This window comes from Spirosoma sordidisoli, assembly GCF_004138325.1.
Taxonomy (GTDB): Bacteria; Bacteroidota; Bacteroidia; order Cytophagales; family Spirosomataceae; genus Spirosoma; species Spirosoma sordidisoli.
Window position 1 is genome coordinate 288358 of the sequence record NZ_SBLB01000006.1, and the last position, 230686, is coordinate 519043.

Annotated in this window: 191 protein-coding genes and 1 pseudogene (2 of these 192 running past the window's edge); 120 read left to right on the forward strand and 72 right to left on the reverse strand. The window is 56.3% G+C overall.

Translation table 11 applies throughout. The annotated features are described in order from the left end of the window. The 19 genes from EQG79_RS21485 to EQG79_RS21575 all read left to right on the forward strand — a co-directional run. Positions 1–102, forward strand: the end of a protein-coding gene (locus EQG79_RS21485; protein WP_129603891.1) for a glycoside hydrolase family 127 protein. 2181 nt of this gene lie to the left of the window's left edge; 102 of the gene's 2283 nt are visible here — the last part of the coding sequence; the start codon falls outside the window, past its left edge; it ends in the stop codon at positions 100–102. 32 nt (positions 103–134) lie between these two features. Then, positions 135–653, forward strand: a complete 519-nt coding sequence (locus EQG79_RS21490) for a VOC family protein (protein WP_129603893.1) — start codon at positions 135–137, stop codon at positions 651–653. Between the two features lie 66 nt (positions 654–719). Next, positions 720–2327, forward strand: coding sequence for a glycoside hydrolase family 43 protein (locus EQG79_RS21495; RefSeq protein WP_129603896.1), 1608 nt, complete (start codon positions 720–722; stop codon positions 2325–2327). Between the two features lie 36 nt (positions 2328–2363). Continuing rightward, the gene (locus EQG79_RS21500; protein WP_129603898.1) at positions 2364–4901 is read left to right on the forward strand and encodes a glycoside hydrolase family 9 protein; all 2538 of its coding nucleotides are present in this window, start codon (positions 2364–2366) and stop codon (positions 4899–4901) included. An 11-nt stretch (positions 4902–4912) separates the two neighbouring features. Continuing rightward, the gene (locus EQG79_RS21505) at positions 4913–5743 is read left to right on the forward strand and encodes a glycoside hydrolase family 97 N-terminal domain-containing protein (protein WP_129603900.1); all 831 of its coding nucleotides are present in this window, start codon (positions 4913–4915) and stop codon (positions 5741–5743) included. Between the two features lie 67 nt (positions 5744–5810). Further along, positions 5811–7778, forward strand: a complete 1968-nt coding sequence (locus tag EQG79_RS21510; RefSeq protein ID WP_129603903.1) for a family 43 glycosylhydrolase — start codon at positions 5811–5813, stop codon at positions 7776–7778. 43 nt (positions 7779–7821) lie between these two features. Then, positions 7822–8676 carry a sialate O-acetylesterase gene (locus EQG79_RS21515; protein ID WP_129603905.1) on the forward strand — a complete coding sequence of 285 codons (855 nt, stop codon included), beginning with the start codon at positions 7822–7824 and terminating at the stop codon, positions 8674–8676. Positions 8677–8806: 130 nt separating this feature from the next. Beyond that, a complete protein-coding gene (locus EQG79_RS21520; RefSeq protein ID WP_129603908.1) occupies positions 8807–9724 on the forward strand; it encodes an alpha/beta hydrolase in 918 nt (305 codons plus the stop codon). 33 nt (positions 9725–9757) lie between these two features. Beyond that, positions 9758–11431 (forward strand): GH39 family glycosyl hydrolase, encoded by a 1674-nt coding sequence (locus EQG79_RS21525; protein WP_129603911.1) that lies wholly within the window; start codon positions 9758–9760, stop codon positions 11429–11431. Positions 11432–11441: 10 nt separating this feature from the next. Further along, on the forward strand, positions 11442–13538 hold the full coding sequence (locus tag EQG79_RS21530; protein WP_394343319.1) for an alpha-L-fucosidase: 2097 nt from the start codon (positions 11442–11444) through the stop codon (positions 13536–13538). 96 nt (positions 13539–13634) lie between these two features. Beyond that, positions 13635–14798, forward strand: a complete 1164-nt coding sequence (locus tag EQG79_RS21535) for an esterase (RefSeq protein WP_129603917.1) — start codon at positions 13635–13637, stop codon at positions 14796–14798. 13 nt (positions 14799–14811) lie between these two features. Next, entirely contained in the window at positions 14812–15888 is a 1077-nt protein-coding gene (locus EQG79_RS21540; protein WP_129603920.1) for an alpha/beta hydrolase-fold protein, read from the forward strand. Between the two features lie 151 nt (positions 15889–16039). After that, the gene (locus tag EQG79_RS21545) at positions 16040–17146 is read left to right on the forward strand and encodes an alpha/beta hydrolase-fold protein (RefSeq protein WP_129603922.1); all 1107 of its coding nucleotides are present in this window, start codon (positions 16040–16042) and stop codon (positions 17144–17146) included. Between the two features lie 204 nt (positions 17147–17350). Then, positions 17351–18583 (forward strand): glycosyl hydrolase family 8, encoded by a 1233-nt coding sequence (locus EQG79_RS21550; protein WP_240699414.1) that lies wholly within the window; start codon positions 17351–17353, stop codon positions 18581–18583. A gap of 285 nt (positions 18584–18868) precedes the next feature. Beyond that, entirely contained in the window at positions 18869–20008 is a 1140-nt protein-coding gene (locus EQG79_RS21555) for an alpha/beta hydrolase-fold protein (protein WP_129603927.1), read from the forward strand. Between the two features lie 70 nt (positions 20009–20078). Continuing rightward, the gene (locus EQG79_RS21560) at positions 20079–22001 is read left to right on the forward strand and encodes an alpha/beta hydrolase-fold protein (RefSeq protein WP_129603929.1); all 1923 of its coding nucleotides are present in this window, start codon (positions 20079–20081) and stop codon (positions 21999–22001) included. Between the two features lie 148 nt (positions 22002–22149). Beyond that, a complete protein-coding gene (locus EQG79_RS21565) occupies positions 22150–22953 on the forward strand; it encodes an oxidoreductase (protein ID WP_129603931.1) in 804 nt (267 codons plus the stop codon). Between the two features lie 9 nt (positions 22954–22962). Further along, positions 22963–23877 (forward strand): helix-turn-helix domain-containing protein, encoded by a 915-nt coding sequence (locus EQG79_RS21570; RefSeq protein ID WP_077921327.1) that lies wholly within the window; start codon positions 22963–22965, stop codon positions 23875–23877. A gap of 71 nt (positions 23878–23948) precedes the next feature. Then, positions 23949–25064: an endo-1,4-beta-xylanase gene (locus EQG79_RS21575; protein WP_077921328.1), complete on the forward strand. Its 1116-nt coding sequence runs from the start codon at positions 23949–23951 to the stop codon at positions 25062–25064. 73 nt (positions 25065–25137) lie between these two features. Here the strand turns inward: EQG79_RS21575 and EQG79_RS21580 are convergent, their stop codons facing one another. Both EQG79_RS21580 and EQG79_RS21585 read right to left on the reverse strand, forming a co-directional pair. Continuing rightward, positions 25138–25530, reverse strand: coding sequence for a RidA family protein (locus EQG79_RS21580; RefSeq protein ID WP_129603933.1), 393 nt, complete (start codon positions 25528–25530; stop codon positions 25138–25140). An 84-nt stretch (positions 25531–25614) separates the two neighbouring features. Beyond that, positions 25615–26595, reverse strand: a complete 981-nt coding sequence (locus EQG79_RS21585) for a helix-turn-helix transcriptional regulator (RefSeq protein WP_129603935.1) — start codon at positions 26593–26595, stop codon at positions 25615–25617. Between the two features lie 98 nt (positions 26596–26693). Between EQG79_RS21585 and EQG79_RS21590 the strand changes: the two genes are divergently transcribed. After that, a complete protein-coding gene (locus EQG79_RS21590; protein ID WP_129603937.1) occupies positions 26694–27056 on the forward strand; it encodes an endo-1,4-beta-xylanase in 363 nt (120 codons plus the stop codon). A gap of 39 nt (positions 27057–27095) precedes the next feature. Here EQG79_RS21590 and EQG79_RS21595 read toward each other — a convergent pair whose 3' ends face one another. From EQG79_RS21595 to EQG79_RS21605, 3 genes are all read right to left on the reverse strand, one after another. Further along, positions 27096–28178, reverse strand: coding sequence for a fatty acid desaturase family protein (locus tag EQG79_RS21595; RefSeq protein WP_077921331.1), 1083 nt, complete (start codon positions 28176–28178; stop codon positions 27096–27098). 10 nt (positions 28179–28188) lie between these two features. Then, positions 28189–28518 carry a winged helix-turn-helix transcriptional regulator gene (locus EQG79_RS21600; protein WP_077921332.1) on the reverse strand — a complete coding sequence of 110 codons (330 nt, stop codon included), beginning with the start codon at positions 28516–28518 and terminating at the stop codon, positions 28189–28191. Between the two features lie 288 nt (positions 28519–28806). Continuing rightward, positions 28807–29928, reverse strand: a complete 1122-nt coding sequence (locus tag EQG79_RS21605; RefSeq protein WP_129603939.1) for an endonuclease/exonuclease/phosphatase family protein — start codon at positions 29926–29928, stop codon at positions 28807–28809. Positions 29929–30119: 191 nt separating this feature from the next. Here EQG79_RS21605 and EQG79_RS21610 point away from each other — a divergent pair, with 191 nt between their 5' ends. From EQG79_RS21610 to EQG79_RS21625, 4 genes are all read left to right on the forward strand, one after another. Then, the gene (locus EQG79_RS21610; RefSeq protein ID WP_129603941.1) at positions 30120–30629 is read left to right on the forward strand and encodes a ribosome maturation factor RimP; all 510 of its coding nucleotides are present in this window, start codon (positions 30120–30122) and stop codon (positions 30627–30629) included. A 116-nt stretch (positions 30630–30745) separates the two neighbouring features. Next, positions 30746–31990 carry a transcription termination factor NusA gene (gene nusA / locus EQG79_RS21615; protein WP_077921335.1) on the forward strand — a complete coding sequence of 415 codons (1245 nt, stop codon included), beginning with the start codon at positions 30746–30748 and terminating at the stop codon, positions 31988–31990. A gap of 166 nt (positions 31991–32156) precedes the next feature. Continuing rightward, entirely contained in the window at positions 32157–35405 is a 3249-nt protein-coding gene (gene infB, locus EQG79_RS21620; RefSeq protein WP_129603943.1) for a translation initiation factor IF-2, read from the forward strand. Positions 35406–35706: 301 nt separating this feature from the next. Continuing rightward, positions 35707–37770 (forward strand): BatA domain-containing protein, encoded by a 2064-nt coding sequence (locus EQG79_RS21625; protein WP_129603945.1) that lies wholly within the window; start codon positions 35707–35709, stop codon positions 37768–37770. Between the two features lie 77 nt (positions 37771–37847). On the opposite strand, the gene EQG79_RS21630 is transcribed toward EQG79_RS21625, so the two are convergent. Both EQG79_RS21630 and fmt read right to left on the reverse strand, forming a co-directional pair. Then, the gene (locus tag EQG79_RS21630) at positions 37848–38357 is read right to left on the reverse strand and encodes a dihydrofolate reductase (protein WP_129603947.1); all 510 of its coding nucleotides are present in this window, start codon (positions 38355–38357) and stop codon (positions 37848–37850) included. A gap of 106 nt (positions 38358–38463) precedes the next feature. Next, positions 38464–39390 carry a methionyl-tRNA formyltransferase gene (gene fmt, locus EQG79_RS21635; RefSeq protein ID WP_240699415.1) on the reverse strand — a complete coding sequence of 309 codons (927 nt, stop codon included), beginning with the start codon at positions 39388–39390 and terminating at the stop codon, positions 38464–38466. A 314-nt stretch (positions 39391–39704) separates the two neighbouring features. Here fmt and greA point away from each other — a divergent pair, with 314 nt between their 5' ends. Together greA and EQG79_RS21645 are read left to right on the forward strand one after the other, a co-directional pair. After that, positions 39705–40178: a transcription elongation factor GreA gene (greA, locus tag EQG79_RS21640; RefSeq protein WP_077921339.1), complete on the forward strand. Its 474-nt coding sequence runs from the start codon at positions 39705–39707 to the stop codon at positions 40176–40178. Between the two features lie 91 nt (positions 40179–40269). Then, a complete protein-coding gene (locus EQG79_RS21645) occupies positions 40270–40662 on the forward strand; it encodes an HIT family protein (RefSeq protein WP_077921340.1) in 393 nt (130 codons plus the stop codon). Between the two features lie 14 nt (positions 40663–40676). On the opposite strand, the gene EQG79_RS21650 is transcribed toward EQG79_RS21645, so the two are convergent. From EQG79_RS21650 to EQG79_RS21660, 3 genes are all read right to left on the reverse strand, one after another. After that, on the reverse strand, positions 40677–42863 hold the full coding sequence (locus tag EQG79_RS21650; protein ID WP_129603950.1) for a PQQ-dependent sugar dehydrogenase: 2187 nt from the start codon (positions 42861–42863) through the stop codon (positions 40677–40679). Positions 42864–43002: 139 nt separating this feature from the next. Beyond that, a complete protein-coding gene (locus EQG79_RS21655) occupies positions 43003–44007 on the reverse strand; it encodes an NAD(P)H-dependent glycerol-3-phosphate dehydrogenase (protein WP_129603952.1) in 1005 nt (334 codons plus the stop codon). 45 nt (positions 44008–44052) lie between these two features. Beyond that, complete coding sequence (locus EQG79_RS21660; protein ID WP_077921343.1) at positions 44053–45087, reverse strand: Gfo/Idh/MocA family protein; 1035 nt, start codon at positions 45085–45087, stop codon at positions 44053–44055. Between the two features lie 175 nt (positions 45088–45262). Between EQG79_RS21660 and EQG79_RS21665 the strand changes: the two genes are divergently transcribed. Then, positions 45263–47737, forward strand: a complete 2475-nt coding sequence (locus EQG79_RS21665; RefSeq protein WP_129603954.1) for a DUF2339 domain-containing protein — start codon at positions 45263–45265, stop codon at positions 47735–47737. Next, entirely contained in the window at positions 47734–48969 is a 1236-nt protein-coding gene (locus tag EQG79_RS21670; protein ID WP_077921345.1) for a DUF3999 family protein, read from the forward strand. The genes EQG79_RS21665 and EQG79_RS21670 overlap by 4 nt, the downstream gene beginning before the upstream one ends. An 18-nt stretch (positions 48970–48987) precedes the next feature. On the opposite strand, the gene EQG79_RS21675 is transcribed toward EQG79_RS21670, so the two are convergent. From EQG79_RS21675 to EQG79_RS21685, 3 genes are all read right to left on the reverse strand, one after another. Next, the gene (locus EQG79_RS21675) at positions 48988–49377 is read right to left on the reverse strand and encodes a T9SS type A sorting domain-containing protein (protein WP_077921346.1); all 390 of its coding nucleotides are present in this window, start codon (positions 49375–49377) and stop codon (positions 48988–48990) included. A gap of 199 nt (positions 49378–49576) precedes the next feature. Beyond that, positions 49577–50986 (reverse strand): efflux RND transporter periplasmic adaptor subunit, encoded by a 1410-nt coding sequence (locus tag EQG79_RS21680; RefSeq protein WP_077921347.1) that lies wholly within the window; start codon positions 50984–50986, stop codon positions 49577–49579. An 83-nt stretch (positions 50987–51069) separates the two neighbouring features. After that, a complete protein-coding gene (locus EQG79_RS21685; RefSeq protein WP_129603956.1) occupies positions 51070–52575 on the reverse strand; it encodes a TolC family protein in 1506 nt (501 codons plus the stop codon). Between the two features lie 75 nt (positions 52576–52650). On the opposite strand from EQG79_RS21685, the gene EQG79_RS21690 reads away from it, so the two are divergent. After that, positions 52651–53448: an aminotransferase class IV gene (locus tag EQG79_RS21690; protein WP_129603959.1), complete on the forward strand. Its 798-nt coding sequence runs from the start codon at positions 52651–52653 to the stop codon at positions 53446–53448. 11 nt (positions 53449–53459) lie between these two features. Here the strand turns inward: EQG79_RS21690 and EQG79_RS21695 are convergent, their stop codons facing one another. Further along, positions 53460–54155 carry an ABC transporter ATP-binding protein gene (locus EQG79_RS21695; RefSeq protein WP_077921350.1) on the reverse strand — a complete coding sequence of 232 codons (696 nt, stop codon included), beginning with the start codon at positions 54153–54155 and terminating at the stop codon, positions 53460–53462. Positions 54156–54426: 271 nt separating this feature from the next. On the opposite strand from EQG79_RS21695, the gene EQG79_RS21700 reads away from it, so the two are divergent. After that, positions 54427–55131 (forward strand): head GIN domain-containing protein, encoded by a 705-nt coding sequence (locus EQG79_RS21700; RefSeq protein ID WP_077921351.1) that lies wholly within the window; start codon positions 54427–54429, stop codon positions 55129–55131. Here the strand turns inward: EQG79_RS21700 and EQG79_RS21705 are convergent. Both EQG79_RS21705 and EQG79_RS21710 read right to left on the reverse strand, forming a co-directional pair. Next, on the reverse strand, positions 55115–55399 hold the full coding sequence (locus tag EQG79_RS21705) for a hypothetical protein (protein ID WP_129603962.1): 285 nt from the start codon (positions 55397–55399) through the stop codon (positions 55115–55117). The genes EQG79_RS21700 and EQG79_RS21705 overlap by 17 nt on opposite strands. After that, the gene (locus EQG79_RS21710) at positions 55372–55926 is read right to left on the reverse strand and encodes an RNA polymerase sigma factor (RefSeq protein ID WP_077921353.1); all 555 of its coding nucleotides are present in this window, start codon (positions 55924–55926) and stop codon (positions 55372–55374) included. The genes EQG79_RS21705 and EQG79_RS21710 overlap by 28 nt, the downstream gene beginning before the upstream one ends. Before the next feature lie 243 nt (positions 55927–56169). Between EQG79_RS21710 and EQG79_RS21715 the strand changes: the two genes are divergently transcribed. From EQG79_RS21715 to EQG79_RS21735, 5 genes are read left to right on the forward strand one after another with little or no spacing between them, the layout of a single operon-like run. Further along, entirely contained in the window at positions 56170–56709 is a 540-nt protein-coding gene (locus EQG79_RS21715) for a heme NO-binding domain-containing protein (RefSeq protein WP_077921354.1), read from the forward strand. A gap of 4 nt (positions 56710–56713) precedes the next feature. Further along, positions 56714–58843 (forward strand): PAS domain-containing hybrid sensor histidine kinase/response regulator, encoded by a 2130-nt coding sequence (locus tag EQG79_RS21720; protein WP_077921355.1) that lies wholly within the window; start codon positions 56714–56716, stop codon positions 58841–58843. Positions 58844–58846: 3 nt separating this feature from the next. Then, complete coding sequence (locus tag EQG79_RS21725; RefSeq protein WP_077921356.1) at positions 58847–59539, forward strand: LytR/AlgR family response regulator transcription factor; 693 nt, start codon at positions 58847–58849, stop codon at positions 59537–59539. Between the two features lie 46 nt (positions 59540–59585). Then, positions 59586–63698 carry a nitric oxide synthase oxygenase gene (locus EQG79_RS21730; RefSeq protein ID WP_129603966.1) on the forward strand — a complete coding sequence of 1371 codons (4113 nt, stop codon included), beginning with the start codon at positions 59586–59588 and terminating at the stop codon, positions 63696–63698. Between the two features lie 30 nt (positions 63699–63728). Continuing rightward, positions 63729–64865, forward strand: a complete 1137-nt coding sequence (locus tag EQG79_RS21735; RefSeq protein ID WP_129603970.1) for a 5-(carboxyamino)imidazole ribonucleotide synthase — start codon at positions 63729–63731, stop codon at positions 64863–64865. Here EQG79_RS21735 and EQG79_RS21740 read toward each other — a convergent pair. After that, complete coding sequence (locus EQG79_RS21740) at positions 64862–65698, reverse strand: fumarylacetoacetate hydrolase family protein (RefSeq protein ID WP_129603975.1); 837 nt, start codon at positions 65696–65698, stop codon at positions 64862–64864. The two genes, EQG79_RS21735 and EQG79_RS21740, sit on opposite strands and share 4 nt — an antisense overlap. A 134-nt stretch (positions 65699–65832) precedes the next feature. On the opposite strand from EQG79_RS21740, the gene recO reads away from it, so the two are divergent. Then, entirely contained in the window at positions 65833–66525 is a 693-nt protein-coding gene (gene recO / locus EQG79_RS21745) for a DNA repair protein RecO (RefSeq protein WP_077921360.1), read from the forward strand. A gap of 3 nt (positions 66526–66528) precedes the next feature. Here the strand turns inward: recO and EQG79_RS31225 are convergent, their stop codons facing one another. Continuing rightward, a complete protein-coding gene (locus tag EQG79_RS31225; RefSeq protein ID WP_206445605.1) occupies positions 66529–66870 on the reverse strand; it encodes a hypothetical protein in 342 nt (113 codons plus the stop codon). Further along, on the reverse strand, positions 66810–68012 hold the full coding sequence (locus tag EQG79_RS21750; protein ID WP_206445606.1) for an alpha-L-fucosidase: 1203 nt from the start codon (positions 68010–68012) through the stop codon (positions 66810–66812). Before EQG79_RS21750 ends, EQG79_RS31225 begins: the two co-directional genes overlap by 61 nt. Before the next feature lie 101 nt (positions 68013–68113). Between EQG79_RS21750 and EQG79_RS21755 the strand changes: the two genes are divergently transcribed. Next, on the forward strand, positions 68114–70579 hold the full coding sequence (locus EQG79_RS21755; RefSeq protein WP_129603980.1) for an ABC transporter permease: 2466 nt from the start codon (positions 68114–68116) through the stop codon (positions 70577–70579). A 15-nt stretch (positions 70580–70594) separates the two neighbouring features. Here the strand turns inward: EQG79_RS21755 and lptB are convergent, their stop codons facing one another. Both lptB and recJ read right to left on the reverse strand, forming a co-directional pair. Then, positions 70595–71326 (reverse strand): LPS export ABC transporter ATP-binding protein, encoded by a 732-nt coding sequence (gene lptB / locus EQG79_RS21760; RefSeq protein WP_077921363.1) that lies wholly within the window; start codon positions 71324–71326, stop codon positions 70595–70597. Positions 71327–71450: 124 nt separating this feature from the next. Beyond that, positions 71451–73202 (reverse strand): single-stranded-DNA-specific exonuclease RecJ, encoded by a 1752-nt coding sequence (gene recJ, locus EQG79_RS21765; RefSeq protein WP_129603985.1) that lies wholly within the window; start codon positions 73200–73202, stop codon positions 71451–71453. 40 nt (positions 73203–73242) lie between these two features. On the opposite strand from recJ, the gene EQG79_RS21770 reads away from it, so the two are divergent. Both EQG79_RS21770 and guaB read left to right on the forward strand, forming a co-directional pair. After that, positions 73243–73665, forward strand: a complete 423-nt coding sequence (locus EQG79_RS21770) for a DUF2141 domain-containing protein (RefSeq protein WP_077921365.1) — start codon at positions 73243–73245, stop codon at positions 73663–73665. A 143-nt stretch (positions 73666–73808) separates the two neighbouring features. Continuing rightward, the gene (gene guaB, locus EQG79_RS21775) at positions 73809–75281 is read left to right on the forward strand and encodes an IMP dehydrogenase (protein WP_077921366.1); all 1473 of its coding nucleotides are present in this window, start codon (positions 73809–73811) and stop codon (positions 75279–75281) included. Positions 75282–75356: 75 nt separating this feature from the next. Here the strand turns inward: guaB and EQG79_RS21780 are convergent, their stop codons facing one another. The 4 genes from EQG79_RS21780 to EQG79_RS21795 form a co-directional block, all read right to left on the reverse strand. After that, the gene (locus EQG79_RS21780; RefSeq protein WP_077921367.1) at positions 75357–76091 is read right to left on the reverse strand and encodes a metallophosphoesterase; all 735 of its coding nucleotides are present in this window, start codon (positions 76089–76091) and stop codon (positions 75357–75359) included. Then, positions 76091–76915, reverse strand: coding sequence for a nucleoside triphosphate pyrophosphohydrolase (gene mazG / locus EQG79_RS21785; protein WP_077921368.1), 825 nt, complete (start codon positions 76913–76915; stop codon positions 76091–76093). The genes EQG79_RS21780 and mazG overlap by 1 nt, the downstream gene beginning before the upstream one ends. A 105-nt stretch (positions 76916–77020) precedes the next feature. Beyond that, positions 77021–78562: a DUF1501 domain-containing protein gene (locus EQG79_RS21790; protein ID WP_129604335.1), complete on the reverse strand. Its 1542-nt coding sequence runs from the start codon at positions 78560–78562 to the stop codon at positions 77021–77023. A gap of 57 nt (positions 78563–78619) precedes the next feature. Next, entirely contained in the window at positions 78620–79978 is a 1359-nt protein-coding gene (locus EQG79_RS21795) for a DUF1800 domain-containing protein (RefSeq protein WP_129603989.1), read from the reverse strand. Between the two features lie 295 nt (positions 79979–80273). Here EQG79_RS21795 and EQG79_RS21800 point away from each other — a divergent pair, with 295 nt between their 5' ends. The 4 genes from EQG79_RS21800 to EQG79_RS21815 all read left to right on the forward strand — a co-directional run bounded on the left by EQG79_RS21800 (position 80274) and on the right by EQG79_RS21815 (position 82430). Further along, on the forward strand, positions 80274–80969 hold the full coding sequence (locus tag EQG79_RS21800) for a DUF1361 domain-containing protein (RefSeq protein WP_129603994.1): 696 nt from the start codon (positions 80274–80276) through the stop codon (positions 80967–80969). An 82-nt stretch (positions 80970–81051) separates the two neighbouring features. Then, on the forward strand, positions 81052–81426 hold the full coding sequence (locus EQG79_RS21805) for a diacylglycerol kinase family protein (RefSeq protein ID WP_129604000.1): 375 nt from the start codon (positions 81052–81054) through the stop codon (positions 81424–81426). A 63-nt stretch (positions 81427–81489) separates the two neighbouring features. Beyond that, positions 81490–82137, forward strand: coding sequence for a hypothetical protein (locus EQG79_RS21810; protein ID WP_077921372.1), 648 nt, complete (start codon positions 81490–81492; stop codon positions 82135–82137). Then, entirely contained in the window at positions 82134–82430 is a 297-nt protein-coding gene (locus tag EQG79_RS21815) for a winged helix-turn-helix domain-containing protein (protein WP_077921373.1), read from the forward strand. Before EQG79_RS21810 ends, EQG79_RS21815 begins: the two co-directional genes overlap by 4 nt. Positions 82431–82471: 41 nt before the next feature. Here EQG79_RS21815 and EQG79_RS21820 read toward each other — a convergent pair whose 3' ends face one another. The 11 genes from EQG79_RS21820 to EQG79_RS21870 all read right to left on the reverse strand — a co-directional run bounded on the left by EQG79_RS21820 (position 82472) and on the right by EQG79_RS21870 (position 94228). Then, positions 82472–82804 (reverse strand): MGMT family protein, encoded by a 333-nt coding sequence (locus EQG79_RS21820; RefSeq protein WP_077921374.1) that lies wholly within the window; start codon positions 82802–82804, stop codon positions 82472–82474. Between the two features lie 29 nt (positions 82805–82833). Then, a complete protein-coding gene (locus EQG79_RS21825; RefSeq protein WP_077921375.1) occupies positions 82834–83406 on the reverse strand; it encodes a DUF3109 family protein in 573 nt (190 codons plus the stop codon). A 60-nt stretch (positions 83407–83466) separates the two neighbouring features. After that, positions 83467–85686: a LysM peptidoglycan-binding domain-containing protein gene (locus EQG79_RS21830; RefSeq protein WP_077921376.1), complete on the reverse strand. Its 2220-nt coding sequence runs from the start codon at positions 85684–85686 to the stop codon at positions 83467–83469. 36 nt (positions 85687–85722) lie between these two features. After that, a complete protein-coding gene (locus EQG79_RS21835) occupies positions 85723–86364 on the reverse strand; it encodes an O-methyltransferase (RefSeq protein ID WP_077921377.1) in 642 nt (213 codons plus the stop codon). A gap of 148 nt (positions 86365–86512) precedes the next feature. Then, positions 86513–86965, reverse strand: a complete 453-nt coding sequence (gene dtd, locus EQG79_RS21840) for a D-aminoacyl-tRNA deacylase (protein WP_129604004.1) — start codon at positions 86963–86965, stop codon at positions 86513–86515. A 101-nt stretch (positions 86966–87066) separates the two neighbouring features. Further along, positions 87067–87342: a hypothetical protein gene (locus EQG79_RS21845; RefSeq protein WP_129604007.1), complete on the reverse strand. Its 276-nt coding sequence runs from the start codon at positions 87340–87342 to the stop codon at positions 87067–87069. Between the two features lie 14 nt (positions 87343–87356). Further along, positions 87357–87611, reverse strand: a complete 255-nt coding sequence (locus tag EQG79_RS21850; RefSeq protein ID WP_077921380.1) for a hypothetical protein — start codon at positions 87609–87611, stop codon at positions 87357–87359. Between the two features lie 47 nt (positions 87612–87658). Beyond that, positions 87659–89395 carry a S8 family peptidase gene (locus EQG79_RS21855; RefSeq protein WP_129604009.1) on the reverse strand — a complete coding sequence of 579 codons (1737 nt, stop codon included), beginning with the start codon at positions 89393–89395 and terminating at the stop codon, positions 87659–87661. A 256-nt stretch (positions 89396–89651) separates the two neighbouring features. Further along, positions 89652–91004 carry a magnesium transporter gene (gene mgtE, locus EQG79_RS21860; RefSeq protein WP_077921382.1) on the reverse strand — a complete coding sequence of 451 codons (1353 nt, stop codon included), beginning with the start codon at positions 91002–91004 and terminating at the stop codon, positions 89652–89654. Between the two features lie 45 nt (positions 91005–91049). Next, on the reverse strand, positions 91050–91844 hold the full coding sequence (gene rsmA, locus EQG79_RS21865) for a 16S rRNA (adenine(1518)-N(6)/adenine(1519)-N(6))-dimethyltransferase RsmA (protein WP_077921383.1): 795 nt from the start codon (positions 91842–91844) through the stop codon (positions 91050–91052). A gap of 746 nt (positions 91845–92590) precedes the next feature. Further along, entirely contained in the window at positions 92591–94228 is a 1638-nt protein-coding gene (locus tag EQG79_RS21870; protein ID WP_129604012.1) for an Ig-like domain-containing protein, read from the reverse strand. 338 nt (positions 94229–94566) lie between these two features. On the opposite strand from EQG79_RS21870, the gene EQG79_RS21875 reads away from it, so the two are divergent. The 7 genes from EQG79_RS21875 (at position 94567) to EQG79_RS21905 (ending at position 105471) form a co-directional block, all read left to right on the forward strand. Continuing rightward, entirely contained in the window at positions 94567–96075 is a 1509-nt protein-coding gene (locus EQG79_RS21875) for a hypothetical protein (RefSeq protein WP_129604014.1), read from the forward strand. Positions 96076–96139: 64 nt separating this feature from the next. Continuing rightward, complete coding sequence (locus tag EQG79_RS21880; RefSeq protein WP_077921385.1) at positions 96140–96583, forward strand: hypothetical protein; 444 nt, start codon at positions 96140–96142, stop codon at positions 96581–96583. Positions 96584–96816: 233 nt separating this feature from the next. Further along, positions 96817–98307 (forward strand): hypothetical protein, encoded by a 1491-nt coding sequence (locus EQG79_RS21885; RefSeq protein WP_077921386.1) that lies wholly within the window; start codon positions 96817–96819, stop codon positions 98305–98307. A 65-nt stretch (positions 98308–98372) separates the two neighbouring features. Continuing rightward, positions 98373–101810: an acetate and sugar kinases/Hsc70/actin family protein gene (locus tag EQG79_RS21890; RefSeq protein WP_077921387.1), complete on the forward strand. Its 3438-nt coding sequence runs from the start codon at positions 98373–98375 to the stop codon at positions 101808–101810. Between the two features lie 271 nt (positions 101811–102081). After that, the gene (locus tag EQG79_RS21895) at positions 102082–103416 is read left to right on the forward strand and encodes a hypothetical protein (protein ID WP_129604016.1); all 1335 of its coding nucleotides are present in this window, start codon (positions 102082–102084) and stop codon (positions 103414–103416) included. Next, positions 103409–104011: a retropepsin-like aspartic protease family protein gene (locus EQG79_RS21900; protein WP_129604019.1), complete on the forward strand. Its 603-nt coding sequence runs from the start codon at positions 103409–103411 to the stop codon at positions 104009–104011. The genes EQG79_RS21895 and EQG79_RS21900 overlap by 8 nt, the downstream gene beginning before the upstream one ends. A gap of 89 nt (positions 104012–104100) precedes the next feature. After that, a complete protein-coding gene (locus tag EQG79_RS21905; protein ID WP_129604021.1) occupies positions 104101–105471 on the forward strand; it encodes a WG repeat-containing protein in 1371 nt (456 codons plus the stop codon). A 12-nt stretch (positions 105472–105483) separates the two neighbouring features. Here the strand turns inward: EQG79_RS21905 and EQG79_RS21910 are convergent, their stop codons facing one another. Genes EQG79_RS21910 through EQG79_RS21920 form a run of 3 tightly spaced genes read right to left on the reverse strand, consistent with a single transcriptional unit; the run spans position 105484 to position 107670 of the window. Continuing rightward, entirely contained in the window at positions 105484–106323 is an 840-nt protein-coding gene (locus EQG79_RS21910; RefSeq protein ID WP_129604024.1) for a hypothetical protein, read from the reverse strand. A 12-nt stretch (positions 106324–106335) separates the two neighbouring features. After that, positions 106336–107331, reverse strand: coding sequence for a hypothetical protein (locus EQG79_RS21915; protein ID WP_240699416.1), 996 nt, complete (start codon positions 107329–107331; stop codon positions 106336–106338). A gap of 3 nt (positions 107332–107334) precedes the next feature. After that, a complete protein-coding gene (locus EQG79_RS21920) occupies positions 107335–107670 on the reverse strand; it encodes a PKD domain-containing protein (RefSeq protein WP_077921393.1) in 336 nt (111 codons plus the stop codon). A gap of 193 nt (positions 107671–107863) precedes the next feature. Here EQG79_RS21920 and EQG79_RS21925 point away from each other — a divergent pair, with 193 nt between their 5' ends. The 3 genes from EQG79_RS21925 to EQG79_RS31230 are packed head-to-tail and all read left to right on the forward strand — an operon-like array spanning position 107864 to position 114455. After that, positions 107864–111568 carry a PAS domain S-box protein gene (locus EQG79_RS21925; protein WP_129604026.1) on the forward strand — a complete coding sequence of 1235 codons (3705 nt, stop codon included), beginning with the start codon at positions 107864–107866 and terminating at the stop codon, positions 111566–111568. 38 nt (positions 111569–111606) lie between these two features. Beyond that, positions 111607–113598, forward strand: coding sequence for a tetratricopeptide repeat protein (locus EQG79_RS21930; protein WP_129604029.1), 1992 nt, complete (start codon positions 111607–111609; stop codon positions 113596–113598). A 47-nt stretch (positions 113599–113645) separates the two neighbouring features. Beyond that, positions 113646–114455, forward strand: coding sequence for a glycine-rich domain-containing protein (locus tag EQG79_RS31230; protein WP_206445607.1), 810 nt, complete (start codon positions 113646–113648; stop codon positions 114453–114455). Positions 114456–114461: 6 nt separating this feature from the next. On the opposite strand, the gene EQG79_RS21940 is transcribed toward EQG79_RS31230, so the two are convergent. Then, the gene (locus EQG79_RS21940) at positions 114462–114899 is read right to left on the reverse strand and encodes a WapI family immunity protein (RefSeq protein WP_129604033.1); all 438 of its coding nucleotides are present in this window, start codon (positions 114897–114899) and stop codon (positions 114462–114464) included. 369 nt (positions 114900–115268) lie between these two features. On the opposite strand from EQG79_RS21940, the gene EQG79_RS21945 reads away from it, so the two are divergent. The 26 genes from EQG79_RS21945 to ypfJ all read left to right on the forward strand — a co-directional run bounded on the left by EQG79_RS21945 (position 115269) and on the right by ypfJ (position 145062). Next, complete coding sequence (locus tag EQG79_RS21945; protein ID WP_077921397.1) at positions 115269–115649, forward strand: response regulator; 381 nt, start codon at positions 115269–115271, stop codon at positions 115647–115649. 86 nt (positions 115650–115735) lie between these two features. Further along, the gene (locus EQG79_RS21950) at positions 115736–116497 is read left to right on the forward strand and encodes an MBL fold metallo-hydrolase (RefSeq protein WP_129604035.1); all 762 of its coding nucleotides are present in this window, start codon (positions 115736–115738) and stop codon (positions 116495–116497) included. Positions 116498–116542: 45 nt separating this feature from the next. After that, entirely contained in the window at positions 116543–117562 is a 1020-nt protein-coding gene (locus tag EQG79_RS21955) for an oxygenase MpaB family protein (protein WP_129604038.1), read from the forward strand. A gap of 50 nt (positions 117563–117612) precedes the next feature. Then, complete coding sequence (gene mnmE / locus EQG79_RS21960; protein ID WP_129604040.1) at positions 117613–119004, forward strand: tRNA uridine-5-carboxymethylaminomethyl(34) synthesis GTPase MnmE; 1392 nt, start codon at positions 117613–117615, stop codon at positions 119002–119004. A gap of 4 nt (positions 119005–119008) precedes the next feature. Next, positions 119009–119143 (forward strand): hypothetical protein, encoded by a 135-nt coding sequence (locus tag EQG79_RS31495; protein ID WP_262708634.1) that lies wholly within the window; start codon positions 119009–119011, stop codon positions 119141–119143. A 165-nt stretch (positions 119144–119308) separates the two neighbouring features. Then, positions 119309–119515 (forward strand): helix-turn-helix transcriptional regulator, encoded by a 207-nt coding sequence (locus tag EQG79_RS21965; protein WP_077921401.1) that lies wholly within the window; start codon positions 119309–119311, stop codon positions 119513–119515. 4 nt (positions 119516–119519) lie between these two features. After that, a complete protein-coding gene (locus tag EQG79_RS21970) occupies positions 119520–119849 on the forward strand; it encodes a HipA N-terminal domain-containing protein (protein WP_077921402.1) in 330 nt (109 codons plus the stop codon). Continuing rightward, positions 119846–120856 carry a type II toxin-antitoxin system HipA family toxin gene (locus tag EQG79_RS21975; protein WP_129604043.1) on the forward strand — a complete coding sequence of 337 codons (1011 nt, stop codon included), beginning with the start codon at positions 119846–119848 and terminating at the stop codon, positions 120854–120856. The genes EQG79_RS21970 and EQG79_RS21975 overlap by 4 nt, the downstream gene beginning before the upstream one ends. Before the next feature lie 130 nt (positions 120857–120986). Continuing rightward, positions 120987–121394 (forward strand): hypothetical protein, encoded by a 408-nt coding sequence (locus EQG79_RS21980; RefSeq protein WP_129604045.1) that lies wholly within the window; start codon positions 120987–120989, stop codon positions 121392–121394. A 137-nt stretch (positions 121395–121531) separates the two neighbouring features. After that, positions 121532–122689 (forward strand): efflux RND transporter periplasmic adaptor subunit, encoded by a 1158-nt coding sequence (locus EQG79_RS21985; RefSeq protein ID WP_129604047.1) that lies wholly within the window; start codon positions 121532–121534, stop codon positions 122687–122689. Between the two features lie 12 nt (positions 122690–122701). Further along, a complete protein-coding gene (locus EQG79_RS21990; protein WP_129604050.1) occupies positions 122702–125887 on the forward strand; it encodes an efflux RND transporter permease subunit in 3186 nt (1061 codons plus the stop codon). Continuing rightward, positions 125874–127316 carry an efflux transporter outer membrane subunit gene (locus EQG79_RS21995; protein WP_129604052.1) on the forward strand — a complete coding sequence of 481 codons (1443 nt, stop codon included), beginning with the start codon at positions 125874–125876 and terminating at the stop codon, positions 127314–127316. The genes EQG79_RS21990 and EQG79_RS21995 overlap by 14 nt, the downstream gene beginning before the upstream one ends. Positions 127317–127339: 23 nt before the next feature. Then, positions 127340–128620, forward strand: a complete 1281-nt coding sequence (locus EQG79_RS22000) for a hemolysin family protein (protein ID WP_129604056.1) — start codon at positions 127340–127342, stop codon at positions 128618–128620. 79 nt (positions 128621–128699) lie between these two features. Then, the gene (locus EQG79_RS22005) at positions 128700–129761 is read left to right on the forward strand and encodes an AI-2E family transporter (RefSeq protein ID WP_129604058.1); all 1062 of its coding nucleotides are present in this window, start codon (positions 128700–128702) and stop codon (positions 129759–129761) included. A 252-nt stretch (positions 129762–130013) separates the two neighbouring features. Continuing rightward, positions 130014–130853 (forward strand): aminoglycoside 3-N-acetyltransferase, encoded by an 840-nt coding sequence (aac(3), locus tag EQG79_RS22010; protein ID WP_129604061.1) that lies wholly within the window; start codon positions 130014–130016, stop codon positions 130851–130853. A gap of 49 nt (positions 130854–130902) precedes the next feature. Then, positions 130903–131814: a YihY/virulence factor BrkB family protein gene (locus EQG79_RS22015; protein WP_077921411.1), complete on the forward strand. Its 912-nt coding sequence runs from the start codon at positions 130903–130905 to the stop codon at positions 131812–131814. A 183-nt stretch (positions 131815–131997) separates the two neighbouring features. Next, entirely contained in the window at positions 131998–132612 is a 615-nt protein-coding gene (locus EQG79_RS22020; RefSeq protein ID WP_129604064.1) for an RNA polymerase sigma factor, read from the forward strand. Positions 132613–132797: 185 nt separating this feature from the next. Beyond that, positions 132798–133931 carry a FecR family protein gene (locus EQG79_RS22025; RefSeq protein WP_129604067.1) on the forward strand — a complete coding sequence of 378 codons (1134 nt, stop codon included), beginning with the start codon at positions 132798–132800 and terminating at the stop codon, positions 133929–133931. A gap of 242 nt (positions 133932–134173) precedes the next feature. Next, a complete protein-coding gene (locus EQG79_RS22030) occupies positions 134174–137452 on the forward strand; it encodes a TonB-dependent receptor (RefSeq protein ID WP_240699417.1) in 3279 nt (1092 codons plus the stop codon). Positions 137453–137477: 25 nt separating this feature from the next. Next, a complete protein-coding gene (locus EQG79_RS22035) occupies positions 137478–139127 on the forward strand; it encodes a RagB/SusD family nutrient uptake outer membrane protein (protein ID WP_129604069.1) in 1650 nt (549 codons plus the stop codon). Positions 139128–139232: 105 nt separating this feature from the next. Continuing rightward, positions 139233–140576: a Gfo/Idh/MocA family protein gene (locus EQG79_RS22040; protein WP_129604072.1), complete on the forward strand. Its 1344-nt coding sequence runs from the start codon at positions 139233–139235 to the stop codon at positions 140574–140576. Between the two features lie 171 nt (positions 140577–140747). Further along, the gene (locus EQG79_RS22045; protein ID WP_077921416.1) at positions 140748–141410 is read left to right on the forward strand and encodes an arginine-tRNA-protein transferase; all 663 of its coding nucleotides are present in this window, start codon (positions 140748–140750) and stop codon (positions 141408–141410) included. 69 nt (positions 141411–141479) lie between these two features. Next, the gene (locus tag EQG79_RS22050) at positions 141480–141740 is read left to right on the forward strand and encodes a hypothetical protein (protein ID WP_077921417.1); all 261 of its coding nucleotides are present in this window, start codon (positions 141480–141482) and stop codon (positions 141738–141740) included. A 164-nt stretch (positions 141741–141904) separates the two neighbouring features. Beyond that, positions 141905–142897: an alpha/beta fold hydrolase gene (locus EQG79_RS22055; RefSeq protein ID WP_129604075.1), complete on the forward strand. Its 993-nt coding sequence runs from the start codon at positions 141905–141907 to the stop codon at positions 142895–142897. An 82-nt stretch (positions 142898–142979) separates the two neighbouring features. Then, a complete protein-coding gene (locus EQG79_RS22060) occupies positions 142980–144035 on the forward strand; it encodes an SDR family NAD(P)-dependent oxidoreductase (protein WP_129604078.1) in 1056 nt (351 codons plus the stop codon). A gap of 157 nt (positions 144036–144192) precedes the next feature. Beyond that, on the forward strand, positions 144193–145062 hold the full coding sequence (ypfJ, locus tag EQG79_RS22065) for a KPN_02809 family neutral zinc metallopeptidase (protein ID WP_129604081.1): 870 nt from the start codon (positions 144193–144195) through the stop codon (positions 145060–145062). Positions 145063–145197: 135 nt separating this feature from the next. Here ypfJ and EQG79_RS22070 read toward each other — a convergent pair whose 3' ends face one another. The 6 genes from EQG79_RS22070 to pgi all read right to left on the reverse strand — a co-directional run bounded on the left by EQG79_RS22070 (position 145198) and on the right by pgi (position 151249). Further along, a complete protein-coding gene (locus tag EQG79_RS22070; protein ID WP_129604084.1) occupies positions 145198–145749 on the reverse strand; it encodes a hypothetical protein in 552 nt (183 codons plus the stop codon). A 172-nt stretch (positions 145750–145921) separates the two neighbouring features. Next, positions 145922–146488 (reverse strand): precorrin-2 dehydrogenase/sirohydrochlorin ferrochelatase family protein, encoded by a 567-nt coding sequence (locus EQG79_RS22075; protein WP_077921422.1) that lies wholly within the window; start codon positions 146486–146488, stop codon positions 145922–145924. A gap of 90 nt (positions 146489–146578) precedes the next feature. Continuing rightward, positions 146579–147484, reverse strand: coding sequence for a hypothetical protein (locus EQG79_RS22080; RefSeq protein WP_129604087.1), 906 nt, complete (start codon positions 147482–147484; stop codon positions 146579–146581). A 157-nt stretch (positions 147485–147641) separates the two neighbouring features. Further along, positions 147642–148481, reverse strand: coding sequence for a PorT family protein (locus tag EQG79_RS22085; RefSeq protein ID WP_236648744.1), 840 nt, complete (start codon positions 148479–148481; stop codon positions 147642–147644). A 138-nt stretch (positions 148482–148619) separates the two neighbouring features. Continuing rightward, positions 148620–149453, reverse strand: coding sequence for an outer membrane beta-barrel protein (locus tag EQG79_RS22090; RefSeq protein ID WP_129604090.1), 834 nt, complete (start codon positions 149451–149453; stop codon positions 148620–148622). 140 nt (positions 149454–149593) lie between these two features. Further along, positions 149594–151249, reverse strand: coding sequence for a glucose-6-phosphate isomerase (gene pgi, locus EQG79_RS22095; RefSeq protein WP_129604093.1), 1656 nt, complete (start codon positions 151247–151249; stop codon positions 149594–149596). Between the two features lie 199 nt (positions 151250–151448). On the opposite strand from pgi, the gene EQG79_RS22100 reads away from it, so the two are divergent. The 10 genes and pseudogenes from EQG79_RS22100 to EQG79_RS22145 all read left to right on the forward strand — a co-directional run bounded on the left by EQG79_RS22100 (position 151449) and on the right by EQG79_RS22145 (position 164213). Further along, entirely contained in the window at positions 151449–153113 is a 1665-nt protein-coding gene (locus tag EQG79_RS22100) for an ArnT family glycosyltransferase (protein WP_077921427.1), read from the forward strand. Between the two features lie 193 nt (positions 153114–153306). Continuing rightward, positions 153307–153702: a hypothetical protein gene (locus tag EQG79_RS22105; protein ID WP_129604096.1), complete on the forward strand. Its 396-nt coding sequence runs from the start codon at positions 153307–153309 to the stop codon at positions 153700–153702. A gap of 180 nt (positions 153703–153882) precedes the next feature. Next, a pseudogene (locus tag EQG79_RS22110) lies at positions 153883–156686 on the forward strand (M14 family zinc carboxypeptidase). Between the two features lie 104 nt (positions 156687–156790). Further along, entirely contained in the window at positions 156791–157972 is a 1182-nt protein-coding gene (locus EQG79_RS22115; RefSeq protein WP_129604099.1) for a tyrosine-type recombinase/integrase, read from the forward strand. Between the two features lie 771 nt (positions 157973–158743). Beyond that, positions 158744–161314, forward strand: a complete 2571-nt coding sequence (locus tag EQG79_RS22120; protein ID WP_129604102.1) for a hypothetical protein — start codon at positions 158744–158746, stop codon at positions 161312–161314. A 452-nt stretch (positions 161315–161766) separates the two neighbouring features. Next, positions 161767–162126: a hypothetical protein gene (locus tag EQG79_RS22125; protein WP_129604108.1), complete on the forward strand. Its 360-nt coding sequence runs from the start codon at positions 161767–161769 to the stop codon at positions 162124–162126. A 23-nt stretch (positions 162127–162149) separates the two neighbouring features. Then, complete coding sequence (locus tag EQG79_RS22130) at positions 162150–162362, forward strand: DUF3592 domain-containing protein (RefSeq protein ID WP_129604110.1); 213 nt, start codon at positions 162150–162152, stop codon at positions 162360–162362. Further along, positions 162359–162586 (forward strand): hypothetical protein, encoded by a 228-nt coding sequence (locus EQG79_RS22135; RefSeq protein WP_129604113.1) that lies wholly within the window; start codon positions 162359–162361, stop codon positions 162584–162586. The genes EQG79_RS22130 and EQG79_RS22135 overlap by 4 nt, the downstream gene beginning before the upstream one ends. 402 nt (positions 162587–162988) lie before the next feature. Continuing rightward, positions 162989–163324: a hypothetical protein gene (locus EQG79_RS22140; protein WP_129604116.1), complete on the forward strand. Its 336-nt coding sequence runs from the start codon at positions 162989–162991 to the stop codon at positions 163322–163324. Positions 163325–163679: 355 nt separating this feature from the next. Continuing rightward, positions 163680–164213 (forward strand): hypothetical protein, encoded by a 534-nt coding sequence (locus tag EQG79_RS22145; protein ID WP_129604120.1) that lies wholly within the window; start codon positions 163680–163682, stop codon positions 164211–164213. Positions 164214–165053: 840 nt separating this feature from the next. Here EQG79_RS22145 and EQG79_RS22155 read toward each other — a convergent pair. Further along, positions 165054–165620 carry a hypothetical protein gene (locus EQG79_RS22155; RefSeq protein WP_129604125.1) on the reverse strand — a complete coding sequence of 189 codons (567 nt, stop codon included), beginning with the start codon at positions 165618–165620 and terminating at the stop codon, positions 165054–165056. Positions 165621–166072: 452 nt separating this feature from the next. On the opposite strand from EQG79_RS22155, the gene EQG79_RS22160 reads away from it, so the two are divergent. The 12 genes from EQG79_RS22160 (at position 166073) to EQG79_RS22210 (ending at position 173215) form a co-directional block, all read left to right on the forward strand. After that, positions 166073–166393, forward strand: a complete 321-nt coding sequence (locus EQG79_RS22160; RefSeq protein WP_129604130.1) for an ArsR/SmtB family transcription factor — start codon at positions 166073–166075, stop codon at positions 166391–166393. Next, positions 166390–166881: an SRPBCC family protein gene (locus EQG79_RS22165; RefSeq protein ID WP_077921438.1), complete on the forward strand. Its 492-nt coding sequence runs from the start codon at positions 166390–166392 to the stop codon at positions 166879–166881. The genes EQG79_RS22160 and EQG79_RS22165 overlap by 4 nt, the downstream gene beginning before the upstream one ends. Before the next feature lie 72 nt (positions 166882–166953). Next, entirely contained in the window at positions 166954–167406 is a 453-nt protein-coding gene (locus EQG79_RS22170; RefSeq protein ID WP_077921439.1) for a DUF5990 family protein, read from the forward strand. A 162-nt stretch (positions 167407–167568) separates the two neighbouring features. Continuing rightward, entirely contained in the window at positions 167569–167730 is a 162-nt protein-coding gene (locus tag EQG79_RS31105; protein ID WP_161492753.1) for a hypothetical protein, read from the forward strand. Positions 167731–167874: 144 nt separating this feature from the next. Beyond that, on the forward strand, positions 167875–168300 hold the full coding sequence (locus tag EQG79_RS22175) for an EthD family reductase (protein ID WP_129604135.1): 426 nt from the start codon (positions 167875–167877) through the stop codon (positions 168298–168300). Positions 168301–168504: 204 nt separating this feature from the next. Then, positions 168505–168867: a nuclear transport factor 2 family protein gene (locus EQG79_RS22180; RefSeq protein WP_077921441.1), complete on the forward strand. Its 363-nt coding sequence runs from the start codon at positions 168505–168507 to the stop codon at positions 168865–168867. Positions 168868–168932: 65 nt separating this feature from the next. Beyond that, positions 168933–169478 (forward strand): alpha/beta hydrolase, encoded by a 546-nt coding sequence (locus tag EQG79_RS22185; protein WP_077921442.1) that lies wholly within the window; start codon positions 168933–168935, stop codon positions 169476–169478. A 545-nt stretch (positions 169479–170023) separates the two neighbouring features. Beyond that, on the forward strand, positions 170024–170635 hold the full coding sequence (locus tag EQG79_RS22190) for a DUF6624 domain-containing protein (protein WP_129604139.1): 612 nt from the start codon (positions 170024–170026) through the stop codon (positions 170633–170635). A 67-nt stretch (positions 170636–170702) separates the two neighbouring features. Beyond that, positions 170703–171641 carry an ADP-ribosylglycohydrolase family protein gene (locus EQG79_RS22195; protein ID WP_129604142.1) on the forward strand — a complete coding sequence of 313 codons (939 nt, stop codon included), beginning with the start codon at positions 170703–170705 and terminating at the stop codon, positions 171639–171641. 137 nt (positions 171642–171778) lie between these two features. Then, complete coding sequence (locus EQG79_RS22200) at positions 171779–172081, forward strand: DUF1330 domain-containing protein (RefSeq protein WP_077921445.1); 303 nt, start codon at positions 171779–171781, stop codon at positions 172079–172081. A gap of 101 nt (positions 172082–172182) precedes the next feature. Next, positions 172183–172599 (forward strand): hypothetical protein, encoded by a 417-nt coding sequence (locus tag EQG79_RS22205; RefSeq protein ID WP_129604145.1) that lies wholly within the window; start codon positions 172183–172185, stop codon positions 172597–172599. Positions 172600–172756: 157 nt separating this feature from the next. After that, on the forward strand, positions 172757–173215 hold the full coding sequence (locus EQG79_RS22210) for a hypothetical protein (protein WP_240699418.1): 459 nt from the start codon (positions 172757–172759) through the stop codon (positions 173213–173215). Positions 173216–173313: 98 nt separating this feature from the next. Here the strand turns inward: EQG79_RS22210 and EQG79_RS22215 are convergent, their stop codons facing one another. After that, positions 173314–174498, reverse strand: coding sequence for a S8 family peptidase (locus EQG79_RS22215; RefSeq protein ID WP_129604148.1), 1185 nt, complete (start codon positions 174496–174498; stop codon positions 173314–173316). A 219-nt stretch (positions 174499–174717) separates the two neighbouring features. Here EQG79_RS22215 and EQG79_RS22220 point away from each other — a divergent pair, with 219 nt between their 5' ends. Then, positions 174718–177204, forward strand: coding sequence for a zinc-dependent metalloprotease (locus tag EQG79_RS22220; protein ID WP_129604150.1), 2487 nt, complete (start codon positions 174718–174720; stop codon positions 177202–177204). 312 nt (positions 177205–177516) lie between these two features. Here the strand turns inward: EQG79_RS22220 and EQG79_RS22225 are convergent, their stop codons facing one another. Then, positions 177517–177966: a DUF2846 domain-containing protein gene (locus EQG79_RS22225; protein WP_129604153.1), complete on the reverse strand. Its 450-nt coding sequence runs from the start codon at positions 177964–177966 to the stop codon at positions 177517–177519. An 8-nt stretch (positions 177967–177974) separates the two neighbouring features. Beyond that, on the reverse strand, positions 177975–178910 hold the full coding sequence (mdh, locus tag EQG79_RS22230) for a malate dehydrogenase (protein WP_129604155.1): 936 nt from the start codon (positions 178908–178910) through the stop codon (positions 177975–177977). 316 nt (positions 178911–179226) lie between these two features. Here mdh and EQG79_RS22235 point away from each other — a divergent pair, with 316 nt between their 5' ends. The 5 genes from EQG79_RS22235 to ruvA all read left to right on the forward strand — a co-directional run bounded on the left by EQG79_RS22235 (position 179227) and on the right by ruvA (position 183988). After that, positions 179227–179688: a YkvA family protein gene (locus EQG79_RS22235; protein ID WP_077921452.1), complete on the forward strand. Its 462-nt coding sequence runs from the start codon at positions 179227–179229 to the stop codon at positions 179686–179688. Between the two features lie 179 nt (positions 179689–179867). After that, positions 179868–180077 (forward strand): Sec-independent protein translocase subunit TatA/TatB, encoded by a 210-nt coding sequence (locus EQG79_RS22240; protein ID WP_077921744.1) that lies wholly within the window; start codon positions 179868–179870, stop codon positions 180075–180077. Between the two features lie 119 nt (positions 180078–180196). Further along, entirely contained in the window at positions 180197–181621 is a 1425-nt protein-coding gene (gene gatA / locus EQG79_RS22245) for an Asp-tRNA(Asn)/Glu-tRNA(Gln) amidotransferase subunit GatA (RefSeq protein WP_129604159.1), read from the forward strand. A gap of 89 nt (positions 181622–181710) precedes the next feature. Continuing rightward, positions 181711–183291 (forward strand): lytic transglycosylase domain-containing protein, encoded by a 1581-nt coding sequence (locus EQG79_RS22250; RefSeq protein WP_129604161.1) that lies wholly within the window; start codon positions 181711–181713, stop codon positions 183289–183291. 106 nt (positions 183292–183397) lie between these two features. Continuing rightward, the gene (gene ruvA, locus EQG79_RS22255) at positions 183398–183988 is read left to right on the forward strand and encodes a Holliday junction branch migration protein RuvA (protein WP_077921455.1); all 591 of its coding nucleotides are present in this window, start codon (positions 183398–183400) and stop codon (positions 183986–183988) included. Between the two features lie 59 nt (positions 183989–184047). Here the strand turns inward: ruvA and EQG79_RS22260 are convergent, their stop codons facing one another. After that, complete coding sequence (locus EQG79_RS22260) at positions 184048–186186, reverse strand: S9 family peptidase (protein ID WP_240699419.1); 2139 nt, start codon at positions 186184–186186, stop codon at positions 184048–184050. 445 nt (positions 186187–186631) lie between these two features. Between EQG79_RS22260 and EQG79_RS22265 the strand changes: the two genes are divergently transcribed. Together EQG79_RS22265 and EQG79_RS22270 are read left to right on the forward strand one after the other, a co-directional pair. Beyond that, on the forward strand, positions 186632–189718 hold the full coding sequence (locus tag EQG79_RS22265) for a SusC/RagA family TonB-linked outer membrane protein (protein ID WP_240699420.1): 3087 nt from the start codon (positions 186632–186634) through the stop codon (positions 189716–189718). Between the two features lie 66 nt (positions 189719–189784). After that, complete coding sequence (locus tag EQG79_RS22270; RefSeq protein WP_129604166.1) at positions 189785–191098, forward strand: RagB/SusD family nutrient uptake outer membrane protein; 1314 nt, start codon at positions 189785–189787, stop codon at positions 191096–191098. Between the two features lie 150 nt (positions 191099–191248). On the opposite strand, the gene EQG79_RS22275 is transcribed toward EQG79_RS22270, so the two are convergent. The 4 genes from EQG79_RS22275 to EQG79_RS22290 form a co-directional block, all read right to left on the reverse strand. Next, positions 191249–193825: an RICIN domain-containing protein gene (locus tag EQG79_RS22275; RefSeq protein ID WP_165358938.1), complete on the reverse strand. Its 2577-nt coding sequence runs from the start codon at positions 193823–193825 to the stop codon at positions 191249–191251. A gap of 499 nt (positions 193826–194324) precedes the next feature. Then, complete coding sequence (locus EQG79_RS22280; RefSeq protein ID WP_129604171.1) at positions 194325–195404, reverse strand: Gfo/Idh/MocA family protein; 1080 nt, start codon at positions 195402–195404, stop codon at positions 194325–194327. Positions 195405–195540: 136 nt separating this feature from the next. Beyond that, positions 195541–196614: an acyloxyacyl hydrolase gene (locus EQG79_RS22285; protein ID WP_077921466.1), complete on the reverse strand. Its 1074-nt coding sequence runs from the start codon at positions 196612–196614 to the stop codon at positions 195541–195543. Between the two features lie 143 nt (positions 196615–196757). Further along, positions 196758–198314, reverse strand: coding sequence for a tetratricopeptide repeat protein (locus EQG79_RS22290; protein WP_240699421.1), 1557 nt, complete (start codon positions 198312–198314; stop codon positions 196758–196760). Positions 198315–198733: 419 nt separating this feature from the next. On the opposite strand from EQG79_RS22290, the gene EQG79_RS22295 reads away from it, so the two are divergent. Further along, positions 198734–199201, forward strand: coding sequence for an energy transducer TonB (locus EQG79_RS22295; protein ID WP_165358939.1), 468 nt, complete (start codon positions 198734–198736; stop codon positions 199199–199201). 45 nt (positions 199202–199246) lie between these two features. Here EQG79_RS22295 and EQG79_RS22300 read toward each other — a convergent pair whose 3' ends face one another. Beyond that, positions 199247–200278 (reverse strand): galactitol-1-phosphate 5-dehydrogenase, encoded by a 1032-nt coding sequence (locus tag EQG79_RS22300; protein WP_129604179.1) that lies wholly within the window; start codon positions 200276–200278, stop codon positions 199247–199249. Between the two features lie 138 nt (positions 200279–200416). Beyond that, positions 200417–202003, reverse strand: a complete 1587-nt coding sequence (locus tag EQG79_RS22305) for an McrB family protein (protein WP_129604181.1) — start codon at positions 202001–202003, stop codon at positions 200417–200419. Between the two features lie 96 nt (positions 202004–202099). Between EQG79_RS22305 and EQG79_RS22310 the strand changes: the two genes are divergently transcribed. Then, positions 202100–202969, forward strand: a complete 870-nt coding sequence (locus tag EQG79_RS22310; protein WP_129604185.1) for a hypothetical protein — start codon at positions 202100–202102, stop codon at positions 202967–202969. A 59-nt stretch (positions 202970–203028) separates the two neighbouring features. Here EQG79_RS22310 and EQG79_RS22315 read toward each other — a convergent pair whose 3' ends face one another. The 4 genes from EQG79_RS22315 to EQG79_RS22330 all read right to left on the reverse strand — a co-directional run bounded on the left by EQG79_RS22315 (position 203029) and on the right by EQG79_RS22330 (position 207598). Continuing rightward, entirely contained in the window at positions 203029–203382 is a 354-nt protein-coding gene (locus EQG79_RS22315; RefSeq protein ID WP_129604187.1) for a DUF5615 family PIN-like protein, read from the reverse strand. Beyond that, a complete protein-coding gene (locus EQG79_RS22320; protein ID WP_077921477.1) occupies positions 203379–203615 on the reverse strand; it encodes a DUF433 domain-containing protein in 237 nt (78 codons plus the stop codon). Before EQG79_RS22320 ends, EQG79_RS22315 begins: the two co-directional genes overlap by 4 nt. Before the next feature lie 27 nt (positions 203616–203642). After that, on the reverse strand, positions 203643–206099 hold the full coding sequence (gene thrA, locus EQG79_RS22325) for a bifunctional aspartate kinase/homoserine dehydrogenase I (RefSeq protein ID WP_077921478.1): 2457 nt from the start codon (positions 206097–206099) through the stop codon (positions 203643–203645). 197 nt (positions 206100–206296) lie between these two features. Next, positions 206297–207598: an MFS transporter gene (locus EQG79_RS22330; protein ID WP_129604190.1), complete on the reverse strand. Its 1302-nt coding sequence runs from the start codon at positions 207596–207598 to the stop codon at positions 206297–206299. Between the two features lie 538 nt (positions 207599–208136). Here EQG79_RS22330 and EQG79_RS22335 point away from each other — a divergent pair. Together EQG79_RS22335 and EQG79_RS22340 are read left to right on the forward strand one after the other, a co-directional pair. Next, on the forward strand, positions 208137–209495 hold the full coding sequence (locus EQG79_RS22335) for a neutral/alkaline non-lysosomal ceramidase N-terminal domain-containing protein (protein WP_129604192.1): 1359 nt from the start codon (positions 208137–208139) through the stop codon (positions 209493–209495). A gap of 55 nt (positions 209496–209550) precedes the next feature. Beyond that, on the forward strand, positions 209551–209943 hold the full coding sequence (locus tag EQG79_RS22340; RefSeq protein WP_129604195.1) for a VOC family protein: 393 nt from the start codon (positions 209551–209553) through the stop codon (positions 209941–209943). 24 nt (positions 209944–209967) lie between these two features. Here EQG79_RS22340 and EQG79_RS22345 read toward each other — a convergent pair whose 3' ends face one another. From EQG79_RS22345 to EQG79_RS22365, 5 genes are all read right to left on the reverse strand, one after another. Then, positions 209968–211179 (reverse strand): ATP-grasp domain-containing protein, encoded by a 1212-nt coding sequence (locus tag EQG79_RS22345; RefSeq protein WP_129604198.1) that lies wholly within the window; start codon positions 211177–211179, stop codon positions 209968–209970. Positions 211180–211230: 51 nt separating this feature from the next. After that, positions 211231–212703 (reverse strand): leucyl aminopeptidase family protein, encoded by a 1473-nt coding sequence (locus EQG79_RS22350; protein ID WP_129604201.1) that lies wholly within the window; start codon positions 212701–212703, stop codon positions 211231–211233. Further along, positions 212700–213788 carry an alpha/beta hydrolase-fold protein gene (locus EQG79_RS22355; RefSeq protein ID WP_129604204.1) on the reverse strand — a complete coding sequence of 363 codons (1089 nt, stop codon included), beginning with the start codon at positions 213786–213788 and terminating at the stop codon, positions 212700–212702. The genes EQG79_RS22350 and EQG79_RS22355 overlap by 4 nt, the downstream gene beginning before the upstream one ends. A gap of 235 nt (positions 213789–214023) precedes the next feature. Beyond that, positions 214024–215805 (reverse strand): ABC transporter ATP-binding protein, encoded by a 1782-nt coding sequence (locus EQG79_RS22360; RefSeq protein ID WP_077921495.1) that lies wholly within the window; start codon positions 215803–215805, stop codon positions 214024–214026. A gap of 54 nt (positions 215806–215859) precedes the next feature. Beyond that, the gene (locus EQG79_RS22365) at positions 215860–216534 is read right to left on the reverse strand and encodes a DUF4190 domain-containing protein (RefSeq protein ID WP_129604207.1); all 675 of its coding nucleotides are present in this window, start codon (positions 216532–216534) and stop codon (positions 215860–215862) included. Between the two features lie 157 nt (positions 216535–216691). Between EQG79_RS22365 and nusB the strand changes: the two genes are divergently transcribed. The 5 genes from nusB (at position 216692) to EQG79_RS22390 (ending at position 219924) form a co-directional block, all read left to right on the forward strand. Then, complete coding sequence (gene nusB / locus EQG79_RS22370) at positions 216692–217828, forward strand: transcription antitermination factor NusB (protein ID WP_129604210.1); 1137 nt, start codon at positions 216692–216694, stop codon at positions 217826–217828. 110 nt (positions 217829–217938) lie between these two features. Then, entirely contained in the window at positions 217939–218241 is a 303-nt protein-coding gene (locus tag EQG79_RS22375; protein ID WP_077921745.1) for a YtxH domain-containing protein, read from the forward strand. 88 nt (positions 218242–218329) lie between these two features. Further along, positions 218330–218779: a DUF1573 domain-containing protein gene (locus tag EQG79_RS22380; protein ID WP_077921499.1), complete on the forward strand. Its 450-nt coding sequence runs from the start codon at positions 218330–218332 to the stop codon at positions 218777–218779. Between the two features lie 49 nt (positions 218780–218828). After that, positions 218829–219146: a preprotein translocase subunit YajC gene (gene yajC, locus EQG79_RS22385; RefSeq protein ID WP_077921500.1), complete on the forward strand. Its 318-nt coding sequence runs from the start codon at positions 218829–218831 to the stop codon at positions 219144–219146. Between the two features lie 82 nt (positions 219147–219228). Further along, positions 219229–219924 carry a YbbR-like domain-containing protein gene (locus EQG79_RS22390; RefSeq protein WP_077921502.1) on the forward strand — a complete coding sequence of 232 codons (696 nt, stop codon included), beginning with the start codon at positions 219229–219231 and terminating at the stop codon, positions 219922–219924. Positions 219925–219952: 28 nt separating this feature from the next. Here the strand turns inward: EQG79_RS22390 and EQG79_RS22395 are convergent, their stop codons facing one another. The 6 genes from EQG79_RS22395 to EQG79_RS22425 form a co-directional block, all read right to left on the reverse strand. After that, positions 219953–220354: a DUF983 domain-containing protein gene (locus tag EQG79_RS22395; protein ID WP_077921504.1), complete on the reverse strand. Its 402-nt coding sequence runs from the start codon at positions 220352–220354 to the stop codon at positions 219953–219955. Positions 220355–220711: 357 nt separating this feature from the next. Continuing rightward, on the reverse strand, positions 220712–222193 hold the full coding sequence (locus tag EQG79_RS22400) for a calcineurin-like phosphoesterase C-terminal domain-containing protein (protein ID WP_129604213.1): 1482 nt from the start codon (positions 222191–222193) through the stop codon (positions 220712–220714). An 8-nt stretch (positions 222194–222201) separates the two neighbouring features. Then, positions 222202–223635 (reverse strand): SusD/RagB family nutrient-binding outer membrane lipoprotein, encoded by a 1434-nt coding sequence (locus EQG79_RS22405; RefSeq protein ID WP_129604216.1) that lies wholly within the window; start codon positions 223633–223635, stop codon positions 222202–222204. Between the two features lie 26 nt (positions 223636–223661). Further along, the gene (locus EQG79_RS22410) at positions 223662–227126 is read right to left on the reverse strand and encodes a SusC/RagA family TonB-linked outer membrane protein (protein ID WP_165358940.1); all 3465 of its coding nucleotides are present in this window, start codon (positions 227124–227126) and stop codon (positions 223662–223664) included. 157 nt (positions 227127–227283) lie between these two features. After that, positions 227284–228351, reverse strand: coding sequence for a FecR family protein (locus EQG79_RS22415; RefSeq protein ID WP_129604222.1), 1068 nt, complete (start codon positions 228349–228351; stop codon positions 227284–227286). Positions 228352–228963: 612 nt separating this feature from the next. After that, complete coding sequence (locus EQG79_RS22425; RefSeq protein WP_161492757.1) at positions 228964–229554, reverse strand: RNA polymerase sigma factor; 591 nt, start codon at positions 229552–229554, stop codon at positions 228964–228966. 335 nt (positions 229555–229889) lie between these two features. On the opposite strand from EQG79_RS22425, the gene EQG79_RS22430 reads away from it, so the two are divergent. Beyond that, the gene (locus EQG79_RS22430; RefSeq protein WP_077921515.1) at positions 229890–230567 is read left to right on the forward strand and encodes a response regulator; all 678 of its coding nucleotides are present in this window, start codon (positions 229890–229892) and stop codon (positions 230565–230567) included. Then, on the forward strand, positions 230567–230686 hold the start of the coding sequence (locus EQG79_RS22435) for a sensor histidine kinase (protein ID WP_077921516.1). The gene runs 1263 nt beyond the window's last position; the window shows 120 of its 1383 coding nt (coding positions 1–120); it begins with the start codon at positions 230567–230569; its stop codon lies beyond the right edge, outside the window. The genes EQG79_RS22430 and EQG79_RS22435 overlap by 1 nt, the downstream gene beginning before the upstream one ends.

A 230686-nucleotide genomic window follows, 5' to 3' on the forward strand; every position in this document is an offset into this window, starting at 1 on the left:
CGATTAAACGTAGATGATACTGAAGCGATTACGATAAAAATTATAGCTACCACCGGAACAAATACTCCGCGCTTTCACCAAATCAGACTCATAACGAACTAACCATGTTTCTTGTCAAAAAGAACAAAACAACAATGCTTGCCCGTAAATGTGTCAAAATAACACTATTCATCATTGGATGTGCTTTACCATCCTTCGGGCAGTCCAACTTCACCAGCAAAACCATCGGCGTGGGGGTTGTCGTCGCTGATATTGACCGCTCGGTGGACTTCTATGTCAATGGCATCGGCATGGTCAAAACCGGCAGCTTCACCATCAACGAAGACTTCGGCAAACGCTCCGGCCTGACCAATGGCGTAGCCACGAACGTAACCATCCTGAAACTCGAAAACAGCCCCGAAGCCACCGACTGGAAGCTGATGAGCTTCAACAAAAACGGGTCGCATCCGAAGCCCACCTACATCCAGGACGATACGGGTATGCAGTACATCACCATTCAGGTAAAAGCCCTTCAACCCATCATCGACCGGCTGAAGCAGATGAAGGTAAACTTCCTGGGTAGCACGCCCACCCCCCTGAACGCTAAAGCACACTTCGTTTTCGTGCAGGACCCCGACGGTAATTTCATCGAGTTGATCGGGCCGCTTCAGTAGCCATTTTTTGTCATTCCGACGTCAGGACCTGAACGAAAAAATATAGTAGCGAAAACTATCATTAGAATGCTCATTATCAACCGACTGCACCAGCAACTACTGCTCCTGTCTTTGACGATTGCGTTGCTGCTAACCCAGGCTATGGCAATTGCCCAAACGGCCCAAAACCCGGTTATTTTTGCCGACGTGCCCGACATGGCCATGATCCGGGTAGGCAACACCTACTACATGAGCAGCACCACCATGCACCTGAGTCCGGGCTTGCCCATCATGAGGTCGAACGACCTGATTAACTGGCAGCTGGTCGGCTACGCGTACGATACGCTGACGACAGTAGACGCGATGAGCCTGAACAACGGCAAAAGCACCTACGGGCGCGGCTCGTGGGCCAGCAGCCTGCGTTACCACAACGGACTTTACTACGCAACGACCTTCGCGCAGACCAGCGGCCGAACTCACATCTACACCACGAAAAATATCGAAAAAGGCCCGTGGAAAGAAGTGTCGTTCAAGCCGTCGTACCACGACCACAGCCTGTTTTTCGATGATGACGGCCGAACGTACCTGATCTACGGCGCGGGTAAACTCCGACTGGTTGAACTTACCGCCGATGCTACTGGGGTAAAACCCGGCACCACCGAGCAGGTCATCATTGAAAACGCCAGTGCACCCTCCGGTACGGGCGGTGGCCTGCCTGCCGAAGGCTCACAACTGTTTAAAGTGAAGGGCAAATACTACCTCTTCAATATTTCGTGGCCACGTGGCGGCATACGGACAGTCATCATCCACCGCGCCGACAAGATCACCGGTCCGTGGGAAGGGCGTGTGGCCTTGCAGGATCTGGGCGTGGCGCAGGGCGGATTGATCGACACGCCCGATGGGAAGTGGTTTTCGTACCTGTTTCGCGACTTCGGCGGAGTAGGTCGCATTCCGTATCTGGTGCCCGTCGAGTGGAAAGACGGCTGGCCGGTGCTGGGCGAAACCGGTAAAGTGCCCCAAACGCTCAACCTACCCGCCAGCAAAGGTCTGATCCCCGGCATCGTGAACTCCGACGAGTTCACCCGCAAAAAAGGCGACCCCGCCCTGCCGCTGGTGTGGCAGTGGAACCATAACCCCGACAACAGCCTCTGGTCCGTCTCGGAACGGAAAGGGTTTCTGCGCTTGAAAACCGGCCGCACCGATACCTCCTTCGTGATGGCCCGCAACACGCTGACCCAGCGGACCATTGGCCCCGAATCGACCGGGTCGACAATGCTGGATGTGTCGAACCTGAACGATGGTGATTTTGCCGGGCTGAGTCTGCTGCAAAAGAACTATGGGCTGGTGGGCGTAAAAATGGAGAACGGTGCGAAAGCCATTGTGATGGTCAGTGCCAGTTCGGGTAAGCCGGTGGAGGTGCAGCGCGTGCCGCTGGGCCAGAACACGGTCTATCTGAAAGCCGAATGTGATTTCCGCGACCGCAAAGACACCACTCACTTCTTCTATAGCCTCGACGGCAAGACGTGGACGGCCATTGGCGATCCGTTGAAAATGCCGTACACCATTCCGCACTTTATGGGCTATCGATTCGGCCTGTTCAATTACGCCACCGCTTCGGGGGTCCGACCACAAACGGGCGGTTTCGCCGACTTTGACTACTTCCGGATCAGCGACAAACTGACCCAAAAGCAATAACCCACTCCCCCTCTCCTGCCTACCTAAACCCTTGCTATGAAAAAAACACTGACCTATTCAGGCCTTCGGGCAACGGGCCTGTTCCTGTTGCTCCTGGCTACGACAGCCGCCTTTTGTCAGAAGACCAGACTGAACAATGCGGAGTATTTCGAAACGCCGGGACTCAACGTGCTGGTTTTCAGCAGCCAGTATAACGGGATGTTTTTCGACGAGAAAACAGCCGGTATCGAGATGATTCACCACGGCGTACGTACCTCGACGGGCGGAGCGGTGCGCCTGCAGCACACACCCGAACAGTGGGACCTGGTGCCGAAGATGACGTCGCGCAAAGTAGACAAGGCAACCAACAGCATCGAGGTCGGGTTGCGCTATCAGGAAGTTGATTTCGACTCGCGGGTGGTGGTCAGCGCCAAAGGCAACGGGTTCGACATCAGCGTGTACCTCGACAAACCACTACCCGCGAAAGTGGTTGGCAAAGCCGGCTTCAACCTGGAGTTTGTGCCGTCTGCCTATTTCGAGAAGTCGTATATGGCCGACGGTAGGCCAGGTACGTTCCCGCTGTATCCGGCCAGCAACACCAAAACAGAGCCACTCTCTGAGAAGATTCAGCAGTTTGGCATCCACAATACATTCGAGGAGCGGGGCAAGCCCGAATTCATCGTACCGGCCCCCCTGACGACGGGCAAAACCATGGTGCTGGCCCCCGATGATCCCGAACACATGGTCAGTATCCAGTCGGAGACGGAGTTGATGCTGTTCGACGGGCGGAATCTGGCCCAGAACGGCTGGTTCATTGTACGTAGTCTGCTGCCCGCCGGGAAAACCGGCAAGGTACTGACCTGGTATCTGGAACCCAATGTGATCCCTAACTGGAAACGCGCGCCCGTGATTGAATTCTCGCAGGTAGGCTACAATCCAGGGCAGGAAAAAGTGGCGGTGATTGAGTTGGATCAGGCGGATCAGGCGCTGAAAACGGCGTCGCTGGTTCAGGTGATGGCCGATGGCAAACAGGTGGAGAAATTGAAGGGAGCCGTCACAAACTGGGGCAAATTTCTGCGCTACAACTACGCCAAATTCGATTTTACGTCGGTCAAAGAGCCGGGCGTATACTACATCCGGTACGGCGATCAGAAGACCAATATCTTCCCCATCGCGACCGACGTATACGAAAAGACCTGGCACCCAACGCTGGACGTCTGGTTTCCGGTGCAAATGGATCACATGACGGTGAACGAAGCGTATCGCGTATGGCACGGAGCACCGTTCAAGGACGATGCGTTGCAGGCGCCACTCAACCAGCAGCACTTCGACGGCTACTCGATGGGCGACAAAACCGATACGAAGTATAAACCGCTGGAGCGTATTCCGGGGCTGGGCGTGGGCGGCTGGTTCGACGCGGGTGATTTCGATATTCAGACCGGCTCCCACAACACCACGATCCTGAACTTCGTGGATGCCTGGGAAAAGCTGAAACTGACCCGCGACGAAACCCGCATCGATCAGGCCGGGCAGTATGTCGATATACACCGACCCGACGGCAAACCCGATCTTCTCCAGCAGATCGAACACGGCACGCTGAACCTGGTGGCGCAGGTCAAAAACATCGGGCATCCCGTTCGGGGCATTATTGTGCCGAACCTGCACCAGTACCACCACCTCGGCGACGCGAACACCGAAACCGATAATCTGCCCTACAACCCGAACCTGAAACCCTACGAGTCGGACGGAAAATCGAGCGGTACTATGGACGACCGCTGGGCCTTCACCACCCGCTCCGCGTTCCTCGACTACAATACGGCCGCAGCCCTTGCCGCAGCCAGCCGGGCGCTAAAAGGTTTCAACGATACCTTATCGACGCAGGCACTGACATACGCGAAGAAGCTGTGGGACGAAAACGACGGCAAAGTCAACACCGACACCTCCCGCTTTGCCATGTTCCGCCGGAATACCGAAATGGCCGCGGCCCTGCAGCTCTTCATGACCACCAAAGACGACCGCTACGCCAAAAAATTCAACGACGCCATTTGGCCTGCCCTCGACCGGAACGTTGGGCAGGGCCTGACGGCGGCTCTGCAAGCGTATCCGTTTATGGACAAGGCCTATCAGACAAAGCTGAAAGACTATGTGGTCAAGTTCAAGACGGCAAACGATGAGCTTACCAAACAGAATCCATACGGCGTTCCGGCGGGTACGCGGGGCGGCTGGGGCAGTAACCAGCAGGTAATCAGCTGGGCCATTACCAACTACCACGCCAACCGGCATTTTCCGGACATCATCAGCCCGGAATATGTCTTCAAAGGACTGAACTACATTTTCGGCTGCCACCCGTACCACAACCTCTCGTTCGTGTCGGCGGTGGGTACGCGATCCAAGAAGATCACCTACGGCAGCAACCGTGCTGACTTCAGCTACATCGCCGGAGGGGTAGTTCCCGGCATTATGGTGCTGAAGCCCGACTTTCCAGAGAACCGCGAGGACTGGCCGTTTCTGTGGGGCGAAAACGAGGTGATCATCGACATCTGCTCGGCCTACATCCTGCTGGCCGGCGCGGCTAATGAATTAGTCAAAAAGTAACGTAACCCGTTATGAAATACCTTATTTCCCTGTTGCCACTCTGGGTTTACGCGTATGCAGGCCCTGCGCAAACGCCGAATTCTATCGTGAGCAGCCCCGACGGCAAATTGCAGGTGACGCTATCGCTGGACAATGGGAAGCCAGCTTACAGTGTGTCGCTAAATGGCAACCCATTTATCGTGAAATCGCCCCTCGGTTTAAAAACGAATGTGGATGATTTCACGGAAGGACTATCCGTGGGGAAAGCGCTGGCGATCAGCAAGCTTGACAACACCTACGAGTTGCCGAACATCAAGCAAAGTAAGGTGCATTACGTGGCCAATGAAGGCGTCATTTCCTACTCGAAGGAAAACAGACCCGCCATCGACATTACGTTCCGGGTGAGCAACAACGATGTGGCGTTCCGGTACAAAGTGTATCCGCAAAAGGCGTCCCGTTCCTGCGTGATCAACGAAGAAAAAACAGGCTTTACGTTTCCAACCGGTACCACCACGTTCCTGTCGGCGCAAAGCAAAGCGATGGTCGGTTTTGCCCGAACCATGGACTTCATGAAAACCGTGCCCACCACCTGGGACGAAGTGCGCTACATCGACGGCTATCCGGGCAGGTACGTTGTCCTGGCTCGTCGGCAGGGCACGAAATGGTACGTAGCCGGGGTGAATGCCCAGAAAGAGTCCCTCAAGCTGAAGATTAAATTGCCCATGATTACCCCCGGTGCCCAGTATAAGCTCTACAGCGACGATGCGCAATTGACCGGCAGGGTGACCACGGCCAAACTGCCGAAGAATCAGGAAATGGAGTGGGTGATTCCGACAAACGGGGCCGCCCTGCTAGTGAATTGAGGGAAAGCGAGTACGGCTACTTTTCCCGAGAGCTGATGCGAAATGAATACCGAAACCTGGTAGTTGAATGAACCCCAAAAAAACATATACACGGCTAGCCTTCCTGGCACTTTCCCTAACCTGTGGTTCCCTGTTTGCCCAGAGCAACACAGGCGATAAATCATTTTATAACGAAGTAAAAACGTACGTCAACCCCGTTTTGCCCGGCGATCACCCAGACCCGACGATGTTGCGCGTGGGCGACGATTTTTACCATTGCGGGTCCAGCTTCCATTTCACGCCCTACCTGCCCATCTACCATTCCAAAGACATGGTGCATTGGGAGGTGATCAGCCGCGTGGTGCCGCCAACGGCTAGTTTCGTGACCGACCGGCCCTCGGCAGGTATCTGGCAGGGAGCCATCACCTATTTCTACGGCTCGTACTGGATTTACTTCTCGGCCAACGGACAATGGTTTTCCAAAGCCAGCGACCCCAAAGGACCGTGGTCGGAGCCGGTGCGGGTAAAAGGCGACCCCAAAACGGGACCGTTGGGTTACGACAATTCCATTTTTGTCGATGATGACGGCAAGCCCTACATGGTCATCAAGAACGGCCAGAAAACCAACCGGATTCAGGAGTTGGGCCGGGACGGGCAGTTAACGTCGTCGGTCATTGATCTCGACTGGGTCAACGCTAAACTCCAGTACAGCTGGGCCGAGGGGCCGGTGATGTGCAAGCGCAACGGCTACTACTATTATTTCCCGGCGGGCGATGTGTCGGGCGGGCAGTACGCCATGCGCGGTAAAGCTCTCACCGCCGACTCGACCCAATGGGAACGCCTGGGAGATTTCTTCAAACCCATCACCGATCCCAAAACGGGCTTCCGTCGCCCGAACCACATTTCGGCCCCCATTCAGCTGGCCGATGGTACCTGGTGGACCATTGGACAGAGTTACGAAAAGCCGCTCCAGGGAGCCGACTGGTCGGGCATGGGTCGGCAGACGAGCCTGTATCAGGTGATCTGGGAAGGTGATCGGCCGTGGGGTCTGGCCCCTACGACGAAGCCGGTGATGAAGCCCAACCTGCCTAAATCCGGCATCTTGTGGCGTAGCGCGCAGTCTGACCAGTTCGATAGCGAAACGCTGTCGATGAACTGGCATTTTCTGAATAAGCGCTCTCCCAACCGCTATTCGTTGTCGGACCGGAAAGGCTGGGTACGTCTGTCGCCCGATACGGCCCGCGTGCACCTGATGCAAAAGGAGACGGACCACTATTATTCTGCCGTTACCCGCGTTGACCTCAATGCCGAAGATGCCGCTACAAAAGCCGGCCTATACCTGACCAACGGGAACCAGCGGGTCTTTGTGCAGCTCTACAGCGGCTTCGACAATGGCAAGAAACTCGTCTTCAAACTCGACACGGCCATCCGCACGCTTCCTAATTCGGTCGGTAACGTGGTCTGGCTGAAAGTGGAGCGGAATGAACACCAGTTGACCGGCTACTACAGCGGTGACGGAAAGAAATGGTCGTCCATTGGCGCGCCCATCAGCGCGGTCAGTCTGGATAAGGTGCAGCCCAACTACAATTCATGGGTGGGCACCAGCGTAGGCCTGTTTGCCGAGGGCAAACCTGCCGACTTTGACTTCTTCGTCTGCAAAGACGGCTTCTCCCCTCTCCCGGCCGTGGGGTACAGCAATTACTATGGCGTTGAAAAAGTGGGCGAAACGGCCGAGGCTGGCGTCACCAACGACTCCGACCAGGGTGGCTGGTTCATGCTGTCGGGCGTTGATCTTGGCAATGGAAAAGATGCGGCCAAACAGATTCAGATCCAGCTATCGGCCGCTGCGTCAGGTACGCTGGAAGTGTGGCTCGACGATCTGACCACGGGGAAAAAGATAGCCAGCATTCCGTTCAAATCAACCGGGGGAAAGGCAAACTGGAAATCGGTAAGCCAATCCATCAAAGGCATTGCAGGCCATCACGATGTGTTTGTGAAATTTCCGTCGGGACAGGCCAAGGTCGCAACAATTAAAACTATTCAATTTCAAAAATAGCAGGGTCTCTACCGATACGACACCTCCTAAACCGACTAAATCCATGCAAAAGCGAACTGGTAGTTTCCTGTTGATCGGGCTCTTTCTGCTGAGCCTGAACGCCGTGGCGCAGGACAAGAACTTCTACATTTTCCTCTGTTTCGGGCAATCGAACATGGAGGGTAACGCCCGAATCGAAGCGCAGGATACCGTCAATGTGGACCCCCGTTTTCAGGTGATGGAAGCGGTAGACTGCCCGGCCATCAACCGGACGAAAGGCAACTGGTACACCGCCAAACCGCCCCTTTGCCGCTGCCGTACAGGGCTTACACCCGCCGATTATTTTGGTCGGGAGTTGGTAGCCAATCTGCCCTCAACAGTCCGCATTGGCGTAATCAATGTCGCCGTAGGTGGCTGTAAGATCGAGTTGTTCGACAAGGATCAGTATACGTCATACACCACCAACGTACCCGGCTGGATGAAGAACATGATCAGGGAGTACGACGGTAATCCATACGGCCGGCTGGTCGAGATGGCGAAGCTGGCGCAGAAAGACGGGGTAATCAAAGGTATTCTGCTGCATCAGGGTGAGTCGAACACGGGCGATACGCTATGGACCAAAAAGGTGAAGGTGGTGTACGATAACCTGATGAATGACCTGGATCTGAAGCCTAAAAAGGTACCACTGCTGGCCGGTGAAACAGTAGGCGCTGATCAGAATGGCAAATGTGCGAGCATGAACAAGATCATTGCCACGCTGCCGCAAACGATCAAAAATTCGCACGTGATCTCCTCGGCAGGCTGTACGGATTCGGCTGACGACCTGCACTTCAATGCCGCTGGCTATCGGGAGTTAGGGAAACGCTACGCGACGCAAATGCTATCGTTGCTGGGGTATAAGCCAATGGCAACGAACTGATAAATAAGAGGAGACTGGTTAAACTTTCTCAATGGCTTGCCCTAACCCCCAACCCCCTGAAGGGGACTTTGCTTATGCTTGGATTAAGTCCCCTTCAGGGGGTTGGGGGTTAGGGCGAATATCTACTATTATGAAGCGCTTTCGTTTAAACTATACATGCACTGTAGCAGCGCTGGCAAGCGGGCTACTTTTGGCGTCGCTGACCGCAAACGCGCAGGAAATTATCCCGTTATATACGGGAGCCGTACCCAATTCCAAAGCGTCGGACGTGCAGGAATCAGCGGAGAGGGGTATGTTCAGAGGGGTTACCAAGCCCACGCTGGAATACTTTAAACCTGCGGCTGACAAGGCGTCTGGCACTGCTGTCATCATCATTCCGGGTGGTGGTTATAGCGTGGTGGTGTACAACGGCGAGGGCGTAGGTACAGCAAAAGCGATGGCCGAAAAAGGCATAGCCGCATTCGTGCTGAAATACCGCCTGCCCAGCGATGCCATCATGCCCGACAAAAAAATCGGGCCGTTGCAGGATGCGCAACAGGCCATCAAACTGGTTCGGGAGAATGCCGCCAAATGGGGAATCGACCCCGCAAAAGTGGGCATCATGGGCTTTTCGGCGGGTGGTCATCTGGCTTCGACGGCCGCTACGCATTTCGAGAAAGCGTATGTCGACAACACCAGCAACACCAGCCTGCGCCCCGATTTCCAGATCCTGGTTTATCCCGTTATCAGCATGCGCGACAGCCTGACGCACGGCGGTTCACGCGACGCCCTGCTGGGCAAAAACGCGTCACGACAGGATGTTGAGCTGTTCTCCAACGAGCTACAGGTTCGCGCCAACACGCCCCCAACGTACCTGACCCACGCGGCCGACGACAAGCTGGTCGACGTAGACAACAGCATCATGTATTTCGAAACCCTGCGACGCCAGAAAGTGCCCGTCGAAATGCACGTTTACCCCAAAGGCGACCACGGTTTTGTTTTCCGCCACCCCGGCTGGATGGACCCCCTGTTCGCCTGGATGAAAGTAAATAACTGGATTAATAATTAATGGCCGATTCGTTAAGCCAAGCTATTTGACCACATGAACCGATTCGCCTTACTTTTTCTAGTGTTGATATGTTGTCGGGTTGCGTCCGCGCAACAGTCGCCGGTTTCCATTCAGGTGGATGCGAACAAACCTGTGGGCGAGATGAAGCCGTTCTGGGCGTTTTTCGGCTACGACGAACCCAATTATACGACCCGGAAAGATGGCCGAAAACTGCTGAGCGAACTGCAACAGTTGAGCCCAGTACCGGTCTACGTCAGAGCGCATAACCTGCTAACCTCCAAAGGAGAAAGCCCCGGCCCTGATCTCAAATGGGGATTCACCGACGCGTATAAAGAAGACGCCACCGGCAAGCCCAGCTATAATTGGGTGACGGTCGACAGCATTGTGGATACCTACGTGAAACGGGGTATGAAGCCGCTGATGGAAATCGGGTTCATGCCCAAAGACCTCTCATCGAAACCCGAACCATACGCCCACACCTGGAGCAAAAACGGTACCATCTGGACGGGCTGGACGTACCCACCCAACGACTACGACAAATGGCGCGAACTGGTGTACCAGTGGGGTAAGCATTCCATCGACCGTTACGGAAAAAAGGAGGTGGCTTCGTGGCTCTGGGAAGTCTGGAACGAGCCGGACATTGGCTACTGGTCCGGTACGTTCGACGAGTACTGCAAAACCTACGACTATGCCGCCGACGGCCTGAAACGCGCCTGCCCCGAATGCACCATCGGCGGGCCGCACACCACCAGTCCGCGCAGCGACAAAGCGTACTCGTACCTGACCCGGTTCATCGAACATTGCCTGCGGGGCAAGAACTACGCGACAGGTAAAATTGGTACGCCACTGCAATACATTGGCTTTCACGCCAAGGGGAACCCAGAGATCGTAGACGGGCACATCCGCATGAACATGGGCGTGCAGCTGAAGGACGTGCAGCGTGCCTTTGAAGCGGTCAACTCCTTTCCCGAACTGAAAAACATACCCATCATCATCGGCGAATGCGACCCTGAAGGCTGTGCCGCCTGTTCTGCCACGCGTGATCCGAAATACGGGTATCGCAACGGGACGATGTATTCGAGTTACACGGCGGCTTCGTTTGCCCGCATCTACGAGCTGATGGACCAGTACAAGGTAAACCTGCGCGGGGCCGTAAGCTGGTCGTTCGAGTTTGAAGACCAGCCGTGGTTTGCCGGTTTCCGCGACCTGGCCACGCACGGCGTCGACAAGCCGGTGCTGAACGTGTTCCGGATGTTCGGGAAGATGAACGGTCAGCGGCTTTCGGTACAAACCGGCAACGGATTGAAGGCGACCAACATCATCGCTAACGGCGTGCGGGCCGCAAACGACGTAAACGCCATCGCCAGTAAAGGTGCCAACTCGGTTTGCGTGATGGTCTGGAATTACCACGATGACAACCTGACCGGCCCAACGGCTCCGGTAGAGCTGACCGTGAGTGGCCTCGGCAAAAACAAGGTGCAGGTTCGCCATTACCGGGTCGATGACCGACATAGCAACTCGTTTGAAGCCTGGAAGTCGATGGGTAGTCCGCAACAGGTGTCGGCCGATCAGTACAGGGCGCTGGAAAAAGCCGGACAGCTACAGGAGCTGACGCCCCCGACCTCAAAAGCCGTCGCCAACGGAAAAACGACCTTAACCTTCGACCTGCCCCGGCAGGGTGTATCCTTCGTTCAATTGACTTGGTAACGTATAACCCATGAAACCGATGCATACATCCATTTTCGTTCAACTGGCGCTCTGTTTGCTGACGAGCCTGGCCGGATTGGCCCAGCCTGCTCCGCCGAAACCCGTTGGTCCGCTGCCCAGCGCCAATCAGTTGCGCTGGCAGAAAATGGAGTATTATGCCTTCATCCATTTTTCGATCAATACCTATACCGACATGGCCTGGGGCCTTGGCAACGAAGACCCGAAGCTGTTCAACCCGACTAAGCTGGATTGTCGGCAATGGGCCAGGATCTGTAAAGAGGCCGGGATGACGGGTATTATTTTCACGGCCAAGCACCACAGTGGCTTCTGCCTCTGGCCGTCGAAATACACCGATTATTCCGTCAAGAATGCACCCTGGCGCAACGGAAAAGGCGATGTGGTGCGCGAACTGGCCGATGCCTGCAAAGAATACGGCCTGAAGTTCGGCGTGTACCTGTCGCCCTGGGACCGGAACCATGCCGATTATGGCAAACCCGAATACATCACCTATTTCCGCAACCAGCTGACCGAACTGCTGACCAACTACGGCGACATTTTTGAAGTCTGGTACGACGGGGCCAACGGCGGGTCGGGCTACTACGGCGGGGCCAACGAGACGCGCAAGATCGACGCGAAAACGTATTACGACTGGCCCAATACCTACAAACTCGTGCGGAAGCTACAGCCCAACATCGTGATCTGGAACGACGGGGGCGACCGGGCCGATCTGCGCTGGGTGGGCACCGAAGCCGGGTATGTCGGCGAAACCAACTGGAGCCTGTTGAATGCGACCGGAGACGTACCAGAAGAGATGTTACGCCATGGCGTCGAGAACGGCAATGCCTGGGTGCCGGGAGAAGTGAACACGTCGATCCGGCCCGAATGGTTTTACCATGAACGCGAAGACCGGAAGGTAAAAACGCTGCCCCAACTGATGGATACGTATTACAATTCCATCGGCCGAAACGGGACGCTGCTGCTCAATTTTCCGATCATGCCCAACGGCCTGATTCACGAGCTGGACGAGAAAGCCGCACAGTCCTTCGCTAACGCCCGAAAAGAAGCCTTTGCCGTAAATCTGGCGAAAAACGCGAAAGTAACGGCCTCTGAGGTTCGCGGAAAAAGCGCTACCTACGACGCCGGTAAAGCCATCGATGCCGATCTGGAGAGCTTTTGGGGCACGGATGATAACGTGCGCAATGCATCGCTGACGCTGAACTTCAACAAACCCACCACGTTCAACCGGTTTCTGGTGCAGGAGCCCATCCGACTGGGGCAACGGGTTAAAGCATTCAAAGTTGAGGCTCTGGTCGATGGCAACTGGAAAGAGATCGATAAACAGACGACCATTGGCTATAAACGCATACTCCGTTTCCCGACCGTCGAGGCCACCCAACTGCGACTGACCATTCTGGACGCCAAAGGCAGCCCGTTGATTTCGAATCTGGCGGTGTACAACGCCCCCCTGATTCTATCGCCCCCGGTCATCACCCGCAATCAGACGGGCGACATTCAGATCAAGCCGGGAGACACCGAATCGGAACTGTATTACACGCTTGACGGGAGCACACCAACAGCAAAAACGACTAAATACACGACTCCGATGAAAACCAGTGGCGGTAAAGTTGAATTAAAGGCCATTGCTTACAACCCCTTCACGAAGCAAAGCAGCGTCGTCAGCGAAGAGAAATTCGACGTCGCCCGCAGCAACTGGAAAATCCTAAGTACCGACGCCAAATCGGCTTATCAGGCGCTGGATGGCAACCCCGGCACCTCCTGGCAGCAACCCAAAAACCTGGCGATGCCTACGGACCTAGTCATTGATCTGGGCAAGGAAGAAAATCTAGTTGGTTTCCGGTATTTGCCCGCCCAGAACTGGTGGGAAGAGGCCAGTATCATTACCCACTACCAGTTTGAAGTATCCACTGATAACGTGACCTGGAAGCGGGTCAGTGAAGGCGAGTTTTCGAACATCAAAAACAGTCCGGTCTGGCAAACCAAATCGTTTGGACCCATCAAAGCCCGATACATCAAACTCCGTGCGTTGAAAAACACGCAGGAAGGGTCAGCGTCGGGCTACGCGGAAGTAGATGTGATTACGCAGTGAACCATACCCCCAACCCCCTGAAGGGGGCTTTGCTGACGCAAGAGAAAGCCCCCTTTAGGGGGTTGGGGGTGAAAAATAGAAAACCCTAAACCAACCATGAACCAACAACGAATCAGCCCATTATGGCTCCTGGTAGTCCTGATTGGCCTATGCACCGGGGCCCTGGCCCAACCGCCCCGTGGTCCGCTGGTGGTGTCACCCCAGGTGAACCCCGACAAGACCGTGACGTTCCGGTACCAGGCCCCGCAGGCCAAAGCAGTCGAACTGAGCGTGCAATTTGAAAAAGGTCCCGTGGCCATGACCAAAGATGCGCAGGGTATCTGGAGCGTGACGGTCGGCCCCGTCAAACCCGACATTTACCCCTACAACTTTCGGGTAGATGGTGTATCCGTGATGGACCCCGCCAACGTTGCGTTCTTCCCCAACGAGCGGTTCAAAGCCAGCCTGGTCGACGTACCCGGCGATCAACCGCTGGTTCACGCCATGAAGGACGTACCCCACGGGTCGATCAACTACGAATATTACCCGTCGATGGAAGGGACAACCGGCTCAGTCGTCGTGTATACGCCACCGGGCTACGACCAGTCGCCGTCGAAAAAGTATCCCGTCTACTACCTCATAAGCGGCACGACCGATACCGAAGAAACCTTCTTCAAGGTTGGCAAAACCAACCTGATTCTGGACAATCTGCTGGCCGAGGGCAAGGTGAAGCCGATGATCATCGTGATGCCCTACGGCAATATTGCTGCTCGTATGGCTGAACAGAAAGGGGGTTCAAAACCCGCCGATCCAACCGTTCGCGACGGGGCTGATGCGGTGAAGCGGGCCAATGATTTCACGACCGATCTGGTCAGCAATGTCATTCCATACGTCGAGAAGAACTACCGGGCCATTCCCAACCGCGAGAGTCGGGCCATCGGCGGCTTTTCGCGCGGGGGCGGGCAAACGCTCCGGGCGGCCTTCAGCAACATGGACAAGTTTGCGTATGTGTGCGCCTACAGTTCGTACCTGTCGCCCCAGGAAATGGATGGCAATTTCAGCCAGATCGTAGCCAAACCTGAGCAGACAAACAAGCAACTCAAACTGCTATGGGTGAGCGTCGGCAGCGATGATTTTCTGTACAAAGGCACGGTTGAATTCATGGATTACCTGAAGGCAAAAAAGGTGAACTACAAAAGCCTGATCACCGACGGCGGCCACACCTGGATGAATGTAAAAACGTACGTTGCCGCCACCACGCCACTGCTATTCCAACCATAAACCCTACCGAACCATGAACTGTATTTTATCTATTCTGCTGGTTGCTGTCTTGGGAGTTTCGGCCATAGCGCAGCAACGCCCACCCGCCATCAGTTCGCCCGATGTGCATAAAGACCACAGCATCACGTTCCGGTTCTTTTCCCGAAACGCGAAAAAGGTGATGGTGTCCGGCGAGTTTTTGAAAGAACCCGTCGCCATGACCAAAGACACGTCGGGCATCTGGAGCGTGACGGTGCCGCCGGTGAAGCCGGACATCTACCCGTATAGCTTCACGGTCGACAGCGTACAAATCGCCGACCCCAGCAACACCTACATCTTTGCCAACGAGCGATTCAAACGCAGCATCGTGGACGTACCCGGCGATCAGCCGCTGGTGCATTCGTTGCAGAACGTACCCCACGGCAAAATCAGCTACCGCTACTACAAGTCAGGTACGCTGGGCACCACCCGTCAGTTGCTGGTATACACCCCACCGGGTTTCAACCCCAACGGCAAAACGAAATACCCGGTACTGTACCTGATTCACGGCGGCTCCGACACCGAAGAAACCTGGACCAAAGTGGGCCGGGCCAACCTGATTGCCGATAACCTGATTGCACAGGGGAAAGCCAAACCGATGCTGATCGTGATGCCCTACGGCAATGTTCGCCCCGCCCCGATGGCTGATTTTACCAAAGACATGGTGAACGACGTTGTCCCGTTCGTGGAGGCTAATTACCCGGTCATTAAAGAAAGCAAAGGCCGGGCCGTGGCCGGTTTCTCGGTCGGGGGTGGGCAAACGCTGAACATCGGCCTGACCAATCCCGATACGTTCGCCTATGTGTGTTCGTATGCGCCCTACACGGCTACCGAAGAATTTCAGAAGAACTTTTCGAACTGGTCGCCGGACGCCGGAAAGCTCAACAGCCAACTGAAGCTGTTCATTGTCAGCGTCGGCACGGAGGATTTTCTGTATGAGCCGGTGAAGAAGAACATCGCCATGTTTCAGGAAAAGAAAATCAAGGTAGAGCCGCTGATTGTGCCGGGCGGCCATACCTGGATGAACTGCAAACTGTACCTGGCCGATACGCTGCCGCAGTTGTTTAAATAGAGCTGTGACGGGATGACACACCGATTTTGAATTATTACGATCTTACCCCAACCCCCTGAAGGGGGCTTTTTCTACTTGCGGGCAAAGCCCCCTTCAGGGGGTTGGGGGTAAGACAATCCGTTCAATTCCCCTAACATAAACCTATACCCTAATGACCATCAAACCAATTGCTGCATTCGTGGTAGCCACGATGATGAGCGTCAGCTGCTTCGCGCAGACAATCCAGGAAGATTTCAAACCCTCCTCACTCAATCAACCGGGGCAGGAGTACCCGCAGGTGAACTCGCAGGGCTACGCCCGATTCCGGATCCATGCCCCCAACGCCGATAGCGTCCGGGTGAGCCTGGGTTTGGGTGGCCGGGGCGGCACCATCCTGACTAAAGGAGCTGACGGATACTGGACCGGAACCACCGCAGGCCCTATGGATGAGGGATTCCATTACTACAACGTCACCATCGACGGCGGGAAGTTCAACGACCCCGGCGCCAAGAACTACTACGGCTCCGTTCGGTGGGAAAGTGGCATCGAAATACCGGCCCACGATCAGGATTTTTATGCGCTGAAAGACGTACCCCACGGCAACGTTCAGCAGATTCTGTTCCCCTCGAAAAGTACAGGTACGTCACGTCGGGCGTTTGTCTACACGCCACCGGGCTACGAGAAAGAGAAGTCGAAAAAGTATCCGGTGCTGTACTTGCAGCACGGCTGGGGCGAAGACGAAACGGCCTGGAGCAATCAGGGACACGCTAACCTGATCATGGATAACCTGATCGCCGAAGGAAAAACCAAGCCGTTCATCATCGTAATGACCTACGGCATGACCAACGAAGTGAAATGGGGACGGATGCGCGATTTCAAGATCGATGGTTTCCAGACGGTATTAACTGAAGAGTTGATTCCGTACGTCGATGCCAACTTCCGCACGATGGCGAACCGGGATAACCGGGCCATGGCGGGCCTGTCGATGGGCGGTATGGAAACCAAAACGATCACCCTCAACAAGCCCGAGGTGTTCGGTTATTACGGCCTGCTCAGCGGTGGTGTTTACGCACCAGACGATCTCAAGGACAAAGCCAAACCAAAGCTGGTGTTTATCAGCTGCGGCAGCAAAGAGCGGCCCGATGGCGTGAAGAAAGCCGCCGAGGACCTGAAAGCCGCCGGGTACAACGCCGTTTCGTACGTATCCGACAAAACCGCCCACGAGTTTCAGACCTGGCGCCGAAGCCTGCACGAGATGGCCCCAATGCTGTTTAAGTAAGTTACCCCCAACCCCCTGAAGGGGGCTAATGCGCTGCCGGGGTACACTTGCATGAGCATTAGCCTCCAGGAGGTTGGGGTAAACTCCGCAACGGTGGACCGCCATGTGTTTAAACGCCTATACAAGACCCGAAAATCTATGAGAAAGAAATTAGTATACAGGACGGGAAATCGCTGGTTGCTCCCAGTTTTGACCGGTGTCTTTTTGATAACGGCGCCCACGGTGGTGGCTCAAAAAAAGAAAACGGACAAACCTAAAGCAGCGGTTCAGGTAGGCAACTACCGCAATCTGTTTCGCGAAGCGGGCTACAAACAGGCCGACATCGACGCGAAACTGGCGAAGGCGTATCACGACATCTTCGAAGGACCGAACAAGGTATACTTTGAAGTTGGGGATACGATGGCCTATGTGTCGGACGTGAAGAACAAAGACGCCCGAACCGAAGGCCTGTCGTACGGCATGATGATCGCCGTTCAACTGGATAAAAAAGACGTCTTCGACCGGATCTGGCGGTGGTCGAAAAAGTACCTGCAACACCAGAGCGGGCCACGGGAAGCCTATTTTGCCTGGAGCATCAACCCGCAGACGATGAAGAAAAACTCCGAAGGGTCGGCCTCCGATGGCGAGTTGTACTACATCACCAGTCTGCTGTTTGCGGCTAATAAATGGGGCAACAATACCGGCATCAATTATTACGGCGAAGCCCGGCGGATTTTGGATGCCATGTGGAAGAAAGACGGTACCGGCAACATCTACAACCTGATCAACACCGACGCCAAACAGATTTCGTTCGTGCCCGAAGGCAACAACTACAAATGGACCGACCCGTCGTATCACCTGCCCGCGTTCTACGACGCCTGGGTGCTGTACGCTAAAGACGGTCACGAAGCCTTTTACAAGGAATGCGCCGACACCTCGCGGGTGTTTCTACACCGCGCCTGCCATCCGGTAACGGGGCTCAACGCCGACTATACGGAGTTCAGCGGCAAACCACACGACACCCGCTGGTCACCCTCGGCGTTTCGGTACGATTCGTGGCGGGTGCCCATGAACATTGCGATGGACTATACCTGGTCGGGTAAGGATAAAGCCTGGCAGGAAGATTACGCCAAACGGTTTCAGGGCTTCTTACGCTCGAAAGGCATGGACACGTATGAAGACCAGTTCAATCTGGATGGTTCACGACCTGATTTCATCTTGCAGGCCGGACCGGTGAAGAAACTCCGCCACTCGCTTGGGCTGGTGTCGACGGCCGCTACGCTGTCGCTGATTAACAAAGAAAAGAACAGCCGCGATTTTGTGGATGCCCTCTGGAACGCCAAACTAGAGCCCTTCGAGGATGGCTATTTCGACCCGTATTATGATGGGCTGCTGTATCTGTTCAGCCTCATGCATTTGAGCGGAAAATATCAAATGATCACGCCACAGGCCCGTTAGGCAAGTCACGGCATTGCTAACCAGCTGTTTAAAACAACCCATATTCCCCATAAAGCGAGCTACCAATCCCGTAGGGATTCAACAGCGCAGCGTCGGTAGAAAAAAAGACGCACCTAAATCACCAGCGTGCCGTAGGTACGCGACATCCGAGCGGGTTGCGTACCTACGGCACGCTGTAAATGAACGGGACGATATCGGTTTTCTTTCTACCGACGCTGCGCTGTTAAGCCCCTAACAGGGCCTAACCTTAAACCTCTAATTACCAACCCTTTACCATGAAATAACATGAAGACATTATTCACCTTACTCATCGGGGCAATGACCCTGATGGGACCGGCTCTGGCTCAGACCGGGGGCGTACCGGCTTCGACCAATATTCCGGGGCAGAAGTACCCGCAAATACTGCCCGACAATCGGGTGGTGTTCCGCGTGAAAGCACCCGATGCCCGCAAGCTGCAAATCGACCTGATGAAGAAGTACGACATGGTGAAAGACACCAGCGGCTTCTGGACCGTAACGACGGAGCCTGTTGGTGAAGGGTTTCACTACTACTCGCTCATCGCCGACGGTATCGCCATCTGCGATCCGGCGAGCCAGACGTTTTACGGCATGGGGCGAATGGCCAGCGGCATCGATATTCCCGACAAGGACATGGACTACTATCAGCCCAAAAATGTGCCACATGGCCAGGTACGTTCGGTCAATTACTACTCCGACATGACCAGAGCCTGGCGCCGGGCTAATGTATACACGCCCCCCGGCTACGACGAAAACCCGAAGAAGCGCTACCCCGTGCTGTACCTCCAGCACGGCTCGGGCGAAGACGAAACCGGCTGGCCCACGCAGGGTAAAATGGACTTTATTCTCGACAACCTGATCGCCGAAGGAAAAGCCACGCCCATGATCGTGGTGATGGAACGCGGCTATGCCACTGACCCCACCAGGCCCGTCAGCACAACCAATGGCATGGCCCCCAACGTATTTCCTGAGCTATTGGTAAAAGAGGTAATCCCGATGATCGACAAGTCGTTCAGGACGCTGACCGACCGGGATAGCCGGGCCATGGCGGGCCTGTCGATGGGCGGTTTCCAGACGTTCCAGACCACGATGACTAATCTCGACAAGTTTGCCTATATCGGCGGGTTCAGCGGAGCGGGTCGGTTACAGCCGGGTGCCGACGTCAAACAGCTTTACGACGGTGCTTTGGCCGATGCCGATGCGTTCAACAGGAAGATGAAGCTGGTGTACGTAAGCATCGGCACCAAAGAGCCGGAGCGCATGTATGCGGGCGTGAAAGGCTTTCATGAAGCGCTCGACAAAGCGGGTATCAGGCACGTGTATTATGAGTCGCCGGGTACGTTGCACGAGTGGCAAACCTGGCGCCGGTCGCTGCGGCAGTATGCCAGTCTGATATTTAAGAAGTAACGCTTTTTTGTCATCCCTCCTGTCGCCGGGATGACAAAAAAACCAATTGCAATCACTTAATATGCTATCAATGAAACGATTCATGTACATAATGACTACCCTGAGCCTGCTGAGCTTCGGTAGTCACGCCCAGAAAATGGAAAAGGAAATGCCGAAAGGCTTCGACCAGGTCCGTTCGGGAATCGCCACGGGTAAACTGGATTCGATCAGCTATCCGTCGAAAACCGTGGGGACAACGCGTAAGGCGCTGGTGTACACCCCGCCGGGTTTCTCGAAGAAGACAAAATACCCGGTGCTGTATCTACTCCACGGTATCGGTGGCGATGAAAAAGAATGGCTGAAGGGGGGTAATCCGCAGGTTATTCTGGACAATCTGTACGCCGAAAACAAACTCCAGCCCATGATCGTGGTGATGCCCAACGGCCGCGCCATGAAAGACGACCGGGCGGTAGGGAATATCTTCGACAAAGACAAGGTAGAAGCGTTCGCTACGTTCGAGAAAGACCTGCTGAACGACCTCATTCCGTTTGTCGAAAAAAAGTACCCTACCCTGACCGACCGGGAACACCGCGCCATTGCCGGCCTCTCGATGGGCGGTGGGCAGTCGCTGAATTTCGGACTGGGCAATCTGAACAGGTTCGCCTGGGTCGGCGGTTTTTCGTCGGCACCCAACACCAAACGCCCCGAAGAACTGGTCCCCGATCCCGAAGCCGCTAAAAAACAACTGAAACTGCTGTGGCTTTCGTGCGGAGACGCCGACGGGCTGATCTCGTTTAGCAAACGTACCCACGACTATCTGTACCAGCACAGCGTACCGCATATCTACTACGTGGAGCCGGGTGGGCACGATTTTAAAGTCTGGAAAAACGGACTGTACATGTTCTCACAGTTCCTGTTCAAGCCCGTCGATACTGGTTCGCTGACCAAATATACGGTGCTGGGAACGCCCGCTTCGACCAACATCCGTAACGTCAAATACCCGCAGATTCTGCCCGACAACCGCGTCGTCTTCCGCGTCAAAGCCCCCGACGCCCAGAAAGTACAGGTCGACCTGGGTAAGAAGTACGACATGGTGAAAGACACAGCCGGTTTCTGGACCGCCACCACCGATTCCATCAGCCGGGGCTTCCATTATTACTCGCTGCTGATCGACGGGGTAGCTATTGCCGACCCGGCCAGCGAAAGTTTCTATGGCATGAGCCGCATGGCCAGTGGCATTGAGATACCCGACAAAGATGGAGCCTTTTACGCCATGAAAGACGTACCCCACGGCGACATCCGCATCAAACGCTACCTCTCGAAGGCCACTAATAGCTGGCGTGAAATGTACGTGTATACCCCGCCCGGCTACGACAAATCGACCGACAAATACCCGGTGCTATACCTGTTGCATGGCGGGGGCGAAGATCAGCGCGGCTGGGCTACCCAGGGCAAAACGGACCTGATTCTCGACAACCTGATCGCCGAAGGCAAAGCCAAACCGATGATTATCGCCATGCTCGACGGCAACGTGAGCGCCGGTGGCCTGGCCGGTTTCAACGAGAACGTGCTGAAGGCGTTTGAAAACGAACTGAAGCTGGGCGCCATTCCCTTTGTGGAAAGCAACTTCCGGGTCGAGGCCGACGCCAACAGCCGGGCGCTGGCGGGCCTGTCGATGGGTGGGTTGCAGACGCTGTACGCGGGCATTAAAAACACGCCGATGTTCTCGAGCCTGGGCGTGTTCAGTTCAGGCTGGTTTGCCAATAACCCCAAGCTGACCGACCCGCAGTATGCGTTCATGAAAGATAACGCGTCGACCATTAACTCGAACCTAAAAAACCTGTGGATTTCAATGGGCGGTAAAGAAGACATCGCCTACCAGAACTGCCAGATCATGATGAAGAAGTTCGACGAGATGGGCATCAAGTACAGCTACAGCGAATACGCCGGTGGCCACACCTGGCCGGTCTGGCGGCACGATTTGATGATGTTTAGCCAGGTGCTGTTTAAATAGCCGAACTCGGATCTGCGTCGGGTTGCTTTGCCGTGGAGCAACCCGACGCGAACTGGAATTCGTATACAACATTCAGGAATTCGATGTACCTCCTGCCTGCACCTGCGGCTGACCTTTGTCTCATCAATCAACCAAACCAAATTGAACCATGAGCAAGGTAATTTTAATCACAGGCGCGTCGTCGGGTATGGGTAAAGAAACCGCTAAAACGTTGATCGCCGAAGGGCACAAAGTATATGTGGCTGCCCGGCGAATTGATCAGATGCAGGATCTGCAACGGGCAGGCGGCATTGCCCTGCAACTGGATGTTACCAACGAGGAAAACATCCAGCAGGTAGTCGACACCATCATCGAGCGGGAGGGGAAAATCGACGTGCTGTTCAACAATGCCGGATACGCCATTTACGGATCGGTCGAGGAAATTCCGATTCAGGAGGCCCGGCGGCAGTTTGAGGTGAATGTGTTTGGCCTGGCCAGTTTAACCCAGAAAGTTATTCCCTTCATGCGCGAAGCCCGGTCTGGCACCATTATCAACACCTCCTCGATGGGGGGCAAAATGTACACCCCGATGGGTGCCTGGTATCATGCGTCCAAGCACGCCATTGAGGGCTGGAGTGATTGCCTGCGTCTGGAGTTGAGCCAGTTTAACATCCAGGTCGTGATTCTGGAACCCGGTCTGATTGCCACTGAGTTTGGTGACGTGATGAGTGGTCCGATGGTGGCTCGGTCTGGCAGTGGCCCCTACGCCAACATTGTGAAAGGGGTTGCCAGTGCAGCCTCGATGGCCATGTCGCCAGCCTCGGTGATTGCAAAAACGGTGTCAGCTATTGTCAGGAGCCGCAAGCCCAAAACGCGCTATCGGGTGGGTAGTCTGGCCAAGCCGATGGTCTGGATGCGGGTTAATCTGGGCGACCGGCTGTTCGATAAAATCATTATGAGTCAGGTAAACTAAGCAGGTCGTATGGCAGCCGTTCATCACCTTGAAACCATCAGCGAGCTGAATCAACTGTTCAGCCAGGATAAGCCCCGGCATCCGCTGGTATCGATTATTGACTTTACCCGCGCCGACATCAATGCGCAGGACGGGGTGCTGATGACCTCGGGGTTCTACTCCGTCATGTTCAAAAATTACTGTGTGGGCGACGTAAAATATGGCAGAAAGCAGATCGATTTTCAGGAAGCAACCTTGTTCTGCATTGCGCCCCGGCAGGCCATCACGATTGAGGATGATCGAAATAAACAGGAGGAGCGGATTGGCTGGGGGTTGTTCTTCCACCCCGACCTGATCCGGGGCACTTCGCTGGCCGGTAAGATGAAAGACTATACCTTTTTTTCGTACGAAGCCAGTGAAGCGCTACACCTCTCCGACAAAGAGCAACAGACGTTACGTACCTGCATTCAGACCATCGACCAGGAATTGGGCGAAAACATTGACCGGCACAGTCAGACGCTGATTGTCTCGACCATCGAACTGCTGTTGAACTACTGTTCACGGTATTACGACCGTCAGTTCATCACCCGAAAGTCGGCGAACAGCGATTTGCTGATCCGGTTCGATCAGGTATTAAAGGCGTATTTCGACGATAAGCAGCTTCGGACAAAAGGGTTGCCCACGGTAGGCTATCTGGCAGACCAACTGGCACTCTCCGCCCACTACCTGAGCGATCTGCTGAAGAAAGAAACCGGCCAAAATGCACAGGATCATATTCACGCGTACCTGATTGAAGAAGCCAAAACGAACCTGCTCGGCTCACGAGCCAGTGTGAGCGAAATTGCTTATCAATTAGGGTTTGAGTATCCGCAGTATTTCAGCAAGTTGTTCAAAGCAAAAACAGGTATGACGCCTGCTACCTATCGAACATCAGCTACGGCATAGGTAACAACTGACTCTCAATAACTGGTAAGAAACCCTTAATAACGCATACAACTTTAAACGGTATAAACCTCATGTATCTCAACAGACACGTCTTTGCCACCAGCACGGCCGCACTCTTGCTGGCAACCGTTATCCTGCCCTTTGAATCGGCATCTGCCCAAACCATTCCCTCGCTGAAAGACGCCTTCAGGAAAGATTTCGGCATCGGCACCTGCCTCAACAATGCCCAGATCGACGAACGGGACCCCAAAACGACGGAATTTATAGTACGTCAGTTTAACATGGCCACACCCGAGAACATCATGAAGTCGGCGCTGCTTCATCCAAAGTGGGATACCTACAACTTCGAGATGGCCGACAAGCTGGTGGCGTTTGGCAAAAAGCATAACATCAAAATCAATGGTCACACGCTGGTCTGGCACAGTCAGTTGCCCCCGTTTATCCGGGGCATTAAAAGCCCGGATTCGATCCGGACGTTCTTTACCGATCATATCAAAACGGTGGCCGGGCGTTACGAGGGTAAAGTCTTTTCGTGGGATGTCGTCAACGAAGCCCTGAACGAAGACGGAACCCTGCGAAAATCGGTCTTCCTGCAGCACCTAGGCGACGATTACATCACGGAAGCGTTCCGGCTGGCGCAGCAGGCGGCTCCCAAAACGGAACTGTACTACAACGATTACAACAACGAGCAACCTAAGAAGCGCGCGGGCTGTATCGACATCGTCAAAAAGATAAAAGCCGCCGGGGTGCGCATCGATGGCGTGGGCATACAGGGGCACTGGCATGTCGGCAAAGTACCCTTCGCCGACATCGAAGAAAGCATCCTCCAATACGCAGCTTTGGGCGTAAAAGTGATGTTTACGGAGCTGGATATCGAGGTGTTGCCACGCAACTTCCAGGGAGCCGACGTCGGCGCGCGCATGACCGCTAACGAGCAATCCAATCCCTACGTGAACGGACTCCCCGACGCGGTGCAGCAACAGCTAGCCGCCGATTACGAGAATCTGTTCAAGCTCTTTCTGAAGCACAAAGACAAAGTTACCCGCGTCACGTTCTGGGGCGTCAACGACGGCGATAGCTGGCTGAACGGCTGGCCCATCCGTGGCCGGACCAACTACCCGCTCCTGTTCGACCGCAACAACCAGCCCAAGCCCGCTTTCGAGAAGGTAATTGCGCTGAAAAAATAGCCTACCGGAGAGATAACTGTTCATCGCCAAAAGGGCCGGACTAGTCCGGCCCTTTGTCCTGCTAGCGAGCGAATTACTTCACGACGGTCGCTTCGAGTTCAATGGATGCTGTCTGGTAAAGCCCTTTCACTTCAATCAGCGTAGTCGCCTGCTTGAGGCCATGCCTGGCCGTAAATCCCTGGTAGAGATCCACACAGGTGGTGAAAAACTCGGCCGTTGAGGTCGTAAATACATTCAGGCGAACAATATGTTTGCATTCGTAGCCGGCCTCGCTGATGAGTTGTTCCACATTCTGAATCGTCTGAAGAAACTGAGTTCTCATATCGCCCGAGCTGAGCTGCCCGTTGGCATCGATGGCTACCTGTCCCGAGCAGTAAAGCGTCCCTTCGACCTGCTTAACCTCCACAGCTTGCGCCGAATTGGTGTACTCACCCCACTTCCAGGGATCGATTGTTCGTTTTTCCATTGTCCTGTTTGTTTGCGGTTACTTCAATAAAGCGATCGCTCATTGAACAAGACAAAGGTCATGGCCTCTAGCGACAGCCTTATGTCATACCCCAGTGGCAGGCGCAAAAAACTGATACGACCGCCTGGCCAGTTCGCTCAACTCCTGGAGTAACTCGGCTGGTTCGAGCACCGTAACGGCTCCTGCGTAGGGTAACAACCAGGCCGCTATGTAGGGCATTGATCCGATAAAAAAAGTCATCTCTGTTTGGCCATCCGGCAGTAGCTGCTCGTACGCCCAGCCAAATTGGTGTTTTGTATCGTGCAGCCGCTGAACCGATTCGGCTGGCACCGCAGTCGGCTGCAGGCGAATAACGACCTTCTCCCTTCCTCGCCGGGTAGCCTCCTGTGCCCAGTAGTAGGCCAGGGTCTCAGACCGAGCCACAAAAGCTTCGGCTCGGATGGACAAGTCCTGGATGCGGTCTAATCGAAAATTACGAAACGCTTGCCGTAGTCGGCAAAACCCCACCAGGTGCCATTGCTGGCTTAGGTACAAACCGATGGGCTCCACATCCCGTGTGGTGACCTCGGCAGAAACGGCTGCCCTGTAGCTGAGCTTGACAACTCGTTGCTGGGTAATGGCGGTAACCAATTGCTGATAAGCATTTGGGCGGCTGTGCAATTCGCCCGGTCCAACCACCTGAATGTGGGGAGCGAACGTTTCCAGGTGATCGCGGTCGGTGCGTCGTAGGGCAGCCCGCACCTTGTCCATCGCCGAGCCCGTGAGTTGCGCCGTAGACGTATCGGTTAACCCAATCGCCAGCTTTTCGGCTGTGAGTAGGGCCATAGCTTCCTCACGGGTAAACATAATAGGGGGTAACCGATAGCCATCTACGAGCGTGTAGCCTTTCCCGTCCTGCGTCACGATCGGAACACCAGCCTGTTCGAGGGTTCGGATGTCGCGGTAGATAGTACGGGTGCTGACCGAAAAGCGCTGGGCTAATTCAGTCGCTGACAAAAGCCGTTTGGTTTGCAAGAGGGTCAACAGGGTGACCAGTCGGGTAAGGCGGTTTGTTTCGTGATCCATGGTTGATTGGCACACTACCGTTGAGCAAACAAACCAAGGAAGCCAGAATGGATTGACCAAATCTATCCGTCCATTTTTAGGGATAGACTTGCCATAGTATGCCGGAGATTTTTTCGGGCAGCCACCTGGGAGGTGCAAAAATAAGATTTTTGTTGAGTGGGAGTCGGATAATTCTGGTCAGCATGGTTCACCAAGCAACGATGGCAAAAACGATTGTGACTACTGATAGCCACATCGCCCGCCAGTGTTCAGAACCAACTGGCTACCGATTACGAGAATCTGTTCAAGCTCTTTCTGAAGCACAAAGACAAAGTCACCGCGTCACGTTCTGGGGCGTCAACGACGGCGATAGCTGGCTGAACGGCTGGCCCATCCGTGGCCGGACCAACTACCCGCTCCTGTTCAACCGCAACAACCAGCCTAAACCCGCTTTCGAGAAGGTAATTGCGTTAAAGAAATAGAGCCAGCACCCGGTCAGATGGGTGCCGGCTGGTTATGGCTTATACCGGCCGGCCCAGTTTCTGAAGCAGCCGGAAATGGGATACCAGCGCCGAACCAAAGCTGTGGTTCTCCAGGTAGGGTAATCCGAACTCCTGCGCCGTATTTTTTACAATGGCCGTAATAGCCGGGTAGTGAATATGGCACACCTTCGGAAACAAATGGTGCTCGATCTGCCGGTTCAGGCCACCACAGAAGAAAGCCGCGGTCCGGCTGCGGGGCGCAAAATTGGCCGTCGTCTCCAACTGGTGTATAGCCCAGGCATTTTGTACCGTACCGCTCTCGTCGGGCTGCGGAAAGGTAGTACCTTCTACCGCATGAGCCAGCTGAAAAACAAGCCCCAGTACCAGCCCTTCGACCAGGTGCATGACTACAAAACCGATCAGCAGCTGCCACCAGGTGATGTCAAGCACCAGCATGGGCAGCACCAGGAAAAAGAAATAATAACAGGCCTTTGAAAAGAACAGCCGGACATACTCCCGGCGCGGATGCGTCGAGTTGTCATGTTGACCGATCTGCTTCTTGAAGAACTTGACGTAATCTTTCCGGAATACCCACGACAGCGACGCCAGCGCATAAAGCGGAAACGTATACCAATGCTGATACCGATGCCAGGGATGCAACGCTTCCTGAGCGTCGAGCCGAACGAGTCCCGGAGCTACTTCAATATCTTCGTCATGACCCGGAATATTAGTGTAGGTATGGTGAACCACATTGTGGGTTATGGTCCAGACGTAGGGATTGGCCCCCAGCAGATAAAAGCTGTTACCCAGCATCCTGTTCACCCACCGGCGTGACGAAAAAGCCCCGTGCAGCGCATCATGCGATACGTTGAACCCAATAAAGGCAGCAAACATCCCCAATAGCATAGCCAGCCCCAGCATGGCCCACAGGCCAAACTGATTCGACAGGATAAGGCCATATAGGCTCATATACCCAATCAGGAAGAAGCTGGCCTTAGCCCACATGGCTCCGTTGGCGTGGGGCGACAAAGCCTGTTCGGCGAAGTAAGCGTCGACCCGTTTTCGGACCGTGGGGAAAAAAGCTGACTTGTTTTTATTAACGAATTTCAATTGGGCAGACATAGTTGGATGCTTATTGGATGAGTTGACCGATTAGCTGAATCTGCCTCAATATGGGCAGCGCCATCCGTCCTTGTGGGGTTAGCGAATACTCTACTCGTGGCGGAATCTCGGCATATGCTTCGCGTTTCATGATACCCAGCGATACCAGAGCTTTCAACTCACTGGCCAGTACTTTCTCGCTTACCTCGGGCAACAAATCACTTAGTTGACTGTAGCGAAGCGTTTGCTCGTTGAGCAGCAAAATGATATACAGGCGCCATTTGCCACATATAACTGACAACGCATTGGTAATCAGGAGCAGGTCCGGCTCCGGCGGCAGCTCAGAGCGGTCGCTTGACATAACTGGTTTAGGTTGGCAGACTATACAGCCTGCATACACACGCTTACGAAACAGACTATCAGAACAAACGGGAACGCATCGGTTGGGGCACGTACCTGACTACTAACGTCAATATACCGACAGCGTATGGGGGAAAGTCGATCACGCTGCTACTGAAACACCCAAAGACCGAATGAGGGGAGGGAAAAGAAAAGAGATTGTAGCACCACAATCACTATACTGTACGAAACTGACTTACGACGCAGTAAGTTCCTAACTTACTATATTAAAATTGTAGGCTAACCCGTATCACTTTAGCTTGTACGTGCCCACAATGGGGTAATGATCCGAATAGCTAACGTAGTTGAGCGTCTCAAAGTTAAGGATGTGCAGCTCAGGATCATAAAATTGGTGATCGATTCGAATAAAGCCCGGTAGCCGGTTGTAGGTAAAACCAAAACCACGCCCGCTGGTTTCGAAACTGTTGGGTAGTGTCTGCCGCATGCGTTCGTAAACAACGCTATAGGGCGTGTCATTATGATCGCCGGTCACCACAACCGGATAGCGACTGCTCCTGATGTATTCTTCGACCCGCCGAACCTGCTCCCGCCGGCTGATAAATCCGGACCGCAGCGCGCTCAGCACCCCCCGCGTTTCGTGCTTCACGCCAGTCAGTTCGTCCTGCCGCAATACCTTGCCTACCCGGATTCCCATCGACTTAAGATGTACGTTGATGACGCATATGGTATCCGTACCGATCTTGATATTGGCCCATACGATGCCGTTGAAGCCGCTGAACGGTTCGCGCCCCGAGGATACAATAGGATAGGTCGAGAAAATAGCCGCACCGATCGGCCCATTCCGCGCGGTGGCCAGTTCAGGATGCAGCAGTACGGAGTATACATAGCCGCTCTGCCGAAACCGGGTAATCAGATCGTAATCCTTCAGGGCCACGGAATTGTAAAACTCCTGCAAACACTTGATGGGGGCCTCGTAGCGGAGCACGTAATTAGCCACCCGGCGTACCTTCGGCGAACTTTCCGGGTAGTTTACCTGATCATCGGTATACCCAAATCCCTGCACGTTATAACTGAAAACCCGAAACGGAACAGCATTGCCCGTAGGATCAACGGGGCTGTTCCAGACAAAGGTGCGCGGCCCGAACAGGATCATGCCAATGACAAGTACCAGCCCCGACAACCAGCTCCGCCAGGGACGACTTGTCAGCCAGAAAAAAACGAACAGCAGATTCAGCCCCCACGCAACCGGTATCGAGATCATGATCATGCCCGATAACCAGTGTTCAGTTGGCATGGACTGCAGCAGCCAGTACGCAAGGGCGGTGTAGAGAACCAGCAGTAAGTTGAGCGACCACAACAGCGAGCGAAAAAAAAAGGCAATAAATCGGCTAACCTGTGTTCGAACCGTCATGGTGTCTGATCATTGAGCTGGACGATGCTCCTCAAAAGCCCAAAAGTACGGTATAATGGCCGAAACGCCCACAAACCCAGCCTGGTCAGCACTTGCGAAGCCCACAAAAAAATACTATCTTTGCACCAGAAATGATATTTAGTGTTAATGAAAAAAGGGAGTCGCACTCCCTTTTTTGTTAGCCCTACAGTATGGACGACAAAACACGACTAACCGAATTACTGCAGCCTTACCTGAATAACGGCCAGTTTTACCTTGTTGACCTTCAGGTAGTTGGCCGCCAGGGTGGCCGGATCAAGGTAACCATTTTACTCGATAGCGACGAGGGGATTACCATAGATCAGTGTGCTGACATCAGTCGTCGGCTGGGTGGCGAGATGGACGAAGCCAACTTCTTCGGCGATTCGCCCTTTACGCTCGAAGTTTCGTCGCCAGGGGTCGATTTCCCGCTGGCGTTTTCGCGTCAGTATGTGCGTAACATCGGTCGGCAACTAGCGGTGGTGCTAACGGATGGCAGCCTGCACCGCGGTAAACTCGAGGCCGCCGATGAGCAGCAGATTGTGCTGAATATCGTACCCGAGAAACGGTCAAAAACCAAACAGAAGAAAGACGCTGAAGCTGGTATCGTTGTGTTGAGTGGCCCAACCTCCCTCCCCTACGACCAGATTAAAAAAGCAACCGTAGAAATATCGTTCAATTAAGTTACAGACTGCTGCCTTCAGGGAACGACAAGTCCGTTCTGACTTTACTCGCTGATTGCCTGCCCGGGTAGACCACCCATATAGAAACTGAAACAGAAAAACTGCACACGAAGAAAATGACCAGTGGATTATTAATCGAATCGTTTGCCGATTTCGCCCGGTCGAAGAACATTGACCGGCCCACCATGATCGCTATTCTGGAAGAAGTCTTCCGGACAATGATTCGTAAGAAATACGGCACCGACGAAAACTTCGACGTTATCATCAACGCCGAAAGTGGCGATCTGGAGATGTGGCGCACCCGCGAGATTGTCGACGATGACTCTGAAGACATCTGGGATTACGACAAAATCCCCCTCGCCGAAGCCCGCAAAATCCAGGACGACTTCGAAGTAGGCGAACAGGTTGCCGAAGAGGTAAAACTGGAAGACTTCGGCCGTCGGGTTGTTCAAACAGCCCGTCAGACCCTGATTCAGCGTATCAAGGATATGGAGAAAGAACTCCTGTATCAGAAATACAAAGATCAGGTGGGCGATCTGGTCAGCGCCGAAGTGTATCAGCTGCTGAAACACGAAATTATCCTGGTCGACTCGGAGAATAACGAACTGAGCCTGCCCCGTACCGAACAGATTCCCAAAGATCGGTACCGGAAAGGCGAAGCCGTTAAAGCTGTGATCAAGAGCGTTGAGATGCTGAACGGCACGCCCAAAATCATGCTGTCGCGCACGTCGCCGGTCTTCCTGGAGCGCCTGTTCGAAATAGAGGTTCCCGAAATTTACGATGGCCTGATCTCTATCCGCAAAATCGTTCGCGAACCGGGCGAGCGGGCCAAAGTAGCCGTTGAATCGTACGACGATCGCATCGATCCGGTGGGTGCCTGCGTAGGTATGAAAGGCTCCCGGATTCACGGCATCGTTCGTGAGCTGGGTAACGAGAACATTGACGTTATCAACTATACCGAAAACCTCGAGCTGCTCATCAGCCGCGCCCTAAGCCCGGCCAAAATCAGCTCGATGCAGATCGATCGCGAAACCAAACGGGTGTCGGTATTCCTCAAACCCGATCAGGTATCCCTGGCAATCGGTAAAGGCGGGCAGAACATCAAGCTGGCCGGCCGACTGGTCGACATGGAGATCGACGTGTTCCGCGACAACGAAGGCCAGGAGGATGACGAAGACGTTGACCTGATGGAATTCTCCGACGAAATCGACGAGTGGATGATCGATGAGCTGCGTAAGGTGGGTCTCGATACCGCCAAGAGCGTACTGGCCCTCAGCCGCGAAGAGCTCGTTCGGCGGACCGATCTGGAAGAAGATACCGTTGAAGAAATCCTCAATATCCTTAAGCAGGAGTTTGAGTAAGACCGGCCGGTATCGCAACGGAGGAAGAATGGACAATTAACGACCTGACCAGGTGTTCATTCTTCACTTTTCACGCGGCATTATTGAAAGAAGGGATTTTAATTGCTGTAACTGTTGTTCATACCATATCAACAACCATTAAATTTGCCGAATATAGACCGAACGTATGGCAGAAGAAAAGTCAATGCGCCTAAATCAAGTGGCAAAAATTCTCAATTTGGCTGCCAGCCGAGTTGTGGAGCGTCTGTCTGCCAAAGGGTTTAAGGTCGATAATAATCCTAACACCAAAATCAACTCGGAACAGTTGGAGGTGTTAGCGAAGGAGTATAAATCAACGGAACTCCTGAACGGAGCTCGCCGGACCGAACCGTCGGTTGCGGTCGCCGAGCCACCGCGTCGTCGGGAGGAAGATTTCCTACCGGCCTACCGTCGTGATGACGCAGGTCGCCCCCTTGCCGAAGCCAAGCCCGAAGCGCCTAAACCCGCCCCGGCCGAGCCCAAACCAGCCCCCCAGACCGCTCAGACGGGTTTGCCGGGCCTGAAAGTCGTTGGCAAGATTGATCTAAATGCCAGACCGGCTGCCACACCTGCCCCCGAAGCCAAAGCTCCGGTGGAAGAGAAGCCTGTCGAAGCACCGAAACCGGCTCCCGCTCCTGCTCCGGTAACACCACCCAAAGTGGAAGCGCCGGTTGAGAAGCCGGTTCAGCCAGAACCGGTGAAGGCTCCGGTCGAAGCACCGAAACCGGCTCCCGCTCCGGTAGTGGCTAAAGAAGAACCCGCTCCGGCACCTGCTCCTGTAGAGCCTAAACCCGAAGCTCCCAAACCAGTACAGGCGGCACCCGTTCCGGCTGCGCCAGTAGCGCAACCAGAACCACCCAAAGTGGAAGCACCCAAGCCTGCTCCTGCAGCAGCTCCAGCGCCCGCACAGCCCCGCGCTGAAGAACGGCCGGCCGTTGCTCAGGCACCAGCCAAACCAGCCACGCCACCGCCCGCTCCAGCCCCGGCTGAGAGTGAGCCGGCACCGACCGAGACGATCCGGGCAGCCGGTAGTCACCAGTTGGGTGGCCTGAAAATTCTGGGTAAAATCGAACTGCCGGTCAATAACCCCCGTCAGGGTGGTGGCGGCAGCAACGCCGATAAAAAGAAACGCAAGCGGATTCGGGGTGGTCGCGAAGGCGCCGTTGGTGGAACAAACCAGCAGGGTCAGGGCGGCAACGGACAACCGCAGGGTCAAGGAAATACCAATCGTCCGCAGGGCGACCGCGGTCCGGCAAACCGGGCGCAGGGCGACCGGCCACCAGGCGATCGGAACCAGCCGCGCGATGGAAATCGTACACCGGCCCAGGGCGATCGGACGGCAACTAACAGCCCGGCACAGGCTGGCGGCAACCAGGCTAACACCGGCAACAACGCCAACCGGGGCGGTAACAACGCCAACCGGGGTGGTAACAATGCTAACCGGGGCGGTAACAACGCCAACCGGGGTGGTAACAACCGTCGTGAGGCCCCGTCACAGGCCGACGTACGGAAGTCGATCCAGCAGACCAACGCCCGTATGCAGGGCAACCAGCCCAACCGGGGTGCAGATCGTCGGCGCGACCGTCGGAACCAGCGCGAAGAAGATCGTCGCCTGCTGAACGAACAGGAAGAGCTCGAAGCAAAAATCCTGAAGGTAACCGAGTTTGTGTCGGCCAACGACCTGGCTTCGCTGATGAACGTCTCGATCAACGAGGTGATCTCGGTCTGTCTGAACCTCGGTATGTTCGTCTCGATCAACCAGCGACTCGATGCGGAAGCCATCACGGTTATCGCCGATGAATTTGGTTATGACGTACAGTTCGTGTCGGCCGAAGATGAAACCGAAGCGGGTATCGATGTTGAAGGCGACGAGCCGGATGATCTACAGCCCCGGGCACCGATCGTTACGATCATGGGACACGTCGACCACGGTAAAACATCGCTGCTCGACTACATCCGACGGGCCAAGGTAGCGGCTGGCGAAGCCGGTGGTATTACGCAGCACATTGGTGCCTACAGCGTACGTACCAACGACGACCGGGCCATTACGTTCCTCGATACCCCGGGTCACGAAGCCTTTACGGCCATGCGGGCCCGCGGTGCGAAAGTAACCGACGTTGTTATTATCGTAATCGCAGCCGACGATAGCGTGATGCCCCAAACCCGCGAGGCTATCAACCACGCGCAGGTGGCTGGCGTACCGATTGTCTTTGCGTTCTCGAAAGTAGATAAACCAGGTGCCGACGCCGAGAAGATTCGTTCTGAACTGGCGTCTATGAACCTCCTCGTCGAAGAATGGGGTGGTAAGTACCAGGCCCAGGAAATCTCGTCTAAGTCGGGTATGGGCGTCGATGAGCTGCTTGAAAAAGTACTGCTCGAAGCCGAACTGCTCGAACTCAAAGCGAACCCCGACCGCCGGGCCCTCGGTACCGTTATTGAAGCCTCGCTCGACAAAGGTCGTGGCTACATCTCAACGGTACTGGTCGAAAACGGAACGCTCCGCCAGGGAGACATCATGCTGGTAGGCGCCCATTACGGGCGCATCCGGGCCATGACGAACGACCGGGGCGAACGGATCAAAGAAGCAGGTCCTGCCCAACCGGTTCAGATTCTGGGTCTGCCGGGTGCTCCGCAGGCTGGCGATAAGTTCAACGTGATGGAAACGGAGCGCGAAGCCCGTGAAATTGCGAACAAACGCGAACAGCTGCTCCGCGAACAAACGCTCCGGACCCGCAAGCACATCACCCTCGAAGAAATTGGCCGTCGTAAAGCGATCGGTACTTTCAAAGAGCTGAACGTGATTGTGAAAGGTGACGTAGATGGTTCGGTAGAAGCCCTGTCGGATTCGCTGCTTCAACTGTCGACGGAAGAGGTTCAGGTGAACATCATCCACAAAGCAGTCGGTCAGATTTCTGAATCGGACATTCTACTGGCTTCGGCCTCGGATGCGGTCATCGTTGGTTTCCAGGTGCGGCCATCGGCCCCGGCCCGGAAACTGGCCGAACAGGAGCAGATCGAAATTCGTCTGTACTCGATTATTTACGACGCCATCAACGAGGTGAAAGACGCCATGGAAGGCCTGCTGGCACCAACCGTTGAAGAAGTAATTGTCGGTAATATCGAAGTACGCGAGGTGTTCAAGATCAGTAAGATCGGTACGGTAGCCGGTTGTTACGTGACCGAAGGCAATATCAAACGGAACAACAAGATCCGGCTTATCCGCGACTTCATCGTGGTACACACGGGCGAAATCAGCGCCCTCAAGCGTTTCAAAGATGACGTCAACGATGTGAAATTCGGCTATGAATGCGGCTTGAGCATCAAAAACTTCAACGACATTGAAGTTGGTGATATCATCGAAAGCTTCGAACTGAAAGAAGTAAAACGGACGCTCTAACCGGCGCTGTCGGGCGGTACGCGTTAATCGTGCATCCCATATAGTAATCCTGAGCCCCGATTGTAGCACAATCGGGGCTTTTTTGTGCTTCCGCCCGACCAGCAAGCCCATTATACGTGGCAGAAAGTACAGGAATCAGCGGCTTTTTGAGGTGAGCCCCTGCGCGGATGATAAACTGGTACAATCTGTGTACGATAGATAGCTGTCGCACCGGGCGGGTTCGGGTTTTACCAAGTCATAATCCCTGACTATCTTAGGGCACCTACAAACCAAAGTCCCGCGCCAGGTCGTTATTTACTAGATGAATTTCCTGTATCCCTCGTTCCTGTTCGGCCTGCTGGCCGTGTCGGTTCCCATTGCCATACACCTGTTTAACTTCCGTCGGACACGCCGGGTGTTTTTCACCAATGTTGCTTTGCTACGGACAGTCCAGACCGAGACCAAATCGTTTCGGCGGTTGAAGCACTGGCTTATTCTGGCAGCTCGCTGCCTGTTTCTGGCCTGTCTGGTGCTGGCCTTTGCGCAGCCATTCATCCCGAGCAAAAATCAGCTGGGCTTGTCGCGACAGGGCGTCACGAGCCTGTACGTTGATAACTCGTACAGCATGCAGAACGAGCGGAACGAAAAGCGGTATCTGGATATAGCCATTGGCCGACTGGATGAACTCCTGACTCTGTTTCGCAACGCAACGTCGCTGCAGCTGCTGACCAACGACTTTTCGGCCGCCGAACAGCAGGCAGGCTCTGCCGAAGCCATCCGCGACCGGGTTACGTCGGTTCGCTTTGCCCACACGCCCCGAACCCTCGAAACCGTATACCGGCGGCAGCGTAACCTGCTCAGCAGCCTGAACCCGGGCGGCCGTAACCAGCTCTTCTGGTTTTCCGATTTCCAGAAAAGTACGGTAGGCGATCTGACCCGGCTGAAACTGGACACTACGGACCGGCTCTTCATTGTGCCGCTCGACGCGCAGCCTACCCGAAACGTATACGTTGATTCGGTATGGCTCAGCACGCCATTCATTCGCGAAATGCAGAACAACAGCCTGAACGTGAAGCTGACCAACGGCGGCCGCGAGAACGTGAAGAACCTGCCGGTTCGGCTGTACCTCGACGATACGCAGACCTCAACGGCTACGGCCGTGCTGCCCCCCGGTGGCTCGGCTACGGTGTCTCTCAACTTTAACGTAACGACGAAAGGCTACCACCGCGGCCGGATCGTATTCGAAGATTTCCCCATTACATTCGACAACCAGTATTTTTTCGTCATAGAAGCCTCACCCGCCGTTCGGGTACTGCATCTGTTTGAGCAAAAAAGCCCGAAAGACTATGTAGACGCGGTTTACTCGGATGATAGCCTGTTTGTACGGCGCAGCTTCAGTGCGCTGAACTTCGACGTGGGGCAACTGCGCGAAACGGATCTGGTTGTGCTGGAAGGCGTATCGCAGGTCTCGGGTACGCTTCGGTCCGAGCTGGAGCGATTTGTCAGGCAGGGAGGCAGCCTGGCTATCATTCCGCCCGCCACCCCCGATGCGTCGACCTATGGGCCGTTCCTAAGCAGCCTGGGTGTAAATGGCGTAAGTACCCTGCCGGCAGAGCAGGCGTCGCGCCCCGTTGCTGACCCCGACCGGCGCAATCCGTTTTTCCAGGACGTCTTTCAGCAAAGCTACCAGTCCGAGCCGCTGAACATGCCCTCGGCCGCTCCGGTCTGGCGCTGGAGTGCCGGCGAGCGTTTGCTTACCCTCCGCGACGGAAGCCCGATGCTCACCCAGACCCGGTCCGGGCAGGGCAGCGTATACGTCCTGGGCACGCCCCTGGCAGCTGACTACGGCAACCTGGCCGAGCATGCGCTGTTCGTTCCGATCATGTATAAGATGGCGGCTCTAAGCGTCCGCTCCCAGCGAACGGCCTATTCGTTCGATGAAAATTTGCTGGCGGTACCGGTCAGCAACCCAGCGGAGCGGGCCGTTTACAAACTGAAGCGCGACAAGCTGGAGATCATTCCGATTCAGCGCGTTGTGGGGAATCAGCTGCTGCTCGAGATGCCCAAGAGCAATGAGCTGGCAACCGGCCAGGAGGTTGAAGCCGGGTATTATGAATTGCAGAACAGCGCGGGCAAGACCGAGCGGCTGCTGGCCTTCAACCACGGAAACGCCGAGTCGGCCATGGACTTCTACTCGGCCGATGAGCTGCGTCGGGTATTCGCCAGCCAGCCCAATGTTGAGGTATTCGACAGCATACAGGATGGCGACTTTGTGCAGGTGCTGGAGCAGGAAAACCTCGGCAAAAGCCTCTGGAAGTACTTTCTGCTGGCCGCTCTGGGCTTCCTGCTGATTGAGGTTGGTCTGGTTCGGTTTATGAAAGGGTAGCCTGTCTGCTGTACCGGTCCTGCTTCAATGATCAGGCGTCTGTAGAATGGCTATCGAAGCAGACCTGGTAACGTCTTTCATCGTTTCCGTTCGTATTCGACGAAATCAAAAGCCGCTTCGTGTCGATCGTCGGCTTGATGCGGCACCCGGCTCACTTCGGTCCAGTCACGCCGATCGAACGTTGGAAAGTGGGCATCTCCGTCGAACTCCTTGTGAATTTCGGTCAGGTAAAGCGTAGTAGCCACCGGCAGCGCCATGGCGTATATTTCGGCCCCGCCAATAACAAATATCTCGTTGTCGTTCAACGATTTCGCTATAGCCAGCGCATCGTCGAGTGTGTGTACCACCGTTGTGCCGGCGGCCTGAAAGTCGGTATTGCGGGTAAGTATGATATTGGTCCGGTTGGGTAGCGGTTTCCCCAGGGCTTCCAGGGTTTTTCGACCCATGATGATGGGGTGATGGCTCGTTTTTCGCTTGAAAAACGCGAAGTCATCGGGCAGGTGCCAGGGCATATCGGGCTGGCCCTGGCTGTTGTTGAGACCAATGACACCATTTTGTGCCACGGCGGCAATAAGACTAATCTTCATACTCCCTGGTTTCTAACGTTTGTTGCTGGCTGACCGCTGGCCCAATGGCATCCGGCCACTGGGCTCCTATATATGCAAAAGGCGCACGTACGTATCGGTCCGGTACTCATAAAAGGCGATTTCCGCGTAAGAACTCGTCGGTGGTCATGCGCCGTTTGCCCTCGGCCTGTAACAAATCAACAGAGAGCCACTGATCGGCCGCCCGCACCAGAATCTGTTTTTTATGGTCGGTATACGCCTGACCCGGCTCGGCAGCGAAGGGCGACTCGTTGGCAATGGAGACGGCATAGATTTTGAAGAACTTCTCGTTGATCGTTGTCCAGGCGGCTGGGTAAGGCGACAGGCCTCTTACGAAATTACGGATGTCCCGGGCGGGTTGATTCCAGTTGATTTCGGTGGTTTCGCGACTGAGTTTAGGAGCCGGTTTCAGATCGTCGGCTGCGGGTTGCGGATGGCGCGGGTAGTCACCAGCTTCGATAGCCCGCACCGTCTGTACGACCAGGCTCGCCCCCCGTTCCATGAGTCGGTCGTGCAACGAACCAGCCGTATCGTCTGGATAGATCGGTTCCCGATCCTGAAAAATCATCTGGCCGGTATCGATTTCTTTTTCGATGAAAAACGTAGTCACCCCCGTTTCGGTGTCGCCGTTGATGATGGCCCAGTTGATAGGTGCCGCACCCCGATACTGTGGCAATAGCGACCCGTGCAGATTGAACGTACCGATCGTTGGCATCGACCAGACCACCTCGGGCAGCATCCGAAAAGCAACGACAACGAACAAATCGGCGTTATAAGCCTGCAGGGCGTTCAGGAAAGCCGGATCACGCAATTTTTCGGGCTGAAGGACAGGTAAACTGGCCGCTTCAGCCGCTTTTTTAACGGGCGACGGCGACAGTTGCAGCCCGCGGCCCGAGGGGCGGTCGGGGGCGGTTACAACAGCGACTACGGTACAACCCGCGCCTAACAGCCGCTGCAGACTGGTAACAGCAAAGTCGGGCGTACCCATGAAAACAATACGAAGCGGTTGCGTCATGAATGGTCAGTCAGTTTTTAGCAGGCGGGCCGGTATGCTGTTGATATAGCCCGGAAGTATTCTTAATTTTGTGAAACAGATGTCCTGCTCCTGGCAGGCATCGCGTCAGAACGTGATCGGCCGACAGCGGCCCTACCCATGCGACGAACAGATAAACACATATTCGAACCGCTCGCTTCGGACTCCCGACGGCGACACTGACGCGGCTGCAAAGAAAACCAATTTGGATGCAGAACGGTCGGCGTACCGTTCTTTTTGTTTTTAGTAGCGGCCCCAAACCATTGTGAAACTCGAGTAACGCGTATCGTACTATTATGGGAAAGATTTCATATTACACCGAAGAAGGGCTCAACCGGCTCAAGGCTGAGCTGAATGACCTGAAGACCAAAGGCCGGGCCGAAATTGCCCGTCAGATTGCCGAAGCCCGCGACAAAGGCGACCTCAGCGAAAACGCGGAGTATGACGCAGCCAAAGATGCGCAGGGTCTTCATGAGCTGAAAATATCGAAACTTGAAGAAGTGCTGTCGAACGCCCGCATTCTCGATGAGTCGACTATCGATGCATCGCAGGTATCGGTGTTGTCGAAAGTAAAGATCAAGAACAAGAAAAACGGAGCCGAGATGTTGTATACGCTGGTTTCGGAAGAAGAGGCCGACCTGAAAGCGGGCCGGATCTCGGTAGGTTCACCCATCGGCAAAGGACTGCTCGGCAAGCGCGTCGGCGATATAGCCGAAATTAAAGTACCAGCCGGCGTGATGGAATTTGAAGTTGTTGAAATAGCCCGATAATCTGGTTTTTCGATATACGGTTTTCAGGCAGGCGACTAGCTGTACGGCGCACACCTGGAAACCGTATACCGGACACTAAATTCATATTGATATGACTATCTTCTCGCGGATTGTGGCTGGCGAGATTCCCGCCCACAAGATTGCCGAAACCGACGATTACCTGGCGTTTCTGGATGCGTTTCCGACCACAACGGGCCACACGCTGGTTATCCCCAAAAAAGAGGTCGACTATCTGTTCGATCTGGAAGATGAGTTATATATGGGCCTGATGGCCTTTGCCAAACGCATAGCCCCCGCCATTGAAAAAGCCATTCTCTGCAAGCGCATTGGCGTTGCGGTAATTGGACTGGAGGTACCTCACGCGCACGTTCATCTGATTCCGTTGAATTCCATGGCCGACATGAACTTCAGTAACAAGATGAAGCCGAGCCAGGAAGAACTGTCCGAAACGGCCGCCCTCATCCGTCAGCATCTGTCGTTGTAGACGCAGCCACTGGTTCAGGGAAGTACCCGACCCGCAACGTGGGCTTCGTCATCTTCGCCATTCTCATACCCGTTATTGGGCGTCGAGTCAGCATCGGCCGGCCCTGTCAGTGTGGCTTTTATCACCAGAAGGCCGGGGGCGACGGCCCGTAACGGAACGGTTCGACCCAGACTTTGGCCCGGCGCCAGACTTACCGGGTCAGAAATCAATTCTGTGCCTGCTAACATCCATCCCGGCGTCGGTATAAACTGAACATTTGCCGGCAACTGGCAGCGCACCTGTACGGCTTCAGCACCTGCCCCGCCATCGTTACGGATAGTCATTTTGACCTGCAACACCTGATTCCGTTCGAGTACTTGTTTGTCCAGCGCCATATGTACGCTTAAATCAGGCCGGGCAGGATCGGGCAAGGGTTGATTTGGTAAAACGGCTGGTAACGGCTGCGCAACCGGATTGTCCGATGCATAGAGAGCCCCGTTGTCAGGATAGGTCCGAAAGTCGACGGTGGCGTTGTCATCCTCTCCATCGGCCGTACCGGTGTCTGGCTCGCTATCCGGGTCGGTTACCGCGGCTTTCAGGATCTGCGCAGCATTTCGGTACTGGCCCGGCCGCGCCACCCGCGCCCAGTAGGAAAGCGACCGAATGGTATGGGCCGCAAGCGACTGAACGGTATCCTGGATGCTCCCGGGTATCTGCCGAAAATCAGCACTCCGACTAAATACCAGTCCGGCGGGTAAGCGGTTATCTACCACAACCGATTGAGCGTCGGCCGGTCCCTGGTTCTCTACGGTAACGGTGAACTGAACCTCCTCCCCTACGGCCGGGGTCCGTTGCTGAACAGTCATGGCCAGGCTCAGATCAGCCTGCGGATACACACGCCGACGGAAACGTACCCGGCTAATAGCCTGTCTGCCCCGTTCGAGTACGTAGAGTGTTGTTCCGACCAAAGCGGCATCGACCGGCAGGTTGAAGCCTTCGGCTACCCGGTTAACCTGCATCCGGTAATTATCCACAGTCGGGTTGTACTGAAGCCGAATCGAACTCAGATCCAGCCCGCGCCCGTTGGTATAGCCCAGCACAAATCCTGAACCGGTAAAATCGGCCAGACTACTATCCGTGTCAAATACCAGACCCAGGGGCGACGCATGGGGCGTAAAGCTGGTGATTTCGCTGGATGGTACAGCCTGGCGGGTTGCCGGATCAATCACAAACCAGGCGTCGGGTCCGGTATTGACAATAGCTGACGCGAATGGAATGGCAGGCCGGGGCGGATAGGCAGGGTCTGTACGAAAGCCCTCCGTTCGGTACCCGGCCGAAAGCAGCGGGTCCGCATCCGGGTTGTAGTCAGGAAACTGCTGTGGCGTTTCGTTGCCGCCAATAAGCCAGGGAAAACCATAATGCCGACCGGGCCGCAGCCAGTTCAGCTCTTCGGGATCAGACCGATTGCCGGCGTTCTCGGCCCCGAACAAACGACCTTCGCTGTTGAAGGCCATGTCAAACGTGTTACGAACACCTTCGCAGAACAGGAGCCCCGACTGCCGGACGGCTTCATCATTGTTGGGCAGAAACAGATTTTCTGCCGCCAGTGGCAACCGAAAAATACGGGCTGTCAGCGCAGTCTCACGCAGGTTGGGGAAACGACCACCGGCATCCTGTACTTCGCCATGGTCCGTTCGGGAGCCACTGGCAATGTAGACCGAATCCTGATCAGGCGACACACAAACACCATTGAACGCATGATCGAAGGCGGTGTTCGAATTAGCGTAGGGCGCCGTTTCGAGCAAGGTCGACCACTGCCGGGAACCATCGGCCTTAAGACGCCCCTTTGCCACGCGGCCCACCCCTTCGTACGGAAACCGGCGAATTCCAACCAGAATCAGCGTACTATCGGCAAAAGCCAGGCCCTGCAGGTAATCGATGCCATGCTGCGCTACACCGGCCACAGGCACCTCCTCAGGCAGCCCTCCGGTAGGGGTCGGTCTGAGTTGAAACACATTCCCCTCGGTATCGGCATAGAACAATGTACGCGAAACCGGATCCTGTACCAGCCGAACCCCCGCCCTCGACAGGAACATATACGTATCGACAGTTACGTGGGGATGCAGCGATCTGGGTTGAGCAACGGCCAGGTTCTGACTGGCAACGATTGCCAGAACGAACAGCCAGCAGGCTCCACCCTTTATGCCAATACCTCGTGCCATTTAGTATTCGTAGGCTCGTTTACAGGAGCAAATTTCGTGGCTGCTTCCCCATCCGCATAGTTTCATAGAACTATTTAATCTACTGAATTACCAATAAATTGACGGTGCAGATATACGGTCAGTCCAGATGGCGCAGGGCTTATTTCAGCTTCTGCTGCAGCGCTTTCATCTCCGTAACGGGCGAGGCTCGTTCGTACAGAACGTTGTAAACAGCCTCTACTATGGGCATGTCGACCTTATATTGCCGGTTGATGGCGTGGATGCTTTTTACGGCATAGTACCCTTCGGCAATCATATTCATTTCGGCCTGGGCCGACTGAATGGTGTATCCCCGGCCAATGAGTGTACCGAAGGTGCGGTTGCGGCTGAAGGGCGAATAGGCCGTAACGAGCAGATCGCCCAGGTAGGCCGAGCCGCTGAGGTCGCGGTGCTGCGGGTATACGGCATCGACAAACCGCTTGATTTCCTGCATGGCGTTAGAGACCAGTACGGCCTGAAAGTTATCGCCGTAGCCGATCCCACGCGTAATACCCGATGCCAGCGCGATAATATTTTTCATGACAGCACTGTATTCGATGCCGTAGATGTCGGCCAGGGGCGATGCCTGAACGAAGCGGCAGGTCAGCAGTTGGGCTACTTCATCGGCGCAGTCGAGGTCGGTAGAGCCGATCGTCAGGTAGGACTGCTTTTCGAGGGCTACTTCTTCGGCATGACACGGTCCGGCAATGACCGCCATCCGGCTGGTTGGTACGCCATACTGATCGCTGACCCAGTCGGTTACGAGCTGATTTTTTTCGGGAATCATACCCTTGATCGCCGAAATAACGCATTTCCCGGCGAAATCACGAGCTTCCAGCCCGCCCAGCGCATCGCCCACGAATGCCGCTGGTACGGCCAGGATAATATAATCGCTGTCTTTAAACGCGTCTCGTATTTTGGTGCAGATCTTTACCTTGCGCGGGTTGATCTGGACATCGCTGAGGTAGCTCTTGTTGTGATGAAACTGCCTGATGTGGTCGGCGTCGGCTTTGCTCCGGAGCCACCATTTGATAAGTACATTATTTTCGGACAGGATCTTGATGAGCGCCGTAGCCCAGCTTCCCCCACCCACCATCGTTAAACGGGTTGGTTGTTGAGATTTCATGGGGTAAAGCTAGGAAAAAGCTTGTCTGGTTCAATAAAACGGCGTTTACAGCCCCGTCCCTCCCTGTGCCGATGCGTAAATGGCGTCGATAACCGTCATCAGCCGGGCCCCCTGTTCGCCGGTGCAGATGGTAGATGGTTTGCCGGCGCAGGCATCCAAAAAAGCAACGGTATTTTTCAGCTGGATGTCGACTTCATCCAGGTAGGGAAACGTGATGTCGGCCAGTTCGCCGGCCACCTCGGTATGCAGCACAAACGGGAACAGCTGCACTCCTCCCTGGCTCCCGAACACCTCCAGATTCCGGTCTACATCGACCTGGTTGTTGAGCGCAAACGTGGCCGACAGCATAATTGAGGCCTTATTTGGGAAAGACAGGTATGCCATACCGGCATCTTCTACCTCGAACGTGTCGGGGTTCCAGGCACCCTTCAGCCCCTTGCCACCCGCTTTGCCGATGAAATCGTAGGTATTGCCAACCACCCGGTCGGGCAGTTCGTAGTCGAAAGCCATCAGGGCCAGGTCGAGCACGTGAACCCCCAGGTCCATCAGCGCCCCGCCCCCCTGCATCTCTCTGTTAGTGAAGTAGCCCCAGCCCGGAATTCCCCGCCGACGCAGGAAGTTGGCTTTGATGTGATAAATAGCCCCCAGCCGCCCCTCCGCCTTGCAGCGCATCAGCAGTTGCCACTCGGGCGTTTGCCGAAGCTGGAAGTTGTAGCCCAGCACCAGCCCTTTTTCCGTAGCCAGTTCGGCCATGTCGCGGGCTTCCTGCGCCGTAAGCGCCGGTGGTTTTTCGCAGAAAACGTGACATCCCCACGATAAGGCCTGCCTGGTATACGGGTAATGAAATTTGTTGGGTGTACAGATCACCACCAGGTTCGGCTGGCACGCCCGGTACATAGCGTCGGCATCGGCAAACGCGTGCGGAATAGCGTGTTTGTCGGCCAGCGCACGGGCTTTGGTCTGGTCGCGGCTGCAGACGGCTACGATCTCGACTTGATCTGAACAGGCTTTCAGGGCGGGAATGTGGTTTGTATCGGCAATACTGCCTCCGCCAATAATGGCTACACGAAAAGCGGGCATAGGAATAAGGACTCGGGGTTAGGTCAGAACAGAGCGGTAAATATCACAGATTCGGGTTATCATTCCTCGCTCCTGTTTACCGGCAACTCAAAGTCTTACCGCTAACTAACTGGCATACAGTACAATTACTCACCTTTATTCTAGCTTTGTTTCCTCTCAAGCCTTTTGCCGTACCATGGAACTGTTCTTACTGCTCATCCTTACGCTTACCGCTTTCCTTTTATACAGTCGCTTTGGCTCCGTAAAACAACTGCTCGAGCAGCAGCGTAGCGATATGGGCCAGCTACGCGCGGAGTTACTTCGGCTGCGCGACGAGATACGGGGCACTGCCGGCGAGACAGGTCCGGCACTGATTACCCCGGCCCGCCCAACGCCCCCCGTAGCGGCCCCCCTTGCTGGGCCCGTTGCAGAGCCGGTGCCGCCCGTGGTTATACCTCAACCAGTACCGGCTCCCGAACCGGTGTCGCAGCCCGTTACGGAATCCGCTCCGCAGCCAGCCCCAGGCCGTTTGGCAGTACCGCCCGCGGTTCGGCAACCGGCCCCGCCCCGCCCGTCGTTCATCCGCCGGTTTCTGACCGACAATCCCGACCTGGAAAAATTCATTGGCGAAAACCTCATCAACAAAATCGGCATTGCCATTCTGGTTTTGGGCATTGGCTATTTCGTGAAGTACGCCATCGATCAGCAGTGGCTCAGCGAAGCCGGACGGGTAGCGATCGGCATAACGGCGGGCGCTGTACTGCTTGGCATGGCCCACCGGCTTCGGAAGACGTTTACAGCCTTCAGTTCGGTACTGGTGGGTGGTGGTCTGACGGTTCTTTATTTTACGATTGCCATTGCCTTTCATTATTACAGCCTGTTTAGCCAGACCAGCGCCTTCGTAATCATGGTCGTTATAACGGGTTTCGGGGTGCTGCTGACGCTGGCCTACAACCGGGTCGAGCTGGCCATCATGACGCTGCTTGGCGGTTTTGCGACCCCGTTCATGGTCAGCTCGGGTGAGGGAAACTATATCGTACTGTTTACCTACATCCTGATTCTGGACGTAGGGATGCTGGTTCTGTCTTACTTCAGAAAATGGCCGCAGGTTCACCTGCTATCGTATGTCTGTACGGTTCTACTGTATGGCTTCTGGCTGTCGGTTAGCGTGGTAGACCAGCCCAACGCGCCTTATACCGGCGCCTGGGTGTTTGCCAGTTTGTTCTACGGGCTGTTTCTGACCATGAATCTGCTGCACAATCTGAAAGAGAAAGCGCTGTTTAGCCGCGTCGACATCGGCCTGCTGCTGAGTAATACGGCGCTGTACTACAGCGCGGGCATGATCACCATGGCTCATATCGACGGTGGACGCTGGCAGGGGGCCTTTACAGCCGGACTGGCGGTTGTCAACCTGGCGCTGGCCCGGTTTCTCTTCCGCCGGGCTGGCGTTGATCGCACCCTGCTCTATTTGCTGATCGGCCTGGTGGTGACCTTCGGCAGTCTGGCGATACCGGTTCAGTTAGAGGGCAACTACATTACCATGTTCTGGGCGCTGGAAGCCGTTCTACTCCTGTGGTTATCGCAGAAATCCAGTCTTCGGCTCATGGCTACCAGTGCCGTACTGGTTACCGGACTAATGCTCATCAGCCTCTGGATGGATTGGGAATCGATGTACGGTGACGGGGCCGTTCAGTTGCTGCCTGTCATCCTCAACAAAGCCGTTATTACCAGCCTGGTGGCCATTGGCGGTCTGGTCGGCTCCCGCCAGTTACTGGGTCGGCAGGAAGCCCCTATTCCTTTCTGGCCCGCCAATCTGGTCATCAGCCGGTACCGCCAGTTTCTGAGCTATGTTCTGCTGATTACGATCTACCTGGCCGGTGCCCTGGAAACGAACTATCAGGCTATTAACCAGTATGGCTTCGGCCCTAACCGGCTAGCAGTCCTTGGTGCCTACAACATGCTGTTTGCGGGTGTTATGCTAGCGCTGGCCTACCGATCGGGTATCCAGAGCTGGCTACGCCAGGCCGCTGGCCTGGGGCTATTGTTCCTGCTTCTGTACGTCTTTGTGTTCGCAACGGCCCCGCTGGGCGTACTGTCTGACCATTATTACGGAACGAGCCCATCGCTGGCGGGTTTTGGCTGGCATTACCTCAGTCTGGCCTCGCTGGCCGGCATATTGATCCTGCTTCAGCGAATTATTGCCCGGCTCGACCCGTTGCCGGCCGCTGTTGCCCGATACTGGCCGTGGGTGCTGGGTTTCGTGGTGGTGTATGCGGCCACCTGGGAGCTGTTCAACCATGTTGTGTTCAGCCGTTTTCCGGGGGTAGCTATCGCCCAAACCAGCGGGCAGAAAGCCCTTTCCTACGACCAGTTCGACGCCGTTCTCCAACAGGTGACTACGGTTGGGCTGCCCATTCTGTGGGGCATTTGCGCCTTCGTGTTCATGTGGCTGGGGCTGTCGCGCAAAAACCGGAGCTTCCGGGTTCTGTCGCTGGCCTTGTTCGCGCTGACCCTGCTCAAGCTATTTCTGTACGACATGCGCGACATTTCGGAAGGAGGCCGGGTAGCTGCATTTATCATTCTGGGTGTGCTGCTGCTCGTGATATCGTTCATGTACCAGCGCATCAAAAAACTGCTCAGTGCCGACCAGCCCGATTCGCCCGTCCTATGAGAAGATTGATTTGTATGGGCGCTGTGCTGTGTTTACCCATGCGACTCAGCGTGGCGCAGTCGTACCGGTACCGGGCCGACCTGGAACCGGTGCGGCAGTCGGGTTTTCACCGGATCATGCTCCCATCATCCGTAGTGGGCCAGCTTAACAACACACTGGGCGACATCCGGCTGGTCGACAATCAAGACCGGGAAGTCCCATACCAGCTCCGCCAATCGGGAGCAGGCCCGACCAGCCGGTTCGTGGCTTACTCGATCGTCAGCCGGAGCAGCGTACCGGACCGGTATACGACGCTGGTTGTTCAGCCACCCGACCAGAAACCGATCCAATCGCTGACCCTGCTGGTCAAAAATGCGCGTCTTCAGAAACAGGCCCGGCTCAGCGGCAGTAACGACAACCGGCAGTGGTTCGGCATACGCGAAGACGTCGTGCTCGAATCGCCTGATAGCAAAGACCATACATCCGGTCGCCTGCAGCTGGACTTTCCGCTGAGCGACTACCGGTTCTACCGGCTCGACCTGGCCGACTCGCTGACGGCGCCGTTGAACATTCTCCAGATTGGTGGGTATCAGCCGGTAGTCGTAACGCCTTCGTATACGCCGATCAACGGCCTGCAGCAGCAACAGCTAGCCACCAAAACGACCACCCATACCGATATACGGCTAACTTTTTCGGCCCCGGCCCGGATTGACAGGCTCGTTATTCCGATCAATAGGCCCGCCCGGTATGAGCGCCGGGCCGAACTCGGCCTGATCAGCCGGCGGAGGGGCCGTCGCCGGCGGGTCGAGACGGAATTTGAAGTGATTCGGTCATTCACTCTCCGCTCCGGCGACAGTGCGGTAGTGCTGCTTTCGGGTCTGCGTACGCCCAGTCTGCATCTGATCATTCACAACGGAGACAGCCCCCCTTTGCAGCCTGGGCGTATTCGGGCATACCAGCGCACGACCTGGCTCACGGCCGATCTAAGCGCCGGTACGCCCTACGCGTTGCTCCTCGGCAGCGAGCAGCTGTCAGCGCCCCGGTACGATTTGACAACGTTCAGCACCCTATTGCCCGACGCGTTACCGATTATCAACCTGGCTCCACTCAGACCGATGAATACCGACCCGATCAGCGATGCAGGTTCGATCGATACCAGGTGGTTCATCTGGCCGGCGCTCGGTCTGGCCCTGCTGATCATGGCGATTCAATCGTACCGACTGATCAAGGAGATGCAACGCCCCGTTTCCTGAACCCGCCCACCAGCGCCTTTATGGAATAACCGTAACCGATCGGTATACCGGTGTTTCGACGGGGGTCGACACACTGATTTCGCGAATAACCACGTCGAGTCCGTTTGATAGTTTGAGGGTATAGGTTCCCGAGGCTAGTTCGCTCAGATCCAGTTGCAGGCGGGTTTTAGTTTCGGTCTGGAGCATAGTCCGGTTGAAGCAGGCATTTCCTTGCTGATCCAGCAGCTGAATCGATACCTCGCCCCCCAGTTCTTTATCGATGTTCACCACCAGTTTACCACGTATAGACACGTAGGCCCCCACCTGATAATGGGCTAGTTTGGTTGGTCGGTCGCGCCGGGGCAGCGGGGCGGCCATAGTCAGGTTGACAAGAAAGGTCAGAAGCAGTGTTGTTGCGAGTCTGTTCATAGTAGTAAGAGGTTAGTTGTTTTGTGCTTAGTCGCGAGATAAAGACACGCAGCAAACCAAACATTGCGCCTATCTGGACAAATGGCTCATTTTGTCCATAAGTGGCAGCAGCTGACCCCGGTATCCGGGCTGGTCATAAACGCCAAAACGCCCGACGGAACAGCGTCGGGCGTTTTGGCATCAGGCAGTCAGAAACCGATTACTCTTCTTTTTCTTCTGTCTTTTTCTTGGCTTTATTCGGATCACGTTTCGTCACCAGCTCGCCGTCTTTCAGCTTTTTGGATACCGCAATGAACGGACCGGAAATGATCTGCTCGCCCGGCTTCAGCCCCGATATCACTTCGATATTCTCGAAGTCGCTGATCCCGGTTTTCACCTCGCGCTGCACGGCCTTACCGCCGACGTTTACAAACACCAGCTCCTTCACCGCTTCCTTTTTCTCGACCTGACCGGCTGGCTTCTCATCGACTGTGCCGCTGGGCCGATCAGTCTGTTCCGGCGTCTCTACCTCCGCACCGCGCGTCGTTACCGCGGCAATCGGCACCGCCAGCACGCCCGATTTCCGGTCGGTAATCACCTCCACCGAAGCCGTCATACCTGGTTTGAAGGGATATCCTTTCTTGTCTTTCTGGGCCAGCAGGTCGGCATACGAACTGTTGAGAATCTTGATTTTGACTTCAAACTCCGTTACGGCATCCGACGACAGCGCTGCGGCTGTAGCCCCCGACGAACTGGTAAGCCCGTTGGCCGTATTGGCAATTTCGTAGACAACCCCTTTGAACTTACGACCCGCCGTGGTGTACGAATCCACCTCAATGTCGGCCGTATCGCCCAGGTTCACCCGAACGATGTCGTTTTCGTTAACGTTTACGCGCACTTCCATGTTCTGGAGGTTTGCGATACGCATAATTTCGGTACCGGCCATCTGGGATGTACCGACCACGCGCTCGCCCAGCTCAACGTTCAGTTTGGAAACCGTACCGTTTACGGGGGCGTAGATGGTTGTTTTACGCAGGTTCTCGGTAGCATCCCGCAGGCTCGCTTCGGCACTTTGAATGCTGAACTGAGCGGCCCGTACGTTTGCTTTTGCCGCTTCAACTTCCTGCTGGGCTACGTTGTAGTTGGCCTCGCTGGTTTCCAGATCGGCCGAAGAAATCACTTTATCCGCAAACAGTTTCCGGTTACGGTCATAATCGGCCTTGGCCCGGATCAGCCGCGCACTCGATTGCGATACCGACGCTTTCGACTGTTCCAACTGCGCCCGGCTCTGGTTCACCGTAGCCCGCGCCCGCGCCAGCAGCGACTCGTAGTTGTCGGGCCGGATACGAACCAGCAGCTGACCCGCCTTAACCGGATCACCTTCGTTTACGTACAGGCCAATAATTTCGCCTGATACGTCGGGGCTGATTTTTACCTCTACCTGGGGCTGAACCCGGCCCGACGCACTGACGCGCTCGGTAATATTGGTTCGCTTAACCGTTGCAAAGTCTACTTCGGTCATCTTGGGCTTCCCGATCATGCCAGCCTGCTTGGCGGCTACCAGACCTCCCACGAGTAGCACAACGAGTCCACCCAATATCCACCAGATGCGGTTCGATTTCTTCTTCATAGTTCATTATTGAGTGATCGAGCGATGCGTGATTCGGCGCCTTCTGAGCCGGCCGCTCCATCACAGATTCACCCAATTACCTATTAAAACGTAAGCGGTTTATTCTGATAAAAGTCTAATATCTTGGTCCGGAACACGTAATCGTACTTGGCCTGCACCAGGCTGGCGCGCGCCCGGTCGAGGTTACTCTTCGCAATGTTATAATCTACGGCATTGATGGCCCCGGCGTTGAACCGGTTTTCTGATGCCCGGAAGGCCTGCTCAAAGGCGGTTACCTGCGTCAGGGTAGCCCGGTATCGGTTGCCCGATGCCACTAAATTAGCGTAAGCGTTTTCAATATTTTGCCGCAGCGCCAGCCGGGTGTTGTCGGCCTGCAACTCGGAGTTCTGCCGGTTGATCGTAGCCAGCTGCACCCGGGTGCGGGCTTGATACCGGTTAAAGATCGGCACCTGAAGTGTAAGCCCCAGCGACCGGTTCTGGTTATTCTTGAACTGCTCGGCGAAGTTAAAATTCTCGAACGAGTAATTCGGCTGATCGATGAGAATCGTTTGTTGTATGCCGTTGATCGTGATCGTCTGCGGAATCTGCGTGACGCCATTCTCGATCCGGCGTTGGGCACCGAAGTTGGAGTACAGGGTCGTTACACCACCATTTAAGGTCAGCAGCGGCATGTAGTTACCCCGGGCTACCCGAACCCCTACCTCATCGCTCCGCACCCGCAGGTCGGCGGCCCGCACATCGGGCATGTTATTGGTCGCAATTTCGTAGACCTGCTGGGGCGACGCATCGTAATCGGCTACGTTCGGATCGGGCAGCGACACGGGCTGCACACTGATGGCCTGATTGCCAAACAGGTTCATGGCCTGAAGCAGGGCTACCTTGGCCAGATCGATGTTGTTCTGCGCGTTCACGATGGCCAGCTCGTCAGTAGCCCGCTGAGCCTGCAAATCGAACAACGCCGACTCGGCCGCAGCACCGGCGTTGACCAGTTTCTGCGTCCGCTCGTACTGCGACCGGCTCACGTCGGCCTGCCGCTGGGCAATGGCCAGCTGCTCCTGCCCCGTCAGTACGTTCAGGTAGTTCTGTACCACCAGCAGGATGACGTTGTTCTGAGTGGCCAGCAGGTTCTGTTCATTCGATTGAACCAGCAGCGCATTCTGCCGGATGGTATTTTGCAGAATGCCTCCGTTGTAGACCGTTACCGACGATGTCAGCTGAAAGTTGTTCGACAGAATGGAGCGCTCAACAAACTGGTTGGTTACGGGGTTTACGTTAAAACCCGAGCTGAAGTTCTGGGTTGCAAATCCGTTCAGGTTGGGCAGCCGGTTGAGCTTGGACTGTTGCAGCTGAACGTTGCTGTTGTTCACCTGAAGCTGGCTTTGCCGAACAGTGATGTTATTTTTCAGCGCAATTTCGATGCACTGCTGCAGGCTGAGCTGCTGCGACGGAGCGATGGCTGCGTCGCCCGTTGCGGGCGAAACGGCCGCTGGTGGATTGGTGGTCGACTGAGCCAGACTGGTCAGCGCGCTCCAGCCAAAACAACACCCCATTACTCCGATTCGTAGAAAGCGCATGCGTCTTGTATTCATTGTGTTTGATGATTCAATGTTACAAACTTACCTTCGGCGCAGCTATCGTTTTAGGATAAACGGCGCAAACCAAGCATGTTTCTGGTTTATAATTCGGATTTACTCGCTGAAGATGCCTTTCTACTGACGGCCAACGACCGGGCATTTCAATATGGTGACGGTCTTTTTGAGACCATTCGTTACGAAGCCGGGCAACTGTGGTTCTGGAATGATCACCTCAGCCGACTAACAGCAGGCATGGCTGCGCTCCACCTGTTGGCACCGGCTGCAGCCTGGTCAGAGACGCTGCAGCAGCGTGTTCTGGCCCTGCTGGCGGCCAACGGGCTGACGCAGGCCAGCGCCCGGGTCAGAATTCAGGTCTGGCGGCAGACCGGAGGCCTCTATACGCCCACGACCAACCAGCTTAACCTGCTGATAACAGCCCGGCCCGGTCAGCCATTTGCTATAACCAATCAGGCAAAAATAGGTATTTATCCAGATATACAATTAGCGTATTCTCCCATTTCAGGCTACAAAACCTCCAATGCGTTACCGTATGTACTGGCGGGGTTATTTAAGCAAGAACAAGGCTATCAGGATGCTATTCTGCTCGACCAGCAGGGTCATCTGGCGGAGTGCGTAGCGTCGAACCTGTTCTGGTTTCGGCAGGATGTGCTGCATACCCCGTCGTTACAGACCGGCTGCATCAACGGTATTGCCCGGCGCCAGCTGCTGCGGGCCTTTCCCATGGTTCGGGAGGGGCTTTTCCTACCTGCCAGCCTGGCCGAAGCAGAGTTGGTGTTTACCGCCAACGTCATGGGTATTCAGGTGTACAAAGGGCGGCTGAGCGAAACGCTTCAGGCCAGGCTCCTGACCCTGTTCAGCCCGACCTGACCACCAGCCGCTTACAGGACCGTACCAACCGCAGGCTGGCCACTCTCTTCGAGCCATCCGTCTTTCAGCCGCACGATGCGGGACCCGTATTCGGCGTTTAGCTCAGAGTGTGTCACCTGCACGATGGTAACCCCGTCTTTCTGGTTCAACTCCCGAAACAGTTCCATAATATCACGGGCCTGATCGGAATGCAGGTTGCCGGTAGGCTCGTCGGCAAAGATGACGCTCGGCTGGGCCGCCAGCGCCCGCGCAATACCGACCAGCTGCTGCTGCCCACCCGACAGTTGAGCCGGGAACAAATCTTTTTTAGCCACCATATTGAACCGGTCGAGCAGCTCAGCCACCCGACTTTTACGCTCCGAGCTGCCTACGCCTTTGTACAGTAGCGGAGTCTCGATGTTTTCGTACACCGTCAGTTCGTCAATCAGGTGGTAGGCCTGAAACACAAAGCCAATCTGCGTCCGGTGGAGTTCGGTCCGGCGTTTTTCGCTCAGTTTCTGAACGGGCTGATCGGCAAACAGATACTCTCCTTCCGACGGCTCTTCGAGCAGGCCCAGAATGTGAAGCAGGGTACTTTTACCCGATCCGCTCGGCCCCATGATTGACACAAACTCGCCCTGCGCGATGCTAAGATTGATAGTCCGTAGTACATAAACCCGACCAAATCCGGCCGGGTAGTATTTCGACACGTTGCGAAGTTGAATCATAATTGATTTATTTTGAGTTACTTCAGTGGCACTGGTATTCCGTAATTTGCGGGCCGCGGCTGCAGCCCGGCGCCCTGACACCGACACCCTGTTCAAGCGCCGTGCCAGCTTCCTTTTTGAGCTGTCTGTCAGTTAATTACCTAAAATAAAACCACTACAGCGTCCGATAGCGGACAGGAATTCCTCTGAAACCGGACACTTTTTTTTGAGGTTCATGCAACAATAAGCCATTAACTCGCATCTTGTATCAAATCATTAACTTGTTTCAGCCATGAAAATACTTACTGTGCTGCTGGTTCTCTTTACGGCGAGTCTGAACACGACCAGCCGTGACTGGAAAAAAGACCGGCCTATATCGAGCTTTACGAAACTAAGCGTTTCGAGTGGCATTGACGTTTACCTGACGCAGGGCAACAGCGAAAGGCTGACGATCGAATCCAAAGGAGTTGATGAAGAAGACGTGAAGTCGGAGGTTCGCAACGGCACCCTCCGGCTTTATATCGAGCGCAAAGGAGGAAACTGGGGGTTCAACTTCGGGCGTGACCGCTACGTCAAGGCCTACCTGACGTTCAAACAGCTGACCGATCTGCAGGCGTCGGGGGGAGCCGATGTGCTGGGCCAGGGAACGCTCTCGTTCAATGACCTGAACGTCGATGCATCGGGTGGGGCTGATATTAAGCTGACCCTGAAAGCAAACGACCTGAACGCGTCGGCCTCGGGCGGAGCTGATCTGCTGATCGAAGGGTCGGCCCGGGTACTCAACGCCAGCGGCTCGGGCGGAGCCGATCTCGACGCCCGCAAGCTGGTTGTCGAAGTTGGCAACGCGGTCTCCTCGGGCGGGTCTGACGTGTATATCAACGCCACCCGCGAGTTAAGTCTGAAAGCCTCGGGCGGCTCTGATATTTATTACTACGGTTCGGCCCGGGTTCTGGGCAAGAGCGAATCGGGCGGGTCCGATATTACAAAAAGAAACTAAACAGCCGACCAGCTGACCACGATGCGACCGGGCGTTTGTAATAAACGACCCGGTCGTATTGCGTTTGTACGATAGCCAGTGTAGTGGGCCGGCCCGCTCTGGTGTGGGTAGTGAGGTAAGTCCGGGCGTCGTCATAACTATCGAAGCCCGTCAGATGGGTACGTTTTTCGGTATGCTGACACGCGATATAGCGGGGCGCCGGCGACGTTGCCAGCAGCCCGGTAACGCAGAAATCATGGTTCAGGACGCCCATAGTGATGCTTCGCAAAGGGTACGAACTTTATCGCGCGACCGTTTCAGGCGCATTTTCACGGCACTCTCTTTCAGGTTCAGCTTTTTGGCAATCTGAAGCACATCCAGCCCTTCCTGATACTTCATCCGCAGAATCAGCGCTTCCTGCGGAGCAATAGACTCCATGGCTTTGGCCAGCTGCTGCAGGTTATTTTCAGCACTCTCACCGTCAGCCGACTGCGCTACGGCGTATTCGGTTTCCTGATCCAGACCGGTTGTGGCCAGCCGGTTCGACCGCTTGATCTGATCGATGCAGTAGTTGTAGGAGATCGAATAAAGCCAGGTTGAAAACGACGACCGCTCTTGAAAACGATCCAGGTGAGCAAACATGCGCAGGAAAATATCATGAGTATAATCCTGGGCCTGCTCCGAATTTTTTGTCATGGAATAACATCTGTTGTATACCTTGCGTACATATCGGTTATACAACAGCTCAAAACACTCGTTAGGGTTAGTATTACGGTACTGACGAATAACTTCTTCGTCATTCAATGCTGGTTTCATACGTTTGGAAGTGGTAGAAGTTTTGGGGTAGTTGACTTAAGTACTTTCTTGTTCTTTGATGACCCAAATTTGATCTTACTGTTATAGTTTGTGGCCAATTATTCGATGAACTGTACCGTTTTGCCGATTTTTGGAAAACCTAAGTCGATATTCCATTCTAATTTGTAATTATTTCATCTAATAATTTTATAATTTGTTACCCATATTGGTATATTGCTAAGGTTTTAATCTCACTGCTTGTACATGAAAGGAATTGTATTTACGGAACTTTTAGAAATGGTTGAGGACCAGTATGGTTACGCGCTGGTAGACACCATATTAGACCAAAGTAATCTTCCTTCCGGAGGCATTTATACGGCCATTGGCACGTATGATCATGGCGAGATGGTTACTTTGCTGCACAGTCTTAGCCAGCATACCACTACCCCTGTTCCAGAGCTCCTGCGCGCGTATGGCCGGTACATGTTTGGCTCCTTCACCCGCAATTATTACCAGTTTATCGAGCGATCTACCTCTGCCTTTAGTTTACTAAACTCCATTCAGCATTACATTCATGTTGAAGTGAGAAAACTATATCCGGATGCGGAGTTGCCCCACTTCGCCATGGAGCAGCCTTCAGAAAACCACCTGAAGATGTATTACCAGTCGGAGCGGAAACTATCAGATTTCGCCTATGGTCTGATCGAAGGGTGTCTGGCTCATTATGGAGAAACCGCCACCATCCGGAAAACGGAGCTGACCCCCGATGGCAGTCAGGTTTTGTTCGACATCGTGAAAGACTAAGCGTATGCCCGACAACGACATAGACCTGATCAAAAGGCGGTTGGCGCGGGAAAAAGCAGCCCGTTTGCAGGCAGAGGCCATACTTGAAAAAAAAGCGCTGGCCCTCTATAATGCCAACAACCAGCTCCAGCACCTCAACGACCACCTCGAACAGCAGGTGCGCGACAAGCTGGGCGAGCTGGAGCAGAGCGAACAACGCTATCGGCAACTGATCGAATCGGTACAGGACATCATCTATAAAATTTCGCCCAGGGGGTATTTCACATTCGTCAGCCCGGTGGTCGAGAAATCGCTCGGCTATACCGAAGCGGAATTTGTCGGTACGCATTTTACGCGCTTCGTCGATGACGACTACCGCAAACCCCTGACCGATTTTTACCTGGCCATGATGACCGAAGGCCAGGATAGTACCTACAACGAGTTTCCGATTCGGTCAAAAGACGGTCGCCACGTCTGGATTGGTCAGACCGTGCGGCCGATTACGGTCGATGGTCAGATCGTAGAACTGGTAGCCGTGGCTCGTGACGTATCGGACCGCAAACTGGCCGAACAGGAGCTGGCCAAGGCCCGTCAGGTAGCCGAAGAAGCCCAACGGGCCGAAAAACAGTTTCTGACCAACATGAGCCATGAGATCAGAACGCCCCTCAACGCCATCATCGGGATGTCGCACCTGCTGTTCGATACGCAGCCAACCCGCCAGCAACGCGAATACATCGATATCCTGAAGACGTCGGCCGACTTTCTGCACAGCCTGATTTCTGACCTGCTCGACATGACCAAAATCGAAGCAGGCCGCATTGAAGTGAGTCCGCGCCCCTTCGATCTGGCGGGGCTGCTGCGGGCTACCCAGAAGGTATTCGAGATCAAGCTGCACAACCGGCCCGTTACCATCGACGTGATGCACGACGCCCGTATTTCGGGCGATTTTATCGGCGACGATGTCATGCTGAACCAGATTCTGATGAACCTGATCGGCAACGCCGAAAAATTCACGGAAGAAGGCAGTATTCAGATCACCGCCCGGATTGTACAGGAAGACGACAACCGCTGCTGGATCGAGTTCAGCGTGACCGATACGGGCGTCGGCATCCCGGAAGACAAGCAGGGTCTGATTTTCAAGAAGTTCAGACAGGTAAATCCGCAGGGACACAAGTACAAGGGAACGGGGCTCGGCCTGGCCATCACCAAAGAACTGGTCGAGATTCAGGAAGGAACCATCAGCGTCAGAAGCCAGAACGGACAGGGAAGTACCTTTACGTTCAAATTGCCCTACGTCCGCGCCACGGCCACGACCGACAATCGGGATGCTGGCAACCCCGTTCTGAAGACGGTGGGTAAACTGCCCGTCAGCCACGTTATGGTCGTTGAAGACAACCTGATGAACCAGACCTATATCGGCAGTCTGCTCACCAAGTGGAAAATTCCGTTCACGCTGGCATCGGACGGCAAAAAAGCCGTTGAGGAAGCCAAACAGCAGCGGTTCGACATGATCCTGATGGATATTCAGATGCCGATCATGGACGGCTACGAAGCCACCGTGGCCATCCGGAGTACCCACAACCCCAACCAGCACGTACCCATCATCGCCCTGACAGCCTCCGCCATGCTCGATCACAAAAGCCTGGCGATGGAAGTAGGCATGAACGACTTCCTGACCAAGCCTTTTGAGCCGAGTCAGCTGCTGAACATACTGGAGCGATACGCCCCAACGGCCGCGTCGGAAGCCGCCCCCCGTAAATCAGACCCTTCGGTTAAGCCGAAACCCACCTTACCGGCCGATGATGTCCTGGACCGGCAGCGCTTGTTCGAACTATACGGTTCGGATAAAGAGCATGCCGCCGAAATGTTCGCCACGTTTCTGGACGATGTGGTGCCTGAATTACTCCAGTTACCTGACCTTTGTACCGACCAGAACTGGTCAATGCTGGCTTCTATGGCCCATAAGCTGAAACCAACGCTGGGTATGGTGGGCCTGTCGAGACTGGAAGATGAACTCCGTCAGATTGAACGGGGCCTGGGCCAGAACATTGATAAAGAGCCGCTGGTGCAACGTTGTCAGGCGCTGGTCGAAGAGGTTACGGACCTGTTGCCGGTCTTACGGAACGAGATAAAAACGCTTTCTCCAAAAGCTTAATCGATGAGCTTGACATGTATCATTGTAGATGACGAGCTGATGGCGCGGAACGCGTTGCAGCGCATGTGCGAACAGCACGAGGCCCTGAGCGTGGTCGGTACCTTTGCCGGCGCAGCACCAGCGCTGGATTACCTGGCCGAACACAGCGTTGACCTGATCTGGCTCGATGTTGAAATGCCGGATTTGTCAGGCTTCGGACTGCTCGAACAGCTGTCGTCTATTCCGCTGGTGGTGCTCACCACCAGCAAGACCGAGTATGCCTACGATGCGTACCAGTATCAGGTAACCGACTACCTGAAGAAGCCAATTACCCTGCCCCGGTTTAAAATTGCCGTGGAGCGGGCGCTGGAACTGGGTGTGCGTAATCGGCCAACGGTATCGCAGGATCGGCAGGAAATTTACATCAAAACCGACGGGCGCTATATCCGGCTCCCGTTCGAAACCATCGCTTATATTGAGAATATGGGCGACTACGTCAAGATCTTCACCACGACACAAACCTATATTGTGTACGCTACCATGAAGTATATCGAGGAGAAGCTGGGCCCACAGTTTCTGCGGGTTCATCGATCGTATATCGTTCACCTCGACAAGATCGTGGATATCGAAGAGAATACGCTGGTTATTCAAAACAAGGTAATTCCAATCAGTCGGGCCAACAAGTCCGAACTGATGAACCGGCTGAACCTGTTATGACTGATCAACGACGCCTGCCGACTCCATTAAACTCAATATACTTACGATGAATACTTTCTCCGTTCATGATCCGGCTCACTCCCGTGGTCCTGACCTTGCCCCGGCAACGGTCTCTGCCATTCAGGATGAGCTGGCGGCCATGCCGCTCCTGACTGCTCCCGAAAAGGTACTTGTTAAGGATGTATGGAATAAATTCCTGGCTTTTCAGGACATGCTTGTCGAGCTGTTCTTCGAACGGCTCCTGCACGAGAACCCCGACCTGGCCGATCGGCTGGGCGATTCGGTCGATCTGGTTCCGGGTTATTTTGCGCAGCTGTTCGACCAGAGCGTGCGGCAGCTGATCCCGCAAACGGAGCGTATCCTGCGCGAGAGTTACCGGGGTGTATACCCGTCTCAACCGGCTCATCATCAGCCGATCGATCAGCAGATAGCGCTCCTGACCGACCTGGGTATGCGCCCCGTTCACTGGATTTCCGCCCGCCGGGTGTGGATGTGGACCATTGCTCAGGTACCGCACCTCGAAGACTATGACCGGGATAACATAGCGCGGGGCAACGAATCGGCTTTTTACCGCTTTTTCTCGCTTCATTTACTTCCCACGGCTTTCGACGTCGATCGGGCCTATGCCAGCATGCTGACGCCAGACATGGTACAGGTCATGCGGAAAAGCTGCGAGATTATGGCGGCCAACGCACTGTCCACCGGTACGGAGTTTTACCAGGAGCTGTTTCAGACCCAGCCCGATCTGCTGCCCTATTTCGGCCGTACCGACGTAGACGGGCTGGCCGAACACCTGATGCATACGCTGGTGTTTCTGACGCGCTCGCTCGAAGCAGGCCGGGATGTAGCGACGGAGCTCCGCGACCTGGGCCGTACCCACCTGCGGGCCGGCATTCCGCCGGAGGCCTATCCTAAACTGGTGGCCCCCATGCTGGCGGTTATGAAACGGCATCTGCCCAACTTCTCTGCCGAACAGGAGCAGGCCTGGTCGATGCTCCTCATCCGGGTGAGCCATGTGCTGCAGCAGCCCATGATCAGCGTACAGCGGCTACTGGCCTCGGCCCGCGAGTTTATTGACCAGCTGGCCGCCGAGCTGGAGTGGACCCAGGCCGACCGGATTCGGCGGTGGGGCGAAGTGGAACGGGAAATCAGGGCAACGGGTACCTACACGCAGACCTACGACGAACTGTCGTACGGGGCGCAGCTGGCCTGGCGAAACGCCACCAAATGCATCGGGCGCATCTCGTGGCGGAACATGCTGGTTCGGGATATGCGGCACGTGAACGACCCCGACGCGATGTTCCGCGAGTGCGTCGAACACATGCGTCTGGCTACCAACGGCGGCATTATTCAGACCGTGATGACCGTTTTCCGCCCCAAAAAACCCGCCGAACGCTGGGGGCCGCGCATCTGGAACAGCCAGTACGTCCGGTTTGCGGCTTACGAGCAACCCGACGGCTCGATACTGGGCGACCCCGCCAACCTGAAACTCACCCAGGCCATTGTGCGGCAGGGCTGGACTCCCCCGGCCGACAAAACAGCCTTCGATTATCTGCCGCTGGTCATCGACGTACCCGGTCAGCAGCCGCGTCTGTATTCGTTTCAACCCGACGATGTGCTGCGGGTAACGCTCGAACACCCGCAGTACCCGGCGTTTGATGCCCTCAACCTGCAATGGTGTGCGGTTCCGGCCATTACCAATTTCCGGCTCGACATCGGGGGCGTACAGTACGGTTGTGTGCCGTTCAACGGCTGGTTTATGGAAACCGAAATTGCCCGCAACCTCTGGGAAGAAGGCCGCTACAACCTGGCCGAACCCATTGCCCGCAGCTTCAACCTGGACACCTCCAGCGCGCTCTGGCACGACCGCGCCTTTCTGGAGCTGAACGCAGCCGTACTGCATTCCTTCACCAAAGCCCGGGTTACGCTGGTCGATCACCAGACGGCCGCCCGCCAGTTTATGACCCACGATCAGCGCGAAAAACGAGCCGGGCGCGAGTGCCCGGCCCAGTGGTCGTGGGTGGTGCCGTCGGCCGGCGGCAGTACTACGCCCGTCTGGCACCACGAAATGCGGGATTTCTACCTGAACCCCAGCTTCCACTACGCGGCCGACCGCTGGTCGGTCATTGACGATCAGTACGTCATGGCTGATGATCACGTCATGGCCTCGACACCCGTAGCGCAGCGGCTGCTCATTCTGTACGGATCGGAAACCGGCACGTCTGAAAGCTATGCCCACCAGACCGCCCGCCGGCTGAGTCGATACCATCCGCGGGTTATGGCGCTCGACGAATACGATCTGACTCAACTCCCTCAGGAACAGTGGCTGCTGATTATTTCATCCACGTTCCGAAAAGGAGAGCTACCGGCCAACGCCCAGCGCTTTTATACCCAGATCAGACAGTTGCCCGATGGAGCCCTCAGCAAGCTTCATTTTGCGGTACTGGCTCTGGGCAATACCGTTTATCCGCACTTCTGCGCTGCCGGCATCATGCTGGACCAGCAGCTGGCCCGGCTGGGTGCTAACCGGGCAGCCGCCCTGCACAAAGCCGATGAAATCAACGGCCAGGCCGCTACTTTCCGGCAATGGCTGGGTCTGGTAGCCCGCTTGCTGGGCGAAGATCCGAGCCGATCGACCGAGGAGCAGACTAGCCGGGCCGACTGGAAACTTCAGGTGTCGTTCGTTGACGCGGAGCATGTCGATAGCGCCGAGACGGATAAGCGGCTCCATCGCCACCCCGGCGTCGACGTGCCCGTCATCACCAACCGCGAACTGCTTAAGGAGGTGATTGTAGGCAGCCGGTCTACCCGTTTCATTGCCTTCGATATTTCAGAGACCGGCCTTACCTACGAAACCGGCGACCACGTTGTCATTTACCCGCACAACCCACCCGAACTGGTGGAGCGGATTTGCCGCCAGATCAACGTAGACGCCGACGCCTATTTTTACACCTCCCTGACAACCCCGGAAGGAGCCGACGTCCTGGGCGATCATACGTACCCGGCTCCGGTGCGGGTAGGCGACGTGCTGATCAAAGACCTCGATCTGTCACTCCGCGAACCGTACGACGAGCTTGTCGATGCCTTGCTGGCGGCCGCCCAGAACCCGGCCGAACGCGCCATGCTGGCGAGCTGGAGTGAACTGCTGAACCGCGACGAGTATGACGCCGATGGGCAGGCCCTCAAAAAACACATGGCAGACGCGTTTATGAGCGTCTGCGATTTGCTGGATGCGTTTCCGTCGGCACCGCTCACGTTTGGTCAGCTCATTGAGCTGCTACCCCGCCAGCGCCCCCGCCTGTACTCGATTTCGTCCTGCTCACTGGTGTACCCGACCGAGATCCACGTTACGGTTGGGGTTGTGCAGATCACCACCGACGAAGGTTATACCCGACCAGGTTTGTGTTCCAACTACCTGGCCCGGCTAACCACGGGTGATCATGTCAGACTATCGGTACGCACCTCCAACTTCCGCCCCCCGCGCGATCCGCAGGCGCCGATGCTCATGGTCGGACCTGGTACGGGCCTGTCGCCCCTGGTTGGTTTTCTGCAGCACCGCGAAGTACAGCTCCGCATGCTCCGGCAGGCGCAGCAGTCGGCCAGCGGTCATACCCTGTCCGATGCGCCGTCGGCTACGCTCAAATACCCCGGCAGCCCGCTGCTGAAAGCCCGGAACGGTCGGCCTAAAACCGGCTGGAGCTCGGCCCGGCCGGGCGAAACCCGCCTGTTTTTCGGCTGCCGCAACCTGAACGACTACCTCTACCAGCAGGAACTGGAAACCTGGCACGAAGAAGGCATCCTGACCCACCTCGACGTTGCCTTTTCCCGACTGGGCGAAGACCGCATCTACGTACAGGATTTGATGGGACGGCAGGGAGCCGCTATATGGGAGGTGCTATCGCAGCCCGATTGCCACTACTATGTCTGCGGAGACGCCAAGATGGCCGATGATGTATTTGCCGTTCTGCTGAATGTGGCCCGCACGTATGGCGGCCTGTCGGCTACCGAAGCGGTCGAGTTTTTCAGGACCATGCAGCACGAAAACCGCTTCTTCATGGACGTCTGGGGGGTATTGCTCAACTTCAAACAGTCGATGGCCGAAGTGCAGGCCGCCAAGTATACGCAGGGAGAACGCTGGTTAATGGATCGAATCGGGTAATTTTGCCCACTCATTCATCCGTTCACGCTCTTGACACCGACTCTCGGAATTCTGGGCGGAGGGCAGCTGGGCCTTATGCTCCTGCAAGCCGCCATTGACTGGAACCTGCGTGTGCACGTGCTCGACCCCGACGCCGACGCACCCTGCCGCCATTTATGTACTCAATTCAACACCGGCTCCCTGACCGACTACGATACCGTGTATCAGTTCGGTCAGGGAGTCGATGTGCTGACGATTGAGATTGAACGCGTTAATGTAGACGCCCTCGAAGCCCTCGAACGCGAAGGAAAGCGCGTATACCCGCAGCCCGCCGTCATCCGCGTCATTCAGGATAAACGACTTCAGAAACAGTTCTACCGCGACAATAACCTGCCCACGGCCGACTTTACCCTGACCGACAACCGCGCTGACGCCATCCGGCAGATCAGCCAGAACCCGGCGTTACTGCCCGCCTTTCATAAACTCGGCCGCGACGGGTACGACGGGCGGGGCGTTCAGCGGATCGCTACCGCAGCTGACGCCGACAAAGCCTTCGATGCGCCGGGCGTACTCGAAAAAGCAGTCGACTTCGAAAAAGAGCTGGCCGTTATCGTGGCCCGTAATGAACGGGGCGACGTGCAGACGTTCCCGACGGTAGAGATGGTCTTTCATCCAGAGCTGAACCTGGTCGAGTACCTCTTCGCCCCCGCCGAAATTACCACCGATATAGACCGGCAGGCGCAGGCCATAGCCCGCCAGACGGCCGATGCGTTTGGCATTGTTGGGCTGCTGGCGGTTGAGCTGTTTCTCGACAAAGCCGGTAACGTACTCATCAACGAAGTAGCGCCCCGGCCCCACAACAGCGGTCATCATACCATCCAGGCCAACGTAACCTCGCAGTTTGAACAACACTGGCGGGCCATTCTGAACTACCCCCTGGGTAACACCGATGCCTACCAGCCAGCCGCCATGCTCAACCTGCTGGGCGAAGACGGGCATACCGGCCCGGCGCGCTACGAAGGACTCGAAACGCTGCTGACCATGCCGGGGGTGTTCCCCTTCTTTTACGGCAAAGCCATTACCAAGCCGTTCCGGAAGATGGGCCACGTCACGGTTATGGACGCCGACATGGACACCCTTCGCCAGAAAGTATCGGCTGTGAAAACGGGAATCCGGGTAGTGACCTAGGCTACCCGGTTGGTCAGCGTTCCGATTCCGTCAATGGTAATGCGAACCTCATCCTGGCTGGCCAGGGTAAAATCGTCGGGCGGAACGATACCGGTGCCGGTCATGAGGTAGCAGCCGTTCGGAAACGAGCACTCCCGAAACAGAAACGAAACCAGTTCGTTATGCTGACGCTTCATCTGGTTGATGGCAATACGGTTGCTGAAAACAGGCTGACCCGCCCGGAGAATGTCCAGCTGTATCTGCGAATCGGGCGCGATGGGCGATTCCGGCACGTACAGACAAGGCCCGAGAGCCGCGCTGCCGTCGTAGGTTTTGGCCTGCGGCAGGTAAAGCGGATTTTCGCCCTCGATGCTGCGCGAGCTCATGTCGTTACCGCAGGTATAGCCAACAATCGCACCCGAGGAGGTCATGAACAGGGTTAGTTCGGGCTCCGGCACATTCCAGGTCGAATCGGCCCGGATCCGGACGGCGTCGCCCGGCCCCACAACACGCTCGGCCGTAGATTTAAAAAACAGTTCGGGCCGCTCAGCGTCGTAGACCCGGTCGTAGAAATTATCGCCCCCCGACTTTTTCGACTCTTCCATCCGGGCATCGCGGCTCCGCAGGTAGGTTACGCCCGAGGCCCATACCTCCTGCCGTCCGATGGGAGCCAGCAGGTCGGTTTCGGCCCACTGCTGGTACTCGTCCGATGGCGTGTTCTGGGTGGTATACTGACGCAGTACGGTATAGAGGTCGTCCTGGTTGACGAGTTCGTCCCAGTCCGTAATGGGGAGGTGATAATACTGCTGCTGATCGCTCAGCACGATGCCGGAGCGGGTTTTATACAGATGCATAGGAACGCTAAAACTAGATCGTGAAAGTAGTACAGTGAATAAATGCCAGGCGGGCGTAGAATTACTGACGTTGGCCGCTTTTTTTGCCGCATTCGTTGTTAAGTACGTATACGGTTCCCTTTCTTTGAGTCCTGATGCTGCAGAAAACCCGGGGCATTGCCCTTAGCTACATCCGCTACCGCGAAACGTCGATCATCGCCCGCGTTTATACCGAAGAATTCGGTTTGCAGAGCTACATTGTGAACGGCGTTCGGTCGGCCAAGAGCAAAAATAACCGCATTGCTCTCTTTCAGCCGCTCACGTTACTGGATATGGTCGTGTATTACAAGAACGACCGCGACCTGCATCGGCTTTCGGAGGTGAAAACGCTGCATCCGTTTCAGAGTCTGCCGTTCGAGGTGACCAAATCGACCATTGCGCTCTTCGTTACGGAAATGCTCAACAAGGTCCTGAAAGAAGAGGCCGGCAGTCCAGTGCTGTTCCGGTTTCTGCTCGACTCGGTCCTGTTTCTGGAAGAAGCCCGGTCCAACTACGAAAATTTCCACCTGATCTTTCTGCTCAAACTGTCGTTTTTCCTGGGTTTCGGTCCCGAAGGCGCGCGCGAGTTCGAAGACCAGCTGCGCGAGAACTCCTACCCCTTCTTACCCGATGCGGCTGTTGAGGAAGCGCTGAACACCATGCTTCGGAAACCCTTCGGCACGCCTATCTCGCTGACCCGCACGGCCCGAAACGAGCTGGCCAACGCGCTGGTTGCCTACTATCAGATTCACATCGACACCGTTGGCGAAGTAAAATCGCTACCCGTTCTGCGCGAGGTGCTTGGCTAGCGATCAGGGTTTTACAGCCGTAATTTTTACGACACCGGCTCCGTCCAGCACATCGCCCGGCTGCAGGCCCGACAGGTCGATGCTCAAGTCGGCCCCCACCCGTTTCCAGGGCAGTTTTTTGGCCGAGCCCAGCAGCGTAACGGTCGACGTTTCGGTCAGGGTTACCCCCAGAAGGGTTAGCTGCGGTACGTAGCGGGGCACGATCGCATAGAGGGTATTGGCTTTTCGGGTAAAGAAAGCGTTGATGTGCGCTTTCCCGCCCGGCTGCGGTTTGGTCAGCTCGCTTACGTCGTAGCTGGTCTGGTACCCCCTTCCTTGACGTCGGGCCGCTTGCCGGCGCTCCACTGACGCGGCACTGTCCAGGCTTCTGCATCGAATATGGCTTCGCCGTTCCGGTCCAGCCAGGCCCCCAGCTGCCTCAGCCGGTCTTCCATCAGGTCAGGAATGCGCCCGTCGGCGGTAGGGCCGATGTCGAGCAGCAGGTTACCGCCCCGCGATACAATATCAGCCAGAATCAGCACCAGGTCGGCTCCGCTTTTGTAATCGGTAACGGTTTCCATCCGGTTGTACCCGAACGACTGCCCCATACCCCGGTTCTCTTCCCACACCACACTGGCGTCCATACCTGACCCGTATTCGGAGGTGAAGTACGTGCTCCGATGCACCTTCCGGGTGTTCTTGCCCCAGCGGTCGTTGACCACCACTTCGTCCTTCACCGGCGATTCGTTATAGAGCCAGGCCAGCAGGTCGGGGCTTCGCCACTGCGTATCGGTCAGGTCCCACTCGCCATCCGAGAAGATAATAGACGGCTTGTAGCGGGTTACCACGTCCTTAAACTGCGGAAACAAGTGTTCGTTGACAAACCGGCTTTTGTCGGCCTGTAACCATACCGGGTTGTACCATTCGTACAGCGAATAATAAATGCCCATTTTTAGCCCGGCCTTCCGAACCGAATTGCTCAGATCGCCGAGCAAGTCACGCTTAGGCCCGACCGAAACCGCATTCCAGGGCCGCCCCCACGACCGATCGGCTTCGGCGCTGGGCCAGAGGGTAAAGCCCTCGTGGTGTTTGCTGGTCAGCACCACGTACCGCGCGCCCGATTTCCTGAACACCTCGGCCCAGTGATCCGGCTCGAACAGCTCCGCCCGAAACTGGGAAGCAAACTCCTTGTAGTCGAAGCTGGCTCCGTAATTCTTCGTGTGGAACGCTTTCACCTCCTTGTGGCTGTGCCGGTCGGTCTCCATCAGATTACTCCAGTACCATTCGGAATACCCGTCAGGCCGAACGGGCGCATAAGCCGGGACGGAATACGTACCCCAGTGGATGAAGATGCCAAACTTAGCTTTCCGGAACCAGTCGGGAATAGGCCGCTGGTCGAGCGACGCCCAGTTGGGTTGGTAGGGTTGGGCATGAACGGGCGACCCGGTTCGTACAAGCAGACTGATCAGCAGCAGAAAGGCCGTGTGCGCAGCGTTAATCGATTGCATGAATACAGAGATAAGGATTGGTCATAAAAAGGTTAGAAATACTGACTAATACTCCTTTTACGGGCGATACAACCGACCGACCAACGCTAACCGTACATCCCATGAATGGGCAGTCTCTCAAACTCTTCTGGCGACGAACCGCTCAGCGAAAGAGCCATTTTTTTATCAATCTGTTCGGACTGTCGGTAGCCATTGCGGCCACGACCCTTATTTTTTTGTGGGTCAACCACGAAACCAGCTTCGACCGGCATTTCAGCAACGCCGACCAGATCTACCGCGTTTATCCGGAAATCAGCGTCAATGGTAAGGATTTCAGCAATGCCATGGCTCCGCCCCCACTGATGCGCGTTCTCTCCCGCGACTTTCCGGAGGTTATGGCCAGCACGCGCATCTGGAGTTACCCGAACAAACTGGTTAGCTACGAGCAGGCAGGCCACGAAACAAAGGCTTTCAACGAGAAACGACTGTATCAGGCCGACTCCACATTCTTCGATCTGTTCAACATCCGGATGCTCCAGGGCGACGCCAGAAAAGCCCTGACGGTACCCTTCAAAATGGTCATCACCGAAGAAACGGCCATTCGGTATTTTGGCGAAGCCGTTTACCGCTCGGGCAAAGCACTGGGTAAAAGTCTGTCCATTACCTTCTTCGGCAAAAAATACGACTGCGAAGTAACGGGCATCACCGAAAACGTGCCGGCCAACTCGCATTTCCACTACGACCTCATCCTGTCTAACGTCACCGACCCCTGGTGCAACTCCAACGTCTGGGTCGACAACACCTATTACACCTACGTATTGCTACGCCCCGGCAGCGATCCCAAAGCGCTGGAGGCCAAGCTGCCTTCGCTCATCCGCACCCATCTGAACCCGCAGCTACAGGTGAATTTCGGGGTCAGTTACGATGCTCTCCGGAAGCGGGGCGAATACTGGGACTACAAACTACAGCCGCTGACCGACATCCACCTGGGCTCCAACTTTGCCCGGGAGCTGGAGCCCAATGGGAACCGGAACAATGTTACGTTGCTGATGGCGGTCGCTTTTTTCATGCTGCTCATTGCCTGCATCAATTACACCAACCTGACCATGGCGGGGGCTATCGAGCGCTCGCGGGAGGTCGGTGTGCGCAAGGTACTGGGATCGACGGTTGGGCAGCTGCGCGCCCAGTTTTTTACGGAGTCGGCCTTGATGAGCGGGTTGGCGCTGGTGCTGGCCACCCTGCTGATCGTGCTGCTGCTGAACCCGTTTACCGAGATGCTGGGCGCTTCTTTACCAACCAACCCACTGCGTGAGGGTACCACATGGCTCCTGCTGGGAGGTATTTTTGGCCTGGTAACCCTGTTGGGTGGCGCTTATCCGGCTTACTACCTGTCTACGTTTACGACCACGCTGGCCCTGAAGGGGAAGGTTAGCCCCCGCTCGGGCACGGTAAGTTTTCAGGGGGTTTTGGTAACCGCCCAGTTTGCTATTTCCATCACCCTGGCCATCTGTGCTCTGGTGGTTTATCGGCAGCTGGATCTGCTGCGCTCACAGTCGGCTGGTTTTCAGAAAGACAATGTGATCATGGTGGCCGACCCTTCTGTCAAGCTACGCGATCAGTCGGAGGTGTTCATTCAGGAACTGTCCCGTTTTCCGGGTATCAGCAGTGCCAGCGTCTGCTCCGACTATCCGGGCAGCGGCAGCTACTCGTTTCCCATCGCGGCCCGGCGCAAGGGCGAATCGGCCGATCAGCTCCTGTATAACTTCACCGCAGGGTACGATTTCCTGAAGACCTTTTCGATCAACCTGCTGGAGGGGCGCGACTTTGCCAAGACGTTCGACGATGCCAGCCCCAAACGGGTGATTCTCAACGAAACGGCGGTCCGGATGCTGGGGCTGAAAACGCCCATTCATGCCCAGATCGTCACCAAAAACCTGAACGTACTTAAACTGGAAGAGCAAACCTACGAGGTCATCGGGGTAGTAAAAGACTTCAACTTCGAGTCGCTGCACAAAGCCATTCTGCCGATGGCTATTTTTCTCGATCAGAACGGCTCGTACGTGTCCATCCGGGTTAAGCCCGGCAATCCGGATCAGCACCTGGCCGCTATCCGTCAGGTATGGGAGAAACGGCTGCCCGGTGTCCCGTTTGAGTATTCGTTTCTGGATTCTCAGCTGGATACGCTCTACAAAACCGAACGCAGCCTGAGCCAGGTGCTGGCTATACTGACCGGTCTTACCATTCTGGTAGCCGCGGTGGGCCTCTTCGGGCTAACCCTGCTGATGGTGCAGCGCCGAACCAAGGAAATCGGCATCCGAAAGGTGATCGGAGCGAGTTTGGCGGATGTGCTGCTGACGCTGAACCGCGATTATATCCGCTGGATGGGGGCTGCGTTCCTGATCGCCTGCCCGATGGCCTGGTTCGCTATGAACCGCTGGCTCCAGCATTTTGCCTATCAGGCCACTATTCCCTGGTGGTTGTTTGCCGCAACGGGCCTACTGGCCCTGGGTATTGCCCTGCTGACCGCCAGCTTTCAAACGATCCGGGCCGCCCTGCAGAACCCCGTAAACTCGCTGCGTAACGAATAAACCCCCAGACGGCGGCTATATCTTCCGCTTCAGCTCGAAGTGCTGACCCAGGTAAAGCCGCCGTACCTGCTCATCGCTGGCCAGCTCTTCGGCCGAGCCTTGTTTCAGGATTTTTCCTTCGAACAGTAGGTACGCCCGGTCGGTGATCGACAGGGTTTCGTTTACGTTGTGGTCGGTAATCAGAATGCCAATGTTGCGGTGCTTGAGCTTGGCCACAATGCTCTGGATATCTTCGACGGCAATGGGGTCAACGCCCGCAAACGGCTCATCGAGCAGGATAAACTTAGGGTCAACGGCCAGCGCGCGGGCAATTTCGGTGCGCCGGCGCTCACCACCCGATAACACCTTACCCTTACTCTTCCGAACGTGCGTCAGGCTGAACTCGTCCAGCAGCTCTTCTACCTTGTCGCGCTGCTGTTTTTTAGGCAGGTCGGTCATTTCGAGCACCGCCAGCACGTTTTCCTCGACCGACAGATCCCGGAATACCGAAGCCTCCTGCGCCAGATAGCCCAGGCCGAGCCGGGCGCGTTTGTACATGGGCAGGTCCGTTACGTCGATGTCATCGATAAAGACCTTGCCGCTGTTGGGTTTTACCAGCCCTACCGCCATGTAGAACGACGTTGTTTTACCGGCTCCGTTGGGTCCCAGCAGACCGACGATCTCACCCTGGGCCACCTGGTACGACACGTTGTTGTTTACAAACCGCGCCCCGTATTTTTTAACTAAATTTTCGGTTCTGAGAATCATTGACTTAATCGGTATGGAGTACGCCGGCCTGTAGCTTGCTCCCTAAAGTGGGCTGGCACCTCGGGGGAAACCAGTGTGGTTCAACTTCATTCTGTCTTGCCGGCGGTCGTAATGCTGGCATAGCTCACGAACACCGAATATCTTTCAGCATCAGCTGGGTCGATATGTTGCCGTTATATACGTTCTGCTCAACATGGTAGCAGATCGAAAACGGACTACCCGCCCGCAGGTGCGCGGCCATGTGGGCCATACCGAAACCGACGGCTGTCAGCGTTTGGCTTGCCCGGTGAGTGGTACGCTGCCGCACCTGAATTTTCAGGTGTTTCTCTTTCATGATCGTCGGCTCGCTGGCCAGATGCACCTCCTCGGTCATGAACGTTGGCTGCATATTGTGCGGCCCGAACGGCCCCATCTGTCTCAGTATCCGAACAAACTTGGCGTCGATTTCGCTGAAGTCCATGGGCAGATCGATGTCGATCAGGGGCGTCAGATGCTCTTCTTTGATCTTACGCGCCACCACTTCTTCAAACTTCTGCCGAAACGCGTCAATTTTGTCTTCGGCTATGGTCATCCCGGCGGCAAACGTATGGCCCCCAAACTGTTCGAGCAGGTCAGCGCACTCTTCAATGGCTTCGTACACATCGAACCCCGGCACCGACCGGGCCGAACCGGCCGCCTTATCGTTGGAGCGCGTCAGGATAATGGTGGGGCGGTGAAAATGCTCGATACACCGCGACGCCACAATACCAATCACGCCTTTATGCCAGCTGGCATCGAACAGGACGGTACTCTTGGCGTTGGTCAGCGCTTCGCTCCGCCGAATCATATCCAGGGCCTGCTCGGTCATGCTGCTGTCAAACTGCCTTCGGTCGTTGTTGTGTTTGTTAATGGCCATCGCAAACGCATCCGCTTCCTCGTCATCTTCGGCCAGTAGCAACTGTACGGCCGCTTTGGCGTGCTGGATACGTCCGGCGGCATTGATCCGCGGACCAATGCCGAACACCACGTTCGTAATATCCAGCTCGCCCCGGAAGCCCGCTATATTGATTAACGCTTTCAGCCCGGTTCGGGGTGTTGCGTTAAGATATTTTAACCCATAGTAGGCCATCACCCGGTTCTCGCCCGTAATGGGAACGATATCTGACGCGATGCTGACAGCAACCAGATCCAGATGCGGAAACAGGTCGGTGAGCGGGATCTGGCGACACTGGCAAAACGCCTGCAGCAGTTTGAAGCCAACGCCACAGCCGCTCAGTTCTTTGTAGGGATAGGCGCAGTCGTCGCGCTTGGGATCGAGCACGGCAGCCGCAGCGGGAATCTCGCTACCCGGCCGGTGGTGATCACAGATGATAAAATCGACGCCCAGCGCCGTAGCCTGAGCCACCCGATCAACCGATTTGATGCCACAGTCGAGCGCAATGATCAGCGTAAATCCGTTCTCGGCCGCCCATTCGACGCCCTGCTGCGAAATGCCATAGCCTTCCTTGTAGCGATCCGGAATGTAGTAGTCGATGGCCGAATGGTACTGTTTCAGAAAGCCGTAGACCAGCGCAACCGAGGTGGTACCATCTACATCGTAATCGCCATAGACCAGAATTTTCTCCGGCCGTTCCGGGTTCATAGCCCGATCCAGACGACTGATGGCCCGATCCATATCGCGCATTAGAAAAGGATCGTGTAAGTGATTAATTTCAGGCCTGAAAAAGGCCCGGGCCTCCTCGTAGGTATGCACACCCCGCTGCACCAGTAAAGCCGCCAGAAACGGGCTAACCCCCAACGACGCCGTCAATGACTCAATAGCAGTCTGTTGTGGAACAGCATCGGGAAAGGGTTTCCGGATCCATCGTTTGGCGGGTGGTGTCGACTGGGCTATCATAAATGCAAAATAAATCCGTTTTTAGAGAAACTTCGTGTCTATGCTTCTTTTGCTGTCGTTCATCAACCTGTTTTTTACCGGTTTTCAGTCTGCATCCCCGCCCGCCAAAGTAGGTCTAACGATTGATGTTCAGAATATTCGCAAGAAGCAGGGCGCTGTGTACATAGCCCTGTTCGAGCCCGGCAAAACATTTCCCGAAGGTAATCCAAGGGAAGGCCGGAAACTAGACGTGACCGGCAACAGCGTAAAAGCCACTTTTTCGGTAGAGCCCGGCGACTATGCGGTGGCGGTATACCACGACGAGAACGGCAACGGCAAAATGGACAAACGGGTATTCGGCATTCCCAAAGAACCGTATGGCTTCAGTAATAATTTCCGGCCGGTGATGTCGGCCCCAAAATTCAGCGACTGCCGCTTCAGCGTCAACGAGAGCGGCAAGGCCATCAGCATCCGCCTGGAATAACCCAACCCGTTTGTAGCGTTGTGTCGTACAGCCCGCGAAAGCCGGTTATTGGTTCTATTTTTGCAAATTTTTCCCGAAACGGCTCTGGACATTGAAAAAATCCGTAGTTTTGTCTGGCAAATAACACCACCTGCTTATTTGCCATGAGCTTAGACTCCAGTAAGTTTCTTTACGAGGCTCTCACCTACGACGACGTTCTGCTTTTACCTGCCTATTCGGAGGTTCTACCGCGCGATACGACGACCGTCACCCAGCTTACCCGCAACATCCAGCTCAACATTCCGCTCATATCGGCGGCTATGGACACGGTTACTGAATCGTCGCTGGCGATTGCAATGGCCCAGGAAGGCGGCATTGGCATCATCCACAAAAACATGAGCGTGGAGGCCCAGGCCGACCAGGTTCGGAAGGTAAAACGTTCCGAGAGCGGTATGATCATCGACCCGATTACCCTGCCCGAAAGCGCCACCCTGGCCGATGCCCACAAGATCATGCGCGAGTTCAAAATCGGTGGCATACCGGTTGTGGACGAAGCGGGCAAACTGGTCGGTATTCTGACCAACCGCGATCTGCGGTTTCAGCGTAACCTGGCCCGGCCCGTTACCGAAATCATGACGCGGCAGAACCTGATCACGGCCAAAGCCGGACTCTCGCTCGAAGATGCCGAGAGCATTTTGCAGGAATACAAAATCGAAAAACTGCCCATCGTCAACGAAGACTACAAACTCGTTGGCCTCATTACCTACAAAGACATCCTGAAGCGCAAAAGCCACCCCAACGCCTGCAAAGACAGTCTGGGACGCCTGCGCGTCGGCGCTGCCGTTGGCGTAACCCCCGACCTGACCCGGCGCATCGAAGCGCTTGTGAAGGCGGGCGTCGACGTGATCAGCGTCGATACGGCCCACGGTCACTCGAAAGGTGTGCTCGATGCCGTACGCAATATCAAGCTGCAGTTCCCCAACCTGGAAGTCATTGCCGGCAACGTAGCAACCGGCGAAGGGGCAAAAGCCCTGGCCGACGCGGGGGCCGATGCCGTTAAAGTAGGTGTAGGGCCCGGTAGTATCTGCACCACCCGCATCATTGCCGGTATTGGTATGCCCCAGCTGACGGCCGTTTATGAATCGGCCAAGGCGTTGCAGGGCACGGGCGTTCCGGTCATTGCCGATGGGGGTATCCGTTTCTCGGGCGACATCACCAAGGCACTGGCAGGTGGTGCCAGCACGGTTATGATCGGCTCGCTGCTGGCCGGTACCGAAGAGGCTCCCGGCGAGGTAGTACTTTACGAAGGACGCCGGTTCAAAACCTACCGGGGCATGGGGTCGGTAGAGGCCATGGAAGATGGCTCGAAGGACCGCTACTTCCAGGATGCCGAAGACGACATCAAGAAACTCGTACCCGAAGGCATTGTAGGCCGCGTACCGTTCAAAGGCAAGGTAGCCGAGATCATCTACCAGATGGTGGGTGGCCTGAAAGCCGGTATGGGCTACTGCGGAGCCAAGGATATTCCGGCGCTCCAGCAGGCTAAATTCGTGAAGATTACAACCGCAGGATCGCGCGAAAGCCATCCGCACGATATCCAGATTCAGAAAGAAGCGCCGAACTATTCGTCGCGGTAATCGCCTGTTTTACCCGGCCGCTGGCGGAACCGTTTTGTGCAAAAGCACGACGCGGCCCCGTCAGCGGCCGGTTTTTTAGCCGATATAATGTACGGTGCTGGTGGTGCCGTGGTTATCGAGGTTGATCTCGCGAATGCCCACGCGGTAATGATCGACGGCGAAATCGTCGCTATCCTGCTTCATCTGGTAATAGGTAGACGGCGATAGGAGCGTCAGCAGGTTACCCCGCTGTACGACTTTGTCGACATGATAATGGCCGCAAACAACCGTAACGTGGCAGGGAAGTTCACGCACCAGCGATAGAAACTGCTCAGTCTGTAAAAATGGGTGATGCGAGTCCATGAACGCCACGTCGGCGGGCAGGGGCGGGTGATGCATGAATACCAATACGTTGTTATCACGCAGGGCCAGCAGGTACTCCCGCAGCCAGGCCCACTGCTTAGCCGAAAACTGGCCTTTCGATGAATCCAGAAACAGGGCCGGGTGCCCTTCCAGCGGCAGCGCGTAGTAGAGTTCAGATCCGGTCAGAAAATTGGACCGGCCAAATACCTCCGCCATCAGCACCGAGTCGTCATGGTTACCCGAAATGACGTAATGCGGAAACGGTAAGCCGCTGAGCAGTTCTTTCACCCAGGTGTAGGTTTCCCGATCACCGGCTTGGTAGCAGATATCTCCTCCGATAACCAGCCCGTTTGGACGTATGTGTTCCAGATGAGCCAGGGCCTGCAAGAAGTTCTGCCGAACGTCGACACCCATCGGTTTTTCGCCCTCGGCACCAATATGCGGGTCAGTAATAAAGGCAATACGCATCAGACGGTTTTTGCTTCGTTCCAGTAAACATCCATTTCGGCCAGGGTCATGTCGGCCAGCGCCTTACCGTTGGCGCGGGCGCGCTCTTCCAGGTACTGAAATCGTTTAATGAATTTTTTGTTTGTACGCTCCAGCGCGGTCTCCGGATTTATATCGATAAAGCGGGCGTAGTTGACCAGCGAAAACAGCAGATCACCAAATTCACCTTCGGCCCGCTGGCTGTCGATAGCCTCGCCGGTATCGCCGTTGAATTCGGCTTTAAACTCCTGCATTTCTTCTTCTACCTTTTCCCAGACCTGCTGCCGTTCTTCCCAGTCAAAGCCGGCTCCGCGGGCTTTCTCCTGAATACGCATGGCTTTTACCAGCGCAGGCAGCGACCCCGGTACGCCACCCAGGACCGATTTGTTGCCCTCTTTGAGCTTAAGCTGCTCCCAGTTGGCTTTTACCTGCTCTTCGGTTTCGGCCACCACTGTACCACCAGCGGCATCGGGGTAGATATGCGGATGCCGGCGAATGAGTTTTTCGCAGATGCCGTTCAGCACGTCGGCCATGTCGAACCGGCCCAGCTCGGAGGCAATTCGGGCGTAGAAAACCAGGTGAAGCTGAATGTCGCCCAGTTCTTTCTGTATCTCGGGGAGGTCGTTCTCCAGGATAGCGTCTGACAGTTCGTAGGTTTCTTCGATGGTTAGGTGGCGCAGGCTTTCGAGCGTCTGTTTCCGGTCCCAGGGGCACTGCTCCCGCAGTTCGTCCATGATGGTCAGCAACCGATCGAAGGCCATCAGCTGCTCCTGACGACGCGGGGGTAATTCGTGAAATGGCTTCATGTTGTATATGAACCGACACCCGATCCTGACTCCCTGTTACCGGGCCCGCCCGAATGCCATGACAAACAACAAAGATACGAGCAGATCGGCTGACTTAGTCCCGGCTCATGTCTTAACCATGCGCATCACGGCCTGACCCGAGTCGGTGTGCAGGCTGTAGAGGTAGTATCCCGCTACCAGCCCGGTGCCATTCAGCGGCACGACGTAATTGCCGGCATCGTGAAAACCGTCGCGCAGAACCTGGAGGGGGCGGCCCTGGAGGTCAACTACCGTCAGGCGGGCATACTGGGCTTTTTTGAGCGTAAACTGAATTTCTGTCGTGTCGACAAACGGGTTCGGCGCATTTTGTCCGAGTGCAAACGAACCCGTGGTCACCTCTAGGGCCGATGTCTGACGGAAGATCGGGAGCGTCTCAAACGAGCGTCCCAGCAGCTGTTGGGAGGTATCGGCACTGACGCCCAAATGGTCCTGCAACACGCTGGCATACACCTGCCTGAAGTCGTTTTTGAACCGGATATCGCCACTCGGGTCCAGGTCGCCCAGGTTGGGCGCGCTTCCGATAATACCTCCGCGTACGGTTTTTCCGATCACGAACAACGGAGCTGCGGTACCGTGGTCTGTGCCGGTAGTACCGTTCTGGTTTAACCGGCGGCCAAACTCCGAAAACGTCATAATGGTAACCCGATCGGCCAGATTCTGACGGGTCAGGTCTTTCTGGAACGCGGTTATGGCGTCGGATACGGTTTGAAGCAGGGTGGCGTGCAGGCCTGCGGTTGTGTTACCGGCCGTAACCTGGTTGGCGTGCGTATCGAACCCGTTCAGCGTGGTCAGGTAAACGGGGGTCGTCAGCCCGCCCGAAATCAGATCGGCCACAATAGCGAGCTGCTTACCCAGATTCGTATTGGGATAGGTGACGGTGTTTTTTCCCGCATCGGCTTTTTGCTTGATCACGTCCGAATACCGGATCGACTGGGCAGCCACCTGGTTCAGAAACCGGAGTTCGTCGCCCGCCAGCGTATTCTGAAGCGCACCGGCATCGTTGCTGGTTCCCTTCACGAGCTGATAAAACGCATCCGGATTGTCGAAAACGGTACCCATTGACCCAACGTTACTTTGCAGCAGCATCGACTCAACGGAACCGAGCTGTATGGCCATTGGCTGCTGGGGCAGGGTAACCGGATAGGCCGGAAACTTTTTCTGGAGATAGCGGCCTACCCATCCCTCCTCTTCCTGTACATTGGCGTCGGACCCCGACAACCAGATATCCGTCGATCGAAAATGGGACCGATTGGGCGACTCATAGCCTACGTTCTGAACAATGGTCAGCTGGGCATTATGGTACAGCTCCCGAAAACCGGCCAGCGCCGGATTCAGGCCCAGCTGGTCAGTCAGTTTCAGCACACTGTTTTTTGCAATGGCAATGGCAGGCCGTTTCTGGTAATAGATATCGTTTTCGAACGGTACCACCGTGTTAAGCCCGTCGTTTCCTCCCTGCAACTGAACCAGCACCAGAATGGTATCGGCGGGCGCGGAGCCGTTGATCAGCCACGGATTGTAGGCCGAAGCCCGCACCGGAATGCCCTGTACGCCAACGGCGACACCGCCCATCAGCAGGCTCATCTGGCGAAGAAAATCATGACGGTTCATCAGCATAGAGAGTAGTTGGGTGTGATACCAGATCCGTTTGTCAAGCGCGTATCTCGATCAGGTTAGTTGAAATTCAGGAAGACGCATCAGCGCTTTCAGAAATTTTTGAATGCGGGCGTCGGCATTGGGCGTGTTGGTCGACCAGTTGGTAACCACCGTACCGTCGAGCAGCGTATCGAGCAGTAGTTTCTCCCGGCTGGCCGGTGGGTCGACCGCCAGCAGCGCACGAAGCACGTCTTTAACAAACAGGGGCGCATTCTCGGAGCTGCTGAACGAACGGGCAAAATCAAGCGGGTTCACCCTGAACGGCAGGGTTTGTCCATTGCTCTTGCGGCCGTTGATCAGCGAATCGGAATAGCCCCCCCGGGCCGGGTAGGTGTTGGAACTGATCCAGTCGCGCTGACCGGGCCATCCGGCTACGTCGGGCGGATAAAACAGGTACTGTTGCAGCACCCGGCCCATGTCGCCCAGATAAACCAGATCCGGGGCGGCAACGCCCAGGCCTTTCAGCGCGCCGATCATCAACTCGGTCGGACTCTTGATTTTGGCACCCCGGTACTCGGGCCGGTAGAACTCATCGGCGGTAAAGAGGAACTGCAAAACAGCCCGGATGCTGTAGCTGGCCTTCCGGAACACATCGGCCATTTGCCCAACGAACAACTCATTGGGCTTGTAGTACACAAACTCCCGGTACAGCTTCCGGCAGATGAATTCGGCAACGACATCTTTGCTCAGGATGATATCGACCACATCGGCATAGGTGAAGTTACCGGTTCGGCCCAGCAGGGTTTTGCTGACGTCGGCAAAATTGGCTTTGCTGAACACGGCCGTCAATCCATCGACCCGCCACCCCGTCAGGGCCAGGGCTGCCTGCCTCACATCCGTTTCGGTGTAATTACCGATGCCCATGGTAAACAGCTCCATCAGCTCGCGGGCGTAGTTTTCGTTCGGTGCGTTTTTGTTATTCTGCCGGCCATCCAGGTAGATGAGCATGGCCGGGTTGATGCTGACCTCTTTCGTAAACTGGCGAAAATCGCCAAACACATGCTGCCGGAACAAAGCATTCTGCTGGTACATGTACTGCGGATAATCTACCTTGGCCCGGTCCGACACAAAATGATTATGCCAGAACAGCACCATTTTTTCGCGCAGGCTGGTGCCTTCGGTCAGCATCCGATTCAGCCACCAGCTGGTCAGTTCGGTATACCGTACGCTCCGCATGGTATCGTTGGCTACCGGGCGCTCGGTTACCCAGCTGGCGGGAGGAGCAGGCTGCGGCCGATCGGCCAGAAGCTCCTGGCTCACAAAGTCGGCCGCCGATGGGTACGACAGTGCTTTGGCCAGATCGGCCCGGGTGTAACCGAACAGACAACGGGCCAGCAGATGGCGGGCTGAGTCGGCGTTCCAAACCTGCATGATATACGAGTGTTATGTCAGCAAACAATATATAAACTTAATCGACTATCCAGTTAACGACTCAACGAATAAGTTAATTAATTAACAGTCAGCCACTTAAATATAGCCAAACTGCTTTGCTTCAACTTATTTTATCGGTAAATAATCATACTGACAGGCGTCTGGCCCGGTGGTACCGATTGCTTCCCTCCCAGCGACTACGGTACAGTCAGGGCCGTTCAAATGATTTCCTGAAAAATCGTTGGAAATCAAAAAGTGGCACCGTTACTTTGACAAACAAAGTACTTTACATTTCATGCAACATTCACTTACTCCATTTGCTCAGGCGCTGGTCAGCCAGCCAGGACAGACCAGACCCGGGAAAGGGCTAATGGCCCTGGCCGGTTTAACCCTGGCGGGGTTGAGCCTGGTTACGATGCGGGGGCTTCTGACAGGCAACTGGTGGTTTTTTGTCATGCTCACCTGGAACCTGTTTCTGGCCTTTTTCCCGCTGGGCGTGGTGCTGGTCCTCCGCGATCTGCGCACGGCGGGGTTCCTGAACCGGTGGTTGTTACTGGGCAGCCTGGCCGTATGGCTGGCGTTTCTGCCCAATGCACCCTACATCATTACCGACCTCTTTCATATCCAGCATATTGAGCCGCCCCTGCTCTGGTTCGATACGATCACCCTGTTTCTTTTTGCCCAGACCGGGCTGCTGGCCGGCCTTTACTCGACCCTGATTGTTCATCGGATCGTGCGCCCCCTGGCGGGCACCTGGCCAACCTGGGGACTCATGCTGGGCAGTCAGGTGTTGTCGGGACTGGGCATATACCTGGGTCGGTTTGGCCGCTGGAACAGCTGGGACGTTCTAACCAACCCCGTTGCCCTGACGCGGGCGCTGGCCAGAGTGTATCAGGACCATCTGAGCCTCAAACTGACGTTATCGTACGGGTTTGTGCTGGTGGTCGTCTATCTTGCTTTTTACTGGTATGTAGAAGACAACCGGCGGTAAAGGGTCCGTTTCGCGCCCGTATGGCCGCAGTTTCCGTCCCGCCCGGTAGCTATCTACCCTGTTTCAACTGTATGTTTGCCGAATGATCGATTGGCAGAAAGTAGTACGCAGCTTTCGATTTGCAGGGCAGGGCATCGTAGATCTGTTCCGTTTCGAAAACAACGCCCGGGTCCATCTGCTCCTGGCGGGGCTGGTGGTTGGCGCGGGCCTGTGGCTGCAGCTCAGCCGGACGGAGTGGGCCATTATCGTAACGCAGATTGGTCTGGTCTGGGCCGCCGAAGCCGTCAATACCGCCATCGAGAAGTTATGCGATCTGGTATCGCCCGGCTATCATCCGCAGATCAAAGCCGTCAAGGATCTTTCGTCGGGTGCGGTCCTGATCCTGGCCATCACGGCGGTGGTAGTTGGCGCCCTGATTCTGGGCGGACACCTGCTCGAGCGTTTTATGAGTAACTAAACCGTTGACCAGCCAACCCGGCCGTAGAGGCCCGGTTGACTCCTTTAAACTGAATACGATCTTATGTACGAATCTCACGAACATCTGCAGACGCTGACGGAGATCCGCAGCCTGATGGAGCGGTCGTCCAAATTCCTGTCCCTGAGCGGTCTGTCGGGCGTGTCGGCGGGGGTGGTGGCGCTGGCCGGAGCAGCCGTTGTCTACACACGACTTCGCGCCGACTGGGTCAGTGCGTTGGGCTATCTGCCCGCCGGTTCGTATACCGATACGACCCACGCAGCCCTCGTGCCGTTTCTGGTGCAGGTAGCGGTAGCGGTGCTGGTGCTGGCCTTGCTGTCGGGCACCTACTTTACCGTTCGGAAAGCCCGACGGCAGGAGCAACGGGTCTGGAATGCCAGCTCACGGCGGTTACTCTGGGCCATGCTGATTCCACTGGCTACGGGGGGCTTATTTTGCCTCGTTCTGCTGATGCACAAGCTCATCTGGCTGGCCTTTCCGGCTACGCTGATCTTTTACGGACTGGCCCTGCTGAACGGCAGTCGGTACACCGTCCGGGATGTAGAGTCGCTGGGCTATTGCGAAATCGGACTGGGGTTACTGGCGTTAGTCTGGCCCGGCTATAACCTGCTGGCGTGGGCCATCGGGTTTGGTGTGCTGCACATTGTCTACGGCCTCACCATGTATTATAAATATGAACGAAATACGGCATGATCGATCTGCTCGCTCAATTTAACAAAGCCTTTGAGAGCAAAGCGCGTCTGAATATCATGTCAGTACTGATGGTAAACGACTCCATGAGTTTCAACGCGCTGAAGGAATTGCTCAGTCTAACCGACGGCAACCTGGCAACGCATTTGCGGGCGCTGGAAGAGTCGGGGTATATTGCCGTATCCAAGCAGTTCGTGGGTCGGAAGCCAAACACCACCTACGCAGCCACCGACACGGGCCGCCAGGCTTTTCAGGACCACCTCAATGCCCTCGAAGCCTTCATCAAAAACCTGTGATTCAGCGGATCATCGACCGGATTCATAACTGACGACACCCCTTACAGCGCCAGTTCGACAGACGGGTCCCACAGGCGGGTCTGGAAATCGACCACCCGATCATCTTCCACCTGTACGCCTTCGGCTTCGAGGAGTTCCTGCATGGCGGTGGGGCTGCCAAAAAAGTGTTTGCCCGACAGTACCCCGATTCGGTTGACCACCCGGTGGGCGGGTACGTCGTGGCCGTGCGAGGCTACCATAGCCCAGCCTACCATACGCGCTCCGGCCCGCAAACTCAGATAGCGGGCAATGGCTCCGTAGGTGGTGACCCGGCCGACCGGCACCTCCCGCACGACCCGGTATACTTCCGCGAAATAATCTTTATCCTCAAGCATACTGCCGAACCGTCTGCTACGCTACCGGATCATGACGACCGGGGTGTTTCGATTTCGGCCACCAGCCTTCCGTACCATTCTTCGCCGTAGGCCCGGATAAGAGCCTCGCGAACAAACTTATAAATAGGCACGTTGAGCTGTTCGCCCAGTCCGCAGGCCGGGCTGCAGATGGGCCAGCGGTCGTAGTTAAGCGCGTGAAAATGCTCGTATTTGGTGACGCGGATGGGATACAGATGACACGAGATCGGTTTTTTCCAGTCGACTTTTCCGTCGTTGTACGCTTCTTCGATGCCGCACTTCAGGATGCCTTTATCATCCCAGGTTGCGTAGACGCACTCGCGCCCGCCTACCGTATTCGTCACGTAGCCACCCTCTCCGTCGGGCTCATATCCGCCCCGTTGTTCAATAACCTGGATGCCTTCGGGCGATAAATAAGGCTTGATGTCTTCATAGATCCGGTCCAGAATCAGATGCTCTTCGTCCTCAAGGGGAGCCCCCATATCGCCTTCGACGCAGCAGGCGCCTTTGCATTTGTCCAGGTTGCAGACAAAGAATTTTTCGGCCACATCATCGCTGATGCAGGTATTATCCAGTAGAATCATGCCGGTTGACAGGGGCCCTACCCCCGCTGATTTATGTCAATAAGCGGGGGTAAGCCCACCTTACTTCACTATTTTGATCTTTTGTCCTTCTTTAACAGCAACATCGGTCAGATTATTCCATTGCTGAATCTGTTCGATGGTGACCCCGTAGCTTTTCGAGATGCGGAACATGGTCTCTCCTTTGGCAACGGTATGGTAAACAACCTCCCCACCCGCCGACGCAGCCTCGGGTTTGGACGGCTGCACAGCCCGACCGGGCGTTGCTTTCACGACCAGCTGCTGACCCACTTCCAGCACATCGCTGGCCGTCCGGCTGTTGAGCGCCAGGAGTTCATCGACCGTTAAGCCATACAGACGGGAAATGCTGTAATAAGTCTGCCCGGCTTCAACCGTATGACTGGCAGCCGACCGGTTCACGACCGGGGTCGGGGCAGCCGGACGCGGAGCCGGTTCGACCGTACGCTCGGGCGCACTGGGGGCGGGCGTGCGGTCAGCTTTCACGACGGCAGGCGCAGCCGGGCGCGGGGGCGCTTTGGTAGCGGGTACCGTAAGTGATCCGTCGGCCTGCTGTTCGCGGGGGCCTTCGTAGCGGTCCGACTCCGGCGCGGATTTGGCCGGGGTCGTTGCCCGTTCGGGCCGGGTAGCGACCGGTACCGTTTTTTCAGGAGTTCCGGTTTCCGGCGACCGGACAATCACGACCCGTTGCGAACCCGTATCAGACGAGCGGCTCGTGGTGGGCTGGGCCGGGGCGGGTGCCGGATCAGGCCGGGTGGCCGGTTCGGAGCTACCGTCGTTGGGCGTTACCCCCCCGCCTACCAGCTTGGGCTGATATACTTTACGTTCCGACGCCGTGCGGGGCACATCGCTCATCCCGCTGACGGGCCTCCGCGGACCGCTGTTGCTGGCTACCTCGGCCTGACGGGCTGCCGGGGTTGGCGTCTGATCGTATACCGGTGGCGTAGGCGAGTTGATAATTTCGACCGGTTTGTTGTTGGGTCGGCGTTCGCGCAGCCACATGACCCGCCCTACGGCCAGCTTCTGTACCCGGTCGAGCCGATTGTAGCGCATCAGCTTCTTCAGCCGCAGGCCGTACCGCTGCGAGATGCTGCGCGACGTTTCGCCATCCCGAACCGTATGAAAAGGCACCAGCGCTTTCTTCCGCTTCTTGGCCAGGTAATACACATCGTTGACAATAACCGGGTCCCGATCGCTCATGTCGTTGTACCGCAGAAAGCTCGACACGCTGATTTTCGCCTTCCGCGCCAGCGTGGTGGCATTGTCGCCAGCCTGGGCCTGGATACCGGGCAATCCGTTAATTTCGTACAGAATCGGTTCATTTTTGCTGCTGACACCCGTCGTTACCCGGCGCAGCACCGGAAACCCAACGTCATTCTGTACGAACTCGGGCGTTTTTTTGGCCCCGACGCTTACGATCTTCTGCCGAACGTCGTTGATCTGATCCGACGCCACCGGTATAGCCATAACGTAGGCTTTGTCGGTGGGTACGGCTTCGCCGAGCACCCAGCGGTTGTATTTCCGCAGTTCGAATTCATCGACGCCCAGATCGTCGGCAATGGAGCGCATGGTTTTGCCGCCCCCGTTACCATATTCGATCAGCGCAAACCGGTTCGACGACTGGTGGGTCGGCAGGGCGCTTTCGATGGCGATCTTATGCGCAAAAAAGCGCAGAATATACCGGTCGGTCCGCCCGTCGAGGGCTACCTCCCGTGCATACGACCAGTCGGGCGGTATTAGTTTGGAGATGCCGCCAGCGCCCAGGTAATACGAGTACAGCGACGCAATCCAGTTGTTGAACTGGCCGTTGCTTTTCTTCATGTACCGGGCCGCGCCATGCGTTGATGCCGTAATGCTCTTCCGCTCATCGACCTCATCATCGACGCGCAGACCGTGTTCAACCGCGGTTTCCCGCTTAAACTGCCAGTACCCGACCGCCGTTGACGCCGACACGGCATCGGGTGTCAGCGAACTCTCCTGCACGGCCAGGTATTTGAAGTCGGTAGGTACGTCTTCATCGATCAGGATGGCTTCAATTATCGGGAAGTACAGCGCCACCCGGTCGAGTTTGGCGGTCCAGTACTGCCGGTTGGCCATCAGCGCGTTTACATCCTGTTGCACGATACGGCGGGCATCGGGATCGAGCCGCACCGAGATATCGGCAAAGGTTATCTGCTCGGGTACGGCTGGCACCGACGTCTGGGCCAGGGCCGTAAAGCCCGTAAGCAGGCAGGGAATGGTTAAAGCGTAGGTGATTCTGGTCATAAATCGGATAAATCGTATTCGGTCTTGTTGTCTTTTCTATACTTTTCGGGCCATCATAATGCCGTCGCGAATGGGCAGCAGTACGTTTTCTACGCGTGGGTCATCCTGAACCAGTTGATTGAATGTCAGCACCGATCGGGTATCCTCGTCTGACGGTTTCAGCGGCTCAATAACCTTGCCACTCCAGAGCACATTATCAGCCAGCATAAAGCCGCCCGGCCGTAGTTTATCGATCACCAGCTCGAAATAAAGCGGCAGGCTGCGCTTATCGGCATCGATGAAAACCAGGTCGAACGTATCGGTCAGGGTAGGGATCACCTCGGCAGCCAGCCCGATCCGGAGGTCGATCCGGTCGTTGAGGGGCGATTGCTGCCAGTAGGACCGCGCAAACGCTTCCAGTTCTTCGTTCTGATCGATGGTAATCAGCAGGCCATCGTCCGTCAGTCCTTCGGCCAGGCAAAGAGCCGAATAGCCCGTGTAGGTACCGATCTCAAGCACCCGCCGGGGGCGAATCATCCAGGAGATCATGGCCAGCAGGCGACCCTGCAAATGCCCCGACAGCATACGGGGGGCCATAACATGGGCTCGGGTGTTGCGGTTGAGCCGACGCAGCAGATCGCTCTCGGGCGAGGTGTGCGCTTCGGCATAGTCGGTCAGGGCGGCAGGCAAAAAATCCATTCGGCTGGCTCAGCGATGTTTCCGAATCAGGGAATCTGGCATCGCTAATGGGCTGGTTTAGGTAAAAGTAGTGGTTTTTAAGAAACGAACGCCCAAAAGCAGCATTGTAGTACAGAAAATTAGTAGGCCACTCAGAAAGCCCGCCAGCCTACACCCGGTTCTGGCTATCGATGATGATCGTTACGGGCCCGTCGTTGAGCAGCGACACCTTCATATCGGCCCCAAACTGGCCCGTTTCGACGGGTTTTCCGAGATCGGCCGTGAGCTGGGCAATCATAGCTTCGTAAAGCGGGATAGCCACGTCGGGCCGGGCCGCTTCGATAAAACTGGGGCGGTTTCCCTTTCGGGTGCTGGCGTGCAGGGTGAACTGACTGATGAGCAGAATAGACCCGTCGACAGCCGCCAGGTCGAGGTTCATTTTGTCGTCGGCATCGTTGAAGATCCGCATCCCCACAATCTTCCGGCTGAGCCATTCGACATCCTCTCGCGTATCGGCATGGGTAATGCCCAGTAGCACCAGAAAACCAGTCCCGATCTGTCCTTTGACCTCATTGTCAATAGTAACAGAAGCCTGCGAAACGCGCTGTATTACGGCAATCATGCAGCAAATAATGACAGTATGTAAAAAGCCCGGTCTGCCACCAGGCAAACCGGGCTCAAAAGTACACATCAACCAGTAAAAGCCGGTCGGTGCGCGCGGGCTTAGTCAACAGCCGGTGCCTGGCCCCCATCCGTACCGGCCGCACTGACGGTCATGCCGGACGTGGTAGCGGGCGCAGTGCCGATGGCGTCGATCAGCCAGCTGGGTGGTCCACCGGCGTCGGTAGCCGATCCGCTTTCCGGCGTCAGCTGGCTGGAAATGGCATTGTCGGCCGGGGCTTCTCCGCCGGCCGATGCGGTGGGCGTGGTGTTGGGCAAAACCGTACCGACGTCAGGTGTCAGGGTGGTTTTCTCTTCGGTTTCGATCAGAATTCGCATGGCAGAGCAACGGTTTAGTTCAGAATGGCATAACGCGCTTCGATGTTGACGGGCTGATTGGTCAGATTCCGGATCGTGATCCAGTACGTAATGGCCGTGGGCGATGACCGCTCTACATCAACCTCCCACTCTACCTGGGGGCCACCCGGCCGCGGTGAGGTTGGCACCACGTTCCAGATAACCTGTTTGGCTGCGTTCCAGTTAAAGGTGAACCAGCGCTGGGCTGCATTAGGGCCTAGTGTGCCCGTAAATTGTACGCCGACTTGCATGATCTGTTCGATTAAAGGGTTGTCGATACTATAAAATAGGAAACGGATTACCAGCCCAGTACCGCAAACCGCCCCTCGATCGTGACGGGCTGGTTGGTCAGATTGGTGACGTTGAGCCAGTAGGTAACGAAGGCGTCGGACGACCGTTCGACCTGCACTTTCAGGCGGGTTTGCGGAGCGCCGGGGCGTGGGCTGGTCGGCACCACGGTCCAGACAACGTGCCAGTGGGCGGGCCAGTTGAAGGTAAACCAGCGCTGGGTGGCGTTGGCCCCTACCGTTCCGGTAAACTGAACCCCCGTCCAGAAATTGGTTTGCAGCACCAGGGGGATCAGCTGCCGCAGGTTGGGCCGGTTGCCGATCCGTTGCGTAGCCGGTCGACCGGTGGCACCCTGCTGCGGAGAGCCGGTAGCCCGCAGCACCTCACGGGCCCGGGCCGGTGACAGCGGAATACGACCACGCGTCCGCAGAATACCCTGCAACGAAGCCAGCGCCCCAACCACGATGGGCGACGCGCTGGAGGTGCCGCTGAACTGATCGGTATAGAACGTATTTTCGCTGCCTCCCTGCAGATCGCCGTAGCCCGTGGTAGTTACCTCGTAGCCCCAGCCCTGCACATCGACCATAGCGCCGAAGTTGGAAAAACCGCACCGGGCCCGGTCAACGTAAGGCTCGCCGGGCTGACCGCTGCGACCGTGCGTACCGGCCGGCGGATTCCCTGCCCCCACAACGACCGCGCCCGAATCGCGGTTAGCGCGGTTGAAGGGGTTGCGCCAGCCCGCCGGAAAACCGGCCAGCGGGGTATTATAAATGGCGTCGTCGAGGTTGTTACCGCCGTTGCCGGCTGCTTCGACCACAATGACACCCCGCGCCACAGCATACCGAATAGCATCGAATTCGGCGGGCCACCACTCAACCGTTGTCCAGCCACGGGTCGGATGTCCGTACTGCTGCTCGATCAGGATTATATCGCCGGGACGCAGGCTGTCGGCGGCCTGCCGGAGCGCTTCGGGCAGGTTATACGCCATAGCTGCATTTCGGTAGACCGACACCGCCCGGGTGTTTGCCTCGGGACTGATGCCGGTAATACCGAGCGTATTGACATCGCCACCGATCTCGCCCAGGACCGCCGTGCCGTGGTCGCGCCAGTCGGCCCGCTGTACCCCGCTGAGGAGACCGCCCGAGTTCTGGATCAGGTCTTCATGGGTGAAATTCCACCCGCCCTCAATATCGATTACCTGCACGCCCGCTCCCCGACCGCCCGGAATAGTCCAGGCAAAGTCGGCGTCGATACCGGTCGGTGCCGCCCGCAGGTAATCCTGCCGGGCCGTAAAATTGGGCGTTACGGGCGGAGCCGCGTCGGCCGGGCTGGTAGTCGGCGTTATTACAAATGGCAGAGCCGCTTCGGGCTGTACATAGGCGCCATCTACCGTGGCCAGACTACGCAGCGACTCGGCTACCGCTTCAGCACGATCTTTCGGCACATCGGCCACGTAGTAGATGCTCAGGTTGGGCAGTTCGTCGGTTTCGGCCAGCCCGTTGGTGGCCGGTTGCGGGGCCGAGCGGCTGAGTTCGAACATAGGCCGCAGCGAAATTCCTTCGGCCGCCAGCAAACTGGTCAGAGCGCCGGACTGCCCTTCGTCGGCCAGCACAACCGCCTGCGTACCGGCTTCGGGCTGCGGCACACTGTCTGTCCTGAACACAACAACAACCTGACCCGTATCGGCGTTGACCGGGTTGCCTGCCGGGGGCGCCGAGGGCGATGGAGGTGCACTTCGTTTTGCCATGATAAAAAGATTTAGGATGGGTGTACGAATAGCCTCTTCGGGCAACTCGTAGCCCTTAGTCGCCACCCGCCCCCGCCGACGGCAACAAACGCTTCCCGTCTTTGAGCGAACGGTCAGTAAACCCTATGATTCTGGGCTACTTCGGGCCTGTTCACCAGCCAGCGCGGCCTGGATAAAGGTGAAGCACCGGCGGTTGGGACCAACAAAAAACCGGGCTCGATGGCCCGGCTTGTGCGAAGTCTGTCTGGCGAGACGGCTATACTTCGGCCAGCAGCAGCTGGGCAATCAGGAAGTAAACGCCGATCCCAATCAGGTCATTGGCGGTCGTAATGAACGGCCCCGACGCTACGGCCGGGTTAATGCCAATTCGGTTCAGCAGTAACGGTGTAATTGTGCCCATGAACGACGCCAGCAGCACCACCGACAGCAGCGACATGGCCACTACAAAAAACAGCCGCGGCTCGCCGATCAGGAACGTATACACCCCCGCAATCAGGCCCACCACCAGCCCGTTGATAACCGCCACCAGCAGCGTCCGGAACAGCCGCCGGGCCAGCGTCGTGGTCAGCCCCGAGGTGTCGGATAAGCTCTGTAGAATCAGCGATGACGTTTGTATACCCACGTTGCCCCCCGTCGACCCGATGATCGGAATGAACGCAGCCAGCGCAGCAATCTTGCCCAGTTCACTCTGGAATCCGTTGATGACCGTTGCGGCCATGAGACTCCCCACGGCCCCCGCCACGAGCCAGGGGAGCTGCACTTTGGAGCGCTGCCAGATGCTGTCGTCCTCTTCGACCTCGCCCGACAGACCCGAAATGACCTGAATGTCTTCTTCGGCCTGCTCGGTAATGACGTCGACAACGTCATCGATGGTAATCCGTCCCAGCAGGCGCTGCTGTACGTTCACGACCGGAATGGCATCCAGGTCATATTTCTGCATCACCTCGGCCACCTCGGCTACGGGTCGGTAGGTTTCTACGTAGACCACATCGTCGTCGTAGATATCGGCAATCTTGGCCGTTTTCCGGGCCAGCACGATCTTCTTCAGGGAGACCAGCCCCAGCAGTTTACCGACATCATCGACCACGTAAACGGCGTAGACGTTCTCGACGTTTTCGGCCTGTTGCCGGATTTCTTCGATGCAGGCATTGACGCGCAGGTTGACGTTGATTTTTATCAGCTCCTTTTGCATCAGACTACCCGCCACGCCGTCTTCGTAATGCAGCAGGTCCAGAATAAACCGCGCCTGTTCGCGGTCTTCGAGCAGGCCAATGACCTCTTCGCGCACCTGAATGGGTTGTTCGTTCAGGATATCCACGGCATCGTCCGACTCCATCACGTTGATGAACGGAGCAATTTCGGCCGAGGTGAAGGTGCCGAGCAGGTTGGTTCGGTCGTTGGTTTCGAGGTTGGCCAGGATCTCGGCCCCGACCGATTTGTCGAGCAGGTTCAGCAGGTAATGCGCCGGCTCGGGCTCCAGCTCGTACAGGATGCCCGAAATATCGGCCGGGAACAGCTCTTCCATCTCCGCCCGAAGCGCCACATCATCGCCCGAGCCGATCAGCTGCTGTATGTGGTCGAGGTAGTCCTGGGTGAGTTCGAAAGTCACTTCTAAGTGATGAGTTAGGAGTTATGAGTTATGAGAACCGAATGCTCATCGCTCATAACTCATCGCTATTGTTAGGTCAACGAACTCGGCTACGCTGAGCTGTTCGGCGCGTTTGTCCATAAACGGGCTGGCCAGAGCCGCTTCGGTGGGGTTGAGGGGTTTGAGGGCGTTGCGCAATGTTTTGCGTCGCTGCCCAAAGCCATGCTTAACCACCTGAGTGAATTTGCGCTCGTCGCAGCCGAGCTCGGTTTTGTCATTGCGACGCAGCGAGAGCACGCCCGAATGCACTTTCGGGGGCGGGTTGAACACCTCGGGCTCAACGGTGAACTCGTACTTGATGTCGTACCAGGCCTGGAGCAGTACACTCAGAATACCGTAGTCTTTATTGCCCGGCCCCGACGCGACCCGCTGTGCCACCTCGCGCTGAAACATGCCCACAACCTCGGGTACGCGGTCGCGCATCTCAAGAACCTTAAACAGAATCTGGGTCGAGATGTTGTATGGAAAATTGCCAATTACGGCAAAGGGGGTGGTAGTATCAGGCTGTTTGGCCGGCAGCAGATCGGGGCGTATGTTCAGGAAGTCGGATGCCAGAATATGCCCCTCCAGCGCCGGCACGTGCTGTTTGAGGTAATCGACCGATTCGCGGTCAATCTCGATCACGAACGTTTCGAAGGCGGGTTTCTGCAACAGAAACTGCGTCAGCACGCCCATTCCCGGCCCAATTTCGAGCAGCTGCGTATAGCCACCGTGCCCGGTCAGCAGATCAGCGATGCGCTGGGCAATACTAAGGTCTTTCAGAAAGTGTTGGCCGAGTTCTTTTTTAGGCGTAACCTGCATAATGGGCGAAGGGCCGCAAAAAAAGTGATTCAGACACGTTGGCGGCCCACAACAAAGGTACGGCGAGCCAGTCAAAAGTAAGCCAATCAACTACACAAGCCTGAGAGCTTGTTTGGGGAAGGAATCTGCTGACGTTAGTCGGCTCGATGGGCCGCCCTTTTCACCCCCCCAGCCCCGCGACGGCGGCCCGGCCTAAGAGCTTGTTTGGGGAAGGAATTTATGTGAATTCCTCTAGCCCGAATGGGCAGCCGTTTCACCCCCCAGCCCCCTAAAGGGGGAGCCGTCCGCGCCGAATGGTCTCCCCCTTTAGGGGGCTGGGGGGTGAAACGGCTGCCTTTCGAGCCGACTAACGCCCGCAAGTATCTTCCCCAAACAAGCTCTAAAGGGGCGGTCGGCCGCTGCCGGAGAAAAAACGGCGGGGTCAACTCCGGCAGCGGCCGACCGCCCCTTTAGGGGGCTGGGGGGTGAAAAATCGGGTCTCATCACGGCTTTAACTTCTCAACAGACTTCCCCAAACAACCTCTGAAGGTTTAGGCGTTCTCAGGCTACCCTAACAAAGTTCAGCTCCGTTAGCCTCCCAAAGCCCGCAGCGTCTTCGCGCTTTTTGCCGGTTGGCAACGGCCTATCCATAAAAACCCCCGCCCTAACTACACACCAAGCCCCAGCAGGGGCGACATGTACCCGGGGCCACCGATGGGAGAAGAAACAGCCGACGGGCCAAAAACGGAATCGGTACGACCCACTTCTCAGAAATCGATATCGGTCAGCTCGAAGTTCTGCTTGAGCGGAATGATACCGCCTTCTTCGGCACCCGGATGGTAGATAATCGATTCGGGCTGGATACCTTTTTGTACGTTGCCAATGTCGCGCTTCCGGTTGCCGTTGCGATCAATGATGAGCCGAACGCGGTATCGACCCGGTCGCAGGCGGGCAAAGCTATAGGCCGGCGTTCCGTATGACGACCGGATCAGGGTGTATTTTTCGTCCAGCAGCTCGACAATGAAGTTGGTACCCGCAGCCCCCACGGCCGCTGGACTGACCCGACCCGCAATCAGGCCGTAGCTGTCTTCGTCGGCAATGGTGTACTTGGCCAGAAACCGGGGCAATGTATCGCCCTGCACGCTGACGAACGCTCCTTTTTGCAGCAACATAAACAGGCTGTCGCGCACGTTGGTCGGCTTTTTGATCACCAGCCGCGAGAAATTGTTGCTCCAGGTCAGCTCGTTCTGGGGCAATGGCAGCGGTTTGGTCGTATCGGGACCGATGGCAATCAGCTGGGTGCTATACCGCAGGATGGGTTTGGTAAACGTCAGCGTCAGCTCCAGGTTATTATCGGTCGGTTCGCTGGGGGCCGGCGTCAGGTTCACAGTTAGTGGTTTCCGGTCGCGGGCGCGCGTTTTGAGGGGCGAAAAATAAATTCGCTCTTTCAGCTCCGTCACGTTACCGACCGAGTCTTCGGCCGCCACGGTAACGGCAATGGTATCGGCCGCGGCCCGGTTGGCAGGCCTGAACAGCCGGATCATCTTCGGCGACTCCAGAAACGACACCAGCGTATCGCCGGGCTTGGCAAACAGCAGCCGGTAGCTGGCAATACCGCTGCTCAGCTCCAGCCCCAGCGTTTCGTCGGTGCGTTCGCGTCGGCTGATGCGTGGCTTACCGTAGCCCCGAAACGCCACCAGATTCACATCGGTATACGTCCGGTTCAGGTCCACCACGCTATCGCGGAAAGCGACGCGCTCGCCGGGGGTGTTGTTGACCAGGTTCAGATCCTTGTCTTCGAACCCGAACACTTTGTATCGATCCGACTTCACATTTTCGATGCGGAAGACGCCGTTGCTGTCGGTACGGGCAAAATAGGCCGGGCGTTTGCGGTTGATCGGCAGCGTATCGTTCGGCCCGAAGAGACCCACCACGAAGCCCAGCAGCGGCAGGCGGCTTTCGTCATCGACAACAGTACCGCTCAGGTAAAGCGAATCGATGGTAGGTCCAGTACTGAAAACGACCTTGGCATCTTTGGCTACGTTACGCTCGGTAATGTCTTTGATCCCGTCGGAGAAATCGATGGTGTAGGTAGTGTTCTTCTGTAAGGGTTTGGCAAAGTTGAGCCGGAGTCCGGTGGGCTGTTGCTTGACCACGAAGGTGTTGCTGTCCTGGGGCGTAATGGTGATTTTCTGCTGGATATTTTCGGCCGTCACGTACTCGTCGAACGCCAGCTCTACGGTCTGGCCGGCATAATTCAGCTGGCGCTGCTTGGGCACACTCGACACCAGCCTGGGCGCCAGGGTATCTTTTTTACCGCCGGGCGGCTGGGCCACCTGGGCGCAGTTTTGCAGAAAAACGGGAAGAGCCAGCAGGGCGATAAACAGGTAATGGCGAAATGACATATCAGGGTAGTGGCCAGCCAGAGCGGGTGGTATCGCGCTGGTTTGGGCGGTAAAAGCAACTTGTTTTCTCTCGTCCGAAGCATCGGCTTCGGCTTTACCATTCACACAAAGGTAAACGCCCGTTTATGGTTCTTCTGTACCGGCCGACATAAAATGGGTGTTTCATTCGTTACGTTAGGTAGAATTTTAAGAAAATTTAAGCCTGCCTGGTCATCAGGCGACCGGGGGCGTAACGAGTTTGGTAGCTTTACCGCTCAACCTTTGTCAGACGAATCGGGTTTACGCCACTGACAAACGGATTTGCCCCCGGCCGTTGTGCCCCCATCAAAACGCTGTTCATGATTCACACCCGCCTATTTTCTCTGCTGACAACGCTTACGCTGGCAGGCCTGCTGGCCAGCTGCTCCGGCCCTGCCGATGAGCTGGACAGCCAGATCAGCGATGCGCTTACCAGCGATAACGCCATCGACGCCACCGAAGCCGACGCGATCCGCACCTTTATCGAGAGCCAGAAAGACGACCTCGCCGACAACAAGAAAACGGCCAAACTACTCACCGATGCGGGCGACGTAGACGACGCTGAACTGTTGAAGTACATCCGGCGGAACATGACCTACCGCAAACTCGCCAAAGAAGGCGACGCGCCAATGGTATCGCTGGCGGGGGCGACGGCATCGGCCAAGCCTCTCCGGCTCAAACTTTACCTCGAAGCCAGCGGCAGCATGTTCCCCTACGACGCGCCCGGCGGCAACGGCACCTTCAAACGAACCCTCAACGACCTGCTGACCCAGTTCGATGGCATCAATCCGGGCCAAGGAAACATGTTCGTGGTCAACACCGAAGTGAACCCGCTGGGGCTGTCGCTCTCGCAGTTTTTCCGGGAGAAGAACCTCTTTACCGTAGCCAGGACAAAAGGGAAAACGACCAGTACCGATTTCGAAGGCATCTTCCAGACCATCCTGTCCGAAACCACCGGCGACGACCTGAGTGTGCTGGTCTCCGACCTGATCTACTCCGACCCCGGTCTGGCCGGGATGAGTGCGCAGAAAACCCTCGACGCGGCCAGCTCGCTGCTGACTACGGTCTTCAACCCCCACGCCACAACCCACTCGATGCTGGTCCTGAAGCTCACCGCCGACTTCGACGGAACCTACTATAGCTGGAACAACACCAAACAGAAATACAAAGGCGAACGCCCGTATTACCTCTGCCTGATTGGCCGGACCGAAACCCTGCAACGGCTGTATACCGACCCCGCTTACCAGACCATCCGGCAGTTTGAGCGGCTGCCCGGTTTCGAAGATTCGTGGTTCTTCGGGCGCGACGCCAAAGCAGTGGAGCCGTTCTATACGGTACTGGTCACCGACCCGGCGCGCAAAGGCCGGTTCAAACGGGCCGCCGAAGAGGTGCGCGCCCGCACCAAAGCGGTTCACGCCCTCGACGATGTGCAGCCCGACGTAACCGACAAAAGCCTGGCCATTCCGGTAGCGGTCGACCTGTCGGCGCTGCGCCTGCCGGCCTCGCTGCTGACCGACGTCAGCCAGTACGACGTATCGGGTAAAGACAACTTCAGGGTATCGGCCGTACAGACCTACTCGGGCGCCAACGGCACCACCCACAAGCTGTTGCTGAGCACCGATAAACCGGCCCGGGGCGCCCGTACGGCCGTAATCCGGCTCCGTCGGCAGTTTCCGCCCCGCTGGATCAGCCAGACCAACACGACCAACGATATCCCCGTCGACGCTACCTCTACCTTTGGCCTCCAAAACCTCTTGCAGGGCGTCGAACGAGCCTATAACCCCAACAACCAAACCGAGTATTTCACGCTAACGATAAATCTGAATTGAGTGAATGGTTTGCGTAAACCGGTATTCACTCAATCACTCATTCGCCATTCGCTCAATAAACAACATGGAAGAATCACTCTATAATTTCTACAATCTGTTTGTCAACAGCGCCTTACTCGAAGATTTGTACCAGGAGGAGCTGCTGTCGCCCATGACCTGGACCGCCATCGGCATTGCGTTCGTCGTTGCCTTTGCGTTTTACATCTGGCCTTTCAACAAAGTCAGTTTCAGCGGACTCGGCAGCTGGCTGCTGATGCTGGGGGTCAGCGCCCTGACCCTGTTCGTTATTACACTGGTTACCTGTTACCAGAAAGCCGGGCAGGAACTCCCGCGCGACGAGGCCGACCCCGAGCAGGGGATGTACTTCGACCAGGGCATCAGCGTCTTTCTGAGCTATGCGTTCGGGATGGCGCTGCTGACGGCGGTTATCTTCTTTGTCATCTCCATGATCATGAAAAATTTCAGTAAAAACGCTAAACACCGGCCCATGCTGTGGCCATCTAAATAACGAGTTTCGACGCCGTGGGTACACCGTGGTCCGTGTACCCACAGACCACGGTTGTAGAGACGCAACCCATTGCGTCTCCTGACCGGATGGTTTTACGTCTCTCTACAACCGGATGGTTTTGCGTCTCTACAACCGGACGGTTTTGCGTGCTCCCATCCGGATGATTTATTACTGACGCGGCTGAGACACGATGGCCGGGCGGTCGCGTCTGCACAAAGGAAAAACATAGAACTATGGCTAAATTATTTGTATTCGCTATTGGCGGAACGGGATCGCGGGTGCTGAAGGCCCTGACGTTCCTGCTGGCGTCGGGCGTGAAGCTCAACAACACCGACGAGGTCATTCCGATTGTCCTCGACCCCCATGCCACCAACGACGACCTCCTCCGCACCAAAGATCTGTTGCGCGAATACGGCAACATCCGCGCGGGTCTGCAATCGAAACCTGCCGAGAACTTCTTCGGTACGGAAATAAAAACCCTCAACCGGTCTATCGGCGGTAACGCGACCATTGCCGATACGTATGTGTTCGAGCTGCAGGGCGTACAGCAGGAGAAGTTTCGCGACTATATCAACTACGAAGGTCTCGACGCGCCTAACAAAGCACTGGCCAGCCTCCTCTTTTCGGAAGAAAATCTGGAAACGAAAATGGACATCGGCTTCGTTGGCAACCCTAATATTGGCAGTACGGTACTGAACCAGTTCCGCTACTCCGACGTGTTCCAGGCCTTTGCCGAGAACTTCGGCGCCAACGATCGTATTTTTATCGTCAGCTCCATCTTCGGCGGTACGGGCGCGGCCGGCTTCCCGATTCTGCTCAAGAACATCCGGGGGGCGCAGGCTATCGGACAAATTCCGAATCCGGCGTTCCTGCGCGATGCCAAGATCGGTGCCGTAACGGTGATGCCGTACTTCAGCCTCACCACCAGCGACAACAAGCTGATCGACCCGGCCTCGTTCATCGCCAAAACCAAGGCCGCCCTCAACTATTACCAGAAAGGCGTAAATCCATCTGTCAACGCCCTCTACTACATCGGCGACGACCAGACGAAGGCCTATACCTATGACCCCGGCGCGGGTGGTCAAAAGAACGAAGCCCACTTTGTTGAAATGGCGTCGGCCCTGGCTATCGTCGATTTCATGAACACGCCCGACAGTTCGCTGACCGTCAGCAACGGCCGCCCGACCAATCCGGTTTATAAGGAGTTCGGGGTCGAGCAGGACGGCACCTCGCTGCAACTGGGGCATCTGGCAGCCGCCACCAAACAGCTCATCAGCCTGCCCCTTTCTAAAATGGCGCTGTTCAGCACCTACCTCAGCCAGCGAATCCGCTCAGCTGCCGGTACCGTGCAGTGGTCGAAAGCCAACCCGCAAATCTCGACCTCGTTCCTGAACTCGTCGTTTTTCAACAGCGTCAAAAACTTCGATGCGGGCTTCCGGCAATGGCTGTCTGAGATGGGCGCCAACAAGCGCGGATTCGACCCGTTCCTGCTCGACGCAGCTAACCTGGGCCATACCGTTCGCGGATTCGAACCCAAGAAGAGAGGCCTGTTCGGGGGCGAGTCGGATGTTAAACTCGACATCGTTGACGACTTCGACCAAACGCTCAACAAAACCGCCGAAGGCAAAGCCTACGTAAGCGAGGCCGATAAATTTATTCAGTTGTTCTCCGAAGGTACCGACCGTTTCGTACGCGAGCGGCTGCCGAAGGTGATGGATTATTAACAAGTTCAGGTTGTCATTTCGCCGTCAGAAGGCCTCTCATTGCCAACCGCCAAAAGCGCTTAACTATGCCAACAACGCTTAGCTTACATAACCCAACACCGGGTCTGCACTGGTACGTGAGCAAACCGCTCGGGACCGACCAGATTGCCGCCATCCGCGACCCGCAGGGCGGCCAAACGGTGAAGCAGCCGACCTCGATTCCGAGTCCGTTTGCCCGAATGGATCTGGTTCGGTCGGCCTTCCTGAACCTGGCCCTCCGGCCCGATCTGAACGGCACCATCAACGACCAGCGTATCGTATCCGACTGCCTCGACGTGGGCGAGCTGTTTTTCAACTTCGACAAGCTCAAAACCTTCGTCACCATCACCCCTTTCGACGTGCGCACCGACCTCGATCGGCTGCGGCAGTCGACCAATCAGGGCCACCGGCGGCTGGGCGATGCGCTGAAGCTGTTTCTCGACCAGGACGCGGCCGAATACAATTTTGCCGACATCAACCGGCTGTTTATTCTCAGCTACCGGGGGCGCGTGGTCGGTGGCACCTCGCCCAAAACCCTGTTTTTCTCGTCGGGCAACGACCTGAGCTGGGTCGACGTAACGATGGGGAACGATCGGCTGTTCGATCAGTCGGTAACGCCCCTGCACCAGCGCGATATCGAATATCAGAAGTTCTGGTACGCCATCAAGCTGTTCATGCCCAACTTCCGCGACCGCTTCCGCGAGGTCGATGATTACCTGAACCGGAGCCGGTCGCTATTGCAGCAGCAGAATCCGACGATGTTCTACGAGCATATCGAATCGCCCAATGGCCAGCCGCTGCTGACGCGCGAAAAGTTCGACAACGATTTCGACGAGCTGACCACCGGCCCCGGCGATGTAGTGGAAGTGCTGGGATTCCCGCTCCGCAAGAAAAAGTCCGACGCCCGGGCCATCGATCAGGTCAGCGACTTTATCATCAAATCCAAGAAATACGAGACCCTGAACCAGGGCAAGCCACGCCCCATGGCCTTGCAGAACCGGTTCTTCCGGCCCTTTACCTACGTACCGCAGGCGCAGTGGAACCCCAACACGCCCGTACCCTACGTGGCCCGGGAGTCCTGGCGCGACAACCAGCGCCCCCTGCCTGGCCAGCCCGGCAACTACCCCTGGCTGACGGTCAGCGACTTTCTGGAGCCTTACCTGGTCCGGCTTCCCTACCCTATGGATCGGGGCCGGTTTTTCGACGGAAACCTGCAGGCTCCGGCAACCGACAAGGGCTACCTGCTGCCGCTGAAAAAGGATTTCTTCGACTTCTTCGACGTAGACGACCTCATGACGGGCCGCGTCCGGATCAGGATGACGCCACAGGGGGCCGGCGTCAACGTATCGCTCGATATTCCGGTAACGGCCCCCGGCCAGCCCGGCAACCAGTTCGTCACCTTCGAGCGGCTGTATGCCCAAACGATCGGCAACAACGGTACGGCACCGAATGAAACCACAAATGAAGGAATCATCATCGAAAATTCGTTTACGGTCAACGTGTATCCCTTTGTTCGGTCGGGCAGTGTACCGGTACCGGCCGATTATCGGGTGCAGCTGATCGAGTCGGGTTTCGATAGCCAGAACCAGTACGAACTGACCTATTACGGGGAGAAAACCAACGCCGAAGTCAGGCCCGAGTCGAAACACCAGCGCACCGTTCGCCAGCAGAACACCGACGGATCGAGCGTGTATTATGTGCTGCGGGAGGAGTTCGACTACGTGCAGGCCAACATCCGGGGCGACGGTCGTGAGGTCCACGGCCTGCTGATTCCGCGCTGGCAGGTGTACAACGGCGGTAGCAAGCAGTTCGAATTTTCGGTCGATTTCGGCACCACCAACACCCACGTCGAGTACAAAGTAGACGGCAGTGCGCCCCGCCCCTTCGAGGTGGCCGAACTGACGCCACAGGTAGCGACGCTGGTCAATCCGGCGCAGTACAACCCGGCCCTGTTCGAGCTGTTTCTGCTCTACGATCTGGAGTTCGTACCGCCCACCATCGGCCCCGGCCGTCCTGACAATTTTCCGACGCGGACGGCCATTGCCGAGCCGATGAACCTCAGCTTCAACCAGCAGACGCAGGCCCTGGCCGACTTCAACATCCCGTTCTACGTAGAACGACAGCCAGCGGGGTCGAACCGGATCACGACCAACCTGAAATGGGCCAAGAACAACGACCAGACCGAACGGCGGGTAGAGGCCTTCCTGGAAGAGCTGCTGATGCTCATCAAAAACAAAGTGCTGACCGAAGGCGGCAACCTGACCCAAACGGTGGTGTACTGGTTCTTCCCGGCCAGCATGACCCCCGGCCGCGTGAGCCAGCTCCGCACCGACTGGCAGGAACTGTATGACCGCTACATTGGCGGAGCGCCCGGTCGGTTGCGCGAGGTATCGGAGTCGGTAGCGCCGTTTTATTACTACAAGCAAAACCCCACCCTGAGCGCATCGGCCCGGCCGGTCATCAACGTCGACATTGGCGGAGGCACCTCCGACGTGGTGGTCTACGAACGAAACGAACCCAAGCTGCTGACCTCGTTCCGCTTTGCCGGTAACGCCATCTACGGCGATGCATTCAGCGAATACGGAGCCGCCAGCCACAACGGGTTTGTCCGCAAGTACGCCGACCGCATCCAGACCCTGCTCGACAGCCAGAGCCTGGGCAACCTGAGCGATAACAACCGGCGCATGCTGGAAACCAACCGCTCCGAAGACATCATGGCGTTCTGGTTTTCGATCGAGAAGAGCAACGACGTAAAAGCCAAAAGTATGCTGTCGTTCAACGGCATGCTGGCCAAGGATGAAGACCTGAAGGTCGTATTCGTACTGTTCTACACCGCGCTGCTTTACCACGTAGCCCGGCTGATGAAGAGCAAAGGCATCGGGTTGCCGGGCGCGCTGACGTTTAGCGGCACTGGCTCGAAACTGCTGACCATTATCAGTACGGACGATGCGATGCTGGGAAAGCTAGCGCGGGCCATCTTCGAGAAGGTCTATGAGCAGCCCTACGACCTGAGTGGCCTGACGCTGTTCTACGAGCGCAAGGGACCGAAAGAGGTGACCTGCAAAGGAGCGCTGATGCAACCCACCAACAGCCGCCCCGTCGATACCGAAGCCATCAGCTATGTGTACCCGGCCACGTTCAACGATCAGTACCCGGCGCTGACCTATGCGGATCTGCGCCGGCCCGAAGTCGTCGATTCATTGCTGAAAGAAACCAACGCGTTCATCGATTTCTTCTTCGCCCTGAATCAGCAGTTCAGCTTTGTCCGCAACCTGAACGTGTCGGCCCGGTCGCTGGCCGTGGCGCAACAGGAACTGCGTACCCACCTGGACACCTCGCTCATGGACGGTATCCAGCGCCGGGAAAGCGACGTGGCTGCCGAGTACAGTGGCATGACCGACGCCCTGGCCGCGCCCATCGAAGAAACGTTGTTCTTCTACCCGCTGATCGGAGCCATCAACAAACTGGCCAACGCCCTGGCGTAATCCCTGGTTGATACCGGTCCGGGTGTTACACCGAAGTCGCTCACCGTGGTCCGTGTCCTCCCCGGGACGCGTAGTTGGACCACTTGTCCGGATGGTTTGTTGCTGTCGCACGAGTGGTCCAACTACGCATTCCGGTGAAGCCGGCGCAGACCACGGTGTAGAGAGCGCCGACCGCAGGGACTACGGTGAGCGACTTCGGTACATACGACAATTGAAAAGAGGACAGCGCCCGACTGGCAGACCGGTTCGGGCGCTTAAACCAACCTTTTTTATGATACAGAAAACGATCCTGACGCTCGTTGGTACGATTGGCCTGGGCACTTCCCTGCTGGCTCAGACGGCAACGCCCAATGCGGCTGCGGTGGATACGCTGACCAAAGAGGTAGCCATTGCCGTATTTGAGAAAATCGACCAGCCCAAGGCACAGGACATCTACAATCAGCTGCTCGAATGTGGCGACGGCTGCGACCCGCAGATGATCATCAGAACGGTAGGCAGCTGGGATCAGGTTGGCGCCAAGCTGGAAGAACTGTCGGTGCTGAAAAACACCCAGCGTTTTCAGGCCCTGCCGCCCGCCGAAGCCAACGCGGCCATCCGGAAACAGCTGCTGCAGTTCTACGTCAAACACAAAGCAGAAAAACCATATAGTGTGCCGCTTACGCCAGCCGTTCAGCTGCAGATCCTGGCTAAAATTGACGGGCTCCTGCCCCCTGGTCAGCCCGACCCGGCTCAGCCAGCCACCGATCAGCCCGCCACGGCCGAACAACCGGCCGTTGACGCCGAAACCGGCCTGTCGGACGAAGGCAACATAGACCCCGTAGCCCTGCAGATGAGCCGGCTGGAGCGGGCCGTAAAAGAAGAACAGGAAAAAAGCATGTGGATGATCATTGCAAGTGGTGTGATTGGGCTGATCGTCGGAGCCGGCGCCGTTTATTGGCTGGCATATCGGGCGCTAAAATCGGAAGTAGACCGGCTCACGGCCGAGAACAGCCGGCTGGCCGCCCAGTTGGACCAGGCGCAGCGGAGTAAGCCGACCAACACCCCTCGTCCCCCACAGAACCAGCCCGACTATAAAACCAAAGCCGAGGCCTACGATACCATCCGGGCCGAGCTGGGTACCGATCCGCTGGCCGCTATTCGTCAGTTGAAGCAGTCGGCCAGTCAGCCCGCCAGCCCGGCAGCGCCCGCTCCGCCCGCTAATCCGGTTGTCGAAGCCAGTGTCCGGCCCGAGCCGGCGCCGGTACCCATGAGCCAGTCGCAGGGAACGCCCCCGCCGGTCCGGAACGAGGTGCTTTATTTCCCGCCCCCCAGCCCCAACGGTTTGTTCGACAGCGGCCAGCAGATGCCCGCACTCTCGCCCGAATCGGCTTATCGGTTCAGCATCAGCGCCGAAAAACCCGACGTGGCTACCTTTAGCTTCGAAGCAGAACCGGGCCGGGTAACGCGCCTGCTGACGTATCGAAACTACATGATCGAACCCGCCTGCGATAGCGAAAACAGCTACTCCTCGCAACACACTCGCATCGTTAACCGGCGCGACGGGGAGGCTGTCCGCGAAAACGGGGGCTGGCGCGTCGTCACCAAAGCCCTCATCCGCTATGAATAGGCCTGTAGCGATCATAGCGGCACTCCGGCCTCTGTTTGCGCTGCTCCTGGTGGCATCGCTGCTGTACCTGTCGGGCTGCTCGGGCTGTTCGCGGTCGGGTAGTCACCAGCCCCGCCGGACCAAACGCAGTACGTCCGATGCACCGGCCCGCGTACCGGCCGATACGACCCCGGCGGTGGCGAAACCAACGCTGAAGCAGATCGGCGACGGGCCTACCGAAGTGGCGATGGAGAAAGAGAACGGCGTATATAAAGTGCCGGTTACGGTAAATGGCGTTCCCATGCGGTTCATCCTCGACACTGGCGCGAGCCTGATTTCCATGTCGGAAGCCGAAGCGGAACTGCTCTACAAACAGGGGGCGCTCAAACCCGCCGACGTAATCGGGCGGTCGCGCTTCCAGGACGCTACCGGAGCCATATCGCCCGGGGCGGTGGTTCGACTCCGGTCGGTCCAGATCGGGGATCGGGTGTTACAGAATGTCAACGCCAATATTGTCGGCAGCAGCAAAGCCCCTTTGTTGCTCGGCCAGTCGGCCTTGTCGCAGTTTGGCAAAATTTCGGTCGATTACCGGCGGAACGTGGTGACGTTTGATTGATTTTTTGTGTTTATAGCAATGACCAGCGCGGTTTACGGCGACATGCCCGGAAATCGCGCTGACTTGACTACATACCACTACCGCTCTCAATGACAGAAACCGAACTGACCGATCGACTCCGCGAAGCCATCGTACTGGATGGTCCCGACGCCTGGCGCACCAACGGCTACCTGCAGGACGCGCAGGCGGCTGGCCTGTCGCTGCCCGATGCGCTGAAACGAGCCAATGATATCGGTCAGGAGGTCAGCAACAACCGTATTCTTTTCCAGAATATTCAGACCCGTATTGCCCGGCTGGCCGAACCGTCGCGCGCGCATCTGATCGATCAGGACATCAACCAGATTATCAATGCTGCCCGATCGCTAAACCTGCCGCCCGAGTTTGTCCGCAACCGCTGGATACCGGCCGAACTGGCGCGGCACAGCCCGAAGCCCGTGCCCCCCGTCAGCGAACCGGCCCCGGTCGTAACTTCGCCGGTTGCGCCCGCGGCTGATCCCTACGAAGACCTGATCGAGCCGGAGCCCGCGCCTGCCCCGCCGGTTGTACGCGTTACCGAGCCCGCCCCCGTAGTTGAGCCGCCCCAGCCACCGCCTGCGCCAGAACCGGCTTACGTCCCTCCTGCTCCGCTGCCGGAGCCGCCCGCGCCCTTTGTCAGGACGTTTACGGCCACACCCGCCCGGGTCAGGCAGGGCCAGGCCGTGACCATCGAATGGGACGTTACGAACCTGCTGGCCGTAACCATCGACGATCTGGGCGAGGGCCTGTCGCCGAAAAACCGGGGCTGGGTAAAACCGAAGAAGACCACCGATTACACCCTGTTCGACGTCAATAATAATCCGCTCAGTACCGTTCGGGTTGAGGTTATCCCGCGCGACCGGAGCGGCATATACGGCGTTTTGTTCGCGCTGGCCCTGCTGGCGCTGATTTATTGGTTCATCAGGAACAGCAACTCGGGAAGCCGGACCCGTGCCGAACCTAACCGGCAGGAACAACTCGCCGACCGCTCCACAACCGACGAAACGTCGGCCCTGAGCCGACAGGAGTCCGCCCCCGAACCAACCGCTACGGAGACCGAGACCACGCCCGCTACGGACGAGGACGAGTCGATCGCATCCGATACGAAACCCACCGACGAACCGAAGGCCCGGGAGCCGGAACCGCAGCGTGTTGACGAACCCGCCACCGAACCAGCACCAACACCCGCCGACGCCCGACAGGGAAAATACGAGGAAGCCTTTGGCGATAAACCCTACGACAAGGTAGAACTCGGCACCGACGAACGCGGCTGGCGACGCGCCCGCAGCCGGGGCCGCTGGGGTTACATCGACCAGAATGACCAGTGGGTGATCGAACCTGAATACGAAGCCGTAACGCCATTCCGGGGCAATACGGCCGGGGCATTTCTGAACGGTCAGCTCATCACCATCAACCGGGACGGCGAGCAGGTTCGGAATCCATAGGCCACCTGCTCCCTACGGCCCCAGCGTAACCGTCAGCTTCTGAAACGAAGTCCAGTAGCCCGTTGTCGTCACGCCGATTCCGTTTCCCGACAGCATCTTGAACGGATACGGACTGCTGCGTACCTCCTGCTCGTTGATGTAAAAATGGAGCAGATCGCCCTTCCGACGAATAATCAGCCGGTTCCGGTTTTTATCGAGCGCTACGCCCGGCTTGAAATAATCGCCCGGCATGTAGTCGCTGAAGGTCTGCCCATCGGCCATCCGCACGATGGCAATATCGCCGTTTCCGTTCAGCAGGAAGGCCGAATAGGTCGTTGAGTCGCGCACGCCGAACACGACCCCACCCGTAGGAATCCGGCCCGAGTCGGCCACAATATCTACTTTGATGGTATACTCCTCCGCAATATTGAGGTTGATGGCGGTCGGCAGCGGCACGAAGCTGAACGCAGCCTGCTGCGTGGCCCGGCGTTTGAGAATATTGTATTTCCCCAGGCCGATCTGATACTGATAGTCGCCTTTTACGCCTGCTTTCCAGCCGTTTCGGTTCGTGGCAAAGTCGCCGGTAAAAGCGGGCCGATAACCGGGATCAGCCGCCGGAGCAGGTCGACGGGTGGGCGGTGACGACGGGGGAGCAGCTGCGGTGGCCGGTCCATCGGGTGTTGCCGCTGACGCAGGCGTGGGTACACTGGCCGAAGCCGTGGGGGTTGCGGGCCGACGCGCAGCCGCCGGCCGGAGGGTTACCTTCTGCCAGTCGCTGGAAGCCGAATAAACGACATCCTTCGCCCGGCGGGTTTGCGCCAGGCCATCGGTAAGCAGCAGGGCCGTGAACACCAGGGAGAAAAAAAGACGCATAAGAGATTGTCGTTAGAATGAGTAGCGAAGAACGGCGGTGGGCTGGCCCATCTGAAGACCCGGCCGAACGGATACGGCATCGATCCGGCGGGCCTCGCGACGTAGCTGGCTGTTCCGCAGTCCCTTGATAAACGTTAAGACCACATCGGTCAGTGCCACAGCGGCAGCCGCCCGGGTGGCCATAAAATACCGCTGATGATGGTTATTAGCCGTCACGTAAAAGGGTTCGGCGGCCGTGGCATTTTTCTGCACCTCGTAGTCAGCGTAAGCATCCTTCGCCTGCTGGCGTTCCATGAGTCCGTAAGCAACCAGACCGTACGTAGCAACGGTTACCAGTGGTCGGAAGCCCACGCGGGGCCTGGGGCGCTGCACGAAAATATTGCCGATGCCCGGCGCTACGGCACTGATCAGCGCCCAGGCAGGCCCGTCGTACCGCTGTCGACCCACCCGGCTCCCACCCGGTATGGCTGGGGTTTCGGGCCCGGCAGGCTCGGCGGGAGTTTGGACAACCGGCGCTGGCTCGGGTACCGGTCGGTCCCGGTTCCGGCGCTGACGCGGCTGGTCCGGAGCGGGTTCGGGGCTGGCAGGCGTAGCGGGCGTCGGGGCGGTAGCCCCCGGGGCCGTTCTGGTCGGGGTTACCGGCTCGGGAGTCGGTTCAGGAGCCGCTGGCATGACCCCCGCTTTGACCCGCACAATGGCCTGTATTTCTTCGTCGAGCGCGTACCCATTGGCCAGCGCATTCCAGACAATACGCCGGTCAGAACCAGCCACGATGCGCCGGCCCACATCCCCCCGCACCAGCTCGGGCCGGATAGAGAGTAAGCCACGAACCCGGCTGCGAATGTCGAAATAAACAGAGTCGCCGGGGCGGGCGCTGATCAGGTCGTACCGAATCTCGAGTTGGGCCGAGTCAATGGCGCGCACCCGAATGTTACGTACCCGCTCCTGCGCCTGAACCGCCGGTATCAGGAGTACCCCCCCGAAAAAAAAGAGAATAAAACGCATCATGGTTTAGTTACGGACGGTGATCTGAGCGGTACGGACGTATTTATCATCGCACGAGTTGACCAGCACGAGCGTGACGGTATAGGTGCCCGGCTGGGCGTAGTTGTAGGTGACCCGGTTTCCGACCCGGCCGATGTTTCGCCCATCGCCGGGGTCCCAGCCCGCCACGGTGATATCGCCCGTGGGTTTGTCCAGGAAAAAGGTGACGTCCAGTTGATCGACGACAACGCCGATCTCGGCCGAAGGTTGGGCGCAGACAGGAAAGGTTTTGCGCTCCAGATCGAATGGCTCACAGGCAGCCAGACCCAGTAGCACAAACCCAAATAGGAAACGTTTTAGCATAAGTAGTACAATAAACAGCAAATTAAGTAATAGTAGACCAATGAAGATATACTAGCCATCAAAATAGACTTGATCCGGTCTGTACCAAACAGCCACTCTTTTGCGTAAATTTATACAATCACTCACCAATGTATGGCCTGATCCAACACCGGAACGAGTAGCCGTTCAACAGATCGATTGACTTGTCATAGTTATGCCTGGACTCAAAGCCCAACAGGACCCTATAGCCGATACCCTTACCCCGTTCGATGTTCGCCAGACCGTTGACCAGCTCAACCTGATTGGCGTTACCATCGACCGCGACGGTACGCTCAGCTACGCCAACCCGTATACCTACCGCGTTACGGCCTGGCAACCCGACGATATCGTCGGCAAAAACTTTTTCGACATTTTTATTCCGGCGGCCGACCGCGCCCGGCTCGAACTCGAATTTGAGGACGCCCTGACCAAAGCCACCTTTCCCGAACAGCGGGAGATCAGCATGCTGGCGCGCAGCGGGGCCGTCCGGAATGTGCTGCTCAACTCATTCATTGCCAACCGGGGCGACAACAGCACCGGCACCCATCGGTATGTCTCGTCGTTTACGCTCATCGGCGAGGATGTTACCAACAAACGGCGGGTAGCGTCGGCACTTTCGAATACCAATGCGCAGCTTCAGGACCTCGTCGACAATACCTCCGACCTGATTCAACTGCTCACCCTCGACGGCAAATTCATTTTCGTGAACCGGGCCTGGCGCGAGGTACTCGGCTACAGCTCCGACGAAATTGCCGCCCTGAACCTGCGCGACGTACTCCACCCCGACTACGCCACCAGCACCCTGGCGGCCCTCAAGCGCATTCAGCAGGGGGATAAGCTGCCGTATATCGAGACCGTTTTCCGCAGCAAAACGGGCAAAACACTCTTTCTGTCGGGCAGCGTCAACTGCCGCTTCGATAACGACCGCCCAACGGCTTTCCGCTGTATTCTGCACGACACCACCGGAAAAATCCGCGCTGAAAAATCGCAGAAACTCTATTATAGCATTGCCAACTGGACCATCAACACGCCCAACCTGGACGAGCTGTATCAGAAAATCCATGAAGAACTGGGCAACATCATCGATGCCCGCAACTTCTTCATTGCCCTCTACGACGCCGGCAAAACCTACCTGTCGTTCCCGTATTACGTAGACGAATACTTTGGCGGCAACATGCGGTTTACCAAGCGGAAGATCGGCAACGGCCTGACCGAATATACCATTCAGGCCAACAAACCGCTGTTCCTGTACGAGAAAGATATCCGCGCCCTGGCAGAACAGCACGAGATCGATCTGTACGGCCAGCTCCAGCCGCAGGTGATGCTGACGGCTCCGCTCCGGATCGGCGACGAGATTACGGGGATTATCGGGGTCAAATCGTACGACGATGCCCGCACCTACGGCCCCCGCGACCTCGAGCTGCTCGAATTCATTTCGGGGCAGGTGGCGCTGGCCATCGCCCGAAAGCAGTCCGAAGCGGCTCTGGATAAGCAGAACGCCCGGCTCAACGCCATGTTCGACAGCAGCACTTACCTGATCTGGTCGGTCAACAAAGCGCTGCAGCTCACCTCGTTCAACCGAAATTACGCCCAGCTGATCGAACGCAACGTGGGTGCCTTGCCTACCCTCAACAGCAGCGCGCCCAACTTTGGCTGGCGGATGGTCGGCCCCGAAAGCCGTAAAATACTCGAAGACCGCTACCGGCAGGCTTTTCGGGGGGTGCCGCAGAACTTTGAACTCCGCATCGACGGCGACCGGCTCGACAACTCGGAAGTCTGGCTCGACTTTCAGCTCAATCCCATCATGCTGGCCAGCGGTCTTATTGAAGAGGTATCCGGTATTGCGCGCGACATTACCAACCGCAAACGGGCCGAAATTGCGACCCGGCAGAGTGAAGAAAAATTCCGGGGTATTTTCGAAAACCTCCAGGATATCTATGCGCGGGTCGACCGGAAAGGACGCATTACGATGGTCAGTCCGTCGGTTTTCAAACGACTGGGCTATACGCCGGACGAAGTACTGGGCCAGGATGCCATGCAGTATTTCGTAGACAAGAGCGTTATTCACCGCGCCATGATCAAGCTCGGCCGCAACCACAGCCTCCGCAACTTCGAGGTCAGTATGCGCCGGAAAGACGGCACCGAGCGGCAGTTTATGTTCAACATGCTGCTCCTGAACGATGGCCCCAGCAACGACCCCGATCCGGTCGTAGCGGTGCTGGCCCGCGACATTACGGAACTGAAGCGCCAGTCGGCCGAGCTGGTCAAAGCCAAAGACGAAGCCGAACGATCGCTGAAGGTCAAAGAGCAGTTTCTGGCAAATATGAGCCACGAAATCCGGACGCCTATGAACGGGGTAATCGGTATGATCGACCTGCTCAACGACACCCAGCTGGACGACGAACAGCGGAGCTACGTCAAAACCATCAAGCGATCGTCAGAAACACTGCTCAACATCCTGAACGACATCCTGGACCTGTCGAAGATCGAAGCGGGCAAGATGGTGCTGCACGAGTCGCCGGTTGCGTTCCGGGAAATTTTCGAGAAGCTGATCGCGCTGTTCGGGCAACAGGCCAACTCCAAAAACAACACGCTGACCTACCACCTCAGCCCCGACCTGCCCACCTATGTCATTGCCGATCAGACGCGGCTGCTGCAGGTACTGTCGAATCTGACCTCGAACGCCATCAAGTTTACCGAAAACGGCGAGGTGCGTGTAGAGGCATCGCTCATCAGTAAACACGGGAAGTTCAACCGGATTCGGGTGGCCGTGATCGACTCGGGTATTGGCATCTCACCCGCCAATATCAAACTGCTCTTCAACTCGTTCAGTCAGGTCGACACCTCCTCGCGCAAGTCGTTCGGCGGAACGGGACTTGGGCTGGCCATCTCGAAAGAACTCGCCACGCTCATGAAAGGCGAAGTGGGTGTGGAGTCGGAAGTAGGCCAGGGCAGCACGTTCTGGTTCACCATCGAGCTGAAAGAAACGGCCATCAGCCCCACCCAGCAAACCACCGAAGTGGCCGAAATAGCCCTCGCCAACTTCTTCTCGACCTATCACCCGCAGGTGCTGCTCGTCGATGACAACGCCGTGAACCGGAAGGTAGCCTCCGAAATTCTGCGCAAAGCCGGTTGTGTCGTCACCACGGCCGACAGCGGTCCCGCAGCCATCCAGGCCGTAGAAGAACGAGTGAAAGACGGCGCCGGATCAGCAACGCCGGCGGCCTCGCCATTCGACGTCATTTTCATGGATATCCAGATGCCCGACATGGACGGCGTGGAGACGACCCGGCATCTGCGCGGTCAGTTTGGCAGTCAGCTCCCGACCATCGTGGCCATGACGGCCTATTCGATGCGCGAAGATCGGGAACGCTTCATCAGCCAGGGCCTCGACGATTACATCGCCAAACCGATCCGCGCGCAGAGCCTGGTGGCAAAGGTGAAAGAGATCGTTGACAGCCAGCAGCTGAAAGCCCGCCAGCCCGAATCCTCGTCGGCGCCGACCGTCAGCAAACCGAAGGCTCAGGAACCCAAACCGGAAAATCAGCTCCCGATTCTTGATGAAGCCATTGTGGGTCAGCTGCGCGACATTGGCGGACAGGAACTGGTCGATAGCATCTTGGAAGAGTTCATGATCGAAGCCGCCGATCTGGTTCGGGGCGCCGTTGATGCCTACGCCTTGGGCGACATCCCGACCGTGAAAAGCCACCTGCATACGCTGAAAGGATCGGCGGGGACCATCGGCGTAGCGCGCATGGCCGACATTGCCCGCACGGCCGAAGGCAAGCTCAAAGTCAACGACACCAGCGGCCTGAACGAAGCCCTTCAGGACCTCGAAAAAGCCTTCGCCGAGTTCCTGGCCACCCGCGAAGAACCCTGATAAAACCCACCTTTACCACCCACACCATCTCCTGACGCATGAACTCGATAAAACGGCTTTCCGAGCTGACCATTCAGCAAGACCGAAAAGCCACCTTGCAATTCCTGGTCAATAAAGTCAAGCAGCGTAAAGACGATTTCCCGGCTCCGCCTTTCTTTCTGTTGATGGGCGCGGGTTGCTCATTCGATGCCCGGATTCCTACGGGTTCGGGTATTATGACGTACCTTCAGAAACGTTGTTACGTCGAGAATACGATGAGCATCCCGAATCACAACCTGCTGGATCTGGACAAAATAGACAGTTTACTGACCGACGACGACGCGCAGAAAAACCTGGCCGCCTTTATCAAAGAAAAGCAGGAAGCCTGTCACCAACAGGTCGATGCGCAGCGCGACGAATTTCTTGGTAGCATTCCGGCTGACCTCGTCGAGATTCTGAAAACCAACAATCCTGATGCTGATCTGTGGGACGTTGTCAAAGAAGAGTTTTATCAAACCAGTTATTACGGTTTCTGGTTCGACATTACGCTACCGGACCCGCGCGAACGCCAGCAGCTGATCGAAGAAATCATCGACAGAAAGGAACCTTCGGCGGCTTACATTCTGCTGGCCTGCGTGGTCAACTCAGACGGGATCAGAACCATTTTCACGACCAATTTTGATGATCTGGTCAACGACGCCATTTTGCAGGAAACTGACAAAAAATCGAGGATTTATGCGCATAACGAACTGGTGAAGTTCATCAACTTCCGCAGTCCCCGCCCCAACATTGTCAAACTGCACGGCGACTATCTGTTTCAGGACATGAAAAATACCCTGCACGAAACGTCGACCTTGCAGGACGATCAGATCATGAAACTTCAGGAAGCCGCGCAGGATATGGGCGTTATTGTCACGGGCTACTCCGGCTCCGACCGATCCATTATGGACGCCCTGTACCAGGTGAAAGAAAAACGAGGAGCGAGTTTCCCGTTGTACTGGTGCGCCCGCGATGAGAAAAATATTAACTGGCGGGCCAAATACCTGATTAATCAGCATCCCAACAGTTATTACGTTCCCGTCGACACCTTTGAGCAGCTGATTGTCAAGCTTTACAATGATCTGAACTGCAAACTGCGCGACGTAGAAGAAAAGAAAAAGTGGGTAGAAAAACATCACCAGAAAGCCGTCGATACCCTCAGTAAGGGCGACTTGAGAAAGCAAAGCCCAAACCTGGAAAAAGCCCTGAAAGCCGAAGAAATTCTGGCACAGGCCCGGCAGATAAAAACCCCTACAGAACGGGTCACGTATCTGGACGATATGATTCAGAAAGTACCCCCCAATGCTGAGTTATACGTATGGAACGCTTACTACAAACATGACCTCCAGCGCTACGAAGACGCCCTGACCGACTTGGATAAAGCCATTGACCTTGACTCAACTAACGCTACAGCCTATAACAACCGGGGCTCCGCCAAGAGTAACCTCCAGCGCTATGAAGACGCCCTGATCGACTTGGATAAAGCCATTGACCTTGACCCAAATAACTCTTCAGCCCATAACAACCGGGGCTTCGCCAAGAATAGCCTCAAGCGCTACGAAGAAGCTCTGAGCGACTACGAAAAAGCCATTGACCTTGACCCAAATAACGATGCAGCCTATATCAACCGGGGCTCAGTCAATAGTTACCTCAAACAATACAAAGACGCCCTGATTGACTTCGATAAAGCTATTGACCTTGATCCGACTGACGCTACAACCTATAGCCACAAGGGCAGAACGCTTCGAAAGCTGAACAGATTGACCGAAGCTGAAGAGAACGTCCGGAGAGCGATTGAACTCGATGAGAATTACGCGAATGCCTACGCGAATCTGGCCGAGATCAGGGCGGCCCAGGGCAACGCAGATGGTTATTACGAGTCGCTGGAAACGGCTCTGGCGAAGGGCGCCAATGTAGAAAACCGGTTTACAGACGAGGTTTACATCCCCTACCTGACTGAACCTCGCTTTGTTGAACTGCTGAAAAAACACGGTATTCCGCAACCAGCTTAACCACGAAGAATGCGGGGTACAGCAGGCTAACTAAACCCACCCCCTTTATGACAACGCAACAAGATGTACTTTGGAAAAAGCTACAGACGTTCCGATTCGATGAACCCGGCGTGGCGCTTACCTTCACCGCCCGGCTGGCCCGCGAAAACGGCTGGTCGCGCGCCTACGCCCGGCGCGTCGTTACCGAGTATCGGAAGTTTCTGCTGTTGTGCTGCCTGACCGAAACCGGCGTTACCCCGTCCGATGCCGTCGATCAGGCCTGGCACCTGCACCTGAACTATACCCGCTCCTACTGGATCGACCTGTGCCGCACCACCCTCGGGCGCGACATTCACCATACGCCCACCCAGGGCGGCAGGCAGGAAGCCGGCAAGTTTAACGGGTTCTACTCGGATACGCACCGGCTGTATCGCGACACCTTCGGCACCGAACCGCCCGCCGACATCTGGCCCGATGCCCGCACCCGTTTTACCAGTACCCGGTTTCAGCGCGTAAACCGGGGCCGATACTGGGTGTTGCCCAAGCCATCGATTCAGCTCAGCCGGGGCCTGACGCTGGTTGGCCTGTTGCTGACGGCACTCCTGTTCGTGCAGGCCAGCTCACGGATGCTGGTGGTGGCGCTGCTGGTCATAGTCGCGTTTGGCGGACTGATCTGGCTGCTCGGCAGCCTCGCCAACTCGAACACAAACCCCGACCAACGACGACAGCAGGCCGATGAAGGGAGCGGTGTAATCCTGTTATCGGGCGATGCCGACCACCACAGCCACGACGCAACTGATGGTCATGACGGCGCTGACGCCGGAGCCGACAGTGGCTGTTCGGCCAGCGGTTGCAGCGGCTGTGGTGGTGGCGACTGACTGGACCTAATCCCGTACCGGGAACCGCCGAAGCTGGCGTTCCAGATCCTGAATGGCGCCCTGTAGTTCGCGTTGGTCGGGCGCAACGGGCAGGTAGAAGGGAGTGGTGCCGGTTTGCCAGGAAGGCCGGGCTTCTGAGCCGAGCTTGATCCGGAGCCGGTAGTCGCCCCGCCCGCCCGACAGCGTACTGAAGCCAAGAGCCGGTTCAACAAACGTCAGTCGGGGCGACAGCTCACGCTCGTCGGCTACCGACCGCATCCACTTAAGCAGAAGTTCCAGCTCCCAGGTCGACAGGACGGGGGCCGTACGAACACATTCGCGGTTCTGATAGCGGGTCTTTACACTGACAATAAGCCAGTTTCGATCCATGAAATAGGGCGAGTCGCTGCATTCATAATCCAGAATGTTTAACTCGAAGGCCCCTTCGGGTCCGGTGAGTTTCATAATTAATAGAGTGAGAGCGTATAGAGGAAGGATAGCTAATAAACACATAGTACCGGACCAGGCCACTGGTCGTCAGTCAAATGCCTCTCGGTTGCACTCGACAGACGGCTGGGACGGGCAGGTAAAACACCGTAGCGCTGTTACTAAACTTACTTTATAGGATATGAATGGTAAACTTAACTAAAATAATGATACCCGCCATAGGAAAAAGGCTATTTTTTCGAAAGATTTTATCGACTTTGCCAACATAGGTCGCTCCGGAACGCGGTTGGGCTACTTAACAGAAACAGGCCGACCAATAGTCTTTTTGTGTTTGCCGAATTAACTCTATAATTTCACCACACAAACGTAACACGATTCCCCAGCCCTATGTCAGCTTCCAAACGCGTCCTGATTGCCGAAGATAGCTCCGTTATTCAGAATCTGGCCCGCAAAATCCTTGAGTTTCAGAACTATGATATTACCGCCGTAAAGAACGGCGAACAGGTTTTACAGATTCTCGAGAAAGAAGACTTCAGCATCCTGCTGCTCGATATCAACATGCCTATCATGGATGGCATGGAATGCGTACGTCGCGTGCGGGCCCTGTCTGACACGACCAAAGCCGAAGTACCCATCGTGGCCATTACCGGTAACGCCAAGAACTATACGGAAGAAGAATTCAAGACGGCCGGCTTCAACGACGTCCTGGTCAAACCCCTCAACTTCGACCGCCTGGTGGAAGTCGTCAATCAACTTACCGACAAATAAAGAGCGGTTGAGTGATTGAGTGACTGAGCGAATCAGCTTTATGCAACCCAAATTCACTCAGTCACTCAATTACTCAATCACGCACCATGGTTGTTACGCTGCTTGGAACCGGAACGTCGTCGGGGGTGCCGCTGATTGGCTGTGACTGTGCCGTATGCCGCTCGGCCGACTTTCGGGACAAACGACTGCGCACCTCGGCCCATATTGCCATCGACGGGCGTAGTTTCGTCATCGATACCGGGCCCGACTTCCGGCAGCAGGTACTCCGGCTCAATCTGCACCAGCTCGACGCGGTCCTGTTTACCCACGAACACAAAGACCATACGGCGGGGCTCGACGAAATCAGGGCTTATAATTTTCGCTCCGGCCGGGATATGCCTGTCTACGGCCGCCCTACGGTACTGGCGCAGCTCCAGCGTGAGTTTGCCTATATCTTCGCCGAACACAAGTACCCCGGCATTCCCCGCATCCGGCTCCACGAGATTCAGAATCAACCCTTCGAGGTACTGGGGATTCCGGTAATCCCGATCGAGGTCATGCACCACCGGTTACCCGTATACGGCTACCGAATCGGCGATTTTACGTACCTCACCGACCTCAACGCCATTGCCGAACCGGAACTGGACAAAGTCTACGGCACCCGAATTCTGATCCTCGACGCCCTGCAGCGCCAGCCGCATATTTCGCACTTCAACCTCGATCAGGCGGTGGCGCTGGCCGAGCGGGTCGGCGCCGAGCGTACCTATTTCACCCACATCAGCCACAAGCTCGGTATGCATCAGGACGTCGAGAAAGAGCTGCCCCCTTCTATCCGGCTAGGCTACGACGGAATGCAGATTTATCTGTAAACCAATCCCCCGCCCCCAGCGTTACCGGCATACAGACTCGCTCCCATGCCGACACTCGTCAAGCCAACCCGTTCGTTCTCCGATACGCTTCTGAGCCAGTACCGCCAGCAGGGCGACCCGCCTGCCGATGCCGTTCTGGCCGCCGTTGCCGATACCAGCGGACGCGGGGGCATCAGCCTACTGATGCAGTGGCTGGCCGACACCCATGATGTCGATCTGGCTCAGCAGCCGGCAGCCGTTCAGGCGTTTTTTGCCGAACACGCCCGTCTTCCCGACTGGGCCGACCCGGCCCGGATGAAGCGCGGGATGGCCTTTTTTCAGCAACATGCCGGCCTGATTGGACTCGTACTGGGCACCTACTCACTGCCTTATACCTACATGGGTGCCGATGGGGTGCAGCTGCTCTGGCTTACCGAACGGATCAAAAACGATACGGCCCGACGCCTGCAGGAAACCGGCGAGTGGGTCTTTGGAGTCAACACGCCCAACGAATGGAGCGGTCCCGTCAAAGCCGTTCTGCGCACGCTGAAAGTCCGGCTGATTCATGCCGGCGCCCGCTGGTTCGGGTTGCAGTCGGGGCGCTGGAACATGGACTGGGGTATGCCCGTCAACCAGGAAGACATGGCCGGTACCAACCTGTCGTTCTCGTACATTGTGCTGCGGGGCCTGCGGCAGTCGGGCGTTGCGGCCACCGAACAGGAAGAAGAAGATTACCTGCACCACATCAACGTCATTGCCGCGCTGAATGGTGTTGCCCATGAACTGCTTCCCCAGAACCTGCGCGAGGCCTACCACCTCGACCGCGCCATTGCCCGTCGGCAATTTCGAGCGTCCGAAGCCGGCAAAGGCCTGACCAGCGCGCTTCTCAACGCCATTGCCGAGGTAGCCGGAAAAGCGTCGGGCCAGCCCGATAACGTCAGGAACCTCGCAGCCGCTCAGATGCGTTTCTTTCTGGGCGACAGCCACGCCGACGCCCTCGGGCTGCCAGCCGTTCCACTGGAAAAGCGCATCGTCAATGTCGTCAGGCGGCTTCCCATATTTCCCAATACCGTTTTCAGCCTGTAAGTCCGCAGGGTTGCAGATCAGCCGCGCTGAACCGAAACACAAACGTAACCTTGATTCAGTTAGATCCTATTGCCGCCCTGGCCACGGCTCCCGGAATTGGCGCCATTGCCGTTATCCGCGTATCGGGCCAGGACGCCATTTCCATAACGAACCGATTTTTCCGGGGCAGGGACCTCACCAGGCAGGCCAGCCACACGGCGCATTTCGGTACCCTCCGCAACCGCCCCGACGCATCGGGCGAAGAAACCATCATCGACGAGGTGCTGGTAACCATTTTCCGGGCACCGCGCTCCTTTACCAAAGAAGATGTTGTCGAGATTTCGTGCCACGGCTCGGAGTTCATCATCCAGCAGATTCTGCGACGGCTGACCGAAGAAGGCGTCCGGCTGGCCCGACCGGGCGAGTTTACCCAGCGCGCGTTTCTGAACGGGCAGTTCGATCTGGTTCAGGCCGAGGCCGTGGCCGATCTGATCGCGTCCGACTCCGATGCGAGCCACAGGGCCGCCCTCACCCAACTGCGGGGCGGCTTCTCGCGGCAGCTTAAAACCCTGCGCCAGCAGCTGATCGACTTCGTGGCGCTGGTAGAACTCGAACTGGATTTTGGGGAAGAAGACGTCGAGTTTGCCCACCGCGATCAGCTCCGGCAGCTGATGCTCGACATCCGGCGGGTGCTGCATCCCCTGATCGAGTCGTTCTCAACCGGCAACGCCATCAAAAACGGCGTACCGACCGTCATTGTCGGTAAACCCAACGCTGGCAAATCAACCCTGCTGAACGCGCTGCTGAACGAAGAAAAAGCCATTGTCTCCGATATTCCCGGCACCACCCGCGACGTGATCGAAGATGAACTGTTCATCGACGGTATCCGCTTCCGGCTCATCGACACCGCCGGGCTGCGGCAGGCTACCGACACCATCGAAGCCATTGGTATTGAGCGGACGCAGCAGAAAATGCGGGATGCATCGCTGGTCATCTACCTGTTCGACGGTCTCAACATCGCCCCCACCGACCTGCGCGACGCCGTAGCCGAGGTGCGGACATCGGGAAAACCGTACCTGCTGATCGGCAACAAACTGGACGCCATTGACGCCGGCCGCAAAGAAGAATTGGAGGGTATCGCCAGCGAACCCATCGTCTGGATATCGGCCGCCCGGCATACGCATCTGGATGAGCTTAAGGCGGCTCTGTCGGCCCGTGTCCGCACCGATGCCGCCGTTCAGACGGGCAGCGCCGTAGTGACCAATGCCCGGCATTACGAGCACCTCACCGGCACCGACAACGCCCTGGCCCGCGCCATTACCGGCCTCGACACCGGCGTTACCCCCGACTGGCTGGCGATGGACTTACGGGTCGCCCTGCAACACCTGGGTGAGCTGACCGGCGAGATCACCACGGACGACCTGCTGGATTCGATCTTCAGCAAATTCTGCATCGGCAAGTAACCCTTTGTCTACAAAAAAACTCCGTTTCAACTCCATCGACACCTATAATGGTTACCAGCTGGCTGGCCAGCAGAAGCGTCTGTTTATCGGCGCTGGCTACCTGGATCAGATCCAGAAAACTGACCAAGGCCTCGCGTAGCTTTTGTCCCAACTATTGCCTGTAGACCCTGGCCTCGTGTTCCAAACAAATAAGCGGTCATTTTAACAGTAGTCCAACTACCAATACGTGCATTATACTGCCCTTTTGCGTATATATTTACGTAGCATTCATCTTTCACGATCAAAAAGGGTAGTATAATGCACTATGGATGAATTAATTTCGAAGCTTATTGCGCGTCGGAATGCGCTGCGCCTGACGCAGGAGTACCTGGCCGAGCTGGCAGGGGTCAGCCTGCGAACGATAAAAGCCATCGAGTCGGGCGCGGGTAACCCCAGGGTGTCTACCCTGCTCAAACTGGCCGACGTATTGGGCATGGAACTCAGATGGATCGTAAAACCACATAACCTGTAATCGCATGCGCCAGGCGGCCGTTTACCGAAACCAGGAACTGGCGGGTTATCTCACCGAAGAAACTACCCAACACTACATCTTCCGCTACGATGAGGGGTGGCTGGCCGACGCGCAAAAACCGGCAATCAGTCTGACCTTACCCAAACGCCAGGCGCCTTATGAAAGCAATCAGCTCTTCCCGTTTTTTGCCAATCTGCTCAGCGAGGGCGTGAACCGGCGTTTACAGAGCACTCAGCTTCACATCGACGAGAACGACAGCTTCGGTCTGCTACTCGCTACGGCCCGGTACGATACCATCGGCGCCATCACCGTACAGCCCCTGATTGCCCCATGAGTATACCTCCTGTTTCCTGTTGTCCGGGCACGCTCGCCGAGGGGTTTACAACCTATAGCCCCGCCTGTCTGCGCCAGCTGTTCAACGGCAAACGGGTGAGCCACCTGTTGCCCTATGAACAGCCGCAGCGCGACGAGGTCGTGGCCGGTTTTTTCCTGGAAAATCGTAAACGGATTTCCATATCGGGCGTGCAGGAAAAAGAGAGCCTGCTGCTGGACAGGAACCAACTCCGGCTTACCCAGGCCGGCGAGCAGGGAACCTATATGCTTAAGCCCATTCCGCGCGATGTGCTGAAGGTAGATCAGGTGCCGGCCAATGAACACCTGACCATGCAGATTGCCCGGCAGGTCTATGGAATCGACACCGCTGCTAACGCGCTGGTGTTCTTTCAGGATGGCGCACCGGCCTACCTGACCAAACGCTTCGACGTAAAACCCGATGGGACCAAATGGGGCGTTGAGGATTTCGCGTCGCTGGCGGGTAAAACAAACCAGAACGCCGGGCCTACTTTCAAGTACACCTACAGCTATGAAGAAGCGGGGCTGCTGATCCGGCAGTACGTGGCCGCCTGGCGGGTCGAGATCGAGCGGTATTTCAGGCTGGTCGTCTTCAATTTCCTGTTTTCGAATGGCGACGCGCACCTGAAAAACTTTTCGCTGCTGGAGTCGGCCTACGGTGATTACCTGCTCAGCCCGGCCTATGATCTGCTCAACACGCACCTGCATGTCGACGATACCGACTTCGCCCTGGACAACGGTCTGTTTGCCGATGGGTACCGATCGGCAATCTTTACCCGCACGAACCATCCGGGGCTGAGCGACTTTACCGAGTTTGGTCGGCGGATCGGGGTAGCCGACAGGCGGATCGAACCGCTATTGGCGCCGTTTCGCGAGCGGCAGGCCAGCGTCAGCCGTCTGGTTGACCGATCGTTTCTGAATGAAAGCAGCAAGCGGGCTTACCTGCTGCATTACAACACCAAACGGAACTTCTTGAACCAGTTAGGGTAATCACCCTCTATCGGCAACAGGTAATTCTTCAACAATTAATCACATACCCACGTGAACTTTATGAGCGGCCAGACCGCTTTGTAGATGTTGTAGCCTAACCGCTTAACTTTGTGTTGCATTAACTCCCCCGATGAACAAACGACGGTCTGGTAATCCGATCTGGCACCGATTATTCTGTCTGTTGATGGCGTTCTACGTCATTAACGTCAGTATCGATGCGCCCGACGGGTACGTCACGCCGAACAGCCGGGGCGAATACCGAGAAGACCTCTCCTTCAACGAAATCGAAAGCTTCAGCGAGTTGGTACTGGAGACGATATTCGGCATTCAGGACGCCGTTCCAGAGCATGACGAGTCTGACGAAGAAGAAGACCAGGTATCCAAAATTTTTGTCGACTGGTCAGTTCCCGGACCGGTTGTTATCTACGCGTTTGCGGCTTCTGTCGGCTTTGTAGCGGTGCCGGTTCAGGCATTTACCCATTCGATCTACCGCTCCAGATCGACCGACATCAATACCCCTCCCCCCCAGATCGCGTAACGACTGATACGCCTATTGGCCAATCAGGGCAGGTCCGTTCCGGGTCTGTGCAGGCTATGGTGCGTCCTGATGCCCCGGCTAGTTATTAGCCCGGAGCCTTTCCATCCATTTTTCTCGTTCATTTTACCAAACAGACTATGTCTGCACAACTGGCGACCCGCTCTGTCCGGGTCCAATTGTCGGCGCCTGTCCTGTTCGTTCTGCTGGTAGTGGCCTTATTGCCAGGCTGCTCGAGCGAAACCAAACAGCAAGCGGCCCAAACCGAAACCTATCCGGTCATTCAGCCGGTCATTACCGATACGATTTACGCCAAAGAGTATGTTGCCGACATACAGGCCGTACAGAATGTTGAGATACGCACCCGTATTGAAGGCTATCTCGACCGCATTTACGTCGATGAAGGGACGTTCGTGCAGAAGGGGCAGCTACTCTTCACGGTCAGCAACCCGGAGTACCGGGAAGAACTCCTGAAGGCACAGGCCAGCCTGAAAAATGCCATGGCGGAAGCCAAAACCGCCGATGTTGAGGTCAAAAGTGTTTCCCTGCTGGCGGGTAAGCAGATCATTTCAGGCATCGAACTCGAGAAGGCTCAGGCAAAACTAGCGGCCAGCCAGGCCAAGATTGACGAGGCCAGAACGTCAGAAACAGCAGCCAGACTCAAGCTGGCTCTCACCCAGATCCGCGCTCCCTTTGCCGGCACCATTGACCGGATACCGAATAAAGTGGGAAGTCTGGTCGGCGAAGGAACCCTGCTGACAACCCTCTCCGATAACCGGCAGGTATTCGCTTATTTCAACGTACCCGAAGGCGAATACCTGGATTTCATGACCGCTCACAACCCGTTACAAAAACGGGCCGTGTCGCTCCTGCTGGCCAATAATCGACTGCACGGTAGCCCGGGCGCCATCGAAAAAGTAGATGGCCAGATTGACCGTAGTACCGGAAATATTGCCTTCCGCGCCCGCTTCGCCAACCCCCGGAACCTGCTCAAACACGGATCGAGCGGCAAAGTCCGGATGAATCAGACCGTAACGAACGCGCTGCTTATTCCGCAGCAGGCGGCCTTTGAGCTCCAGGATAAACTCTTTGTATTCGTGGTCGGGGCTGACAACAGGGTGCAGATGCGGAGCTTCGTGCCCAGGCTTCGGCTGCCGCAGCTCTACGTAGTCGGATCGGGTCTGTCGGCCAGTGACCGGATCCTGTACGAAGGCATACAAACCGTCAAAGAAGGTGATATCATCCAGCCCAAACTGCTGTCGGCCCCGCAGGTCATGGCGCAGCTAGCCAGGCAATAACTGACCCATATTATGTTTTCCCGATTTATCGAACGCCCCGTACTGGCTATTGTCATCTCGGTGATAATTACCCTGCTGGGTCTGCTGGCGGTAACCCAGCTCCCGATGACCCAGTTTCCGGCCGTCGCTCCGCCGGAGGTCAACGTAACCACTGAATATACGGGCGCCAACGCCGAAACCTCCGTTAGGGCCGTCATCACGCCCCTCGAACGGGCTATCAACGGCGTACCGGGCATGAAATATATGTCGTCCGATGCCACCAACGACGGCGTAAGCGTCGTGCAGATCATCTTCGAGGTAGGCACCGACCCCGACGTAGCCGCCGTAAACGTGCAGAACCGCGTGGCGGCCGTGATGGCCGAGTTGCCATCGGAGGTGATTAAGAACGGGGTAAAAATTGCCAAAGAAGAAAACTCGATGCTGATGTATCTGAATATCTTCAGCGACAATAATGCCCTCGACGAGAAGTTCCTCTATAATTTCACCGATATCAACATCCTGGCCGAACTCAAGCGGATCAAAGGTGTGGGGTATGCTGACATCATGGGCGCCCGTGAGTATGCCATGCGGATCTGGCTCAAGCCAGACCGGATGCTGGCCTACAATATATCTGCCGATGAAGTGGTTGAAAAACTACAGGCTCAGAACGTGGAAGCGGCTCCGGGCAAGCTGGGGGAAAGCTCTGACAAGCAGGGACAGGCGCTGCAGTACGTGCTGAAATACACCGGTAAATACACCACCGAGGAGGAGTACGGCAACATACCCCTGCGGGCCAACACCGACGGGGAGCTGCTCCGGCTCAAAGATCTGGCCGACATTGAGTTCAGCACGACGTATTACGATGTTGTATCGAAGCATAACGGGCGCCCGTCGGCTGCCATCATGCTCAGGCAACTGCCGGGTTCCAACGCCAGTGAGGTTATTGCCGGTATCAAGGCCCGCATGGCCGAGCTGAAGCAAACGCGCTTTGCCCCGGGTATGGACTATGAAATTACCTACGACGTATCCCGCTTTCTCGACGCATCCATTCACGAGGTGATCAAGACGCTCATCGAAGCGTTCGTGCTGGTCGCGCTGGTCGTGTTTCTGTTTTTGCAGGACTGGCGGTCTACGCTGATTCCTGCCATTGCCGTACCGGTAGCGCTGATCGGCACGTTCTTCTTCATGCAGCTTTTTGGCTTCTCCATCAACCTCATCACCCTCTTCGCCCTGGTCCTGGCGATCGGGGTCGTTGTTGACGACTCCATCGTGGTCGTTGAGGCCGTTCATGCCAAAATGGAGCAGGACGATCTGGACCCCTGGGCTGCGTCGAAAGCGGCCATGAGCGAGATTGGCGGGGCCGTCATCGCCATTACGCTGGTGATGGTTGCCGTCTTCGTACCCGTCATGTTTCTAACGGGGCCGGTGGGTATATTTTTTCGGCAGTTTGCCGTGACGATGACCGTAGCTATTCTAATCTCGGCGGTCAATGCCCTGACGCTCAGCCCGGCCCTCTGTGCATTGATCCTGAAGAACACGCACGGCGAACCCAAACAAGGAATACTCAGTGGCTTTTTTGACCGTTTTAATCGGGCCTACGACGGGTTGGCACGTCGGTATCAGCGCCTGCTGCGGCTCATCATTAATCGGCGGGTGGTGACGTTCGGTCTGCTGGGGGCGTTCTGCGCGGGCATCTGGGGCACGAGCTCGCAGGTAGCGCCGGGCTTTATTCCGAACGATGACCAGGGTACGTTCTACGCCAGCATTACCACCCCGGCGGGGGCTACCCTGGAGCGAACCCGGCAGGTGGTTGACCAGATTCAGCAACTGGCCAAAGGCATTCCCGCGATCAAATCGGTCTCCACGCTGGCGGGCAACAACATCCTCTCCGACGGTACAGGCGCCACCTTCGGCACCTGCCTGGTCAATCTCAAGGCCTGGGACGAGCGGACCGAGTCGGTCGATGAGGTGATGGAAGCCCTGGCTGAGAAGACGCGCAGCATCAAAGGTGCGCAGATCGAGTTTTTCCCGCCCCCGGCCGTGCCGGGCTACGGAAATGCCAGCGGCCTGGAGTTACGACTACTCGACCAGACCGGCAAGGGTGACTACAAACAGATGGAAAGCGTGGTTCGGCGGTTCGTACAGGACCTGGAAGACCGACCCGAGATCGAAAACACATTCACCATCTTCGACGCCAGCTTCCCCCAGTACATGCTCTACGTAGACCCCGACAAAGCGGCTCAAAAAAGCGTGTCGGTCGGCAAAGCCATGCAGACGCTGCAAACCCTGATTGGTTCGGAGTACGCTACCAACTTCATCCGCTTCGGCCAGATGTATAAGGTGATGGTGCAGGCCCTGCCGAGCTACCGGGCGCAGTTGGATGATCTGCTGAAGTTATACGTCAAGAACGACAATGGGGAAATGGTCCCTTTTTCGGCCTTCATGCGCGTGGAGCGGGTGTACGGACTGGAGCAGGCGACCCGCTACAACATGTACCCCTCTGCCGAAATTAACGGGCAGGCAGCGCCCGACTTCAGCAGCGGCAGCGCCATCCGGGCGGTTCAGGAAGTGGCGGCTACCAAACTCCCCAAGGGCTACAGCATCGACTGGGCCGGTATCTCCCGCGATGAGGTACAATCGGGCAACCAGGCCGTGATTATTTTCCTGATATGCCTGGTGTTTGTTTATCTGATCCTGTCGGCCCAGTACGAAAGCTTTCTGCTCCCGATGCCCGTGATCCTGTCTTTGCCGACGGGAGTGTTCGGAGCGTTCTTCTTTTTGTGGGTCACGGGGCTGGAAAACAACATATACGCACAGATTGCCATGGTGATGCTGATCGGTCTGCTGGGTAAAAATGCCATCCTGATCGTTGAATTTGCCAACCAGCGCCGGGCCGAGGGACTTTCTATCGTCCGGGCCGTCGTAGAAGGCGCCCTGGCCCGGTTACGCCCTATTCTGATGACGTCCTTTGCGTTCATTGCGGGTCTGATCCCGCTCTGCATCGCTACCGGGGCCGGGGCCGTGGGTAACCGCACCATCGGTACGGCGGCAGCGGGGGGGATGCTGATGGGCACCGTATTCGGGCTGGTCATCGTGCCGGGCCTGTATGTCGTGTTTGCCAGCCTCGCCAACCGCTTCCGCAAACCGCGTTCGGGTCCACATCAGTCGTCGACCATCCGTACTTCTTCCACCAACGCGCCCCTCCATGAACCGGTATAAACTCCATTGGTTATTCATCGGCGGGTTACTTGCCGGCAGCCTCAGCGGCTGCCGGATCTTGCATCAGCCCGCCCCCACACCGGTGATGATGACACCGCCTTCGTTTACCGGCAACGCCGATTCCGCCGGCATTGGGGAGCAGCCCTTCCGCAGCCTGTTCACCGACCCGAACCTGGTAGCACTCATCGATACGGCCCTGGTGCGCAATCTGGATGTGAAGATTGCCCTGCAACGGATTGAGGGGGCGCGGGCTACGTACAGCATCAGCCAGGGCGCGCTGCTGCCGCAGGTCGACGCGGTAGCAGCGGCCGGTGTAGACCGCTTTGGTCGGTATACGCTGAACGGGGTCGGCAATTTCGATACCAACCTGTCCGATAATGTGCGGGGTAATTTACGGATTCCGGACCCCACGCCTGACTTGTTTGCCGGTTTCCGGGCCTCCTGGGAACTCGACATCTGGGGAAAACTTCGCAACCGGCGCCGGGCAGCTTACAACCGGGTGCTGGCTTCGGTTGAGGGCCGCAACCTGGTCGTTACGGCCCTGATCGCCGACATTGCCCGGCTCTATTATTCGTTGCTGGCCGACGATGCCGAACTGGAAATCATCCGCGACAACATCGAGCTGCAACAACGGGCGGTCGATTTAGTGACCATTCAGAAGCAGGCCGGGCGGGTAACCGAACTGGCGGTGCAGCAGTTCAACGCGCAGTTACTGAATACGCGCGCCCTGGAAGGACAGGTACGGCAACAGATCGTCGAAACGGAGAACCAGCTCAATGGGCTGCTGGGCCGGTTCCCTACGCCTATCCCGAGGGGTTCCTCCATTCGGGATCAGCAACTGCCCGGATCGGTTCGGGCGGGTGTGCCCGCCCAACTGGTACGTCGCCGACCCGATATCCGGCAGGCCGAGCGCGAACTGGAAGCGGCCAACATCGATGTAGCCGTGGCCCGGGCCGAGTTCTTACCAGGGTTGACGCTGACTCCTTATCTGGGCCTCAACGCATTCCGGCCCGGGGTACTGCTGAATCCGGCGTCGGTAGCCACGGGTGTGCTGGGGAGTCTGGTGGCGCCGGTGTTTAACCGCCGACTGTTGCGGGGCAATCTGGCTAGTTCGCAGGCCCAGAGCCGCGAAGCCTACTATGCCTACCAGCGGGCCATTCTGACGGGCGTGGGCGAAGTTGTGAGCCGCTTACAGGGCCTGGAAAATTACCGGGATGTAGCTGATCTGCAAACGCAGGAAGTGGCCGTACTCCGGCAAGCCGCAACGACCGCTAACGATCTGTTTGCCGCCAGCTACGCCACCTACCTGGAAGTAATTACGGCACAACGATCGGTACTGGATGCCGAACTGGGATTAATCAATACGAAACAGGCACAATTTACCGCCCTGATCGACTTATACCGGGCGCTGGGGGGCGGCTGGCAGTAAACACACCTTAATGTATCGACCCCATGGAAATTGTCATCATTATTGCCCTGACGCTGCTCAACGGTTTATTTTCCATGTCGGAGATCGCGATCGTATCGGCTCGGAAAGCCCGTCTGGAAGGGCTGGCCAAGCGGGGTAGCGCTACCGCCCGGCGGGCGCTGGACCTGGCCGAATCGCCCAATCGGTTTCTCTCGACGGTGCAGATTGGCATCACCCTGATCGGCATTCTACTGGGTATTTTCAGTGGCGATACGCTGACCACCTCGCTGGAGATGACGCTCAGGCAGATTCCCCTGTTGACGTCGGTGGCTCGTCCGCTGGCGGTGGGCGGGGTACTTCTGTTCATCACGTTTCTGTCACTGGTACTGGGCGAACTGGTTCCCAAACGGATCGGTCTCAATAAACCGGAAGCCATTGCGCAGCTGGTAGCCGGCCCCATGTCCATTCTCTCCCGGGTGGTTTCGCCCTTCGTATGGCTCCTGACAATCACCACCGAAGGTTTGCTGAAGGTACTGGGTATCCGGCCTTCTACGGACAGCGCCGTTACCGAGGAAGAAATAAAAGCCATTATTCAGGAGGGCACCGAAGGGGGTGAGGTACAGCTCGTTGAACAGGAACTGGTAGATCGTGTATTCCGGCTCGGCGACCGCAACGTGCGGTCGCTGATGACTCACCGCAGCGAGGTCACCTGGCTGGATGTCAATCTGTCGGCGTCCCAGGTCAGAAAGCGGATCGCGGGTGAACTGCACCGCATCTATCCCGTCTGCGAAGGCAGCCTGGATAAACCGCTGGGCATTGTGCGGCTGACCGATGTGGTCGAAGACCTGCTCAATGGACAGTCGTTCGATCTGCGAAGCCACATCCAGCCCGCCCTTTTCCTGCCCGAACACAACGCTGCCTATAAGGCGTTCGAGCGGTTTCAGGCAGCTGCAATCCCGTTTGGTCTGGTTACCGATGAATATGGTGGCGTTCAGGGGGTGCTTTCGCTGGACGATATTGTGACGGCACTGGTCGGCGAGGTAACGTTTATGTCGGAGGCCGGGGGCGATGTGCAGCCGCAACCCGACGGCAGCTACCTGATCGATGGGCAGTACCCGTATCCTGATTTTCTGGACTACTTCGACCGGGAAGAGTTACTGGACCAGGACGACCGGTTTCACACCGTCGCCGGGTTGATCCTGGACCGGCTGGGCCACCTGCCCCAGCCCGGCGAATCCATTCGCTGGCATGAGTTCACGCTGACCGTAGACCAGATGGATGGCGCACGCATCGATCGGGTCCGGGTTCACAGACGACTTGAATAAGGGCATCAGGTTCATCAATACCGGCTCCCATTGGCTACCTTTCGCCCGTCTATCTTTCCGTTACGAAAAACCGTCTCCCATGAACACGAATCCAACGTCATCCCGGGTTGAGTTTGCCCGGCGGGTCTGTATTGCCGTCGGCATTGCGCTTTTCTTCGGTCTGGTGACCTGGTTGCTGGGCGCGTCATTCAATGTGCTCCTGTTGCTCCTGTGCGCCATTCTGATTGCGCTGCCCCTGCGGGCCGCAGCGCGCTGGCTAAGCCAAAAAACCGGCTGGCGCGAAGGCATAGCCCTGATTGTAGTCGGGCTGACATTGCTGGGAACGCTGGCCGGCGTTGGCGCCCTGGTAGCTCCGCTCATCGGCGAACAAACCCAGCAACTGCAGCAGGAGTTGCCCGGCGTGCTGAAAAACGCGCAGCAGCAGATCGAGAAAACGAGCTGGGGGAAACAGCTGATTGGCCAGATTCCGGAGTCGCCCGAGAAACTGCTCAAAGGGGGCGGGGGCAGCCAACTGGCCGGGCGGGTCTTTGGCGCCGTTTCGGGAACGGTCAGTGTATTTACGGACCTATACGTTATTTTCTTTCTGGCCCTGTTCCTGGCTGCCGAGCCCCGGCTGTACACCGACGGGCTGGTCAACCTCATTCCCCCAGCCGGGCGGCAGCGCACCCGGCACATTCTGGCCCAGCTGGATGAGTCGTTGCTGGGCTGGCTGATCGGCACCCTGATCTCGATGGCCATCGTCGGGCTACTAAGCTGGCTGGGCCTTTCGCTGCTGGGGGTTCGGCTGGCGGGAATACTGGCTTTATTTGCCGCCCTGATCACCTTCATTCCTAACCTGGGTCCAGTGCTGGCGCTGATCCCGGCCCTGCTGTTTGCCCTACTCGATGGCCCCCAGCAGGCGCTGAACGTTCTGCTACTGTACGTAGGTATCCAATTCGTGGAAAGCAATCTGGTAACGCCCCTGATCCAGAAGCGGCTCAACGACATTCCACCCGCCCTGCTCCTGCTCGTGCAGATCATAGTGGGCGCGTTTGCCGGTACGCTGGGCCTGATCATGGCCGCGCCCCTGCTGGCCATTCTCATGGTACTCGTCAGAACGATTTATCAGGAAGATATGCTGGGGGACAGTAGCGGGGATTAGCTCATGACAAACGCCCTTTCGGTCGTACACTACTCATACGAGATAGTCTTTTGGCAGAAGATACGATCACAACCGGGCAAATTTGTACCGCATTTGTACCTTTCGAGTTAGAGTAAACCAGTACCGTACAGATAATCAGCGCATAAGCGACTGTCAGTATATTCTGCATCGGCAAGTAAGTTTACAGGGTTATAGAACGTGCCGGCCTGGCTTCGTGCCGGCAGCGCTGTTAGTCACTTACCTATGTCAACTATGAATCGTAGCCCGCTACTGGTTGGTGATTGTCTCTACTGGACGCGCCGGGCACTCCGCGAACATATCGAAGCGCTTGGCGTTCGGGCGGGCGATGCCGTTATGGTACATGCCGGGCTCCGATCGGTGGGGCCTATGCTGCACGGGCCCGACGCGCTAATCGGGGCGCTGCTGGATGCGGTCGGGCCAGCCGGTACGCTGCTTTGTTACGTGAACTGGGACCAGCAGTATGAAGATGCGGTGACGGACACGGGCCACGTTCCCGACGCGCTCAAAGCCGACATTCCTCCCTTCGACCGGCTGGGGTCAAGAGCCAGCCGCGACCACGGCGCGTTTGCCGAGTTTGTCCGCACGACCACGGGAGCGCTCCGAAGCCAGAACCCCGGTGCGTCGGTAGCGGCTATCGGCGGTCGGGCGGCCTGGTTTACCGCCGACCATCCGCTCCAGTATGGATATGGGCCGGGCTCTCCCTTCGAGAAACTCATGCTGGCCGGCGGCTTGGTGCTCACCATAGGCGCCCCGCTGGATACCATAAGCCTGCTGCATCATGCCGAGCATCTGGCCCGGATACCCGGCAAACGGATAGCCAGGCTGGAGGTCCCTATCCTGATCGACGACCGCGTCGACTGGCAGATGATCGAAGAGTTCGACACGAAAGACCCGGTCGTTGAAGGGCTCGACCCGGACTATTTCAAGACCATCGCCGATGCGTTTTTGCACCAGCAAGGGGGCCGGCAGGGGTTGATTGGCGATGCGCCGTCGGTGCTGCTACCCGCTGCCGCGCTGGTTGCCTTCGGTGTCGACTGGCTGGAACGGCGTTTCGGCCAGACGGATCCATAACCACAAGCCGTTTTTTGCAGTTAGGCTGATACAATGTCCTTCTATAGGTGTGCGCAAAATCGTGCCGATTCTTCAACTCCTGGCCCGGGCATTCATCAACCTGAGTGCGAACGATCCTATCCGCATGGCCGCTGCTACGGCCTTTTTCGCCTTCTTTGCCCTCCCTTCCATCCTCATCATTCTGTCGCAGTTGTATGGAGACTGGCTTACGGGCGATCGGCGGTGGGTAAACAGCCAGTTGTTTCGCGAACTGGCCGATCTGTTTGGCCCCTCCAGCGCCCGTCAGCTGCGCGACATATCACGTAGTCTCCAGAAACCGCGCTCCTCAGAATGGCTGACCGCCTTGAGTCTGGTGCTGCTGTTTCTGGCATCGACTACCCTGTTTACCACCATTAAAAACTCGCTCAACCAACTCTGGAATGTCAAGTCGACTGCCCAGGGGCGGGTCTGGCCGGGTTTGCTGACCAAGCTGGTTGCGCTGGGCATCATTATTTTCTCCGGCTTTCTGTTCACAGTCTCCCTGAGTCTGCACCAAGCGGTATCGACGCTCAGCGCCGATGCGTCGTCGTACAGCTGGCTGGCTCAGCTAGCCCACCAGAGTTTGTCGGTGCTGGTGCTGACCATCTGGTTCGGGCTTGTTTTCAAGTACCTGCCCGACGTTCGGATTCACTGGCAGGCGGTTTGGGTGGGCGGTCTGGTAACGGCCCTGCTCGTTGAACTCGGCGAGGTTATTCTCGACCGGCTGCTGATCAACAGTCCGGTGCGTAGTTTTTACGGCTCGGCAGGCAGTACGATCCTGGTGCTGCTCTTCGTTTTCTACTGTTCGCTGATCTTTTATTACGGGGCCAGTTTTACCCGCCAGTATGCGCTGTGGCAGGAACTGGCCACCGAACCCGGTGCGAACTCGGTGGCCTACCAGATCAACGAAGTAACTGATCAAAAGCCCCCTGCCGCCAGCTAACCCGGCAGGCTTTGCCGGAAGCGGGCCACATAGCCTGTCATTCTCTCAATCTGGAAAATCGATCGGAGAAAATCGCCCTCCCGACAGAGCGCCAAAATAAGGTCGGTATAATACTAGTATTTCTTACTTAAACCTTATTGTTTTGAAGCTTCAATCAGTTCTTCGCTCGTTTACTCTATGCCTATGTCCGGGCCATACGGATCGTCATCACCCGACCGCTCAGCCGAGCAGCAACTTTGGGCGCGTTTTCTGGCGGGTGAAGAACCGGCGTTCGACGCGTTGATGACCACGTACTACCGGCCGCTATTCCGGTACGCCACCCGTTTCTCCCGAGATAAAGAGTTTATCAAGGACTGCATTCAGGATCTGTTTCTGTACCTCTGGGAACGCCGGGCCTCCCTCCGGGCCGACGTTATGCTGAAGCCGTATCTGATGGCGTCGCTACGCCGGTATATGCATCGGCACTTACCCGGGGCAACGCCTGCCACCGAGTTATCGGACGACAAAACTCAGCTGTTCGACTTCGAGTTTTCGGTCGAAGAGCAGTTCATTGACCAGGAAACCACCTTCCACCGATCCCGGCACATGCAGCAGCTGTTGCAAACCCTCCCCCGCCGGCAAAAAGAAGTCGTTTACCTGAAGTTCTTTCAGGAGATGGAGCGCGAACAAATCGCCGAGGTGATGGACATTGCGCCCCAAACGGTGTCGAATCTCCTTCAGCTGGCCCTCAAACACCTGCGGCAATACTGGAAAATTGAACTCCTAACCCTGCTGGTGGTCCATTTCAACTTGTTTTAGAGCCGCGGTTAGGCAACCACGCCCGCCTGTAGAATCACACCTGTTTGCCAACAAACAGCCTTCAGCAGCATTGGTCTGGGGCGGCTTACTGACAGAATCAGAAAAAACCAGAAAAAAATTGCATTAAAAAATGGTATCCCGGGCGAACTTCTGTCTATCAGCTATTGAGAGGCAGCATAACGGCTATGAAACGATACCTGCAGTACCGTATTGAAGACTTTGTCTGGGACCAGGCTTTCCGGCAGTGGGTGCTGTTGCCCACCCGCGAAACAGACGCCCGCTGGCAGCAATGGCTGGCCGAGCATCCCGACAAGGTAGCCCTCGTTGCGGAGGCCCGGGCTATGGTGCAGTCCCTGCAGCTACGGGAGTTGCCGCTGAGCGATCAGGAAATTCGGTATGCCGTTCAGCGAACGCTGGGCCAGGCCCGCAAACAGCAGGCTCCCTTCATCCCCGACGCCGACGGGCCCGTGCGCCGGCTGCCGTTCTACCAGCATAGCTGGTTCCGGATGGCGGCTTCGCTGATCCTGATTGCCGGGCTTGGCCTCTGGGCCTGGACGGTTCAGCTACCCAGCCGGCTGAGTGCGCTGATGCGACCCGACTTCAGCTATGACCAGCTGACCGGCACCCGCCAGCCCATGTTGACCGAAACCGTAAACCGAACCGGTAAGGTTATGCCGGTGAAGCTGACCGACGGCTCGCTGGTTATTCTTAAAGCCGGCAGCCGCATCAGCTACGTACCCGGTTTCCGCAGCCGGGAAGTCTTTCTGTCGGGTGAGGCTTTCTTCGAAGTGACTAAAAACCCCGCCAGGCCTTTTCTCATCTACGCCAACGGCCTGGTTACCAAAGTCCTGGGCACCAGCTTTCTGATTCGCGCATACCCCAAAGATCCGGAGGTTATTGTGGAGGTAAAAACGGGCCGGGTAGCGGTGTTTGCCCAGACAGACCCGCAGGCGAGTCGAAAAATGAGCGACCGCGAACTGGACGGAGTAGTGCTGACACCCAACCAGAAAATTGTCTTCGAACGCAGCGAAGTACGGCTGTCGAAATCGCTGGTAGCGGATCCGCAGGTCGTTGCAGGCCCGGCCCAGCGCTTCAGCTTTGACGATACCCCGCTGCCGACGGTGTTTGCTACCCTCGAACGGGCCTATGGCGTAGATATCGTTTATGACGAAGAGCTGCTGGCCAACTGCCCCCTTACGGCCGAACTGGCCGACCAGCCCCTGTTCGAAAAGCTGGATGTGATCTGCCGGGTTATCGAAGCCAGGTACGAGCTGATCGACGGCCAGATTGTCATCAACAGCCGGGGCTGCAAACCCTAGCCGACTTTACAAACGTGATGCTAACCCCTAAACCCGGCTCTATGACGTAAACATACATCCCACAAGAACGAAAAAGTCGGCAATGCTGGAACATTGCCGACCTGAGTACTCCCCATGCCAAGCTGGAACCTGAGCCTATCCCAAGCGGGATAACGGGGATTGTTTTGTCCATTCTTAAACCAACAAAACTGACCAAAAGTATGCAAAAACGGGTACAACCTAAAACAGTACTGCGTAGGGTTATGCAAGTTACCTGTACACAATTAATACTGGCCATGCTGTTCGTCGGCGCGAGTTTTGCGAACGACGGCTTCGCACAGGCCATTCTGGATCAGCGCATTACGTTACAGGTGCAGGAAAAAGATGTCCGCACGGTATTACACGAGATAGAAAAGCAGAGCGACGCCCGGTTTGTGTTCAGTTCACGGCTGATCCAGACCAGCCGGAAAGTATCTATTTCGGCCAGCAACGAAGCCCTGGCCACGGTGCTGAACCGGGTGCTGAAACCGCTCCAGATCGAGTACGAGGTGGCTAAAAAGCTAATCATGCTTCGCCGGAGCGAGGGTACCGGGTTCAGAGCACCCCAGCCAGCCGACAATCCGGAACAAGTTGCCGAACGCACCCTCACCGGCGCCGTTATCGACGAAAAGGGCGAAGGGCTGCCCGGCGTAAGCGTCGTGCTGAAAGGATCGCAGCGCGGCACCACCACCGACGTAGCCGGCAGCTACCGCCTGTCTATTCCCGACGATGCCACCGAGGCCGTGCTGGTTTTTTCGTTCGTCGGTTTTTTATCCCAGGAAGTAGCCGTGGGCAATCAGTCGGCAGTTAACGTGACGCTGAAACCAGACACGCGCGCCCTCGACGAAGTGGTGGTCGTTGGCTACGGTACGCAGTCGCGCCGGAACGTGACGGGCTCGGTGGCCAAGGTCGATATGAAGCAGGTCGAGAATCTGCCCAACACCAACGTGACCCAGGCGCTGCGCGGCCGGGTAGCGGGCGTCCAGTTCACCGACAATGGCCGGCCGGGGCAGGGCGGCAGTATCCTCGTACGCGGCACCCGCTCCATTACCGCCAACAACGACCCGCTGATCATCCTGGACGGGGTTTTCTACAACGGCAACCTGGCCGACATCAACCCGAACGACATCGAGACGATGGAGATTCTGAAAGATGCATCGTCGGCAGCCATCTACGGCTCGCGCGCAGCCAACGGGGTTATTCTGATCACGTCCAAAAAAGGCACGACCGAAAAACCAACCATCCGGTTCAATGCCTACGCGGGCCTGTCGGACTGGAGCCACCGGATCAAACTCCTCAGCCCCGAACGATACATCGAGAAAACCCTCGACGTTCGGCGGCAGAGCGGGCAAACGGCCGACCCCGCCCAGGTGGCCAGCTACCTCCAGAATACCGAAGCCGAAAACTTCCGCAACGGCGTCACGATCGACCCCTGGGACGAGATTTCGCAGCAAGGCTCGATTCAGTCGTACGACATCAGCGTATCGGGCCGTACGGGCCGCACCTCCTACTTTATCTCGACAGCGCAGGTCTACGAGAAAGGCTTGATTTTCAACGACAATGCCAACCGTACGTCGTTCCGGATCAACCTGGAGAACAACATTACCGACTGGCTGCGGGTGGGCGTCACCTCGCAGTACGCCCGGCGCGACCTGTCGGGTAAAGAGTCGGATACGGGGCAGGGCTATACACTGAGCCCGTTCGGCAAGCTCTATTTCGACGAAGCTAAAACAGACCCGGTTCCCTACCCCGTTGACGACCAGATTCAGCGCAGCCCGATCTTCTACCCCATGCTCGACAAAGACCAGGAGATCAAGCACAACCTGTTCGCCAATTTCTACGCCACGGTCGATGTGCCGTTCGTGAAAGGGCTAACCTACCGGGTCAACTATTCGCCGAACTACCGCTGGGAGCATCGCTACACCTCGTCGCCCATCTACCGGCGCAATGGGCTGAACAACCTCGGCAGTGCCTCCAAGTACAACCGCGAAGATTTCGACTGGGTGCTGGAAAACATAGTCACCTACAGCCGCCAGCTGGCGCCGGATCACGACCTCGACCTGACGCTGCTCTACGGCCGGAACCAGCGGTACTGGGAATCGACCAATGCCAACGGCTCCAACTTCTTCACCGACGTGCTGAGCTGGAACAACCTGAACCTGGCTCAGGTACAGCAAGCCTTCTCGAACGCCCAGCAGGTAGACGGGGTCTCGTCTATGGCCCGGCTCAACTACCGCTTCCGGAACCGCTACCTGCTCACCCTGACCGCCCGGCGCGATGGCAGCTCCGTATTCGGCGCCAGCCACAAGTACGGCACGTTTCCGTCGGCTGCGCTGGCCTGGATCGCGTCGGATGAACCGTTTATGCAGAAACTGCCGGTGTTCAACCTGCTCAAACTACGGCTCTCGGTTGGGTCGGTTGGTAATCAGGCCATTGCCCCTTACGGATCGCTCAGCACGGCCGGCACGACCCAGTACGTGTACGGCGACGGTGGCGCCACGGTCAACGCGGTGTATACGGCTACCATGGCCAACCAGGACCTGCGGTGGGAAACAACGGTTTCCAGTAATGCCGCCGTGGATTTTGAGCTGATGAAGGGCCGGATTGGCGGTACCCTCGAATATTACCACATGAACACCCGCGACCTGCTGCTGAACCGGGCACTGCCCAGTCCGACGGGGTTTGCGCAGGTGCTGACCAACCTGGGGGCCACCCGGAACACCGGCTTCGAGTTTACCCTCAATACCAGCAATGTGCGCAGCGGTAAGTTCGAGTGGTCCACCAACCTGAATTTCTCTACCAACCGCAACCGCATCACCCATCTGTACGGCAGCGACCTCAACAACGACGGCCGCGAAGACGACGATCTGGGCAACCGCTGGTTTATTGGTCAACCAATCAACATCAATTACGACTACGTTTTTGACGGCGTATACCAGGTAGGCGACGAACTGCCACCGGGCTACAAGCCAGGGTTCCTGCGCTTCAAGGACCTCAACCAGGACGGGAAACTCGACGCCAGCGACCGCACCATCATCAGCCAGCGGGAGCCCAAATACCGCTGGGGTGTCAACAATACGCTGCGTTACGGCAACCTGTCGCTGTCGGTATTCCTAAACGCCATGCAGGGCTGGCAGCAGTCGTTCTACCTGCTCGACCCGGTCAATAACTACCCCAATCGCCCGGTCAACATGCTCGACGCCGGCTGGTGGACGGCCGAAAACAAATCGACCACGCGCCCGTCGCTGGTTTACACCAACCCGCTGGGCTACGGCTATTATACCTCCCGCGATTTTGTCCGGATTCAGGACGTGAGCCTGGCCTACGACTTCCCGAAACCGCTGCTGTCGCGGCTGAAGGTCAACTCGCTGCGGGCCTACGTGAGCGGCAAAAACCTGCACACGTTCACAAATTACGTTGGTCAGGACCCCGAAAGTGGCTACAACTGGGCGGGCTACCCAACGGCCCGTTCCTTCACGGCGGGGATAAACCTGAGTTTTTAGTCGACACTCCTCAAACGTTTTACTTATGAAAACACCAACTGTATTACCCGGTCGATATACCGTTCTGAAGCGCGTGCTGCTCGGCCTGATGCTGGTCGTTTCCGGCAATGCCTGTAAGGATTCTGTGCTGGACGAAGTCCCCCTGGCCTTCCTGAACCCCGATGTGGTGCTGGTGAACAAGTCGGGCTTCGATACCTACATAGCCTCGATTCACGCCGTACTGCGGAGTGCTTATTTTGAAAATGACGATTACGGGTACGGAGCCAACGTCTGGGATTTCCAGGTCGGCACCGACGTAGGCATGACCGGCGACCCCGGCATAAACACCTACGTCGATTACCGAACCTGGGTTACTCCCGCTGCCTCGCAGGTGAACCACCACTGGGAATGGGCCTATCTAAAAGTAATTCCACGGGCCAATACGCTGATCGAATACGCCGAAAAGCCCGCTGCGGTCTGGAAAGACGAAGCTGAAAAAAATGCGGCCGTGGGCGAAGCCCGGTTCCTGCGTGCTTATGCCTATAACATCCTGGCCAATCTGTACGGCGGGGTGCCCATCGTTGACAAGGTTGCCAGCAGCCCCAAGCTCGATTTCGTACGGGCCACGCGGGAAGAGGTGCTGGCCTTCGTGGCTAAAGATCTGGAGTTTGCGTCGCAGTGGCTTCCTAAATCGACCACCCAGGACGGCCGCGTTGTTAAGGCAGCCGCCGACCACCTGCTGGCCGAAGTGTATAACAACCAGAAGCAGTACGACAAAGCGATTGCGAGTGCGTCGGCCGTTATTCAGGATGCGCAGTACCAGCTGATGACGACCCGGTTTGGCAAGTACACTGCCCAGCCCGGCGACGTGTTCTCCGACCTGTTCAAGGACAACAACCAGAACCGCACCACATCCGGCAACAAAGAAACCATCTGGGCGCTTCAGTTCGAGTTTCAGACACCGGGTGGCCTTCCCAAAGCGGGCGGAGGCAACGGCACCCTGCGCGCCTGGGGGCCCCGCTATTTTGCCATCAAGGACCCCGACGGAAAAACGGCGATGACCGTTGCCGACAGCCTTGGCCGACCCGTAGGCTGGTACCGCCCCACGTCGTATTTCAATCACCTGATCTGGACCGACCCCAACGACATCCGGAACTCCCGCTTCAACATCCGGCGCGATTTTTACTACAACGACAGGTCGTCGAAATACTTCGGCCAGCGCGTTAACCCCAAAACGGCCAAAGACCTCGACACCATGTACTGGTACTATCCCTACATCCGCAAAATTGAGGGCGAGCCACTGGCCGGCGCTACCTACGGCCGCACCTTCAAGGAGTTTTACCTGATGCGGCTGGCCGAAACCTACCTGTTGCGGGCCGAAGCCTACCTCATGAAGGGAGACCTGCAGAAAGCCGCCGACGACATCAACGTGGTACGCAGCCGGGCCAAAGCCAAACCTGTAGCGGCCACTGAGGTGACGCTCGACTACCTCCTCGACGAACGGGCGCGGGAGCTGATGCTGGAAGAACTCCGGCGGCTCACCCTCAACCGAATGGGCAAGCTCGTTGAACGGGTGCGCCGGTACAACCCGCGCAGCGGCAGCACCATCCAGGACTACCACGCGTTTTTCCCGATCCCGCAGAAATTTATCGATGCCAACCTGGCGGCCAAGGTCGACCAGAACCAGGGCTACTAACCGTCTATCCACACCCGTTGATCGCGAAAGGGCGGCCGTAGTCGAGTAGACAGGCGGTTGCGGCTCCCTTTTCGCTTATCCTGCATCTTTTTCCTTCTTACCTCTATGTCTACGAGCGCACAGTTCAGTCGTCGCCATTTTCTGCGTACTGCATCGGTAGCCGGTACCAGCCTGATCGTATCGCCTTCGCTGTCGGCGGGTGGTTTTTACCGGGGCAAACCCAATGACAAAGTGGTTGTGGCCATCATGGGCACCAACAGCCGGGGCGCCTTTCTGGCCAAACATTTTGCCCGCATTCCCAATACGGAGGTGGCTTATATCTGCGATGTAGACGAGCGGGTACTGACCAAAACCTGCGCCAGCCTCGAGACCCAGACCGGTCGGAAACCGAAAGGATTCACGGACATCCGGAAGCTGCTCGATCAGAAAGATTTCGACGCCCTGGTGGTAGCCGCACCCGACCACTGGCATGCGCCCGCAACGATTCTGGGCTGTCAGGCCGGTAAACACGTGTACGTAGAAAAACCCTGCAGCCACAATCCGCACGAAGGCGAAATGGCCGTTGAAGCCGCCCGCAAGTACAACCGGCTGGTGCAGATGGGCAGCCAGCGCCGGTCGTTCTCCAACGTGCAGGATGCCGTCAAAAAGCTGCACGAGGGCGTTATTGGCCGGGTGTATTTTGCGCGGGGCTGGTATACCAACTGGCGCCCCAGCATCGGCAAAGGCAAAGAAGTAGCGGTTCCGGCCCATCTGCATTACGACCTCTGGCAGGGTCCGGCGCCCCACCGCCCTTACCGCGATAACCTGATCCATTACAACTGGCACTGGCTCTGGCACTGGGGTACGGGTGAGGCCCTCAACAACGGCACCCACGAACTCGACGTGATGCGCTGGGGCCTGGGCGTCGACTACCCCAGCCAGGTCGTTTCGTCGGGCGGGCGCTTTGCCTTCAACGACGATTGGGAAACTCCCGATACACAAACCATTACGTTTACGTTTCCGAACAACACCGCCATGACCTGGGAAGGGCGCAGCTGCAACGGCTACGACTCGGAAGGCAGTGGGCGGGGCGTGGTATTCTACGGCGAGAAAGGGACGCTGGTCTATCCGGGAGCCAACAGTTACAGCATCTACGACCAGAAAAACAAACTGGTTAAGACCGTGACCGACAGCACGCCCTACGACGCGACCAACACGGTAAGCCCGCTGGAGCAGCTCGACGCCCTCCACCTGCAGAATTTCGTACAGACGATCCGGGGCGACGCCAGCCTGCAGGCCCCCATTGCCGAAGGCCACAAATCGACCCTGCTCCCCCAGCTGGGCAATATTGCCTACCGCGTGGGGCGGGTGCTCCACTGCGACCCCACAAACGGGCATATCCTGAACGATAAAGAAGCGATGAAGCTCTGGTCGCGCGACTACAGCAAAGACTGGGCGGTGCGGGTATAGCCTGAGCCCACGCTTTCTCTTATCCATTAAAGACCAGCGGCCTACACGAGTACCCCCGTCAGCTCCGGAGCCGGCGGGGGTTTTTGTTGGGGCTTTTTTACGGGCGGCAACCGGAAAATCCAGTAATTTAGCCCAACGGGCGATACCCACAGCCCCGAAAGGCACCAGACCATGAAAGGGAGAGAGTTGGACTTATACCTGAGCGAAGGTTATTTCCGGATGCAGCAGGACGTGTTTACCTGCCGGTTCATCCTGTTCGAAGACCGGCTTTGTCCCGTTCACTGGCTCCGGCTCGATCTGGCGCGGGTCACCTACGGCAAAAGCCAGCGCCAGCTGCTGAAGAGTAACGCACGCTTCTCGGTCGATGTCCGCCCGTTTGTGCTTACCCATGAGCTGGAAACGCTCTACGCCGAGTATCGGGACAGTATTACGTTCGACGCTCCGCTGTCGGTAGAGGCCTGCCTGCTCGACGGGTCAGCCTACAACGTCTTCGACAGCTACGTGGTAGAAGTCCGGGACGGAGCCCGCCTGATTGCCGCCGGTATCTTCGACGATGGGGTCCGGAGCATAGCGGGCATTATGAACTTCTACCATCCCGACTACCGGCGCTACAGCCTGGGCAAATTTCTGATGCTGCAAAAGATCAGGTATGCGCAGCAACAGCAGAAGGTCTACTATTACCCCGGCTACGTGGTGAGCCATTACCCGAAATTCGATTATAAGCTATACGCCTGCGAGTCGGCTACCGAACTCTTCGACCAGCTGAGCGGCAACTGGCTGCCTTTTTCGTGGGAGACCATGAGCACCCTGGCGGCTACCATGCTGGACGAATGATGGCGCGATACGGGCTGCCTCCAAAAACATCGACCGCGCCCAGCTGTTATGCTGTAAACAAACAGTAGCATGGCCCGTCAGGATCCGCACACCGAATACATCGTCAACCAGGAAGACTACGCCAAAGCCCTGGCCAGCTTACCCGCCAGCGGCACAGAGCAGCAGAAAGCCCACTCCGCCCCCATCACCGCCCGTCAGTACCGGCAGAACACCAGCCAGACCATCAACGCCGGCAAATGGTCCATGTGGGGTATCGCTCCCGAATCCTTCGAGTTCGAGTGGCGCAACGGCGCCTGGCGCCCCCCCATCAACCTGGTCATATCCATGTAGAGACGCAACCCCTTGCGTCTTACCCGCGTCAGCCACCCACCCGCGTCAGCAACCCCTTGCGTCTCACCCGCGTCAGCAACCCTCACCCACCCCATCCACTACCGGGTCCAGTAAGAACCGGGGCGGGTACCCTTTGCTAGTTGTTGATCAACTCCTGCCGCTGTATGCGTACCCCTTTTACTTTTCTCCTGTCTATTCTTTTCGCTGTACCTGTCTTCTGCCAGCAGCGTTTTGCCGACCTCGGCAACTTTACCCTCGACAATGGCCAGGTGATCCAGAACTGCCGCGTCGGCTACCGAACCTTCGGCAAACTGAACGCCACCCGCTCAAACGCCATCCTGGTACCGACCTGGTTCGGTGGCACCTCAGAAGCCAAAGCGTTCATAGCCAGTCCGGGCAATGCGGCCGACAGCACCAGATACTTTACTATTGTAGTCGACGCGCTGGGCAATGGCGTCTCTACATCGCCCTCCAACAGCAGCGCGCAGCCGGGGGCCCAGTTCCCGGCCTTCAGCATTCGCGATATGGTTCGGTCGCAGTACGAGCTGGTTACCAAAACGCTGAAACTACCGCACCTGTACGCCGTACTGGGTATTTCGATGGGTGGCATGCAGTCGTTCGAGTGGCTGGTCTCCTACCCTGATTTTGTCGATCATGTGGTGCCTATTGTCGGCACGCCGAAGCAGAGTAGCTACGACCGGCTCTTCTGGGGCACCCAGCTCACCATCCTGGAACGGGGTAACTTCTCGGCCGAAGCCATGCGTACCGTCGGTAACCTGCACGAACTGAACCTGACGACCCCCAGCCATTTTCTGCGCACCCTCAAAGCCGAAGACGAACCCGATTTTGCCCGTAAAAAAGAAGAAGGCTACAGCGGCCGAAACCCCTACGACTGGGCGTCGCAGCTGCGCGCCATGATCGGCCAGGATATTTACCGGGGGCGCACCGCAGCCGACCTGAAAGCACTCATCAGGGCCCGGCTGCTGGTCATCGTGGCCACCCAGGATCACATGGTTACGCCCGGCACGGCTACCGAGCTGGCCCGCGCCCTCAACGTTCCTCTGGTAGAACTGACCGGCGACTGTGGCCACCTCGCTACCGGTTGCGAATCGGACCGGATCAACACCGAAATCGGCGCGTTTCTGGGGCGACGCTAGCCTGGCCGGGTTTCCATACAATCGGTTCCGTCAACCTTCTATTCTGTCAGGGGTTTAGTGTCTATCAACGATATGAATCCCTATGAATCTTCTGACAAAAACCATCGGCTGGACACTGGCGGGCCTGGGAGCCTGGGCCGCTACCAAAGCGTATCTGGCGCAGAAACGAAAGATCGACTTTCGGGATAAAACCATCATCATTACCGGCGGTTCGCGCGGGCTCGGGCTCGAGATGGCCCGGCTGCTGGCGCTGGAAGGAGCAAACCTGGCCCTCTGCGCCCGCGATCAGGACGATCTCGACCGCGCCCAGTCTGAGCTGAGCCAGTATCAGGTGGATGTATACGCCGAAGTGTGCGACATCACCAACAAAAACCAGATCGAGCGGTTTGTCGAAAACGTTCGGCAGGCGCTCGGCCCGGTCGATGTGCTGATCAACAACGCGGGGGTGATCATCGTAACACCTTACGAACACGCTACCGAAACCGATTTCCGGCAGGCCATGGATACCAACTTCTGGGCTGCTTTTCATATGGTCAATGCCGTACTGCCGCACATGATGGCCCGATCAGCCAGTGAGCACACCCGGGGGCGTATCGTCAACGTGGCGTCGTTTGGCGGCAAAGTGGCCGTACCGCATCTGGCTCCCTACTCGACCAGCAAGTTTGCGCTGGTTGGTTACTCGGAAGGGCTGCGGGCCGAGCTGCTCAAGGATAACATTCAGGTGACGACCATCTGTCCCGGCCTGATCCGGACCGGCAGCCCGCGCAACGCCATCTACAAGGGTCAGAACGAAAAAGAATATACCGTCTTCAAGATTGGCGATTCGCTGCCGTTCGTTACCATCGACTCGACCGACTGCGCCCGTGAAATCATCGACGCCTGCCGCTACGGAGAGGTCGAACGTATTATTACGCTGCCGGCCAAACTGGGAGCCGCGCTGGAAGGTATTGCCCCGAGCTTTATTGGCGAAACGATGGCCCTGATCAACAGGCAGCTACCCGGCCCCGGCGGCATTGGCGAGCAGCGCGCTTTCGGCCGGGACAGCGAAACGCCCCTGTCGCAGTCGTTTATTACCCAGCTTACGAACGAAGCCGCCGAGCAGAACAACGAATTGGGCCGCGATGCGTCGGGGCTATAAACCGGCGGCTGGGCCATAAACCGATTGAACCGGCTACCGTTACAGATTCGATCTGGCGTCGTCTAGTCAGTACAGCAAACAATTTGCGCCGGAAAAAGTAATCGATGGGGGCCTTTGTTCCCAGCTACATAACTACACGACTAAACGAATACACATCATGCGTTGGTTAGGAGGACGCGAAAGCGATAACGTTGACGACCGCCGGGGAAGCGGTGGCGGAGGACTACTGGTTGGCGGTGGCATCGGCACCATTGTCATTGCCATTATCGTCACCCTGCTGGGGGGCGATCCATCGGATATTATCGGCAACCAGCCGCAAACCCAGAGTCCGACCATGCCGGGCTCGCAGCGGGCTACCGGACCACAACCCGACGATCAGGCGGCTCAGTTTACGCGCCGGGTACTGGCCAGCACCGAAGACACCTGGACCCAGCTGCTGGCGAAGGAAGGGGGACAATACCCCCCGCCAACGCTGGTATTTTTTCGGGGACAGACGCCGTCGGGTTGCGGAGCAGCTTCGTCGGCCTCGGGTCCATTCTACTGCCCCGGTGATAAGAGACTATACATCGATCTGTCGTTCTACGATGACCTGGCCCGTCGCTTCAATGCCCCCGGCGACTTTGCCATGTCGTATGTCATTGCCCATGAAGTCGGGCATTACCTTCAGGATCAGATGGGTATTATGGACAAAGTACGGGCCGCCCAGGAGCGCATGAGCGAAACCCAGGCTAACCGATTGTCGGTGCGGCTCGAACTACAGGCCGACTTCCTGGCGGGTGTATGGGCGCACCACGCGCAGGGAAAAAGTTTCGTGCTGGAGCCGGGTGATGTGGAAGAAGCCCTGACGGCCGCGAACGCCATCGGTGATGACCGCATCCAGAAAGAAACCCAGGGCTATGTTGTACCCGACGCGTTCACGCACGGCACGGCCGCTCAGCGCGTGTACTGGTTCTCGAAAGGCCTGAAAACCGGCGATATCAACCAGGGCGACACCTTCAACAGCCGCGAAGACGCCAATCTGCAATAGTTTTTGATTTGATACGAATGTAGAAGGGTAGCATGATGTTATGTCATGCTGCCCTTCCACATTCGCGTTTTTTCTGATCCGTCCACCACCCTACGCGAGCAGTGATCCGGAGCGTGAAAGGGAGCAGCTACGTCTCTATTTATGCCAGCTCCAGACAAACGACCCCTGTAGGCTGGGTTGCTCCGAGCCGTTTCGGGTGAGCTTACCGTATTTGGCAACGCCTTCGATAGAAAAACGGCGGCCCAGGGCGTATTCGACCCCAACGAGCGCATTGAGTTTGGGGCTGTAGTAGGGCGCAGGATCGTTTAGAGAGCTTCCATCCAGGTTAAAAACCCGGTCGTGGTACCAGCCGTAGGTAACGCCCCCGCCTACGAAGCCGGACACGAAACTACCGCTCCAGAGGTAATACCGGGCAAACACCCCGCCCTCCCGACGTAGCGCAATCAGGCTATGGTATTCGGCTTCTATGCCCACCCAGGTCCGGTTGGCAACAAATCGCCCGCCTTTGGCCGTTGCGCCCAGTAGCGTCAGGCCAGCGCCGACCATCCAGTTTCCTTTCTGCTGATGCAGGGCGGCTACGGACTTCCATTCCGAGTCCTGAATAGGTTGGTCAGCGACCGTTTGCGCCCGACTGCGTCCCGCCAGCATACCGAGCAGACAAGCCAGTAATACGTATCGGTTTTTCATACAGATGAGTGTGGATTTAATTTGTTGCCAATGACAAAGCAACACGATAAGAGGCTGGGTAGCAAGGTGTCGAATCAATAATTATTCATATTTTATTATATGGTAAATGAGCCATAGAAAGACAGTCTTGCGGGTAGCAACAGAGCCATCCCGTTCTAACAATGGCAGGCAGCTATCGCAGAACTTTGGTGATTTCGTTCAGCTTTTCCATCTTCTGTACGAAATCCCCTTTGAGTTGATTACGGATGGCAGTCAGGTTGTCGAGGGTCTCCTGCAGGCTGTCGGGGAGGATTTCTTCCAGTACTTCGCGGAATCGCTTGGCGAAGGTGGGCGATTTGCCGTTTGTCGAGATGGCAATTTTGAGGTCGCCTTTTTTCACGACCGAGCTCAGGTAAAAGTCGCAGAGGTCCGGGGTATCGGCTACGTTGACCAGAATACGCCGGGCTTTACAATCGGCCTGCACCTGCCGATTTACGGCCTTATCATTGGTTCCAACAATAACGAGGTCCTTATCATCGAGATGAGCGGGCGTGTACGGCTCCTCAACGAGCTGCACGTTGGGTGACTGCCGGGCTATATCCCGAATCTCATCGCGGATCTCGGGCGCTACCAGCGTAGTGCGGGTATCGGGGGCGTTACCGAGCAGGGCGGTCAGTTTCTCCAGCCCTACGTAGCCGCCCCCAACAATCAGGATATGCAGTTTCTCGGCCTTGACGAAAATAGGAAAGAGTGTGTTCATAAAAGCCGTAGTGGTTAGTCGATAGCGATTCGCTGCATTCCTGCAAACTTACCACTATTGACTAACCACTACCGGAATAAAGGCTGATTTTTAAAACTTAAAGCCCAGGTTTACGCCCAGCACCCTGCGCTTGGTGTTCGTAACGTCTTTCAGCACATCGGCAAAGCCGTAGTGGTACACAAAATCGATGAACAGCGGCCCCGCATCGAAGCCCAGGTTAGCCAGTCCGTTGACGGTAGCGGCCCGGAAGTCCCGGTGCTGAAAGTTGAATTCATTATCGCCCACACCAAGCGGAGTGGCGTATTCAGCGCCGATCTGTAACCGAACGGCCGATACTCCCCGCTCCGACTGCGCCAGCTTTACGCCAATGTAGGCCGGAATATGCAGGTACTTCTGATCAACGTTCGACGTGATATCTTCGATACTACCCACTTGTCCGTCGCCGGCGCGGTAGAAGTCCGAACTCGACGTCAGGTATTCGGCGCCGATCTGTCCGTATACACGACCACCACCCCGCACGAAGATACCCAGCTGGTACCCCAGCCGACCGGCCAGGTCATTACCGCCTACGTCTTCGCCCTCGAAACGGGTCGAGTTAGCACCACCATACAGCCCAAACGTAAAATTCTTGTAGTTCTCCCGGCGCTCCTGACGCTCGGCCACCTCCACACTGCGCTGTCCGTCTTCGAAGCCCTCGTCATAGGCCTTACTCAGGTCGCGTTCGTCGTACCGGTTTTCGTTCCGGTTGCCCCGGTCCAGCCGCTCTTCGTAGCGATTGTCATACCGCCGGTCTTCATCATTCCGGCGCATAAATTCACGGCGCTCGTCGAAGCGGTCGTTCATGCGCCGATCTTCCACACGCTCGTCCCGGCGCGACGGGCGATCGTATCGATCATCATTGCGGTAGCGATCGTCGTACGAGTTTCGCTGCGCATACACGAGTCCTGTACTGCACACCCCCGCTACCAGCAGAGCTGTTTTTGCAAAAGTTTTCATAACGTGTTGAGTTGAGTATATTGACTGCTACCAATCAACGGGTAAACCCCTCCCTGACCGGAATGTTTGCATAACTAATCGTAGGCAGAACGAAGCAGGCACAAAAAAAGGGCCGCTTCGTTTGAAACGGCCCCCGCTGTTGATGAAGAACGGCGGTTTAGAATCGGAAACCAAGGTTCAGCGCCAGGATGTTACGCTTGGTATCGTTGGTATCGAATACGTTCTGCAGACCGTGGTTATAAACGGCATCCAGCGTCAGCGGGCCGAGGTTGATACCAGCACCCACCAGTCCGTTCAGGATGGTCCGGTTGAAATCATCTTCGCCAATGCCAAAGCGGTTGTTCGGGTTCACGACCAGAGCCGACAGCTCGGCACCCGCCTGGATGCGCAGACCCAGCGCGCTACCGATTCGCAGACCTACATAGGCCGGGATGGCAACGAAATGCTGGTTGATCTGACCGCTGACATTGCCCGGCGTTGGGGTTGGCTGACCAGCACCCGACCGAACCAGGTTGGTGGTCGAGTTCCGGTATTCCAGACCGATCTGACCGAAAACGGTACCGCCCGTACGACCGTAGATACCAGCCTGCCAGCCGGCGCGGTAAGCACCATCCGGAATCGGCTCGTTCACGAAGCGCGAGAAGTTCACCCCGGCGTATACGCCAAATTTACCTTCTTTGCCCCAGGCTTTGTCATCACCATCCTGACGGGTGGTCGTGGCGGTGTTGGCGTCGGCATTGTAGGTGGTCGTCGTCGTGGTGGTCGTGCCGTAAGCCGGAGCCGCCGTCGTGTTCGTCGTTGCGTTGCTGTTCATCATCGAACTGTTATTGTTCATGTTCGATGTGCTGGTGGCGGCATTGGTGGTGTCGGTCGTTGCCGGTGTCGCGTTGTAGGTCGATGTCGTCGTGGTCGACGAATAGGTATTGGAGTTGGTCTGGGCCGTTGCCATACCCATGCTAAACAGGCATAAAGCCAATAGTGAATGTTTACGTTTCATAACGTGAATGTGTTAATCGTTGAGTTGTACAAAAAAAGGGTGTAATCGAAATTACACCCCATTAACAGCCCACCGGCTAGTATTGTTTTTAACTATTCCAACCTGTCTGTATTTTACTACTCAATTGAAATACCTATCCTAGAATTTAAAACCGACGCTGGCGCTCAGAATACGGCGCTGCGAACCGGCAAAGCCCGTGTTGTTCACGGCCTCGATCGAATTGCTGAAACCATGGTGGTACGTCAGGTCAATAAGCAGAGGACCAATGTCGAAGCCCAGCTGACCCAGGCCGTTGAACGTGCCGCTCTTGATCTCTGAATTAGACAGATTGAAGTCACCGCTGTTGGAGTTAATCCGGTTGGCGTACTCCAGACCCGCCTGCAGACGGATGGCCGAAATTCCCCGATCCGACTCCAATAATTTATACCCGATATATACCGGAATCTGTACGTACTGGATGTTGATCTGATCGCGGATCGTTCCCGCCGAGGTGCCGTCTCCGGCCGTAAAATAGTTCGAGCTCGACGCAAAATACTCGGCTCCCAGCTGACCGTATAACCGACCGCCACCCCGCACAAAGAAACCGGCCTGGTAACCCAGTCGGCCGCTTAGCCGATCGCCGTTAACGTCTTCACCCGCGAAACGGGTTGAGTTGGCTCCGGCATATACACCGAAAACAAAGTTTTTGTAGTCTTTCGTATCCCTGGGCCGGGTCGATGTGCTGTACGTATCCGTCGTGGTGGTCGTATACGTGGGCGATGCGGTGCTATTGGTCGTACTGTTCGTGCTGCCGTCGGTCGAGTTATACGTAGGTGACGAGCTGTTGACGGCGTTGGTACTATCGGTCGTTACCGGCGATGTGCTGTAGGTCGAATTTCCGGACGTTGACGAATAACTATTCGTTGTCGTTTGGGCCTGGGCCAGCCCGAGTGAGGCAATCCCGATTGCCAACAGTGAGACATGACGTTTCATTGCGTTTTTCAGTTGTTAGTTGAGTAATAAAAAAATGGGCGCAACCGAAGTTACACCCACTTAACAGGTAGAATACGTATGTTGTTATTTATTAGCCGAACTATCGGGTTCGGGCTGTTGCTTTCCGGCGGTGCGGGCTCTTAGTGTCGCATCGCTTTGAAGGCATTCATCAGCCCATTGGTCGAACTATCGTGGGTCGACACGGGCGCATCGTCCTTTAGTTCGGGCAAAATCCGGCTGGCCAGCTGTTTGCCCAGTTCTACGCCCCACTGGTCGAAGCTGAAAATATTCCAGATTACCCCCTGCGTAAAGATTTTATGCTCGTAGAGGGCAATCAGGCGGCCCAGCGTACGGGGTGTAAGCTTTTTGAACAAGATGGAGTTGGTAGGCCGGTTGCCGGTGAACATCTTGAACGGCGCCAGAGCCGCAATCTCAGCCTCAGATTTACCGGCCTGGCGAAGCTCGTCGGCCGCTTCGGCTTCGGTTTTGCCGTTCATCAGTGCTTCGGTCTGCGCAAAATAATTGGCCATCAGAATGGTATGGTGTTCACCGATAGGCCGCTGGCTAATGGCCGGTGCCAGAAAATCGCACGGAATCAGCTTGGTACCCTGGTGGATGAGCTGGTAGAACGCGTGTTGACCGTTTGTTCCGGGCTCCCCCCAGATGATGGGCCCGGTCTGGTAATCGACGGGGTTTCCGTTGCGGTCAACTGATTTCCCGTTGCTTTCCATGTCGCCCTGCTGGAAATAGGCCGCAAACCGGTGCAGGTACTGATCGTAGGGCAGAATAGCCTCCGTCTGCGCCCCAAAGAAGTTGTTATACCAGATACCCAGCAGCGCCAGGATAACCGGCAGGTTCTGATCCAGGGGTGCATCGCGGAAGTGCAGATCCATATCGTGCCCACCAGCCAGCAACTCTTCGAACTGCTCGAAGCCGATATACAGCGCAATAGACAGCCCGATAGCCGACCAGAGCGAATAGCGGCCCCCTACCCAATCCCAGAAACCGAACATATTGGCCGGGTCGATGCCGAATTTCTCCACGGCCGCCTGGTTGGTCGAGAGCGCGGCAAAGTGTTTGGCAATGTCGGCCTCCGAGCCGCCGTTGTCCAGGAACCACTGGCGGGCCGTCTGGGCATTGGTCATGGTCTCCTGCGTCGTAAAGGTCTTGGAGGCAATCAGGAACAGGGTTGTTTCGGGCCGAACGGTTTGCAGGGTTTCGTAGATATGAACCCCATCCACGTTCGACACGAAATGCACGCGCAGCTTCTGATCGTCGGCATAGGGTTTCAGGGCTTCGGTAACCATGACCGGGCCGAGGTCAGACCCACCGATGCCAATATTGACGATATCGGTAATGCCCGCGCCGGTATAGCCCGTCCACTCGCCCGACCGAATCCGGCCGGTAAACGATTTCATCCGGTCGAGCACCTCGTTCACGTCGGGCATCACGTCTTTCCCGTCGACCAGAATAGGCGTATTAGAGCGGTTGCGCAGGGCCACATGCAGTACGGCACGGTCTTCGGTCTGGTTGATCCGGTCGCCGGCAAACAGCTTGCCAATGGCGTCGGGTAGTGCGGCCTCTCCGGCCAGTTGCAGCAGCAGGTTGAGGGTGTCGGTGGTGATCCGGTTCTTCGAAAAGTCGAGCAGGATATCGTCAAACCGACGGGTGAACGTGTCGAATCGGGTCGCGTCTTCGGCAAACAAATCCCGAAGGTGCCGGTCTTTCAGCAGGTCGTAATGCGCTTGCAGCTGGGCGTAGGCCGGCAGATCGGTAAAGCGATGGTTGGCGAGCATAAACAGGTTCTGGTTTTTGGTTTTCAGTGCGTAGCCTTCGGTTTACCGGCCATGTTGGCAACGGGCAAACCGAACACCGGGAGCAGGCACCGGTTGTCGGCGCGAATATCGGCAATCCCCGCAATCTTTTTTTCGGCTAATTTTGCGGGCTGGTATTACGATGAGATCAATCGTCTTATCGGCTAACTACTTCGGGTTGATGAATCAAAAACTATTTTATTCGCTACTGCTGGCTGGTTTAGGCGCCTTGTTCTTCCTGCCCTTTCTGGGGGGCGTCCGGTTGTTCGACTGGGACGAAATCAATTTTGCCGAAGCCGCACGGGAGATGGTTACGCTGGGCGACTACCTGCGTGTTCACATTGATTATCAACCGTTTTACGAGAAACCGCCTTTCTTTTTCTGGTGCCAGTCGCTTTTTATGAACCTCTTTGGCGTCGACGAGTTTACGGCCCGGCTCCCGAATGCGTTCTGCGGCATCGCCACCCTGATTTACCTCTATCACCTCGGCAAAAAACTACACGGCCACCGGTTCGGCCTGCTCTGGTCACTGGCCTACCTGGGCTCGGTAACGCCCCATCTGTATTTCCGGTCGGGCATCATCGACCCCGTTTTCAACCTGTTTATTTTCGTTGGCCTGGTCAATTTAATCTTCGCATCCTGGAAACGGGAGCGGCTGAGCAGTGCGCTGCTGGTGCCCAAAAGCGAGTGGACGTACCTGCTCATCGGCGGTTTTTCGCTGGGGCTGGCCATACTGACCAAAGGACCGGTGGCGCTGCTGATTCTGGGGCTGGTAGTGCTGACGTACTGGCTGCTGAGCCGGTTGCGGTGGTTCCTGTCGATCTGGCAGGGGCTGGTTTTTGTGCTGGCGGCCTCGGTGCTTCCGCTGGCGTGGGTCGGGCTGGAAACCTACCTCCACGGCCCGGTTTTTGTCAGCGAGTTTCTGACCTACAACATCCGGCTCTTCAGCACACCCGATGCGGGTCATGGCGGCTTTCCGGGTTATCACGTCATCGTCCTGCTGGTGGGCTGTTTTCCATCATCCATTTTTGCACTGCGGGCCTTTTCGCCCCTCTTCATCGAGCGCAACTACCAGCGTGAGTTCCGGCGCTGGATGCTGATGCTGTTCTGGGTGGTGCTGATCCTGTTCAGCATCGTGCAGTCGAAGATTGTGCATTATTCGTCGCTGTGCTACTTCCCCATCACCTACCTCGGCGCTCTTACTCTCTCTCAGCTCGAAGACCGAAAAATCCAGTTCAACGGCTGGCTGCGGGCAGGTTTGATCCTTGTTGGCGGCATTTTTATCGTGGCCACCATCGGAGCGCCCATACTGGCCCAGCGGATGGATATGGTGAAGTCGCTGGCCGACAAAGACCCGTTCACGCAGGGTAATCTCGATGCGGCCATCAACTGGACGGGTTGGGAAGCCCTGCCCGGCGTCTGGCTGCTGCTGCTGCTGGCGGTAACGATCTACTGGTTCAGCCACCGGCAAACGGCCCAGGCCGCGCTGGTTCTCTTTGTCGGCATGGCCGTATTCGTTACGCTCACGCTCTGGTTCTTCATCGGGCGTATCGAAGGAATCTCGCAGGATGCCGCCATGCGTTTTTTCGAGCGGTCGCAGGGGCAGGATGTGTACGTAAAGACCTACGGCTACCGCAGCTACGGCCCGTTCTTCTACACCCGCAAGCCGCCCGTCACCAACCCCAATTACTACAACGACGACTGGCTCATGCACGGCCGCATCGACAAAGACGTGTGGTTTATTCGCAAAGCCCAGGAAAACCCCACTCACCTCGACTCCCTACCCGACGTCCGCCGAACCGGCGCCGAGAACGGTTTTATCTTCTACCTGCGAAAAGCCCGCTAGATTTCTGTACGACAAATCACCCCTGCTTGCCACCCTGCCACCCGTTGCCGTGTCCCCACGGCAACCCATGCGTCAGCCCAACCAGCTGGTAAAGTGCCGCCTGCTGACCCCGGCAACGTCACGCCAACGGAGTAGCCGTCCAGCCCGATAGTCAGTAAAAAAAACTGTTCCCGGCAGAAACGGTTATGCTTGCATGAACCAGCCACAGCCTCGTCATTTCCTCGTCTCTTTCCGTCAACTCATCTTTATTATCGCGGTGATTACCAGTCTGGCGGCCTGCCGGGCGGGCGCCGGTTCGGGGAGCGCCCGACCCATGAAAGTGGCCGTTGGCGCCATCAAAGAGGTCACGATAACGGGCAAATCGGTGGTGGGTACGTCCGATAACCAGGAAGTGGTCGACGTGACGACGAAGCCCCTGTCATCGGCCGACAGCAGCGCCCGGTCGCAGGGCAAAGCCGTGGCCACCACCTTTCTGATCAAGGGGGTTACGGTAGGCGCAGCGCGGGTCGTCTTTGCCGAGCAGGCGGCCGACAGCTCGCCCGATGGCCGGGTTCGCCAGACCTATGCGGTACAGGTCGTGAGTCAGTAAAGCGCGCCCGGTTTCATTCCTTACGCCATACAGATCGGGATAATTAACGACCGGCCGGCTCTTTACGCCCTAAAACGCGTATCTTGCTTACGGTCAAACAACCCGTAATTCCTCACTCACCCCAACTGTATGAAGGTTAAACAGCTACCTGCCCTACTGGCGGCACTGGCCGGTCTCACTATGTCGATTTCGCCCGTCGGGGCCCAGCAGATCGACGAGGTGTACAACCAGAAAATCCGCGAGTACACCACCGATCCGCGTTTCCTGCCCGCATCGGTCCTCAACCTGCCCGACGACCCCACGGTGCCCTCGCCCCGGAAACATTTCGGACAGATCATCGGCACCCCCGGCATCCTGCACCGTACGCCCGAGATTTACGGCTACTTCAAAAAACTGGCCGACACCTCGCCCAACGTCAGTATGGAGCCGGTCATGACCAGCGAAGAAGGGCGCCCCATCAACCTGATCGTCATCGGCAACGAAGACGCCCAGAAACGACTCGACCACTACAAACGACAGCTGGCCCTGCTGGCCGACCCGCGCCAGGTAAACCCCCAGAATCTGAACACCATTCTGGGCGATACCAAACTGGTTTATTACCTCAACGGCGGCATGCACTCGCCCGAAATGGGATCGCCCGAGATGCTGATGGAACTGGCCTACCGGCTCGCTACCGGCCAGACCGAAGAAATCCGCACCATCCGCGATAACATTATCGTGATCATTAACCCCGTCTCGGAACCCGACGGCTGGGACAAGCAGGTCGACTGGTACTACCGCTATTCCAAAAACCGGAAAGACTTCAACGACGGCTTCCCTGGCGTACCCTACTGGGGCAAGTACGTTTTCCACGACAACAACCGCGACGGTCTTCAGAACTCGCAGGCCATTACCAAAAGCCTCTACAAGATCTACTACGACTGGCATCCCGTAGCCTCTCTCGACCTGCACGAGTCCGTACCGCTGCTTTACATCTCGACCGGCACCGGCCCCTATAACGAAACCATCGACCCCATCACCATCGGCGAATGGCAGATCATGGCCACCACGACATTACCTCGCTGGCGGCTCAGGGCCTGCCTGGCGTCTTTACCTGGGCGTTCTACGACGGCTGGTATCCCGGTTATGGCCTCTGGATCTCCAACAACCACAACTCGGTCGGGCGGTTTTACGAAACCTTCGGCAACGCCGGCGCCAGCACCTACCTCCGCGACCTGGCCGAGCAGAAATACGCCGGCGACCCCGCCACCAGCAAGGAATGGTACCGGCCCGTACCGCCCACCGAAAAAGTGTACTGGTCGTACCGCAACAACATCAACTACATGCAGGCCGGGGTGCTGGCATCGCTCTCCTACGGGGCCACCAACAGCCGGCTGATGCTGAAGAATTTCTACCAGAAAGGGCTGAACAACATCCGGAAAGGCACCGAAGAAACGCCCCGCGCGTTCGTGATCCGGAAAGACCAGCGCGACCCGGCTATGGCGGCCTACCTCGTCAACCAGCTGCGGGCTCAGGCCATCGAAGTTCACAAAGCCGAAACCGGCAAGAACGCGGGCGATTATGTGGTGCTGCTCAACCAGCCCTACCGCAACCTGGCCATCTCGCTGCTGTCGAAACAGAACTACCCCAAAGAAGCCAAATTTCCGCCCTACGACGACATTGCCTGGACCCTCGGCTACCTCTACGGCGTTGACGTGAAAGCGCAGGACAGCGTGGCCTACGCCCCCACCGACCTCAGGATGCTGACCAGCGATGTACAGTACGCCGGCAACCTGACCGGCGAAGGCACCAGCTACGTCCTGAACTACAAGGCGCAGAACACCGTGCTGCCCGCCCTCTACTGGGCCAGAGCGCAGAGCAAAACCGCCAGAGCCACCGTCCTCGACGAGCGGGTAGCGATCGACAAAGACACCCTCCAGGCCGGTTCGGTCGTGTTCAGCGGCCTCTCGCCCGAGCAGGTACGGAAACTATCGACCCAGTTCGGGCTCGACCTGCAGGCCGTTAAAACCCTGCCCAACGGCAAACAGCACGACATAACCCTGCCCCGCGTGGCTATCTATCACAACTGGTACAGCACCCAGGACGAAGGCTGGGCCCGCTACACCTTCGACCAGCGCGGCATTCCGTACACCTCCATCGACAAAGACGACCTGAAAGGGGGCGACCTGCGCAAACGGTTCGACGTAATCCTGATGCCCCGTTCGCGGGGAACAGCGGCCGATTTCATCCACGAGATCGACAAAAAATACAGCCCGATGCCGTTTACCAAAACCGCTGAGTTTCCGGCCCACGGCCTGCCCGACGCTACGCCCGACATGACCGGCGGACCGGGTTTCGACGGGGTCAACCACCTGAAAGCGTTCGTGGAAGCGGGCGGCCTGCTCGTCACCCTCGACAATACCTCCATGCAGGTAGCCGAAGCTGGGGTCGTGCGTGAACTTCGCACGAATACCAGCGCCCAGGCAGCCGGTCTGTTCCACCCCGGCTCGGTCGTTATGGCGAAGGGCCGCAAAACATCGAGTCCGCTGCTGTACGGCTACCCCGAGAGCTTCCCCATTTTCCGGGGTATCGCGCCCCTGCTGCAGACCGAGAAGTACAATCGGGACCTGATGGTATTGCAGTATGGCAGCAAGCCGCTCAAAGACGAAGAAGAGTACAAAGGGCTGATTATGGGTATGCCCGACCGGAAGCCCATCAAAGAGCCCGAGACCAAAACCCCGAAGAAAGAGGAGCCTTATGTCCTGTCGGGTATGGTGCGCAACGAGCAGGCCATCATTGGCCACGGCGCCCTCTTCAACGTGCCGGTCGGCGCCGGTCGGGTGGTGGCGTTCACCTTCGACCCGCTGCACCGCTACCTGAATCACCACGACGCCCCGCTGGTCTGGAACGCCCTCATCAACTGGAACCACCTCGGCCCCGACGCCAAATCAGCCGCCGTATCGGCCCTGGGCAGCGGCCCCAAAGCCAAAACCGGCGGTCAATAAGTCCGTCGTATATACCCAATCGGTATCGAACCCGCCACGACCCTTCCGGTTGTGGCGGGTTTCCTTTTGGGCACGGTACCGTCTAAGCGCAAAGACTAAACCCGATGATTACGATACAGCTTGACGAACGCGACCCGGCTTTGCTGGCTGTATCGTTTCCGGCCGATCCTGTTGGCAACGATACGATCAAACTGATACCCGGACGCCGGTGGAGCTACTCACGCCGGTGCTGGGTCGTGCCAAACACGCGTGAAAGCGTTGTACAACTGGGAAAACTATTTGGTAAGGCCTACTGCCGTTTTGACGAAGCGGTTGTGCGCCTGTATAAACCACTGGCTACGGCAACCGAAGTAGAGCAGGCAACCAATCCGGCCTGGCCACCCCTCCATCAACAAGTGGATACGCCCGCCCGGCGACCTTTCCGGTATGCTCCGCCCCTGCGCATCTACGACCGTCACCCGGTTATTGTGGCGGTTTGCCATGCCCTACAGGTGGGCAACTACAGCTACAAGACACTAAAGAATTACAAACAGGCCCTGATAGCGCTGATTCAGTACTCCAGAACGACCCCGCTGGACGAGTTGACCAGAACACAGTATCAGCACTATCTGCTGTATCTGGTTGAGAAAAAACGGCTCAGCAGCGCGACGATAAACGTGCACATCAATGCCTGGAAGTTCTACTGTGAAAAGATATTGCTTCGCGACAAAGCATTCTACGACATAGCCTATCCACGACAACCTCAGAAACTGCCGACCGTATACAGCCTTGCCGAAGTAAAGGCGCTTTTTGAGGCTACAACCAGCCTGAAATACCGAACCCTGTTTCAACTGGTTTATGCAACTGGCTTACGACTCAGCGAAGTGGTCCAGCTGCGCCTGACCGACATCGATCGGGTGCGGAAGTTAATCATGATTCGGGCTGGCAAAGGTAGAAAAGACCGGGTCGTGATGCTGACAGATAAAACCAATCTCTTTTTGAGCAACTATCTTGAGGTCTACCAACCTACCGTATATGTATTTGAAGAAGCCGGTAAAAAAGAGCCACTGACGAATCGAACCATCCAGCTCGTATACAGCCAGGCTGTACAGGCGGCAGGCATTCAGAAACGCGGTGGTATCTATACCTTACGCCACAGCTTTGCCACCCACTTCCTCGAAGCTGGCACCGACATCCGATACATTCAGCAACTATTGGGTCACGAGAGCATCCTGACAACGATGCGCTACACGCACGTAACCGCTGATAAAATCAGCACACTTAGAAGCCCGTTGGATGATCTGTAGGCACATGCCGCCGAAGCAGGGGGGCGAAGTTGCGACAGGCTGAAGAATCGGCTCTTTAGCGTATAGCCCCTCGTATAGCGTTTCATAACCAGCCGACGCCGATAGCACCGACCGCGCGAGTCGATTTGATAGAGATGTTTGTCGGCCCCAAAGAAATAAGTTGGATGGCCCTCAATATCCCAATAGCGAATAACTAGACTGGGTTCAACCAAAACTCTGCTCACTAAGTAAAATTACTCAATAAAAATCAATACTTACTTGTAAGTAAACAACCGTTTTGCTTACTTTACCAAAGTCAGTAACCTGCTGAACACGTTGTGCAGAATGCTACTGACGGAACTACAAATTCCTCACTATGTGTAATTTATAGTTCCGCGACTTTGCGTACAATACTATGTTGGGTGACACGTCCAGGCTAATGGGTATTTAGCGTAACGGGCGAGAAGAAGTAGACTGCAATGTTTGGGTGTTGGCTTGCCAATTCAGCATTGGGGCGACATAAGTGTCATAGGCTGTTGGCACGTGTTGTTTTACCAGTCAGAGTTCGTATGCAATTAATCAACTGCCCTAATAAGATAAGTGCTAGTCGTCACGCTTCAGTTTAACTGTTCGGTCAGTACCTTGGTTTTTGCTCTGCATGGAGTAGATGTTCAACGATAGGAAGCATATCGTCAATAGTTTAACTTAAATAAGGGTATAGAGACTTGAAGTCTTTCGCCATTTCTTAGTAAGTTACTTACATCATCTTTTAAACCCAAATTCACATTATTTATGAAACTTTCTATTTTGCTTACTCTGATATTATTCTTTGGCAAAATTGCTTTTTCTCAAGAAATCACGAAAGAAGAAAAAAAGGAAATTATAAAAATGACTAAAATGGGAAATTTCAACTCTCTGCTTGGGAGATTTGGTACAGATTATGGACAAAATTATGAGGATAACAATATACTTATCAATTATAGGAAAGATGAAAATCGATTTGTTATCTTAATAAATGTGGGGAATAAATTAAATCATACCGATTATTATTTAACACTAAACTCAAACAATTTTTCCATAAATAAACTGATGAAATTTAAACAAGGAAAGTTAGAGGATTTTAGTGCAATTTCTTTGAAAGATTTATTTAACAAAATTGGTTTTAAATTTGATGGTCGTTACTCTAATCGTTTTGATTATGATCTCATATTAGGTTCTTTGCTTCAATATCTAGTTAACCCCCGGGAATCTAAATTGGGCTATTGGCCAGTACCATCTGAGAAGGAGAGTTATGTCTTTTCATATCAATCCGATCGTAATCCAATGATTACTGTAAAAAATTATGGATCTTTTACATATCTCAGCTTGAACGCAAAAGAATTTTCGATAAATGAGATTGATATTAAAGAAAGTCTTTTAGATTTTGAAAAAGAAATATATTCTATTGTAGAAAAAAAAGATATACTCAGATGGCTAGAAAAAGCCCAAGAAAAGACATTTTCTGGAAATGGTGATGTTGAACGTGAAGAATTTTATTCTGATCATATTTTAGGGTTTCTTAGTGACAGTCTTCTTAGTAAATATCTCAATTTTGAACTTGATAAAAATATTTTATTTCAATTTGCATACCTATTTAGACACGAGAAGAGTATAGCCAATAAGTATCTAATAAAATCAATTAATGCAGGGCAGTACATTAATATTTTCGATTTCAGAGATAGACTAAATGATAAAAAAACAAATTACACTAAAGCATTCAAATATAACGTAGAAAGTATTGAAAATGCAATTTGGAATTATGAATTTAAAAAAGATCTTATTAAAGAAAACGTTGTTAAAATAAATCCAGCTTTAGATTCAATTCTCAAACCAAATGGCCGCAAAAAGATTGTCATTTACCAAAATCCTAATATGTATAAATCTTTTTTTGAAGGCCAAGCGGAAGTGTCTTATTTATTTCAGACAGATGAAAGGCATCTCCTATCATCGTTCACTAAAAATAACTATAGTATATATTTTATTGATGAATTTTCACCATTGAAAAAATATATTTTACACAAATATGCTATAAAGCCAGACAGCTTTAGAACTTTAGTATTCATCGATGAACACGGCTATGTCAGCAAAACTATTGAACAGAACAGTTTTTCAGATTTTATTTTGCTTCAAGACGAATTTCTCAAAGACACTATTCAATACGATGACTATGAAAAAGTACGTAACGATAATCGATGGATCAATCCACTAACATTTATTTTAAAAGAATTTACAGATTGTAATTATTCAGAAGTAACGATTAATTGCAGTTTGCCCAAGGCGGTGTTCTTGAATCCAAATCTCGGCTTTCACAGAGGTTTTGGGGGCGTTAAATTTAATAAACCATTATCTTCATTGTTTTACAGTTCATCATTTGCAAACATTTTAGGTATTAAAATGGGCGGAATAGGTACATCTAATTCTGTTAAAAATATTGGCATTATATATAGAGAAAGTGGCTCTCCTAAATTAATTCAAGAAAACGGTGATATGTATTTTGAAATGAGTGATAGAAAAGCTCGTGATTATTTTAAATCTGAAAAACAAATTGAAATTGAAAAAGCTATCAGAAGAGATTCGTGGGGATTTGAGTGGGATTTCTCTGATGATGTTGGAAAATTGGTTGACAACAAAACAAGGATATATGAGAACACCTCTAATATTGATTTGTTAATTAATGGAGAAACATTTAATACAGTTGAAAATTATAGACTTTACTCAACTCATAGCTCAAGAGAGAGGGTAGGTATCCGAACTTTAAGAAATATAGAAAATAATGCTACTTGGCTAATAAATGTAGGATATTGGTCAGAAAATCCAATTTATTACACGTTAAGAAATAGAGGTTGTAGAACAATTGCAAAGGCAGACATAGAAAACTATATAAGAGATGAAAAGCGTTTATATGAAGAAGCTTTAGCGGATTATAAATCTAACAGATTAAATCTAGCTTATCAAAAAGCAGATTCATTATTATATTACAATGAAATTACATCCTTTTATAAAAGCAATTCAAATGAAATAATTAATATGCATATAGTTATTTCGAATATTTTATTCAATTTTGCTAAACTTGGTAAAGTTGGCAACTCAGCCTATGCTGCTTATAAGGCATTTGCCCATTTTGCCTTTTTAAATAGTGTAGGTAATGAATACATGAAAAATCAGTCAAGAGTAAATATGGCATTTATATTATCTTATGAAAAAAGTTTTTTTAAGGACTTCTTAGAGATTTTGCCAAAAGAAATTGGCCTGAATATTAATCAATATTCAGATATAAATTGGATTCAATTGGAAGAGAAAACAAGTTTACTGAAATTATATTAAGATTCACTAAAGAACCTTATATGTTACCATCCAGATGAATCACATTGGTAAACCTACCATTTTGTTGAAAAGTATGTTTTTTAAGTTACTTGATAGGAGGAATTTATTTCTTACTTGCCCCTCAAGTTGGTCGGCAGCAATGAGTTTTTGCGTAGGCTGTCTGTCTAGCGACAGGGTAAAGGCCGCAAGGTCAGGTGAGCAGCCCAACCATCCATGTGTGTAAATGCTCGACGCGCATCAGCACATGGGGTCGTTGGGTGAAACGGCTAAAATGGGAATTGTGGGCCGGTACCGTCCGACAGGCGGCACATCCCAGCGATCAGGCTTTTTTGCTCGTTGTGCGGTTTCCGTATGACACTATAAACGCCATAATTAGGCAGGTTCATAGGGAAGCATCTCGGAGACAGGGTAAACGCCCCACCGTTTTAAAGTTTCAATTCAACCGTAACAATATGTTCAAACCTAAAGCCCTAAAAATTATGGCAACTATTGCCATAATCATTTGTGCTCTCAGTACCTTAATAAGTCTTCTGATTGCTATACAGCAAGGCGGTATGGCCTACCTATCAGTGATTTCTTGGGCTATTTTAACCTACGCCAGCTACTGTGCCATGAAGTTGGCAGGCTATGACCTTTATGAGAGCGATGTGAAAAAACTGGGCTGGAATATTTACATCCTGTTTGCCATATTTATCGCCTTCCTGTTTGTGGGTTTGTCGCTGGGGCCAATCATTGCGCTTGTAGTTACGGCCCGGTTACACTTTCAGCGAACAACTTTAGAAGAATGGATGCGTGACAACCCCCAAAACTAATCAGAACCGTAACCGAGATAAGCATGAACGTACCTTTTGCCTTCACGATATTGACCATCAGTGGATTATTTCTCATAGGAGTATTAATTTTTATTCTGGTCAGGTTTAGAAATCAACTTAAAAATGGCATAAGAGTGTCCGGTACACTTGTTGATTACGAAGCAAAAGCAAGCAGTCGAGGCCAAACAGCCTACCATCCTATTGTAGAGTTTAAAACTATCTTGGGGGAACGATGAAAGGCAGTTCCATCTATGCCGCATCGGACAAAAAGTTTGATGAAAACACTGAAGTGGTAATCATTTATCAACCTGAAGACCCAAAGAAGTTTTTTGTAGAAGGCCAGAATCCCACCGCGTTTGCTTACATCGGGATTTTGATGTTTGTAGGTACGTACACTTATCTGGTGTATTGGCTTTACGAACGCGACCCTGGCTTTTTTCATGGACTTCTGCACTTTTAGAACTCGCTCTGCGCGGGCAGGTTTCCGCTGACAAGACGTACGTCCCGAAGGAGAGTTTTCAGCCCAACCAAACAGGTGTGTAAAGGTTGCAAGTGGATCATGGTCAGGTAAGTTATTCAATCACTATCAACACCCCTGGGTGTTTGGTGCATTGCAAAAGCAGTACTTGACAGTCCAGCGTTCGAGCGACAGTTTGACCGCCCCGCCTGGGCAAGTTTAGTTTCTATTTCCGCGTCCCGGTTGACAAGCCAAACGCCTGAGGTGGACAGTTGAGGTTTGCATTTCCGGGTTGCAGGCGACAGTGCGAACGCCCCGATCAGGCAGGTTGTAAATTTTCGTTTGTGAATTTTCACTGATGAGCAAAACCCCTTAGTTTGTAGTCATCCTAAAGATTGCCTAATCATGTCAGATATTCACTATGTCTCCGATTTAACTGGTAAGACGCTCTTTGTGCAAGTTCCGGTTGAGAAGTATTTGAGGTTGGTAGCAGCAGATGAAGAATTAAGAACACTTCAACAAAAGGGAGGCTCTGCTGCTGTCTCTAAGGCATATTCCTTAGATGAAATTCGACAGGTTCATGCAGCGGCATATAGTCCTTGGACTACCGATGAAGAGTCTCGATTGAAAATATTGTTTTTTGAGGGCAAAACAATTAAAGCTATAGCCGAGACGCTGGGTCGAAAAGAAGGGGCTATCACTTCAAGACTTAATAAGTTGGGCATTGACCATACAAAATAGGCCTTCGGTAAGTGCGTTGTCGTTTCACTCCGCGTGGGCGGCTTTTCGGCGACAGGCAGCACGCCCCGAAGGCAGGCCGAAAGCCCAACAAAGGCAGGTGTGTAAAGATGTGGGTACGTGTGCTCAATGGCGTTTCGCGCCCACCATCAACCCTCGCGGTCGTTGGGTGCATTATACAAAAAGCGCTTACAAGGCAGGTTACCTGTTACAAATCACACGTCTCATCAGATAAGATTGGGGCTGGTCAGGCGGGTTGCAGTTGACAGGGTGAAGCCATTAAAAAGGAAGTCTCTACCCAATTTCGAGTTATCTGCAACAACGCAAACGCTTTGCCAGGGCTAAATCTTTTTGAGGGATGAACATTGAACACGCCTTAAATGACTTTTACGAGCAGCATGGCTATGGTGTAGGAGGAGGCATCAACAAAAAGTGGGACATGATTAAGTTTGGCCCCATTGCCTTGCCACTGCCCAATTTAGAATCCCGACGTAAAAACATTTATTTGCACGATATCAACCACCTAGTGACAGGGTACGACACAACTTGGAAGGGCGAAAGTTCGGTTACTAGTTGGGAGATAGCCACTGGCGGATGGGGTAAGATATATTTTGCCTGGTGGCTTACCCTTTGGGGCATGGCTGTAGGGGTGATGCTGTATCCTAAGCACAGTTATAATGCTTTTCAAGCTGGCTTGAGCATGAAGAGCGCCTTTACCAGTGGTCTGACAAAGCAAGAAATGTACTCTTTAACGATAGACCAGTTAAGAAGCCGACTGTGCCTACCCCAAGCCCACATAGTGACCCGCAGTTATTATGCGTGGGCAAGTTTAAGTTTGCTGGTTTGGTTTGGACCATTCTTACTAGGGATTGCCCTTTATTATGCATTATAATTTCGCTCCTGGCGGGCAAAACAGCACGTCCTGAAGTCGGGTTTGCAGCCCATCTAAACGAGGGTGTGAAGGACAGGTACGTGTGTTGAGTCAAGTTATGCGCTCACCATCAACACTCATAATTGTTGGGTGAACAGCAAAAAGGCCGACAACGTAGTGATTGACTTCGGTCGAGAGGTAGCACGTCTCGGCCGGGTAGGTTTTGGGCTTTCATTTCCGCGTTTCGTGCGGCACAGGAAATGCCTTAATGATCTAGATTAGCACGTGTTAAATGGAGATTGAAACACAACATCACTGCCCAGTATGTGGAAGACCTAAGCATACTGATCCACGATATCCAAAGCATGTGTGTGGAGCCTGCGCGGAAAGAACCACTGATAAAGCTGGGCGACCAGTGAAATATTGCAACACCAATTTAGGGGGCGGATGTCAGGGAAGGTATTTGGATGGTGAAAAGGAGTTGTACCTTTCTGATATCTGCTACATTGATAACATCAGATGCGTGGCTGAGGAAGCCCGGTTCGGTGGTATTGCTATTCAAGTTGACGAGTTGGATACTACAATAACTGAGTCAAATCCTCAGAAGATTAATCTACCAAAGCCAAGAGGATAGTGGATTGTGTTTCATCGCTGGCGGTCGTAGGGCAATAGATTTTCGTTCAGCGTGGTCGTTCTTGGAGTGACAGGACGCACAGTCCAACTCGAACAGGTGTGTAAAGAGTATGACTACCTCGTGTCCAGTTGAGTAACTCGCTCACCATCAACACCCGTTGGCGTTGGGTGGACACGACAGCCAATGACGAACTGGTCGGGCTTCGATCAACGAAGGGCATGACTCGACTAGCAACCGCCTTTGCGAGGGACACGTTTATACATTAGTTTACCATCCCGTTCTACATAATCGCCCGATAGTATTGGATAGTCATACTTGGGCGCGTGCGATACAGTATGGCTCCTTATAATTAGTCGGTCGTTCACTTTCAGGCTATGCAACGGCCGAAATTCGTTGGTCAGGTTTCCCGAGTTTTTGTCAATTTTCTCCGGTCCAAAACTAAGAATATAATCGTCATCGTTAATCCTGACCATCAGACCGAAACCCAATCGTGAACCTGGCGGCAGAGAAAGAGAAGTGACAACGGCTTCCATAGTGGCAAAAGCGTTTAGATGCTTCCTTATGTTAGCTTCACCGGCATATACTCTTTTACCTTTGGGCGACGCTTCCCATTTTTTGTACGATATCCCATCGGGGGTAGCCTCCCATCTTTTCAAGGCAGCTTTCCGTTCAGCAGCAGAGAGTGGTTTTGAGGTTACCTTTTTAGACGCTTCGTGTTTACTTTCACGATCGGCAAATACCAGTCCGCTTACCACAACCAGCGGTACGATCAGCGCATAAATTATTTTTTTCATATGCTTTGTCGGTTTAAAAAATAAATCTGTATTCTGATACGATCAGGTCCGTTTAAGGATTTCATCAAAGCTAAACGTTTCTATCCCGTCGTTTGTCAATAGCCAGTAAAAGAATGTTAACGACATGTAAAAGTTGCTGTTTACAGACTGATCTACATGTTAGCCTCTACGCAGCTGGATATACTGTACTCGACAAATCAGGCTTACGTTTTAGGAATGCTCCCCTGCCAAGACGAAAGTTTCTGTAAGCAGGACTCGACATAAATACCGCTGCACAAACTACGCGTTTCGCAGCACCATGTTGAAAATGAAGCCATTGTCGAGTCAACAGCCGTTTTGCGATGCCCCTCCAGGCCGATAGTCTCAACTAATTTTCGTTCAGAAAACTTGCGAAACCGAATGGTTGCACATACATTTGCAACCATTCGGTTTCACGAAAAACCATATACGGCATGAGACGAGATATTTTTCAGGCAATAGCCGACCCTACAAGACGGGCCATCATCGCCCTGATTGCCCTGCAGGCCATGACCCCGAACGCCATTGCAGAGAACTTCAATACGACCCGGCAATCGGTTTCCAAACACCTCCGCATCCTCACCGAATGCGAACTGGTGAAACAGGAGCAGCAGGGCAGGGAGATCTACTACTCCCTCGAAGTCGAGAAAATAAAAGAGGTTGATCAGTGGGTGAGCCAGTTCCGGAAACTGTGGGAAACCCGTTTCAATCAACTGGACGATGTATTATCAACCCTTAAACAACAACAAAAATGAACGACTTCACCGTTGACAAAACAACAAAAACGGTAACCTTCTCCAGAGAGTTTGATGCCGACCTTTCGCTGGTATGGGATGCTTATACGAAGCCGGAAATCCTTGATCAATGGTGGGCTCCCAAACCCTGGACGTCAAAAACAAAATTTATGGATTTTGCCGTTGGCGGCCGACGGTTTTACGCAATGGTAAGCCCCGAAGGCGACGAGCGCTGGTCCATTCAAACATACACGTCCATTAGCCCGAAAACCAATTTCAAATTGCTGAATGCTTTCGCCGACAAAGATGAAAACCCAGAGTTGCCCGGTTCTGAGTGGGATTTGACGTTCAGCGAGCAAAACGGGAAGACGACCGTACGTGTCAGTATTTACAATGAATCGCTTGCCCGCCTGGAGAAAATGCTTGAGATGGGCTTCCGTGAAGGCACGGCTATGAACCTGAAAAACCTGGACGAATTATTGGCCACTTTATCGCAACAAAAAGGATAAATTGCCTTAAACCGACACTGGCAACAACCGCAAGGCCGGTTGTTGCCAGTGGTCAATCCCGACCCTGATCTTATGGTAAATGAAATCAACTTGATAATCCTGCTGCAAAACCCGGTTGATGGCCTCGTGTATGGACTACAGAAAGGCAAAGGCGTTCAGAACGAGATCGTACAGGTACAAATGGGCAAGGGGCAGGATCTGACCTTTCGGTTTGTTGTACACCTGAAGCAGCCCAACGAGTCGGGTCTTTCATTTACGGGTCCGTTCGTGCAGGGCCCGCCGGGAAACCGCTTTGTGTACATTACCATAGGCGGCTATGCCGGACAGGCCGGCACCACGTCTAATGGCCGACTGAAAGTTCCTCTTCCCGAAGGTGACTTTGAGGACGCGTTAGCGAGAGGCAGCGCGTATGGCTGGTCCTGCAAAGTCCCGGGCAGCACTAAAGATGGAAAGCCTGTTTTTGCCACTGTAAAGCCTTTTGGCGGATGGGTTATGGAAAAGCTCTCTGACCAGGCAGGCACATAGCCTACTAGTGCCCCAGGCAAGACTGACAGGCTGCCGATAGACTGACGAATACGCTGTAAACGACTTATCTTTACTCGGCTTCGGGCCTGCCAATCGCCTGCCTGACAATACGACTCGAACGTTGCAGAAGAGCAGCTACTTCCCGTTTCGCCTGACTACCACATGAACTATATGTTACTCGGCCTGCTGATTAGCCTTTCGTCACTGACCACTGCCCAGGACAAAATCTCTTTTTCGGGAAGCCGTTGTCTGGTGGTCGACAGTAAAAATAACGTGCTTGTGGGCATTAGGGATAAACTGGTCAAGGTGTCGAAGGTATGGTAGCAACGTTCATAAAGTAACGACCCCGGGCTACAGGAGACAGGTCGTAAAAAAAGAGCACGGCCTACGCCCTCTTTATTGCCTAAGCAACAGCAGGTAACCTTACCTGTCTGACACCTTTACCATATACCATTAAACCCTATACTCATGAAAATTAAGCTCCTGATCGTTTTAGTAGTTTTTGGCGCGTGCTTTTCCACATTGGCTCAACAAAAGAGCAGCTCTGCATCCGGTAACGAAGCAGGTATTGCTGAAAAAGGCTTGATGAAAGTGTCGGTCATGTACCCCTACGCAGACGGCAAAACGTTCGACATGGACTACTACGAAAAAAGCCATATGCCCTTTGTTGCCGGGTTGTTGGGATCTAATCTGGTGCGCTATACCATAGAGAAGGGCGTTTCAGCTGGAATGCCCAACGCTCCACTGCCCTATATGGCTATCGGCACTTTTTACATCAAAAGTTTACCTGATTATCAGGCGGCTATCGCTCCGCACAGAGACGCCATACGGGCCGATTTCCCGAAATATACCAACATCAGTCCCGTGATCCTGATCAGTGAAGTAATCAGGTAGTTTCGCCTTTCCGAAACGCGCCTGTAGCCGGGTTATGACGATCGGGGCCAGGGTACGCTCATCCCTTTTTTGTCAGAATTTGCCTAACAAGCCACACACCGGTGTGTTATAGGGTAAGGAGCCGGCCGATTCTGCATCGATGGCGCAAACGACCTCATCAGGCCGGCGCAAAACGGCTATATCTGTAACGAGACAGGCTGTACCATGACCGAGAACAACAAAGCCCTGTTGCTGAAGGGCAACGCAGCGATTGCCGAGGGTAACTATGAAGGCTTTCTGGCGCTCTGCACCGACGATACAGAATGGACATTTGTCGGTGACACCGTCCTCAAAGGCAAAGAAGCCGTGCGCCAGTGGATGGCCACGAACTATACCGAACCACCCATCGTCACGGTCGACGACTTACTTGCGGAGGGCGACTTCCTCGTAGCGGTTGGCAACGTAACCATGAAGGACGAGAGCGGAAACCCCACTCATTACGCCTACAGCGACGTATGGCGTTTTCGAGACGGCAAACTTGCCGAATTACGGGCGTTCGTTATCAACATCGAGCCTGACGAGTTGTAGTTGAGACCTTGGTCGTTGGGTGTAACTAATAACGGTAAGCGCCCATTATTTAACAGGCATCAAACATGGCTAAACACCTGTTATTTATTCAGGGAGGGGGCGACGAGGGTTACCAGGCCGACACAACATTAGTGGCCTCTCTGCAGGAATTGCTGGGTAACGAATACGACGTAAACTACCCTGAATTAACGTCAAACGAATCGGCATCTGATTTCGGGTGGATTGAACAGATAGGCAGGAAAATTTCTGAAGCTCCGGGCGATGTCATTCTCGCAGGCCATTCGTTGGGGGCGTCGATGCTACTAAAGTATCTTTCCGAGAATCCGGTAAGCAAAACGATCAAGGGAGTCTTTCTAATCGCTACGCCATTCTGGGAGGGCCATGAAGACTGGAAAGCAGGGTTAAAACTTCAGGAAAACGTGGCGGATAGGTTGCCAAAGGGCATCCCGTTTTTTTTCTATCATTGCCAGGACGACGATGAAGTTCCTTTTTCTCACCTGGCACTCTATCAACAAAACCTGCCTCAGGCTACTTTTCGCGAACTGAACCGGGGTGGACATCAGCTCGATAACGCATTAAATGCAGTAGCGGCCGATATGAAATCTTTGTAAAGCGATCTATTCAGAACTTATCGACCGAGCCGACTTTCTACCATCAACCCTGGCAAAGGTTAGATTCAGGTCTGAAAATGCCTGTAGCTAGCGGGCGACATACGTGTAGAGACAGGTCGGCTTTAGAAAGACGCGTTAATCCCATATGGTGTAACCACCGTTACCCAGCCAATATATACACCTGGTATTCAGTTATTTATTCAGAAACCATTTTAACCCAAATAGCTCATGGCAACTGCATGGTTTATATCAGGTATAGTGTTTGCATGGTACTGCTCTAAGGCTATTAGCGCCAACTCTGACAGACCCAATTGGCAAAAAGCTGTCGCGGCCGCTGCTCTGTGGCCGTTTTCCTTGCTTTTCAAACGATTCAGGCGATTCTAGTTAGTGCCGATGGCGGTAATTCATTTATCTCGCGTGAAGTGGCGCACCTCCCTCAACACTTGCTGGCGTTGGGCAAACCGATTGTACAGTGCTAAGTCTGGCGACAGGCCTACACGTTTTGTGCCTCGTCAGGCGGCTTGCCCCGTTAAAACCTGATTGAGATGTTGTATCCTGACATAGCACGCGAGTTGATCGAACGACGCAGGCATGACTTCAGCGTCAGGCAACGGCTCATCACCGAAGGTAGGCTTTTCAGTGGCTATAACCCCGAGATGGAAGCGGTACATCTCGATAATGCCCGCTGGCTTCAGGCACTAATCAGCCAGATTGGCTGGCCTGCCCGGGAACAGGTGGGCGAAGAAGCCAGCCAGGCAGCCTGGTTGATTATTCAGCACGCCATTAGCTTACCTTCGTTCATGAAAAGCGCGCTGGCCCTCATGAACGAGCAGCAAAAGACGAGAACCATCGATCCCGTCAGTATGGCTTTCCTGTCGGACCGGATTGCCCTGTACGAGGATCGGCCCCAGTCGTATGGCACTCAGTTTGTAGATGACGAACAGGGTCAGCTGGTGCCCCATCGACTCGACGATTCTGTCGAGCAGGTGAATCAGCGTCGCCAGTCGCTGGGGTTAAACACCATCCAGGAGCGCCTGGCCGAACTGACCGCCCAGCTGAACGCTGAACAGACAACCCAGCTCACGGCCAGCGAAAGGCAATCGAAGCAGGCCGAGTATGATGCCTGGCGCAGGAGAGTCGGGTGGCTTACCAGCTGATGAGTCAGGTTAGTAAAAACAATGAAAAGCGTGCGGCAGCACAGACGTTCAACCCAACAAGATGTAAATGAAGAACCGGGTAAAAGGAGCCTTGATGGGAGCATCGGTTGCCGATGCGCTGGGCGTGCCTGTCGAATTCAAGTCACGGGAGTACCTGACCCAGCAGCCCGTCACCGATTATACGGGCTACGGCACCTGGAACCAGCCGCCGGGTACGTTCTCCGACGACAGCTCGATGTTGCTCTGTACGGCCGAAAGCCTCTGCCGGGGCCTCGACCTCAACGACATAGCCAGTCTGTTTTCGCGCTGGCTACAGCAGGGGCACTGGAGCGCCCGGGGTCAGGTCTTCGATATCGGGAACGCCACCCACATGGCTATTCAGCAGCTCATGCTGGGGGTGTCGCCACTCGACTCGGGCGGCCGTTCAGAACACAGCAATGGAAATGGGTCACTGATGCGTATTCTGCCCCTGGCCATTTCGCTCCGTACAGAACCGGATAAGGCCGCCCGCTACGAAACGGTTCGGCAGGTTTCCGGCATTACCCACGCCCACGTCAGGTCTGTACTAGCTTGCTTCATCTATGTCGAGTTCGCGATAGCCCTGCTGAACGGGGAGTCGAAACAGGCTGCGTATGCCCAGACCCAACAGCAGATTACTTCGTTTCTGGACGGACAGCCGATCGATAGCCACGAGATCAGCCTGTTTGACCGCATCCTGAAGGCAGACCTGACCGCCCTCGACGTATCCCGGATTCGCAGTTCGGGCTATGTGATCGATACGCTGGAAAGCAGCCTGTGGTGCTTCCTGCGCTCGTCTACCTACAGCGAATCGGTGCTGACAGCGGTTAACCTTGGCGAAGACACCGACACAACTGCCTGTGTGACGGGCGGCCTGGCGGGCATCTATTACGGCTATGAGGCTATACCAGCCCATTGGATAAACGGCCTGGCCCGGCATACGGATATTATCGATCTGGCCGACCTGCTGGCCGCGCGCTACCCATAAACCGGCCGCCAGGCATCCGCCCCCTTACCTTAGTCTTGATTAAGCGGGTAGATTAATAGTAGTACTTTTGGTTAGTTTGTAGTTGAGAATAGTCACAACCTCTTAGCCCTTTCGGGGACGAAGGCCTGACTTACGCCATGATCTATTTCACCCAGCTTATTTACATCAACGAAGGGCAGGAAGACGCCTTTCATGCGTTCGAAGCGGTGGCTATTCCGCTCATCGCCACCTACAACGGTCGGTTGCTGGCCCGCATTCGCCCTACCGACGACGCCTATATCGAGTCGCAGATTGACAAACCCTACGAAATACACCTGGTCGAGTTTGACAACGAGTCTGACTTTACCGCCTTCATGCAGGACGAAAGCCGTAAACAGTTTCTACACCTGAAAGAACAGTCTGTCAGGACGTCGGTGCTGATCAAAGGGGTAAAACTATAGGGCGGGGAGTTGGGCCAGACAGGAATGGTCGATGTTCGGGTTGGTGAAAACGGTTTTATCAGCCCGGCAGTTGTAGTCAGCAACAACCAACGACCGATACCATGACCAAATCCATTGCGGCCAAAATGGGCATCAGACCCGGCGGACGGGCCCTGTTCATCGACGCCCCCGCCGAAACCATAAGCGGCCTCGAACTGCCGCTCCTGGACGTTTCGACGACACCCGACGGTTTGTTTGATTACATCTTCCTGTTCATCACCAGTCAGCAGCAGATGCACGCTCAGTTTGCCGCTTTAAGAGAACATCTGGGCATTGGCGGCATGCTTTGGGTGTCGTGGCCCAAAGGGCGGCAGCTGGGAACAGACCTCACCCTGCCGAAGGTAATCGAGATCGGCTACACCTACGGGCTTGTTGAAAGCAAATCGCTTAGCCTGGACCCGGTCTGGTCGGCGCTGAAATTCACCCACCCCATCCCGGGCAAAACGTACGCGAACAGCTTCGGTAAACTCAACCTATAAATCAACTCGTAAGTAGAAATGACGGCTGATCAGTCAGTGCGACCCGCTTAACTCAATCATTCAGGTAGATGAAGAAGCCTGGTACGCTGGTTTAGGCTAACTTGCCCGCCAGTCACCACCAGGCGCTGGCTGGCGCCAAACAATGGACCAATTCACTATGCCGAACTACCGAATGAACCGGACTGCCCTGACAATACTAACCGTCACGGCGCTCTGCAGCTGTCAGACGAAACAAGCCGACATACCCCTCGCAGGCACCTGGGAGCTGGTTTCGGCCACCACGATTGAGAAAGACAGCTCGTTTTCTACCTTCGATCCGACCCACAAAATGATCAAAATTCTCAACGCAACCCATTTTGCGTTCCTGAATCACGCCGTCAATGTCCCTGCCGATTCGTCCCACGCCTTTACTGCCGGTGGCGGTACGTACACCCTCACCGACAGCACCTACACCGAAAACCTGGCGTATTTCTCGGATAAAAAGTGGGAAAACAACGCCTTCAAATTTACCGTCCGCATCGTTGGCGATACGTTGATCCAGAAAGGAGTAGAAAAAATCGAGAAGCTCGGCATCGACCACGTCATCATCGAAAAATACAAACGGGTCGGCAACTAGGCCTTGACAACGGTCTGCCAGCACCCTGCCTGATGCTGGCAGACCGTTATGAACGGAGGTTAACAACAGAGGTTTGCAACGAAAGTTTATCCAGCTGGTTACTGCGGAGCGCGGACCATACCAGTGCCGATATCGAACGGATCGAAGCCGACCGCCAGGTTGGTCGTAACCCCCGATGCTACCAGCCGAGCGGTCAGCGAGTTGGGGGTTAACATGCCGTTGGTTTTCAGCTGCTCAGCCCACAGAGCCGCAACCCCCGCTACGTGTGGCGTAGCCATGCTGGTACCGCTCATGTTGACGAGTCCGCCCCCGGCTTTGGCCGACGTAACGGCTACGCCCGGCCCCGACACAATGGCCCCGGTATTGGAGAAAGGCGCTACCGAAAACGTCGATCCGTTCTGCCCCAGAGCCGCTACCGAGATAAACCCATCCGATACGGCAGGCGGGCTAACGGCGATCTCGAATCGGGGGCGCTGGCTTTCGTTACCAGCGGCTGCCACCAGCAGGGTTGTCTGGAAAAAGCCGCTGCTGGCCCGAACGAGCTGGGCCATTTTCTCGAACAGCTGTACGTTGGCCCGGTAGCCTTCCAGCGCCTGCGAGGTAGCCAGTTCGGCCGGCATACCCTGATCGATGAGCTGGCCAACCAGACCGGGGAAGTCGATCCCCAGCGACATGGATATCACGTTGGCACCGCTCTGAAGGGCCCACTGCATGGCGTTGATGATGCCCGCGCTGCTGCCGCCCTCGTTGCCGATCACCTTGCCGATGATCGCCTTCTGCACACCCGGAGCCACACCGATACGGGTACCGTTTACCGCCCGGCCAAAGATCGTTCCGGCGCAGTGGGTGCCGTGGCCGTCCTGGTCGCCATCGCCTTCGCCGGTGAAGTCCTGCTGAACCAGGGTTACGCCCGCAAACGCCGGGTGGGTAGCATCGATACCCGTATCCAGCACCGCCACAACGATGCCATTGCCCGTAAACGGCGATGTGTCAGCGCCCACAGCCTGTATTCCCCAGGCGACCGACGTGGCCGTTGGCTGCAGCACCTCCTGCACCTCGAACGGTTTGATCAGCTTCATGGGAATGTTGGCCGCTACCGCTACCACGTCAGGGCTGCGGGTAAGGTCGGCCAGGTCGCGCCGGTCGATGTTCTGCACCTCAACGGTGAGTCCGGCAGCGGCCGATTCCAGGCTTTCGAAAGGGGTTCGGATATTGGGGCGGCCCGAAAAAATGTCGCGGGTAGATACGGAGGGAGCGCGGAGGATGATGTGTTCTTCGTTCATGGGGAAGTCGGGTTAGCTGACCAGATAGTTACGCAGAACATACTCCGGATGAGCCACAAATTGATTGATCGGCCATTAAACTTAGTGTCTATCAGCCCGTAACCTAATCTCAATACCTACCGGAGCACCAGTAATGGGATTGGGCGTTAACAGCGGCTGCTTCGTGCGAAATCCGTCGTAAATCGCTTATCTTGAGCGGGCAATACAATCTACATACGCATGAAGAACAAACTACTGCTTTTGATCGGTCTGGTAACGGCCGGTTGTTCAGTACGGGCGCAGCCCGCTAACCCACCCAACAGCATTGCGGCCGCTACCGCCGGTATGGAGCGCAACCCCGGCTTCCTGACCTTTTACTGGGATGCCAAAAAAGGCAAGGTCTGGCTCGAAATCGACAAGTTCGATACCGAGCTGCTTTACTACCCTACCCTGGCCCAGGGCATCGGTTCCAACGACATCGGCCTGGACCGCGGGCGGCTCGGTCAGGAACACGTGGTCAAATTTCAGCGCAGCGGCAATAAGGTGCTGATGATCGAACCCAACTATGCCTACCGCGCCATCAGTAACGACCCGCTCGAACGCCGGGCGGTAGAAGAATCGTTTGCCAAATCGGTTCACGCCGGTTTCGACATCGCGGCCGAAGAGAACGGGAAAGTTCTCGTCGATCTGACGTCTTTTCTGATGCAGGATGCCGTAGGAGCGGCCCAGGCCATTGCCCGCACCCGGCAGGGCACCTACCGGCTCGACGCCACACGGAGTGCCCTGTACATGCCCCGCAGCAAAGCCTTTCCGCAGAATACCGAATTTGAGACGATCATTACCCTCACCGGCGATTCGCCCGGCGAGTACCTGCGCGAGGTGGTCCCGACTCCCTCGACCGTTACCATGCACCAGCACCATTCGTTTGTGGAGCTGCCCCCGCTGAGCGGTCCGGATGCGTACAAACCACGCCTGTTCGATCCCCGCATCGGCTACGGCGGCATCGAGTTCTTCGACTACGCCACGCCCGTCAGCCAGCCCATAACCAAACGGTACATCTCGCGGCACCGGCTGGTCAAGAAAGACCCATCGGCCGCGGTCAGCGAAGCGGTTAAACCCATCGTGTACTACATGGACCCCGGTGCGCCGGAACCCATCCGGTCGGCACTCATGGAAGGTACAGCCTGGTGGAATCAGGCCTTCGAAGCGGCCGGTTTCCGCAACGCCTTTCAGGTTAAGCTGCTGCCACCCGATGCCGACCCGATGGATATCCGGTATAACCTCATCCAGTGGGTTCACCGCTCCACGCGTGGGTGGAGCTACGGTGCCAGCATCATCGATCCCCGCACTGGCGAGATTCTGAAAGGAAAAGTAACCCTCGGCTCGCTGCGCGTACGCCAGGATTACCTGATTGCGCAGGGCCTGGTTGGTCAGTTCGATACCGACAGCTCGCACGTCAACGAACTGATGCAGATGTCGCTCGATAGGCTCCGGCAGCTGGCCGCCCACGAAGTGGGTCATACGCTTGGCCTGCCCCACAACTACATAGCCAGTACGCAGGGCGGTGGCGAGTTTGGCCGGGCCTCGGTAATGGACTACCCCACCATGGTAGCGAAGCTGAAAGGCGCTAAAATTGACCTCTCCGACGCCTATGCCAAAGGGATTGGCAGTTACGACAAATGGAGCATCCGCTACGGCTATGAGCAGTTTGCGGCCGGCACCAGCGAAAAACAGGCACTGAACAAGCTGGTACAGGATATGCAGGCGACCGGCCTGTCGTTCCTGACCGATCAGGATGCGCGTCCTGAAGGGTCGGTACACCCCGCCACGCACCTGTGGGACAACGGCGCCAACGCGGTCGATGAACTCCAGCGGGTCATGGGCGTTCGCCAGGCTGCGCTCGGTAACTTTACCGATAAGAAAATTCCGGCGGGTATGCCCATGGCTACCCTTGAAGAGGTGCTGGTGCCGATGTACCTCTTCCATCGGTATCAGGTAGAATCGGTCGCGAAAGTCGTCGGCGGGCAGACCTATACCAACGCCCTGCGGGGCGACGGTCAGGCGGTGCTGTCTGTGGTGCCGGCCGCCGAGCAGAACCGGGCCCTCAATGCGCTGATGACAACCCTCGACCCGGCTACCCTGGCCGTTCCGTCGACCATACTGGCCATGATTCCGCCCCGTCCGTTCCGCTACGACCCCAACACGCGGGAAGTATTCAAACGCCGTACGGGACTCGCCTTCGATGCCCTTAGCCCCCCCGAAACGGCCGCTGGCATGACCTTACGGATGCTGCTCAACCCCGAGCGCTGCGCCCGGCTGGTCCGTCAGAAAGCCCTGAGTCCGGCGCTGCCCGGCCTGAGCGATGTACTCGACAAACTCCGCGACGCTATCGTCAAATCGCCGTTCATCAATCAGGATGGGTACAAAGGCGAGATTGCCCGCCAGACCGAGCGGCTTTATCTGGATCAGCTGATCAAGCTGGCCACCAGCAAAGAAGCCGACGGCAGTGTACGCGCTACCGTCCACGAGGCCCTCATGCGGCTCAACGCCCTGTATGCGGGGAGTAAAACCACATCGCCCTACCGCTATGACTACCACCGCTGGCTGATTGAGCAGTATCGCGACTCGCCCGACCGGGTGGTCAGCGTAGCGGCCCAGGCCCCACCCGATGGAGCGCCCATCGACCCCGGTCAGGAGTGGTTACCCGACTGCGACTGGCAGCCCTGACCTGACCTGGGCGGGTATCCTCATCGATCCGTACCTACCAGCTGGTATGTTTTTTACTTGCAGTTCAGCCAACCGCACGGCCTTTTACCAGCCGTGCGGTTTTATTGGTGCCGTACATAGCCCGTCATAAACAAACGCACCGCTGCAGGTCTATTGCCGGGTATACTCGGGGGCGCAGTTCGCTCCGGCCGGCCGCCGTGGCCAGTTGGTGCTCCAGCACCAGGTGTTCATTCAACCATTTTTCACCAACATAAAAACCCCCGCCGGAATCACGTCCGGCGGGGGTTTTTATGTTGGCGGGGATACGTCCGTTTATTTACTATCCAGCGCTTCCTGGCAGTTGTCTACTGTCATATCGACCATATTCCGTTTGGCCGTGTTCTCGGTTACTTCCGACAGTTCGAGCCGGGTGCGCATCAGGCTGCTTTTCACATCGCCCTGAACGAAGTACTTCTTACCAGCCTCTACGTCGAGGTCGATACCGGTCTCCCGTTTAAACACTTCAATACCGCCACGCTGGGCTGTCAGTGACAGTTTACCAGGCTTGGCTTTGTATTCGATGTACCGATTGTTACTCAGCTTACAGATTTTTTCGCCGTTGGCAAAAATGCTGTAGTTCAGCCCCAGCGCAAACGCCTGCCCGCCCCGATAGATGATAACCGTAGCGTAATCGGCACCAGCGGGTACCGAACGACTATCGCTCCGGAAGGCCGTTGCAGTCAGCAACAACATTCCCAGGAATCCACAAACGAACGTTTTCATAGGATCGCTTACAGGCTTAGTGTGCTCAGCACATTATTCATGCTCCGAACGGCATCGGCCGACTTGTTGAAAGCCGCCTGCTCGTCGTCGTTCAGTTTGTAATCGATGATTTCTTCCCAGCCATTACGGCCCAGCACTACGGGTACACCCAGACAGATATCCGACTGGCCGTATTCGCCTTCCAGCAGCACGCAGGATGGGATCACGCGCTTCTGGTCGCGTACGATGGCTTCGACCATATAGGCGCCGGCCGCACCCGGTGCGTACCAGGCCGACGTGCCGATCAGACCGGTCAGCGTAGCCCCCCCTACCATCGTATCGGCGGCTACTTTCTTCAGCGTCTCTTCGTCCAGAAACTGGCTTACGGGCACCCCGGCTTTGGTAGCCAGACGGGTCAGCGGAATCATGGTCGTATCACCGTGACCGCCGATTACGCTGGCCTGCAGATCGTTGGGCGAGCAGTTGAGCGAAAGCGACAGGTAGGTTTTGAAACGAGCCGAGTCCAGCGCTCCGCCCAGACCGATTACCCGATTTTTGGGCAGCCCCGACGATTTCAGCGCCAGATACGTCATCGTGTCCATCGGATTCGATATGATAATGAAGATCGCATCGGGCGAATGCTTCAGGATATTCTCGGTAACCCCTTTGACAATACCAGCGTTGATACCAATCAGGTCTTCGCGGGTCATACCCGGCTTGCGCGGAAGCCCCGACGTTATAACGACTACATCGGAACCAGCCGTCTTGGCGTAATCGTTGGTCGATCCGGTGATTTTTACATCGCAGTCGAGCAAGGTCGATGCCTGAAGCATATCGAGCGATTTGCCTTCGCTGATGCCTTCTTTGATATCCAGGAGAACAACTTCCTGAGCGAGTTCCCGGCGGGCGATGTTGTCGGCACAGGTAGCCCCAACGGCTCCTGCTCCTACTACGGTCACTTTCATAGCGTATTCGGAATTAAAGGGTTAACAACAGGGCGCAAAAGTACAGTTGCGACCCCGCACAAACCAACAAAATAGCCTACAAGTTTAGGCTAGGGACCAGCGAGCGGGCCGGGAACCGCCTGCCGTGCCGGACTGCGTGATAAATGACCATTTTGCCAGCGCCCGCTCTCGTATGATCAGCACCGTTCATCCGGTCTATCGTCCACAACCGCGGCCTTTCAGTCGAATTATGGACAATTCTGGTAAAAATATTGTTATACGCTCAGACTGAATGGCGTCGTTAGCGTTCAGTCGATCTTTTGACAACTATTTACCAATGGCAAACAAAAGTCTCATAACCCGAATCCTAAGTTCTATCTTTTTCAAACGGGCAAACCTCGGTGCGGTACGCTACGCCCGTAATACCCGCAGTCTATACCAGCTGATCCGCGACGCCTTAAACAAAAGTGGCGGTCTGTCGGGCAAAAACATTGCGGCTTTTCGCGAACAGCTGGGTATTGTTACCCGCCTGCTCAAAGCCTATGCGTCGGGCGAATACCGGCAGCTGCCCTGGAAAACCCTGATCCGGGTGATTGCGGTGCTGATCTACTTCGTATCGCCGATCGATATCCTGCCCGACTTTCTGCCAATCGTGGGGCTGACCGATGATATTGCGTTAATGCTCTGGCTGTTCAGCGGCATGAAAGACGATATCGATAAATTCAGGCAGTGGGAAATGACGGCCACTACTCCGCAGGACGAGGCCCCTCGTCGGCCCGAAACGATTAGAATTGGGTAATTACGGCGTTTAGTAAGGCAGAAGCCAGCCAGGCCGATCAGGCTTCGGATGTGGCTTCTGCCTCCTATTACGAACGGGGAAACAAACTAATCGCTCTGTTTCTGCGTAAGTTTCACCAGGTTTTAATCGATAGTCCACTAGAGTTTTCTATTTTTGCATACATTCAAATCCCAGTAATCATGATTTCCGCAAACGTATTGGCATTTATGGGTTTGGGCGGTCAGGAGATGGTTTTCATTTTCCTGGCGTTGCTCCTGTTGTTCGGCGCGAAAAAAATTCCCGAACTGGCACGGGGTCTTGGCAAAGGCATTCGCGAGTTCAAGGACGCTACCAAAGACGTCCGTGAGAATATCGAAGATGGTCTGAAAGAATCAGATCCAACGAAATAAAGTTTTCCGTTCAGAAGCAGACAACTGAGCCGCCCCACTACTGGAGCCGCTCAGTTGTCTGCTTTTAATTTATCAGCCCCGAGCCGGCCTGCGCTCCAGACTGAAAAACGTGCCTTCCTGTGACCGTATACCGTAGCTTTACCTCCGTTCAGGCTGATCTTAAAACCGGGGCCGTCACCTGCCGCCAACTGGTCGAGCACTACCTTACCCGCATTGCCGATCATCAGCACCTCAACGTATTTACCGACGTATACGCCGACGAAGCCCGTCAGCAAGCCGATGCCGTTGATCATAAACTAGCCAGCGGTACCGCCGGTCGACTGGCCGGTATGGTCATTGGCCTTAAAGATGTTCTCTGTTATGCCGGCCACGGCGTTCGGGCCGGCAGCCGGATTCTGGATGGGTTTACGGCCCAGTTCACCGCCACCGCCGTAGAGCGGCTCCTTAGCGAAGATGCCATTATTATCGGTCGCCAGAACTGCGACGAATTCGCCATGGGGTCCTCGAACGAGAACTCCGCTTTCGGTCCGGTACGCAATGCCGCCGATCCTGAGCGGGTGCCGGGCGGAAGTAGTGGCGGGTCGGCGGTAGCCGTACAGGCCGGTTTATGCCTGGCCAGTATTGGCTCCGATACCGGCGGTTCGGTACGCCAGCCCGCTGCGTTCTGCGGGGTAGTCGGTCTTAAGCCAACATACGGCCGTGTCAGCCGCTGGGGCCTGATTGCCTATGCGTCTTCGTTCGATTGTATTGGCCCCATTGCCAACAACCCCGACGATGCCGCGCTGCTGCTGGAGGTGATGGCCGGCGCCGATGAATTTGACAGTACCGTATCGAGCCAGCCCGTATCGGCCTATGCCAGCGCGCAGCTGCCGGAGCGCCCCCTCCGGATTGCCTATCTCCGCGACGGCATCGAGAGCACTGGCGTTGATGCCAGCATCCGGGAAGCGACCCAACAAACGATCGATGCGCTGCGCGGAGCAGGCCATACGGTCGAGCCGGTCGAGCTGTCGCTGCTCAACTCGCTCCTGCCTACCTATTATATCCTGACCACCGCCGAAGCGTCGTCGAACCTGTCGCGCTTCGACGGCGTACGATATGGGTTCCGCGATACATCAGTAACGGACCTTTTGTCGTTGTACAAAAAAAGTCGAACGGCGGGCTTCGGTGCCGAAGTACGCCGACGGATTCTGCTCGGTACGTTTGCCCTGAGCGCCAGTTATTACGACGCTTATTATACCAAAGCCCAGCAGGTACGGCGACTGATTCGCGACGAGACCGAGCGCGTGTTTGCTGAATACGATTTCCTGCTGTCGCCCACCACACCCACAACAGCTTTTAAGCTGGGAGAAAAAACGGAAGACTCGCTACAGATGTATCTGGCTGATATCTTTACGGTTCAGGCCAATGTGGTAGGGTATCCGGCCCTCTCTATTCCGAATGGAACCGACCCGGCGGGTTTACCCATCGGTCTGCAACTGATGGCTCCCCCCTTTCAGGAAGGAGCGCTGGTAGCGCTGGGCAGACATTTGTATAACGGAGTTTAATACTGCATCATTTTTGTAGCTATCCTTTTGGTAGGCGGTGCCGGCAGGCCCGCGCTGGTAAATATGAATTAACCTAACCTGATTAACGCATGACGCTATTGAACCGTAGCTTGTTGATGGTGGGAGTACTGAGTGTGGCGCTGGGATTGACAAGTATATCGGCCCAGGCCACCACTACGTTTCAGGCCGACTCGCTGAGTCCCAAAAAAGACACGATTGCGGTGGTGCCAACCGTACGCGACAGCCTGCTGATGGAACGACTGGCAAAGCTGCAGAAAACCATTCCGCTGCCATACCATTCGGTCGTACAGAGTTACGTCGACTATTTCGTGTTTCGCAAGCCGAGCTACACCCGCACCATGCTCGAGCGTATGCCGCTCTTCTTCCCGCTTTACGAAAAAATGCTGGCGCAGTATGATCTGCCCGATGAACTCAAATTTCTGTCGATCGTCGAATCGGCCCTGAATCCCCGGGCGGTTTCGCACGCGGGTGCCGGTGGTCTCTGGCAGTTCATGCCCGGTACCGGCCGCGACATGCGCCTGTATCAGGACGATTATGTAGACGAGCGGATGGACCCCGTCAAAGCCACGGAAGCCGCCTGTAAGTATCTGCGTGATCTGTACAACATCTTCGGCGACTGGCATATGGCTCTGGCGGCCTACAACAGCGGCCCTGGTACGGTAAAACGGGCTATGCGCCGGTCGGGGGGCGATTCGTTCTGGACGATTTACAATCACCTTCCTAAAGAGACCCGCGCCTATGTACCGCAGTTTATCGCCATCACATACCTGATGCATTACGCCAACGATCACGGCATCTTCGGCGAAAAGTTCGAATACCCCATTCCGAACGACACCATCCAGATTTCGGGTTATTTCAACCTCGAGAGCTTCGCCAAACACAGCAACATCCCACTGGCTAACCTCCAGAAGCTGAACCCGGCGGTTACGACAACCATTTTGCCCGAGTATACCCAACGGTACCCGCTACGGGTGCCGCGCGAGCAGTTCGCTTACTTTTCGAGCCGTCGCCGGGCTATCATGGATTCGGCCAGCCGGCTTCCGGTAGCCATGCCGCACGTCCTGCTGGCTCATGCCGAAGCTATTCAGTACGGTACCGACTCCATGACGAACTGGGCCAGCCTGGGGGGCAATCCCCTGGCCGGCATGCGGCTGGGCGATGAGCTGGACGAGGCCAAGGTGGCTAAAGTGGCCGCCCAACTGACCGATGCCGAGCCCGTTAACGCGTCGGACGAAGATCTGGAAACGGTCGTTCTACGCAAACCGAAGAAACAAACCTATACCGTACAGCGGGGCGATAATCTTATCAGCATCGCCAATCGGCACCATGTGGAGGTATATGACCTCAAACGCTGGAACCACCTTCGTTCGTCGACGCTGCAGCGCGGTCAGCGGCTGGTTATCCTGAAAGAAGTGGCCGAAACCCGCGCCGAACGCCTGGCCGACCAGGGTACCGAAAAGGCCCGCCGGAAAGCCGAAGTGACGGCCAAAACCAAACGGTACAAGCCCCGCTACCACCGCGTTCAGAATGGCGATACCCTCTGGAATATCGTTCAGCGGTACGATGGACTGACCATCGACCGGCTCAAGAAGATGAACAACATGCGCAGCAATGCGTTGCGGCCGGGCCAGAAACTAATCGTTGGCTAAGCGCTCTCCATACCGAATCTAACCCGCGGCTTACCTGGTAAAAGCCGCGGGTTTTTCGTATCTTTACTAGTTACAAATACCTCAAAAACAAGCTATTTCAACCGGAATGATTGCTTATCTAGACGGGCTGCTCTCCTATAAAGAACCAACCAGCGCCATCATCGACGTACACGGTGTTGGCTATGCCGTACATATCTCGCTGCAAACCTACGCTACGCTGCCGGGCGGGGGTGATCGGGTCAAACTGTTTATCCACCACCTCTTCCGTGAAGACCTGCAGGCGTTGTACGGGTTTGCCTCGGCCGATGAAAAATCGCTGTTCCTCGACCTGATTGCGGTATCGGGTGTTGGGCCTAATACGGCGCTGGGAATGCTCTCGGCCATGCAGCCGGCCGACCTCCGGCTGGCCATTCTGGGCGAAAACGTTCGGGCCGTTCAGGCCATCAAAGGCATCGGCGCCAAAACCGCGCAGCGCATTATTCTGGAGCTGCGCGACAAGATGAAACGGGCGGGCGTTGTTCCCGACGGTCCCTCGTACCGGCAGCAGCCAGCCGCCAACCCCGTTCGGGAAGAGTCGCTGGCCGCCCTGGTAGCCCTGGGGTTTCCCAAGCCTACGGCGGAGAAAAGCGTGGACGATGCGCTCAAAGCCGACCCCGACCTGACCGTTGAAGAAGTGATCCGGCGCGCGCTTCGGTAACAGACATAAAAAAAGGATCGTTGATAGCGATCCTTTTTTTATGTGGTCTGCCTGGCTAGTTAATTCACCGCTCCGCTCCGCAGGTTAGCCTCCAGATAGCTGGTGTACTGCTGATATAATAGCAGGTAGCTGGCCGAGTTGTATGACACCCCGTGCGCGCCCGGCGGATAGATGCGCAGATCGGCATCTTTACCGGCATCTTCGAGGGCGTTCATCAGCTGGAAGGTGTTGCGAACGTGTACGTTCTCGTCCATAGTCGAGTGCGCAATGAACATCTTTCCAGCCAGGTTCTTGGCGTAAGGGGATACCGCGCTGACCTTATATTTCTCTTCGTTTTCCGGCAGCAGCCCCATGTACCGCTCGGTATAGATGCTGTCGTAGAGCCGCCAGTCTGTTACGGGCGCCCCGACCAGCGCCACTTTGAACACGCCGGGGTGTGTCAGCATGGTATAGCTGCTCATGAACCCGCCGTAGCTGTGGCCCCGGATCGCCAGTCGGGTGCCGTCTACATACGGCAGCGTGGCCATATAGCGGGCCGTTTCTACAAAATCCTGGCTTTCGTATTTGCCCAGCTTCTCGTAAACGATTTTCTCGAAGTCACGCCCGTAGCCACCGCTACCCCGGTTGTTGACGCTCACCACGACATAGCCCGTCTGGGCCAGCCACTGATGCCAGCCCGTATTCGACCATTCGTTATACACCGACTGAGCACCCGGTCCGCCGTAAATGTCGAGCACCAGCGGGTATTTCTGATTCGGGTTGAAGTTGATCGGTTTGATGATCGAGATATCCAGCCGCTGCCCGTCTGAGGTGGTAAAGCTGGCCAGCTCTTTGGGCGCGTAGACGTGCGAGGCTACGTACTCCGTCACTTTCGCATTGGTCTCCAGCGCTTTGATCAGTTTGCCGTTCACGTCGCGCAGTTCGACCTGGGTGGGTGTCTGCACGTTGGAGTAGCGATCGATAAAGTACTGCCCGTTGGGTGAGAAGTTGACCGTATGCCGGCCCGCTACCGTTGTCAGCCGCTGTTTGTTTTTCCCGTCAATGTCGATCGCGTACAGCTGCCGTTCGGTGGGAGCGGCTTCGGTGGCGGTATAGAAAACTTTGCGGGTTTTGGGGTCGATGTGGTGTACGTAGGTGACCTCCCATGCCCCTTTCGTGACCTGGTTCAGCAGCTTGCCCGTATAGTCGTAGCGGTACAGGTGCGCAAACCCGCCCCGATCCGATACCCAGTAAAATTCCTTCACACCGCCCGGGAAGTAAAGCAGATGGTTGATACCCGCAAAGAAGTCGAAGATGTCGACCCAGGTTGTAGACGTTTCTTCCATGATCTGGCGCGCATCGCCGGTACGGGCATTGGCCATGAACAGGCGCATATGGTTCTGCTTGCGGTTCAGATGCATCAGGGCCAGCTGGCCGGGCTGCGACGTCCAGTAGATCCGCGGAATGTACCCATCGCCCAGGGCCACATTCATCCAGGCTTTGGCTTTGGTAACCACGTCAACGGTACCGATGCGAACCGTAGGGTTCTTGTCGCCGGCGCGCGGGTAGGGCAGCGAGTCGTAGGTTTCGTCGAAGCCTTTATAATCGGTCATTTTATAGATCGGAACCTGCCGTTCGTCGGACTGCCAGAACGCAATCATCTTGCTGTCGGGCGACCATTCCCAGGCCTGAGCCAGGCCGAATTCTTCTTCGTAGGCCCAGCCGAAGCGGCCATTGTAGAAAGCGGGTTTGGCATCGCTGGTCAGCTGGGTTTCTTTCTGGGTGGCAAAATCAAATACGAACAGGTTACCCCCGCGCTCGTACCCGATCCGGCTACCGTCCGGAGCCAGCTCCGCGGTTTGGGCATCTTTGGCCACCAGCTTCAGGCTCTTGTCGGCCAGCGAGTATACGTAGTAGTCGGAGATACCCGAACGCCGGTATACGGGTCGGAAATTGGTCTGGAACAAAATGTTTCGGGCATCTTTCGACCACTGAAACGACCCGTAGGCGAATGGTTTGTCGGTGCCGGGAAATTTCAGCTGGCTACCGTCGAAGACGACCGTTTCGGTCTGGTCTTTGGGCGAAACGACCTTGATCGTGCTGGCACCGCTGGTGTACGAAAAGCGATTACCGCCTTCTATCCAGTTTACCGACCGCGGTCCCGACGAGCCGCTGAGCTGGCTACCCGAGTATAAAGCCTGCTGAAGCGCCGGATACATCTGTTTTGCCGGTGAACCTGCAGAAGTCTGAGCGTTTGCCTGTTGGGTAAGCAGACAAACGCTCAAAAGGCCGATTAGGAAACGGCTGTTTGTCATAGAGAAGTATGCTTAGAGAGTAACAAATCTACCAAAAAATGAATTGTCGTACACAGACTTCGTTTTGGCATCAATTCTGCTACGATCTTTTACCCAAAAAACATCGTTTGCCTTGACCACTTATACCGTAACACAGCCAATCTTACCCGTATGTACGCACCTGTCACTATGGTACAATTAAGTATTAGTACGTGGTAATTTTGTACGTATATTTCCGCTTCCAAAGACGGGATTTCTTTAATTCACCTACCAATAATCACCTTTTATGATGAATAGGTACTCATCTGGTGGCCGACCTATCTGCCTGTTGTGGCTCGTTGGCTTCACCCTTTTGCTCTGCAGTACTGTTATGGCCCAGAGCACCCGATATACACTCAGAGGACGCGTAACCGATGCCGCAGGTTCGGGTATTCCCGGCGTTACGGTACTGGTTCGGGGAACATCGCTCGGTACAACCTCCGTGGCCGACGGCACCTACACGCTGGGCATCACCATGGCCCCCGGCTCTTATTCCCTGACATTCTCGTCCATTGGCTACAGTGCGGCCGACCGGCCCGTTACGCTCGGCAACCAGGAAACCGTTACAACCGACGTAACCCTGGCCGAAGAAAACCAAACCCTGGACGAAGTGGTGGTAGCAGCGGCAACGCTGTCGGGTCCCCGGCGTCAGTTTGGTAATGCCATCACCACCCTGAAAGGCCAGGAACTGACCCAGGCCGGTACGGGCGGCTTCATCAATGCCCTCCAGGGTAAAGTGCCGGGTGCTCAGATTACCCAGAACTCCGGCGATCCGGCGGGGGGTATCAGCATCCGCCTGCGGGGGGTCAAGTCGCTGTCGGGCTCCTCGGACCCGCTCTACGTCATTGACGGGGTTATTGTCAGCAACGCCAGCGACAACGTATCGCAGCTGGCAACGGGCAGCCAGATCGGCAACGCCAATGCGGCTCAGAACCGCCTGGCCGACCTCAACCCCAACGACATTGCCACCATCAACGTAGTCAACGGTGCGGCTGCGGCTGCCCAGTACGGCTCACGCGCGGCCAACGGCGTGGTGCTGATCACCACCAAACGCGGCCAGACGGGCGCGCCCCGCGTCTCCTTCACGACCAGCTTCAACGTGAACGAACTGCGCAAGAGCGTTCCGCTCGGCACGCTGAACAAACAGTTTGGTTTTGCGGGCCTGCGGCTCCACCCCATCGGCGGTATCTCGGCGGCTCAGATTGCGGCCAACCCCGGCGTAACGACCATCAACGTAGTCCGCGACGGCGCCACTACAGCACTGGCTACCAACCTCGTCGATGTGACCCGCTATAATTACTTCGATCAGATTTTCCGGACGGGCTACGGCACCGACAACTCGCTGTCGGTATCGGGCGGCACCAACAACACGAACTATTTCGTTTCGTTCGGTTACCTGAAAAATGAAGGGATCATTAAAGGAACCGACTTCACCCGGTATAACTTCCGCGCCCGGCTCGATCAGCGCCTGGCCAGCTGGGCCAAGCTGTCGGCCGGTCTGAGCTACTCCAACAGCTTCTCAAACGAAAAAGCCAACGGAAACGTCTTCTACAGCCCCATCAACTCGGTCAGCATCACGAACAACATCTGGGACATTACCCAGCGCGACGCAGCGGGCAACCTCCAGGCCGTAGAACCCACCCGGGTCAACCCCCTGTCGACGATCGAAGACATGCGCTTTACCCAGTCGGTCAACCGTACCATCAGCGATTTGCAACTGAACCTGACTCCGCTGAAGGGGCTGAGCGTTGACTGGGTACTAGGCGTAGACACCTACGGCCAGTTCGGCAAGAACTACATCCGGCCTTACCCCTATCAGTCGGTAGCGGGTCTGCCCCTGGAGCGGTATCCGTTCGGGTATGCCGCTACGGCCGTCAACCAGGCCCTGCTCCTCAACTCCGACGTAACGGTAGGCTACGAGCGCAACCTGACCAATGATCTGAAAATGAACTTGATTGCCGGCTACAACTACCAGTTTAGCCAGACCGATTTCAGCCGGAACGAAGGGCAGAACCTGGCGCCGTTTATCGAAACGGTGAGCGGAGCCTCCAGCACCACGTTTGGGTTGGGTTACGGCCTCGATCGCTTCAACCTGAGCGGTTATTTTGGCCAGGCTACCTTCGCCTACCGCAACCTCGCCTTCCTGACGGCAGCGATCCGGCGCGATGCGTCGTCCAAGTTCTCGCCTTCCGAAACCAACCAGCTTTATCCCAAGCTGAGCGGCTCGCTGGTGCTGTCGGATCTGGATTTCTGGAAAGAGTCGGGGCTGAATACTGTCTGGAACGACCTGAAGCTGCGGGCCAGCTACGGCGAGTCGGGTAACCTGTCGGGTATTGGCTCGTACAGCCGGTTCTGGCAGTTCCAGCCGATTCCGTTCCTGGGCCGCAACACCATTATCCCCTCGTCTACGCTGGCCAACCCCGCCGTACGTCCCGAGCGGATGGCGGAGTTTGAGTTTGGCGCCGACCTGTCGTTCCTGAACAACCGCATCAACCTGAGCGCTACGGGCTATAACCAGCAGATCAAAGACCTGGTGGTGAACCGCACGCTGGCCCCGTCGACGGGTGGTACGGGCATTGTCAACAACGTAGGAACGATGGAGAACCGGGGTATCGAACTGATGCTCGACGTAACGCCCGTAAAAACCAAAAACCTTTCGTGGGAGGCTACGTTTATCTTCAACCGCAACCGCAACAAGATCCTGAGCCTGGGCAGCCCGCGCATTGAAATTGCTACGGTATCGGGCGCGCCGGTCTTCCTGCTCGAAGGCGAAGCCGCCAGTGTTTTCTATGAATTCCCCTACGCCCGCAACCCCGACGGGTCGCTGCTGCTGACGGCCCAGGGCTTCCCGCAGCGGGAGCGCGGCACCCAGGTGGGCAACTCCTACGAAATACGGCCCGAGAACCGGGTCAATGGCCAGCCCGCCGGCGCTTTTGTCCGGACAATCATCGGCGACCCCAACCCGAAATGGACCGGCTCGTTTGCGTCTAACCTGACCTATAAGAACCTGTCGTTCCGCTTCCTGCTCGATGCCGTACAGGGCAACCAGGTGTTCAACGCCGACAAGCGCACCCGCGAGAACGTAGGTATCGGTACGCTGACCGAACAGGAGATGAACGGCACGCTGCAACGGGGTTATATCTTCGCCATCGGACCAATTGGTGAGTTCCGGGTCGATGACGGGTCGTTCGTAAAACTCCGCGAGGTGGCGCTGAATTACCGGCTGCCCAACTTCGTGAAGGGCATGAGCAACTTCAATATTGCCCTGATCGGCCGCAACCTGATCTCGTGGGACAATTATAACGGCTTCGATCCCGAAACCAACTCGGGCGGTAACTCGGACCTGGTACGGGGTGTCGACTTCGGCAACGTCCCGATCCCGCGTACGTATCAGCTTCAACTCTCGGCCACATTCTAGGAACCCGTTTCCCGTGTTCTGCTGCGGCTAACCCGAACACGGTGAACTCAAACAAGACATCGACCAATGAAAAAATATAGTCTATTTATCTCCCTGCTGGCGTTGCTGCTGACCCAGAACGCCTGCAACCAGGAGTATCTGAACCCCAGCGCAGCCAGCGAACAGCAGGTCGTCAACTCGCCCGACGGGCTGGTTACGCTGGTCAACGGCCTCCAGTACCGGTACACCTTCGGCCGAACGGGCGTTATCTACAACGGCGTGGCGGCCAGTGGGCTGGCCACTCGTGAGCTACGGGTGCTGAACGCCGGTAATACCGACGAGTTATTCCTGGAGCAGGGCTTCGCCAGCGTTCAGGGGTCGAACGCCGTGATCCGAAACCTCTGGACCAGCGCGCAACTAACCCGCTCTACTGCGGATATCGTTCTGTCCAATGCCAACCGGGTTATTACCGATGCCGGTCTGCGGTCGGGCGTCGTAGCCTATGCGTCGATTTTCAAGGCTCTTTCGCTCGGTACGATGGCTCAGTTCTTCCAACAGGCGCCGGTGGCCACGGGTACCAACGCGGCCTTTGTCAGCCGCGAGCAGCTGCTCCGCGATGCGATTTCCACGCTGGAGTCGGCGGCTACGCTCATCGGCACCACGCCCCCATCGGCGGCATTCCTGAGTCGCATCCCAACCGGTATCGACATTACCAACACCATCCAGGCCCTGATTGCCCGGTATGCGCTGTTTGTGGGTGATTACGATAAGGCCATCGCGGCAGCGGGCCGGGTCAATCTGGCTACCCGCTCTTCGTTCTCGTTTGACGATAACTCCCGCAATCCGGTGTTCGAAACGGCGTTCAGCAACACCAACGTATTTGCCCCCACCAATACCAATTTCGGACTGCCGGCAACGCTGGCTCCCGATGCTGCCGACCGGCGCATAGCTTTCTACACCCGCTCGGGCGCTACCGCCACGCAGAACCTCGGTACGGGTTTTTATACGGCCAATACCGCCCCGGTGCCCGTTTACCTGCCGGGCGAAATGCTGTTGATCCGGGCCGAAGCCTATGCGCGTAAGAACGATGTAGCCAACGCCGTAACGGAACTGAACCGGGTGCTGACCAAAACAGCCGCTCAGGACGCCTGGGGTGTTGGAGCGGGCCTACCGGCCTACAGCGGTGCTCAGACAGGCCCCGCCGTACTGACCGAAATCTATCGGAACCGGCAGATCGAACTGGCGTTCCAGGGCTTCCGGCTCGAGGATAGCCGCCGGTTCAGCCGCCCCGGCCCCGAGACGACCCCGCAGGCCAACGCCGAACGGACACGCAATTTTCTGCCCTATCCGTTTACGGAGCGCGATAACAACAGCGCCACCCCGGCCGATCCGACCAACTAGGCCGGACAGGCTCTATCTGGGATACAAAAAAACCGACGCACGGATGCGTCGGTTTTTTTGTGCCCACTGGTGGTGTATCAACGCCTTTTCTCGTGTGGCTTTTCAGCGACCCCTGCTTCGTCAGCTCCAGCAGACGATGCCCGGCATTGGTTACCGCTGAATCAGCAGCCGTAACGTAGCGGGCAGTTGCCCGGCCGGCGTAAGCCTGATCAGGTACAGACCGTTGGGCAGGTGGCTGGTATCGACCCGGTACGGCTCTGCTGGAACAACCTCCAGCTGCTGCTGCTGTAGTGAGCGACCGAGCAGATCAGTCAGCTGCATATCTACAGACTGGTTACCAGCGGCCGAGAGGTTAATGAGCACGTGATCACGAGCGGGGTTAGGCCACAGGCTGAACGCCACGTCTGTTTTTTCAGCACCGACTCTGCCCGCGGCTGGACAGCTTCTCTCTTCGATGCGCCACTGCTGATGCTGCCCCGCACCCAGCGGCTGCTGGCTGATCAGCGCCCCCTCGGGCACGCTCGCGTCCCGCACCGTCAGGGCCTTGGTCGAGTTGCGGTTGCGGATACTGTAAAAACCCTCCCCGTTGCGCTCCACCAGCCACTGCTGATGGTAGCCGCCCCAGTACGTCCACTGCTCCACCAAGGCATCATCGGCCACCGACGAGTTGGCCACCTGCAGCCCTTTCTGGGTGTGCAGCACCGTGATGTTGTAGTAATTACCCTCGGGGGTGAAGCGCCAGCCCTGCGCCAGCAGATTGGCATCGGTGCGCTGGCGCAGGGGGGTCCCATCGGCCTGACCGTTGGCATCGATGCCGATGACCTTGCCACTGAGCCGCGAGACCAGCCGGTAGCATTTGGCGGGGTCAATGGCCGAAACGGAATTGCGCAGTGAAACCAGCAACAGCTGACTGGTAGCGACACCTCCTCGGTTATCCCTTACCACCAGCCTAACGCTGTAGCTAAGTTGGGGTACCCCCTGCGCACCCGGTCGAATGGTAAAGGTTTTGACCGGGTTGGCCTCGGTAGAAAAAGGGCTGCCATCGCCGAAGTCCCACTCGTAGGTAATGGGGTCACCGTCGGGGTCGGAGGAGGCACTGCCGGTAAAGGTCACGCTCAGGGGTGAGGTGCCTGTTAGCGAGGTCGAGGTAGCTACAGCCACGGGAGGTCGGTTGCCCGATGCTGGGGTCGCGTTGATGGCTACGCCACCTGTCCAGCCCCTGCCTTTGCGCGTGTATACCCGGAAGTAGTACGTCTGTCCCACCGCCAGATCGGTTACCGTTACCGACGTACCAATCCCCTGATAGAGCACTTTGCCGCCGTAAAAATCGGAGCCATTGCCCGTAAAGCTGGCGTTAGCCGTATAGGCCGGTTCGAGGGGAATCTCGTTGATACCCGCCCCGGCTTTACCAACTACCAGCACATCGTCGAAGGATAATGCGGGGTTAGTCCAGTTGAGCCGGATCGTGCTGACGTTTATAAAGGGAGTGGCCGTCAGGTTGGTTACCGACAGCCTGGGTGAATTACAATCGGGACTGATCCTGACAGAATCCTGACCCGAAAGTCCGTTAAAGTCGATCACTTTCACCGTTATCAGGTAGTAGGCATCCTCCCCTTCGCAACCCACCGGCAAGATGTTGATAACCGGATTGGCACCGGACGCGGTTGTTACCAGCTGCTCGCGGTTATTCTTTCGCAGCTTCACCTCCCAGATCTGGGACTTCAGGCTATTTCCGGTGACCGCAGCCGCCAACGAATAACTGGTGACATTGTCGAGGGCGTAGCTGGTCCCATTGACGGGGTTGGTGATGCGCACCGTTGGGGCATTGTTAGCGAGGGACACATACAGAGTCTGAACCGCGCTGCGCTGCCCTTTATTGTCGATGACCGTAAGCCGAACAGTATAGTTGAGAACCAGACCGATGCCCTGGCTGCCGGGTTTAGCCGTAAATACCTTCACCGGATTGGCTTCGGTAGAAAAGGAGCTGCCATCGCCGAAGTCCCACTCGTAGGTAATGGGGTCGCCGTCGGGGTCGGCGGAAGCACTACCGGTAAAGGTTACGCTCAGGGGTGAGGTGCCTGTTAGCGAGGTCGCGGTGGCTACGGCTATGGGTGCCCGGTTGGTGGTGGGCAGGGGGGTGGTGGTGCAGCTTCTCTCTTCGATGCGCCACTGCTGATGCTGACCTGTGCCCAGCGGCTGCTGGCTGATCAGCGCCCCCTCGGCCAGGCTCGCGTCCCGCACCGTCAGGGCCTTGGTCGAGTTGCGGTTGCGGATGCTGTAAAACCCCTCCCCGTTGCGCTCCACCAGCCACTGCTGATGGTACCCGCCCCAGTACGTCCACTGCTCCACCAGGGCGTCATCGGCCACCGACGAGTTGGCCACCTGCAGCCCTTTCTGGGTGTGCAGCACCGTGATGTTGTAGTAGTTGCCCTCGGGGGTGAAGCGCCAGCCCTGCGCCAGCAGATTGGCATCGGTGCGCTGGCGCAGGGGGGTCCCGTCGGCCTGACCGTTGGCGTCGATGCCGATGACCTTGCCACTAAGCCGCGAGACCAGCCGGTAGCATTTGGCAGGATCGATAGCCGAAACGGAGCTGGTTCCCGACAGGCTGACAAAGGGCGGATTGGTCGATACCCGCGCGGGTTCATCACGTTTACTACTTTTTGCTGTCTCATTGATTTTGTTACTATGCGTCGTTGAGGGGAAACCCAACACTCCCACATGGCTCACTAGCCAACACAGGAGGCCAAGGCAAGAACGGTATCTGCCAGAATGGGTAAAGAAAATGGTCATAAACTTGACGTTTTGAGTTTTGGTTAGAGGATGGACCGAACGGTTTATTGCAGGCAGTAAGGCTAAAGGTCAGGATACTAAATAGGCTTTCTAGACTGATAACCCACTTGTTGTGTAGACCAGAAAAAGCCCGGCCCGTCATCTTTCGTCATGCATCGTCAACCGGGTAACTTTCCCGAGCTGTATCAGGCCCGTCGCTGGTGGTCTGAACCAATCGTCGGTAAACAGGCGCGGGGCTCGGTGAAACGTCGACCCGGCAGATGGAGATCGTTTCGCACAAGGCGTAAGTCCACACGAAACGAAGAGGATGGGTACAGCCACTGGCTTGCCCGAGCTGAACGAGTTGAGGTGCTGGTGCTGTATGGACAGTATCCAATGAATGAAGCCGACCAGCCCATGAATAGGCGCTAGTCGGCTTCGTTCTGTATTGCCGTAATTAACCCATTTTTACAACCTGCCCGGTTCGGGTCGATTCGTAGATAGCCTGGAAAAGCGCGACCACCTTACGGCCGTCTTCGCCCGTGACCAGGGGTGCCCTGTTTTCGTTGATCGCGTCGCGGAAGTCGGCAATTTGCAGTCCGAAGTAATACGACGTGGCATCGATTTGATTGAAAAAAGCGGTATCGTCGGCTATGAACTGCGTCAGCTGCGTTTCCTGCCCCGGAATGGTCCAGGTATCGTTGACGGGTGGTTCGGCAATACTCGACCGACCGGCAATGAACATGGCCCCGCCATCGGTCTGCACACCTACCGACGCGCCATTCTGGCCATGGATATGAACTTTGCCGTACAGACCCGGCTGCTGGCTATTGCTGACCACGATGTTGCCCAGTCCACCGTTTTTGAACTGCACAATAGCCAGCGCCGTATCGTCGACTTCGATATACGGGTGGTTGATGTTACGCCAGACCCCGTAAACCGATTCTACCTCGCCCATGTACCACAACAGCAGATCGAGCTGGTGCGGAGCCTGGTTGACCAGCACGCCCCCGCCCTCTCCGGCCCAGGTACCGCGCCAGGGGTCGCTGCGGTAGTAGGCCTCGTCGCGCCAGCCGTACATCTGCACTACCCCCAGCGCGGGGGTGCCAATCTGGCCGGCATCAATCGCCTGCCGAATCCGCTGGCAGGGCGCGTAGAACCGACGCTGGCTGATTACGCCCAGCTGCTTCCCATTGCGCCGGGCGGCTTCGAGCATGGCATCACTATCGGCCAGCGACGAAGCCAGGGGTTTCTCAACCAGCACGTGCGCCCCCGCATCGAGCGCGGCTACGGTAGGGTCGCGGTGGGCCGGGTGGGGTGTACAGACCAGACAGAGATCGATATTTTCGCGGTCGACCATGTCATAGATGTCCGAATAACCCGGTATGCCGTAGTGGTCGGCAAAGGCACGGGTTTTGGCGGGGGTGCGGCCGTAAATGGCGCATAATGTCGTATCGGGCGTTTGCAACACAGCTTTGGCGTGCAGATGGGCAACTTTACCCGGGCCAATAATGGCGATGCGAAGCGGATTAGGCATAGACTTATGAATACGTATGACCATGAAACGAGACGGTATCGGGTCATCTACTCAAAACCAGACAACAAACGACCCACCAGCCCCGCTTTCGAGCTAGCCAGGGCCGTGCCAGCCAGCCGCTCGCGCCGGCCCCGGGTCAGAAGCGAAGCCCGAACCGAATGTCGAAGCCCTCGGCCACGTTCAGTTTCGCTTTGAGGCCAACCCCCAGCAGATACCGGTTTTGCAGGGTATAGAGCAGCTGGTACCGCTGAAACACCCGCCCGTCCGGTATAGTAGCGGGCTGTACCAGGTTCCAGCCGAGGTGGGTAGCGAATGTATACTGCCCCAGCCAGAGTTCGTACCCGCCCAGCACGGCCAGCTGCCAGCTCTCCGGCCGGTCACCCGCCCGGCGGGCCTGCTGACGTACGTACCCGTCGTGAACCACCTCTACCCCACCCGACAGCGCGTTGAAGCGGCTAAGCCGGTAACCAGCGGTACCGGTCAGCCCCCAGAGCCAGGTGGCCTGTTCCGGAAAACGGATGGTTTGCGGCAGCGTGCGGACCGAGGCAAAGGGGGTTAGCCGCCCGGCGAACCGGCGGGTCAGCACCGGCCGACTCCATTGGCGCACGTCGGGGTACGGAAGCGGCTGCGGGGTGTACAGCATCCCGATGGCCAGGGTAGGAAAATTCATCCCCCGGTTGGGTTGCCGGGTTCCGCCGTTGGATATATGATTATAGCCAGCCGTTACGGACAGCGCCACCTGCGGCCCCAGCCGTCCGTACGCACTGGCCGACAGGGCCAGCAGGCCATTCAGCGGGGCGCCGAAGAAGGTGTTGCGGGGATTGCGGTCGGCGTCGTAGTAACGTGTTAACCAGGCCAGGCCGGCCGTAGCCCGTACGGAAAAAGAAAGCGGCTTCCCATACCGGATCTGCGGCTCGAAAAAAGCACCGGCGCCGTAGGTTCGTCCCAGCTCGGCCGGATTGCTGAACGTGACGTAGTTGGCATAGGCCCCCACCCGGGCAAAACAGTTACAGCGCTCGAAGGCGGCTCGTTGCAGGGCCGTTCGGCTGTAGGTGATCTCGACCCCCACCGGTCGCGTTTGGGCGATAGGCCGAAGGTCGGGGGCATGGGGAATAATAAATCCGGTATACAACTGAACGCCGATCTGTTTCTGTACCGAATCGGCGGGTGAGCTGGCCAAGAGGTGGCTTATCAACAGCAGAGCGTTCATAGGCTGTCAGTAACTTGACAATACGGGCTTGTCTGCCGGGTTACCCTCTGATCAGTCAGTATAACCGGCAGTATGTGAGGCCAAAGTAAAGGCAATTGCCGAACGACAGCAATCTGTTGATGACGTTTTTAGGGCGTAACCCCTCAGTAAACAGACGCAGCGGGCACCTGCTCAGCCCTGGAGAAGGCCAGTCGATAGGTGGCTTCGAGTTGCGGTAGTTCGGCGCGTTTTCCCTGACGGCTCAGGGCCTGGTGAAGACCGACCAGCGACCAGCCGTTACCCGGATGATGAGCCAGGTCCTGCCGATAAACGGCTTCGGCTTCCGCCGGCTTGCGCATGCTGAGCAAATAAGCCCCTAAATACTGCCGGGCGGGCAGGGGCCAGTCACTGGGTTCGGTATAAATAAGCTGGTCTTCCCGTTCAATCGCCTGCCGGAGGCTGGCCACCGCCTGCTCAGAGCGGGCATCGGCAACGAGCAGGCTGGCCTCCAGGATATGATCCGCAATCTGCGCCACGGGCAGCGGAGCATTGAACGGGATACGTCGTCGGGTAAGCAGTGGGTCGGTTAGTCGCTCGCCCAGGGCCTGCCGTTCTTTGCGGGCTTCGGCGAGCTGACCGGTAGCCACCAGGGCCATACCCCGGGCAAAGTGATCCAGCAGACGGGCGTAGGCCCAGTCGGTATTGGGTCGGTCGGTAGCCAGTATCTCATTCCATTTACCCAGCCTGACCAGCGTCAACGAAGGGAGCATGTACAGATACTGATCATAGGCATTCTGAGGAGTTGGCGAAACAGACTGGCGGCAGCGGAGGGCGTCGCGCAGCCCGGTTTTATACATCCCCCCGGTCAGGGCGCAGTAGGTTTGTACGGCAAAATAATGGGGCGAGTGTTTCACCAGACCCAGGTGTCTGGCCAACGAATCATACGTAATCAGGTTATCGTCAGCCAGGTCGTTGACGACGACACCCTGCTCAAAAAGCCCATTGCGCTGGTATTCATGACTGGCCATGTGCACCATGTGAGCTACGCCGGGAAGCTGGGTTTTGAGCCGCTCAGCACTGGCAAGGGCTACCTCCGGCTGGCGCGACGCTTCGGTAAGATGAATGTAATAATGCAGGGCAGCCGGATGATTCGGGTGTTTCTGGAGTACGTTCTGGGTAATGGCTATCACGTCAGGCGTCCAGGCTTTTGGCTCGCCCTGAGGAGTCCAGAAATCCCAGGCATGAATCAGCATGACCGCATCTACATACAGCATCGCTAGGTCAGGATCGTCGAACTCCGTCATGAGCTGCCGGCTGGCCGATGCATAGGCCTGATTGAGCTGCTGACGCCGGGCATCGGTCGGGTCGGCCGAATAGCGGGTGTTCATCACCTCGATCATCCGCTTTTCTTTCGGATTGGCCCGGGTCGCCAGCTCGTTCATCCGGGCCAGCACCGAAGCCATGTCGGGCGGAACGGTATAGGTGTGGGCGGCATTGTAATAGGGACCTCCTGCCAGCGCCTGCCCCCACCAGGCCATCGGGCAGGCGGGGTCCAGCCGAGCCACCTCTTTGAACGAAGCCATGGCCTCCTTCATATGGTAACTATAATACATCGTCAGGCCCTGATCGAAGTAAAACTGCGCGCTATCTGTCCGTGTAGAAATCGGATACGAGTAGTTTCCCCAACCCGGCAGCGCCACCACGAACTTTCCGTTTGCCATCCGGTCGATACGGCTCCCTGCCGTGGCTCCGCAAAGGGCTATAGGGCTAACCTCTGCAGGAGAGCTATATCGCGGTGTGGTAAGACTGCCAAGCGCAGTTACCAGGAGTAACAGGGTCAGAATGAGCAAACCGGTTTTCATTGTTTCGATCAGTAAAGTGGATAAACCTCCGTACCCGCCCCGGTTGCCGGTTAGGCAAGCCCTCCGGGGTTTCCCAAAAGTGATAGTGATTGACTCATGTGCGACAGGTTTATGAACCGATTCAGGCGACCTTTGATCCGTGCATGATGGCAGGCCCGGTCCGGTTCACCCCTGCCAACGCTCCTCTCCCCCGTTCGTTGTTTCGCCCTACGCCCAGCCCGTTTACAGGTTAAATGAATCGCATGTCCCGTGTTTTTCCTCTTAACAACTACTTCGCCATGAAAACCATCTCTTTGCTCGCCGGCTGCCTGAGTCTCTTCAGCTCAGTAGCCACCGCCCAGCTACTGGACCCGGTGCTATCGGCTGCTGCCGACAACGTAACTGCCGTCATGTCTCCCATGCCAGAGGCTGTACCGTATTCGCAATCGACCGACGAGTTCGTGCCTGTAACCAACGAACCGTTTTTCCCGGGCGGGCATCAGGCTCTGGAAGCGTACTTCCAAAATCCGGCGTTTTATCCCCATCAGGCCCAGCAGGCGGGTATCGAAGGAACGGTCCATGTCCGGTTTCGGGTAACGTCCACGGGTCATCTGACTGATCTCAAGGTCGTCAAATCGCGCGGCTCCCTGCTGGACAGTGCCGCTCTTGAAGCCGTAGCGCTGATGCCCCGCTGGTATCCGGCCCATCGGTCAGGAATAGCCGTCTCCAGTGTTTATGTACTCCCGGTTACCTTTCGTGCTCAATGACGGGCGAAACGATCCGGTCAGCAAGGCCTCATCGGCGCCCGGCAACTAGGGCTTCAGCACGACCTTGATCAGCCCTTTCTCTTTGGCATATAACCGCCGGAACCAGTCGGCCCCTTCGGCGAGCGGTACTTCGGCGCTCAGAATAGCGTCGACGTTGATACGACCCGACGAAATCAGCGAAAGCGAGGCTTCGTACTCGCCATTGATGGCGCAGGAGCCCTGAAGCCGCAGCTGGCGCGTCACAACGGCCTGCAACGGAATCTCGACCGTGGGAGCCAGGTTACCGACGAGCGTAACCGTAGCGCCTTTGCGAACGCAGTCGATCGCCGTTTTTACGGTTGGGCCCGCCCCGACCACTTCAAACGACACATCGGCCCCGCGCCCGTTCGTCAGCGCCTGTACCTGCTGGGGTACATCGGCCGATTTGGCATTTATGGTATGCGTAGCCCCGAGCGATTTGGCCAGCGCCAGCCGGTCGTCGTCCAGGTCGATGGCTATAATGACCCCGCAGCCCGCCAGCCGGAGCGCCTGAATGACGAACAGCCCGATCATACCGGCGCCCACCACCACCGCCGAGTCGTTCACCTGAACGGGTGTCAGGCTCAGCGCATGGAGCGCGACGGCTACCGGCTCGACCAGCGCGGCCTGGGTGAAGGTAACGTTCTCAGGAATGGCGTACAGAATATGCTGCGGTACCGTCACGTACTCCGCAAAGGCACCCTGCCGCTTGAACTCGGGCGTCGACACCCCCACTACTTCACGGCCATCGCTGAGGTTATACATACCACGTCGGCTATACCAGTCGTCGAGGGCATATACGGTCGAGTCGAAGGTAACCCGGTCGCCGGTGGCCCAGCCGCGTACATCGGCGCCCACCTCGGCAATGATGCCGCTGGCTTCATGGCCCATCACGATGGGCGGAATCCGACGGCCGCTGCTGCCATCCATACCGTGTACATCGGACCCGCAGATGCCGACGGCCTGTACCCGAACAAGTACTTCGCTGGCACCGGGTGTTGGTTTAGCCACATCCTGTAGCTCAAACTGATTGTATTCTGTAAGAACGAGCGCGCGCATATTTGTCTTTGTTTACAGAGACGCAACCGCAGGCAGATCGGCCCTCACGTCTCCCCATCTGAATGTTTCTATAGCAATCTGCCGGCGACGGTTTTGTAATCCGCAGGTATTGTTTTCCCGAGCCGTACAGCCGCTGTTTTATTTCTGATAAATCTTCACGAAGGCCTCAGCCGGTATCTGATCAAACGAACCACTGGCCAGATTCGGGTTGATTTCGTAGGTTATAACATCGTCCATCGTATCGGGGGTTTCGCCGAACAGTTTACCGGCACTGGCATTGGTGTATTTTTTCTTTACCCAGACCAGCCGGTGTTCAGGCTCTTTACCCCAGGCCGCATTGTCGCCCAGAACGAGCTGAATTTTAGCCCAGTCGCTGAAAAAATATTCCTGCAACAGCGGTATGATCCGGTCGCGGAACGCACTACATAACCCGGCCAGCGTTTCGACACCGGTCAGATAGGCATGTCCAATTTGATGATCGCGATCGAGCAGGTATTCGATTCGCTCGTTGATGGTACGCAGCAGCTGCGCCAGATCGACCCCGTCCACGACCGATAATACGGCCGGATCGGGCAACATCTCCCGGAACGCGAACCGACGGCGCAGCGCAATGTCGAGCAGCGCAATGGACCGGTCGGTGGTGTTCATCGTACCGATGATGTACAGATTGAGCGGCACGCCAAACCGCTCCTGCGAGTAGGGCAGCGTGAGCCACAGTTCCTGGTCCGCGCCGAGCCGTTTGTCGGTCTCGAGCAGCGTGATCAGATCCCCGAATACGCTGGCTACGTTGGCCCGGTTCACCTCATCGATGAGCAGATAATGGGCCGGGGCCCGTTGCAGGCGCTGCCGACGGTTGTCGGGCGTATCGTTCAGGCAGTCGGCCAGCGTAGCGTAGCCAGCCTGCTGAATAGCCGACAGACAGGCTTTGTAAAAAATACCCTTCCGGATCCGGTAGCTGATCTGCGAACCAACAATTTCGGGCCGGATACCTTCGATGAACTCTTCGTAGCTGTACGACGGATGAAAGGTGATCAGGCTCGACGTCCCCCTCTCCAGATACGGTTGCAGGGCAAACGTTTTGCCGGTGCCGGGCGGACCGAACAGAATCAGGTTATGGGGCTGGCGGCTGCGCTGATCATCCGGTTCATAAGCCGGTTCCGGCTCTTCGACCGCCTGGCCATTCAGCATCCGTTCGCCCAGGGTCGGGTCGTCGGCCAGCCGGAGCAGGTCGCTGAGCTGCGCTTCGTCTTCGGCCGCGATGTAGATGTCGGGATTGTGCCGAACGGCGTGGGGGCCGCGTTTGCTGGTTTCAACGAGTTCGAGCAGGCAGTCTTCCCAGCAGGTCCGCAACGTCGGGTTAGTAATTAGATGTACGTTAGACTGGCCGACAATTACGGCCAGATAGTCCGACTTTTCGGTCAGCGGCTCAAACACCAGCTCTTCGATGCGTTTGAGCCGATCGCGACACGACTTCTTAACGGTCAGGTGGTATTCTACCTCGCCCCGGCGGGGTTTCTGGATACGCAGTGCCTGAAAAAAGTTGACGTCGGCCGAGATAGCCGCCTTCTCGCGCCGAACCGAAAAAGCCAGTCGCGCATCGCCGTTGGGCAGGTTGACAATATCGATCAGGTCCTTCAGCAACCCGAAGAACCGACGTACGGCTTCGGGATGCCCGATGTCGCGGATGCGGTCAATAAGGGCCTGCTGTTGGGTTTCGGCGATCATATGCGGTCAGAATTGCGAAACTACGACTTTTCAACGTGTCAATATTGATTAACCTATGTGTTCAATGTACTTTTACCTACGCTTTTCCAACGAAATATGCCCCCTAAATCTATACAAACCCTGGTTTGCCTGCTCGGTTTACTCATCGGGCTTTTGGCCTGTAAAAAAGACCCTTCTCCACAGTCCGAAACCTGCCGCCTGACCAGCACTAGTGACCAGCTCATAGAAAGCAACGGCACCCTGACCGACCTGGTGTCGCGCACCTTTGCTTATACCAACGGCACCCTGACCGAAATAACCGAACAGTCGACCACCGTACAGGGTCGTTTTCTACTGGAACGGAGCAACGGCCGGGTCGAGCGCATCAGCCGGGGTACTAACGACGTACTGGCGCTGACCTACGCGGCAACGGCTACGCAACCGCTCAGTGCCACCTTTAGCCGCAATGGGGTATCCTATTCAACCTTCGATATGACGTATACGGGAGCGGGGATGCTACAGCGTCTCACCGAGCGCCGGCAGGTGTTGCCCAACAATTCGCTCACCCTCGAACGGAGCTATACGTTCACCTACGATCAGGCCGGCAACCTGATTACGGAACGCAACCGCTCTACATTAGTTGGCGGGGCCACGCCCGAGCAGGAAACAGATTATACGACCGGCCCGAATGCGTCGCCCTACAATTACCTTCCCGAACGGGCGGTGCTGACGCTCATCGCCATGACCCTGGGGGCCGAGTCGGCACCGGGTCGGTTCTGGCACCTGAAAACACCGGCAGAATACAAGCTGTACAGCCTAACCAACGGCGTTCGGGGTAGTCTGCGCGAATCGGCTACCAATGCACCCACCTACGATAACGCGGGCAAGCTCCTGGTGCAGGAACAAACGTCGCTGCTGTACCAGGCCAACAATCCGAATCCGATTACCCGAAAAAACCGCCAGGCCTACACCTACGCCTGCGAGTAGACAGCTTCAGGCCAACTAGCTTCCGATACTGACCACGTCGGCGAAGACACCCGCAGCCGTCACTCGTGAACGATAAAGTCTTCGTTTGTTAGTTCAATGAACGTGTGCTGCGCAAACAAGGTATCTATTGCCGCTATTGTTTGCCGAAAGAGGTCGAGCAACCTCCGATTCTTTATATTACCGGTGGTTACTAACAGCAGTTGGGGCGGCTTTTTGAAGAGCAAATAACTATCCTGAAAGTCGGTGTCTTTCGTGATTACAATTCGATTTTGGCGAGTTGCCAGTTCACGAATGACGCTATCGCTGGTTTCATCTTTATCAGGCAGATCGTCTGTATGAATCACATCGTAGCCTTTCTCCCGCAGCACGTCGGCCAGCAAATACGGCAGTTGCGCATCTACCAGATAGATCATGCCAGCACTCGATGAATGCTCTTGATGCGTGTCAGCCGGCTTGCGTATACTAAGCACGCCCGAATATCGTCTTCTTCCAGCGATGGATAATCAGCCAGAATTTCGGACTGAGTCATGCCCGCCGACAGCAGGTCCAGAATCAGCTCAACAGGATACCGTTTGTTACGGATCGTTGGCTTTCCATGACAAATCTCCGGATTGAGCGTTATTCGCTGAAGCAGCTCATTTTCCATGCTATCTTTTTTTATCGATAACGCAAGTTACGCCAAATAGCTTCCGATACTGACCACATCGGCGAAGACGCCCGCAGCCGTCACTTCGGCGCCGGCACCGGGGCCTTTTACGACCAGCGGCCGCTCTTTGTAGCGCTCGGTGGTGAACGACACAATATTGTCGGCGCCGGTCAGCTGATAGAACGGATGCTCCGGCCCTACCGACCGCAGCTCGATAACGGCTTTGTTGTTCTCGAAGGCCGCCACGAAACGCAGTTTCTCGCCCCGCGCTTCGGCCTGGGTCAGCAGGTTTTCGAAATAGTCGTTGTTGCGCTCCAGCTCCTCGAAAAAGGCCGGAATGGTAGGCGCATCCAGACAGGCTTTCGGCAGCAGGTTGTTGATCGTAACGTCGTCGGGTTCCAGCGGGAAACCAGCCTCCCGGGCCAGAATCAGGATTTTCCGAGCTACGTCCTGCCCGCTCAGATCGTCGCGGGGGTCGGGTTCGGTATAGCCTTTCTCTTTCGCTTCGCGCACCACATCGGCAAACGACAACCCGGGCCGGAAGGTGTTGAAAATAAACGACAGCGTACCCGACAGGATGGCTTCGATTTTCAGAAACCGGTCACCGGCCGTCATCAGCCCCTGAACGGTGTTGATGATGGGCAGACCCGCGCCAACATTGGTTTCGTAGAGAAACTTCACGCCCCGGTTCAGGGCCGTGCGCTGGAGCCGCCGGTACTCGCTATACGGCCCCGAGTTGGCCACTTTATTGGGCGTTACGACCGATATGTTGGCGTCGAGCAGCGATTCGTAGTGCTGAACAATGTCTTTGTCTGAGGTGCAGTCGATGAAGACCGAGTTGGGGAGATTGTAATCCTTTATTTTCTCGATGAAGGCGGGCAGTGAGGTCGTTACGCCGTCGGTAAGCTGCCGTTCGTGCCACTCGTCGAGCTCGAGTCCTTTGACGTCGAGCAGCATCTTTTTGGTATTGGCTACGCCAACGACGCAGATTCTGAGCAGTTTCTCCTGCCTCAGGTAATCGGTCTGCGCGTGAATCTGGTTCAGCAGCGCTTTCCCGATCAGGCCCGTGCCGACCATGAACAGGTTCAGCATGCGGGCTTCGGACTGGAAGAAAATATTGTGCAGGGCGTTGAGGGCTTTGGACAGGTTGTTCTTGTTGATCACGACCGAAATATTGATCTCCGACGATCCCTGCGCTACGGCCACGATATTGACCCCGTTTTTACCCAGCACCGAAAAAAGCTTACCCGCAATACCCGACGACTTCCGCATTCCTTCACCCACGGTGGCAATGACCGACAGCTCGCGCTCGATGGCGATGCTGTCGATATGGCCGTGCGCAATCTCGGTGGCAAATTCAGTGTCCAGAATCTGTTTGACCTGCTCGGCTCCGCGCGGGTCGATGGCGAAGCAGATCGAGTGTTCCGACGAGGCCTGCGAAATCAGAATAACGCTGATCTTATGGGTGGCCAGAATCCCGAACAGCTTGGCCGATACACCCGCCACGCCAATCATGCCCGAGCCCTGTACGTTGACCAGCGCAATATCATCGATGCTCGAAATACCCGTAATGGTGTACTGACGCCGTTCGGCCGTGCGACTGACCACCGTGCCTTCGTGCTCGGGATTAAACGTGTTGAGCACCCGGATCGGGATGTTGCGCGCAAAAGCCGGTTGCAGGCTGGGCGGATAAATCACCTTGGCCCCGAAATGGCTCAGCTCCATGGCTTCGGCGTAGGTGATGGTGGGTATGTTGAACGCGTTCGGCACCTTGCGCGGATCGGCGGTCATCATGCCGTCAACGTCGGTCCAGATATCGATGAGGATGGCGTTCAGCGCGGCTCCGATGATGCTGGCCGTATAGTCAGACCCGCCCCGGCCCAGCGTGGTGGTTTCGTTTTTCTCCGTCGACCCGATAAAGCCGGTGACCAGCTGAATGTCGGTGGTTTTGGCGAAGTGATCCTGAATGAGCTGATTGGTCAGCGTGTAGTTTACCTCGGCCTGGCCAAACTGCGCGTCGGTTTTGATGACCGTGCGGGCGTCCAGAAACTGCGCCGGTACCCCGCGGCTTTTCAGCGCTTCGGCAATGACGGTGGTCGACAGACGCTCGCCAAAACTGGTGATCAGGTCGTGCGTCCGCAGCGTCAGTTCCCGAATCAGCGAAACGCCCCGCAGCAGATCTTCCAGCTCATTGATGATACCGCGAACATGGGCAAACACTTTACCCTGTTCCTTAACTGGAATCAGCGCTTTCACTACATTGAAATGCCGGTCTTCGATGCGCCGAACCAGCTCCATATAGTCCGTATCGCCGGTAGTGGCCATCCGGCCAATCTCGATAAGCTGGTTGGTGACACCCCCCATAGCCGAGAAGACAACCGCAATCGAATTGCCCTGCTGGCGGTGCTGTTCAATAATCTGAAGAACCTGTTTGATGCTCTCGACCGAGCCAACCGACGTACCGCCGAACTTGAGAACCTGCATTTTTTACAATGAGCGATTAAGTGATTGAGCGACTGAGCGATTCTGAATATCGCTGCTCACTAATTTCTGGAAGCCGTTGATGAGGGTAATTGGGGGAGCAAATATAAGCAAAACTCCGGGCGGGCGGGTTGCCCAGCCGTGTACATGCAAAAACCCGGCCTGTTTTCGTAGCAGGCCGGGCTTATTGGCTCGTGGAGTCAGGCGCGGGCGGGCTGCATGGCCTGGGGCTGCTCGTCGTCTTCGTCGGTGGGCTGGTCCGCTTCGATGCGATCGGTATATTTTCGGGCATCGTCGGGCAGGCGCATCGTCCACCAGAGCACAACCAGCGAACTCAGCGCGCAAAAGATAAACGGAGCGATCATGCTTACCCCCGACAACAAACTGTTCACCAGCGCCGTCACGAAACTGGCCACTCCGCCCAGGGCCTGAATGTTACCGAACACCTCGCCCTGTCCGCCCCCTTCTTTGGTTACGACCGAAAGCATGGCCCCGATCAGGCCACCGATGAGCGATACCACTACGGCATCGATACCGGCAATGATGTACAGCAGCGTTACCGACGACTCGGAGAACATGTAGCCGATCTGCAGCAGAATGCTGGTGCCTACGATGAAAAAAATAGCCTTGCGCTTATTGATGCGGTGGACGATGTACTCGAAGAAAATGTAGTTGGAGATAAACGCCAGCAGACCGAAATACGTAAAGAAATAGGCCGTGTCGAGCGGACCCATGTTCAGATCACTCTGGGTCAGAAAAGCCAGAAAAAACGCGTAATAACCGAAACCGAGGGTAGCCAGCATGTTCAGGATGAACAGCGGCTTGATACCCGGCACCTCTTTCTCCGACTCGTCGAGCTGGCGCCAGAGCGTAATGACTTTCAGCGCGTTGAGGGCTTTGGTGGCAATGGCTTTGAATTCGGGCTTCTCCTGACCGGCTTCGTCGTTGGTCTCTTTGAAGCAGAGGGCCAGCCCGATATTCAGCACCCCCAGCGCGGTCAGTACGATAACGGTTGGCATGGCATCGATACGGGCCTCGGGCGACAGGTACAGCAAAATAGCCGTTACCATACCCCCTACCGCCGAGCCGGCACCAACCATAAAACTCAGCACCCCCGACCAGTTCAGCAGTTTCTCTTTCGGCGCAATATCGGCCACCGCCGACCGCATCACAGCGTACAGACCGTTCGTGCCGCCTTTCATGGATCGGTTTACGATATATCCCCAGGATTTCAGCGGCCACAGAAACAGGGTGGATATCAACGATGTAATCGTAACCGCAATCGCCACCGGCCGCCGACCGGCCTTGTCGGACCAGTGACCGATAGCCGGCGACAGCGCCAGCTGAATGCCCAGCATCAGCGCGGTTCCGCCCGTCAGCATCATCGGCTTCAGGGGCAGGGCCACTACGTATTTGGTGATCAGCGCACCCAGACCGTTGGCAGCAACGACATCAACAAAAACAATCGCAAAAATGAGCAGGAGTCGACGGTTTTTCAGCATAATCAGGCAGTCGACTACCGGTAAAAACAGCCAACGCCATACACTACTAATTGAGTAGGCTAATTGATTTGAAACATAGCTGTATTAATCCATATTTACCTAAAAGTTACATAAGTCATTCAGATAGTACCAGATTCGCTGCGTTCCCTGCCGCTTGCAGATAGGGACCCGTCTTCAAACAGGCCCTAAAACGACTACTTACCCGCCGGTGTGTATTTTTTTAAAATTTTTTCCCGCTTGTAAATCCGAAGTACAAACCCAGGCGTATGTACAGGTGCAGTCATAAGCTGGCTGATCTTCGTCCAGCCAATTCAGGTGTAGTTACACACGCCCTGGTAATAACCGAACGTTGGTTTTTGGCCGTAGCCAGACCCGTTTTCGGTACATGGGACTAACGTAATAGGGAAGTTAGTTTGAGGAGCCGGGTAACCGGCAGCGTATTGAAAGGCATCGGGGTATCCCTGGTGCCTTTTTTATGTTTTCGGGTTCGCCAGTTTTTTTGTTGCTTGCGTCCCGGTTTCATTATCTGAAGGCTTCTATGCGGGTTGTGCGTGTTATTCTGCGAATCATTCTGGGTCTGGTTCTGCTCGTGGTGTTTATACTGGCCATCGGCCTGGTTCCGGTCGATGATACGCCTTACCGGCAGATGCCCTACTATACGCAGACCCGGCAGCGGCTGGCTCAGCTCCCTGCGCCCGCCCCGGCCAGAACCGCGATCCGGGCGGGCTGGGCCAAAGCCAACATTACCCCACCCTATACCACCCCCACCGGCGGCTACGGCGAACGGCGCGGCCGTCACTGGCGGGTGGTGAGCGACTCAATTTACGCCCGCGCCATCGTTCTCGATAACGGCAGCACCCGCGTGGCCGTTGTAGCGCTGGATCTGCTCATTACGCCCCCTACGGTAGTGGAACAGCTCAAAAAACGCTTACCCGAGGTTGGGCTGCGCTGGGAGAATATCTATACAGGGGCTATTCACTCCCACAACAGCGTAGGTGGCTGGGCACCGGGGCTGGTGGGTCAGTTGATCGCCGGGGGGTATGACGAAAAGCTGGTCGGCCGAATCACCGACGGTGTTCTTTCCGCCATTCGACAGGCGCAGGCCAGTCTGGCCCCCGTACAGATCGGCTACGGCCAGACCGACGCCACGGACCATATCTACAACCGCATCGGTTTCTCGGGGCCAACGGGTCCGCTCGATGGGGCCATCCGGCTCGTGAAGCTGCAAAAAGCCGACGGCACCTCGGCCCTGCTGTGTTCCTTTGCGGGCCACGCGACCCTCTTCAACGGCGACAATGGCGATTACCTCAGCCGCGATTATCCGGGCTCCCTGGTCGACCGGCTAGAGAAGAAAGCAGCCACGTTTGCCCTGTTTCTGGCCGGACCGGTCGGCAGTACGGGTCCGCAGGCCCGCGGCACCACCGATTTTCAGGAGATTCGCAATTATGCCGGCGATCTGGCGCTGCGGATCGAGCGTACCGTTCCTGCCATCCAGTCCCGCTCTGACTCGACGCTGGCGCTGCTAACACTCCCACTCGGTTTGCGCGAACCGCACCCCCGTATCATCGGCAACTGGCGCGTGCGGCCGTGGCTCTTCTACGCCCTCTACGGCGACTACCCATCCGACCTGAAAGCGCTGCGGATCGGCCCAACCGTACTCGTCAGCACCCCCTGCGATTTCTCGGGCGAACTGGCTGCGGAACTACAGCCCGTAGCCCGCCAGAAGGGTCTCAACCTGCTCGTTACCAGCTTCAACGGTGGCTACATCGGCTACGTCACGCCCGACCGGTATTACAACCGAACGACCTACGAAACCCGCGACATGAACTGGTTTGGCCCGTATAACGGCGACTACTTCAAAGAAATGATGACGGGACTGATCCAAAAAGCGGACTAACGAAGCCAACCGGTCAGCGAACCAATCCGTTGCTGGCCTTCAGACCAATAACCTTATGAATCAACGTCTTGTCCATATGGCCCTCGTTGTTGCCGATTACGACGACGCCATCCGGTTTTATACCGAGAAACTAAATTTTGTACTGCTGGAAGATACGCCCCTGAGCGAAACCAAACGCTGGGTGCGGGTAGCTCCGCCCGGCAGCGGTTCCTGCGCCCTGCTGCTGGCCAAAGCCGATACCGACGAGCAGCTCAGCCGCGTCGGTAACCAGACCGGCGGCCGGGTTTTCCTATTTCTCCATACCGATGATTTCTGGCGCGACTACCATGCCATGACGGCCCGGGGCGTTCGTTTTATTCGCCAGCCCGACACCATGCCCTACGGCACCGTCGCCGTTTTTGAGGACCTGTACGGTAATCTGTGGGATCTGATCGAGCCCGTAGCCTGACAGCCGCCTGGCCCAACCGGTTGGCTAGCTCGTTGGCTTATCGGGCACCGGGGCCGACGCATGATAGTCGGCGTAAATACGGTGCATGTAGTCGTCGAGCAGGGTCTGAATCCGCGATCGGTCTTCGGTACGGATAATGAGCCCGACATGGTATTCCTTGTTGATACGCCACCAGACCTCTTCGTCGGCAAAACCCGACAGATCGGGCCACTGCTGGCGGGCCAGCGACACGATCAGACCCGCATGGCGGGGCTCATCGACAGGCGGCACGTAATGCTCGTGGCGGGCCATGGCCGTTTCGAGTTTGGCCCACTCGCGCCAGAGGTTCACGCCCGAAGCCGCTTCTACCATCTCGGCAATGTGCGCGCCCCCCACCCGGCTGGCCGTTTCCAGAAAATACAGTTCGCCGTCGTGATCGCCCCGGATGTACTCCGAGTGCGACGCGCTGTAGCGCATGCCAAACGCTTCCAGCACCGAATTGTTGATGTCGTACAGGGCCTGGGTGTCGGGGGCCTCGTTGGGCAGGGTCATGGTGCGAAATACTCCGCCCCCGTGCGCTACCTCCATCGGCGTAGCCAGGTACTGGCTGGCGCGGCTGAACATGGCCCGCCCTTCTACCGACAGTGAATCGACGTGGTATACCCGGCCCGGTCTGAACTGCTCGATCAGGTAGTTATGCCGGTTGTTGCCCAGTGTATGAATCACCTGCCAGGCTTCGTCCAGCGAGTGCACTTTCCGGATACCGGTGGTCGAGGCTTCGGCGCGCGGCTTGATGAGCCAGGGGCCTTCGGTGGTTTGCAGAAACTGCGTAACGGTTTCATCATGAAAGATGGAGCTGAAGGCCGGCACCCGGATGCCGGCCGCCTGCGCCCGCATCCGCATGGCCAGCTTGTCGCGGAAGTAGCGCGCCGTTGTTTGGCCCATTCCGTCGATCCGAAACGTTTCCCGGATAAGCGCGGCTTTCTCGACGTCGAAATCATCCAGCGCTACGACCCGGTCGATCCGGCGCGACCGCATCGCATGCGCCAGCCCCATCAACATATTGTCCAGATCGGCCGTGGCATTACTCGGCGAGGGCAGAAAAAAGAATTCGTCGATGGCCTCGCGGGGCCAGGCGTCGTGTTCAAGCTTCTGATCGGTGAGCAGATAAACGGTATTGCCCAGCTCCTTGCAGGCCCGCATAAACTCCTGTCCTTTGAAGTAGGTAGCAATGCAAAGAAACGATAGCTGACTCATGGCGTCGTTGATTTAAGGGTCTAAACAGGTTGAGAGCGGTTTTCGGCCAGCTCAGCCGTTGGTCGATATTGTACGCAAGTAATCAATTAGCAGCCGAATCCCATAACCCGTTGCGTTTTTCTGCGCGCCGAATTCGGTATCGGCAAAGGCCATACCGGCAATATCCAGGTGCGCCCAGGCCGGGTGCCCTTCGGTAAACACCTCCAGGAATTTAGCCGCTGCAATGGCCCCGTTGATGGGTTTGCCATGAAAATTTTTCACATCGGCCACGTCTGATCGGATGTCGTCTTTGTACACATCCCATATGGGCAGGCGCCAGAGTCGTTCGCCGGTGCGGTCGGCCGATGCGGTAAGCTGGCTGGCCAGCTCGTCGTTGTTCGAAAACAGGCCGGCCGCATGGTAACCCAGCGTTCCGATCACACTACCGGTCAGCGTAGCGAGGTCGATCAGCACATCGGGCTGGTAATGGCGGAGCATGTAGCCCAGCCCGTCGGCCAGAATTACCCGCCCTTCGGCATCGGTGTCGATCACCTCGATGGTTTTTCCGTTATAGGCCGTGATGACATCCCCCGGCTTGGTAGAACGCCCGTCGGTCGAGTTTTCGGTGGCGGGTACGATACCGATCAGGTGAACAGGAAGACCGAGTCTGGCGGCCACCTCTACCGTTCCCAGCACGGCGGCTGCTCCGCCCATATCGCTTTTCATCAGGTGCATATTGGCCGAATCCTTGATTGAAACGCCCCCCGTATCGAAGGTAACGCCCTTGCCAACCAGCCCGACCGTCGGCGCCTTGTCTACGCCTTCGGGTTTGTATTCGGCCACGATCAGCACGGGCGGCACGTCACTGCCCTGCGCCACGCTGAGCAACGCGTTCAGCCCCTGACGTTCGAGTTCGGCCCGGTTCAGCACCGTTACCGCGTAGCCATGCTCCCGACCCGACGCCAGGGCCCAGTCGCCCAGCCGCCCGGGCGATTTCAGGTTGGCGGGGGCGTTCATCAGATCGAGCATCTGACGGGTCGTCTGCGCGATGATTTCGGCCCGGTTCAGGGCCGTCTGTACGGCCTCCTGCCGCTCGGACGCCACCACCAGCGTCAGCCGGCCGGCCTCGGTCAGGAAGGTGGGCGGTTCGGGCTTGTCGGTCTGAAACAGCCGCAGGTCGTAGGTACCCGCGCGTATACCCAGCACAACCGCTTCTACGGTAGCCTCGTCGGCATCGGCCAGGTCTACCCGCACCTGCTCAGACAGTTTGGCTTTCTGATCGAAAATGAGTTTGCGAAAAGCCCGCAGCCAGTCCATAGCCTGCGGGTTTTTGCCCAGCCCGAGCAGGTAGGTTTTGGTACCGCCGGGCCCGTAGACCGACACGACTTCTCGGGCGTCGGCCTTACAATCGCGCTGCAGCACATCGGCAGGAACAGCCAGCTCGTCGGCCAGTTGCGCCAGCCGATCGGCCAGCGAATCGGTTTGTACAAGGGGAATGATACGGTCGCCGGTGGTAGGCGCCTGGGTCGTGTAGGCAATAATCATGGGTGTTCTCCGTAAAATAACCACTCAACAGCCCGCGGAAACTCACGACTCCAGTGAACCTCTTCGTGGGTGCCGTCGGGGTAGATGGACAAATACATATCGATGGGGTTGCCGCCATATTGCTGCTTCACGAGCGACTCTTTGAACCGTTCGAGATTAGGCACCATGTATTTCGACTCGGCCGCGCCCCCGTACACAAACACCCGCATCGGCACGGGTGCCTTGAACCGAATGGCATCGAAGTAGATTTTCGGCGAAATCCAGAGCGAGGGCGAGAAAACCATCAGCCGCCCGAACACATCGGGGTGCATCAGCCCCGCATACACGCTGATCAGTCCCCCGAGCGAACTGCCACCGATACCGGTATGTTCAGCATCGGGCAAGGTGCGCAGCTTAGCGTCGACAGTCGGTTTGAGCGTGTCGCGAATGAACTTGAGGTAATCACGGCCACGCGCCCGACCGGCCATGCGGGTTTTCTCGACGGTGTACTCCTGCAGGCGCTGCGCTTCGCCATGATCGATGGTAACGATAATCAGATCATGGCGCCGTCGACTGGCCAGCATCGCCATTTTTTCTTCTACGCGCCAGCTGCCGTAGCCGACGCCCTCGCCCAGCAGGTTTTGTCCGTCGTTCATGTACAGCACCGGGTAGCGCTTGTCCGGATTATTTTCGTAATCATGCGGCAGCAGGACCGTTACCCGGCGGTTGGTGTCGAGCTGGGGCAGGTGAAAGTCCTCGCCGACCTGTTTTGGCAGAAATTCGGGGTTGAACGCCTGCCCGAACCACCGCCAGTGGGGTACGATATCGGGTTCGGCATGGGGCCGCGAGCCCGTAGTCCGGTTCGGTACACCCTCTCCCGCCGAACTCAGTTCGACATGATCCCAGCCGCCTTTGGTGTATTTATAATCAACCGTTTCGGGCAGCGACCGATCGGCCGGGAACGTGAACGTGTACTGCCCTTCGCCGTCGGGCTGCATCCGGAAGGCCTCATCGGCGGGATTCCAGTCGTTGAACGAGCCCGACACAAACACGGGTCGGTCGTCATGAACGGGTGTAAATAATTCCAGTCGTAGTTGATTCGGCATACTGTCAGAATCCAAAACCGGGGGCGTTTTGTTTCAGAACCCTGGGTTTAAACACCAGCGCAGAAACTATTGTAAGGGTCTGGCTCCCGTCGGCCTCCCCTAATAGGCTAGGTAAGCCCGAGCTATGGCCAAACAACTTAGGGCACCGCAGCACGCGGGCGCTTTTGTTGCAAACAGTATGGGCGAAGATACCGAAATACCTCCGCCCTGCCGTACATCATAGTTCGTAAATCACTTAAACCTCCTCGGTCTGCAGCTGCTTTTCGTAGAGCTCGCGATAGGCGCCGTTGCGGCTGATCAGCTCGGTATGGGTGCCTTCTTCAACGATCTCGCCCTCGTCGAGCATGATGATGTAGTCGGCGAGTTTAGCCGATGAGACGCGGTGCGAAATAACCACCGAAGTCCGGTCGGCCATGATGCGCCGGAGGTTGTTGAGAATGATATTTTCGGTGTTGGTATCGACCGCCGACAGACAGTCGTCAAGAATCAGGATTTTAGGATCGCGGGCAATGGCGCGGGCAATGCTCAGCCGCTGTTTCTGACCGCCCGAGAGGGTAACGCCCCGCTCGCCCACGCGGGTGTCGAACTGCTCCGGAAACTCGATTACGTTCTGGTAAAGGTCGGCATCGCGAATGGCCTGCTCGACCCGTTCCTGGGGCAGGTTGGGTTTGCCGAACCGTACGTTGTCGCTAATGGTATCGGAGAAGAGGAACACATCCTGCGGTACGTAGCCCATCTGCTCCCGAACGCTGGTCAGGTTATAGTCTTTCAGCGGCACTCCATCGATCCGGATCTCACCCGACGAGACGTCGTACATCCGCGTCAGCAGGTTGGCCAGCGTCGTTTTGCCCGAGCCGGTTGTGCCCAGGATCGCCACGGTTTCACCCGCCCGTACGCGCATCGAGAAGTTTTTGATGGCTACGATGCCTGAATCGGGGTACACGAACCGAACGTTTTTGAACTCGATGCCGCCCGCGATCTCGCGCTTCACGTCCTTCTGCGAAACGATGTCGGTTTTGATGCGCAGAAACTCGTTGATCCGCTCCTGCGAGGCTGCGGCCCGCTGGGTCTGGCTCGTTGTCCAGCCGAGCGCCATGACCGGCCAGGTCAGCATGTTCACGTACAGGATAAACTCGGTGATGTTACCGGGCGTCAGCCGACCCGCCAGAATCTCCTGCCCGCCAACGTAAACGACCAGAATATTGCTCAGCCCCACTAGAATGGCCACGATGGGGAAAAACAGCGAATCGACCCGCGTCAGGCTGAGGGATTTCTGCCGGTACTCGTCGCTCTCCAGCTCGAATTTGGCCGCTGAGTTCTGCTCCTGCACAAACGCCTTCAGCACCCGTATGCCCGAAAAAGCCTCCTGCACGTAGGTCGACAGCCGCGACAGCGACCGCTGAATCTCCTCCGAACGCCGGATAATAATGTTGTTGACCAGATAGATAGCTACCGATAGTATGGGCAGCGGCAGCAGCACGTACAGCGACAGGCGGGCGTTGATGCTGACCATGTAGGTGATGACCAGCACGAACAGCACGATCAGGTTGAGGCCATACATAATACTGGGGCCAACGTACATCCTGACCTTGCTGACGTCTTCCGAAATGCGGGCCATCAGATCGCCGGTATTGTGCTGCCGGTAGAAACTCAGTGGCAGGGTCTGGTAATGATCATAAATTTCGTTTTTGAGGTCATACTCCACATGGCGCGACATCACGATCAGCGTTTGCCGGACCAGAAACAGGAAAAAGCCCTTCAGCAGCGCCAGCACCAGCGTTCCACCCGCAAACAGCAGCAGGCTAAACGCGAAGACGTCATAGAGCGAAGCCTGTAACGGCGACTGGTCGTAGAGGTAATAGATGTCGAGCGTTTCGCGAACGAGGTCGAGCGCATACCGCACCAGCTGCGCCGGAAAAATGCCAAACAGGTTGGAAATGATGGTAAATACGCCCCCCAGAATCAGGTACCACTTATACTTGAGGAGGTATTTATTGAGATAGGAAAGTGCTTTCACAAGACAGCCAAACTGCGTTTATGGGCTAACGACAGGGTAGGTCAAAAGGTTGCACTACTTCTCCCACACAACCCGGGATACCGACAGGGCCGCTACCGCAACCAGGGCCAGCCCCATAGCTCCGGTGCCGACAACAATAGCCGCCATGGCCCAGCCTTTGCCCCGATACCGATCCCGGTTGCGGTGAATAGCCGTCAGACTGGCGACCCCCATCAGCACGGCCGCCAGCGGGAATACCAGACTCAGGACCCAGAGCAGCGTGCTGCCGCCCACCAGTAGCGAGCCGTACGATAAGACGGCCAGCCCCAGGGCCGCCAGTCCCATCGGGTGGGTTTTCCGGACCGGGCTATGGCGGTCGATCTGTTCGGTATGCACCGGCACGTGCGCCATCGGCATCAGATCGATCAGCCGCCGGATCTGCCGCCGGGAGCGACCTTCGGGGTTGAGATGCCGGACGGGTCGTTTACCAGAAGCTCCCACAGGCGCAGAAGCTGTTGCCAGTACGACAGCCGGTTTATCATCGGGCGAAGTCAGGGCGTTGGAAGGGGTAGACTTGGGCAGCGAATCGGTCGGGGCCGTCAGAAGTTCCGGAGCAGCCAGTTGGCTGACGGAGTTGGACTGGGATTGAAAATAAGCGGGGGCCGTTGTCTGGCAGGCGCTTACGGCAACCAGGCAACATAGCGCAGCAACGGTTCGCAAACCGCGGGCTCGTCGGGTAAACAGGAACATGAGGAAGGAAGGTATAGGTTAGTTCATAGAACGGCAGTGATTGGGAAAACTACGGAATAGGCCGTATTTTTGCAATTCATACGACAGTTCTTTTTTTATCGGTAGAATAACTAGTGTAAGGCGGATGTTGAACAGGCGATTACTCCGAATCAAGGTCATGCAGGCGCTCTATGCGCTTCGGCAGGCTGAATCTTCAAACCAGCAATTGGCTCTCGACGGTATCGACGACTTGTTTCAGCCCGACCTGAACTCGATGGAGCCGCAAAACAAGCGGCAGCTCGAAGGGTACCGGAAACTGGCCGGCCTGCTGTTCGAGGAAGCCATTAAAACCGATCAGCCCGCTCAGGACGACGATGCACCGACCAAGGTGATCAAAGCGGCCAACGACGGTCTGGTCTTCTACCGGATTCGGACCAAGAAAGACCGGCAGCACCTGGCGCAAATGATGATCAAGCAGGTGAACGGTATTTACGACGACTACCTGCGGGTGCTGCTGCTGCTGGTTGAACTGGCCCACGCGGCCCGCATCGACAGCGAACGCCAGTATCGCGATGTAGACGAAGCGCCTTTCCCGTTCGAGTCGACCCTCAACGACAATACCGTTATTCAGGCGCTGGCCGACCATCAGCCGTTGCGGAATGAAGCGGTGCGGCACGGGGTGTCGTGGACCGAAGACCTGGGCTTTGTTCGCAAGGCACTGCGGGAAGCGTTGAAAACCGACGATACCTACCGGGCCTACTGCGCCCAGCGTACCCATACGACGGAAGAAGACCAGGCGCTGGCTCAGTATGTCCTGCGTTCGCTGATTTTCAAGCACGAAACCATCCGCGATCACCTGGCCGAGATCGACCTGAGCTGGACCGAAAACAGCGAGGTGGTGCGGGGGCTGGCCATCCGGACCCTTAAGTCGGCGCAGAGCCCTACGGGTCTGCAACTCGAACCCCTCACCGACGACTGGGACGAAGACGAGCGGTTTCTGAACACGCTGTTCGAGCAGTCGCTGCAAAACGATGCCGACTACGAACAACTCCTGGCCGAACAGCTTCAGAACTGGGATGTGGAGCGGGTCGCCCTGCTGGATCGGATCATTCTGAAACTCGCTGTGTGTGAGCTATTGAGTTTCCCTAACATCCCGATCAAAGTTACCATTAACGAATATATCGAACTGGCCAAGGCCTATAGTACGCCCAAAAGCGGTAAGTTTGTCAACGGAATTCTGGATAACCTGTCCGAAAAACTCCAAGCGTCGGGTCGCCTTCGCAAGAGCGGACGGGGCTTGCTGGATAACAAATAAGCGTATCGTTACTGCGTTTTCCGGCTTCGGTTTTCGGTTTACTACCGGCCGACCAAGTGGCGCTGAAGCAACAGCATACCGAAGACGGAACACCGAAACCTTTTAGAAAAATGAGCCGCATAAGCCGCGATTTAACATTTCTGCTGACCGGTATGATTTCCGGTGCCATTATTGGCTTATTGTACGCCCCGGAAGAGGGAAAAATCACCCGCGACAAGCTGTCGTTCCGGCTGTCGAAATACCGGGAGCAGATCGAGCAGTTGCTGAACGACCTGATGGAGTCGGCCGACCTGCCCGAAAACCTCTCTAAAAACGAAGGACAGCGGGTCGTTAACGATGCCCGCGAAAAAGCCGAACGGCTGCTGGAAGACGTTGATCGTCTGATGGCCCAGATCAAGCAACAAAACGCATAATCACCCAACCCAGTTTTCGGCTTTCGGGTCAGCGGCCTGTTCATACTACGCTGCCCGCCCGAAAGCCGAAAACGAGAACACGCTTCCCATGCTCCTCAGAAACTGGCTTTTTGTTGTGGCTATTGCCGGCCTGGGCTGTAGCCAGTTCAGCTGCGATAACCGGCAGCAGGGCCAAACGGCACAGGCCACCGCGTCGGCCAAAATGCCAAAGATTACCTTTGCCGAAACTGGCATCTATGACTTCGGCCAGCTAACCGAAGGCGATACCGTCGAGCATGATTTCGCCTTTACCAACACGGGCGAATTTCCACTGATTATCAACAACATTACGGCCTCCTGCGGCTGCACGACCCCCGAGTGGCCCCGCGAACCGGTTGCCCCCGGCGCCAAATCGTCCATTAAGGTACGCTTTAACAGCCGCGGCAAAATAGGCCAGCAAAACAAAACGATTACCGTATTTGCCAATACCGACCCGGCCATGACCGATCTGCAGTTCAAAGCCATGGTCAGCCCCAAACCGGACTCAACGCGCTCCTAACCTGTACCTCGGGTACGCACCCGCTCCCTGTTAACTAATCTACCTACCTATGTACGCTGTTCTTTTACAAATCCCCTCCGGTAACTCGTCTATGATTGCGAATGTACTGCTGTGGGGAGGCATTATTGTCGTCTTCTATTTCTTCATGATCCGTCCGCAGCAGAAGAAGCAGAAAGACCAGAAAAACTTTGTCGAGAACCTTAAAAAAGGCGACAACGTCGTCACCATTGGCGGACTCCACGGCCGCATTGCGTCGGTGGAGGGCACAACGGTTACGCTTGAAGTGGACCGGGGCGTTAAGATGACCTTCGAGAAGAGTTCGATCTCACGCGAGGCCAGCGCCAAACCCGCCGACGAAAAACAGTAAGCTGAAACGCCCACAGGCAAGCCGATCGCTGCAGACGGCTCCTGTGGGCGTTTCAGCCGTTCACGTATCCTCTCTTTATCCCGTGAATTCTACCCGTAGAAAACGTTCGGTTCAACTGGCCAAAGTCGTGCTGTGTCTGGGCGTGGCTGCTGTATTCTGGCTGCTGAACGCCCTCAATAAACCGGGCTATACGCTCAATGTCGAGTACCCCATTCATTTTGTCTATAACGACTCGCTGTACGTGCCTACCTCCCCCCTGCCGCGTACGGTCATGGTAAACGTATCGAGCGACGGCTGGGGCCTGCTGCGCCACTCGTGGCTGCCGTTTCGGGTCGATCCGGTCGATTATGTCGTTGCCAACCCGCTTCAGGCTTCCATTATCAATACTTCGTCGCTGGCGGCTGCCCTGGCCGAACAGGTAAAAAAACTGCGGGTCAACTATGTCGTGGCCGATACGCTCGATATGCACTTCGACAAGCGGCTGACCAAAACCGTTCAGCTGGTTGCCGACAGCCTGCACATCAATATGGCGCCCCGCTACATGGTGTCGAGCGTGATCAACCTGACCCCGCGTACCCTGCAGGTAGAAGGGCCGGCCCAACTCGTTCGGGGACTGCCCGATACGGTTCTGGTGCGGATTCCGCGTAAGCGTATCATGGATAATTACGACGAAGAACTGCCGTTGAATCCGTTCCGGCACCCGCTGCTCCATACCAGCGCCGATCGGGTAACGGTCAGCTTTGAAGTAGGCGAACTGCTCTCACCGGCAAAACCCTGATCACGGGCTGTACGCAGCGGAGTCCGGCTCACCGGCCGCTCACCGAATGAGGATGGCTGGCAGCTGTCGGGTCGTACGGCACGAACATATTGATCCAGACGCGCCGGGCCAGCCGGAAAAACAGTGGGGTCAGTATAATCAGCGCCGGAATCAGCCCGATCAGCAGGTCGATCTCATCGAACCCCAGCATGGCCACGAACAAAACAAACGAGCTGACGATAGTCGCTACGTAAAAGGCGTAGCTGACGTACATCGAGCCGGTATAAAACCCCGGTTCGGGCGTATAATTCTGCCCGCATACGGGGCAGCTGGTGTGCATCTTATCGAAATTCCGGATGTTGAAGGCGCTCTTCGTTACGAAGAAATCGCCCTGCTGACAACGCGGACATTTGTTGAATACGATGCTATAGAGTTTGGTGCCTTTGACCATACAAATGACGTTTTTAAGCGGTTCGGCCGCCCCGATCGGGCTGTCTGACCTGGTAAATTAACCCGGCAGGTACCGATATAGTTACCCCGGCTGCTGATTCAGAAACCGAAAGCCCCTGTGGGCCAGCCGCCCAATTAGCCAACGGCCTGCGGCAAACCTACGTGCTTCAGGGTTCCGGTTTCGTGACAAAAGTCACCCGCCTGGCCTGATTAGGCGGTTGCGCATCCGTGTAAGCGGGAATAATGGGCAGTTTCTGTGGTTCAGTTTGGTACAAGCTCTCGACAAAAAAAAGCGTATGGTTCTGCCAGATCGACCAGACCCGACAGAACCATACGCTATATCTGCTCCCCTGTTGCTTTACACCATCGAGAGGGTTTCGGTATATACCGTTCCGAAGCGATCCGTTGCCCGAACGGTAATCTGTCGGGCACTGGCCGATGGCTCCGCCACGAACAGGTGATCTGTTTTTGAGGGGTCCACGAACTTGTGTTTCTTCGGCAACTCAGGCCCGGCATATAGCTCAACGGCCCAGGGATCGAGGGTCGTTTGCTGCTGCATGTTTCCTTTCAGCACGCCATCTTCCAGCCATTCTACTTTCCAGGCGGGGTCCCAGTTCCAGACGTTGGCCGCAACCAGGGCCGGGGTTTCTTTCAGCCGTCCTTTGGGATAGATGCGGAGCTGGTGCTGGCGCGGCTGGCCGGTACTTTTGTAATACCAGCGAATCTCGCTCCCGTCAACTTCGTAGACGCCATAACCGTTGGGGGTGCCATCGCTGCAGATCGGGCCCGACCACCACGCGCCACATACGGTGCCATGCACGTGCTCCATCACGCTACCGTCTTCCCATTTCTCGTTGACGTGCGTATGGCCCGACATGATATGCGTCCGGAATGGCTTGAGCAGTTCGTACAGCTGTTTGCGGTTGGAAACGGTGCCACCCAGTTCGTCGTCTTTCAGTTGTTCCCGCCGTTTATGGCCGGTCTGAGTAGGAATATGCAGGCTGACCACCACCGTTGAACCGGGCCTGACCAGCTTCAGATCCTGCTCCAGCCAGTGCAACTGCGTTTCGGTCAGGTAGCCGATGTATTTCTTGGCAGTGCCGATGAAAAACACGTCGTCAAGCACCACGTAATGAATCTGGCCGCGGTTGAACGAATAATAAGTCGGGCCAAACTGTTGCTTGAAGGTCTTTGCCGAATAGTCGTCGGTGCGGGCGTCGAGGTCCAGGTCGTGGTTACCGATTACGTTGAAAAACGGAACGCCGGTAATCGCTATGGCGGCTTTGTAATCGTCGTACAGCTCGAAGTGATCCCAAACCAGGTCGCCACAGCCAATCCCGTGGAAAAGGGTGCCCTGCGGATACGAAGCAACCAGATCCCGCGTGTCGGGTGCCGACAGGGTTTTTAGCAGCTCCCCGTCTTTTCTGGAGATAATCTGCGGGTCGGCCCAGACAATGAAGTTATGTTTCCGATCATCGGTGGTCAGCCGTTCCAGCCGGAAGTCGGCCGTCAGCGTGCCGCCCCCCGTAATGGGCTGAAAGAACCGGGCCAGACCGCGTTCGTTCGGGAAGGCATAGCCCGCCGGTAGACTGATGTACACAAATTCAGCCCCTTTGTCGGCAGCCAGCGTATACCGACCGGCCGAGTCGGTCGTGGTAACGGTATACCCATCGGTGACGGCCACACCGGCAATCCCGTTTCCGCTGGCGGTTACGCGCCCGTTCAGGCTGGTAACCGCAGCGCGGGTGGCTGAATCCGGGTTGGCGAGGGCAGCCGGTGCGGTGGTCAGGGCCGCGCCCGACCAGCCAAACTGCCGCAGAAAATGTCGTCGGTTTATCATTGGTTTTGTTAGTTGGCCCACCAGACCTTTGCGTTGATATTGTCGCCACCGATCCGGGCGGCTGCTTCGTCGTAATTGGCGCGGTTCAGCGACTGTACCGACAGCGGATACGCCAGCCGGGCGGGCATCTGACCGTTGTTTTCAACCCCCGGTCCTTTCGGCAATACCGGAAAACCGGTTCGCCGGTACTCGGCCCACTGCTGCATCTCCGTAAAAAACAGGCTTACGTACTTCTGGTTCATGATCTGCTCGAACGAGCCGGTATAGGCTACGCCCGGCCGGGTCAGGTAGTTGGCAGGCATCACGGCACCCCAGTAGCCCATCGACGCCCGAATGCCTTTCTCGTAGTGGTCTTTGGGCGAATCGGCGCTGTAGCCCTTGAGGGCGGCTTCGGCCAGCAGGAACTCGGTTTCGGCATACTGCATGATCGTGCCCAGCAGGGGCGATGTTTTCAGCGTTTTATTGATCCGGGACGAAGCGATAGCGGCTATTTTCGGCGCGTCGCCCAGCGAGTAGCCGCTCGGTACGCCCACAAACCGGCCACTGACTTTGGTAGCCCAGACATCGAGCCGCGGGTCCTGCCAGCTGTTGAGCAGCCCGATAAAAAACTCCGCGTAGGCGTTCGATCCATTGAAATCATAGTCGCGGTCATCGGCGAAGGGGTTCAGCAGCGGGTTGGTACCGGTAAATTTGAGCGTCGCACTTTCGTCGACGGTGCTCATCAGCGGGTACTGCGCCGGGTTAGCCAGCATGTTCCGGATCTGCTGCCGGAACGCGGGCGATTTGGCTTCGCCCCGCATCAGCAGCCGCAGCCGCAGCGAGTTGGTGAACCGTTTCCATTTGAGGGTACCGGCCGCACTCTGTTCGGCGCCGTAGAGCACATCGGTACCGGGCGCCATTGATTTGCTCACCTCATAGAGCGCGTTGGCCGAGTCGAGCTGGCTCACCAGATCGGCGTAGATCTGCTCCTGGGTGTCGAACCGGGGCGATATGATATACTCCGGATAGCCTTTGAGCGCCTGCGAATACGGGATATCGCCGTAGGTATCGGTCAGGTTCTGATACAGCCAGGCCCGCAGGGTCAGGGCCGCGGCCATGTGGTTGCGGTTGCTGGCCTCCCGGGCGCGGTTGTACATGTCCTGTACGTTCGTCAGGGTCAGGTAATAGTTGTTCCAGAGGTAGTCCGACTCGCTCGGGATCAGCACGTAGCGGTGAAACTGCCCGTCGGTCAGCGACACCGTTGTCTGCATCAGTTCATTATTGAGCCGGTGGCTGCGGCTCAGTCCAATATTGACACCATTGAGGACAGCCGTGTTTAGAAAACTACCCGAGGTAGCCGTCGTTACAGCTTCCGGATCGTGCAGCAGGTCTTCCATAGGGCGGGTACAGCCGGCCGCAGCCAGCAACCCCAGGCCCAGTATTGTTCGCGTGATGAGGTTCATAAATAATGTGTGGCCGAGGCCATCGATCAGAATGAAATAGTCAGGTTAGCGCCCATCGTACGGGTCGACGGAAACTGGGCGATTTCGAGACCCGGCGTAATAGTCGAGTTGTCGAGGGTCGATGTTTCGGGGTCGAAAGCCGGGAAAGCGGTCCAGTTGAACAGATCACGCCCGTACACGCCGATGCTGGCGCCCCGCAGGAATGATTTGCCGAGCAGCTTAGCCGGAAACGCATAGGCCAGCCGAACCTCCCGCAGTTTGGTAAAGGTGGCATCGAAGACGTTGGCTTCTACGTTGTCGCGCCCGTAGATCTTGCTGTAATAGGTTACGATGTTGGTCGCTTTGGTGGTATTGGGCACGTAGGAACCGTCGGTGGCCTGGGTTACGCCCGGCCCGATAATACCGTCGTACCGCCCTGGCAGCGTAGCCTTGATCTTCCCCTGCTCACCCAGCACTGAGTTGGTCAGCGAGTACACCTTACCGCCCTGTTGCCGGTCGATGAGCACCGACAGGCTCCAGCCCCGGTACCGGAAATTGTTGGCCAGCCCACCCCGCCACCTGGGCGTTGCATTCCCCATATTGATGAACTGCTCGGTCAGCAGCGGGTAGCCGTTTTTGTCGTACACGATCTGCCCATCCGGCGCGCGCCGGAAGCCCAGCCCGTAGATTTCGCCGAGGGGTTGTCCTTCGCGGGCTTCTACCGTGACGCGGCTACCGACGTAGCGCGCCAGCACCACGCTGCCCGTTCCGTTGTTGAGCTCCTGCACCCGGTTGCGGTTCATGGCCCAGTTCAGCGTAATGTCCCAGGTCAGGCCGCGCGGGCTTTTGAGGGGGCTGCCCGTCAGGGTCAGCTCCACGCCCTTGTTGACCACCTTACCCATGTTGATCAGCGACGAGTTGTAGCCCGATGCGTACTCGACCGGCGCGTACAGAATCTGGTCGATGGTGAGCTGCCGATAGAGGGTCAGATCGAAGGAGAGCCGGTTTTTCAGCAGCCGCCATTCGGTACCGACCTCTACCGAGTTGTTGCGCTGGGGGCGCAGGTTGGGGTTGGCAATGATGTTGGGGTTTTCCAGCTCGCCCGGAAACACGCCGGGCTCGTATACTTTTTCCAGGTTGTAGGTGCCCAGGCGGGCGTCGTAGCCTACGCTGGCAAACGCGCCCCTGAACTTGGCGTAGCTAATCCAGGCCGGCATCGTCAGCATGTCGGAGGCAATCAGGCTCAGCGTAGCCGATGGGTAAAAGAACGAGTTGTTCTGTTGGGGCAGGGTACTGCTCCAGTCGTTGCGGCCCGTAATGTCGAGGAACGCCAGGTTCTTATAGGCCAGGTTCACGAACCCATACAGGCTGTTGATGCGTTTCTCGGCCTGGTCGCTGCGGGTCAGCGGCAGTTGTTCGCTGTTGGCCAGGTTATATACACCCGGAATAACGAGCCGGTCGGCCAGCTGGTTGGTGAACTTCTGCGACTGAATCAGGATGTTACCGCCCGCATTGGCCGTTACCTGAAAGTCGGCGGTGGGTTGCAGTTTGTAGCGCAGCAGGAAGTCGGTATTCGTCTCTACGTTGAAGACGTTCTGCTGGCGGTACATGCCCTCCTGAAACTTCTGGGTGTTTTTGGGCCGCTGCTGCGACCGGAACTCGTAGCCCGCGTCCAGGCCACCATGCAGTGTCAGGTCCAGGTTCCTGACGATGTTGTAGGTAGCCGATACGTTGCCCGTGATATTGTGGCGGTTCGACTTGTTGAGCATCTCGTACGAAATCAGGTACGGATTGTCGATCAGCGAACTGAACGGGTGGTTCTGCTCGACCCCTTCGCGGCCGGGCAGCCAGTACGGCTTGTACCAGTCCAGGTTGATGTTCGGGTTCTGGAAGGCCAGGAAGTACATGATCGACTGGTTGTTGTAGCCGGTCGTAGGCAGGTTATCGCTGAACTTGTTGTAATAGTTGATCTTGGCGTTGACCGACAGTTTCCGCGAAACCTGCGTCTGGTTAGAGAATCCGATGTTGATCCGCTGGTAGCCGGTATTGGGCAGAATCCAGTCGTTTTTCAGGTGCGAGATACTAAGCCGCGTGGTGCCTTTTTCGCCGTTGTTGCTGATCGAGACGTTGTTGGACAGTGTTACGCCCTTGCGGAAAAAATCCCGGCGGTTGTTTTCGTAGGGAACCCAGGGTGTGCGGGCGGTGAAATTTCCACTGGCGTCGCGGGGTGAGTTGTACTGGTAGAAGGACTGCCCGTCGAAGCGGGGTCCCCAGGCCGAGCTGGTGCTCTGTGTGCCGGGACCGTCGGCGGTGGTGCCGTACGAATAGTAGTTCTGACCAGCGGTGCCCTGTCCGTACTCGTACTGATAGTCGGGCCAGCGGTTGATGTCATCGATGCTGATGTAGCTGTTCAGCGTAACCCCGATGCCTTTCTGATCCCGGTTGCCGCTTTTGGTGGTAATGATGATGGCACCGTTGCCCGCCCGCGAGCCGTAGAGCGCCGAAGCCGCCGGTCCTTTCAGCACGTTGATGGATTCGATGTTGTTCGGGTCGATATCGGTCAGGGCACTCCCGAAGTCGACCGGCGAATCGCCACCCAGGTAAGCGCCGTGGCCCACGCCCTGAAAGCCCGTGTTGATCGGTTCACCATCGACCACGATCAGCGCACCGGGCGAGTTGAGGTCCAGGATGCTTTCGCCACGCAGGGTTACGCGGCTGCTGCCCATGGGCCCGTCGGTTTTGGTCAGGTTCAGCCCCGCTACCTTCCCCGACAGGGCGTTGACCACGCTGTTGGCGGGTGCATCGGTTACGGCCGAGCCATCGAGCTTCTGGGTCGAGTAGCCCAGCGCTTTTTCTTCGCGTTTGATACCCAGCGCCGTCACAACCACTTCGTTCAGGTTTCGCGCATCGACGGCCAGGCGAATGTTCACCACCGAGCGACTGCCAATCGTTACGGTCTGCGGCAGGTAACCGACAAACGAAAACGTCAGCTCGGCAGCCCCATCCGGCACGCTGAGCGAATAACGCCCGTTCACGTCCGTGGTGGTACCGCGGCTGGCCGCTCCCCGAAGCAGTACGTTAACGCCCGGCAGGCCTTCGCCGGTCTGGGCGTCGGTGACCTGTCCGGTTACGGTAGCCTGGGGTTGCGCCGTGCCGCGCCGGATGATGACCTGGTTGTTTTTGGCTAATGTGTACTGAAGCTGCCGGGGTTTCAGCAGCTGGTCGAGCACCTGGCTCAGCGGCTGGTTCTGTACCGACACGCTGACCCGGTCTTCGTCGCCGATCAGGGTACCGGCATACACAAATTTCAGGGTCGACTGACTTTCGAGCTGCGTCAGCACCGACCCGAGCGCAGCATTACGAACCGACAGGGAAACCCGGCTCTGAAGAAGTTCCTGCCCGAAGGTGAGGCTGGCCTGAGCCAGCGAAACCGTTAGCAGACAAAGCAAAGGAAGCGAAAAGCAACGCCATACGTTTTGCCGGTGCGAACAGCAGCGTAGGAATTTTTGCATAGGTTTGTACGAGTTAAGTTGAGAAAATAGTCTTTCGGGCATTGTGCGACACCCGGCTCTCCCCTGGCGGGAGGGTCAACAGTCAGGAAGATTGTTTTCGCGGGGTCAGGTGTGGTGCGAACACATCTGGCCCTTTTCGCCGAAGCGGTCGGCTACGCTATGGGCAGCCATCGCCCCGGATCATCACCTCCTTTCCCTGATACTGATACGTGGCCCCTACGGAGCCGCACAAGACGGCGAGCACATCATCGAGGCTGGCCCGGTTAAACGTACCCACTACGGTACAGGCCGCCAGCGCGGGCGTAGCCAGCCGAACCCGAACCCCGTACTGCCGGCTGAGCTGCCGAACAATATCGGCCATCGGTGTGCGTCGGAATACCAGCGTGCCGTTGCGCCAGGCCGTAGCCAGCTGCGGGTCAGCCAGCGTTGTCTGCATAAGTGTTTCCCGGTCGGGCCGGTACGTGACGCGCTGGCCGGGTATCAGCAGCCGTGGCGCCTGCCGACGGCCGGTCGTGCTGACTTCTACTTTTCCCGTCAGCACCGTTACTTCGGCTAGCGATTCGTTGGCATAGGCATTTACGTTGAAGGAGGTTCCTTTTACGGTAGTGGTCAGCCGGGAGGTGGTCACGACGAAGGGTTGTGCGGGGTTATGGGCTACCTCAAAAAAGCCTTCTCCCTCCAGAAAGACGTGTCGCGTTGGTCCCGTCAGTGTCTTCGGATAGCGCAGTTTACTTTCGGCGTTCAGGTAAATTTTTGAGCCGTCGGGCAGCGTTACCGACAGTCGCTGCCCGGTAGGTGCCAGTACCTCCCGGTAGGTCACGGGCGCCGATGAAGATGCCCTGGCCAGTTGACTGCCGGACGGCTTTCCATGCCATAGGATATACCCCGCCAGTAGTAGCAGGGCTACCGATGCGGCCAGCCCATAGCGCAGTGCGGTCGTGAACCGGTTAGGGCTGGGTTGGTGCGGGTTGGTGAAGACCGACCGGAACGGCGTTAGTGGCGCAACAGGGTCTACCGGGTTATCATCCGGCAGTCCAGCCTGCTGTCGGACGGCCTCCCACATATCGTCTTCGAAGCGGCTGGCCTGAGCGGGGCTGAGCGAGTCGATAAACCGCGTATCCTGCGCCAGTCGGTCGGCCCACTCGTCGAAGAGGGCTTTTCCCTGCGGGTTCATTTTCCCGTCGAGATAATCCCGAATGTGCCGTTCCCGTTCTTCCTGATTCATCAGTCTGGTGCAATACGTCGTATCGTTGCTTGTTAACAGGTATTCGTACAAGCCGGGGTTTGGTACTATCGGGTCAGCAAAATTTTTCAGTTTTTTTGACGGGGGTCGCCAGAAAGGCCATTTATTTGATAGCCGACGCGGTTGTGGAGATGCCGCAGCAGACCGGTTTGCATTATCGGGAAGACGAATCCAATGCCATGGGCGCGTTTTTTGTCGACGCGTTTGTTATCGACATGTTGCTACCGACGCCTGGCTACCGACGCTGCGCTGTTGCGTCCCTACGGGACTATGGGTGGGGCGGGGCGTAATATACCCGCGTTGACCGACCGACGCGCGTGCTACCGACGCTATGCTGTTATGTTCCTATGGGACGATGGGTGAAGGGGAATGTCTATGTTGACCGTTCCGACGCCCACCCCAGAGGGCTGGCATGTCAATAGAAGTAAGTCAACCAAGGTGGTTAATAGCTCCAGAGGGGCGGCATGTCAATTGACACAACCGAAACCTAAAAATTCCGGGAAGAGCGGCATATGGATTGGGTTACCAACCTACGACCGGCCCGTGATCAACCCCTGACCGACTGGTTTGAACCTGAAAAACAATCAAAAAAACTCACCACCAATACCCCATCACCAGAATCCCGGCCCAGGTCGCGTATTCGTGCAGGCTGGTTCGGAGCCGGAACAGCGCCTTCGTGAGCTGGTTCTTAACCGTTTGGGGCGACAACCGGAGCTGCCCGGCAATCTCATCGACGGAGAGATCATCGAACCGGCTGAGCTGGAAAATCAATCGGCACCGCTCCGGCAGCTTGATCAGTTCGCGTTGCAGATGCTCCAGAAAAGCATCCGACTGGAGAGCCGCTTCGGTCGAATTGTCGTGATCGGTGGTGGTAGCCACAATGCGCGATATGTACTGCTGGCGCACCGCCTGTTTGCGAATGCGGTCGAGCAGCTTGTGGCGAAGGGTAGCGTGGAGGTAAGCGGCCGAAAAAGTGTCGGGCTTTACAGCAGCCCGGTTTTGCCAGATGTCGGCAAACAGTTCCTGAACCAGATCCTTGGCATCGTCGGTATGGCGGGTGGCCTGGTAGCTGACGTTAAACAGGGGGCGCCAGTACTTGCGATACAGCGTCTGAAACGCAGCGGCATCACCCGCCTGAATCGCAACGATAAGGTCATAATCTTCCGGTAAGGCTGAAGGTTTCATAACGCGCGGCATCAATTCGGCCGCAAAGGTAGACCCGCAATATCAAGCCAATTTTACTGTACTGTTACGGAATGATTAAGCCATAGGAAACCGTCTACCGGCCCCTACCCGTCTGGATTGCCAGCCGCTGCCAACACGACTAAAGGATAAAATGCTAACCTTTGCACGAAACAGCCGGTAATCAACCGGGTCGACAATAACAGGAAAGTGGCTGATTTCCGGCCGCTACCTGCCCCACGGAGCCGGACAGATCAGGCCAGCGCAAACCAGTTGCGCGTAGAAACGGTTCATCTGGTACGTTAACTCTGTATAGTCAAATGAATGAATAAGGTATCATGAGAATCCTGTTGATCGAAGATGAGGTCAAAACCGTGCAGAGTATTAAACAGGGACTGGAAGAGCACCAGTGGGATGTCGACGTAGCCTACGACGGCACGATGGGCTTTCAGCTGGCCAGCCGGGAGCCGTATGCGCTGATTATCTCCGACATTATCTTACCGGGTATGAACGGACTCGACCTGTGTCGCAAACTCCGGCAGGCCGGCGTACAGACGCCTATTCTGATGCTCACCGCCCTCGGCACCACCGACGACAAAATCGTGGGCCTCGACGCCGGTGCGGACGACTACCTGATCAAACCCTTCGAGTTTCGGGAACTGATGGCCCGGGTCAGGGCCCTGACCCGCCGAACCCACAGTCTGACTCCCAGCACGAACCTGCTCCGCATTGCCGACCTGGAGCTGAATCCAGACACCAAAACAGTGGTTCGGGCGAGCACCGAAATCACACTGACGGCCAAGGAATTCCAGCTGCTCGAATACTTCCTGCGGCATCAGGGTCGGGTCATCTCCAAGGTAGAACTCGCCGAAAAACTCTGGGACCTGACGTTCGATACCGGTACCAACATCATTGAGGTGTATATCAACTTCCTACGGAAGAAAATTGACCGGGACTTTGAGCCTAAGTTACTCCACACGCAAATTGGCATGGGGTATGTCCTAAAGTTAGTGTGATGATCAATATCCGTACCCGGCTCACCTACCAGTTCGTCTTTCTGGTAACAGGCATTCTGTTCCTGTTCTCACTCGGCGTTTACTTATTCAGCAAGCTCTACCTCGAAAAACGGTTTTAC

Bases quoted from the DNA above. Each gene is read 5' to 3' on its own strand.
- EQG79_RS21490 (WP_129603893.1), top strand. From the start codon at position 135: ATGCTTGCCCGTAAATGTGTCAAAATAACACTATTCATCATTGGATGT.
- EQG79_RS21495 (WP_129603896.1), top strand. From the start codon at position 720: ATGCTCATTATCAACCGACTGCACCAGCAACTACTGCTCCTGTCTTTG.
- EQG79_RS21500 (WP_129603898.1), top strand. From the start codon at position 2,364: ATGAAAAAAACACTGACCTATTCAGGCCTTCGGGCAACGGGCCTGTTC.
- EQG79_RS21505 (WP_129603900.1), top strand. From the start codon at position 4,913: ATGAAATACCTTATTTCCCTGTTGCCACTCTGGGTTTACGCGTATGCA.
- EQG79_RS21510 (WP_129603903.1), top strand. From the start codon at position 5,811: ATGAACCCCAAAAAAACATATACACGGCTAGCCTTCCTGGCACTTTCC.
- EQG79_RS21515 (WP_129603905.1), top strand. From the start codon at position 7,822: ATGCAAAAGCGAACTGGTAGTTTCCTGTTGATCGGGCTCTTTCTGCTG.
- EQG79_RS21520 (WP_129603908.1), top strand. From the start codon at position 8,807: ATGAAGCGCTTTCGTTTAAACTATACATGCACTGTAGCAGCGCTGGCA.
- EQG79_RS21525 (WP_129603911.1), top strand. From the start codon at position 9,758: ATGAACCGATTCGCCTTACTTTTTCTAGTGTTGATATGTTGTCGGGTT.
- EQG79_RS21530 (WP_394343319.1), top strand. From the start codon at position 11,442: ATGAAACCGATGCATACATCCATTTTCGTTCAACTGGCGCTCTGTTTG.
- EQG79_RS21535 (WP_129603917.1), top strand. From the start codon at position 13,635: ATGAACCAACAACGAATCAGCCCATTATGGCTCCTGGTAGTCCTGATT.
- EQG79_RS21540 (WP_129603920.1), top strand. From the start codon at position 14,812: ATGAACTGTATTTTATCTATTCTGCTGGTTGCTGTCTTGGGAGTTTCG.
- EQG79_RS21545 (WP_129603922.1), top strand. From the start codon at position 16,040: ATGACCATCAAACCAATTGCTGCATTCGTGGTAGCCACGATGATGAGC.
- EQG79_RS21555 (WP_129603927.1), top strand. From the start codon at position 18,869: ATGAAGACATTATTCACCTTACTCATCGGGGCAATGACCCTGATGGGA.
- EQG79_RS21560 (WP_129603929.1), top strand. From the start codon at position 20,079: ATGAAACGATTCATGTACATAATGACTACCCTGAGCCTGCTGAGCTTC.
- EQG79_RS21565 (WP_129603931.1), top strand. From the start codon at position 22,150: ATGAGCAAGGTAATTTTAATCACAGGCGCGTCGTCGGGTATGGGTAAA.
- EQG79_RS21570 (WP_077921327.1), top strand. From the start codon at position 22,963: ATGGCAGCCGTTCATCACCTTGAAACCATCAGCGAGCTGAATCAACTG.
- EQG79_RS21575 (WP_077921328.1), top strand. From the start codon at position 23,949: ATGTATCTCAACAGACACGTCTTTGCCACCAGCACGGCCGCACTCTTG.
- EQG79_RS21580 (WP_129603933.1), bottom strand. From the start codon at position 25,530: ATGGAAAAACGAACAATCGATCCCTGGAAGTGGGGTGAGTACACCAAT.
- EQG79_RS21585 (WP_129603935.1), bottom strand. From the start codon at position 26,595: ATGGATCACGAAACAAACCGCCTTACCCGACTGGTCACCCTGTTGACC.
- EQG79_RS21590 (WP_129603937.1), top strand. From the start codon at position 26,694: ATGCCGGAGATTTTTTCGGGCAGCCACCTGGGAGGTGCAAAAATAAGA.
- EQG79_RS21595 (WP_077921331.1), bottom strand. From the start codon at position 28,178: ATGTCTGCCCAATTGAAATTCGTTAATAAAAACAAGTCAGCTTTTTTC.
- EQG79_RS21600 (WP_077921332.1), bottom strand. From the start codon at position 28,518: ATGTCAAGCGACCGCTCTGAGCTGCCGCCGGAGCCGGACCTGCTCCTG.
- EQG79_RS21605 (WP_129603939.1), bottom strand. From the start codon at position 29,928: ATGACGGTTCGAACACAGGTTAGCCGATTTATTGCCTTTTTTTTTCGC.
- EQG79_RS21610 (WP_129603941.1), top strand. From the start codon at position 30,120: ATGGACGACAAAACACGACTAACCGAATTACTGCAGCCTTACCTGAAT.
- nusA (WP_077921335.1), top strand. From the start codon at position 30,746: ATGACCAGTGGATTATTAATCGAATCGTTTGCCGATTTCGCCCGGTCG.
- infB (WP_129603943.1), top strand. From the start codon at position 32,157: ATGGCAGAAGAAAAGTCAATGCGCCTAAATCAAGTGGCAAAAATTCTC.
- EQG79_RS21625 (WP_129603945.1), top strand. From the start codon at position 35,707: ATGAATTTCCTGTATCCCTCGTTCCTGTTCGGCCTGCTGGCCGTGTCG.
- EQG79_RS21630 (WP_129603947.1), bottom strand. From the start codon at position 38,357: ATGAAGATTAGTCTTATTGCCGCCGTGGCACAAAATGGTGTCATTGGT.
- fmt (WP_240699415.1), bottom strand. From the start codon at position 39,390: ATGACGCAACCGCTTCGTATTGTTTTCATGGGTACGCCCGACTTTGCT.
- greA (WP_077921339.1), top strand. From the start codon at position 39,705: ATGGGAAAGATTTCATATTACACCGAAGAAGGGCTCAACCGGCTCAAG.
- EQG79_RS21645 (WP_077921340.1), top strand. From the start codon at position 40,270: ATGACTATCTTCTCGCGGATTGTGGCTGGCGAGATTCCCGCCCACAAG.
- EQG79_RS21650 (WP_129603950.1), bottom strand. From the start codon at position 42,863: ATGGCACGAGGTATTGGCATAAAGGGTGGAGCCTGCTGGCTGTTCGTT.
- EQG79_RS21655 (WP_129603952.1), bottom strand. From the start codon at position 44,007: ATGAAATCTCAACAACCAACCCGTTTAACGATGGTGGGTGGGGGAAGC.
- EQG79_RS21660 (WP_077921343.1), bottom strand. From the start codon at position 45,087: ATGCCCGCTTTTCGTGTAGCCATTATTGGCGGAGGCAGTATTGCCGAT.
- EQG79_RS21665 (WP_129603954.1), top strand. From the start codon at position 45,263: ATGGAACTGTTCTTACTGCTCATCCTTACGCTTACCGCTTTCCTTTTA.
- EQG79_RS21670 (WP_077921345.1), top strand. From the start codon at position 47,734: ATGAGAAGATTGATTTGTATGGGCGCTGTGCTGTGTTTACCCATGCGA.
- EQG79_RS21675 (WP_077921346.1), bottom strand. From the start codon at position 49,377: ATGAACAGACTCGCAACAACACTGCTTCTGACCTTTCTTGTCAACCTG.
- EQG79_RS21680 (WP_077921347.1), bottom strand. From the start codon at position 50,986: ATGAAGAAGAAATCGAACCGCATCTGGTGGATATTGGGTGGACTCGTT.
- EQG79_RS21685 (WP_129603956.1), bottom strand. From the start codon at position 52,575: ATGAATACAAGACGCATGCGCTTTCTACGAATCGGAGTAATGGGGTGT.
- EQG79_RS21690 (WP_129603959.1), top strand. From the start codon at position 52,651: ATGTTTCTGGTTTATAATTCGGATTTACTCGCTGAAGATGCCTTTCTA.
- EQG79_RS21695 (WP_077921350.1), bottom strand. From the start codon at position 54,155: ATGATTCAACTTCGCAACGTGTCGAAATACTACCCGGCCGGATTTGGT.
- EQG79_RS21700 (WP_077921351.1), top strand. From the start codon at position 54,427: ATGAAAATACTTACTGTGCTGCTGGTTCTCTTTACGGCGAGTCTGAAC.
- EQG79_RS21710 (WP_077921353.1), bottom strand. From the start codon at position 55,926: ATGAAACCAGCATTGAATGACGAAGAAGTTATTCGTCAGTACCGTAAT.
- EQG79_RS21715 (WP_077921354.1), top strand. From the start codon at position 56,170: ATGAAAGGAATTGTATTTACGGAACTTTTAGAAATGGTTGAGGACCAG.
- EQG79_RS21720 (WP_077921355.1), top strand. From the start codon at position 56,714: ATGCCCGACAACGACATAGACCTGATCAAAAGGCGGTTGGCGCGGGAA.
- EQG79_RS21725 (WP_077921356.1), top strand. From the start codon at position 58,847: ATGAGCTTGACATGTATCATTGTAGATGACGAGCTGATGGCGCGGAAC.
- EQG79_RS21730 (WP_129603966.1), top strand. From the start codon at position 59,586: ATGAATACTTTCTCCGTTCATGATCCGGCTCACTCCCGTGGTCCTGAC.
- EQG79_RS21740 (WP_129603975.1), bottom strand. From the start codon at position 65,698: ATGCATCTGTATAAAACCCGCTCCGGCATCGTGCTGAGCGATCAGCAG.
- recO (WP_077921360.1), top strand. From the start codon at position 65,833: ATGCTGCAGAAAACCCGGGGCATTGCCCTTAGCTACATCCGCTACCGC.
- EQG79_RS21750 (WP_206445606.1), bottom strand. From the start codon at position 68,012: ATGCAATCGATTAACGCTGCGCACACGGCCTTTCTGCTGCTGATCAGT.
- EQG79_RS21755 (WP_129603980.1), top strand. From the start codon at position 68,114: ATGAATGGGCAGTCTCTCAAACTCTTCTGGCGACGAACCGCTCAGCGA.
- lptB (WP_077921363.1), bottom strand. From the start codon at position 71,326: ATGATTCTCAGAACCGAAAATTTAGTTAAAAAATACGGGGCGCGGTTT.
- recJ (WP_129603985.1), bottom strand. From the start codon at position 73,202: ATGATAGCCCAGTCGACACCACCCGCCAAACGATGGATCCGGAAACCC.
- EQG79_RS21770 (WP_077921365.1), top strand. From the start codon at position 73,243: ATGCTTCTTTTGCTGTCGTTCATCAACCTGTTTTTTACCGGTTTTCAG.
- guaB (WP_077921366.1), top strand. From the start codon at position 73,809: ATGAGCTTAGACTCCAGTAAGTTTCTTTACGAGGCTCTCACCTACGAC.
- EQG79_RS21780 (WP_077921367.1), bottom strand. From the start codon at position 76,091: ATGCGTATTGCCTTTATTACTGACCCGCATATTGGTGCCGAGGGCGAA.
- mazG (WP_077921368.1), bottom strand. From the start codon at position 76,915: ATGAAGCCATTTCACGAATTACCCCCGCGTCGTCAGGAGCAGCTGATG.
- EQG79_RS21790 (WP_129604335.1), bottom strand. From the start codon at position 78,562: ATGAACCGTCATGATTTTCTTCGCCAGATGAGCCTGCTGATGGGCGGT.
- EQG79_RS21795 (WP_129603989.1), bottom strand. From the start codon at position 79,978: ATGCAGGTTTGGAACGCCGACTCAGCCCGCCATCTGCTGGCCCGTTGT.
- EQG79_RS21800 (WP_129603994.1), top strand. From the start codon at position 80,274: ATGCAACATTCACTTACTCCATTTGCTCAGGCGCTGGTCAGCCAGCCA.
- EQG79_RS21805 (WP_129604000.1), top strand. From the start codon at position 81,052: ATGATCGATTGGCAGAAAGTAGTACGCAGCTTTCGATTTGCAGGGCAG.
- EQG79_RS21810 (WP_077921372.1), top strand. From the start codon at position 81,490: ATGTACGAATCTCACGAACATCTGCAGACGCTGACGGAGATCCGCAGC.
- EQG79_RS21815 (WP_077921373.1), top strand. From the start codon at position 82,134: ATGATCGATCTGCTCGCTCAATTTAACAAAGCCTTTGAGAGCAAAGCG.
- EQG79_RS21820 (WP_077921374.1), bottom strand. From the start codon at position 82,804: ATGCTTGAGGATAAAGATTATTTCGCGGAAGTATACCGGGTCGTGCGG.
- EQG79_RS21825 (WP_077921375.1), bottom strand. From the start codon at position 83,406: ATGATTCTACTGGATAATACCTGCATCAGCGATGATGTGGCCGAAAAA.
- EQG79_RS21830 (WP_077921376.1), bottom strand. From the start codon at position 85,686: ATGACCAGAATCACCTACGCTTTAACCATTCCCTGCCTGCTTACGGGC.
- EQG79_RS21835 (WP_077921377.1), bottom strand. From the start codon at position 86,364: ATGGATTTTTTGCCTGCCGCCCTGACCGACTATGCCGAAGCGCACACC.
- dtd (WP_129604004.1), bottom strand. From the start codon at position 86,965: ATGATTGCCGTAATACAGCGCGTTTCGCAGGCTTCTGTTACTATTGAC.
- EQG79_RS21845 (WP_129604007.1), bottom strand. From the start codon at position 87,342: ATGCGAATTCTGATCGAAACCGAAGAGAAAACCACCCTGACACCTGAC.
- EQG79_RS21850 (WP_077921380.1), bottom strand. From the start codon at position 87,611: ATGCAAGTCGGCGTACAATTTACGGGCACACTAGGCCCTAATGCAGCC.
- EQG79_RS21855 (WP_129604009.1), bottom strand. From the start codon at position 89,395: ATGGCAAAACGAAGTGCACCTCCATCGCCCTCGGCGCCCCCGGCAGGC.
- rsmA (WP_077921383.1), bottom strand. From the start codon at position 91,844: ATGCAGGTTACGCCTAAAAAAGAACTCGGCCAACACTTTCTGAAAGAC.
- EQG79_RS21870 (WP_129604012.1), bottom strand. From the start codon at position 94,228: ATGTCATTTCGCCATTACCTGTTTATCGCCCTGCTGGCTCTTCCCGTT.
- EQG79_RS21875 (WP_129604014.1), top strand. From the start codon at position 94,567: ATGATTCACACCCGCCTATTTTCTCTGCTGACAACGCTTACGCTGGCA.
- EQG79_RS21880 (WP_077921385.1), top strand. From the start codon at position 96,140: ATGGAAGAATCACTCTATAATTTCTACAATCTGTTTGTCAACAGCGCC.
- EQG79_RS21885 (WP_077921386.1), top strand. From the start codon at position 96,817: ATGGCTAAATTATTTGTATTCGCTATTGGCGGAACGGGATCGCGGGTG.
- EQG79_RS21890 (WP_077921387.1), top strand. From the start codon at position 98,373: ATGCCAACAACGCTTAGCTTACATAACCCAACACCGGGTCTGCACTGG.
- EQG79_RS21895 (WP_129604016.1), top strand. From the start codon at position 102,082: ATGATACAGAAAACGATCCTGACGCTCGTTGGTACGATTGGCCTGGGC.
- EQG79_RS21900 (WP_129604019.1), top strand. From the start codon at position 103,409: ATGAATAGGCCTGTAGCGATCATAGCGGCACTCCGGCCTCTGTTTGCG.
- EQG79_RS21905 (WP_129604021.1), top strand. From the start codon at position 104,101: ATGACAGAAACCGAACTGACCGATCGACTCCGCGAAGCCATCGTACTG.
- EQG79_RS21910 (WP_129604024.1), bottom strand. From the start codon at position 106,323: ATGCGTCTTTTTTTCTCCCTGGTGTTCACGGCCCTGCTGCTTACCGAT.
- EQG79_RS21915 (WP_240699416.1), bottom strand. From the start codon at position 107,331: ATGATGCGTTTTATTCTCTTTTTTTTCGGGGGGGTACTCCTGATACCG.
- EQG79_RS21920 (WP_077921393.1), bottom strand. From the start codon at position 107,670: ATGCTAAAACGTTTCCTATTTGGGTTTGTGCTACTGGGTCTGGCTGCC.
- EQG79_RS21925 (WP_129604026.1), top strand. From the start codon at position 107,864: ATGCCTGGACTCAAAGCCCAACAGGACCCTATAGCCGATACCCTTACC.
- EQG79_RS21930 (WP_129604029.1), top strand. From the start codon at position 111,607: ATGAACTCGATAAAACGGCTTTCCGAGCTGACCATTCAGCAAGACCGA.
- EQG79_RS31230 (WP_206445607.1), top strand. From the start codon at position 113,646: ATGACAACGCAACAAGATGTACTTTGGAAAAAGCTACAGACGTTCCGA.
- EQG79_RS21940 (WP_129604033.1), bottom strand. From the start codon at position 114,899: ATGAAACTCACCGGACCCGAAGGGGCCTTCGAGTTAAACATTCTGGAT.
- EQG79_RS21945 (WP_077921397.1), top strand. From the start codon at position 115,269: ATGTCAGCTTCCAAACGCGTCCTGATTGCCGAAGATAGCTCCGTTATT.
- EQG79_RS21950 (WP_129604035.1), top strand. From the start codon at position 115,736: ATGGTTGTTACGCTGCTTGGAACCGGAACGTCGTCGGGGGTGCCGCTG.
- EQG79_RS21955 (WP_129604038.1), top strand. From the start codon at position 116,543: ATGCCGACACTCGTCAAGCCAACCCGTTCGTTCTCCGATACGCTTCTG.
- EQG79_RS21965 (WP_077921401.1), top strand. From the start codon at position 119,309: ATGGATGAATTAATTTCGAAGCTTATTGCGCGTCGGAATGCGCTGCGC.
- EQG79_RS21970 (WP_077921402.1), top strand. From the start codon at position 119,520: ATGCGCCAGGCGGCCGTTTACCGAAACCAGGAACTGGCGGGTTATCTC.
- EQG79_RS21975 (WP_129604043.1), top strand. From the start codon at position 119,846: ATGAGTATACCTCCTGTTTCCTGTTGTCCGGGCACGCTCGCCGAGGGG.
- EQG79_RS21980 (WP_129604045.1), top strand. From the start codon at position 120,987: ATGAACAAACGACGGTCTGGTAATCCGATCTGGCACCGATTATTCTGT.
- EQG79_RS21985 (WP_129604047.1), top strand. From the start codon at position 121,532: ATGTCTGCACAACTGGCGACCCGCTCTGTCCGGGTCCAATTGTCGGCG.
- EQG79_RS21990 (WP_129604050.1), top strand. From the start codon at position 122,702: ATGTTTTCCCGATTTATCGAACGCCCCGTACTGGCTATTGTCATCTCG.
- EQG79_RS21995 (WP_129604052.1), top strand. From the start codon at position 125,874: ATGAACCGGTATAAACTCCATTGGTTATTCATCGGCGGGTTACTTGCC.
- EQG79_RS22000 (WP_129604056.1), top strand. From the start codon at position 127,340: ATGGAAATTGTCATCATTATTGCCCTGACGCTGCTCAACGGTTTATTT.
- EQG79_RS22005 (WP_129604058.1), top strand. From the start codon at position 128,700: ATGAACACGAATCCAACGTCATCCCGGGTTGAGTTTGCCCGGCGGGTC.
- EQG79_RS22020 (WP_129604064.1), top strand. From the start codon at position 131,998: ATGTCCGGGCCATACGGATCGTCATCACCCGACCGCTCAGCCGAGCAG.
- EQG79_RS22025 (WP_129604067.1), top strand. From the start codon at position 132,798: ATGAAACGATACCTGCAGTACCGTATTGAAGACTTTGTCTGGGACCAG.
- EQG79_RS22030 (WP_240699417.1), top strand. From the start codon at position 134,174: ATGCAAGTTACCTGTACACAATTAATACTGGCCATGCTGTTCGTCGGC.
- EQG79_RS22035 (WP_129604069.1), top strand. From the start codon at position 137,478: ATGAAAACACCAACTGTATTACCCGGTCGATATACCGTTCTGAAGCGC.
- EQG79_RS22040 (WP_129604072.1), top strand. From the start codon at position 139,233: ATGTCTACGAGCGCACAGTTCAGTCGTCGCCATTTTCTGCGTACTGCA.
- EQG79_RS22045 (WP_077921416.1), top strand. From the start codon at position 140,748: ATGAAAGGGAGAGAGTTGGACTTATACCTGAGCGAAGGTTATTTCCGG.
- EQG79_RS22050 (WP_077921417.1), top strand. From the start codon at position 141,480: ATGGCCCGTCAGGATCCGCACACCGAATACATCGTCAACCAGGAAGAC.
- EQG79_RS22055 (WP_129604075.1), top strand. From the start codon at position 141,905: ATGCGTACCCCTTTTACTTTTCTCCTGTCTATTCTTTTCGCTGTACCT.
- EQG79_RS22060 (WP_129604078.1), top strand. From the start codon at position 142,980: ATGAATCTTCTGACAAAAACCATCGGCTGGACACTGGCGGGCCTGGGA.
- ypfJ (WP_129604081.1), top strand. From the start codon at position 144,193: ATGCGTTGGTTAGGAGGACGCGAAAGCGATAACGTTGACGACCGCCGG.
- EQG79_RS22070 (WP_129604084.1), bottom strand. From the start codon at position 145,749: ATGAAAAACCGATACGTATTACTGGCTTGTCTGCTCGGTATGCTGGCG.
- EQG79_RS22075 (WP_077921422.1), bottom strand. From the start codon at position 146,488: ATGAACACACTCTTTCCTATTTTCGTCAAGGCCGAGAAACTGCATATC.
- EQG79_RS22080 (WP_129604087.1), bottom strand. From the start codon at position 147,484: ATGAAAACTTTTGCAAAAACAGCTCTGCTGGTAGCGGGGGTGTGCAGT.
- EQG79_RS22085 (WP_236648744.1), bottom strand. From the start codon at position 148,481: ATGAAACGTAAACATTCACTATTGGCTTTATGCCTGTTTAGCATGGGT.
- EQG79_RS22090 (WP_129604090.1), bottom strand. From the start codon at position 149,453: ATGAAACGTCATGTCTCACTGTTGGCAATCGGGATTGCCTCACTCGGG.
- pgi (WP_129604093.1), bottom strand. From the start codon at position 151,249: ATGCTCGCCAACCATCGCTTTACCGATCTGCCGGCCTACGCCCAGCTG.
- EQG79_RS22100 (WP_077921427.1), top strand. From the start codon at position 151,449: ATGAATCAAAAACTATTTTATTCGCTACTGCTGGCTGGTTTAGGCGCC.
- EQG79_RS22105 (WP_129604096.1), top strand. From the start codon at position 153,307: ATGAACCAGCCACAGCCTCGTCATTTCCTCGTCTCTTTCCGTCAACTC.
- EQG79_RS22115 (WP_129604099.1), top strand. From the start codon at position 156,791: ATGATTACGATACAGCTTGACGAACGCGACCCGGCTTTGCTGGCTGTA.
- EQG79_RS22120 (WP_129604102.1), top strand. From the start codon at position 158,744: ATGAAACTTTCTATTTTGCTTACTCTGATATTATTCTTTGGCAAAATT.
- EQG79_RS22125 (WP_129604108.1), top strand. From the start codon at position 161,767: ATGTTCAAACCTAAAGCCCTAAAAATTATGGCAACTATTGCCATAATC.
- EQG79_RS22130 (WP_129604110.1), top strand. From the start codon at position 162,150: ATGAACGTACCTTTTGCCTTCACGATATTGACCATCAGTGGATTATTT.
- EQG79_RS22135 (WP_129604113.1), top strand. From the start codon at position 162,359: ATGAAAGGCAGTTCCATCTATGCCGCATCGGACAAAAAGTTTGATGAA.
- EQG79_RS22140 (WP_129604116.1), top strand. From the start codon at position 162,989: ATGTCAGATATTCACTATGTCTCCGATTTAACTGGTAAGACGCTCTTT.
- EQG79_RS22145 (WP_129604120.1), top strand. From the start codon at position 163,680: ATGAACATTGAACACGCCTTAAATGACTTTTACGAGCAGCATGGCTAT.
- EQG79_RS22155 (WP_129604125.1), bottom strand. From the start codon at position 165,620: ATGAAAAAAATAATTTATGCGCTGATCGTACCGCTGGTTGTGGTAAGC.
- EQG79_RS22160 (WP_129604130.1), top strand. From the start codon at position 166,073: ATGAGACGAGATATTTTTCAGGCAATAGCCGACCCTACAAGACGGGCC.
- EQG79_RS22165 (WP_077921438.1), top strand. From the start codon at position 166,390: ATGAACGACTTCACCGTTGACAAAACAACAAAAACGGTAACCTTCTCC.
- EQG79_RS22170 (WP_077921439.1), top strand. From the start codon at position 166,954: ATGGTAAATGAAATCAACTTGATAATCCTGCTGCAAAACCCGGTTGAT.
- EQG79_RS31105 (WP_161492753.1), top strand. From the start codon at position 167,569: ATGAACTATATGTTACTCGGCCTGCTGATTAGCCTTTCGTCACTGACC.
- EQG79_RS22175 (WP_129604135.1), top strand. From the start codon at position 167,875: ATGAAAATTAAGCTCCTGATCGTTTTAGTAGTTTTTGGCGCGTGCTTT.
- EQG79_RS22180 (WP_077921441.1), top strand. From the start codon at position 168,505: ATGACCGAGAACAACAAAGCCCTGTTGCTGAAGGGCAACGCAGCGATT.
- EQG79_RS22185 (WP_077921442.1), top strand. From the start codon at position 168,933: ATGGCTAAACACCTGTTATTTATTCAGGGAGGGGGCGACGAGGGTTAC.
- EQG79_RS22190 (WP_129604139.1), top strand. From the start codon at position 170,024: ATGTTGTATCCTGACATAGCACGCGAGTTGATCGAACGACGCAGGCAT.
- EQG79_RS22195 (WP_129604142.1), top strand. From the start codon at position 170,703: ATGAAGAACCGGGTAAAAGGAGCCTTGATGGGAGCATCGGTTGCCGAT.
- EQG79_RS22200 (WP_077921445.1), top strand. From the start codon at position 171,779: ATGATCTATTTCACCCAGCTTATTTACATCAACGAAGGGCAGGAAGAC.
- EQG79_RS22205 (WP_129604145.1), top strand. From the start codon at position 172,183: ATGACCAAATCCATTGCGGCCAAAATGGGCATCAGACCCGGCGGACGG.
- EQG79_RS22210 (WP_240699418.1), top strand. From the start codon at position 172,757: ATGCCGAACTACCGAATGAACCGGACTGCCCTGACAATACTAACCGTC.
- EQG79_RS22215 (WP_129604148.1), bottom strand. From the start codon at position 174,498: ATGAACGAAGAACACATCATCCTCCGCGCTCCCTCCGTATCTACCCGC.
- EQG79_RS22220 (WP_129604150.1), top strand. From the start codon at position 174,718: ATGAAGAACAAACTACTGCTTTTGATCGGTCTGGTAACGGCCGGTTGT.
- EQG79_RS22225 (WP_129604153.1), bottom strand. From the start codon at position 177,966: ATGAAAACGTTCGTTTGTGGATTCCTGGGAATGTTGTTGCTGACTGCA.
- mdh (WP_129604155.1), bottom strand. From the start codon at position 178,910: ATGAAAGTGACCGTAGTAGGAGCAGGAGCCGTTGGGGCTACCTGTGCC.
- EQG79_RS22235 (WP_077921452.1), top strand. From the start codon at position 179,227: ATGGCAAACAAAAGTCTCATAACCCGAATCCTAAGTTCTATCTTTTTC.
- EQG79_RS22240 (WP_077921744.1), top strand. From the start codon at position 179,868: ATGATTTCCGCAAACGTATTGGCATTTATGGGTTTGGGCGGTCAGGAG.
- EQG79_RS22250 (WP_129604161.1), top strand. From the start codon at position 181,711: ATGACGCTATTGAACCGTAGCTTGTTGATGGTGGGAGTACTGAGTGTG.
- ruvA (WP_077921455.1), top strand. From the start codon at position 183,398: ATGATTGCTTATCTAGACGGGCTGCTCTCCTATAAAGAACCAACCAGC.
- EQG79_RS22260 (WP_240699419.1), bottom strand. From the start codon at position 186,186: ATGTATCCGGCGCTTCAGCAGGCTTTATACTCGGGTAGCCAGCTCAGC.
- EQG79_RS22265 (WP_240699420.1), top strand. From the start codon at position 186,632: ATGGCCCAGAGCACCCGATATACACTCAGAGGACGCGTAACCGATGCC.
- EQG79_RS22270 (WP_129604166.1), top strand. From the start codon at position 189,785: ATGAAAAAATATAGTCTATTTATCTCCCTGCTGGCGTTGCTGCTGACC.
- EQG79_RS22280 (WP_129604171.1), bottom strand. From the start codon at position 195,404: ATGCCTAATCCGCTTCGCATCGCCATTATTGGCCCGGGTAAAGTTGCC.
- EQG79_RS22285 (WP_077921466.1), bottom strand. From the start codon at position 196,614: ATGAACGCTCTGCTGTTGATAAGCCACCTCTTGGCCAGCTCACCCGCC.
- EQG79_RS22290 (WP_240699421.1), bottom strand. From the start codon at position 198,314: ATGGCAAACGGAAAGTTCGTGGTGGCGCTGCCGGGTTGGGGAAACTAC.
- EQG79_RS22295 (WP_165358939.1), top strand. From the start codon at position 198,734: ATGAAAACCATCTCTTTGCTCGCCGGCTGCCTGAGTCTCTTCAGCTCA.
- EQG79_RS22300 (WP_129604179.1), bottom strand. From the start codon at position 200,278: ATGCGCGCGCTCGTTCTTACAGAATACAATCAGTTTGAGCTACAGGAT.
- EQG79_RS22305 (WP_129604181.1), bottom strand. From the start codon at position 202,003: ATGATCGCCGAAACCCAACAGCAGGCCCTTATTGACCGCATCCGCGAC.
- EQG79_RS22310 (WP_129604185.1), top strand. From the start codon at position 202,100: ATGCCCCCTAAATCTATACAAACCCTGGTTTGCCTGCTCGGTTTACTC.
- EQG79_RS22315 (WP_129604187.1), bottom strand. From the start codon at position 203,382: ATGATCTATCTGGTAGATGCGCAACTGCCGTATTTGCTGGCCGACGTG.
- EQG79_RS22320 (WP_077921477.1), bottom strand. From the start codon at position 203,615: ATGGAAAATGAGCTGCTTCAGCGAATAACGCTCAATCCGGAGATTTGT.
- thrA (WP_077921478.1), bottom strand. From the start codon at position 206,099: ATGCAGGTTCTCAAGTTCGGCGGTACGTCGGTTGGCTCGGTCGAGAGC.
- EQG79_RS22330 (WP_129604190.1), bottom strand. From the start codon at position 207,598: ATGCTGAAAAACCGTCGACTCCTGCTCATTTTTGCGATTGTTTTTGTT.
- EQG79_RS22335 (WP_129604192.1), top strand. From the start codon at position 208,137: ATGCGGGTTGTGCGTGTTATTCTGCGAATCATTCTGGGTCTGGTTCTG.
- EQG79_RS22340 (WP_129604195.1), top strand. From the start codon at position 209,551: ATGAATCAACGTCTTGTCCATATGGCCCTCGTTGTTGCCGATTACGAC.
- EQG79_RS22345 (WP_129604198.1), bottom strand. From the start codon at position 211,179: ATGAGTCAGCTATCGTTTCTTTGCATTGCTACCTACTTCAAAGGACAG.
- EQG79_RS22350 (WP_129604201.1), bottom strand. From the start codon at position 212,703: ATGATTATTGCCTACACGACCCAGGCGCCTACCACCGGCGACCGTATC.
- EQG79_RS22355 (WP_129604204.1), bottom strand. From the start codon at position 213,788: ATGCCGAATCAACTACGACTGGAATTATTTACACCCGTTCATGACGAC.
- EQG79_RS22365 (WP_129604207.1), bottom strand. From the start codon at position 216,534: ATGTTCCTGTTTACCCGACGAGCCCGCGGTTTGCGAACCGTTGCTGCG.
- nusB (WP_129604210.1), top strand. From the start codon at position 216,692: ATGCAGGCGCTCTATGCGCTTCGGCAGGCTGAATCTTCAAACCAGCAA.
- EQG79_RS22375 (WP_077921745.1), top strand. From the start codon at position 217,939: ATGAGCCGCATAAGCCGCGATTTAACATTTCTGCTGACCGGTATGATT.
- EQG79_RS22380 (WP_077921499.1), top strand. From the start codon at position 218,330: ATGCTCCTCAGAAACTGGCTTTTTGTTGTGGCTATTGCCGGCCTGGGC.
- yajC (WP_077921500.1), top strand. From the start codon at position 218,829: ATGTACGCTGTTCTTTTACAAATCCCCTCCGGTAACTCGTCTATGATT.
- EQG79_RS22395 (WP_077921504.1), bottom strand. From the start codon at position 220,354: ATGGTCAAAGGCACCAAACTCTATAGCATCGTATTCAACAAATGTCCG.
- EQG79_RS22400 (WP_129604213.1), bottom strand. From the start codon at position 222,193: ATGATAAACCGACGACATTTTCTGCGGCAGTTTGGCTGGTCGGGCGCG.
- EQG79_RS22405 (WP_129604216.1), bottom strand. From the start codon at position 223,635: ATGAACCTCATCACGCGAACAATACTGGGCCTGGGGTTGCTGGCTGCG.
- EQG79_RS22410 (WP_165358940.1), bottom strand. From the start codon at position 227,126: ATGCAAAAATTCCTACGCTGCTGTTCGCACCGGCAAAACGTATGGCGT.
- EQG79_RS22415 (WP_129604222.1), bottom strand. From the start codon at position 228,351: ATGAATCAGGAAGAACGGGAACGGCACATTCGGGATTATCTCGACGGG.
- EQG79_RS22425 (WP_161492757.1), bottom strand. From the start codon at position 229,554: ATGAAACCTTCAGCCTTACCGGAAGATTATGACCTTATCGTTGCGATT.
- EQG79_RS22430 (WP_077921515.1), top strand. From the start codon at position 229,890: ATGAGAATCCTGTTGATCGAAGATGAGGTCAAAACCGTGCAGAGTATT.